We start from the raw sequence: 204,101 nt of genomic DNA on the forward strand, positions 1-204,101 counted from the left end.
AGGAAGTACGTCCAGCTGGTGCCGCAGGACGAGACGAACGTCGCGAGCGTCGCCAAGCTCAAGGACGGCGCGGTCATCCCGGCCAGCAGGGTCACGACCAACGTCGAGCTGCAGAGCATCATGGCCAACCTGTTCCCGCTGCTCCGCTCGATCAAGCCGGCCGACATCAACGCCACGCTGTATGCCCTCGCGCACGCGCTCGAGGGCAAGGGCGACCAGCTCGGCGACACGTTCGAGTCGCTGGACTCCTACCTGTCGCGGCTCAACGTCAAGCTGCCGACGCTCAAGACCGACCTCGGCCTGCTCAAGGACGTCGCCAACACGTACGACCTCGCCGCGCCCGACCTCATCCGTCTGCTGGGCAACGCCACCGTCACGGCCAAGACGATCACGAGCAAGCAGGACTCGCTCAACCTGGCGCTCGGCAGCATCACGGGCCTTGCCAAGGTCACCCGCGCGACCCTGACGGAGAACGAGCAGCTGCTGATCGACCAGGTCAGGTCGGGTCGGCCCCTGCTCGCGCTGCTCGACACCTACTCGCCCGAGCTGCCCTGCCTCCTCAAGGGCATCGACAGCCAGCGCGAGGACACCGCCAACGTGTTCCAGGGTCGTGGCGGCAAGGACGACCCCGACAAGATCATCCACCAGACCCTCGAGCTGGGCGCGCCGCAACGTACCGGCTACACGGCTGCCGACACCCCGGAGTTCGGCGAGGTCGGCCACGGGCCCTGGTGCCTCGGCCTGCCCGACAACAACAAGATCCCCGCGACGTTCGAGCCGCTCAAGGACGGTTCCGACAAGGACGACCCGGACGGGGGCATCAAATGAGACACCCCAGAAAAGCGCGCCCCCTACTCGCTGCGCTCGTGGGGGGACCCCCAGCTCCACGTGTGCTCCGTGAGCCGATCCTCGTGCCCGCTCGCGCTTTCCGGGGGGCCCCAAAATGAGCAGCCGCGACACGGCGTTCCGGATCGCCGCGATCAAGCTCACCATCTTCTCGGTGGTGTCGCTGATGACCCTCGGCCTGCTGATCGCGATCATGGGCGGCTACGGCATGGGGTCTCAGACGGAATACAAGGCCGAGTTCACGACCGCTTCGGAGCTGACCAAGGGCGACGAGGTACGCATTGCCGGCGTCGTCGTCGGCAAGGTCAAGAAGGTCGAGATCTACAAGCGCGACCACGCGATGGTCACGTTCAAGGTCAAGGACGGCGTACCCCTGACTCGTGACTCCGAGGCAAGCATCCGGTTCCTCAACCTGATCGGCGACCGCTACCTGTCGCTGGCCGAGGGCGAGCCCGGATCGCCGCGACTGGCGCCGAAGTCGACGCTCCCGCTCGAGCAGACCACGCCTGCGCTCAACCTCACCGAGCTGTTCCAGGGCTTCCAGCCGCTGTTCCAGGCGCTCAACCCCGCCGACGTCAACAAGCTGTCGCTCAACCTCATCCAGGTGCTGCAGGGCGAGGGCGGCACGATCCAGGAGCTGCTGTCCAACACCGCATCCCTCACCAGCACCTTGGCCGACCGCGACCAGCTGATCGGTGATGTCATCACCAACCTCAGCACGCTGATGCAGACGGTCGACAACCACCACCAGGAGCTCGACGAGCTCCTCGTCAGCATGAAGTCGTGGTTCGGCGACCTGGCCAAGGACCGCAAGGTCATCGGTGGCTCCCTGACCAACATCGCCGACGTCACTCAGCAGGTCGCCGACCTGCTGACGCAGAGCCGCCCACTGATCAAGGACGACGTCGCCCAGCTGCGTCGCCTGTTCACGCTGCTGGCCAAGCCCGAGAACAAGGCCTACCTCCAGGAGACCCTCGACAAGCTGCCGGCCATGCTCACCAAGCAGACCCGCATCGGCGTCTACGGATCCTGGTACAACTACTACCTCTGCGAGTTCCACGGCGGTGTGGTGCTTCCGACCAAGCTGATGAATGCGCTTCCAGCCGAGGTGCAGAAGGCGATGGCGGACTTCACGCTCTACAGCCAGGCCACGAGGTGCAACTGACATGGCCCGTAGAAGCGACTCACAGATCCTGCGCCTGGGCGCCGTCTCCATCGCCATCCTGTTGCTCGTGATGGTGGCGTCGTTCAACATCCAGCGCCTCCCGTTCTTCAAGGGCACGACGTTCCACGCCGAGCTCAAGGATGCGAGCGGCCTGCGTACCGGCGCCGAGGTCCAGGTGGCCGGCGTACGTGTCGGCCGCGTCAGCAAGCTGACGATCGGCACCGAGAAGGTCATCGCCGACTTCGACGTCAAGGACGCGAAGCTCGGTCGCTCGACACATGCCAGCGTCGAGGTCAAGAGCCTGCTGGGCGAGAAGTTCCTCAACATCAAGCCCGAAGGAAGTGGTCAGCTTCCGGCCGGTGCGACGATCCCGATCACGCGTACCGACGCGGGTCCCGACATCGTCGGCACGTTGGGTCAGCTCACGACGCAGACCGAGGAGACCAACAAGGAAAACCTGACCACGGCCCTCAACTCGCTCGCCGACGTGATCGACCAGGCCGCGCCGGAGGTCAAGACGAGTTTCAGCGGCTTGTCGCGCCTGTCGTCGACCATCGCCACCCGCGATGAGGAGATCGAGAAGCTGCTCGCCCGCTCCAAGAACGTCACCCAGCTGCTGGATGAGCGCAAAGGCGACCTGGTGGAGCTGATGAACCAGGCCAGCCTGATCTTCCAGGAGCTGCAGACGCGCAAGGACGCCGTGCATGCCCTGCTCGTCAACGCCACGCAGCTGGCCGACGAGCTCGACGGTGTCGTCAAGGACAACCGCGAGCAGCTCAAGCCCACGCTCGACAAGCTCGAGAACGTGCTGCTGTTCCTGCACGCCCGCGAAGACCAGATCGAGACGCTCATCAAGAACTACGGACCGTACGTCAACATCCTCGGCAACATCGTCGGCTCCGGACCGTGGTTCGACGCCTACGTCCCCAACATCGTGGGCGTGTTCGCCGGCGAGTTCCTGCCTGCCAAGCCGGGTGGTGGCTGATGAGCAGGTGGAGCCGAAGGACACAGCTCGTGCTGGCCGCGATCCCGGTCGGCCTGCTGCTGCTCGCCTTCCTGATCTTCCCGGGCGACAGCTCGCGTACCGTCACGGCGCACTTCGACCGTGCCGTGGGCGTCTACCCCGGCACGCACCTGCGGGTCATGGGCGTGCGCGTCGGCGAGGTCACGAAGGTCGTGCCCGAGGGCAACAGCGTCCGGGTCGAGATGACCTACGACAGCGACTACAAGATCCCCGCCGACGCCGAGGCTGCCGTGGTGACGCCGACCCTGGTCGCCGACCGCTACGTCCAGGTCTTCCCGGCCTACAGCAAGGGCGCGGTGATGAAGGACGGCGGCGACATCCCCCTGGCTCGCACCCAGGTGCCGATCGAGCTCGACCGCATGTTCAAGTCGCTCGACGACCTCGCCACGACACTCGGCCCGAAGGCCGGCACGACCAGCGGTGCCCTCGACAACCTGCTGACGGCCGGCACCAAGGCCCTTGAGGGCAACGGTGCGCTCGGCTCCGAGACGATCCGCAACCTCTCACAGGCCGCCGAGGTGTTCGCCGACAACCGCGGCCCGCTGTTCGACAACGTACGTTCGCTGGCGGCCATCACCGACACCCTGGCGACCAACGACGCCACGGTGCAGCAGTTCCTGACCCAGATTGCCGGCGTGTCCGAGCAGTTCGCCGGCGAGCGCGACGAGCTCCAGGGTGTGCTCGAGTCCCTCGCCAGGGTGCTGGGCTCGGTCAAGGGGTTCGTCAGCGAGAACCGCGAGACGCTCGGCAAGGACGTCGACCTGCTGGCCAGCCTCCTGCAGCGCGTCGACAACCAGAAGGACGCGGTCGGCATCGTCGTGCAGAAGGGTTCGCTCGCGATGAGCAACCTCGCGCTGGCGTTCGACCCGTCCACCGGCACGTACGGCTCCCGCGTCCAGATCGCGCCTGGCGTCCAGTTCCGGCCCGACCAGTTCCTGTGCCAGACCCTGATCAACACCGGCGTTCCCGGCATGGACGCGGTGTGCAACGTGATCACGACGCTGTTCTCACCGATCCTCCCGGCGATCTCGGGCGGTACGCCGACCGTTCCCGGCTCGTCGACGTCGTCGACGCCGTCGACCGTCATCGACCCGTCACAGCTGGTGCCGACCGGTGAACAGCCCGGTGGCGTGCCCGATCTCCTCTCCTTGCTGGGTGGTGACGGCAAGTGATGAGTCGTCGACTCCGCCTGGTCGTGGCGGCATTCCTCGCGCTGGCCCTGAGCGGCTGCACGTTCAACGGCATCTACGACCTGCCGCTGCCCGGCAACAAGGTGAGCAAGGACAACGGCTTCGAGGTCAGCGCCGAGTTCGCCGACGCGCTCAACGTCGTACCCCGCTCGGCCGTGATGGTCGGTGACGTGCCCGTCGGTCAGGTCGAGGAGATCGTCCGGTCGGGGTGGAACGCCAAGATCACGATGCTCGTCCGCGACGACGTCGTGCTCCCTGACAACGCGGTGGCTGAGATCCGCCAGACCAGCCTGCTCGGCGAGAAGTACGTCGAGCTATCCGCTCCCGTGGGAGCCGACGGCAAGCCGGCGGGTGTCGGCAGGCTCGGTCCCAACGACGTGATCCCGATGGACCGGACCGGCCGCAATCCTGAGGTCGAGGAGGTTCTCGGTGCGCTCTCGTTCGTGCTGACCGGCGGCGGCCTCGGCCAGCTCCAGACCATCACCCGCGAGCTCAACGCGATGATGGACGGCCGCACCGACAAGATGCGCAGCGTCCTCAACCAGGTCAACACCCTGGTCGGCACGCTCGACTCCCAGAAGGGCGACATCGTCCGGGCGCTGGAGTCGATCAACGGACTGAGCCGCACCCTGGTCAACGAGAAGGAGACGATCGGCGCGGCGCTCGATGCGGCCGGACCCGCTATCAATGTCCTGAGGGACCAGCACACGCAGCTCGTCGGCATGCTCTCGGAGCTCGACAAGCTCGGAGTCGTCGGCACCCGGGTGGTCAACGAGACCAAGGACGATCTCGTCGCCGAGCTCCGCCACCTCGAACCCGTGCTGCGCAACCTGTCGGACGCCGACGACTCGCTCGTGCCGGGCCTGGTGTCGGCATCGAGCTACCCGTTCCCGATCGACGCGGGAGACACGGTCAAGGGCGACTTCGCCAACGTGATCTTCCAGATGCAGTTCAAGCTCACCCCCGTGAGCGAAGGCGGCTTGATCCCCACGACGCTTGACGAGGTCGTGACCCTGTGTCGTGGACTCCCGACCGCCCCGATCTGCAGCCTGGGCAGTGCGGTCATCGATCCGCTGTGCGCGCTGCTCCCGACGCTGCCGCTGTGCGAGGCAGCCGATCCCGAGTCGATCGCCAAGAACGGGCAACCCGACTCGCTCCTGCACGATCTGCTCGGATCCACCCCGAGCGGCGGCGCAGGCGAGCCCAGGACCGAGGACTCCACGGCCAACGACAACGGCCTGGTCGAGCTGATCGGCGGACTGTTGGGAGGCGGCTCGCGATGAGGCGTGGAATCAAGGTCAGGCTGGTCGCCTTCGTCATGCTGAGCGTGATGGGCATCCTCTACGTCGGCGCCAACTACCTCGGCTTCGTCGACCAGGCGCTCGGCCGCGGCTACACCGTCCACGTCATGCTCCCCGATTCGGGCGGACTCTACGAGGGCAGCGAGGCCAGCTATCGCGGTGTGCGCATCGGCAAGGTCTCCAAGATGGAGGTCCAGGGCGACGGCCTGCGGGTCGACCTCGCGCTCGACGACGACGCCAAGATCCCGGCCGACTCTCCCGTGTTCGTCCACAACCTCAGCGTCGTCGGCGAGCAATACATCTCGTTCGAGCCGACGACCAAGGGCGGCCCGCTGCTCAAGGACGGCGACACCGTACGCGGCACGCCCGAGAGCCTCCCGCTCGGAGAGGACGTGCTGCTCAAGGACCTCGACAGCTTCGTCTCCAGCGTCAACGTCGGCGAGCTCAACACCGTGGTCACTGAGCTCGGCACGATGTTCAAGGACAACGCCAACCCGCTGCGGTCGATGGTCGACAGCGCCCAGGAGTTCATCGACTCAGCCGTCGAGAACGAGCCGCAGACGCTCTCGCTGCTCGACGACGCCAACACGGTGCTGGAGACCCAGAGGTCCAACGCAGCCAACATCCGGTCCTTTGCCAACGACCTCGCAGACGTGACCGACACCCTCGCGGCGTCGGACAAGGACGTACGCACGATCCTCGACAAGGCCGCACCGTCGGCTGATGAGCTCACCGCACTCGTCAGCACGCTGCGCACGTCGCTGCCCCCGCTGCTCAAGCCCTTGATCAGCGTCACCGAGGTGCTCGACGCACGACTCCCTGCCCTCGAGCAGCTCCTGGTCACGTTCCCGCGTCTCATCGCCTCAGGTCCGTCCGCCCTGACCAGCGGCGAATCCACCGACGGCCAGAAGTACGGCCGCGTGCACCTCAACCTGAACGAGCTGACACCCGCCGCCTGCACCGAGGGCTATCTCCCGCCGGGCCAGTGGCGTCCGTCGTCGGAGGAGTCTTTTGTCGCTCCGTACTATGAGGCGAACTGCGCTTCCGGCCCGCCGATCAACATGCGTGGCACGAAGTACGCACCGCCCCTCTTCGACTGGAAGAATCAGTGAAACGCCCCACCACCAACACCGCACTCGCAGTCGTCCTGGCAGTTCTGGTCGGGTGGTTGGTGATGTTCGCCGTACGCGGTGACGCCGCAGCACCGGGCAGCACCCCGGCGGAGGCTCGGGCCGAGCAGTTCGCGGCCGTCAAGAAGGCCGCCCGCGCCGAGACGTTGGCGTTCCTCGAGATCGACCACACGAACATGGACGCGCTGACCAAGAAGGTCCTCGACGGCGCGACGGGGGAGTTCAAGAAGCAGTACCAGACCTCGCTGAAGTCACTGAAGGACGCGGCCGTCAGCCAGGAGTCGGTCTCGACGGGTCACGTCGACCAGGTCGCGATCGGCGAGTCCGACGACGACTCGGCGACGGTCTTCGTGGCGGCCGGAAGCAAGGTCAAGAACAAAGGCACCAACGGCAAGGTCGAGGACCGGTTCTGGCGCATGAAGCTCACGATGGCCAAGGTCGACGACCGGTGGCTGATCTCCCAGCTCGAGTTCGTGGGCTGACGTCATGGCGAAGCTCAAGCGCGACGAACGCGTCTGCCCCTATTGCGCCGAGACCATCAAGGCCTCCGCGATCAAGTGCCGGTTCTGCCAGTCCGACGTCGAGCCCGTCATCGAGCCCACATCAGAGCCGACAGTCGCGAAGGCTGCAGCGCCGGCCAAGAAGGCGGCCGCCAAGAAGGCTCCTGCCAAGAAGGCTCCCGCGAAGAAGGCCGCCGCCGAGAAGGCGGCTGAGCCCGCTCCCGCCAGCGTCATGCAGGACGTGCCGGCTGAGCGTGTCTCGCTGGCCGACCGCCTCGGCGGGCTCCGCGCGAACCTCACGCTGGTGCTGGCGACGCTGGTCGCCGTCGCGGCCATCGGCGTCGGCGCGTTGTGGTGGCGGGCGGAGCAGGGATCTCCCGCCGCGGCGCCCAATGGTGTGCTGGTCGGTGAGGATGCCCGTACGGAGGTGCTCATCTCGGCGGCGGACCTCGCGACGCGCACCCTGTCGTACGACTACAAGACCTTCGACAACGACATGGAGACCGCTCGGGCCCGCATGACGAAGTCGTTCCGCAAGGAATACGACGCCACGATGTCGCAGGTCAGGGCCAACACCGAGAAGAACAAGGTCGTGCTGCAGGCGACGGCTGTGTCGTCGGCGATCATCAGCGCAACCGAGCACAAGGCGACCGTGCTGGTGTTCCTCAACCAGACGACGTCGGCGGGTGTCGGCAAGGACGCCAAGCAGCAGGCCAACCAGAACAGCCTCGTGATCACCCTGACCCGCGGCGATGGGGACTGGGCCATATCCAAACTCACGGCGCTGGGATAGAATAGAACACGTTCTAGTTCCACCGTCCTGGGAGTGAGGAGCGCATCCGCGATGGCAAAGGTCGAGGTCGACTTCGATGTGTGCGAGGCGAACGCCTTGTGCGAGGCAATGGCACCCGACGTGTTCTACGTCGATGACGACGACTTCTTGCAGGTCGAGGACCCCACGGTGACCGACGAGAACCGTGACCGGGTGCAGCGCGCCGTCGCCGTGTGTCCCAAGTCCGCCCTGCGAATCAACGAAGACGCATGAGCGCAACGGACCTGGACGGCCGCGTCGCGGTCGTCACCGGAGCCGGCGCGGGTCTGGGTCGTGCAGAGGCTGTGGCGCTGGCCAGAGCTGGGGCGCGCATCGTGCTCAACGATCTCCCCGGTGCAGCTGACGAGGCCGCCGACGAGATCAAGGCTCTCGGTGCCGAAGTGGTCGTGGCCCCCGGAGATGTGGGTGAACGCGCCACCGCGGACCTGATGGTGCAGACCGCGCTCGAGAGCTTCGGCTCCCTCGACATCGTGGTCAACAACGCCGGAGTCACGCGCGACAAGATGCTCTTCAACATGACCGACGAGGAGTTCGACCTCGTCATCAAGATCCACTTGCGGGGTCACTTCCTGCTGTCGCGCAACGCCGCGGCTCACTGGAAGCAGGTCTCCAAGGAAACCGGTGCACCCGTCGACGCCAGCGTGATCAACACCGCGTCGGAAGCGTTCCTCACCGGCTCGCCCGGACAGGCCAACTACGCCGCCGCCAAGGCCGGCATCGCCGCGCTCACCCTGACGACCGCTCGCGGACTGTCCCGCATCGGCGTACGCGCCAACGCGATCTGCCCGCGCGCCCGTACGGCCATGACCGCCGCAGTGTTCGGCGAGGACGAGTCCGGCAAGGAGATCGACCCCTACAGTGCAGATCACGTGGCACCCCTGGTTGCCTACCTCGCCTCACCGGCCGCGTCCCGCATCAGCGGGCAGGTGTTCGTCGTTTACGGCGGCATGGTGGCACTCGTGGCGGCACCCGTCGTGGAGCAGCGCTTCGACACCACGTCAGCCATCTGGACTCCCGAGGAGCTCGACAGCTCGCTGGGTGGCTTCTTCGCCGATCGCAATCCCGAGATCAGCTTCGCGGCCGACGCCATTCTCTCGCTCTGACCGACCCACACATCATGGAGGAACACATGTCCCGTCTCGCGGGCAAGCGCGCGATCGTCACCGGTGGCGCCCAGGGCCAGGGCGCGGCCATCGCGCGCCACTTCGTACGTGAGGGCGCCAAGGTCGTCATCGCCGACGTCGCTGACGATGCCGGCAAGCTGCTGGCTGACGAGCTCGGCGAGTCGGCGTTCTTCAGCCACCTCGACGTGTCCAGCGCCGAGTCCTGGGCCGAGGTCGTCGCATACGCCGAGACGAACCTCGGCGGCTTCGTCAACGTGCTCGTCAACAACGCCGGCGTGCTGCGTTTCGGTGAGGTCGACGCGATGTCTGAAGCCGACCTCGATCTGCTGATCAACGTCAACATGAAGGGCACGTTCTTCGGCATGCAGTCCGTCGCCCCGGCGATGAAGGCCAACCGCGAGGGCTCGATCATCAACTGCTCGTCGGTCGAGGGGCTCGCCGGCATGGCGTCGCTGACGGGATACGCCGGCACCAAGTTCGCGATCCGCGGCATGACCAAGTCGGCCGCGGTCGAGCTCGGTGCCCACAACGTACGCGTCAACTCCGTGCACCCCGGCATGATCGACACCCCGATGACGCAGGCGCAGGGCGGCGACCTCGCGATGCAGTGGGGCGCGACGCGCATCCCGCTGGAGCGCGTGGGAACGCCCGAGGACATCGCGCCGTTGTACGTGTACCTCGCCAGCGACGAGAGCGGCTACACCACCGGCGGCGAGTTCGCGGTCGACGGCGGCGTGACGGCAAGCCACACGTTCTATCCCGGCAACAGTGGCAAGAACTCCGGGCGCTGACGTGATGCAGGCCTCAGCGCCAGAATTTCCTGTTTGAACCCAGTACGCGAGACAATTGAAAGTTCAGCCCACCAGGGCTGAAGCAAAGCTCGACCCGACGGAGGCGCTCGTGCGCATCGCATTCATGTCCTACCGCAGCAAGCCGCATTGCGGTGGCCAGGGCGTCTACCTTCGCCACCTGAGCCGTGAGCTCGTGGCACTGGGCCACCACGTCGAGGTCTACTCGGGGCAGCCCTATCCGGAGCTCGACGAGGGCGTCATCCTGCACAAGGTGCCGTCGCTCGACCTCTACCGCGAGCCTGACCCGTTCCGTACGCCCAAGCCCAAGGAGTTCCGCGACCTGATCGACGTCGAGGAAGTCCTCACGATGTGGACCGCGGGGTTCCCGGAGCCCAAGACGTTCAGCAAGCGTGCCGCGCGACTGATGAAGGACCGCATCGGCGACTTCGACATCGTCCACGACAACCAGACGGTGGGCTCTGGCATGCTCGACATCGCCGAGATGGGCTTCCCGCTCATCACGACGATCCACCACCCGATCACGTTCGACCGCCGCATCGACCTGGCGCAGGCGCCGCTCCGCAAGAAGCTCAGCACGCGTCGCTGGTACGGCTTCCTGCGCATGCAGAAGCGCGTCGCCAAGCAGCTCACCAAGATCCTCACGGTGTCGGAGTCGAGCCGTCGCGACATCATCACCGACTTCGGTGTCGACCCGTCGGTCCTCGAGGTCATCACGCTCGGTGTCGACGACGTATTCGTGCCGCCGACCGCTCCTCGGGTGCCGGGCCGCATCGTGGCCATGGCCAGCGCCGACGCTCCCATGAAGGGCATCGCGACGCTGCTCGAGGCATTCGCCAAGCTCCGCACCGAGCGCGACGTCGAGCTGGTGCTCGTCACGACCCTCAAGGCGGGCGGCCGTACGGAGAAGCTGATCGACGACCTCGGCATCGCCGAGCACGTACGGTTCGTCAACGGCATCAGCGACTCTGAGCTCGTCGACGTGATGGGCTCGGCCGAGATCGCCTGCGTACCTTCGCTGTACGAAGGTTTCTCGCTGCCGACTGCCGAGCTGATGGCCTGTGCCACGCCGCTCGTCGTGAGCCGTGCCGGCGCGATCCCCGAGGTGGTCGGCGAGGACGGCGTCTGTGCCAAGCTCGTCACACCCGGTGACGTCGGTGAGCTCGAGGCGGCCATCGCCGAGCTGCTCGACGATCCCGAGCGCCGCGAGGCGATGGGCAAGGCCGGACGCCAGCGCGTCCTCGAGATGTTCAGCTGGGGCGCTGTGGCCAAGTCGACCGCAGCCGCCTACGAAGAAGTGATCGCTGCTCACGCAGCAAGGAACGCAGGGGAGAAGTAAGTGCTCACAGTTGATTTCGACCGTCTGGGCCTGAAGCCGGGCGACCGTGTCATCGACATGGGGGCGGGCGCCGGACGGCACTCGTTCGAGATGTACCGCCGCGGCGCCGATGTCGTCGCCTTCGACCAGGACGCCGACGAGCTGGCCAACGTACTCGACCTGTTCGGCGCGATGAAGGAAGCCGGTGAGGTGCCCGAGGGCGCCTCAGCCGACATCAAGGAGGGCGACGCCCTTGCGCTGCCCTTCGCCGACGGCGAGTTCGACCGGGTCGTGGCTTCGGAGGTCCTGGAGCACATCCCCGCCGACATCCAGGCGATCAACGAGCTGGTGCGCGTCCTGCGTCCGGGCGGGACGATGGCTGTCACGGTTCCCCGCTGGCTGCCCGAGATCGTCTGTTGGAAGCTCTCCGACGACTACCACAACACGCCCGGTGGCCACATCCGCATCTACTCCGACAAGGAGCTGATCGGCAAGCTCGAGAACGCTGGCATGGAGTTCGAGGGCATCGACTACGCGCACGGCCTGCACTCGCCCTACTGGTGGCTCAAGTGCGCGGTCGGCGTCAAGAACGACGACAACCCCCTGGTCAAGGCCTATCACCAGGTCTTGGTCTGGGACATCATGAAGACCCCGCGCTACAGCACGGCGACACGTCTGGCGGAGAAGGTCCTCAACCCCGTGATCGGCAAGAGCATGGTGCTCTACCTGCGCAAGCCCGCCCTTTTGGATGGGGATGGCGCCACGTCATGACTCCCGAGCAGATCGCCCAGACGGCTGCCAGCATCGCCTCGATGCAGGAGCCCGATGGGGCGATCCCGTGGACGATCGGCGAGCACACCGACGCGTGGAACCACGTCGAGGGCGCCATGGCGCTGCTCGTGGGTGGCGAGGTGGAGGCGGCCGAGAAGGCGTACGACTGGTGCCTCCGCACCCAGCGCGCCGACGGCTCGTGGCCCATGAAGCTGGTCGCCGGCAATGTCGAGGACGCCAGCAGCGAGACCAACATGGCGGCCTACATCGCGGTCGGCGTGCTGCACCACTGGTCGATTCGTCGTGACCGTGGGTTCCTCGAGCGCATGTGGCCGGTCGTACGCGGCGCGCTCGATCTTGTCGTCGACCTGCAGCTGCCCTTCGGCGGCATCGCCTGGTCGCGCGAGTGGGACGCCAACGGCCCGGCCAAGATCAACGCCGAGGCGCTCCTCGCCGGCAGCTCCAGCATCTACCAGGCACTGCGGTGCGGTGTGGCCCTCGCCGACCTGATGGACCAGCCGCAGCCGGAGTGGGAGCTCGCCGGCGGACGGCTGGGTCACGCCCTGCGAGAGCACCGTGACCTCTTTCTCGACAAGTCGACATTTTCGATGGACTGGTACTACCCGGTGCTGGGTGGTGCCGTACGCGGTGACGCCGCTGCGGACATGCTGGCCTCACGCTGGGACACGTTCGTCGAGGACGGCCTCGGCATTCGCTGCGTCAGCGAGAACCCGTGGTTCACCGGCGCCGAGACGTGCGAGCTGGCGATGGCGCTCCAGGCGATCGGTGACCCACGCGCCGAGCAGGTGTTCACCGACATGCAGCATCTCCGCACCGAGGACGGCGCCTACTGGACCGGCTACGTCACGCCCGACGGAGTCCATTGGCCCCACGAGCACACGACCTACACGGCTGCGGCGGTCGTCCTGGCCTGGGACGTGCTGACCTCGACCACCTTCGGCTCGGGCATCATGACGGGGCACGGCATCGGCGTGGAGTTCGACGAGATCGCGCTGGAGTGCGACTGCCCGAAGCGCGACGAGCTCGCCGGCGTCACCCGCTGAGTCTGTGCGGGTGAGCGCACCAACGGTGAGCGGTGGATTTGCAACCGATCAGCGCCGCCGCATTCGGTTGCCATTCCACCGATCCAATGGGTTTGGCAAGCGCGCAAACTCCCAATACACCTAGTGCGCATGAGCGGTTACGGAAAGATCCGGCTGCTGTTTCTCCCCAAGAGCCAATGGTGACCATCGACGATTATTTTCACGATCGGCTTCTCCCGTCGTAGGAGACGGGTTCGCTCTTGATCCAGTTGATACTTGCCGAGCAGGTAGGCGAGACCAGCCGTCGCGAGCGGTCGAAGTACTGCCTCCTTCTCATCCTCGTCATCCGAGTAGTCGAAATCGACGGTGCCGACATTCAGATCGAGCAGGCGAAGGTCGAACCACTCGTAGGTCGCGCGAAGCCTGACCTGCTTTGACGGATCGGCTTTTGAAGTCACCAACGCTTGGAATTGTCGGAATCGTTCCTTGTCGAACGGGGAGTAGACCACATCCACAGCATCGCCGAAGACGTCGTCAACGACGCGTCTCAACAACTGCTCGATGTCGATATCCACGGCATCAGTGTCCTCCACCGCCAAGCCCACGTGTGTTCACCTGTTCCGCCGACTGTCAGGCGGCGCGGGGTTGTTGTTTGGTGAATCTGGCGTGTCTACGTGGGACCTGATCTGGGTCGACGCGCCTTGGTGGGATGACTTCAACAACTCCGTCGTCGGCGATCAGGGCGAGCCATTCGCCTTCGTGGAGCTTGAAGTGGTGGAAGTGGCAGAACAAGGCACCTTGGTGGAGGTCGGTGGGTCCACCTTCGGACCAGGCGTTGAGGTGGTGTGCTTCGCACCAGGCGGGTGGTCGGTCGCAGCCGGGCCAGACGCAGCCTTGGTCGCGGACTGCGAGGGCCAACCGTTGGTGGCGGTCGAACAGTCGCCGGGTCATGCCGTGGTCGAGCACCCTGGAGTCTGAGTCGAGGTAGAGGGCGACGAGGTGGGCGTTGCAGGCGAGCCTCTGCGCCTTGGTGGCCGAGATGGTGGTGCCTGAGGTGTTGGTCGCGACACCGCGCCCGGTGCGGAGGTCGTCGATGTCGACCGTGACCGCGACGGTGGCGGCGAGTCCTCCGGCTTTGGGCAGTGATTCGGTGGGCAGGTGGGTGATCAGCTCGACGAACGCCAGCCCCATCCGCTGGGCACGGGGCAGCGCGTTGAAGTCGTCGACACCGTGGCGGGTCTCGTTGATGCTGGACCGTCTGGGGGCGATGATCCCTTCGACCGCAGCCTGCAGGACGTCGGCGTCGGCGTCGGGGAGCTTGAATCTGCCGTCGGTGGTGCCGTCACCACAACGACGCATCGTCAGCCGGGTGGCATCCCAGGCGCGGGCTTCTTCATCTTGGAGCTTCTTGCCCAGGACCTCGTCAGCACCGTCGGGGTCGATGACCTCCATCACATGGTTCGCGAGGCGTTTGAGGTCGTCGAGATTGTGGTCAGCAGCCAAAGCAATCAGGTGCTTCTCGGCGTCGGCGCGTTCTTCGTCACCGATCCAGTCAGGCAAGCCGTGGATGGCTTTCATGATCACACCCGCCTGATCGGTCGTGATCTGGCCGAACGTCCACGCAGCACCGGTGAGCTCGGTCGTCACACGCGCCAGGCCGACCAGCTTGGCTGCTTCGCCTTTGTGGATGCCGGTGAGGTTGGCCAACCACGCGGTGGTCGAGGTCGCACCATCATCGGTGGCCAGACCCATGGCATCGGCAGCGCCCGCAACACGCGCCAACGCGGCGTCCATGGTGGTGCGGGCTTTCTGCAGAGCGACGGCGGCCTCTCGAACTTCAGAACCGGTGAGTGTCCAGGGCTCGAGGCTGGCGAGGTCGTCGGTCAACGACTCAAGCTGCTCGATCAGCATCTGGACCCCCCGGTCGATGTATGGGAACGTTTGTTCGATTCTACCCAGAACTGACCACTGCAGACAAGAGGACAACCCAACTATTTCACTGAAATCAGAGGCAAAACCTGTGGATAACTCGCCGGACGGCACAAGGGTGTGGAACCACGTAGCGGAGGCCGCAGCGTGTCACCAACCACCCCCAAAATCACGCGGCCCCTTCATTGCCAAAACAACGCCACCACACACGAACGCGAGCCGGGCGACTCACCGCCGGCGCGTCAGACCTGCCCGTCAACCGACTGGCTGGCCGGCGTCTCCCCGACTGCGTGTCAGCACGCGCATCGAGCCCACCGTCTCGCGCGGCTCGAAGCTTCCCGACGCCACGGCGCGTTGCCACACGTGGAACGGGGCTTGGCCGCCGTCCTCGGGCCGTTCGAAGACATCGTGGATCACGAGCGCGCCGCCTGCCATGATCCAGTGCGCGAAACCTGTGTAGTCGTTCTGGGCGTGCTCCTCGGCGTGACCTCCGTCGATGAACAGCAGGCTGACCGGGGTGTGCCACCAGGTCGCGACGCTGGTCGACTTGCCGACGACGGCCGTGACCTGGTCCTCGAGCCCGGCGCGCGCGATCGTCTTGCGAAACACGAGCAAGGTGTCCATCAGGCCGAACTCGTCGTCGACGAGTGACGCGTCGTGGTGCTCCCAGCCGGCCTGGTTCTCCTCCGAGCCGCGGTGGTGGTCGACAGTCAGCACGGTGCCGCCCACCTCGCGCGCCGCGGCGCCCAGGTAGATCGCTGACTTGCCGCAGTAGGTGCCGATCTCGAGCGCCGGCCCGAACGGCAGCCGCTCTCGAGCAATGCGATGCAGGAACTCTCCCTCGTCCTCGGGCATGAATCCCTTGGCCTCGAGGGCATGGGTCAGCAGGTCCGCAGGCATCTCCGGGGTCACGGAGACAGTCTGCCCTGTCAGCGCGCGGGAAGCTCCTGGACGTGCCAGCGGTTGCCGTCGGGGTCGACGAAGCTGGTGAAGGTGCCCCACGGCTGCACGTCGAGCTCGGTGGCGTCGACGCCGTTGGCGATCAGCTCGTCGCGTGCCGCCTGGGCGCTCTCGACGACGACCTGGATGCTGTCCTGCTGTCCGGGCTGGAGGCTGCCGCCCAGCCCTTGGCCGAACGCGATCGAGCAAGCCGACCCCACCGGTGTGACCTGGACGAACCGGAGGTCGTCGTTGACACGAGTGTCGTGGTCGAGGGTGAAACCGACCTGGTCGACGTAGAAGTCGCGTGCCCGGTCGACATCGGTGACCGGAATGAAGATGAGCTCGATCCTGCAGTCCATGCTGTCCTCGAATCCTCGGGCCGCGATCCCCCTGACCTGCGGCGGCGACATGCCCATTCTGGCGGCAGGGTCTGACAGTTCTGGGCACTATCTGCAACGCTTGAGTCATGCCACTGACTGGAGAGTACGCACCGAGCACGTCCGACTGGGCCCGCGAGCAGGCCGAGCTCTACGAGAGAACGAACGGCGAGCAGGGCAACACGATGATGGATCGCCCGATCATCTTGCTGTTCACGCTGGGCGCCAAGTCCGGCAAGATCCGCAAGACTCCCCTGATGAGAGTCGAGCACGACGGCCACTACCTCGTGGTGGCCTCGATGGGGGGCGCCCCCGACAACCCGGCGTGGTACAACAACATCGTCGACGCTCCTCTGGTCGAGCTGCAGGACGGCGCCGTACGCAAGGACTACACGCCGCGTGAGCTCGAAGGTGACGAGCGGGCGCTCTGGTGGGATCGCGCCGTCGAGGCCTACCCGCCGTACGCCGACTACCAGGAGAAGACCGAGCGGGTCATCCCGATCTTCCTGCTGACCCCGGTCGACTAGTGCACCCGCTGCGTGAGCTGACGCTTGATCAGCTGCGTCAGCGCACGAGCATCAAGTGGCGGGAGTACCCGCCCGACGTGCTGCCACTCTGGGTCGCCGAGATGGACGTCAGGGTCGCCGAACCCGTGGAGCGTGCCCTGACGGACGCCGTCAGCTCCGGCGACGTCGGCTACCCGCACGGCTCGGCGTACGCGGAGGCGTACGCCGACTTCGCCGCCGACCGGTGGGGCTGGGAGGGCGCCGACTCGACCCGTACGTCGTTGGTCGCCGACGTCATGACCGGCATCGTCGAGCTGCTCGACCTCGTGTCGGAACCGGGTGACCCCGTGGTGGTCAACCCTCCGGTCTATCCGCCGTTCTACGGGTTCATCGAGCACGCCGGACGCACGGCCGTCGACGCCCCGCTCGGCACCGACGGCCGCCTGGACCTCGAGGCCCTCGAGGCGGCGTTCATCAGGGCCGGCGCGGACAGGCGTCCGGTGAGCTATCTGCTGTGCAATCCGCAGAACCCGACCGGCACGGTGCACACGGCGGGCGAGCTCGCCGGCGTGGCGGCGCTGGCAGACACCTACGCCGTACGCGTGATCGTCGACGAGATCCATGCGCCGCTCGTGGCAGAGGGCTTCGTGCCCTATCTCAGCGTCGACGGCACCGGCAACGCGTTCAGCCTGGTGTCGGCCTCCAAGGCATGGAACCTCGCCGGTGTGAAGGCAGCACTCATCGTCTGCGGTGAGAGCGCAGCGGACGATCTGGCACGCCTGCCGGAGGTTGTTGGTCATGGTCCGAGCCACCTCGGCTCGATCGCGCACACGGTGGCGTTCCGCGAGGGCCGCCCGTGGCTCGACGCGCTGCTCGCCGACCTTGCCGACAACCGCGTGCTGCTCGCCGAGCAGCTGGCCACGCACCTGCCGGCCGTGCCGTGGCAGGCGCCACCGGCGATGTTCCTGACCTGGCTGGACTGCCGCGCACTCGGCCTTGGCGACGATCCGGCCGAGGCGTTCCTTGAGCGCGGACACGTCGCGCTCAACTCCGGTCTGCCGTTCGGCAACGGCGCCGGCCACGTACGACTCAACTATGCGACGACTCCCGAGATCCTCACCGAGGCTGTCGAGCGGATGGGCCGCGTCGCCGCGGTGTAGCCCGGGCATCGGTGAGGGTACGCTGCAATGCCGCGGCGAATCGGGGGACGCGATCGCGTCTTGACCAGGAGGCACACGTTGATCCAGGCGCTTCTCTCGAGCGGAGGCGACGAGCGGAGCACGGCCGATCCCATGAGCGGGAGGAATCGATACGGCTGCCTGATGCGCCCCGAGCCCGAGGTGGCGACGTGGTCTTCGTGCACGGCATCGTCGCCGTCAGCGCGCGCGTTCGAGGCAGCACGCGTCAGTCACGACCGAGCCTCCGCGCAGGGCGAGAACCTGCGCGCGGAGCTGCTCGACCTCGTGGGGCTCACCGCCGACGAGATCGACATCGTGTTCATGCCATCGGGAACCGACGCCGAGTACATCCCGCTCGCATTCTTGATCGGCGAGGACTCGACCCGAATCGCAAACATCCTGGTCGCGGAGGGTGAGCTTGGTGCCAACACGTCTCTCGCGGCCGGCGCACGTCATTGCGCGAGCACGTCGCCGTCGTCGGGTGAATCGATCGTCAAGGGCGCTGCGATTGCCGGTTTCCCGCAAGGCTCGGTGACACTTCACCCGGTCCGTATCCGCGACGAGGGCGGTGCGCTGCGCGATGACGATGCGCTTGCCACCGAGATCACGATGCTCGTGTCGGCCGCGCTCGGCCGCGGTGAGCGCGTTCTCCTTCACGTCGTCGAGTCATCCAAGACCGGGGTCCAGGTGCCCTCCGTGGAGCTGGTGGAGAGCCTCGTCGCCGCCAGCTCCGATCGGGTGCGGGTGGTGGTGGATGCAGCGCAGGGTCGCCTCGGCGATCGCGAGCTGCGTGACTACCTCGCCCGCGGCTTCATGGTGATCTTCAGCGCGTCCAAGTTCTACGGTGGCCCGTGCTTCTCCGGCGCGGTCCTCTTTCCGCGAACAACCTGGGGGGCGCCGCGCGGTCCGTGGCCCGCGGGACTTCAGCACTATCTCTCGCGGTGCGCGGTCCCGCCGCGGTGGGAGATGGATGCGTGGATCGAGACACCGACCAATGCGGGGTTGCTCCTGCGGTGGGCGGCGGGCCTCGCCGAGATGCGCGCCTATCGCCAGGTACGACCACTCGTGCGGCGATCTATCCTGGTGGCACTGGGCGCGGCGATCGCCGATGCGGCGTCGCGTTTTCCATCCATCGAGCTGCTGGACGCGCCGTGGCGAGGGCCGGGGCACCCCGACGACGACGGCCTCTCCGTAATGCAGACGATCTTCACGTTCAAGCTCCGTTCGGGCGGGCAGCATCTCGGTCTGGCCGATGTACGCCGGCTCCGTGAGCGGATGGCCGAACCCTGCGTCTTCGACGAGCCCGCGGAACGCGCGCTCGGTGCACGTCGCTTCCTGCTGGGCCAAGCGGTCGAGCTCTCCCCGTCCGCCGCGGCCCTTCGCATCGCGATCTCCGCGCCACACGTGACGGAGCACGCCCGCTTCGCCCACGACGAAGCCGCGCGCACCCGCAAGCTGCGCGAGGTGTCCGACGAGCTCAACGCGCTGTTCGGAAAGCTCGATCTGCTGGTGCGCACGAGTCCGAGCTGATGATCCCGACCACGCTCACCCTCGGCGTCGAAGAGGAGCTCCAGCTCATCGATCCGTCCACCTTCGAGCTGGTGTCGGCCGCGACGCATGTTGCCGCCCTGGCGGATCACGCGCTGGCTCCCAGGCTGCGTGAGGAGGTCCACCAGGGCGTGATCGAGATCGTCACCGACGTGTGCAGCGACGTGGCGACGATCCGTGAGGGGCTCGTCGCCAATCGCATCGCCGTACGGGATCTCGCAGGCCGCGCGGGCCTCGCGATCGCCGCCGCCGGCGTACACCCCTTCTCCGACTGGCGTGCGCAGGTGTTCACCGACACGCCGCGCATGGGGTGGGTCGCCCGCGAGCTGGGGGGACCCGCGCCGGGGCTGACCTGTTTCGGACTGCACGTCCACGTCGGAGTTCCCGACGATGACGAGGCGGTCGCTGTCATCAACAGACTGCGCCCCTACCTTCCGCATCTGCTCGCGCTGTCCACGAGCTCACCGATCTGGAACGGTCGTCCGAGCGGTCTCATGAGCACCCGCGCCGAGCTGCGCCGCGCGTTGCCGCGCACCGGGATCCCTGATGCCTTCGCGTCGTACGCCGACTATCGCCGGCACGTCGATCTGCTCCTGCGCACCAACAGCATCGACATCGAGAGACGACTCTGGTGGGACGTCCGCCGAAGTCCGCACTATCCGACGATCGAGCTTCGCATCTCGGACATGCCCACGCGGATCGAGGACACCGTGGCCCTTGTCGCGCTCTCCCAGGCGTTGATCGCGCACCTGCTCGCCGAGCATCGCCGCGGCGTGGCGTACGACGTCGTGCCGACCTCGCTCATCGAGGAGAATCGAAGGCGTGCGATGAGGTTCGGGGTTCGGTGCCAGCTGGCCGACTTCAGCCTCGGCACGGAGGTTCCGTTCGCCTCTGCGATGGACCAGCTGATCCGCCTCGTCTCCGACGCGGCCACCGAGCTCGGCACCCGCGACGAGCTCGAGCAGATCCGGCGCATCGTCAGCGACGGTACGAGCGCCGAACACCAGCTCGCTGTCCATGCGGCATCGCGGGATCCGCGTGAGGTGGTCGACTGGCTGCTACGCGAGACCCAGCGAGACATTCCCCATGAGTGACACCGCGGTGTAGCCCGCGCGTCGATGGGTACGTGGGGGTCAACCGACGAAAGGACAGATCATGGGACTCGACGACAAGCTCGAGAACGCAGCCGATGACCTCAAGGGCAAGGCCAAGGAGGCCACCGGCAAGGCAACCGATGACGAGTCGCTGGAGGCGGAGGGCAGAGGCGATCAAGCCGTGTCCGACCTCAAGCAGGCCGGCGAGAAGGTCAAGGACGCCTTCAAGGGCTGAGGCTCGCTGAGGTGCCAGGGGCGTCCCGTCAGGGGCGCCCCTGCTGCGCGTCTACAGCGCCTCGAGGATCTCCAACGTGCGCACCCACGCCTGCGACGACGGGTCGATGACGACGAAATGGTCACCCTCGACGCGCACGATCTCGGCATCTGCTCCTGCGCGCTTCGCCCGGTCGACGTAGCTGACCGACTGGCTGACCGGGACGGTGTCGTCATCCTCGCCGTGCACGCAGCGTACCGGCACGTCGAGGGGTGTCTGGCTTGTCGGATCAGCCGGCCCGATGGGCGCGCCTGCGAGGAATGCGTTGACGGCACCCGACCCGAGGTTGTCGTCGATGGCAGCCCGCAGGTCGAGCACGCCGGCCTGCGAGATCGCCGCGGTGACCGGTACGGCAGCGTCCGTACGCCCGGCAGCCAGCACCGCGAGGTGACCGCCCGCCGAGTGGCCCAGTGTGATCACCGTGGACGTGTTGAGCCCATCGATGGCGGCCAGCGCGTCGATGCCCGCGCTGACGTCCTCGAACGTGGCGGGCCAGCCGCCGCCGTTGCCGACGCGACGGTACTCGAGGTTGTAGGCGTCCCAGCCGTGCGCCGCCAGGTCGGCGGCAAGCGGACGACCGAGCGACAGGTCGTACGTCGAGCGCCAGAAGCCACCGTGGATGACCACGACGACCCCCTTGGAGGCCTGGCCCCTGGCCCGGGTGAGCTCGGCGAGCTGGGAAGGGTCGTCGCCGTACGTGATGGTCTCCACTGACCGACCCTTCGCTCGTGACGGCGCACACGCGGCGACGACCGACACCGCCATGAGGCCGAGCACGCTGCGTCGATCCATCGGCCCAGCCAACCGGAGGCCGGTGCTGTGCGCCACTCCAACTGTGTCACCTGACGGTTGGGACCATGGTGGAAGACCACCAGTTGCCGCCCGATAGAATCGTGATCCGTCGAGTCCAGGAGGCCCGCGTGGATGTCCACGAGCTCGACCAGCTGCTGCTGATCGGTTCTGGAGTCCTGATCCTCGCGGTCCTCGCAGTGCGGCTCTCCGTCTCGGCCGGACTTCCCTCACTCCTCGTCTATCTCGGGCTCGGCCTCCTGCTCGGCAACTCCGGGCTCGGCGTCCCGTTCGACGATGCCGACCTGGCACTGGTCCTCGGGTTCTCGGCCCTTGTGCTGATCCTCGCGGAAGGTGGTCTCTCCACGAAATGGTCGGAGATTCGGCCGTCGATGGGATTCGGCATGCTGCTGGCGACCCTCGGCTCGGCGATCAGCGTGGTCGTCGTCGGTGTCGGCTCGCACTACCTCCTCGACCTCGACTGGGAGCTGGCCTTCCTGCTCGCCGCCGTCATGACGCCGACCGATGCCGCCGCGGTGTTCTCGGTCCTTCGCTCGGTTCCGTTGAAGCACCGGGTCACCGGGACCCTCGAGGTCGAGTCCGGCCTCAACGACGCTCCGATCGTGGTGCTGGTCGTGGCGATCAGTGCGGGTGACCTCGCCGAGAAGGGTGCGTGGGCGTTCACCGGGCTGATCATCTTCGAGCTGATCGTCGGTGTGGTCTTCGGCTTCGTCATCGGCCGGGTCGGCGCCAGTCTGCTGCGCCGGGTCGCCCTCCCGGCGTCGGGTCTCTATCCCCTCGTCGTGTTCGCGTTCACGGTGCTGGCGTACGCCTCGGCGGCAACCGTCCACGCCAGCGGCTTCGCCGCGGTCTACATCGCTGCGCTGGTGCTGGGCAACACCGAGCTGCCACACCGTACGGCGACCAAGTCGTTCGTCGAGGGCATCGGGTGGCTCGCCCAGATCGGCCTGTTCGTCATGCTGGGGCTGCTGGCCGATCCCGGCAGCTTCGAGTGGTGGCACGTGTGGACGGGACTCGCCGCGGGTGCGCTCATCACCTTCGTCGCCCGTCCGCTGTCGATTGCAGCCTGTGCCGTGTGGTTCGACCGTCCGCGACCCGAGCAGGCGTTCATCGCCTGGGCCGGCCTTCGCGGAGCCGTACCCATCGTCCTCGCGACGATTCCGCTGGCCGCCGGGGTCAAGGGCGCAGACGACCTCTTCAACATCGTCTTCGTGTTCGTCGTGGCCTACACCCTGGTCCAGGCAGCGCCCCTCGCGAAGTTCGCTGCGTTCTGCGGCGTGCTCACCGATGCCGCCCGCGACGTCGAGGTCGAGGCCGCGCCGCTCGAGCGGGTGTCAGCCGACCTGTTGCAGATCCGAGTGCCCAGGGGATCCAAGCTTGCCGGCGTCGAGATCGGTGAGCTGCGCCTTCCGACGGGCGCGTCGGTGTCGTTGGTCGTACGAGACGGCAAGACGTTCGTGCCGCACCGGACGGACCGCCTCGCGGTCGACGACGACCTGCTGATCGTCGCTGCGCGGTCGGTCCGGGAGGCTGCCGAGCAGCGGCTCCGCGACGTGGGCCGTCACGGCCGGCTTGCGGGTTGGGGCAAGAACCAGGACTAGCCCGAGGACTAGGGCACCTGGAGGGTCGGCACGCAGGTCGTCACGTCGGTCGCGGCGACGACGCTGCGCGCCGGCTTGCCGCGGAGCTTCGTGAACGCGTCGCCGACCACGACCGCGACACCTTCCTTGACGGTGATGTCGGGCGCGGCGTAGACCACCTTGTCCTGGAACTGTGCCGCAACCAGCTTGACCCGCGGATCGTTGGGGTCGTTGGTCAGGATCGTGACGGCCGCCTGCTTGGCGGCACTCGTGCTGTTGCCGATCTGGCCGCCCAGGAAGCCGTTGCGCTGCAGGTTGATGGTGACGCGGTTGGCGAGACCCGCGCGCTTGCTGGCGTTGAACACGTTGACCGTCACGACGTTGCTGGTGAGCTGCTCGCCCGCCTTGACCGTCTGCGCCTTGCAGGTCGGTGCCGGCGGTGGGTCGTTCGGCTTCGCGAGCAGCATCTGCACGCCGAGCACGCTGCCGAGGACGAACACGACGGCGGCACCGAACATGGTGAGGACGCGGACGTTCACGCCTTCTTGCCGATCGAGTGGACGCGGGCGTGCAGCATGTTGCGCTGCTGGAGCGCGGCGCGAAGGGCCCGGTGCAGGCCGTCCTCGAGGAACAGCTCGCCCTCCCAGCTGACGACGTGGGCGAACAGGTCGCCGAAGAACGTCGAGTCGTCCTCGAGCAGGTGCTCAAGGTCGAGCTGCGTCTTGGTCGTCGTGAGGTCGTCGAGGCGTACCTGCGAGGGCGGGATCTCGGCCCATTGACCCGCACTCAGCCCGTGCTCCGGATAGGGCCGCCCCTCAGCCACCCGTCGGAAGATCACCCCCGCAGTCTAGACAGACAGTCCGTGGGGCGCCGGAACCGTCGTCCGCCGAAGGAGGCGGAACGCATCGCGAGGAGGCCGAGAGGGCGCCCGCAAGGCTCCGAAGGCACCTCGTACGACGGCGTCCTCAGGCCGTATGTCGACCGTCGATCGCGCGGTCGGAGAGGCCAACCGGACGTTTGTGGGTGAAATCGTCAAGAACATCTTCAAAAAACGTCGGTGATAGACGGTAGCGTCTGAGGGAAGAAATCAGGGACATCTCTGGTTGCCCCTGTTATCGGGTGACTAAAAGATATCCCTATGAGGCGACACTCCCGGCGCCTCGTGCGCGATGCAGGAGGTGCGATGAGCAACTCAAACCGGCCTGCAGTGCGCCAATCCCCGCTCTCCTGGGTGTTCTCGGCCAGCCGCATCAAGCGCGGCGCGATCGAGTTCGCCTTCCTGGCGGTCCTCTATGTCGCCTACAGCGCGTCCCGTCTCCTGGCGTCCAACGACTTCGCCCCGGCCCGCGGTCACGCCCTCGACATCCTCGACTTCGAGAAGTCCTGGCGCATCGATGCCGAGTCGTGGCTCAACGACAAGTTCGTGCAGTACGACTGGCTCGGGGTGTTCGGCAGCTACTGGTATGCCACCACGCACTACATCGTGACGATGGTCGTGCTGATCTGGATCTACCGCCGCAGCGCCAGCGAATACGTCACCGCGCGCCGGTCGCTCGCACTCGCGACGATCATCGGCCTGATGTTCTACCTCATCATGCCGACGGCACCGCCCCGACTGATCCAAGGCATGTACACCGACGTCCTCAGTCTCTATTCCTATGCGGGCTGGTGGGGCGCTGACGCGTCAGCGCCCAAGGGCCTTGGCGGCATGACCAACGAGCTCGCCGCGTTCCCGTCGCTCCATGCCGGGTGGGCACTCTGGGTCGCGCTGGTCCTGATCCGCGCGGGTGTCCCCAAGATCGTCCAGGCGCTGGGCGTTCTCTATGCGGCAACGATGGCGATCGTGATCGTCGGCACCGGCAACCACTGGGTGCTCGATGCGGTCGTCGGCTGGGCCATCGTCCTCGCCGCCTTCGGTCTGGTCATCGCCTGGGAGCGTCGAAGTCCTGTCACGGCGCACGAAGAAGCGCATCTCAAGCGAATCGCAAAGCCCGCAGACGACCTGATCGGCGATGACGCCGCGGTCGAAGCAATCCGCGACCGCGACATCTGAGTCGCCGGCCCCGATCGACGACAGAAGCCCACCCCTCGGGGTGGGCTTCGGCGTCTGGCGGAGGATAGGGGATTCGAACCCCTGAGAGCTTTCACTCAACCCGCTTTCCAAGCGAGCGCACTAGGCCACTATGCGAATCCTCCGCGGACGAGGTTACCGGTCGAAGCACCCAGCCAACGAATCGGTACGCAGGTCAACCCATGACAGCCGTGAACACTGCTCGACGCACGCCGATAGGATCGGGGTCTGATGACGACCCTCGACGACCTCCTCGCGCAGCCGGCGTTCGCGCTCATCCGGGTGCGCGACGCCGACACCGTCACGCTCGTCGGGGGCACGCGTACGGATCTCGACTCGCTGTCCGACATCCCCGCCGTCCCGGGCGACGCCGAGGGCTGGGACCACCTGGTCCTGGTGCCATATGCGCAGGTCCGCGAACGGGGCTTCGACGCCCATCAGGACGGCACCCCGCTCAGCGCGATCGCGGCCGAGCTCTCCCTCGAGGTGCCGATCGCCGAGCTGCTGCCGCTGCTCCCCGACCTGCCGATCGACTTCGCCGATCGCGGCGGCTTCGAGACCAGCGACGACGACTACGCCGACGTCGTCCGCCAGATCATCGACGAGGAGATCGGCCAGGGCGAGGGCGCCAACCTCGTGATCGGCCGTCACTTCCGGGCCCAGGTGGCCGACTGGGGTCACGAGCGGGCGCTGACGGTGTTTCGCCGCCTGCTCGAGCGCGAGCGCGGCGCGTTCTGGACGTTCCTGATCTTCACCGGCGACCGCTACCTCATCGGTGCCAGCCCCGAACGCCACGTCAGCGTCGAGGCCGGCCAGGTGCGGATGAACCCGATCAGCGGGACGTTCCGCATGCGCGGCCTCGAGACGCATGCCGACAAGAAGCGTGAGCTCCTCTCCTTCCTCAAGGACGAGAAAGAGATCTACGAGCTCTTCATGGTCGTCGACGAAGAGCTCAAGATGATGTGCGACATCTGCCACGAGGGCGGCCTCGTGCTCGGGCCCTACCTGAAGCCGATGACCCACCTGGTGCACACCGAGTACCTCCTCGCCGGCCGCACCCACCGCACCGTCAACGAGGTGCTCCGCGACTCGATGTTCGCCGCGACGGTCACCGGCAGCCCGGTCGAGAACGCCTGCCGGTTGATCAAGAAGTACGAGGCGGACGGCCGTGGCTACTACGCCTCGATCGCCGCCCTGATCGGCCGCGACGCCGACGGCGCCCCCCGCGCCGACGCTCCGATCCTGATCCGGACGGCCGATGTCGACCTCGACGGCAACCTCAAGGTGACGGCGGGAGCAACGCTCGTACGCGACTCCGACCCGATGTATGAGACCAAGGAGACGTGGGCCAAGGCGTCGGGCATCCTCAGCGCGTTCGGACTCGTCGAGTCGGCGCCCGAGCCCGTCGATGGCTTCGACGCGTTCACCCGCGAGGACGAGGTGATCATCGCGCTCGGCTCACGCAACCAGCGACTCAGCCAGTTCTGGCTGACCGACCAGTCCGGCGCCGCCCCCGTACCATCGCTCGTCGGCAAGCGAGTCGTGGTCGTCGATGGCGAGGACGACTTCGTCAACATGCTGTCGCACGTGTTCGGCGTGCTCGGCATGACGACCGACATCATCCGGCACGACGCCTACGCTGACGGCGACCTCGACGGCTATGACCTCGTCGTCGTGGGCCCCGGACCCGGCGACCCGCGCGAGGTCGACGATCCCAAGATGGCGGTCATGCACGGCGTGGTCGCCGGGCTGCTCGAGACCGAGCGGCCCTTCCTCGCGGTATGTCTCGGTCACCAGGCGCTGAGCCACCAGCTCGGCCTCGACCTGGCATTCAAGGACATCGTCTTCCAGGGCACCCAGAGCACGCTCCAGGTGCTGGGCCGCCCCGAAGTCGTCGGCTTCTACAACACGTTCGTCGCCCGGGTGCCCGCCGCCGGCCTGCCCGACGGCGTCACGGTCGAGACCGATCCCGAGACCGGCGACATCCACCTGCTGGCCGGACCGCACTACCGCGGTGTCCAGTTCCACGCCGAGTCGATCCTGACGCAGAACGGCTTCGGCATCCTGCGGGACCTGGTCACCGATCTCATCGGATGAGGACGATCGGCCTGCTCGGCGGCATGAGCTGGGAGAGCACGGCCGAGTACTACCGCCTCGCCAACGAGCTCGTACGCGATCAGCTCGGCGGCCTGCACTCCGCCAAGATCCTGATGCACTCGGTCGACTTCGCCGAGATCGAGGCGATGCAGGTCGAGGGCCGCTGGGACGACGCCGGCACCGTGCTGGCGGAGGCCGCCGGAAGGCTGCAAGCCGCGGGTGCGGATCTCGTCGTGCTGTGCACCAACACGATGCACAAGGTGGCGGGGCCGATCGAGGCGGCGATCTCCGTGCCGTTCGTGCACCTCGGCGACACCACTGCCGACGCGGTCAAGGCGGCCGGTCTCAGCCGCGTGGGGCTGTTGGGCACGATCTTCACGATGGAGCAGGACTTCTATGTCGACCGACTCCGCTCGCACGGCCTCGACGTCGTGCTGCCAGGGCCCGACGACCGTCAGCTGGTCAGCGAGATCATCTACGAGGAGCTCTGCCTCGGTGTCGTCCGCGACGAGTCACGCGCGATCTATCTCGACGTCATCGAGCGTCTGCGGGCCGAGGGCGCGCAGGGTGTCATCCTCGGTTGCACCGAGATCGAGCTGCTGGTCGACCAGTCTCACGTCGCGACACCGGTGTTCCCGACGACGCTGCTCCACGTGCAGGCAGCCGTCAAGCTCGCCCTGGAATGACCGTGGGTCGATAGCGTGTCAGCGTGCGCGCCATCCCCGAAGCCTTCGACCGCGACGTCGTGACCGAAATCGATCGTCGACTCGACCGAATCGAGGAGACCGAGTCGGTCGCGATCACCTGGGCGATTGAGAGCGGGAGCCGGGCGTGGGGATTCCCGTCTCCTGACAGCGACTATGACTGCCGGTTCATCTACCTGCGATCTGAGCGCGCGTATCTCTCGCCGTGGCTGGATCGTGACGTGATCGAGACGCCGCTGGACAAGATCGTCGACGTCAACGGCTGGGACCTGCGCAAAGCGATCCAGCTCGCGGTAAAGGGCAACGCCGTGGTCGTCGAGTGGCTGCGATCGCCGTACGTGTACCGCGGTTCGGAGGAGTTCAGGACCGAGCTGCTCGACATGGTCGAGGCCGTGGCAGACCGCCCGGCCGTCGGCCGCCACTACTCGCATGTGTGCCGGGATCAGTGGGGGCGATATGGCGGTGGTGGTGAGGTCAGCCTCAAGCGGTTCCTCTACGCGCTCCGCCCGGCCGCCAGCATCCGTTGGTTGGAGAGCCATCCTGACTCGGCCTCGCCGCCCATGGATCTCGGGTCGCTTCTTGCGGAGAACGGATCGTCAGTCGCGGTTCGTGAGGCGACGGACGAGCTCATCGCGCTCAAGGCGCGGACCCGCGAAATGGGCGACGGGCTCGTTCCAGACGTGCTCGCGACCTACGTGTCGGACGCGCTCGAATTGGGGATGGCGATGTTCGACCAGTACGTCGATCGTGACCTCACCGAGGTGAAGGCGCGTGCTGCGTCGACCTTCAGATCGCTTGTGCGCGCCCACGGCCCGTCATCTGTGTGACTGCTCGAGTCCAGCCGGGTCCTCGATCACGGCAGTGCGACGCCTGAGACGGGTGATGGTCACACCGAGCAGGCACAGGCCGCCACCGATGAACGCCAGAGCCGTCGGGATCTCGCCGAGGTAGGCCCACGAGATCAACGTGGCCACTGCGGGGACCAGGTAGGTCGTCGAGGCGACCTGGCCGGCGGAGAGGCGCTTGAGGGCGTAGGCCCAGGTGCTGAAGCCGATTGCGGTCGGGAAGACCCCGAGAAACACCAGCCAGCCGATGTCGCCGGCGGATGCATCACGCAGCTCGTCGATGAGCTGGGGTGCGAACGGCAGGCAGACGACCACCCCGACCAGGCAGGCGAGCCACACCGACATCACGGGTGACACGTCGCGCAGCGCGACCTTCTGGCTCAGCGTGCCGATGGCATAGCAGACAGCGGCGACGAGGCAGAGGACCACTCCGATCGTGCTGGCCGTCTCGACGGACGAGTCCTGCGTGCTGAGGGCGATCAGGGCGACACCGGCGAAGGCCACGGCCATGCCCGCGAGGAGAGGCTTGGGAAAGCCTTCCTTGAAGATGACACCCGCGATCAGCGCGATGAGGATGGGCCCGATGTTGACGATCAGGGCTGTCGTGCCAGCGTCGAGGTCTTGCTCGGCGGCGTTGAGGGCGACGTTGTAGGCACCGAACCAGACGATGCCGTAGAGCACGATCATGCCGAGCGGCTTGCCGGTCGGGAGCACTTCGCGGCGGGGCCAGGCGATGACGGTCATCGCGATCGAGGCCGCGACGAGCCGCCCCAGGGTCAGTGAGCCCGGGGAGAACGTGTCGGCGATCGCGCGGATGCCGACGAAGGCGGAAGCCCAGAGCAGGACGGTGACCAGCAGCGCCGGCAGGGAGAGGTCGCGGTTCTTCACGTACCCACGCTAGTGATCGGCACCGACACCCACGAGCGGAAATCGGCCATCTTGGCGTGCGAAACGGCCGACCTTTCGGCCGGCCGTCTCGGTGAGGCTCTATTCGAGCTTGCCGCCGTCGGAGTCGAGAGTGACCTTCGTGGTGATGGTCTTGCCGTCACGCTGGTAGGTGACCTCGATGGTCTCGCCCGGCTGGTAGCCGCGTACGGATGCCACGAGCGCCTCGTTGCTCGCCACCGGGTGGCCGTTGACCGCCGTGATGATGTCGCCCTTCTTGAGGCCGGCCTTCTCGCCCGCACCGCCCTTGGTGACCTCGGAGACGAGAGCGCCGATGCCGGTGATGTCATCTTCGGAAACGGCTGCGCCGACCTTGACGCCGATGCGGGCGTGGGCGACCTTCTTGCCCTCGAGCAGCTGCTTGGAGACATTCTTGGCAAGGTCGATCGGGATGGCGAACCCGAGGCCGATCGAGCCGGCCTCACCCGCCGAGGCGCCAGAGCGGATTGCCGAGTTGATCGCCACGACGTTGCCGCTGAGATCCACGAGTGGACCGCCGGAGTTGCCGGGGTTGATCGCAGCATCGGTCTGGACCGCCGGGAACGTGGTGGCCTGGCTGTTGGCCGTGGCCGACGACGACGTGACGGGGCGGTTGAGCGCCGAGATGATGCCACTGGTCACGGTGCTCTCGAGGCCGAACGGCGAACCGATCGCGACGACTTCCTGGCCGACCCGCAGGTTGGCCGAGCTGCCGAGCGCTGCCGGGGTCAGGCCGGTCTTGCCCGACACCTTGATGACCGCGAGGTCGGTGAGCGGGTCGGTGCCGACGATCTTGGCGGTGGCGTTGCTTCCGTCGTTGAATGCGACGGTCAGGGTGCCGTCGTCACCGGCGACCTCGACCACGTGGTTGTTGGTGAGGATGTTGCCGTCGCTGCTGATGATGATGCCCGTGCCCGACCCGGACTCGCTCGAGCCCTTGACGTTGATCTGGACGACGGACGGCAAGACCTTCTCGGCGACCTTCGAGACCGCGCTCGCCGGGACGCTGGTGCTGGTCGTCTTGCCGGTGTCGAGCGAGCTCACCGTGGCGGTGCCGTCGTCGTCGTTGAGGGTGTCGTACGCATAGGCGCCGCCGAATCCCGCGCCGGCTGCGAGCGCCGCGAGCGCGACGACGCTGGCCACCTTGCGGCCACGGCGCCTGGGCGGCTCATCGCCGGTCGTGGACAGCGGCGTGGCGGGCTCGTCGCCGCCGAAGTCGGGCACGGGGAATGTCGTGGTCGGCGTGGGGGTCGCCGTCTGAGCTGCTGGAGCCGCTGGAGCCACCGGAGCTGCGGGGGCCTCGGCACTCGCGGCCGCGATGGCGGGCTCAGCCTCGCTGTATCGGTGCGTGTAGGGAGCGGGCTCGGCCACCGGGGCCGACTCGCTCACGGCGCCGATCGGCTCGGCCACCGGGGCGGACGGCTCGGACGGCTGGACGACGGGCTCGGCGACCGGGATCTCGGCGACCGGGATCTCGGCGACCGTGGTCTCCACCGGCTGATCGGCGGGGTCGTTGCGCCGGGGACGCCACCCCTCGTCTGCCGGTTCGGGTGCGGTGTCGGCAGGAGCGGTCGGGGCGGTCGGAGCGGTCGGGGTGGTCGGAGCGGTCGGGGTGGTCGGCTCGTCGGCGTCGCGCGCGGTCGGCGGGACGTACGGACGGTCGGCGAAAGGATCGTGCGTTTCACTCATGGTTCAAGATTCTCGCCTATTTCTGAAACCGCGCTGAGGGCGGAGTGTGAGAGGCGAAAGAATCAGCCTTCCTCAGAACCCGGCAGGACGAACGTGAAGAGGGTGCCGCCGCCCGATTCGGACGCCGCGTCGACGGTTCCGCCGTGGCGGTCAGCGGCGCGACGCACGATGGACAGGCCGAGTCCCGAGCCGGGCAGCGTACGGGCTTCGCTCGAGCGGTAGAAGCGGTCGAACACGTGCGGCAGGTCATCGGGAGCGATACCGGGGCCCTGGTCGGCTACCGTGAGCGCCCCCTCGGTCAGGCGGACGCGCACGGTGCTGCCGCTCGGGCTCCACTTGGCGGCGTTGTCGAGCAGGTTGGTGACGGCTCGCTCCAGGAGCTGCGACTCCCCGAACACCAGCCACGGCTCGAGCTCGACGTCGAACGTCACGCCCGGGGCCCGCAGTCGTACGCGGTCGACCGACTGGGTGACGACGTCGGCGAAGTCGAGAGGCTCGGGGTCGCGGCGCATCGGCTCGTCGCGGGCCAGCTCGACGAGGTCGCCGACGAGGGTCGTCATCTCCTCCAGCTGCGACCGGACGTCGCCCATGATCTCGTGGCGTTCCTCGCTCGACAGCGACCGTTCGGCGTTGTCGGCTGCCTGTCCGATCAGCTCGATGTTGGTACGCAGGCTGGTCAGCGGGGTGCGCAGCTCGTGACCCGCATCGGCGACGAGCTGGCGTTGCCGGTGCTGTGACGCGTCGAGCGCTTGGAGCATCGAGTTGAACGACGTCGTGAGCCGGGCGAGCTCGTCACTGCCGCTGACGGAGATCGGAGTGAGCTGCTGGGTGCGGGCGACACGTTCGGTTGCCGCGGTCAGGCGGCGCACGGGTCGCAGGCCGTTGGCGGCGACCGCCCAGCCGGCCATGCCGGCCAGGGCGACGCCGACGGCCGAGCTCAGCAGGAGGATGACCTTGAGGCGGTCGAGTGCGCGCTCGATCGACTCCATCGGCTGGGCGAGGACCAGCGCGACGCCGGGGCTTGCCCGGACCGCCACGACCCGGTAGCTGACGCCGTTGTACTTCACGGTGCGCATCGATCGTTCTTGCGTACCGATCGACACAGCGACCTCGTGATGGTCGAACGGGAAGTCCTTGTCGGCGGCCTTGGCGAACAACTCGCCGCCACGGACGACGAACGCCTTGACGCCGGTCAGGGCGTCCTCGGCGTCGTTCTTCTCGGTGGGCACGTAGTTGGCGGCCACCGCGTCGTTGGCGCGGCGCAGCATCGAGTCGTCCAACGAGCTCTTGAACTCGGCAGCGACGGTCACATAGACGATCGCGCTGATCATCGCGAGCGTCACGGCCACCGACAGCGTCGTGAGGATCGCCACGCGCAGCGCGAGCGACATGCGGGAGGTGAGCGGTCGGACGAGCCGGCGGAACGGCTCGATCACGGTGGGGTCTCGCGCAGGACGTATCCGACGCCACGCACGGTGTGGAGCAGTCGCGGTTCGCCCTCGGCCTCGAGCTTGCGACGTACGTACCCGACATAGACCTCGAGCGAGTTGGCCGTCGTCGGGAAGTCGAAGCCCCACACCTCTTCGAGGATGAACGAACGCTCGAGCACGCGCTTGGGGCGTTGCAGGAACAGCTCGAGCAGGGCGAACTCCGTGCGGGTCAGAGACAGGGCACGGTCGCCGCGGGTGACGTCGCGCGTCACGGGATCGAGAGAGAGGTCGGCGAACACCAGCGGCTTCTCGTCGGGCTCGACGGCGGCGGCACGGCTCGAGCGACGGAGCAGCGAGCGTACGCGGGCGAGCAGCTCCTCGAGCGCGAACGGTTTGGTGAGGTAGTCGTCAGCGCCGGCGTCGAGCCCGTCGACCCGGTCGGACACGGCGTCGCGGGCAGTGAGCACGAGGATGGGTACGTCGTTGCCGGCACCGCGCAGGGCGCGGGTCGCCTCGAGCCCGTCGAGGCGGGGCATCATCACGTCCATGATGATCGCGTCGGGGTTGATCTGGGGCACCTTGGCCAGGGCCTCGGCGCCGTCGGATGCGAGCTCCACCGTGTAGCCGTTGAACTCCAGCGAGCGGCGCAACGAGTCGCGCACCGCGCGGTCATCGTCGACGACAAGAATTCGCATGGGTCTCAGTGTGCCCGTCATGCCTGAGGTTTGGCTGAGTCAGGCGTCATTGCGTCGCCTTGTGATCTCACCACGCCTCGCAGTATGACGGCTACGCCGTGGGACGCTCACGCTCAGCCGCGGGCGGCTTCGGATGCGCTGCCGTCCAGCAGCGACTGGGCGGCGGAGGCAGCGCGGGCGCCGTACGTGCCGCCGAACATCACGGCGTGCACGAGCAGCGGGTGCAGCTGGTGGAGGGGAAGGCGAGCACGCCACCCGTCGGCAAGCGGCGCGGCCTCGTCGTACGCGTCGAGCATGCGTTGCAGGTGCGGAGCCCCGAACAGGGCGAGCATCGCGAGATCGGTCTCGCGATGTCCGCCGTGCGCGGCGGCGTCGATCAGCCAGATGTTGCCGTCGGCGCCCCAGACGATGTTGCCGGACCACAGGTCGCCGTGGATGCGCGCAGGTGGCTCGTCGTCGGCGGCGAACTCGTGGATGCGGCGCATCGCGGCCTCGATCGTCTCGGCCTCTTCGAGCGTCAGCGCCTCACGGTCGACGGCGGCGCGTACGTACGGCATGACCCTCCGCGACGCGAAGAACTCCGGCCACGTGGGCAGCGGACGGTTGGGCAGGGGTGCGAGGCCGATGAACCCGTCGGTCTCGGCGCCGAAGGTCGGAGCACCGGCCTGGTGGGTGGCGGCGAGGTCGCGGCCGAACCGCTCGGCGGCGTCGGGGGTGGGTTTGCCCTGCTCGACCCAGGCGAGGATCAGGCAGTCCTCGGCGACGGCGAGGACCTCGGGCACGCGCGCTCCACCGGCCTCGGCGAGCCAGCGCAGCCCGTCGGCCTCACGGATGAACATCTGCGCGGGAGCCTGGGGCCGGGTCTTGATGATCGCGTTGTGGCCGTCGGTGAGCCGCAGCCGTGTCGACGTGCAGATGTCGCCGCCCGCGACGGAGGTGGTGGAGACGACACCCTGACCGAGGAGAGCTTCCGCCCGTGCGGCGGTTCCCGTCATGCGTGCCATGTCCACGACGTTACCCCGGGAGATGGTGGCCCGTTCGCGAGATCGGAGACTCAGGACTCCATGAGGTCGGGGAGCTGGTCCACGAGGTGGTCTGCGGTGCGCTCGATCATCTCCAGCACGGCGGCGAACCCCGCCTCGCCGCCGTACCAGGGATCGGGCACCTCGTCGTCGCTCTCGGTGGCCTGGGGGTCGAACTCGCGGAACATGCGTACGCGGGCCTGCTCCGCGACGGTCGGCGCCTGGTCGCTCATGTCGGCCCGGTTGCTGTGGTCCATCGCGAGCAGCAGGTCGTTCTCGGCGAACCAGTCGGTGCTGAACGTACGTGCGCGGTGTCGCGTCGGGTCGTAGCCCGCGGCGCTCAGCACGGCAGCGGCACGCGGGTCCATCGGCTCGCCCTGGTGCCAGCCACCCGTACCGGACGACACGACCTCGACCCGGTCGTCGAGTCCCGCGCTGCGCAGCTTGGCGTCGAGCACGACGTGGGCCATGGGGGAGCGGCAGATGTTGCCGAGGCAGACCACGGCGACGCGGTAGGGGCCTGTCACTTCTTCTTGAAGAACATCCCCAGCACGACGTTGACCAGCGAGATCACGACCGCGCCGAGGACGGCCCACCAGAAGCCGTCGATCTCGAAGTACGACACGTCGAGCTTGTCGGTGAGCCACTCCGTGAGGAGCAGGAGCAGGGCGTTGATGACCAGCAGAGCGAAGCCGAGGGTGATGATGATGAACGGCAGCGAGAGGGTCTTGATGACCGGTGCGACGAACGTGTTGATGACCGCGAAGATGGCGCCGACGATCGCGATCGAGATGACGCGGGCCGCGGTGCTGTCGCCCTCTCCGATGTTCATGTGCTCGCCGAGCAGTCCGGCGGCGATGGCCAGTGCGGCCGAGCTGAGGATCCAGGTGGTCAAGAACTTGGGCATGCCCGATTGTTGCACCACCGGAGGCGAAGACCGCTCATTGCGGCGGCAGCACGGACGGCGCGGTGCTTCGCGCCGTCTGCGCCATCACGATGCCGGCCAGCACCGCGACCGCGCCCAGCACCTGCACCGGGGTCAGCGACTCGCGGAACCACGCCCACCCGAGGATATTGGCGATGACGGGCTCCAGCATCGCCACAACCGTGACGATCGTCGCCGGTATGTGGCGCAGCGCGACCATCTGCAGGAAGAACGGTGCGACCGTGCCGAGCAGCACGACCCAGCCGAGCACCAGCCACGGTGGCGCGGAGACGTCGTCGAGCCGTCCGAGCATGCTGGTCGTGCCACCGAGGCCGGGCGACTCCCACACGGGCTGGACGAGATTCATCACGACCGCCGCCACGATGAACGCCCACAGAATGACGCGCAGCGGGTCGTCGATGCCGACGTTGTGCTCGGCGATCAGGAAGTACGCCGCGAAGCTGACCGCCGCGAGCAGCGCCATGACGACGCCGAGTCCGTCGAACGTCAACCCGTTCCACACCCGGCTCACGACTGCCAGACCGACCATGGCGAGCGCGACCGCGAGCCACATCCGGGGGTGCACCTGCTCCTTGCGGACGAACCGCACCCACAGCACGACCAGCACCGGCGCGAGGTACTCGATCAGCAGCGCGATGCCGAGCGGCAGCCGGGTGATGGCCACGTTGTACGTCAGCTGCAGCGCCACGACGCCGACCAGGCCCAGCCCGATGATCAGCAGGAGCTGGGTGCCGACGGGACGCCTCAGCGCCGAGCGGCGAAAGAGCGCGGCGTACAGCACGAACGCCACGGTCGCTCCGGTGATGCGCAGCGACGTGAACATCTCGGGCGTGAGCTCGGTCGACATCGCGACCCGCGAAACACCGCCGTTGAGCCCGAACAGCACCGCGCCGACCAGCACCAGCACGTAGCCGAGTCGGGGGTTGCGTGCCGTCACGCCCCGATTGTGTCAGCGGCACGATCTCTGTGTATGTCAGGCTCGAGCCCATGCTGGAGCCCGACGCGTTCGTGCAGGCGGTCACGTTCGATTTTTGTGGCCGCCGCGGGTGCCTCGCGTATCTCGTCCGCGATGAGGGACCGGACGTCGTCTGGGTCGACGGCGGAACGCTTGTCGTCGCAGACGATTCGACTGAGCTGGCGTCACGAGTCCTCAGCGGCGGTGCAGCAATCAAGCCGGAGACGGGGACCGTTTTCTCCGAGGACGAAGTCCACATCGACATCGAGGTTCCACAACTCCCTGCTGGTCCCCTGGACAGGGTCACAGCGAACCTCCTGTGGAACGGCTGGAGCCTGCTCGATGACATCGCCTACTCGATCGGGCGACCTCTCGACTTCCACGGCCGCGACGCCGACCGGATGCTCGACAAGCTCTTCCACGGAACGAACATTCTGAACGTCGCCTGGGACTACCAGCCCACGTTCACCAGGGACGAGCGGCGGAAGTTTCACCAGATGGTTGTCGCGGGGCAGGAACGCCTGGCGGCCGCCCTTCCGGATGATTGGCGTGCGTGAAGGCGCTGGGCGAACGGGCGCGAAATGCTCAAACCGGGGCAGGGATAAGGTCGCGACATGAGCGAGCGAGTCAAAGGACACTTCGCATGAGCAGTCCCCGTTCGCGCAAGGCGCTGGATGACATCCCGCTCTACAAGCCGGGCAAGACAGCCGCCGACGAGAACTTCAAGCTGTCGAGCAACGAGAACCCGTACGGTCCGCTGCCCGGTGTGATGGAGCGCGCCGCGACGCAGCTGGGACGCATCAACCGCTACCCCGACGCCGGCATGACGGTGCTCTATGACGCGTTGGCCAAGAAGTTTGCGCTGGGCCCCGACCACTTCGCCGCCGGCACCGGCTCAGTTGCCGTGCTCTTCGCCCTTCTCAACGCGCACTGCGAGGCCGGCGACGAGATCGTCTACGCGTGGCGCTCGTTCGAGGCCTATCCGATCGCGGCAGACCTGACGGGTGCGACGACCGTACGTGTGCCGCTGCGCGCCGACGCGACCCACGACCTCGACGCGATGGCGGACGCCATCACCGAGCGCACCCGCGTCGTGCTCGTCTGCACGCCCAACAACCCCACCGGCCCGATCGTCAGGCATTCCGACCTCGTCGAGTTCCTCGCCAAGGTCCCGGCAGGGATCATCGTGGTGGTCGACGAGGCGTACGTGGAGTTCGTCCGCGACCCCGAGGCTGCGGACGGTCTGGCGCTCCTCGCCGAGCACGAGAACGTCGTCGTGCTGCGTACATTCTCCAAGGCGTACGGGCTCGCGGGTCTGAGAGTCGGCTACGCGATAGCCCAGCCTTCGGTCGCGGAGTCGATCCGCAAGGCGACGGCGCCGTTCAGCGTCACCGACCTCGCCCAGGCCGCAGCCGTCGCATCCCTCGACTCCGAGGCTGAGCTCAGCGCTCGGGTCGAGTCGATCGTCAAGGAGCGCGAGACCATGCTGACCGCGCTGCGTGACCAGGGCTGGGACGTGCCCGAGGCGCAGGGCAACTTCGTCTGGCTCCGGCTGGGTGACGACGCGATGGAGTTCGCAGCGGCCTGCGACCCGGTGTCCGTACGACCGTTCGCGGGCGACGGGGTGCGCATCAGCGTCGGCGATCCGGCAGTCAACGCCGAGTTCGTCTCGCTGGCCGCTGGGTGGCTCGTAGATCACGGCTGAGAAAACTACTCGTTGGTAGTCGTGACCAAGACCTCCAGCGGGGGCTCTTCTCTCGCTATCGTCGTGCCCGGGTGGGAGCACACCTAGGAGCACCGCATGACTCGGGTTCGGCCGTACGCCTTCGGGACGCCGATGCTTCGCCTGCCCTCCACGCGCCCGTTCGCGGCCGACCTGCACGGTTTGGTCCGCCCACCGGCAGCGGGATACGATCGCTGGAAGCGTGATGCCGATCACGCTCGTGGGATCGCCGCCCGTCCGACCACCCCTGTGACACGACGATTCCACCGCTTCGACTCCGGCGCGGAGACCCCGCAGCCGGTTGATTGAGGGAGACGCATGAGCGAGCGCCAGCGAGCGAACCAAGGGCACGGCACTCATGCCGTTCCTCCGTACAGTGGTTTTTCTACGGAGGCGGCGGCATGAGCTTGACGACGCCCGACACCTACATGGCTGACGATCCTGCGGGGGACTTCCCGCTCGTCCAGCTCCTGACGCCCGAGGGTGAGCGAGTCAGCCACCCCGACTTCGCCTACGAGGGCGACGACGACAGCATCCGCGACCTCTACCGCGACCTGTTCCTCATGCGCCGGATGGACTTCGAGGCCCAGGCGCTGCAGCGCCACGGCGAGCTCGGACTGTGGGCGCCGTCGCAGGGTCAGGAAGCCGCGCAGATCGGTTCGGGTCGCGCGCTCCGCAAGCAGGACTTCGCCTTCCCCACCTACCGCGAGCACGGTGTCGCCCTCGTACGTGGCGTCGACCCGGCGCTGCTCCTTGGCATGTTCCGCGGCGTCGAGCTCGGTGGCTGGGATCCGGCCGAACGCGGGTTCGCGCTCTACAGCATCATCATCGGCGCGCAGACGCTTCACGCGACGGGCTACGCCATGGGCCTGACGCTCGATGACGCGGTCGGCCACAACGATCCCGACCGTGATGCCGCCGTGATCGCCTACTTCGGCGATGGCGCCACCAGCCAGGGCAGCGTCAACGAGGCGCTCGACTGGGCCGCGGTCTTCAACGCGCCGGTCGTGTTCTTCTGCCAGAACAACCAGTACGCGATCTCGGCGTCGACCGACCGCCAGAGCCGCGGTCCCATCGCCCAGCGTGCGAGCGGTTTCGGCTTCACCGGCGTACGCGTCGATGGCAACGATGTGCTGGCCTGCCATGCCGTCACGACGCAGGCGCTGCAGAAGGCCCGTGACGGCCAGGGCCCCAGCCTGATCGAGGCCTACACCTACCGCATGGGTGCGCACACGACCTCCGACGATCCGACCCGCTACCGCGAGGCCGCCGAGGTCGAGACGTGGCGACTCAAGGACCCGATCGAGCGGGTCAAGCGCTACCTCCAGGTGCAGGGCACGCCGCAGCAGTTCTTCGACGACCTCGAGGCAGAGGCCGAGGAGCTCGGCAAGCACCTGCGCGAGACGTGCAAGTCGCTGCCGGAACCCGATCTGGCCGCCTTGTTCGACCAGGTCTACGTCGACGGTGCAACCCCTGAGCTGCTCGAGCAGAAGAACGACTACCTCCGGTTCAGAGACAGTTTCGAGCGAAGCGACGAACCATCAGGAGTGGTGGAAGCAGAAGGGACCTCAGCATGACCAAGATGCCCCTCTCAAAAGGCCTGAACGCCGGACTTCGCGCGGCCATGGAGGCCGACGACAAGGTCATGATCATGGGTGAGGACGTCGGCCGGCTCGGTGGCGTCTTCCGCGTCACCGACGGTCTCCAGAAGGACTTCGGCGAGAGCCGGGTCATCGATGCCCCGCTGTCTGAGCAGGGCATTCTCGGTACGGCGGTCGGCCTCGCGATGCGCGGCTACCGCCCCGTGCTGGAGATCCAGTTCGACGGCTTCGTCTACCCGGCGTACGACCAGATCGTCAACCAGGTCGCCAAGCTGCACTTCCGCAGCCAGGGCAAGGTCAAGATGCCGATCGTCATCCGCATCCCGTTCGGCGGTGGCATCGGCGCAGTCGAGCACCACTCCGAGAGCCCCGAGGCGCAGTTCGCCCTCACTGCGGGCCTCAAGGTCGTGTCCTGCTCCAACGCCAACGACGCCTACTGGATGATCCAGCAGGCGATCGCCAGCGACGACCCGATCGTGTTCATGGAGCCCAAGCGCCGCTACTGGGACCAGGGTGAGGTCGACCTCGACGGCGAGCCCTACCCGCTGCTCAAGTCACGCGTCCTGAGCGAGGGCTCCGACGCGACGCTGATCGCGTACGGTCCGATGGTCAAGACGTGCCTGGAGTCGGCCGCCGCCGCTGCCGACGACGGGGTCAGCCTCGAGGTCATCGACCTGCGTACGTTGTCACCGCTCGACCTCGACCCGGTCTATGAGTCCGTGCGCAAGACGGGTCGCGCCGTCGTCGTCCACGAGGCCGCGCAGACCCTCGGCCTCGGCGCCGAGCTCGCCGCGCGCATCACCGAGACCTGCTTCTACCACCTGGAGGCGCCCGTGCAACGCGTGACGGGCTACGACCTGCCCTATCCGCCGAGCCGCGTCGAGGAAGAGTTCCTGCCGGGACTCGACCGCGTGCTCGACGCCGTCGACCGTTCGCTGGAGTACTGAGATGAGTGAGTTCAAGCTGCCCGACGTGGGCGAAGGTCTGACCGAGGCCGAGATCGTCACCTGGAAGGTCAAGGTCGGCGACGTCATCAAGGTCAACGACATCATTGTCGACATCGAGACCGCCAAGTCGATCGTCGAGCTGCCGAGCCCGTACGAAGGCACGATCGAGGAGCTCCTCGTCGCCGAGGGCCAGACCGTCGATGTCGGTACCCCGATCATCCGCATCACCTCCGCAGACGAGGCCGCGGCCGCACCCAAGGCTGCCGCCCCGACCGCCAGCGACTTCTCGACGCCGGAGTTCATCGGCGCTCCGGCGGTGGAGGGCACCGCCACGGCGGCAGAGCCGTCCGAACCCCCGCAGGAGCGTCAGAAGGTGCTGGTGGGCTACGGGCCACGCGCCTCGTCGATCAAGCGTCGCGCCCGCAAGGGTGCCGTGGCGTCCGTCGACACCGAGAAGGTCGCGCAGCACAAGCCGCTGCGTGCCCTGGCCAAGCCGCCCGTACGCAAGCTGGCCAAGGACCTCGGCATCGACCTCGGTGCCGTGCCGAGCACCGGCGAGATCATCACCCGCGCAGACGTCGAGGCCTTTGCGGGTCGCGCCTCCACCCAAGCACCGGCTCCACAGCCGTCCGGCGCCGGAGACGTACGCATCCCGATCAAGGGTGTCCGCAAGATGACCGCCGAGGCCATGGTGTCGTCGGCGTTCACCGCACCGCACGTCACTGAATGGGTGACGGTCGACGTCAGCAAGACGGTCCAGCTGGTCAAGCAGCTCAAGAAGGACCCGGTGTTCGCCGACGTACGCGTCTCGCCGCTGCTGATCGTGGCCAAGGCTGTGCTGCTGGCGATGAAGCGCACCCCCGAGCTCAACGCATCGTGGGACGAGGCAGCGCAGGAGATCGTGCTGAAGGGCTCGGTCAACCTCGGCATCGCCGCCGCCACTCCCCGCGGACTCGTGGTTCCCAATGTCGTCGGCGCCGACTCGATGTCGCTGCTCGAGCTGGCCCGGGCGTTCGGTGAGCTCATCACGACGGCGCGTGACGGCAAGACGCAGCCGGCGCAGATGGCGGGCGGATCGTTCACGATCACCAACATCGGTGTCTTCGGCATCGATGCCGGCACCCCGATCCTCAACCCGGGCGAAGCCGGCATCCTGGCCGTCGGTGCGATCAACAAGCGCCCGTGGGTCGGCGACGACGACGAGATCGTCGCGCGCTGGGTCACGACGCTGGCGCTGAGCTTCGACCACCGCCTGGTCGACGGCGAGCAGGGATCACGCTTCCTCGCCGATGTCGCAGCGATCCTGCACGATCCAGCGGTGGCGCTCACGTTCTAGGCCAAGCGCCGACGAACGGGCGCCGCCGGGGCTCACTAGTCTTGACGGGTGACCCAGATCCGCTCATCGCCCGGTGCGGTGGCCGTATGGGTCGTGGGTCTGCTGGTCTACCTGCTCGCGGTGTTCCACCGGTCGTCTCTGGCGGTCGCGGGCCTCGCTGCGACGGAGCGCTTCGACATCTCGGCGGCTCAGCTGTCGTCGTTCACGATGCTGCAGCTGCTGGTCTACACGCTGATGCAGATCCCGGTGGGGCTCGTGCTCGATCGGTTCGGGTCGCGCCGGATCATGCTCACGGGACTGCTGACGCTCACGGCGGCGCAGAGCCTGTTCGCCGTCGCCGACACGTACGCGGTGGCGCTCCTCGCCCGGCTCTTCGTCGGGATGGGCGACGCGATGATCTTCGTGTGCGTGCTCCGGCTGGTCAACACGTGGTTTGCGCCGCGTCGCATCCCGCTCGTCACGCAGATGACAGGCGTGCTGGGGCAGCTGGGCGGCATCATCGCCGCGGTCCCGATGACGCTGGCGCTGCGGGAGCTGGGGTGGACCAAGGCGTACCTGCTGGCGGCTTCGCTCGGCATCGTCCTGCTGGTGGCGCTGCTGGCGTTCATCCGCGACTCGCCCGACGAGCGTTCGGCCTCAGGACCGCCGATGTCGCTGACCACGATCCGGCGCAGCCTCGGTGAGTCCTGGGAGCATCCCGGCACCCGTCTCGGGCTGTGGACGCACTTCACGACACAGTTCAGCGCCACCACGCTTGGCCTGCTGTGGGGCTACCCGTTCTTCGTACGCGGCGAGAACCTCTCGTCGGGCCAGGCCGGGGCGCTACTGACGATCCTGGTCGTCGCGGTCATGGCAGCGGGCCCGGCGCTGGCATGGTTCATCACCCGTCATCCTTGGCACCGGTCGACGCTGGTGCTCTCGATCGTCGGAGCGATCGTCGTGATGTGGACGATCGTCCTCACCTGGCGCGGCGATGCGCCGTTCTGGCTGCTGGTCCTGCTGATGCTCGCGGTCGGCGTCGGCGGTCCGGCGTCGATGATCGGCTTCGACTTCGGTCGCTCGTTCAATCCGGTGCACCGCATGGGTGCCGCGATCGGCATCATCAACCAGGGCGGGTTCTTCGCCAGCCTCGTCCTCGTCGTCGCGATCGGCCTGATCCTCGACTGGCGTACGCCCGGTGCCAGCGCCGCATACACGCCCTCGGCGTTCCGCTGGGCGATGTCGTTCCAGTACGTGCTGTGGGGCATCGGTCTCGTGCAGATCTGGCGTTACCGCGTCCGGGTGCGGGCCAAGATCATGCGCGAAGAACCCGAGGCGTACGGCCGTACACCCGAGTTCTAGGCCGGTGCCCCGCGATGTGTGACACCCATGGCGTCACCGCGGCCGGATGACGCCATCAGGGCAACACATCGCGGAGCTCGGCTGGGGTCAGGCGACGGACTCGTCGGCTTCTGGTTCACGGACCAGCATGAGGTTGGTCTTGCCGTTGTGGTCGAGTGCGCCGATCTCCTCGAAGCCGCGGCTCTCGTGGAACGCCAGCGAGACGTCGTTGGTCTCGTAGACCTCCAGCGCGATCGGCAGGTCTGCCTCGATCTCGTCGTACAACGTCGAGGCGACGCCTTCGCGCCGGTGCTCCTCGGCGACGACGATGCGGTCGAGGTAGACGTAGTCGTCGACCAGCTGGTCCTCGAACCAGCGGTAGCGGCTCGAGTCGTACTCGGCGCCCGGTGGGACCGTGATGACGAAGCCGGCGATGTCGCCGTCGCCGTGGTCGACCACGAGGGCCTGGTCGGCCATCTTCACGAGCAACGAGAGACTCTCGTTGTCGAGTGGGCCGACCCCTTCAAGGGCGTTCTGGTTGAGGTGGACGATCGTGTCGAAGTCGCTGTGCGTCATGTCTCGAATCATCAGGCATTCGACGTTACGTCAACCTGACGGCCAACCCCACCGTTTGTGGGCCATCCCACGTCGGCCGGTCAGACGGTGAACTCGACCCCGGCAGCGCTTTCTGACGCTGCCCAGAGGGCGTTCGCGAGGTGGGTGTCGCGTGCGGTCCGTGACATCCCGACCAGCTTGGGTCGCCCGCGCCACTGACCGGGGCCGCCCGGACCGACGTACTCGCCGCCCTTCAACGACGGGTCCGTCGCGGCCATCAGGAGCGGCCACGCGCCGGCGGCCGCGGACTGCGCGATGACCTTGGAGACCTGGTGCATCCCGGTCGCCTGCAGCGAGTTGCCACCCACCGACGGTCCGGTCTTGGTGATGTTGGTGGACGCATACCCCGGGTGCGCGCTGACGCTGACGACATCGATGCCGGCTGCCTTGACCCGGCGGTCGAGCTCGTTGGCGAAGAGCAGGTTGGCGACCTTGGACTCCGCGTACGCCTGGGTCCGTTTGTAGCGGCGGGGCGATCCCTCGGGGGTGGTGAACGTACGCAGGTCGATGCCGCTCGTGGCCTTGTGCATGTTGGACGACACCGACACGATCCGCGCGTGCGACGTCACGAGCAACGGCCACAGGTGCGCGGTGAGGGCGAAGTGGCCGAGGTGGTTGGTGCCCATCTGCAGCTCGTAGCCGTCGACCGTCGTGGACGGCTTGGGCGGGAACATGATCCCGGCGTTGTTGACCAGGATGTCGACCTTGCCGTACGCGGCGATCTCGTCGGCAGCGCGCTTCACGTCAGCCAGGTCCGCGAGGTCGAGCGCCACGACATCGACCGTGGCACCCGGGACGTCGCCCTGGATGCGCGCGACGGCCTCCTCGGCCTTCTGGGGGTTGCGGGCCGTGACGGCGAGGTATGCTCCATGGCGCGCCAGCTCGATCGCGGTGTGGAGGCCCAACCCTCCGGTGACTCCAGTGACGACGGCGCGCTTGCCGGTCAGGTCTGGGATGTCTGTGGTTTTCCAGCTCATGGGGCCACACCCTACGGCGCTTCGAGCCGCTTCTTGCGGCGACACCAAAACGTCCACGCGGCGAGCCCGAGGCCGAGCGCCGTGCCGATGGCCGAGACGCCCTGCGCGACGTTGCCCTTCGAGGCATAGCCCTCGACCGCGGCGTACGTGTAGGTCGCGTCGTCGACCCGCCGGTCCTTCGGCGTGCACGTGATGAGCTGGTCCTTGTCGCCCTTGGTGAGCATGCCGATGAGGTGCCACTCGTCCGTGCCGTTGGTGACGGTGATCTCCAGGCGTTGCGCGGGCGTGTCGAGGGGCGGGATCTCGGTGACCTTCTTGCCCGGCCCGGTGGCGCGGCACGTCACGTCGCGCTCGGGCTGCACGATGTCGGTGAACACGGCGACGCTCTTGCCGGTGCCGTCGAAGCGTTCGGCGATCGGCCGTACGGTCGCCTCGCGCACGGGGTCCCACGCGCTGGCCGCGACCGTGATCGCGATGACCGCGGCACCGAGCGCGATGAAGAGCGCGGCGACGTACCAGAGCGGACTCGTCGGTTTCACGCAGTCACCTTCCCACGCCGGGCAGACGAAAGCCCCCACCGAGGGTGGGGGCCTTCGTTGTGTCCGCTAGAAGCTGGCGATGTCGAGCTCCATGATCGAGTCGTCGATGTTCTCGGCGATCGCACGCTCGCCCGCCATCAGCGGGAGGACGTTGCGGGCGAAGAAGCTCGCGGCCGCGACCTTGCCCTCGTAGAAGCTCTTGTCGGCGGCGGAAACCTCGCCACCGAGCTTCTCGAGCGCCACCTCGGCGCCGCGCAGCAGCAGCCACGCGACGACCAGGTCACCCAGCACGTAAACGAGGCGCGTCGTGTTGAGGCCGACCTTGTAGATCTTCTTGATGTCACCGTTCTCGTCGGCCGGGTTGGACGACATGAGATCGGCGAACGCGGCACCCACGATGGCCTGTGCGTCCTCGAGGGCCTTGGCGAGCAGCTCGCGCTCGACCTTCAGGCGACCGTTGCCGGCCTCGCTCTCGACGAACTGCTGGACCTCGTTGCTGAGGAATCCGAGCGCCTGGCCCTTGTTCTTGACGATCTTGCGGAAGAACAGGTCCATGCCCTGGATCGCGGTGGTGCCTTCGTACAGCGTGTCGATCTTGGCGTCGCGGACGTACTGCTCGATCGGGTAGTCCTGCAGGAAGCCTGATCCGCCGAACGTCTGCAGCGACTCGGTGCCCAGCAGCACCCACGAGCGCTCGGAGCCGTAGCCCTTGACGATCGGGAGCAGCAGGTCGTTGATGGCCTCATCGAGCGAAGCGTCCTCACCCGTCGACTCCTTGATCAGGATGTTGTCCTGGAAGGTCGAGGTGTAGATCATCAGCGAACGCAGGCCCTCGGCGAACGCCTTCTGCGTCAGTAGCGAGCGACGTACGTCGGGATGGTTGGTGATGACGACGCGCGGCGCCGCCTTGTCGTTGGCCTGCGTCAGGTCAGCACCCTGGACGCGCTCCTTGGCGTAGTCGAGCGCGTTGAGGTAGCCGGTCGACAGCGTCGCGATGGCCTTGGAGCCGACCATCATGCGGGCGTTCTCGATGACGCGGAACATCTGGTTGATGCCGTCGTGAACCTCGCCGAGCAGCCAGCCCTGGGCCGGTGCACCGTCGCCGAACGTGACCTCGCAGGTCGTGGAGACCTTGATGCCCATCTTCTTCTCGACGTTGGTGACGTAGGCGCCGTTGCGCTCACCCGTCAGCTCGCCGGTCTCGTGGTCGAAGTGGAACTTCGGCACGAGGAAGAGGCTGAGGCCCTTGGTGCCGGGTCCGCCGACACCCTCGACGCCCACGGGGCGGGCGAGGACCAGGTGCATGATGTTTTCGGCCATGTCGTGCTCGGCCGAGGTGATGAAGCGCTTGACGCCCTCGATGTTCCACGAGCCATCTTCATTCATCGTCGCCTTGGTGCGACCGGCGCCGACGTCGGATCCGGCGTCGGGCTCGGTGAGGACCATCGTCGCGCCCCACTGGCGATCGACCATGTGCTGGGCGATCTTCTTGTCACGCTCGATGCCGTTCTCGAACACGATGCGGGCGAACGCGGGGCCGCAGGCGAACATCCAGATGGCGGGGTTGGCGCCGAGGACGTACTCCGCGGTCGACCATACGAGCGAGGCCGGCGAACGCTGTCCACCGAGCTCCTCGGGAAGGGCCAGGCGCCACCACTCGGCATCCATCCAGGCCTTGTAGGACTTCTTGAACGAGTCGGGCATGACGACGGTCTTCTCGGCCGGGTCATAGATCGGGGGGTTGCGGTCCGAGTCGTCGAACGAGGCGGCCAGGTCTTCGCGAGAGATGCGCTCGATCTCGCTGATGATGCTCTTGGCCGTGTCGAGGTCGACCTCGTCGAACGGGGCGGTCCCGAGGATCTCCTGGCGGTTGAAGAGCTCAAACAGGTTGAACTCGGTGTCGCGGAGGTTGCTCTTGTAGTGGCTCATTGACGCCATTCCTTGTGTGGGCCGCGCGGCGCGCAGCAGTGTTGCTACTGGGTAGTAACTTAAGTATCCGCCGGAGGTGGTGCAAAGACAAGTGAACTCCTCGCGGCAGCCGTGTCGGGAGGGTCACATCGGCTGGGAGGACAGCCAGTCCGGGAAGCGTTCGAGGGTCGTGAGCACGACGTCCGCTCCCGCATCGTGGAGCTCGTCGGCCGAGCTGGGACCTGTGGCGACCCCGATGCCGGTCACCCCGGCGAGGGTCGCTGCCTCCATGTCGTGCACGTGATCGCCCACGTACGTCGTGGCACCCTGCTCGGTCAGCACCGTGGCCTTGCCGGCTCGCCACACGCGGCCGAACACGGCATCGGCCGGCAGCTCGAGGCGGTCGATGTGCAGCTGCGCGTTGGGCCCATGCTTGGCGGTGATGATGATGGCGCGGCCACGCTGCCGTACGGCGTCCAGCGACTCGTACGCTCCGGGAAGCGCCGTGATCAGCGGCAGCGCGATTTCGGGGTAGAGCTCGCGGTAGCGGTCGGACCACCGGTCGACCTCGTCGCCCGGCACCCAGTTGGCCAGCTCGACCTCGATCGGCGGACCGAGCCGTGAGACCACGAGATCGACGTCGATCGGCGCGCCGCTCTCGCGGACGAGCTCCTCATACACCGCACGGATTCCGGGCCGCGAATCTATGAGAGTCATGTCGAGGTCGAAGCCGATCGTGCTCACCCGAGCGACGCTATCTGTCAGCATGTCCCTCATGCAGGTGGGGATGACGTTGCCGATCATGGAGCCGGACCTCGGCCCCGACACCCTCGAGGAATGGTCGCAGGCGATCGATGCCGGACCGTTCTCGTCGCTGTGCTTCGGCGAACGGATGGCGTTCGACAACCCCGAGACGCTGACGTTGCTGGGCGCGGTCGCGGCGTGGACCGATCGCGTACGCATCGTGACGACCGTGATCGTCCCGCAGCTGCACGAGCCCGTGATGCTGGCCAAGGCGCTGGCCACCGGCGACCGGCTGAGCAAGGGGCGGTTGACGGCGGGATTCGGTGTGGGCGGTCGTGACGAGGACTACCGCGCCGTCGGTGCCGAGCTGTCGACCAGGACGATGGCCGGCATGGCCGAGCGCGTCGCCGTCATGAAGCGCGTCTGGGCGGGGGAGAAGGTCACCGAGGCCGTGCGTCCCGTGGGTCCGCGGCCGGTGCAGCCCGGTGGCCCGGAGCTCCTCGTCGGCAGCACCGGGCCCAGGACGATCCGGAGCGCTGCCGTCTGGGCCGATGGACTCGCTGGGTTTGAGCTCGACCTCGACCTGGCGCGCGCCGAGACGCTGTTCGACGTGGCTCGCACGGCATGGCGGGAGGCAGGTCGTACGGCTCCGCGGCTCACCACGTCGTTCTGGGTTGCCCTCGATGACGGCGTGGGTGGCGCGCGTGACCAGATGCACCGCCACCTGCGGCACTACATGAACTGGCTGCCGGCAGACCTGGTCGACGCCCTGGCTCCGACCGCGGGGTTCGCCGGGACCGAGGACGAGCTGCTCGCGGTCCTGAAGCAGCTTGAGGAGATCGGCGCCGACGAGGTGCACCTGGTGCCGACGACATCGGACATCTCGATGGTCGAGCGCATCGCCGCGGCGATCTCGTAGGACATGAAGAAGCCGGCCACCCTGCTGGGATGACCGGCTCCTTGCTGGCTGACGTGGTTCAGCGGATCTGCGTCGGGATGCGACCGAAGCCGTCGTGCGAGACGGAGTGAACGGTGCCGCCAACTCCGATCACGGCGATGACGATGGCGCTGATTGCGGTGATGATCATTGCTGGCCTCCTTCAAAGGCTGGGTGACTGCGTACCTCAAGTATGAGTCGCCAAACCGTCAAGCACAATCTAAGAAAACTACACGTAATGTGTAGACTGGCTACATGGACATGAAAAGGCTCGAGCTCCTGCGTGAATTGGCCGAGAGGGGCACCGTGGGTGCCGTCGCGGACGTGACAGGAGTCACCCCGTCAGCGGTGTCACAGCAGCTGAAAGTGCTGGAAAAGGAGGCCGGAGTGGCGCTTCTCGAACCCTCCGGACGCGGCGTCGCACTGACCGCGGCGGGTCGCGCCCTGGCCCAGACGGCGACCGACATCGCGGTGGCTGTCGCCAAGGCCGAGGCGGAGTGGCGTGAGTTCATGGAGCAGCCTGCCGGCGACGTCACGCTCACGACATTTGCCACCGGTGGAGAGATGCTGCTGCCTGGTTTGCTCACCCGCCTCGCGGACGAGCCGCACATCAATCTCGTCTGCAATGACCTTGACCTCACCAAGCTCGAGTTCGCCGACCTGACCCCTGACTATGACGTCGTGATCGCCGACTCCCCCACGACGTCGGCGTCTTGGCATGATCGCGGGCTGCAGGTCATACCCCTCATGAGCGAGCCGCTCGACGTGGCGCTGCCCGAGGACCACCGGCTGGCCTCCAAGGCGAGCCTGTCGCCCAAGGACGTCGTCGGCGAGACGTGGATCGGTGCGCCCCACGACTTCCCGTTCGACCGGGTGCTGAGCCAGGTGGTCGCGTCGACGGGTGAGCCCGTACGCATTGCCCAACGCATTGCCGACAACGGCATCGTCGAGTCGATGGTCGCCGCTGGTCACGGCATCGCGATCCTGCCCCGCTTCACGACTCGTGAGCATGGCAACGGGCTGGTCACCCGTCCGCTGGTCGGCATCCGGGCGAAGCGCGAGATCTCGGCGCTGCTGCGGCCCGACCGGTTCGAGCGGCCATCCGTACGGTTCGTCGTCCAGGCTCTTCGCGACGAGGCCCGCGCCGTCGCCGACGCCCACCAGGCGGTCTAGGCACGCCCTGGAGGTCACAGCGCTGTGGGCACGCCCTCGGATGAGAGGAGGCGTGCCCACAGCGGTTGTTGCTCCCTACCGGGAGATGATGGCCGTCAGCTGGAGGTGGTGTTGACGGTGATCTTCGCGATGCCGACCAGGAGATCCTTGGTCACGGCGTCGGTGCCGAAGGTCTTGTTCAGCAGGTCAGCTGCGACCGGCGAGATGAAGACCTTGGTGCCCTCGAGGATGGCGGTGTCGCCCTCGCTCTGGAGCGGCTTCAGCGTGGTTCCGTTGAGCTGGAACAGGAACGCGCTCGTGGCAGCAACCTTGCCGTTGACCGACACGTCGCCGTAGACGCGGGAGACGCCCGGGTCGACGTTGAAGTTGGTCAGCTCGACCTTGGTGTCACCAGCGGTGAGCGACAGGCCCGAACCTTCGTGCTGGATCTGGCCGATCACGTACGGGGACACCGTGCCGGGCTTGAAGTACGTGACGTTGCCGCCCGTGATCGGGAAGACCAGGGAGCCCTCGGTGAGGGCGGCGGTGCCGACCACACCGGGTGTGAGCTTGAGCGATGTCAGTGCGTCGACGAAGCCCTGGTCGAGGAGGATCGCGGTGCTCTCGCCCGTCAGGCCGTCGATCGAGGCCAGTGCCTTGGGAGCCGACGTGCTGGAGCCGCCGTCACTGTCCGACGACGAGCAGGCTGCGAGCGGGAAGGCCGCCGCAGCAGCCAGCGCGATGCCGGCGATGAACTTGCGGTTCTTGGTGCGCATGATGTGCTCTCATTCGTTTGGGAGGTGTCGTGGTGTTGACACCGGTGTTTCGCCACGAGCGGGAATCCGGATTGGTCACCCTGCCGCCGATCGGCGGTTAACTGCTGCCGTTGCAGTCAAAGAAATCTTTGGGCGCTGACGCGCGATCGATGGATAGGCTGGTGTCGAGGTCGCTCGACCTCAACGCCGATGTAGCTCAGTGGTAGAGCGCTTGCTTCCCAAGCAAGACATGCGGGTTCGATTCCCGTCATCGGCTCGCCATTCCGCGCGCAGCGCGCAACCGCGAGACGATGGCGGGAATCGAGTCGGGTCCCCTCCCTGCAGTGCTTTTGCCGCGGCGGAGCCGCCCTCAAGTGCTGCCGCGCGAGGGATCCCGTCATCGGCTCTTCATCCGGTGCGAAGCACCCAGTCAAGAGGCGATGGCGGGACCCCCACCATCGCAGCGCCTCCCACGCGGCGAAGCCGCCTCGCTGGTGCTGCCGCACGAGGGATCCCGTCATCGGCTCGCCATTCCGCGCGCAGCGCGCAACCGCGAGACGATGGCGGGAATCGAGTCGGGCCCCACCATCGCAGCGCCTCCCACGCGGCGAAGCCGCCTCGCTGGTGCTGCCGCACGAGGGATCCCGTCATCGGCTCTTCATCCGGTGCGAAGCACCCAGTCAAGAGGCGATGGCGGGACCCCCACCATTGCAGCGCCTCCCACGCGGCGAAGCCGCCTCGCTGGTGCTGCCGCGCGAGGGCGGGAGGCCTCGCTTCTCCCGTAGTCCCCGCAGTGGTCAGAACCAAGTTCCGGTGACCGCTTGACAAGAGTGACGAGGGTCACGCATAGTCTCGGGCTATGGGAAACCGGTTTCCTACGGGAATGCGTCGGATCACGATTGGCGATGTCGCCGCGCGTGCTGGTGTGTCCAAGGGCACCGTCTCGAAGTACTTCGGTGGCAACGGCTACTACATGTCAGAAGAGACACGGTCTCGCATCGCGGCCGCCGTCGCAGAGCTGGACTTCGAGCCCAATGCCATCGCGCAGGGCCTGGTTCATGGCCGCACCCACACGATCGGCGTGATCGTTGCCAGCGTGGTGAACCCCCTGTACGCCGAGCTGGTCGACGGCGTTGACGAGGTGCTCGGCGCCGAGGGTTTCACGCTCATCATGAGCAGTTCCGAAGGCTCCGCTGAGAAGGAATCGTTGGCGGTTCGCTCCATGAGGCAGCGGCAGGTCGACGGGATCATCATGGCGTCAGTGACGATGGTGGGATCCAAAGTCCAGGACCTGGTCACCTCGGGAGTCAACGTCGTGCTGGCGAGCCGGCACCTACCGTCCACCAGTGTCGACACCGTCATCGCCGACAACTTGCGTGGCGCTCGCATGGCGGTTGAGCACCTTGCCGAGCACGGTCACACCCGAATCGGTCACATCGCTGGTCCGCCCGAGGTCGCTCCGTTCATCGAGCGTCGGGCAGCGTACGAAGAGGTCCTCCAGGACCGTCACCTCCCCTCCGGCGACGCTCTCGTGGTTCAGGCAGCCAGCTCTCGTCGAGAGGATGCCGCCGAGGCGATGGCTGCCCTGATGAGCGGGACCGACCGGCCGACCGCAGTCTTTGTCCCGTCCGACGGCATGGCACTCGGCGCTCTGCAAGCCTGCGACCAACTCGGTCTCGACGTCCCGAGGGACGTCGCCGTTGTCGGTTTCGACAACGTGTGGGTCAGCCGCATGCCTGGCATCAGGCTGACCACCGTCGACAGCTCTGCCCGCGCGCTCGGCGCTCGTGCAGCGAGCATCCTCCTGACTCGCATCCAGTCCCGATGGGATGGCAAGACCGGCGCGCCTCCGCAGCTTGATGTGCTGCCGGCACGTCTCGTCCTCGGCTCGACGTGCGGGTGTCCACCGGAGCTGTGGGAGTAATGACACTCCTTGCAGCTCGGATAGGAAAACGATTTCTCTCGGGACCAACCGGTGTCGTCCACAGCACCGTTTCTCAAGAAAGGCACGACCAGAAATGATTCGACTCAAGCGCACTTTCGTGGCGGTCGCCGCGACAACCGCGATGATCGGACTCGCAGCCTGCTCCTCAGCGCAGGATGGCTCCAGCGGCGACGATGCCAAGTACACCTACGCAAGTGATGCCAGTGATGCCAAGCAGCTCGAGGGAGCCAAGCTTGCTTCGACTCTCGGCACCGTCAAGCCCGAGAAGGACTACCGCGTCGCGGTGATCCTCAAGGCGCTGACCAACCAGTACTGGCAGGGCATCGAGAAGGGCGCCGAGGCTGCCGCCAAGGACTTCGGCATCGATGTCACCGTCCAGGCCGCGAGCAGCGAGAGCGCCCAGACTGAGCAGCTCACGATCGCTCAGACGCTGACGGGCCAGAAGTTCGACGCGTACGTCATCGCGCCCGAGAGCACGTCGAACCTCACGCCGGCGCTGCGCACCATGAAGTCGCAGGGCGCTCCGGTTGTGAACGTCGACGACGCACGCGTGGCCGCAACCACCTACGTCGGCCCGAATCACGAGCTCAACGGCATTCAGGCCGCTGCAGAGTTCGCCAAGGAGTTCCCGGCCGGAGGCAAGGTCGCACAGGTCGAAGGACAGGCCGGCTCCAGCGCGGCGATCCTTCGTATCAAGGGCTTCAAGGAAGGTGTAGCCAAGGCGGGGAACCTCGACCTCGTCGCCAGTGTCCCGGGTGACTGGGACGGTGATAAGGCCTTCGCTGCGACGCAGCAGATCATCCAGCAGCACCCTGATGTGAAGGGCATCTACGCCAACAACGACACCATGGCAATCGGCGTCGCCAAGGCCGTGAAGGCGTCCGGCAAGAAGATCTCGGTCATCGGCACCGACGGCGTACCCGAGGCGATCGCCGGTGTTCGCGCCGGGAACTTCACGGCCACCGTGAGCCCACTCCCGTACTGGGAGGGCTACTGGGCCGTCGAGGCCGCCGTGCGTCACCTCGAGGGTCAGGACGTTCCCGCGTGGATCGTTGCGCCGGCACAGCTCATCACCGCCGACAACGTCGACGAGTTCTATGACAACGCGGGCCTGGTCCTCACCGACCTGTTCTCCGAATGACCGACCGACCCATCCACTGAAACCGAACCAGAGAAGGACAGGCACATCATGAGCGAGGCGACCGCAGCCCTGCAGGTGATCGACCTGACGAAGACCTTCCCTGGCGTCAAGGCGATCGTCGGGGTGAGCTTCACGGCTCACCCCGGCGAGGTCCACACCCTCCTGGGTGAGAACGGCGCCGGAAAGTCGACGTTGTTGAAGACGGTTTTCGGTGTCCAGCGCCCCGATTCCGGTGAAATCCGGGTCGACGGCAACGTTGTTGAATTTGCCCGGCCCTCGGACGCACTCGCCGCCGGTATCGCGATGGTCCACCAAGAGCTCAGCCTGGTCCCTCAAATGACCGCGATCCAGAACGTCGTGCTCGGCACCGAGCGCAACCGCGGCGGCATCATCGACTGGAAGGAGGCTCGCGAGCGTGCGACCGCGTCGTTGACCCGACTGCGGTTCGACGCACCGATCAACATCCCCGTCTCTCAGCTGAGTGTCGCCCAGCAGCAGCTGGTCGAGCTGGCGCGGGCGCTGAGCACCGACGCCAGGACGATCATCATGGATGAGCCGACCGCGTCGCTGACGACTGCCGAGAGCGAGCGGCTTTTCGAGATCATCGACGATCTTCGTGCCTCCGGAGTCGCCATCATCTATGTCTCTCACCGTCTCAAGGAGGTACTGGAGCTCTCCGATCGGGTGACTGTGCTGCGAGACGGTCAGCTCGTCGCGACCCTCCTGCGCTCTGAGATCCAGTCCGAGGACGACCTCGTGCGGTTGATGGTTGGCCGCCAGCTCGACGCCCACGGAGTCGGCCCCGGTGATACCCAGCCCGGCGAAGAGCTCTTCCGCATCGAGCACGTGACTGTTCCCGGTGTCGTGGACGACGTGTCACTCACGGTCCGGCGCGGCGAGGTCGTCGGCTTGGCCGGCATGGTGGGCGCTGGTCGAACCGAGCTCGCCCGCGCTGTCTTTGGCGCGGACAAGCGGACCAGCGGCGACATCTGGGTCCATGGCAAGAAGGTGGTCATCCGCCGTCCGCTCGACGCCATTCGCGCTGGGATTGCGCTGTTGACCGAGGACCGCAAGCACCAGGGCCTTTCGCTGGACATGACCACCGCGTCAAACGTCACGCTGATGGATCCGCCCGGGCGTCGTGGCTTCATCAACCGCCGAGTCCAGCGTGATGTCGCCACTGCCGCGCTCAAGCCGCTCAACACCAAGATGCAGGTCGACCGTCCGGTGAGGACTCTGTCGGGCGGCAACCAGCAGAAGGTCGTCCTGGCCCGGTGGCTCCGTCAGGACAGCGACGTCTACATCTTCGACGAGCCGACTCGAGGCATCGATGTCGGCGCGAAGGGCGAGATCCACGCGATCATGCGCAATCTCGCAGACCGCGGCAAGGCGGTTCTGATGATCTCGTCCGACCTGCCCGAGGTGCTCGCTATGGCTGACCGCGTCGTCATCATGCGGCGCGGACGCGTCGTCGCCGAGCTCGATCGTGATGAGGCCGACGAAGAGACCGTCGTCCGTCACGCCGCCGCCGAATGACCATCCGACCTGACATCTACAGGAGACCCCGATGAACCAGCCCATCACACTCGAAGCATCTGACGAGCAGGCTCCCGTCCGGGATGCCAACCGTCCGCCGCTCGACCTCCGAGGGCTCCTCGGCGGGGCCGCGCGCCAGGGCAGCCTCCTTGTCGTCATCGCCGCCCTCATCATCGGATTCGGCATCGCCCGCCCGTTCTTCCTCGACGGCAGCAACCTGATGAACGTCCTGCTGCAGGCAGCCGTCGTCGGCATCCTCGCGCTCGGCCAGACATACGTGCTGATCACCGGCGGTATCGACCTGTCCATCGGCTCGACCGTTGCAGTGACAGCGGTCGCGGCCGGCTCGTTCTCGCACAGCATGCCCGCTGCCGTCGCTATCGCGCTCGCACTCCTCGTCGGCGCATTGTGCGGACTGGTGAACGGACTACTGGTCACGATCGCCAAGATCACGCCGTTCATCGTGACCCTGGGGACAATGGGCATCTACGCGGGGCTCGCGCTGATAATCGCAGGCGGCCAGGCTGTCTACGGCATCCCGGTCGCGTTCGAGAACGCGCTTGCTGGTCGTATTGCGGGCGTTCCGATCCCGGTCGTGCTGTTCATCGTCCTCACCATCGTGTCGTCGCTCGTGCTCCGTTACACGGTCTTCGGCGAGTACCTCATCGCGATAGGCGGCAACTCCGAGGTTGCGCGGCTTGCCGGGATCCAGGTAGGCCGCCACACCGCGACGGCCTACGTCGTCGCTGGCGCTGCAGCAGGGCTTGCAGGCGGCATCTTGACCGCCCGACTGGGAGCCGCCGATCCGACCTTGGGTGCCGACCTGCTGCTGACGGCCATCGCGGCCACGGTCATCGGCGGAACCAAGCTCGAGGGCGGATACGGGTCAATGGCTGGCGCCGCATTCGGCGCGGTGCTCATCGCAACGTTGACGGCAGGTCTGACGTCCCTCAACGTGCAGGCCTTCTATCAACAGGTCGCCGTCGGCGCCGCCATCATCCTGGCGCTCCTCATCGATCGCATCGCCAAGAGCCGCAAGGCCTGAGGCCACCCAATCCAGAGAAAGGACTCGTCATGTCGGTCACGCTCGACGTCGACGCCACGGGGGTCGCGCGGATCACGCTCGACCGTCCCGTCAAACGCAATGCGCTCGACAACTCGATGCTCGAGCAGCTCGCAGGGCATGTGGCCGAGATCGGCGACCGGGACGACGTCCGTGTCGTGGTGCTCCGCGGGGCAGGCGGCACCTTCTGCGCCGGTGCCGACATCGCCGACTGGGTCGACCCTTCGTACGACCAGGCGATGAAGCAGTCGCGGCTCGGGAGCAAGGCGTTTGCCGCCCTTGCCGACCTGCCGCAGGTGACCGTGGGTGTCATCGAAGGGACTGCGGTCGGGGGCGGCCTCGAGTTGGCGCTGGCCTGTGACTTGCGCATCACCACCGATGACGCAGTGCTTGGCCTGCCCGAGCTTGGTCTGGGCAACCTGCCCTCGTGGGGCGGTGTCGCGCGCCTCGCTGACATCTCTGGCCACGGCGTCGCCCGACACTTGTTGCTGTCGGGCGAGCTGATCGACGGCCGGCGTGCTGCCGAGCTTCTTGTCGTGACCTCGTCGCACGCCGTGGCGGACCTCGACGCCGCAGTCACGACAGTCGTCGACCGTCTCCTGGCCGCCGAGCCGACCGCGACCGCGATGGCCAAGAGCCTGCTCGGCCAACTCCGTGGTCATCTCGATCTCGAGGTGGCTCTCGCCGGTTTCTACGCACTGTACGAGCCCTCCCGGGCACGCAAGCACGGCTTCCTCGAGCGAAAGGCAGCCGCCAGGGCCGCGCGTTCCGCACATCTCATCGAAGGACAGACATCATGACCACCTCGACCACTCCGACAGCTTTCGACCCGGAGCTGCTCGGGCCGGCAGTCCTCGAGATCCGTGAAGGCATCCCTGTCATCGGTTCACTCGTGGCTGGCAGGGGGGTCGGCGCGGCCGATGCCATGGCCGCCCGTATCGGCCCGTCAGTCGGTCGCGCAATCTTCACCGGGGGTGACACGACCGACTCCCCGGTCGAGCCTGCGGTAGCCGCGGCGCGGCGTGCGTTCGACCATGGCAGATGGGGCAGGTCGACGGGTCGCGGCCGGGCCACGGTTTTGCTGCGTACCGCCCAGCTGATGGCTGAGCGCGCGGAGGGTTTCGCCCGACTCCTCGTCGCCGAGACCGGCAAGCCCATTCGTGAGGCACGCGGCGAGGTGGGGGCAACCGTCAACGCGTTCGAGTACTTCGCTGGACTGGCCCGTGACATCAACGGTCGCACCGTGCGTGACATCGCCGGGGACGTGTTCGCGATGACGGTCCGCGAGCCGGCTGGAGTCGCCGGCATCATCGTGCCCTTCAACTTCCCGCTCGGCATTCTTGGTCAGAAGGTCCCTCCGGCACTGGCCGCCGGCTGCACCATCGTCATCAAGCCCAGCCCGTTGACGCCGCTCACTGCGCTGGCCACGGCCAACCTCCTCTACGAGGCGGGTCTTGAGCCCGACGCGCTGTCGGTGCTCATTGCCGAGGGCTCCGCCGGGGCGACGCTCGTCAGCCATCCGCACACTGACGTCATCAGCTTCACCGGCTCGACCAATACGGGTCGCTACATCGCCGCGGGCGCCGGTCAGCACCGCCTCAAGCGGGTCGCGATCGAGGCAGGCGGCAAGACCCCGGTCGTCGTGACCTCACGTGCCGATCTCAACGTCGCGGTGGATGGTCTGCTGTTCGCCTCGTACTTCAACCAAGGACAGGTGTGCGTCGCCGGGTCGCGCATCCTCGCGCACGCCGACATCGCCGACGAGCTCATCGAGCGCCTCGCCGCCGGAGCGGCGCAGATCTCCCTCGGCGACCCTCACGACGAGGCGACCGAGATGGGTCCTCTCATCTCGGGCCAGCATTTCACGGATGTTCTCGCCGGTGTCGAGCGCGCCACCGAGGAAGGGGCGGCTCTCATCACCGGTGGGGCGCAGGTGCAGGTCGAGGGCACAGCTGCCGCGCCATACCTGGCCCCGACCGTCCTGGCGACCGACGTCGACACCAACCATGCAGTCCGTGAGGAGTTCTTCGGCCCGGTGACGACTGTGCAGCGCTACACCGATCTCGGCGAAGTGATCGACCGCTCGAACGCACAGCGGTACGGTCTCGCCGCTTCGGTATGGACGCAAGACATCGATGAGGCGTTCGACGTCGCCCTGAGCCTGAACACCGGCACAGTCTGGATCAACGGCTCAACCGACGCCTTTCCCGAGATTCCGCTTGGTGGTCGCCGCGACAGTGGTTACGGGGCGGAGTTTGGTCGCGAAGGAATGGAGTTCTTCACTGAGAACAAGACCATCCAGCTGCGCCGCGGTCGTCGCGAAGCCTGGTACGGGGGTGCGCGATGAATGGTCCGTTCGACTTGTCCGGCCGTACGGCGCTCGTCACCGGGGCCGTGGGTGGCCTGGGCCGCGAGATGACACTAGGCCTCGCCAACGCCGGCGCAGCGGTTGTCGTCCACCATCTGGACCAGCCCGAGCAGGCCAAAGACCTCGCCGACGAGCTCGCCGAACAGAACGCTTTCGCCGGAGTGGTCGAAGGCGATGTCTCGGACTGGGACGCCGCGGCTCGCTTCGTCGAAGAAGCGGGACCCATTGACATCCTGGTGAACAACGCCGGGTACATGGTCGAGGGACGACTGCTGGACATGAGTCTCGACGACTGGCGCAAGACCATCAGCGTCGATCTTGATGGCGTCTTCGTGGTGTCCCGCCACGCCGTCGAGGGCATGCTTCACCGCGGCGGTGGTGTCGTCATCAATCTGGCGAGCCAGCTGGCCTTCAAGGGAGCCGCCGGCTACAGCAGCTACTGCGCCGCCAAGGCTGGCGTTCTCGGTCTGACCCGCGCGATGTCTCGAGAGCTCGGGCCGACCATCCGGGTCAACGCGATCGCGCCGGGACCCATCGCGACACCGATGACGGCGGCCGCGTTCACGCCGGAGCTAGCCCGCGAGCGCACCGCCGGCCTCGTCGCCGGACGCATGGGCGAGGCCCACGAGATCGCCCCCGCCGTCGTCTACCTCGCCTCCGAAGCGTCCAGCTTCATGCATGGTCAGACCCTCCATCTCAATGGTGGCGGAGTCATGCAGTGACGCCGCTGACCACTCTCCCCTCGAAGGAAGTCCGATGAACGACCAGCACGACAACACCAGTCGCCGTATTCGTGGCGGACCTGTGTTCGTCTCCGCGGAAGACGCGGTCGCGATGGTGCGCCCAGGCGACACAGTCGCCATCGGCGGCTCGGGCGGTGGCCTGGTCGAGCCCGACCTGCTCATCCGCACGCTGGGCGAAATCTATGGCCAGACGGGTGCGCCGTCCGGCCTGACTCTTGTCCACACGACCGGGATCGGCGACCGTGAAGGTGGCGGTATGGACCACCTCGCTCTCCCCGGCCTGGCACGCCGCATCATCGCCGGCAACTGGGGAATGGCTCCGCGCATGAGCCAAATGGTCATCGACAACGAGTTCGAGGCCTACAACTTTCCGCAGGGGGTCATGAGCCAGCTCTTCCGTGAAATCGCCGGCGGACGACCGGGTCTGCTCACCCACGTCGGGCTCGGCACGTTCTGCGACCCACGGCTCGAGGGCGGACGCCTGAACGACGTCACGACCGAAGAACTCGTCCAAGTGCTCGAGCTCAATGGCCGGGAATGGCTCTTCTATCCGTCTCTCAACCTTGACGTTGCCTTCATCCGTGGCACGACGGCCGACGAGTGGGGCAACATCTCGCTCGAGCAGGAAGGGGCACGTCTTGAGATGCTGTCGATTGCGCAGGCGACGCGCAACAGCGGCGGTCTCGTGATCGCCCAGGTGAAGCAGGTCGCCCAGGGCGGCAGCCTCGACCCGCGCCAGGTCGTCGTACCCGGCATTTGTGTCGATGTCGTCGTCGTGCACAAGGACCAACGTCAGCTAGTCACACACGACTACAACCCCGCATTCGCAGGCTCGATCAAGGGCGCCCTGAGTCACCTCGAGGAGTTCCCGCTGGACCAGCGCAAGGTCGTGGCTCGGCGGGCGGTCTCGGAAATACGCGACGGAGACGTCGTGAACCTCGGCGTCGGTATTGCCGATGGCGTCGCGTCTGTGGCGGCCGAGGAGGAGTGGTCAAGTCTGTTCACCCTCACCATCGAGCAGGGTCTGGTTGGCGGTGTTCCCGCTCGCGGTGTCATCTTCGGCGTTGCAACCAACCCGATCGCCGTGCTCGATCAGCCCTATCAGTTCGACTTCTACGACGGGGGTGGCCTGGACATCACGTTCCTGGGCTTCGCGCAGATTGACCGCCTCGGCAACGTCAACGTGTCGAAGTTCAATCGACGCGTTGTCGGCACAGGTGGATTCGTGAACATCTCCCAGAATGCCTCGACGGTGGTCTTCTGTGGAACGTTCACTGCTGGCGGGCTGTCTGCAGTGCCCGCAAATGGGGCCTTGACCATCGAGCAGGAGGGACTCAACCGCAAAATTGTCGACGTCGTCGAGCAAGTCACCTTCAGCGCTGAGCAGGCGCGCCTACGTGGTCAGCGCGTCCTGTATGTGACGGAGCGGGCAGTCTTCGAGCTCGGTGATCGTGGTCTCGTGCTCATCGAGGTCGCGCCCGGAGTCGACCTGAACCACGATGTCCTCGATCTGCTGCCTGCCGGCGTCGACGTCGCAGATGACCTTCGGATCATGGACCCGAGGCTGTTCGATCCGACCGCTCTCGGTGACGAGTGGCGCGCATCCATCGTTGCCGGAACACGCGAACTGGCGCGACACGCCGACGAGGAGATCAGCGCATGACGACGCTGACCTCAGGGACCAGCCTGCGCGTTCCGCACGCGGACGGGACTGTCACGACCCACACCGCACGTGCTCGGTCGTACGTCTTCGACCTTCCTTTCGATGGCACCGCGCCAGTGACAAGGTCCGTGTTCGCGGCGGCTCACGTCGTCGCCAACCCGTTCACTGACCCGGCCGACTTCGGAAGCCCACAGAGCATCGACTGGGACGCGACCTTGGCGTTCCGGCGCCATGTCTGGGGCCTTGGCCTCGGTGTCGCCGACGCGATGGATACCGCCCAGCGTGGTGGAGGGCTGGGCTGGAGACTCGCTCGTGACCTGATCCGACGCTCGGGAGCCGAGGCACACAGTGTCGGAGGGTCAGTCGCCTTCGGGGCGATGACCGACCAGCTCGAGCCTGGGCAGATGCACTCGCTCGAGCGGATCGTCGACGCATATGTCGAACAGGTCGGCTGGATCGGCGAAGCAGGGGGAGTGCCGGTCCTGATGGCCAGCCGTCACTTGGCACTTGCCGCGTCGTCGTCAGACGACTATCTCCGTGTCTATGGCGACGTCATCCGGCAGAGTCCCGTTCCCGTGTTCCTTCACTGGCTCGGCGTCACCTTCGACCCTTCCCTCAAGGGCTACTGGGGCAGCGACGACCTCGACATCGCCGCCGACACCTTCATAGCGCTGGTCGAGGCGAACCAGCAGAAGATTTCCGGGGCGAAGATATCGCTGCTTGACGCGAAGCGAGAGGTGGACCTGCGGCGGCGACTACCGTCGGGCGTTCACATGCACACCGGCGACGACTTTAACTACGCCGAACTGATCGCTGGCGACGAGTACGGCCACAGCGACGCCCTGCTCGGGGCGTTCGACGCCCTGGCAGTCCCAGCTCGCGCAGCACTCGCACGTCTTGATGACGGTGACACCGCGGGGTTCCATCAGATCCTCGATCCGACCGTGGCGCTCTCGCGGCACGTGTTCGCTACGCCGACGTCTGCGTACAAGACAGGCATCGTGCTGCTCGCCTGGCTCAACGGACATCAGGACCATTTCCGGATGGTCGCGAGTGCCGAGACCTGGCGGTCGGTGCCGCACCTCGCGGAGACGTTCGTGCTGGCCGACGCTGCTGGTGCTCTTGCCGATCCGGAACTGGCGACTCACAGGATGCGTCAGTTCCTCGAGGTGGCAGGAGTCGTGCAGTGACCCTGACGTTTGAACGGCTGTCGCTGAACCAGGCGACCACTGAGCACTCGACCACCGAGGAACTCGTCAGTGCCTGTGCGACGCATGGGGTCTCGGGGGTCGCACCGTGGCGTCATCAGCTTGTCGGCGGCGACGCGGCCAAGACTCGTGCCTTGCTTGACGACCATGGCGTCGTCGCTTCCAGCCTGTGCCGGGGTGGCTTCTTCACGAACCGCGACGCTGGCGAGGCACTCGATGACAACCGGCGCGCGGTCGACGAGGCCTGTGAGCTGGGAGCGGCGTCACTGGTCCTGGTCTGCGGCCCGGTCACAGAGGCGGGGTTCCGCGATGCTGAGTCCCGCATCGTCGACGGCATTGCTTCACTTGCCGACCACGCGGCCGACGCCAACGTGGCCCTCGCCATCGAAGCGTTCCACCCGATGTTTGCGGCACAACGGTCAGCCGTCGTCACGCTGGCCCAGGCGGTGCGCCTTGCACGCCTGGTCAGCCGTCCCGAGGTGGGCGTGGTCGTCGACACGTATCACGTGTGGTGGGACCCCGAGCTGATGTCGTCACTGGAGGCCGCTACAGGACTTGTCCGGGGTGTGCACGTCGCCGACTGGCTCGTCCCGACCACTGACCTGCTCGCTGGTCGCGGCCTTCCGGGCGACGGCATCATCGACCTGGCGGGCATCCTGCGGGCGGTCGACGCGGGTGGATACGACGGGTGGATCGAGGTCGAGGTGCTCAACGCCGAGGTGTGGTCCCGCTCGGCGGACGAGGTTGTTTCCGACATATGTGGTCGTATGACGACACTCATCGCCGAGGCGGCGTGACATGACCATCCGCGTGCTTGTCGCACCCGACTCCTTCAAGGGCACGATGACTGCCGTCGAGGTCACGGCGGCACTTGGCGCCGGCGTCGAGGATGCGGGTGGTGTGGCCCTGTTGTCACCGCTTGCCGACGGCGGCGAGGGGACGCTCGAAGCGCTCGCGACGGTCGTGCCCGGTGCACGACGTGACGTGCGAGCAACCGGACCAGATGGTCGTGCCGTCACTGCGGCGTACCTCCTGTCGTCCGACGGCACGACTGCGGTGGTGGAGACCGCGAGCGCATCAGGTCTTCATCTTGTCGATCCGGATACGGTCGACGCCTATGCGGCGACGAGCCGGGGCACAGGCGAGGTCATCGCTGCCGCCGTGGCTTCCGGCGCCCAACAGATTCTTCTGGGCGTGGGCGGAAGCGGCTGCTCCGATGGTGGTCAGGGCGCGCTCGAGGCGATCGCTGAGGCAGGCGGTCTTCACGACGCTCAGGTTCGTGTGCTCTGCGACGTGACGACCCCCTACGAGCAGGCCGCCGCGGTCTATGGGCCCCAGAAGGGCGCTGACCCCGCGATGGTCGGGCGCCTGACGGCCCGACTTCACGATCTTGCTGCCTCTTACCCGAGGGATCCGCGTGGCATCCCCTTCACCGGCGCGGCAGGAGGGCTCTCCGGCGCGCTGTGGGCCGTCCACGACGCCGAGCTTGTCTCGGGCATCGAGACCGTGCTCGCGCTGCACGCCATCGACGAGAAGCTTGAGGTCGCAGACCTCGTGCTCACAGGCGAGGGCCGCCTCGACGAGCAGAGCGCCCAGGGCAAGGTGCTCGACGGACTGACTCGGGCTGCACGCCGCCATGGCGTACCCGTCGTCGCCGTGGTCGGTCGAGACGACTCGACCGCCGAGACCTGGTCGACGCTGGGCCTCCTCGAGGTCATTGAAGCCGGCGACCCCGAGACCCTACGCGCAGCGGCACGAAACACGACGGCGGCGATCGCCGCTACCCCTCGTACGAATCAGGAAGTAAGGACGTCATGACCCGCTACACCTACATCGTCATCGGAGCCGGAGCAGCGGGCTGTGTGCTCGCCAACCGCTTGAGTGCCGACCCCGCGAACCGGGTACTGCTGCTCGAGGCGGGGAAGAAGGACAGCCACCCGTTGCTGAAGATCCCGGCCGGGTTCGCGAAGCTGATGGGCACGAAGGCGAACTGGATCTTCGACACAGCGCCGCAGAGGCACCTCAACGACCGGTCGATGTTCCTGCCACAGGGCAAGGCGCTCGGCGGCAGCACCTCGGTCAACGCGATGCTGTACGTCCGCGGCAACAAGCTCGACTACGACGAGTGGGCAGAGATGGGCTGCGACGGCTGGTCGTACGACGACGTGCTTCCGTACTTCACGGTGCATGAGCGCAACGAGCGCCTGGCCGATGGTTACCACGGCATCGACGGTGAGCTGAACGTCGCCGATCAGGTCCAGCACAACCCGACCTCCTGGGCGTTCCTGCGCGCGGCACAGGAGGCGGGAATCAAGCGCACCGACGACCCGAACGGCGCAAGCCAGGAAGGTGTGTTCTTCCACCAGGTCACCCAGCGTGACGCGCGACGTGAGAGCGCGTCGACCGCGTTCCTCCATCCGGTCATGGACCGGCCGAATCTGACCGTCTTGACACGGGCCGAGGTGCAGAAGATCCTCATCGAGGGCGGCCGTGCCACCGGCGTGCGGTTCATCCGCAAGGGCAAGGAGCAGCTTGCACGGGCAGAGGGCGAAGTCATTCTCGCCGCCGGTGCGCTGAACTCGCCGCGACTGCTGCTGCTGTCGGGCATCGGTCCGGCCGACGAGCTCGCGAACGCCGGCGTCGAAGTCGTCCACGACCTGCCTGGAGTCGGCAAGAACCTGCGTGACCAACTCGAGGTCTACATCACCCGCGAGGCGCGCCAACCTGTCACCTACAGCGGTGAGGATCGGTGGGACCGCGCAGTGCGGCACGCGATCGAGTACGGCCTCTACCGGACGGGCCCCGCCACCGCGACCATCACCGAGGCAGGTGCCTTCGTCAGCAGCAGCGATGACGTCCGGTCCCCCGACATCCAGCTCCATTTCCTGCCGGCGTACGTCGTCTGGAAGGACGGCGCACGCAATGCCGAGAAGGTTCCGGGTCACGGAGTGACGCTCCTCGCGTGCAACGTCCGGCCGAAAAGCTCTGGCGCTGTCACGATTACTTCGTCCGATCCGAAGGTTCCCGCGGTCGTCGATCCGAATTACATGGCCGACGAGCGCGACATGGACGTCGCGGTCGAAGGTTTCAAGTGGATGAGGAAGGTGTTCGAGCAGAACGCGTTCAAGGAGTTGCTGCGCGACGAGCAGCTTCCCGGTCCGTCTGTGGAGACCGATGAGCAGATCCGCGACTACATCCGCGCATGGGGCAAGACTGACTACCACCCCGTCGGCAGCTGCAAGATGGGCGTTGACGAGCTCGCAGTGGTCGATCCGCAGCTCAGGGTCCGCGGACTTGAGGGCCTGCGCGTCGTTGACTCGTCCATCATGCCGACCATCATCAGCGGCAACACCCAGGCGCCGTCGATGATGATCGGCGAGAAGGGTGCGGCGCTCATCCTGGCGTCAGCTCCGTCATGATCGATATGACGGGACGCACCGTCCTGGTGGCAGGCTCCTCACGTGGCATCGGCGCTGGTACGGCTCGAGCTGCGAGTGCGGCCGGGGCCAAGGTCGTCGTGCATGGCCGCTCAGTCTCGCCGGCTCTCGAGGGTCTGGCCACTGAACTGGATGCCGAGTGGATCGCGTGCGACGGCATCGACGCCGAAGCGGTCACGAGAGCCGTTGAAGGGCTCGTCGCCCGGGGCGTCGTTCCGGACGCTCTCGTGTGCACTCTCGGCACCGTCGCGGAGACACCGCCATTGATCCCGAATGACGATTTGTGGCTCGAGATGTTCCGGTCCAACGTGCTCGGACCGGTCCACTTCATCCAGGCAGTCGTGCCGCACATGCTCGCTCGCGGTGGAGGTGCCATCGCGACGGTGTCGTCGATCCGTGGCCGCGACCACCTCTCGAGCCCGGAGACGATGGCGTACGGTGCGGCCAAGGCGGCCCTCGAGAACGTCACCACCGCGTACGCGAAGGAGCTGGCCCCGGCAGTTCGGGTCAACTCGGTGGCACCGGGTTTCGCCAAGACGGACATGTCCATGACGTGGAGCGATGGCGTGCGCGCAGAAGTCGGCACGGTTGCACTAGGGCGCGCCGCAGAGCCGGAGGAGATCGCGCGCTCCCTCGTCTTCCTTGTCAGCGACGCGGCCAGCTACATCACCGGGCAGTCCCTCTTGGTCGACGGTGGCTATGACGTGAGGGGACGACTGTGACCGGCGGTCGATGATCCTGGGCCGTGGTCCGCGTGACAGTGGTGAGTGTGGACCGCCGCGTATGCGGCCAAGAGGTTGCGTCGAGTCACAACAGCCCACGGCCCGGGTTCATCGATCGTCGCCGTTGCCGACAGTTGGACGAGGCTATCGGATTCGCGCTGCCAGTCGCTGCGCGAGGTGTGTCTCGTGATGCCATGCTCGGGGCATGGCTGAGACTGACGCACCTGATGTCGCCGTGATCGGCGGCTCGGGCTTCTACACGTTCCTCGACGATCCTCGCGAGGTCGAGGTCGACACCCCGTACGGCACGCCGTCGGCACCCATCGCGATAGGGAGGGTCGGCGATCGTACGGTCGCGTTCCTCCCGCGCCACGGCAAGCACCACGAGTTCCCGGCGCACCAGGTCAACTACCGCGCCAACATGTGGGCGCTGCGCAGCCTCGGCGTACGCCAGGTGCTGGCGCCGTGCGCCGTCGGCGGTCTTCAGGTGGAGTACGGCCCCGGGACGTTCGTGGTCCCGGACCAGCTCGTCGACCGTACGACGCATCGCATCCAGACCTACTTCGACCAGAACGCGTGTCACGTGTCGTTCGCCGACCCGTACTGCACCCGGCTCCGCGGTCACCTGCTCACGGGTCTCGAGGGGCACGACCCGGTCGACGGCGGAACGCTCGTCGTGATCGAGGGTCCGCGGTTCTCGACCCGCGCCGAGTCGCGCTGGTATGCCGCGCAGGGCTGGGCCGTCATCGGGATGACCAGTCATCCCGAGGCGATCCTGGCCCGCGAGATGACGCTCTGCTACGCCACCGTCTGCCTGGTCACCGACCATGACGCCGGCGTCGACGAGGCCTCGGCGGTGAGCATGGACGCCGTGTTCGAGGTGTTCTCGGCGCACACTGACACCCTCAAGTCAGCGCTCACCGGCGTGATCGGCGGACTCGGCACCGAGCGCGACTGCTCGTGCTCGCATGCCGTCGACGGCATGGACCTGCCGATCGCACTCCCGTGAGGATTCTGCTCACCGGCTCTGCCGGCTTCATCGGTACGCACGTCGCCGCGCAGGCCGAGCTCGCCGGTCACGAGGTCGTGAAGGTCGACGGCTTCCTGCCGATGGCGCACGGCGAGAACCCGGTGATCCCGGACGGCACGATCCGCCGCGACGTCCGGCACGATCCGCTCGACGACCTGCTGTCCGGCATCGACGTCGTGTGCCACCAGGCGGCGATGGTCGGCAACGGCGTGGACGCCCAGGACCTGCCCGGTTATGCCGAGCACAACGACGCCGGCACGGCGCAAGTCCTGGCGGCGATGGCGCGTACCGGTGTCACCAATCTCGTGCTCGCCTCGTCGATGGTGGTCTATGGCGATGGGCGCTACACGTGCCCCGTCGACGGTGACGTGCCACCTGCCGTACGCCGTGACGACGACCTTGCCGCAGGACGATTCGATCCGCGGTGTCCCGTGTGCGGCGGCGAGATCACCTGGCGGGAGATCGCCGAGGACACGCCGTTCCTCCCGCGTACCAGCTATGCCGCGTCGAAGGTCGCCCAGGAGCACTACGCCTCGGCGTGGTGCACGCTCGAGAACGCCAGGACCATCGCGCTGAGATATCACAACGTCTACGGTCCGGGCATGCCCGCCGACACCCCGTACGCCGGGGTCGCGGCGATCTTCCGGTCGGCGATCGCCCGTGGCGAGGCGCCGAAGGTGTTCGAGGACGGTGCGCAGATGCGCGACTTCGTCCACGTCACCGACATCGCCCGCGCCAACGTGCTGGCGATGGAGCAGGTCGCGGGGCATCCCGTGGGCCTGTCGGCCTACAACGTGGCCTCGGGGCACCCGTTCACGATCGGGCAGATGGCGGCGACACTGGCAGGTGCGGCCGGCGCGCCGGAGCCGGAGCTGACGGGCGACTACCGGCGGTTCGATGTACGCCATGTGGTCGCGTCGCCGCGTGCGGCGGCGGTCGGCCTCGGGTTCGTCGCGGCGACCAGGCCTGAGGACGGGCTGGCCCGGCTGGCGACCGATCCACTCCGCGAACGCTAAGCACACCTCTAGGCGGCCGGGAGGCGGATCTCGAACTGGCACCCGATGTCGTGGTTGTGCACCGCGATCGAGCCGTCCTGCGCGTCCAGCAGGCCGCGGGCGATCGCGAGTCCCATGCCGGCTCCCTGCGGCTCGCCCGACCGTGCGGTCTCGCGGGCGGCGGTCCCGCGGTAGCCCATCTCGAAGACGTTCGCGAGGTCGTCCTCCGGGATGCCGCCGCACGCGTCCGCCACCCGCAGCCACACCTCGGACTCGTCGGCACCGACGGACACCACGACCTCGCCCGACTCCGGCGTGTGGCGGATCGCGTTGCCGAGCAGGTTGCGCAGCGCCCGCACCAGCTCGGGCGCAGCACCCACGGCGAGGGTGCCTTCGGGCCGGCCCTCGACGGACACCGTGACACCGTGCCGCTCGGCGGAGGGCCGGGCGGCCTCGACGGCAGAGCGTACGACGTCGTCGACCGCGATCGGTCCGACGTCGAGCCGCAGCACCCCGGCGTTGATCTGGGACATCTCGAAGAGGTCGTCGATCATCGATGCCAGCCGGAAGGTCTCGCCGCGGATGAGCTGGGCGTACTGCTTGACGTCCTCCGGGGTGGACACGACGCCGTCCTCGAGCGCCTCGGTCATCGCCTGCACGCCGGCGATCGGCGTGCGCAGGTCGTGGCTGAGCCAGGCGAGCAGCTCGCGACGGGACCGTTCGGCGCTGCGTTCGCGGTCGAGCGCCTCGCGCTCCCACACGATCTTGCGGGCCAGGGTCCGGCCCAGCAGGATCGCACTCGGCACGCTGACCGCGGTCACGACGAGCCAGACCAGGGCCGTACGACGTAGCTCGGCCGTGAACATGAACTGGCTGGTGCCGACGACGCCGACGATGATCGCGATCAGCGGCACCAGGGTCAGCAGCACGATCGACGTCGTCAGCGCCCGCGTACGCAGCCGGCGGAGGATCACGGCGCCGACCGCGACGACGCCGAGCGAGGTGATCAGGCCGATGACGACCGAGTGCAGGTCTGCAGAGCTCATGGCGCGGGGTCCCATCGGTAGCCGAGTCCGTAGACCGTGACGAGTCGCCGTGGGTCTGCCGGCACGTCCTCGACCTTGTGGCGCAGTCGTTTGACGTGGACCGTCACGGTCGAGTGGTCGCCGAACTCCCAGCCCCAGACCTGCTTGAGCAGCTCGTCGCGGCTGAACACCTCGTGCGGGTGACGGAGGAAGAACTGGAGCAGGTCGAACTCCCGGCTCGTCAACGCCAGCGGCTCGTCGCCCTGCCGAGCTTCGCGCGACGCCGGGTTCAGCGAGAGGTCGCCATCGGTCAGGACGCCGTCGATCGGTGAGGGTACGGTGTGCGCGCGACGCAGCACCGACCCGATCCGCAGGGTGAGCTCCTTGACGCTGAACGGCTTGGCGACGTAGTCGTCGGCGCCGCTGGTCAGCCCGGCGATGCGGTCGTCGGTCTCGCTGAGCGCCGTGAGCATGATGATCGGCACGGACGAGCCGTCGGTCGTCCGCAGCTGTTCGCACACCTCGAGGCCGCTCAGGCCGGGCAGCATGACGTCGAGGACGATCAGGTCGGGGCGGAGCTCGCGTGCCGCGGCCAGCCCGGAGGGACCGTCGTCGGCCACGCTGACCTGGTAGTCCTCCTGCTCGAGGTAGCGGCGTACGACATCGCGTACGGCGAGCTCGTCCTCGACGACGAGGACGTGAGGTCGAGCGGTGTCCATGCTCACCACCTCGTGAGGAGCAGCAGCTGGGCGCCCAGACCCAGTGCGACCTGTGAGAGAAGGAGTCCCCGGTGCCAGCGGGCCGGCAGCAGGGCGGGCAGCGCCACGACCCAGATCGTGAACGGCAGGAAGATGCGCTCGGTCTCGCCCTTGCTCATGCCCGAGAGCGTCGCGACGAGGATCGTGAGCATCGCCGCGCCGGCCAGCTGGACGAGCACGTTCGTGCGGAGCCGGCGACGGGCGGCGGGGAACGCGGCCCAGACCGCGAGCCCCACGGTGCAGGTCCACGCGCCGAGGTTGGCCCACACCCAGTACGAGTAGTGCCGGTCTGAGGCGATGCCGTCGTAGTAGCGCTGGCGGAGCACGGGGTAAGCCTCCCACCACGCGAACCCGCCTGCCGTGAACGCCACTGCGACGATCGCCGCTCCACCGAGGGCCCACGGCAACGGGCGCCACGTTCGGGCGATCAGCAGCACCGTGACGGCGAGGATGCCGAGGAGCACCAGGCCGTACGAGAGGTAGACGCAGCAGCCCAGCAGCAGGCCCGCGGCGATCGCCGCGGGAATTGACGACCTCGTGGCGGCGAGGGCGAGGAGTGCGAGCCCCCAGGCGGCCACGGCGGTGAACACGGCGTCGCCGTTGACGCCCATCCAGACCGCGCTCGGTGCCAGCACGATCCACGGCATCGTCGAGCGGGCCAGCTTCTCCGTGCCGAGGGTCCTGAACGTGATCATCACGGCGACGACGGCGGTGCAGGCGATCGTCACGCAGACGACGCCGATCCAGAACGGGTCGGTGATGCCCAGCCGGTCGAGGCCCACGAAGTAGAGCAGCGCGCCGGGCGGATGGCCCGCCACGTGGACGTGCCAGTTGTCGGCCGAGTCGAGCGGGATCCGGTCGATGAACTCGTGCAGCATCGTGCTGATCGACGTGACGTGCTGGGCGTCGTACACGTACTCCTGCTTGCGCTCGAACGTGCTGGCGAGGCCGTCGGTGCCCTGCGTCATGGCGAGCGCCATGATCCACAGCCACAACGTGCTGAACGCGACCAGCAGCAGCGCCGGCCAGCGGAGCCGCGCCGCCAGGGACGGGAGGACGAGTGCCAGGGCGATGCCGATCGCGATGACCGCGACAGCTCCCGGCGGGAACGTCGGGTCCCAGCTGGCGTGAAGCGGGGGGAACTCGACGTCGATGTCCTCGTACCACCAGCGCGGGACGACGTATGCCGCCACGACGAGCAGCAGCCCGCCGGCCGCCGAGAATGCGGCGGTGCGCGCGGAGATCACGGGCGTGGACACGCTGGTCAGCCTAGGTGCGAAGGGCACGTCGCGGGGGTCGAGCGGCACCCGATGTCATGGGTCCGTCATCCCGCATCGGTGGTGACCAAGCCAACGCGGCCCTAGCGTCGAATCATGAGCATGACCGTGTGCGACGTGGTGATTCCCTGCCGGGACGAGGCTGCCGCGCTGCCCCTCGTGCTCGCCACGGTGCCCCCGGGCTGGCGCGTCATCGTGGTCGACAACGGCTCGACCGACGGGACTGCCGACGTCGCTCGCTCGCTCGGCGCCCACGTCATCAGCGAGACCCGCCCGGGCTACGGCGCCGCAGTTCACGCGGGTGTGCTCGCCGCGGAGGCGACGTTCGTCGCCGTGATCGACGGCGACGCGTCGATGCGGCTCCTCGACCTGGTGCCGATGCTCGACCTCGTACGAGAGGGCGCCGCGACGATGGCGATCGGTCGCCGCCGTCCTGTCTCCCGCGGCGTCTGGCCGTGGCACGCTCGCGCCGGCACCACGCTCCTCGCCGGGCTGATACGTCGCCGCAGCGACTTCCCGATCCACGACCTCGCACCCATGCGCGTGTGTCGCCGCGCCGACCTCCTCGCCCTCGGCATCGGGGACCGGAGGTTCGGCTACCCGCTCGAGCTGATGCTCAAGGCCGCCGAGGCCGGCTGGACCGTCGCCGAGATCGACGTGGCGTACCAGAGCCGTGCCGCCGGGACGAAGTCGAAGGTCTCGGGATCGCTGACCGGCACCGCCCGGGTCATCCGCGACTTCGCCGGGGTGCTGCGATGAGCCACCCCACGCTGCTCATCGTCGCCAAGGCGCCCGTCGCCGGACTCGCCAAGACGCGCATCGCCCAGACGATCGGCGACGAGGCAGCCGCCGAGCTCGCCGCGGCGGCGCTGCTCGACACGCTCGACGCGGCCGCCGCCGTGGGCTGGCCGCTGGTCGTCGCAATGACCGGGGACCTCACGCAGGCCGCACGGTTCGGCGAGATCACCGAGGCGCTCCGCGAGCCCACGCTCATCGAGCAGCGCGGTGACGGTCTCGGCCAGCGCATCGCCCACGCGCACGCCGATGCCGACGGTGGGCGCGGGGTCGTCCAGGTCGGCATGGACACCCCGCAGGTCACGGTCGAGGACTTCCTCGACGCCGGCCGCCTGGTCGACGCGGGCCATCGCACGATCGGCCTGGCCGACGACGGCGGGTGGTGGCTGCTCGGCCTCCCCGACGGTGCCGACGCGGCGGCGCTGGCGGACGTACCGATGTCACAGGCGGACACCGGTGCACTCACCGAAGCGGCCCTCGGGGACGTCGCCCACATCGCGGTGCGCCGGGACATGGACACCTGGGACGATGCGCAGGCCATCGCCGCCGAGCTCCCGATCTCCCGGGTCGCTGCCGTGGTGGGGGCGCTGTCATGACGAGCACGTTTGACGCGGTCAGCGCCTTCGACGCGGTGTTCGCCGGCCGTTCGGGGCACTTCGTCGACACGGTCGGCCGGGCCGAGGAGCTCGGCATCGGCCAGTGGAGCGCGGCGCCGGACTGGGTCGACCGCGAACTGTTCATCGACCCGTGCGACATGGCGACGATCGACGTCGGGTGCGGTCCGGGACGGCTGGTCGCGGAGATCTCCTCACATGGCGTGCCGGCGATGGGGATCGACGTGTCGACCGAGGCGGTACGTCAGACGCGTGTCCGCGGTGCCCTCGCGCTGCGCCGCGACGTGTTCGGCGTCGTGCCCGGTGAGGGCCGCTGGGCGTACGCACTGCTCGCCGACGGCAACCTCGGCATCGGCGGCGACCCCGTACGCCTGCTCCGCCGGCTCGGCCAGGTCCTGGCTCCGGGTGGATCGGTCATCGCCGAGGTCGCCGATCATGGTCTCGGCCTCGTCCGCGACCGCCGCCGGCTCCGCGTCGACGGTCGGTTGTCGTCGTACTTCGAGTGGGCCGTCGTCGGGCTGGACGCGATCGACGCCGTCGCCGAGCAGGCCGGCATGGCCGTCGTCGGCACCGCGAGCGCCGGCGGGCGCCACACCGCGACGCTGGTGCGGACCTGACATGAGGATTCCCACCGTCGCGGACATCGAGAAGCGGCTCCCGAGCCCCGAGGACTTCACGAGCCGGGCACGTGGCACCGAGCTGAGCGCCCGGGTCGGCATCGCGCTGGGCATCGCGTTCGGCATCTGCTTCGTGACCGGGATGTGGAGCCATTACCAGTACGCGGCTCCCGGCTGGCTGCCGATCGGGCCCCACCCGACCCAGCTCTACCGCGTGACGCAGGGACTCCACGTCATCACCGGCACGGCTTCGATCCCGCTGCTGCTGGTCAAGCTGTGGTCGGTCTACCCGCGACTCTTCATCCTTCCTCCCGGCTTCGAGACTCCGCTTCGCTTCGTCTCCTCTCAGCCACCGGGATTCAAACGAGCCCTGGTCGTCGACCTGCTCGAGAAGGCGTCGATCGGTGTGCTCGTCTCGGCCAGTGTCTTCCAGCTGACGACCGGAGCTCTCAACATCGCCCAGTGGTACCCGTGGGAGTTCAGCTTCCGCCGTACGCACGAGGCTGTGGCCTGGATCCTCATCGGCGCGCTGCTGGTGCACATCGCGGTCAAGCTGCCGGTCATCCGTGAGGCCCTCGGCTCGCCCCTCGAGCCGCGGCGCGACGAGCCGTACGACCCCGGCTCCGGCGACGAACATGCCCCCACCCGCCGCTCCGTGCTGCTCGGTGCGACGGCCGCCTCCGGTCTCGCGGTGCTGCTGACGGCGGGGCAGACCGTGCCGTTCCTCCGCAAGGTCTCGGTGTTCGGCGTGCGTGACGGCGAGGGTCCGCAGGACCTCCCGGTCAACCGCACCGCCAGGGCTGCCGGTGCCGCCAAGGCTGCAGCCGACCCGGACTTCCGGCTCGAGGTCGTCATCGCCGGCACCACGCGTACGTTCAGCCGCGCCGAGCTTGCCGCGCTCCCGCAGCGCACCCACCGGCTGCCGATCGCGTGCGTCGAGGGCTGGAGCCGCAGCGCGCTCTGGACCGGCGTCTCGGTCCGCGACCTCGTCGAGCTGGCCGGCGGCGATCCCGACTCGGAGGTGAAGGTCCGCTCGATGCAGACGATCGGCGCGTTCCGTACGTCGGAGCTCCCGGCGGACTTCGTCCGCGACCACCGCACGCTGCTGGCGCTGGAGCTCAACGGCGAGACGCTGTCGCTCGACCACGGCTACCCGTGCCGCATCATCGCGCCCAACCGTCCCGGAGTCCTGCAGACCAAGTGGGTCCGCCAGCTGGAGGTCACGTCATGAGGGAGATCCGCGCCGCGCTGCTTGCGCTGGGTGTCGGTGTGGGCCTCTGGGGTGTCTGGCTGATGCGCGACTTCACGTCGACGCAGCTGATCTCGGTGGCGGTGTTCCTGGTCGGTGGCGTGATCCTGCATGACGCGATCCTCGCGCCGGTCACGGTCGGCATCGGCGTCCTGGGTGCGCGCCTCCTGCCGAGTCACGTCCGTGCTGCCGCCGGCATCGGCTTCCTGCTGTGGGGCACGCTGACGCTGGCGTTCGTCAACGTGCTCTCGGGACAGGGTGGCAAGCCCGACAACATGACGGTGCTCAACCGCCCGTACGCGCTGAGCTGGTTCGTGATGACCGCCGTGCTCGTCGCAGCCGTCGTCATCGCCGCCGTCCGCAGGCGCCGAGCCGTCAGAGCTGCAGCGTCATGAAGACGCTCCACGGGTCCTCGGCGTAGTCGGCGAACGGTCCGCACCGGACGAAGCCGTGGCGCTCGTAGAGCCGGTGAGCCGCGAAGAACGGTTCGTCGCTGCCGGTCTCGAGGCTGACTCGTGCATACCCGCGCCGGCGTGCCTCGCCGAGCAGGTGCTCGAGGACGAGCCCGCCGACGCCCTGTCCGCGTACGTCGTCGATCGTGCGCATCGACTTCACCTCGCCATGGGTCGCGTCAATCTCCTTGAGTGCGCCGCACCCGACGACACGGTCGCCCGACCACACCGACCAGAACGTCACATCGGGCCCGCTCAGGCGATCGGCCGACATCGCGTGCATCGACTCGGCGGGAGAATGCAGCGCGAGGTCGTCTAGGTGTCGCTCGAGCAGCTGACGAACCTCGGGGCCGGACAGGTCGTCCTCACGGATCGTGAACACCATCACCCCTCGATGTCGACGACGGTCACCCGTCGCATGCAGGCCTGGAGCAGGCGTACGACCGCGAGGTGCTCCGGAGCGGGAAGGTACGCGTCGCGCGCCGCCGCCGACTCGAACACCGCGACGGCGGCGTGGGTGAAGCCGTCGGCGAGGTTCTCCGGACTGACGTCCGGGCCGACGCTCATCGAGATGACGCCGGGCAGCGCTGCCAGGGACCGCAGCCCCTGGACCGCGGCGTCGATCTCCGCCGTCTTGTCCGGATCGAGCTCGAGGAGCACGGTGTGAACGATCATCTGGCATGCACCTGCGAGCCGTCGAGGCGCGGGTCGATGACGATCTTGGCGTGGGTCTCGGGATCGCCGAGGGCGTCGAACGCGGTCGCGACACCATCGAGGCCGACGCGACCGGTCAGCATCGCCGACGGGTCGATCGTGCCGTCTGCCAGGGCGTGCAGCGTGTCGCGGAACTCCAGCGGCGTGTAGCCGATGACGAAGCGCAGGTCGATCTCCTTGTTGATCGCCATGGAGGGCCGGATCTGGTCGCCGCCCATGCACACGCCGACCACGACGATCCGCGAGAACAGCGGTGCCCCGGCCATGATGCTGTCGATCATCCCGGGGTTGCCGACGCACTCGAAGATGACCGGCGCCTTGGGGTTGGTCGCACCGACCTTGTCGGCGGCACGCCAGGCGTGCCACCAGCCGACCGGGAGCCTGGACATCTGGTCGATGGCGTCCATCGCGGCGCCGAGCGTGTCCGGCACCGTCGTGAAGTGCTTGTGGTCCTTGGCGGTCGCGAACGGCGATCCCTCGGTCGGGTCGACGACGCTGGTGGCGCCCAGCCTGGTGGCCAGGGCCCGGCGACCTGGGGACGGATCGCTGGCGATGATCGTGCGTACGCCCCGCGACTTCAGGATCGTGATGACCGCGAGCCCGACCGGACCGCATCCGACGACGACTGCGACGTCCTTCTTCCTGACCTCACCGCGGGCAACCGCGTGCCAGCCGACGGCCATCGGCTCGGTCAGCACGGCGACGTCGGCGGCGAGTCCGTTGGGGACCTTGAGGGTGAGGTTCTCCTGGGTGACGAGGTACTCCGCGTACGCGCCCGGCGCCTTGGCCGACAGACCGAGCGCGTCGACGGCCGTGCCGTTGCGGAGCAGCGGCAGCGAGACCACCGGCGTGCCCGTGGCGAGCTTCTTGGTGGTGCCGGGTCCGTGATCGGCGACGACGCCATACAGCTCGTGGCCGAGGATGACGTGCTGGTCGGACCGCATGAAGTCGTCGTAGCCGGTCTCCACCATGACCGCGCCGAGCTCGTCGCCATGCACGCGGGCGTGGAGGTCGGAGCCGCAGATGCCACAACGCTGCACCTCGAGGAGCACCTGGCCCGTGGCGGGGACCGGGGTCTCGAGGTCGACGACGCTGAGCTGGCTCTGGTGACACGTGACGGCGCGCATGGCGACCATTCAAGCGGAGACAGGACGCTGGCAGAGCCGCATGGGTTAGTTTTCTCTCGTGCTTCTCTCCGACCGCGACATCCTTGCCGAGATCGACGCTGGGCGCGTGGCGCTCGACCCCTTCGACCCGGGGATGATCCAGCCGTCGAGCATCGATGTACGCCTCGACAAGTTCTTCCGGGTCTTCGACAACCACAAGTACCCCCACATCGATCCCGCCGTCGACCAGTCCGATCTCACGCGTGAGGTCGAGGTCGGCAAGGACGAGGCGTTCATCCTGCATCCCGGTGAGTTCGTGCTCGGCTCGACGTACGAGCTGGTCACCTTGCCCGACGACATCGCGGCTCGCCTCGAGGGCAAGTCGTCGCTGGGCCGGCTCGGCCTGATGACGCACTCGACGGCCGGCTTCATCGACCCGGGCTTCTCAGGTCACGTGACGCTCGAGCTCGCCAACGTGGCGACGCTGCCGATCAAGCTCTACCCCGGCATGAAGATCGGCCAGGTCTGCTACTTCCGGCTCAGCTCGCCGGCGGAGAATCCCTACGGCTCGGCGAAGTACGGCTCGCGCTACCAGGGCCAGCGTGGCCCGACGGCCTCGCGCTCGCACGCCAACTTCCACCGCACCGAGATCTAGCGTCTCTCCCCGCCCCGCGAGTGGTGCGGATTCGGGAATGTGAGACGGCGTGTTGCACAGATCTGCACCGCTCGCGTGTGGATTTGCACCACTCGCGGGATCGCTAGGCTGACCCGGTGACTCTCCCGCTCGACATCTCGCCAGCCGTCCAAGCCGCTCTCGATGTCGGGCAGCCCGTCGTTGCCCTCGAGTCGACGATCATCTCGCACGGCTTGCCGCGTCCCGACAACCTCGAGGCGGCGCGCGGGTTCGAGACGATCCTCACCGGCATGGGCGTGGTGCCGGCCACGGTCGCGGTGCTCGACGGCCGACTCAAGGCGGGGCTGACGGATGAGGAGCTCGTACGCATCGCGGGCGAGGACATCCCCAAGCTCAGCGTGCGTGACCTGCCGATCGCGCTCGCCCGTGGCGGCAGCGGTGCCACGACGGTCGCTGCCACCTCGTACATCGCCGACCTCGCCGGCATTCGGGTCTTCGCGACAGGCGGGCTCGGCGGCGTGCACCGGGGCGCATCCGAGACGTTCGACGAGTCTGCCGACCTCACGGTGCTGTCGGAGGTGCCGATCACGGTCGTCTCGGCGGGGGTGAAGTCGATCCTCGACATCCCCGCGACCCTGGAGCGGCTCGAGTCGTTGAGCGTCATCGTGCTGGGCTACGGCACCGACCGGTTCCCCAGCTTCTGGCTGACCGACTCCGGCGAACAGCTCGACTGGTCCGTGCCCGACGCGTCAGCCGTTGCCGCGGTGATGGCGTCCCGCGACGCGCTCGGCCAGAACGCCGCGATCCTGGTCGCCAACCCGTTGCCGGAGTCCGAGCAGCTCGATCCGGCCGTGCACGACAAGGCACTCACCGAGGCGCTGCGGAAGGCCGACGAGCAAGGGCTCTCCGGCAAGGAGGTCACCCCGTTCCTCCTGCTGACGATCGTCGAGCTGACCGGCGGCAAGAGCCTCGCGGTCAACCTCAAGATCGCCGAGAACAACATCCGCGTTGCCGGTGAGATCGCCCTGTCCTGGGCTGCCCGATGATCCTGGTCGTCGGAGACGTGGTCGACGACATCGGCGTACGACCGCTCGGCACCGTCAATGCGGCGAGCGACACCGAGTCGGAGATCCGGATGACACCGGGTGGCTCGGCGGCCAACGTGGCAGCCTGGCTCGGACACCTCGGCACGTACGCACGCTTCGTCGGCAGGGCCGGGGCGGATGGCGTCCAGCGGCACGTCGATGCCCTCACGGCATACGGTGTGGATGCCCGCATCACCTCCGACCCCGCGCTGCCGACCGCGACAATCGTGCTGACGCTCGACGACGCTGCCGATCGCACGATGTACGTCGACCGCGCCGCCAACACGACGCTTCGAGCGGCCGACTTCCCGGCGGACATCTGGAACGAGATCGAGTGGTTGCACCTCACGGGCTACTCGTTCTTCGATCCTGGCGTACGGCCGATCGTCCTCGAGCTGATGGCCGAGGCGCGCCGCCGGTCGATCGGCATCAGCGTCGACCCGAGCTCCCTGGGGTTCCTCGAGGCCGCGGGCCGCGACGAGTTCACGTCATGGGTCGCCGATGCCGACCTGCTGTTCCCCAACGACGACGAGCAGGGATTCCTGCAGCTCCAGGGTGACGTCGTGGTGACCCTCGGCCCTGCCGGTGCGAGGTTCGGCGACCACACGGTCGCCGCATCCGCGACCGACGTCGTCGACACCACCGGCGCCGGCGATGCGTTCTGCGCCGGGTTCCTCAGCGTGTGGACCAAGAACCGCGATCCCGAGGCCGCGCTCGCCGCCGGTGCGAGGGTCGCCGCGGAGTGCGTCGCGCTCCGCGGAGCGCGACCCGTCAGAGCTCGCTGAGCCTCGGCGGATCGGCGCCGGGCCGTGAGCAGGTGATCGCCGCGGCGTTGACCGAGAACTCCGCGAGGTCGGTGAGCTCGGTGTCGTCGAGCTGGTCGGCGGGCGGCCAGGCGTAGGCCGCGCACCACGACAGCATCGCGGCCATGAACGAGTCGCCGGCACCGATCGTGTCGGCCACCGCGACGGACGGCGCATCCGCACCTGCGACCACGGATCCGCCCGCGACCACGGCTCCGGAGCCGCCGAGGGTGATGGCGACGAGCTTGCCCTCGCCCGCGAGCCGTCGAGCGAGGTCCTCGGGTGCCTCGTCCGGGAACAGCACCGCAGCATCCTCGTCGCTCATCTTCACGATGCGGGCGTACGGCACCACGGCGCCGAACACCTCGCGCCAGAACGCCGGATCGGGCTCGACCGCGAGCCGGACGTTGGGGTCGTAGGACACCGCGAGGCCCATCGCATCGGCAGTGGCGATCAGCTCGGCGACCCGATGGGCGCCGGGCATCAGCGCAGCACCGAGCGATCCGACGTGCACCGCCTCGAACGCCGACGGGTCGGGCATCGCCGCGGGGTCCCACTGCAGGTCGAACACGTATGACGCGCTGCCGTCCTCGCCGATCGTCGCGGTGGCGCTCGACGTACGGGCGAGCACCGGGTCGAGCAGCGCGAGGTCGACCCCCGACTCCGCCATGTGGCGCTGCAGGATCGTGCCGTAGGAGTCGTTGCCGATCTGGGTGCCGAGCACCGTGTCGCACTCGAGCCGGGCCAGGCCGATGGCGACGTTGAACGGTGATCCGCCGGCGTGGGGCTCGCCATCGACGATGTCGACCAGTGCCTCGCCGATGACCAGGATCGTCATGTGAGCCTCTCGATGGTCTGGGCCGGGGACGGTGCCAGCGGCAGGCTGGGCAGCGTCACGGCGTTGAACGCGTGATAGGCATCGGGCTTGCCCTGCCACGTACGCGCGGACGGTCCCATCGTCGGGGACAGCTCGTGGATCCAGCCGGTCCCGGTGACGAAGTACTCGTCGGTCTCCGCCCACCAGCGCCGGGCGAACCCGTCATAGATCGCCTCGCCGGTGGAGGCGCTGAGTGCGTGGGCCGCGAGCACCGCCTCGGCGATGACCCAGTGGAATCGTTCCTCGACCACGGGTGATCCATACCAGTCGGTCGTGTAGGGGATGCCGGGTGAGTCGTCGTCGACCGCGTCGTCGACCGCGCGCGAGAACAGCTCCTCGGCGGCCTCCTGCATCCACGGTGCCGGCTCGTCGAGGCTGGCGGCGAGCTGTGTCAGGAGCCGGGCCCATTCGAATGCGTGGCCCGGTGTCGCGCCGAACGGCCGGAACGGGTCGGCCGGCTTCTCGACGTTGTAGTTGGGGATCGGCGTCCAGTCGTGGTCGTAGTGCTCGGGGATGCGCCAGTCGTGCGCCCGGGCATGGAGGCCGATCAACCGTTCGCAGATCGCCAGCGCCCGGCTGCGCCAGACGGCGTCACCCGTGACATCGGCGGCGAAGAGGTAGGCCTCGACGCTGTGCATGTTGCTGTTGGCGCCGCGGTAGCCGTCAAGCACCGTCCAGTCCTCGTTCCACTCCTCACGGCAGCGGCCTGCCCCGGAGTCCCAGAACCGCGTACGGTGCACCGTCGTCGCTTCGTCGAGCAGCGCGTCCGCACCCTCGGCCCCGGCCGCCTTCGCAGCGCACGCCGCCAACAGGACGAACGCGTGCTCGTAGCAGAACTTGCCGGTCTGGGCCGGCTTGCCGTCGGCGCGGACCTCGGCGTACCAGCCTCCGTTGACGTCGTCGTGGAACGTCGTGGTCAGAGCCCGTACGCCGTGCTCCGCCAGGTCGAGGGCGTCGTCGTCACCGCCCAGGTGCGCCAGCGCGAAGACGTACGTCATGCGCGCCGTGATCCAGAGCTGGAGATCGGCGTCAGGGTCGAATCCGCCGTCGTTGTCGAGCCACGCGAACCCGCCTGCGTCACGCCTGGACCGGCGGGCGAACGCCAGGATGTCGCGGCGCTGCTCGTCGCGCCACTGGTCGCTCCCGGGTTCCATGCCACCAACCTACCCATCCCGTCGGGGTGTGATCAGGGGTGATCCGGGGTGCTCACCGATGTCGCTCGGGGGCGCCGCCCGTCACGCTGGACGTATGACTTCTTCAGACACGTCTGGGCGGCGATCCGCATGATCCGCGCCCAAGGACTCACCAAGACGTACGGCGGCAAGACCGCCGTCAACGGCATCGACTTCACGGTCGAGCCGGGCCGTGTCACCGGCTTCCTCGGCCCCAACGGCGCCGGCAAGTCCACCACGATGCGCATGGTCCTCGGCCTGGATGCGCCGACCAGCGGCACGGCGTCGGTCAACGGTCACCGCTACACCGCGTCGCCGGCTCCGCTGCGTGAGATCGGTGCGCTCCTCGAGGCGCATGCGATCCACCCGGGTCGTACCGCCCGCGACCACCTCCGCTGGCTGGCCGCCAGCAACGGCATCCCCACGACCCGCGTCGGCGAGGTCCTGGAGCTCGTCGGACTCGACTCGGTGGCCGGCCAGCGCGCCGGCAAGTTCTCGCTCGGCATGGGCCAACGCCTTGGCATCGCCGCCGCGCTGATCGGCGACCCACCGGTCGTCATGCTCGACGAGCCCGTCAACGGCCTCGACCCCGAGGGCATCCGCTGGGTGCGTTCGCTCGCCCGTCAGCTCGCCGACGAGGGACGTACGGTGTTCATCTCCAGCCACCTGATGTCGGAGATGGCGCTCATGGCCGATCACCTGATCGTCATCGGTCGCGGCTCGATCCTTGCGGACTGCTCGATGCAGGAGTTCATGGCCGAGCACGCCGCGTCGTACGTACGCGTCAAGGCACCCCGGCTCACCGACGTGGCCGCACTGTTGTCGTCCAACGGCCTCGACGTCAGCCATGCGGACGACGAGCTGCGGGTCCAGGGTCTCGACGCCGCCGCGATCGGCGAGCTGGTCGGCACCAACGGCCTGCTCCTCCACGAGCTCGCGATCGTCCGCTCCTCGCTCGAGGACGCGTTCATGACCCTGACGGCCGACAGTGTGGAGTACCACGCCAAGGCCGCCGACGAGATCAAGGCTGGATCACGATGAGCACCACCAACACCATCCAGGCGACCACCGGGGTCGAGGTCGAGCCGGCCGGCTTCGGCACGACGCTTCGTGCCGAGTGGATCAAGCTGTGGACCGTCCGGTCCACGTGGTGGACCATGTTCGCCCTCGTCGTGCTCGGCGCGGCACTCACGACGCTGATCTGCTGGGGCAACGCCAGCTGGCTGGCCAGCGACGATGCCGACGAGTCGCCGGGATCCTTCATCACCTGGGGCATGATGATCGCCCAGGTCTGTGCCGTGATCGTCGGTGTGCTCACCGTGACCTCCGAGTACGGCACGGGCATGATCCGTACGACGTTCGCCGCCGTGCCCGGCCGAGGTCGTGTCCTCGCCGCCAAGGCGATCGTCGTCTCGTCGGTGATCTTCGTCGTCGGAACGTTGACGGCGCTGCTCGGCTACGTCGGTGGCAACTACTTCCTCGACCGCGAGGGCATCGGCCTGGCACTGGAGGGCAACGTGGCCCGGGCGATGTACGGCAGCGGCTTGTTCCTGGCCGGTCTCGCACTGTTCTCGATGGCGGTCGGCTTCCTCGTCCGGCACACGGCGGCGGCGATCTCGATCGTGCTGGCACTGGTGTTCGTCGTCGGCAACATGGTGCTCCTGATCCCCGGGTCGTTCGGTGACTGGGTCACCAAGCTGATGCCCGGCAACGCCGGCGGGGCGATCGCGGCTCCCGTACCGTTCAACCCCGAGCTGCTCGGCGCGTGGGCCGGACTCGGCGTGTTCGCCGCCGAGACGGCAGCGCTGCTGGCTCTCGCGTGGTACCTGCTCCGCCGCCGGGATGCCTGAGCTGGGTGCTCTCTGCGCACGAACGCGAAGGCAGGTTGAGTGGAACGCGGCGAAGCCGCCCCTCGAAACCTGGTGAGGTGACTCCCCAGCGGTAGGCGTACGAGAAGTGCCCGGTCTCCTTCGAGGCCGGGCCCTTCTGCGTCCGTCAGTTGACGATCGGCAGCGTCAGGGTCTGGCCGGTCGAGCCGGCGGCGATGCTGACCGCCGTCGGGAGCACGCCTCCGCGGTAGTTGACCGAGCCGCCGGCCACGACCAGCTGGATCTTGTGACCGGCCGCGAACCGGTGGACGAACCCGGGGAGCGTGACCTTGAACGGCTTGGTCACGTCGAGGACACGGACCGGAGCGACCAGGTTGCGTACGAGGGTCGCCTTGCCGGCGGCGTCGACGTCGAGCACCTTGACGAAGACCACGAGCTGTCCCGTGGGCCCGGTCGCCTGCGTCAGTGCCGACGTGGGCGCCGACACCTGCAGGTTGGCGACGGGCGAGCCGACGACATCGGTGTTCTTGGTCAGGGCTGGCGTGGTCCAGCTCGCGAACGTGCCCGGCAGGTCCTGCTCGATTGCGGGCAGCCCTTTCACGTAGCCGGCGAGCACGTCGAACGGGTCGATGGTCGACGGCAGCCCGGCCGCCAGTGTCAGGAACGACTGCGTGTCCGGCTTGATCGCGGCGGTCGAGGTGACGAGCTGCTTGCCGGCCGACAGGTAGTACTTCGTCGCGGTGCCGACGGGGAAGCTTGTCGACGTCGCGTACGCCGCGGCCGCCGAGCCCGCGGGGTCGTAGCTGACCCAGTCGCGGAAGTACGTGAACTCCGGACCCGTGCTGACGCTCGAGCCCTTGAGGTAGTGGTCGAACCACTCGATGGCGCGCTTGGAGATGTGCTGCGTCGCCGGGTTGGGGTTGCCGAAGTCGATCTCGCCCGGAGCCATCGGACCGGAGTGGCCGCCGTTGACCCACACCAGCTTGGTCGGGACACCCTGCTTCTTGAGTGCCTGGTAGGTCGCCACCGACTCGTTGAGGTTGAAGAGGGTGTCGTCCTGACCCTGGATGAGCAGCGTCGGGATCTTGATCTTCGAGACGTAGCTGCCGACGGATGCGTGCCGCAGCTTGGCGGTCGTCGTCTGGTCGACGAAGCCTGTCACGCCGGCCGAGACGAGTGCGGGGCAGACGAAGGTGGCGAAGTTGGGGCACCCGACGATGCGGGACGGGTCGCTGGCGACGTTCTGCAGGCCGTTGGCGATCCCGAGCCCGGCGAACCCGAGGGCCCAGACGAGCTTGGCGGCGCCGGGGTTGGCGGTGCTGACGCCCGACGTCTGCGCCGTGTTGTTGGGCGACAGCGAGTAGGAGAGATCGTTCCACGTCGCACCGGGGATGAGCGTGTCGATGCGCATGTCCAGGGATGCCGCGGCGAACTGCGCGCCGCCGCCGTACGATACGCCGATCATGCCGAGGCGCGGATCGTTGGTGGAGGCGTTGCCGGCGTGGTCCCTGGTGTCGCGCTGGACCACCGTGAGGGCGGGGGCGGGAACGGTGTGCCCGGCGTCGGTGAACGCGATGCCGGTCTTGCCGCCGAGGTAGCTGACGAGCTGGCTCGCAGCCTTGCCGTCGGTGTCGGGGTCGTCGAGAGTGATCTTGCAGCCTGAGCCGCCGAAGCCGAGTCCGGAGTAGGAGAGGACCACGTAGCCCCGGGAGGCGAACGCCTTGCCGAGTCCGGCCTGGTCGTTCTTGGAGCCGCCGAAGCCGTTCGTGGTGAGGATCGCCGGGACCCGCTTGGACGCGGTCGCGGAGTTCGGTACGTAGAGGTCGCCGACGACGTCGCACGGCACGTTGTTGGCGGCGCCGGTCCTCACCGCGAAGTGCAGCGTCTGCACGGTGTAGGTCGGATCCGCGGCGCTGGCCGGCTGGACCAGGGCGGAGGCGGTGAGGCCGAGTGCAGTCAGGACGAGGAGTGGACGTACGCGCATGGTGCTCCTGAAGACAAGTGGAGAGGCCCTACCTACTCCGGGGTAACCAACGACGGACCTGTGTCTCAGGTCACGTGCGACTACGGGCGCAGGCGTCGCGAGATCTCGGCGGCGGTGGCTGCGACGGGTTCGGCGAGTCCGTCCACGGGGGTGCGCGCCTCCCACGTCACGGCGACGGCGGCGTGGATCGTTCCTGCCGCGATGGGCGCCGCGATCGACGCGAATCCCGCCGTCACCTCGCCGTCCTCGGTTGCATAGCCACGCTGACGGGTGTCGGTGAGGAGTCGTCGCAGCTCGCTGGGCGTACGCGGTCCGGCTCCCGTGCGCGACGTGAAGGCTGCCTTGTCCGGGTAGAGGGCACGCACCTGCGCGGCTGGAAGCGAGGCCAGGATTGCGCGGCCCGACGCCGTCAGGTGAGCGGGCAGCCTGACGCCGACGTCGGTGACCAACGGAGGACGACCGGGCGCACGTTCCTCGATGACATAGAGGACGTCGGCGCCGTGCAGCACCACCAGATGGGCTGATTGGCCGACCTGGTCGACGAGCCGGGCAAGGGGCAGACGGGCGAGACGGGCGAGTGGCTCCTGGCGCGCGAACCCGTGCCCGACCTCCCACGCTGCGATGCCGATGCCCCAGGTGCGGTCGTCGGGGTAGTGGATGACGAAGCCTTCATCCGCCATCGCCGCGAGCAGGTGATAGGCCGACGACCGTGGCAGGTCCGTGGCGCTTGCGATGCGGGCGGCCGACACCGGGACGGGCTGCGACGACAGGAAGCGCAGCACGCGCAGCGTTGTGGTTGCGGCGGGTACGGGACGGGCCATGCACCCAGTGTCTCGTACCCGAGACATCTGTTCGACGATCGAAGTCAAGCGTGCTTTACTCGATCCATGAGTAAAGCGACCTTGACATCCGGCAGGCGAGCACCGGTGGCCCACTATGTGCTGGCGGCAGCGTTCGGAGCAGTCGCAACCATCGCCGTCGCACTGCTGGTGGGCGTGACCAACGCAGGCAACTTCTGGCCGGCAGCGGGTGTCGGTGCGATGTGCGCGGCCTATCCGGCCTTCTCGCTGGGCGGGAAGATCTTTGTCACGAACCACACCGTCGCACGTGACTCGCACGGAGAGGAGAGCGTCGAGTCCCTCTGGATGAAGCAGGCTGGTGCCGGGGCGTTTCTCGACGTGCTGGTCGCGACGCTCGTGGTCGCGATCGTGCTGATGCTCCGTGGGGACGACGTCGATGCCCTTCCGGTGCTGCTCGGCCTGATCGGGCTCAGCGTGGTGGACGCCGGCTTGCGCTACGCCGTGATTCGTCACCGTTCGCTGCGATGAAGAACAACGTGGCCGGCCGTCGCCAGGAGCGGCAGTGGACGCAGGCTGACCTGGCGCAAGAGCTCGGCGTCTCGCGGCAGACGGTGATCTCCATCGAGCGGGGCAGGTTCGACCCGTCGCTCCCGTTGGCGTTCCTCATCTCGAAGACGTTCGACTGCTCGATCGAGGACGTGTTCTCGCCGGAGTAGTTGTCTCGTATCCGAGACAGGACTGTCTCTGCACCCATGGCGCGGAGACCCGTCGGAGGAGTCCCATGGAGCATGGGCAACGTGATGGTGGGAGTCGGCGCGGTGGCGCCGGAGGATGTCGTACGTGTCGCGCGCGAGGGAACGCTCGTCGAGCTGAGCTCCGAGGCACGCGAGGCGATCACGCGGTCGCGTGCGGTGGTGGAGGAGATGGCGGCGTCGGACACGCCGGTGTATGGCGTCTCGACCGGCTTTGGTGCCCTGGCCACCCGGCACATCGAGCCCGAGCTGCGCACCCAGCTGCAGAAGAGCCTGATTCGTTCGCACGCTGCCGGCGCTGGTCCGCGGGTGGAGAACGAGGTGGTGCGGGCGCTGATGCTGCTACGCCTCTCGACGCTGGCATCGGGTCACACCGGCGTACGGCTCGAGACCGCCGAGGCCTATGCATCGATGCTCAACGCCGGTCTGACGCCGATCGTCCGCGAGTACGGCAGCCTCGGCTGCTCCGGCGACCTGGCTCCGCTGGCGCACTGCGCGCTCGCGGTGATGGGTGAGGGCGAGGTCGAGGACCACGGAGTCGTACGTCCCGCCGGCGAGGCGTTGGGCTCGTACGGCCTGGCGCCGGTCGAGCTGGCCGAGAAGGAAGGGCTCGCGCTGATCAACGGCACCGACGGGATGCTCGGCATGCTGGTGCTCGCGCTGCACGACCTGCGGCGGCTGCTCGACACCGCCGACCTCGCGGCGGCGATGAGCATCGAAGGGCTGATGGGTACGGATCGCGTGCTCGCCGCCGACCTGCAGGCGCTGCGCCCGCACCCGGGGCAAGCCGCGTCGGCGAAGCACATGGCGGCACTGCTGGCCGGATCGCCGATCGTGGCGAGTCACAGAGTTGGCGACGGCCGCGTGCAGGACGCGTACTCGTTGCGCTGCGCTCCGCAGGTGCACGGTGCAGCCCGCGACACCCTCGAGCACGCCACCACGGTTGCCGGCCGCGAGCTGGCATCGGCGATCGACAATCCGTCGGTGCTCGCCGACGGACGCATCGAGTCGCACGGCAACTTTCACGGAGCGCCACTGGCCTACGTGCTCGACTTCCTCGCGATCCCGGTGGCCGATGTCGCCAGCATGAGCGAGCGTCGTACCGATCGCTTCCTCGACGCGTCGCGCAACCAGGGGCTGCCGCCGTTCCTCGCCGACGATCCGGGCGTCGACTCGGGTCACATGATCGCGCAGTACACGCAGGCCGCCATGGTGTCGGAGCTCAAGCGGCTCGCGGCCCCGGCCAGCGTCGACTCGATCCCGTCGAGCGCGATGCAGGAGGACCACGTGTCGATGGGCTGGTCCGCCGCCCGCAAGCTGCGGACCTCCGTCGACCTGCTGACCCGCGTGCTGGCGATCGAGATCTACACCGCGGCACGTGGCATCGACCTGCGCGCGCCGCTCGAGCCCGGGCCCGCCACCGGTGCGGCCATCGCGCTGCTCCGTACGCGGGTCGCCGGCCCGGGTCCCGATCGCTACCTCGCACCCGACCTCGAGGCCGCCACCGAGCTCGTACGCTCCGGCGCCCTCCTCCACGCCGCACAAGGAGAACTGAAATGAACCGTCCCACCATCCGCGCAGCCCGCGGCACCACGATCACCGCGAAGTCGTGGCAGACCGAGGCGCCGATGCGCATGCTGATGAACAACCTCGATCCCGAGGTGGCAGAACGCCCCGAGGACCTCGTCGTCTACGGCGGCACCGGCAAGGCCGCGCGGAGCTGGGAGGCGTACGACGCGATCGTCCGCACCCTGGAGACGCTCGCCGACGACGAGACGCTGCTGGTGCAGTCGGGCAAGCCGGTCGGCGTGTTCCGCACCCACGAGTGGGCGCCTCGAGTGCTGATCGCCAACTCCAACCTGGTCGGCGACTGGGCGACCTGGCCGGAGTTCCGCAAGCTCGAGGCCGAAGGCCTGACGATGTACGGCCAGATGACGGCCGGATCGTGGATCTACATCGGCACGCAGGGCATCCTGCAGGGCACGTACGAGACGTTCGGTGCCGTTGCACGCAAGAGGTTCGGCGGGTCGCTCGCCGGGACGCTGACCCTGACGGGTGGCGCAGGTGGCATGGGTGGTGCGCAGCCACTCGCCGTGACGATGAACGACGGCGTCGCGCTGGTGGTCGACGTCGACGAGACTCGGCTCGAGCGGCGGGTCAAGCACGGCTATCTCGACGAGTACTGGACCGATCTCGACCAGGCGATCGAACGCGCCGTCGCGGCCAAGAACGAGCGACGGGCGCTCTCGGTCGGCGTGGTCGGCAATGCCGCGACGATCTTCACCGAGCTGCTCGAGCGCGGCACCCCGATCGACATCGTCACCGACCAGACCAGCGCGCACGATCCGCTGAGCTACCTGCCCGAGGGCATCACGGTCGCCGACTGGCACGCCGAGGCCGCGCGTGATCCGGACGGCTTCACCCTCAAGGCGCGCGAGTCGATGGCCACGCACGTACGCGCCATGGTCGGCTTCATGGATGCCGGGGCCGAGGTGTTCGACTACGGCAACTCGATCCGCGAGGAGGCGCGGCTCGGCGGGTTCGATCGGGCGTTCGAGTTTCCCGGATTCGTGCCTGCGTACATCCGGCCGCTGTTCTGCGAGGGCAAGGGTCCCTTCCGCTGGGCCGCGCTCTCAGGTGATCCCGCCGACATCGCCGCGACGGACCGGGCGATCCTCGAGCTGTTCCCCGAGGACGAGCACCTGGCCCGCTGGATCACCAAGGCGCAGGAGAAGGTGCATTTCGAGGGACTGCCGGCTCGCATCTGCTGGCTCGGCTACCAGGAGCGTCACCTTGCCGGACTGCGGTTCAACGAAATGGTGGCGTCCGGCGAGCTGAGTGCTCCCGTCGTGATCGGACGCGACCACCTCGACTCCGGCTCGGTGGCGTCGCCGTACCGCGAGACCGAGGCCATGGCGGACGGCTCGGACGCGATCGCCGACTGGCCGCTGCTCAACGCGCTGCTCAACACGGCGTCGGGTGCGACCTGGGTGTCGATCCACCACGGCGGCGGTGTCGGCATCGGTCGCTCGATCCACGCAGGTCAGGTCATCGTCGCGGACGGTACGCCGCTGGCTGCGCAGAAGATCGAGCGCGTCCTGGTCAACGATCCGGGCACGGGAGTCATGCGCCACGTCGACGCGGGCTATGACCGCGCCGCCGAGGTCGCGAAGGAGCGGGGCCTCCGGGTCCCGATGTCCGAGCGAAGCGAGGATCCTAGGGAGCGAAGCGACCGTGAGGGAGCGCCAGCGACCGAAGGAAGCGAATGAGCCTCGCCGACCTCTACGACATTGGTCGTGATCCGACGACCGGCGGCTATCGGCGGTATGCGTGGAACGACGCCGACATGCTCTTGCGGGAGTGGTTCTCGGGCGAGGCGGCGGCTCGCGGGATGGAGCTCGTCGAGGACGGCAACGGCAACCAGTTCGCGTGGTGGGGGAGTGCCACGGATGCACTGCTGATCGGATCGCACCTCGACTCCGTACCGGATGGCGGCGCGTACGACGGCCCGCTCGGCATCACGTCATCATTCGCGGCCGTCGACCGGTTGCGCGCCGAAGGTGTCACGCCGAGCCGTCCCATCGTGATCGGCAACTTCGCTGACGAGGAGGGTGCGCGCTTCGGTATCGCCTGCGCCGGCTCGCAGCTCATCACCGGCGTGCTCAGCGCCGACCGGGCTCTCGCCCAGAAGGATCGCGACGGCATCACGATGGCGGAGGTGCTCAAGGCCCGCGGACGTGATCCCCAGACTGTCGGCCCATCAGACCTGCTCGACCGGATCGGTACGTTCGTCGAGCTCCACGTCGAGCAGGGGCGATCACTGGTCCACACCGGTGATCCTGTCGGAGTGGCCTCGGCGATCTGGCCGCATGGCCGGTGGCGCCTAGACTTCTGCGGCGAGGCCAATCACGCCGGCGCCACGGTCATGGAGGACCGCCGCGATCCGATGCAGGCTTACGCTGCGAGTGTGCTCGCCTCTCGTCGCCTCGCCACGGATGCCGGAGCGCGTGCGACGTTCGGTCGGCTCGAGGTCGAGCCCGGCGGCACGAACGCCATACCGTCGCGAGTTCGTGCGTGGCTCGATGCCCGCGCCGCCGACGAAGGCACCTTGGATCGACTTGTCGACAATATTGTCGCGGCGGCACAGGCCGAAGCAGGACGTGATGGCACCACGGTCGAGCTGACGGCCGAGTCGGTGAGCCCGGCGGTGGAGTTCGATTCCGCCCTGCGCGACCGGCTCGCAACGCTGCTCGATGCGCCGGTGCTGCCGACCGGCGCCGGCCATGACGCGGGAGTGCTGAGCGCGCACGTCCCGACGGCAATGTTGTTCGTGCGCAATCCCACTGGCATCTCGCATTCGCCGGCCGAGTTCGCCGAGGACTCCGACTGTGAAGCTGGCATCGAAGCGCTGACCGCCGTCGTACGTGAGTTGGCCACGTGACGACTGTCCCGGCTTTCGCCAACTGCCACAGTCACGCGTTCCACCGTGCTCTGCGAGGGCGGGTCACAGGCGCAGAATCCTTTTGGTCATGGCGCGACCAGATGTACTCGCTGGCCGGGGCGCTCGACCCCGACCTGCTGTTCGACCTCGCCCGCGCGACGTACGCCGAGATGTACCTGGCCGGCATCCGCAGCGTCGGCGAGTTCCACTACGTGCACCACCAGCCGGACGGGACGCCGTACGACGATCCCAACGCGATGGGGGAGGCGCTGATCGCCGCTGCCCGGGAGGCCGACCTGCGGATCACGCTGCTCGACACGTGCTACCTGGCCGCCGGATTCGGGAAGGCGCCGGAGGGGGCGCAGCGGCGCTTCGCCGACCGTGACGCGGATGCCTGGGCTGCGCGCGTCGAGACCCTCGCCCGCAAGCACGCCGACGCCGACGACGTCGTGATCGGTGCGGCGATCCATTCCGTACGCGCGGTGCCCCGCGACCAGCTCGCGACCGTCGCGAGGGCGCTGCCAGATGCGCCCCTGCACGCACACGTGTCCGAGCAGCCCGCCGAGAATGCCGAGTGTGTCGCCGCCACCGGGCTCACCCCCGTCGCCCTGCTCGCCGAGGCGGGAGCCTGGACGCCGCGCACCACCGCCGTGCACGCGACCCACCTGACGACCGACGACATCGCGACGCTTGGGACGCACCACTCGTACGTCTGCTTCTGCCCCACGACCGAGGCCGAGCTCGCCGATGGCATCGGCCCCAGCGTCGCACTGCGTGATGCCGGCGCCCGGCTGACACTCGGCTCCGACAGCAATACCGTGATCGACATGTTCGCCGAGGCTCGTGCCGTCGAGATGCATGAGCGGCTGTCGACCGGTGTACGCGGTGCATGGACCGCCGACCAGCTCTGGCTCGCCGCGACCACGACGGGTCACGAGTCGCTCGGTCTCGTCGTCACCGACACGATCGAGGTCGTCGACTCGGTACGCACCGCCGGCGCCCACGAGCTGCTCTGGGCTGCGACGGCTGCCGACGTCGAGGGCGACCCCAACGATGTCGCCGAGCTGCTCGAGTCGGCGATCGATGCGTGCTGGAGCCGGGCATGACCCCGATGCTGGTCACCAACATCGGCGAGCTGGTGACGTGGGACGACGAGCAGCCGATCCTCGACGACGCAGCCTTCGTCGTCGACGGCGGCAGGATCGCGTGGTTCGGACGGCGTACCGAGGCACCCGACGCCGATGCCGTACGCGATGTCGGCGGTGCGGCTGTCATCCCGGGATTCGTCGACTCCCACACGCACCTGGTGTTCGCAGGCGACCGCTCCGCGGAGTTCGAGGCCCGGATGACGGGGCAGCCGTACGCCGCGGGGGGCATCCGTACGACGGTCGCCGCGACCCGGGCTGCGACCGACGAGCAGCTCGCGGCCAACGTCGCTCGTCACCTCTCCGAGATGCGTGCCCAGGGCACCACGACGGTCGAGATCAAGAGCGGCTACGGGTTGACGGTGCACGACGAGGCGCGGTCGCTGGCGATCGCCCGCGAGTTCACCGAGCAGACCACCTTCCTCGGCGCCCATGTGGTGCCGGCCGAGTCAGAGATCGCCGACTATGTCGAGCTGGTCACCGGCGAGATGCTCGAGCGGTGCGCGCCGTATGCACGGTGGATCGACGTGTTCTGCGAGGACGGCGCATTCGGCGCCGACGAGTCACGCGCCGTGCTCGAGGCCGGCATCGCAGCGGGGCTCCTGCCGCGCATCCACGCCAACCAGCTCGGCCCCGGACCCGGCGTACAGCTCGCCGCCGAGCTCGGCGCGCCGGCCGACCACTGCACCTACCTGTCCGATGCCGACGTCTCCGCCATCGCCGACTCGGGCATCGTCGCCGGACTGCTCCCGGGTGTGGAGTTCTCGACCCGCCAGCCCTATCCCGACGCCCGCCGCCTGCTCGACGCCGGAGCCGCCGTGGCGCTGGCGACGGACTGCAACCCCGGCAGCTCCTTCACGTCGTCGATGGCGTTCTGCATCGCCGTCGCCGTACGCGACATGGGCATGAGCCCTCGCGAAGCGCTCTGGTCGGCCACCGCAGGGGGCGCGGCATCGCTGCGGCTCGACGACGTCGGGCACCTGCGAGTCGGCGCCAAGGCCGACTTCACGGTGCTGAACGCCCCGTCGTACGTCCACCTCGCCTATCGCCCCGGCGTCCCGCTCGTGGCGGCGACCAGCTGACGTACGCCGCCCCGCCGCGGCCGGTGGAGACCTGAGGCGAGCACGAGGCAGCCGAACGCCAGCGCGGCAGCGGCGGTGCGGACGGCGTGCGCCACCTGCCAGCGATCACGGTCGGTCGCCCAGTCAGCCGGTGGCCGGGCGACCGACCAGTCGAGCTGGTCGGCGTTGATCGGCAGGTTGATCGTCACGGTCGTGACGAAGACGATCAGCAGTAGGACGAGGGCAGCCGAGGTGAGCCCGAGGCCTGCCCCGCCCCGCCTCAGCCCGACGCAGACCAGGACGATCGCGGCGATGACGGTGGGAAGCAGCGTCCCGGTCGCCAGGGCGTCCATGCGGACGAGCTCGACTTGCCGCACCTGGGTGTAGACCGACGCGTCGAAGCGCCTGAGCGACAGCTCGAGGACCAGGATCGTCAGGAGAAAGCCGGTGAAGATCCCGCCCAGCACGACGCTGACGACTCGGGCGACCGACTCGATGGCTGCGTACGTCATGCCGCCACCTCGGCTTCGTGGGTGTTGGTCGCACGCAGGCCCATCAGCGCACCGACGGCGAGGAACACCGCACCGACGAACAACCCGCGTTGGAAGCCCTCGACCAGTGCCTCGTCCGGATGGGCTCCGTCGGTCAGCAGCCCGTTCGTACGAGAGGTGGCCAGCGCCGACAGGATCGCGAGACCCAGCGCACCGCCGACCTGCTGCGACGAGTTCAGCAGCGCGGCAGCGAGGCCGGCCTGCTCGCTCGGCACGCCGGCGTTGGCGGCGTTGATCAGTGCGACGAACACGGCGCCGATGCCGAGCGACATCACGACCATGCCCGGCAGCAGGTCCGAGACGTACGAGCCGTCGACCGGGATGCGCGAGAACAGGTAGACACCCACCGCCGTGATGAGTGCGCCGACGACCACGAGCGGCCGCGTGCCGACCCGGCCGATCAGGCTGGACGCCGTGCCGGCCGAGACGCCGATGACGACGCAGACCGGCAGATAGGCGAGACCTGTCTTGATCGGGGAGAACCCGAGGACCGACTGCATGTAGATGCTGAGGAAGAAGAACATCGACACGAACCCGGCGAACACCGTGAGCTGGGTGATGTTGGCGGCGGCCAACCCGCGGATCCGGAAGACCGACAGCGGCACCAGTGGATTGCGGATGCGTGACTCGATGAGGCAGAACGCCGCGAGGAGGGCGGCCGAGCCGACCATGCCACCGACCGTCCGCAGCGAGCCCCAGCCCTCGTCCGGCGCCTCGACGAGGGTGTAGACGACGAGCAGCATCGCGCCGGTGGCGAGCGCCGTACCGACCAGGTCGAAGCCGTGCTTGCGCTCCGCCGGCCGGTCGTCGTTGATGAGGGCATGGATCGCGGGGATGAGGAAGGCGCAGATGATCGGGTTGATGAACATCACCCAGCGCCAGCCGGGTCCTTCCGTGAGCACCCCGCCGAGCAGCACGCCGACCGCCGACGCCAGGCCGCCGACAGCCGCCCACGCCCCGAGTGCCTTGTGCCGCTCGGGTCCTTCCGCGTACGTCGTGGTGAGGATCGACAGGGTCGCCGGAATCGTCAAGGCAGCACCGACGCCCTGCACCAGGCGGGCGCCGACGAGCACGGTCGACGTGTCGGCGAAGCCGCCGATCAGCGAGGAGATGCCGAAGATGACGATGCCGGCGACCAGGACGTGGCGGCGCCCCAGCAGGTCGGCGGCCCGGCCGCCGAGGAGCATGAATCCTCCGTACGTCAGCAGGTAGGCGCTCGGCACCCATTGCAGCTCCTGGACCGAGAACCCGAGGTCCCCGCGGATCGCGGGAAGCGCGACGTTGACGATCGTGACGTCGATGAGGTCGAGGAATCCGACTGCACAGAGCAGCGTCAGGATGAGTTTTCCGCGGGTCGTCGCGAGGATGCCCGGTGGTGCGATGTCGGTGGTCATGATGGCCCTTCCGGAGGAGATGAGGTATTTACTGAGTGGCTACTCAGGTACAGTGACATATTCTGAGTCAGAACTCAAGAATTGGCTCGTGCCGCTATGGTGGCGGGATGGCAGCACCACAGAGGACGCGTGGACGTCCGCCGTCCGGTGGTCGCGAGGAGATCCTCAAGGCGACCCACGAGCTGCTGCGCGAACGAGGGATGGCCAGGCTGACGACTCGCGAGGTCGCGTCGCGGGCCGGCGTCTCCGAGGGCAGTGTGTTCTATCATTTCGACGACCGCTTCGGCCTGCTGAAGGCCGTGTTCGAGCGCTCAGTCGGGCCGCTGCACCTGGAGGAGGTGCGGCACGGATCCGACCTTCGTGAGGTCGTGACGACGATGTCGGAGAGCATCGAGGCGTTCCTGACGGGCAGCCTCGACGTGCTGATCGCCGCCCAGTCCGACGCCGAGCTGCGTGACTCGCTGCACGTCTACATGCTCGAGAACGACTTCGGTCCGCACCGCGGCATCGCCGGCATCGGCGCCTACCTTGCCGGTCAGCAGGAGGCGGGGCTCGTACGCGGCGACGTCGACCCCAAGGTCGTCGCCTCGATGATCGTCAACGACGCATTCCAGCGCTCCTGTGTCCCCAAGCTGGTGGGCAACCGCAAGGGCATCCAGCCGCGAACCGCGTTCATCGACTCGCTGCTGACCATGATCACGGCCTAACGAGTCCCGTCGACATACAACCATCGGCCGTCGTCGCGGACGAAGCGGCTGACCTCGTGCTGGCTGTCGGCTCCGTCGGGTGAGCGGTAGTACGCCTCGAACTCGACGACGCCCGTGGTCTCGAACGGGCTACCGCCGCTGGTGCTGAGGATGTCGAGGCGATACCAGCTCCGCTCGGCGTCGAGCTCCAACGACGGCGGCCGGGTGTCGGGGTGCCACGTTGCGAGGAGGTAGGTTACGTCGCCGACCGCGAACGCACTGAAGCGCGACCGCATCAGCTGCTCCGCCGTCTGGGCGACAGCAGACCCTGAGTGGAGTCGTCCGCAGCATTCCTCGTACGTCAGCCCGCTGAGGCACGGACACCGAGTCATGCACGCTGCCTAGGGCTTGGTCTCGTCGTCCTTGTCGGTCGGCGTACCGCCCTCTTGGAGCCATTCCTCGACGGCCTCGTCGTCGGCCGTCGTGGCCGCGTCCGCGGCCTCAGCCTCTTCTTCGCGGGCGTCCCCCTCGACGGGTTCCGTCTCGTCGGGCACCTCGGTGACCTGCTCGGCAGGACCCTCGTCCTCGGACTGACTGTCGCCGGCGGGCACGTCGTGCACGGCTTCATCCGCGCCGCGCTCTCTGTCCTCGTGAGCCGTGACAGGGTTGTCGCCGGCGGCGGCTTCAGCGGCAGCGTCGGCTGCGGGCGCGGCGTCCTCGGTCGCGGAGATCGAGTCGGGATCGGCCTTGTCCTCGGCGTCGGGCTCGGCCTCGGTCGCCTTCTCGACGACGGCGGCAGCGGTGGCGGCCTCGGCCTCGGCGACAACGGCTTCGTCATCTGCCTGGGACGGCTTGGCAGGTGCACGCTTCACGCCGGCCAGTAGCATCTGCGCGACGTCGAGCACCTCGACCTCTTCGCGAGCGTTGCCCTCGCTCTGCTCGGCAGTGAGTCCGTCCGACAGCATGACGCGGCAGAACGGGCACGCCACGGCGATCTGGTCGGCACCCGTGGCGACGGCTTCCTTCGTACGGTTGGTGTTGATGCGCGTGCCGATGGTCTCTTCCATCCACATCTGCGCACCACCGGCGCCACAGCAGAACGACTTCTCGCTGTTGCGCGGCATTTCGGCCAGCTCGGCACCGGGGATGATGCTGAGCAGCTCGCGCGGCGGCTCGTAGACCTTGTTGTGGCGACCGATGAAGCACGGGTCGTGGTAGGTGATCTTCTTCTTCTCGGTCTCGGCGTCGGGCGGCAGCGGGGTCAGCTTGCCCTCGCGTACGAGCCGGTTGAGCAGCTGCGTGTGGTGGACCACCTCGAGCTCGACGCCGAACTCGGCGTACTCGTTCTTGAGCGTGTTGAAGCAGTGGGCGCAGGTCGAGACGACCTTCTTGACCTTGGTCTCCTTGAACACCTCGGCGTTCTGCATCGCCAGCTGCTGGAAGACCATCTCGTTGCCGGCTCGCCGCGCCGGGTCGCCGGTGCAGGTCTCGCCGTCACCCAGGACCGCGAACGTCACGCCCGCCATGTCGAGGAGCTCGGCAACGGCCTGCGTCGTCTTCTTGGCACGGTCTTCGTACGCGCCGGCGCAGCCGACCCAGAACAGCCAGTCGACCTCGTCGAGGTCCTCGACGTCGACGCCGACCTGCTTGACCTCGAAGTCGAGGTTCTTGGCCCAGTCCATACGGCCCTTGGGATCCATGCCCCACGGGTTGCCCTTGCGCTCGAGGCCCTTGAAGATGTTGGTCAGCTCGGCGGGGAAGTTGGACTCCACGATCACCTGGTAGCGACGCATGTCCATGATGTGGTCGACGTGCTCGATGTCGACGGGGCACTGCTCGACGCAGGCGCCGCACGAGACGCAGGACCACAGGACGTCGGGGTCGATGACCGCGCCGCCCGTCGGGTGCCACGCATCGCCCTCGGTCGGGCCGACCAGTGCGCGCTCGGCCTCGGCCTTGACCTTGTCGGGCAGCGCGTCGCGGGCGGCGTCGTCCTTGGCCAGCGTGTAGGGAGCCTTGGCGAACGCGTGGTCACGCAGTCCCATGATCAGGAGCTTGGGGCTGAGCGGCTTCTCGGTGTTCCACGCGGGGCACTGGCTCTGGCAACGGCCGCACTCGGTGCAGGTCGCGAAGTCGAGCATGCCCTTCCAGCTGAAGTCCTCGACCTTGCCGACGCCGAGCTTCTCGAAGTCCTCTTCCTCGAGGTCCTCCATCTTCTCCATGTCGAGCGGCTCGCCGTTGATCATCAGCGGCTTGATCGAGCCCAGGGCGTTGGGGCGGCGGCTGAACAGGACGTTGAGCGGCGCCAGGAAGATGTGGAGGTGCTTGGAGTTGAGCACCTGGATCAGGAACACCAGCATGATGCCGATGTGGAGAAGTAGTCCGACGTGCTCCAGGACCTCGTTGGTGTGCTCGCTGAACCCGGAGAGCCAGTCACCGACGAGGTGGGATGCGAAGGCGCCCTTGCCGTACGGGAACTGTCCGGTGTTGACGCCGGCGCCGCGGAACAGCAGCATCGACGCCACGACGAGCACGATCATGCCGAGGACGATCCAGGCGCCACCGAGGTGGGAGCCGGAGAAGCGCGACTTGCGGCCGAGCTTGGAGGGTGCGTTCTTGATGCGGATGATCGCAAACGTGGCGAGGCCCACGAGGGCCATGACGGCGATGAAGTCCTGGAGGAAGCCGAGGGCGTCCCACGTGCCGATGAACGGGATGGCGAAGCCGGGCTTGAACAGCGATCCGTAGGCCTCGAGGTAGACCGACGCGAGGATCAGGAACGCCCAGAAGACGAAGAAGTGCGCAGCGCCGGGGATCGACCACTTGAGGAGCTTCTTCTGGCCGAACACCTCGACGACCTGTGTCTTGATGGCCCGGCCGATGCGGCTGGTGACGCCCTCGACGCGATCGGGAGCGGGCTGGCCGCTCATGATCAGCCTGTAGAGGAAGACGACGCGCTTGCCCGCGATCGGCAACACGATTGCATTGAGCAAGAGCCCAAGCACCAACACAGTCGACATCGGACACTCCTACCTGCAGCGATTGCTCTTGAGTTCGACCTGAGACTACCCGCCATCGTCGGCAGCGGCTGTGTCACGGTCGTGTGACTTCGGTGATGCTTCACCGCGTACGGGGATCAGTGGGATGGCGAGCAGGGGGAACACGGCGACCAGACCGAAGGCCCAGGCGTAGCCGTGGCTCGTCACCAGCGCACCGATGACCGGGGGTGACGCCGCGGCCATGAGGAACTGCCCGGTGTTCTGCGTGCCCATCGCGCGGCCCGACCAGTAGGGACCGCCGATCTCGGCGACGGACGTGAAGGCCAGGCCGTTGTCGGCGACCGTGATGACGGAGGCGATGACGATGAGCGCAACGGCCAGTGCCGTGCCCTCCAGGAGGCCGAGGGCGAGCATTGTGGCGGCGGCTGCGATCGCGACGGTACGCATGGGGCCGAGGCGGCTGCCGACGCGATCCGACCACGCACCCGCGGCGATGCGCCCTGCAGCGCCGAGCAGCTGGGTCGAGGCGACGAGGATGCTGGCCGCGAGCACGGACCAGTCCTTCTCGTCGATGAGCCACACCAGTGCGTACGTCCACACCGTGAACTGGGGGACGACCAGCAGGGTGGAGGAGAGGTGGATGCGCCACAGCCGGGAGTCGCGCGTGTAGGGGTTGACCAGGTGGCCGAGGCCCTCGGACTCGGACCGGCTCGGACGTGGCGGATCGACGACGAGCGTGCCGGCGAGCACGGTTGCCAGGCCGCAGATGCCGGCGATCGTCAGCAGAGTGGGTCGCATGCCGTACGCGTCGACGAGGTTGGGGACGACGAGCGCCGCGATCCCCACACCGAGCGGCTGGGCCGTCTGCCGGATGCCCATCGCGGTGCCGCGCCGCTCTGGGGGGAACCAGCCGACGACGATGCGGCCGCTGGCGGAGTTGGTGCTGGCACCGCCCATCCCGCCCAGGAAGAGGAAGACGCCGATCGCGACGTACGACGTGCTGAGCGCCGCGGCGGTCGAGCCGAGTGCCAGCAGGCCGAGGCCGATCGTCATCGACAGGCGCTCGCCGATGCGATCGACGATCGCTCCCCATGCGATCAGCGTGAGCATCATGCCGACCAGCGGCGCGGAGGCGAGGAAGCCGGCCTCGACGAGCGTGAGCCCCTTGACCAGGTGGAGGTAGGGGATGAGGAACGGTGCCGCGTTGACGAACACCGAACTGGCGGCCTGGCCGATCATGCCGACCGCGAGCATCAGCCAGCGGTTCGGCACGGGCTTGGGCATGTCCACATCCTGATACGAATTGTCTCAACATACAGACTACTCCGGGACCGCCGGTATCGCGGCGAGTGACCAGACTCTGGTCAGAAATCTGGCACCCATCCCCTGTTGCAACAAGGGAGGAGTGCCAGTTTCCCAGCAGCTGCTGGGAAACTTGAGGTCAGAGGTACTTCTTCATGCCGACGTGGCTGGCGACATAACCGAGCCGTTCGTAGAACGTGTGCGCCCGGGTGCGCTCCTTGTTGCTCGTCAGCTGGATGCGGGCAGCGCCGCGTCTTCGGGCCTCGCCCTCGATCGACTCCATCAACAGCGCGCCGATGCCATGTCCGCGCATCGCAGAATCCGTACGTACGGCCTCGACCTGGCAGTAGAGACCGCCGTCGGCGGCGAGCATCCGCATCCACGTGACCTGGGCGGTGCAGACGATCTGGCCGTCGAGCTCGCCGACCAGCAGGTCCTGGTTGACGTCGGTGTCGATCTCGTCGAACGCGGCGCGCTGGTTGGCGCTGACCGCGGCCGGCTCCTCGTAGTAGTGCATCGAGTCCTGTGCCAGCAGCGCCATGATCTCCTCGAGGTCCTCGGGGAGGGCGCGGCGGACCAGCAGCGACGTCATCGAGGGAGGGCACCCACTGACGCAAGAGCCTCTCGCAGGAGTGAGCCGCGACCGCCCTCCATCTCGTCCAGCACCGCGGGGCTTGCGGCCTCCTCGGGCGTGAGCCAGGTGAGCTCGAGGGCGTCCTGGCGTGGATTGCACTCGCCGGTGACCGGCACGATGTACGCCAGCGCGACGGCGTGCTGCCGCTCGTCATAGAGAGGGGTGACGCCTGGCAGCGGGAAGTACTCCGCGACCGAGAACGGCACGGTGCTGGCGGGCAGCTGCGGGAACGCCGTCGGGCCGAGGTCCTTGAGCAGGTTGCGGATCAGCGCTTCGCGCACCGACTCGCCGTGCATCACGCGACCCGACACCAGGGTGCGGCTCATGACACCGGTGGTCGACGAGCCTCGCAGCAGGATGCCGATGCTCTCGACCTGTCCGAGCGCATCGACGCGTACGGGCACGGCCTCGACGTACAGGATCGGCACCCGTGCCCGCGTCTCGTCGAGGGCGAACTCGGGGAGCCAACCGGGGTTGGGGTCAGGCGTGCGTACCGACATGCGCCCATTCTGGCGCACGTACCCAGTCAGCTGCTGCCGGACGCTGCCGCGGAGCTCGAGGCGGCGACGATCGAGGCGGTGATGGCAGCCTGGGCGGCCTGGATCGCCTTGCGCACACCCTCACTCGCCCAGTCGCCGTCTGCGAGCACCTTCGCGCGCGCCTTCGCGACCTTGCGGTCCGGCTTGTCGACCACGATCTTGGTCATGTCGGCGGCCGACAGCAGGCCGACCAGCGGTGCCGTCTCGGAGTCGGTCGGCTGGTCGTGGAGCAGGGAGCTGCGGATCCGGCCACGCAGGTCGTCGCGCCGGGCCGTGTCGACCACGTCGTACCTGGTCAGCGCGAAGATGCCGAGCAGCTTGGCCGGCCGGTGCCGCACGCTCCCCTTGGCGACCAGCGCCGCGTACGTCCGCTTGCGGCCCGAACGCCCGAGCCTGGTGACGGCGCTCTGCGGCTTCTGGCGGCCACGGTTGCGTACGCGCGCGAAGGCCTCTTCGGTGAGTGGGTCGTCAACCGGCGCCGGGTCCTGCACCACGACGCGAGCCTTGCGGCCTTCACCCTCGAGCGTGAGCCGCCCGGCAGCCACCAGGTCCAGCAGGAAGGCGCCGCCCAGCACTGGTTGGTCTCGCATCGAGTCGAGCTGGGTCCTTCCGCTCTCGGGGTCGGTCGCAATCAGGAGGAAGTCCTCTGCCGTGCTCATGCAATTCACGCTAGCGGTGGGGATAGAGTGGGGCCACACGACAGGGGAGCGCCACGCAGAGGGCGCTGAGAGTGCGGATCCGCCGCAGACCCTTGAACCTGCACCGGTTAGTACCGGCGAAGGGAGTCACGATGAGTTCTGCAACCACGTCCAAGGCGGGGTTCGACGTGCGCTATCGCACGATCGACCTGGTCACCATCGCCACCCTGGGAGTCGCCTTCGGCGTCATCTTCTGGGGCTGGGGCAAGCTGTACGAGCCCCTCAGCGGGCTGGCCATCTTCGGCTACCCGCCCAGCTCCGCGCTGCTCGGCGGTGTCTGGCTCACCGCCGGCGTCGTCGGCGGGCTGGTCATCCGCAAGCCGGGTGCGGCGTTCGCGACGGAGTTCATCGCCGCCGCCGTCTCGACCTTCATTGTCGGCGGCACGCAGTGGGGCTTCAGCGTGTTCGCGTCCGGCTTCTGGCAGGGCCTCGGCGCCGAGCTGATCTTCCTCCTGTTCTTCTACAAGAGGTTCGGCGTCGTCGTCGCAGCGCTCTCGGGTGCCCTGGCGGGTGCGTTCGAGTCGTTCTACGAGTGGCACGCTTACGTTCCCGACTACTCGTTCGGCAGCAAGCTGGCCCACTTGGGCTTCTTCGTGCTCTCGGGCGTCATCGTCGCGGGCATCGGCGGCTTCTACCTCGTCCGAGCGCTGGCCAAGGCGGGGGTGCTCGACGCGTTCCCGGTCGGGCGCGAACAGGTGAACGCCTCGCTGGTGGATTGAGGGGCTGATGCAACGGGGTGAAGCCCGTTTCGCGGGCTTCACGTGGCGCCCTCTTGGTCGACGCAATCCCGTCGTTGCCGGGCTCGATCTCACGATCGGGCCCGGCGAGCGGGTGTTGCTGGTCGGACCGAGTGGCGCGGGCAAGTCCACGCTGCTGCATGGTCTCGCCGGCGCGCTCGGCAGCACGATCGCGGGTGACCTCGACGGCACGGCCGTGGTGGGTGGCCGCCTCGGCCTGCTCCTGCAGAACCCCGCGGACGCCGTCGTCGCCGAGCGCATCGGCCGCGACGTCGCCTTCGGCCCGGAGAACGCCGGCATGGCGCGCGACGAGATCTGGTCCCGCGTCGATGAGTCGCTCGAAGCGGTCGGACTGACGTACGGGCGAGACCACTTCACCTCGGCGCTGTCCGGCGGCGAGCAGCAGCGCCTCGCGCTCGCTGGGGTCCTGGCGATGCAACCCGACCTGTTGCTGCTCGACGAGCCGACCTCGATGCTGGACCCGGCGACGGCCGAGTCCGTGCGCGACGCGATTGTCGGGGCGGCGGGAGAACGCACTCTCGTCGTCGTCGAGCACCGCATCGAGCCGTGGCTCGAGCACGTCGACCGCGTCATCGTGCTGGGCCCGGGTGGCGTCGTGATCAGCGACGGGTCGGTGGAGGCGTTCCTCGCCGGTCCGGCTCCGGAAGGCGTGTGGATGCCGGGGGAGCCCGAGCCCACGCCGTTGGCCGTTCCCCCGGGTCTGGTCACCCCAGCGGCAGAGGCGTTGAGCATTGCTGCGAAGGATGTCTCGGTGGAGCTGGTGACCCGTACGCTCCGCGGCACACAACGTACGAAGGCCCTCCGCGACCTCACCACGACCCTTGAACCGGGAGCGATCACCGCCTTCACGGGTCCGAGTGGTGCTGGGAAGTCGACTGCGATCGCGGTCCTCGGCGGACTGCTCAAGCCGGCATCGGGCACGGTCACCCCAGACATCCGCCGCTGGCGCTCACCCCAGCTTGCCGAGTCGATCGGCTGGATGCCGCAGAACCCGGAGCACGGATTCCTCGCCTCGACCGTTGCCGACGAGGTCGCCAAGACCGGCGCAAAGGTCGGCCGCGACGTCGACGTCGACGCGGTGCTCGACGTGTTCGGTCTGGGTCATCTCGCCGGCGCCAACCCGTACCGGCTCTCAGGTGGCGAGCAGCGTCGCCTCGCCCTTGCCGCTGCACTCGCGCATCGCCCGGGCGTCATGCTCCTCGACGAGCCGACCGTCGGGCAGGACCCCGGAACGTGGGCCGCGGTCGTCGGCTGGATCACCGCTGCCCGCGACGCCGGTGCAACCGTTGCGGTGTCGACGCATGACGCCAGCCTGCCGATCGACGCCGAGCGCCGCATGGTCGGAGGTGCATTGGTGTGAGGTCCTGGGTCCTCCGCCTCAACCCGCTCGCGCAGCTGTCGATCGGGTTCTTCTCGCTGCTCGGATCGTTCTGGATCCGCAGCCTGCCGGTCGCGTTGATTGCATGGGGGGCGTACGCCATCGCCGCCGTGATCCTGCTGCCGGGCTGGCGCTATCCGCTGGCGTGCCTCGGGTTCACCGCGATCGCCGCCGTGACGATCGTCTACTCGACGTGGCGCCTCGGCGGCCATGACGTCGAGGAGGCGGTCACGGCTGGCATACGAATCGTCGTGCTGGCCTGGCCGGGCTCGGTGATGGCGGGGTACGTCGACCCGTCCCGGCTCGCCGACTATCTCGCGCAGACGTTGCGCCTGCCGGCGCGGCTGATCGCTGCCTTCGCAGCGGCCTTGCAGCGATTCACCGGATTCGGGCTCGCCTGGCAGCAGCTCGAGCGCGTGCGCTGGGTACGCGGCTTCGGACCACGTCGCAACCCCATCGCCAACGGCCGCTATGCCGCCAACGTCTCGTTCGCCCTCCTGGTGCAGGCCATGCGCGGCGCGTCGGCCTCGGCGATCGCGATGGATGCGCGGGGTTTCGCGACGGCGCACGACCGTACGTGGGCCGAGCCCGCGCCGTGGACGCGTCTCGACCTCGGCGGGATCGTGGTCGCAGCGCTGCTCGGCGCCACGGGCATCGCCGCCCGCGTCCTGACCTGACACGATGAGGTGATGGAGATCGTGATCATCGCCTGTCTCGCCGGCTCCGCCCTGATCCACGCCGTGCCCGTCGTCGGTGCGCTCGGGCCCGCGCAGGTCGCCACGATGTACGACGTCAAGGTCGACGGCCCCGACCTCGCCGTGCTGCTCGTGCATCGTGCTGTCCTGTTCGGGCTCCTTGCCGCGGCGCTCGTGCTGGCGATCTTCTGCGAGGACGCGCGCCCGTACGTGATCGGCGGCGTGCTCGTCAGCGATCTCGCCTTCCTCGTGATTGCCGCTCGCATTCCGGGCATCAACGCCTCGATGCGCCGGGTCGTCCGCGCCGACGTCGTCTCGATCGCCCTGCTGATCGTCGCCGGAGCAGCCGAGCTCGTTCGGTAGCCCTCTGGCGCACTGGCCGGTCGGCGTACTAGTGTGCCGACTAAGCAAGCGCTTAGTTTCCCGGAGGTGAGGTTTCGCATGGCAGCCCGCGTGTTCAAGAGTCTCGACGAGTTCAAGGCATCCGTCGGTGAAGAGATCGGCAAGAGTGACTGGCACACGGTCGACCAGGCGCAGATCAATGCGTTTGCCGACGCGACCGGTGACCACCAGTGGATCCACGTGGATGTCGAGGCCGCCAAGAAGGGCCCGTTCGGCGGACCCATCGCCCACGGCTATCTCACCCTCGCGCTGCTGCCGATGTTCGGTGAGCAGATCTACGAGGTGCAGGGCCTGGCATTCGGCATGAACTACGGCGCCAACAAGCTGCGCTTCCCGACCCCCGTTCCGGTCGACTCGCGCGTACGTGGCGTCGCCACGCTCAAGGAGACCAACGAGATCGCCATCGGCACCCAGGCGATCATCAACTACGTGATCGAGATCGACGGCACCGAGAAGCCGGCACTCGTCGCCGAGGTCGTCTACGTCATGGCAGCGGCGGCCTGACATGGACTTCGAATACGACGCCAAGACCGTCGACATGATCGGCAAGCTCGAAGCCTTCATGGACGAGGTCATCTATCCCGCCGAGCCCCTCGCGCACGAGCAGATGCAGACCGCGATCAAGGAGGACACCTGGTCACCTCCGGCGGTCCTCGAGGAGCTCAAGGCCGAGGCCAGGAAGCGCGGACTGTGGAACTTCTTCCTCCCCGGTGAGGACGGAGCGGGACTGACCAACCTCCAATACGCGCCGCTCGCCGAGATCACCGGGCGCAGCATCCAGCTCGCTCCGGCGGCGGTCAACTGCGCCGCTCCCGACACCGGCAACATGGAAGTGCTCCACATGTTCGGCACCCCCGAGCAGAAGGAGAAGTGGCTCAGACCGCTCCTTGCCGGAGAGATCCGCTCGTCGTTCGCGATGACGGAGCCCAAGGTCGCCTCGTCGGATGCCACCAACATCGAGACGTCGATCGTCAAGGACGGCGACGACTACGTCATCAACGGTCACAAGTGGTGGATCACCGGCGCGATGAACCCCAACGCCAAGATCTTCATCGTCATGGGCAAGACCGACCCGTCGGCCGAGCGTCACCGCCAGCAGTCGATGATCCTGGTCGAGCGCGACACCCCCGGTTTCGACATCCTGCGCGGCATGCACGTGTACGGCTACCACGACCGTGACCACGGTGGACACGCCGAGATCGAGTTCCACGACGTACGGGTGCCCGCCAGCAACCTGATCGGTGCCGAGGGTGAAGGCTTCGCGATCGCCCAGGCCCGCCTCGGTCCCGGTCGCATCCACCACTGCATGCGCTCCCTCGGCATCGCCGAGCGGGCCGTCGAGCTGATGTGCAGGCGTGCGTCGGAGCGAGTCGCATTCGGCAAGCCGATCGCCGACCAGGGCGTGGTCCGCGACTGGATCGCGGAGTCACGCGTCAAGATCGAGCAGCTTCGCCTGCTGGTCCTCAAGACCGCCTGGCTGATGGACAAGGCGGGCAACCGCGGGGCGCACACCGAGATCCAGGCGATCAAGATCGCCACCCCGGAGACGGTCGGCTGGATCCTCGACAAGGCGATCCAGGTGCACGGTGCCGGTGGCCTGAGCCAGGACTTCCCGCTGGCCGAGTGGGCAGCCGGCATGCGCACGCTGCGCTTCGCCGACGGACCCGACGAGGTGCACAAGAACTCGCTGGCCCGCGCCGAGCTCAAGAAGCACCGCTGAGCATGGACGTCAGCAGTGCCAACGCCGTCGTCACGGGTGCTGCCAGTGGCATCGGCGAGGCGATCGCGCAGCGGCTCCTGGAGGCCGGTGCCTCGGTCGTCATCGGCGACCTCGACCCGGGTCGGCTCGAGGCCACGGCCACACGTCTCGACCGAGACCACCCGGGCCGGGTCGCACATGTGGCCGGCGATGCCTCAGATCCTGCGCACGTCGCGGCGCTCATCGCGGAGGCCGGGGATCCGGTCAATCTCTATGTAGCCAACGCCGGCGTGTTTCGCGGCTTCGGTCTCGAGGCGACGGATGACGAGTGGGCGAGCTCGTGGGATGTGAACGTCATGGCGCACGTCCATGCGGCGCGCGCCCTCGTGCCCCAATGGCTCGACGGCGACGACGGCGGATGCTTCGTCAGCACGGCGTCGGCTGCCGGCCTGCTGACCCAGCTGGGGTCGCCGACCTATGCGACGAGCAAGCATGCAGCCGTCGGATTCGCCGAGTGGCTCGCGGCGACGTACGGCGACCGCGGTGTCCAGGTGTGCTGCCTGTGCCCGATGGGCGTACGCACCGACATGCTGCAGGGCGGCGAGACCGCCGGCGACGACGATGCCCGACTCGGCATGAAGTCCGTGACCAGCGCCGGGGACACGCTGGAGCCGTTGGCGGTTGCGGACGTCTTGCTCGAGGCGGTGGGCGCGGGCCGGTTCTTCGCGCTCCCCCACGCCGACGTCGGCCCGATGTATGCCCGCAAGGCGGCCGACACGGATCACTGGCTCACCGGCATGCACCGGTTCCGCGCCTCGCTCGAATCCTGACCCGCGAGGTGGGACACGTACGGCGCCCTCCGGCGCCTCGGGTGTCACGAGCCGCTGCGGTGCAACCCCGTACTCTGTGGTGCGTGAAGAAATGGCAGATCGCGGCGTTCATCGCCGAGCTGGTCGTCCTCGTGCTGTTCGCCGTGGAGCTCGCGACTGACTGGTCGCAGGACGCGCTGCCCGGCATCCGGGTCCTTGCCGTCTTTGCCGCCGCCGTGTTCGCCGGCGCGATGTACATCCACTGGGAGTCGGCCACCAAGCGGGTGCCCGCGACCCACGCCGCTGCCGCGCTGGGCCTCCTGGGCGGTGCGCTCGTCGCCGCGTCGGTGTTCAGCAACGGCCTCGACACGGTCTTCCGCCACACCGCGATGGCCGGGATCGGCGTGAGCGCGATGGTGCTGTCGTACGTGTTCGGACAGCTCAGCGTCTTCGGGCAGGAGAAGTCATGATCGAGCTGCTCACCCCGGCCCAGCTGGACGAGATGCGGCCCGCCGGCGCGTTCGTCGGCGAGGTGCTCTCGGCCCTGTCCGAGGCAGCCGACGTCGGTGTCAACCTGCTCGACCTCGACGCACTGGCGCACGAGATGATCCGCAAGCGCGGAGCCGAGTCCTGCTACATCGACTACCACCCGTCATTCGGTGCGATGCCGTTCGGCAAGGTCCTGTGCACGTCGGTCAACGACGCGGTCCTGCACGGCCTGCCGCACGACTACAAGCTCAAGGACGGCGACCTGGCCAGCCTCGACTTCGCAGTCTCGGTCGACGGCTGGGTGTGCGACTCGGCGATCAGCGTCATCGTCGGCACGCCGCGCGAGGAGGACCAGCGCCTCATCGACCAGGCGCAGGAGGCGTTGGACGCGGCGATCAGCGTCGCCCGGGCCGGCAACAAGGTCGGTGACATCTCGGCTGCCATCGGGGCCGTCGGTCGTTCACACGGTTTGGCGATCAACACCCAGTTCGGCGGTCACGGTGTCGGTCGTACGATGCACGGCGACCCGCACATCCCCAACGACGGCCGGGCGGGTCGTGGATTCACGCTGCAGCCCGGACTCGTCATCGCGATCGAGCCATGGTTCCTCCACTCGACCGACGAGATCGTGATGGACGGCGACGGCTGGACCATCCGCAGCGCCGACGGGTCACGTGGTGCTCATGTCGAGCACACCATCGCCATCACCGACGGCGACCCGATCATCATGACCGCGCGAAGCTGAGCCCTGCCGACGCCGAACCGCCTGAAGGCAGTCAGATGGCCGGCCGGCGATCGAGCCAGGGGGCAGCGGCCTCGACCTGTGCGCAGAGGCTGAACAACGCACCGTCCTGGCCGGACATCCCGGCGAGCATCACACCGATCGGCAGGCTTTCCGCCGACCAGTGCAGCGGCAGGCTCGCGGCCGGTTGTCCGCTCATGTTGTAGAGCGCCGTGTAGGGCGTGTAAAGCAGCTCGCGGTGATGGTCCTCGACGGGGTCTCCCGACTCGTTGAACCACTCGACGGGCTGAGGTGGGAGGGCAAGGGTCGGGGTGAGGACCGCGTCGTATGCCAACAGTCTCGTGACGACTTCACGTGTGGTCGCCTCGAGGAACTGCATCGCCTGGCTCAGCTCGATCGCGCTGGCGGTTGCTCCCCTGGCCCGCCAGTAGCGGGTGTTGGGTCGAAGCACGGCCTCGGCCTCGGGTGGCAGGGGTACGCCGGCGATCCCGCTCGACCAGATGACGTTGAACTGTGGCTCGAGCGCCTGCGGGAACGGGTTGGGGATGTCGACGACCTCGTGCCCCAGAGACTCGAGCAGCTCACCTGCTGCGTCGAACGCCTCCAGTGCGTCGGGTCCGGGCTCGATGCCCTCCAGGTGTGTGCCGGACCAGCGGGCAATGCGCAGGCGCCCCGGATCGCGGCGTGTCCACTCGACATATGGGACAGCGGGATCGGGGAGCGGGCGGATGTCGCCCGGCATCGGGTGCGCCATGGCGTCGAGCAACGCGGCGGCGTCGCGGACCGTACGGCTCAGCGGCCCGTCGACCGCGAGGCCGCTCCAGTCGCTGCCTGCAGGGCCGGCGCTCACGCGTCCACGACTCGGCTTGAAGCCGAAGATGCCGCACGAGCTCGCCGGGATGCGGATCGACCCACCGCCGTCGCTGCCCTGCGCCAAGGGGACCAGCCCGGCCGACACCGCCGCTGCGGCGCCACCGCTCGAACCGCCGGCATTGCGCGACGTGTCCCACGGCGTACGGGCCGGTCCGAGGATGTCGTTGTCGGTGTAGGACGAGAGCCCGAACTCCGGTGTATTGGTCTTGCCGAGGCTGATGAACCCAGCCTTCTCGATGAGGTCGACGACGTAGGCGTTGACCGGTGGCACGAAGTCGCGCATTGCCGCCGAGCCCATCGAGGTCGGGATGTCCCGCGTGAACGTGAGGTCCTTGATCGCGATCGGCACACCCGTGAATGGCGCCGCGTCACCCCTCAAGGCGATGTCGGCCGCGGCGGCGCGTTCGAGTGCCTGCTCGGCGGTCACCGTGATGAAGGCACCCAGTGCCTCGCCGTGGGCGTCGATGCGGTCGAGGTGGTGCTGCACCAGCTCGACCGACGACACGTCGCCGGAACGGAGCGCCTCTGCCTGGCTCGTGGCGTCCATCTCATGCAGCTCGGTCACGCCATCGAGCCTAGACGCCTCGCCCACGTCCTACGATTGAGCCGTGGCCACGCCCAAAGTCCTGTTGTTCTACGCCTTCGCACGGTTGGCTGACCCCGAGGCGATCCGGCTCTGGCAGCACACCCTCTGCGAGTCTCTCGGGCTCCGCGGCCGCATCCTGATCTCGCCACACGGCATCAACGCGACTCTCGGCGGTGACGTGGTCGAGATGAAGAAGTACGTACGCGGTACCAAGGCCTATCCGCCGTTCAAGGACATCGACTTCAAGTGGAGCGAGGGCCGCGCGCTCGCCGACGGCACCACGGCGGACTTCCCCCGGCTGAGCGTCAAGGTACGCGAGGAGCTGGTGACGTTCGGTGCGTCCGACGAGATCGAGGTCAACGACGAAGGCATCGTCGGTGGCGGAGAGAAGCTCACCCCGGCAGAGCTGCACGCGCTGGTGGCCGAGAAGGACGTCGTGTTCTTCGACGGCCGCAACCAGATCGAGTCCGACATCGGGCACTTCGCCGGTGCCGTCCGCCCCAATGTCGAGACGACGCGCGAGTTCATCGCGGCGCTCGACAGCGGTGCGTACGACCATCTCAAGGACAAGCCGGTCGTGACCTACTGCACCGGCGGCATCCGGTGTGAGGTGTTGACACCGCTGATGAGGAATCGCGGGTTCCAGGAGGTCTACCAGCTCGACGGTGGCATCGCGACCTACGGCGAGGCCTACGGCGACGATGGTCTGTGGGAAGGCTCGCTGTATGTCTTCGACGACCGCATCACGATGGACTTCTCCGACCACACGGCACTCGTCGGGACGTGCGACCGGTGCAGCGCACCGACCAACCACGTCGCCGACTGCGGTGACGTGTCCTGCGTGAGGCAGATGAACCGGTGCGACTCGTGTGTTGCGGCCGACCACATGTGTGACCGGCACACCTCGGTGCCGGTGTGACCGACAAGCGCTTCCCGAGCGGCGTGTACGACGACGGCAGCGATCCCAATGCCCAGCTCTCGCTCGCCAACGAGCGCACGTTCCTCGCCTGGATCCGTACAGCCCTGGCCCTGCTCGCCGGCGCCGTTGCGGTGCACGTCCCGGCCGTCAGCCTCGATCCGTGGGTGGCCACGGGCGCCTCTCTGCTGCTGCTCCTTGCAGCGGCGATTGCAGTCGTCGAGTCGTGGCGGCGGTGGCGCGCCACGGAGCGAGCCATGCGTACGGGTCAGCCGCTCCCGGGCTTCGGCGGCGCTGCGGTGCTCGCCGTTCTGCTCGCGTTGCTCATCGTGGGGGTTGCGGTCGGCGTGATCGTCGTCGCCCTGCGCTAGAAAAACTTTCACGGCCGTGTCGAATTGGGGTGGACCCGGTCGACGTAGGGGTGAAGGCTGGCCCGCAGCGGGCCGACCACTGACGAAGGAGACATCATGCGGTTCCTCAGCTACATCGAGTCCGATCCCAAGCAGCCGTGGGGCCCGCCGCCTCCCGAGCTGTTCGAGGCCATCGGCGCGTTCGGCGAAGAGCTCATCAAGGCCGGCGTCGCGATCGACCAGGGCGGCCTGGCCGACATCAACACCAGCCCGCACATCCGGGTGTCCGGCGGCAAGATGACTGTCACCGACGGTCCGTTCTCCGAGGCCAAGGAAGTCATCGGCGGCTACGGCATGTACGAGGTCCGCTCGGTCGAGGAGGCCGTCGAGTACTCACGTCGCTTCATGCAGATCCACCTCGACACGTGGCCCGAGTTCGAGGGCACCAGTGTCGTCCGCCAGGTCTTCGGCCCCGACGATTTCGAGGCCTGACATGAAGTACCTCGTACTGATCCACCTCGACGAATACGACATGGAAGAGCCTCCGGAGGCCCTGCTCGACGCGATGGTGGCCCATGTCGCCGACGAGACGCATGCACGTGTCGTCACCGATGCCGGCCTCGCGCCGACCGCCGAGTCGGTCCGTGTTCGGCCAAGCGGCGGCAAGGTCACGACCACCGATGGCCCATTCGCCGAGGCCAAGGAGGTCGTCGGCGGCTTCATCATGATCGATGCGCCGACTCGCGAGGACGCCGAAGCCTGGACGCGTGGCTTCGTCGAGCTGCATGTCGCGAACTGGCCGGAGATCCCGGATTCGTTCTTCACCGAGCTCCGCCAGGTCGCCGGAAGTCTCACCGACCCGGAGTGACCCCGATGAGCGGTGGTGGTTGGATCGGATGTCATGACCGACTCCGACCTCCACCGCTCGGTCGAGGCCGTCTGGCGACTTGAGTCGACCAAGCTGATCGCCGCCCTCGTACGCATCACCCGCGACGTCGGCCTGGCCGAGGACCTCGCGCAGGACGCGCTCGAAGCCGCACTCTCGCAGTGGCCCGATCGTGGCATCCCCGACAATCCCGGTGCCTGGCTGATGGCGGTCGCGAAGCGCCGGGCGATCGACGGGTTCAGGCGCCGTGAGCGCCAGGATCGCGCATATGCAGACATCGCAGAAGGGAAGGAGGACATCGTGGCCGGGATCCAGTCAGCAGTGGATCACGTCGAGGACGACGTGCTCCGGCTGATGTTCATCTGCTGTCACCCCGCACTGGGTGACGACGCGCAGCGGACACTGACGCTCCGGCTGGTCGCGGGACTCACGACCAGCGAGATCGCCCGGTCCTTCCTCACCAGCGAGGCGACGATCGGTGCCCGAATCACCCGCGCCAAGAAGACGCTCGCCGACGTCGACGCCCCAACTGAGGAGCCGGCCGACAACGAACGCGCCGAACGACTCGAGGCCGTGCTCGCGGTGATCTACCTGCTGTTCAACGAGGGCTACTCGGCTACGGCTGGTGACGACTGGATGCGGCCGGCGCTGAGCGAGGAAGCCGTACGCCTGGGTCGCGTGCTCGTCGGGCTCGTGCCCGACGACGCCGAGGCGCTCGGGCTGCTCGCACTGATGGAGATCCAGCTGTCCCGGACCGCCGCGCGCCTCGACGCGGACGGTGCACCGGTCCTTCTGCTCGACCAGGACCGTTCGCGATGGGACCAGCTGCTGATCCGGCGAGGTCTGGCCGCTCTTGGACGAGCGAACGCGAATGCGGAAGCCCCGGGACCGTATGTCCTGCAAGCCGAGATCGCCGCGTGTCACGCCCGGGCGCGTACGGCCGACGAGACCGACTGGACCCGCATCGCGTCGCTCTATGAGTCACTCGCCGTGATCACCGGATCCGCCGTCGTCGAGCTCAACCGGGCGGTCGCGGTGTCGATGGCCTACGGCGCGGATGCCGCGCTGGCCCTCGTCGACCAGCTGGCCGAGCTGCCCGAGCTGGCGACCTACCACCTGCTCCCCAGCGTCCGCGGCGACCTGCTCTCCAAGCTGGGGCGCGGCACAGAGGCGCGCGCGGAGTTCGAGCGCGCCGCCGCGCTCACGCAGAACGAGCAGGAACGCGCACTGCTGCTCGCCCGGGCCGCCGACTGCTGATCACCGACGTCAGTCCTCGGTGTACTCGGCCTCATCGCCGTGGGACTCGCGGATGTACGTGCGCTGCATCCCGACGTTCAGCTCGGTGACCACCTGCGCGATGGTTGCCGCGACGAAGTCATTGACCTGCCCGCGCAGATGAGCCGAGAGCTCGGGCTGCACCTCCCTGAGGGCGATCGGGAGCGTGCGGTCTGAGCCAGACAGGGTCACCACGAACGCCGGATCGTCGCCCTCGGCCACGGGCCAGACGGCGACGCGCATCTCTTCGCTGACGTCCGGGTGGTCCCTCGATGTGGCGACGACCAGTGTCGTGATGGCGCCGGACGCCGGCATCAGCAGGCCCGGCGGCGCGATGTGCGTGCCGTCGTCGCTGGTGTCGACCCCGATGTCCGCGAGGTGGGCGATCTCCCGTGAGATCTGGCGGCTCGTGGTCTCGGTGAGGAGATCGAGGACGGTCCGCGCGAGCCGGTCCTGCACCGGCGAGGTCTGCATGGTGAGCAAACTACGGCATCTGGCGTGGCGTGCTAGAACTGGCGCGTGAGCGATCGGCAGATCTCCAAGCGCAATGCGCAGTTCCAGCAGTGGGAAACGTTGATCGCCAACCGCAACAAGCGCCACCGTGCTGGGGAGTTCCTCGTCCAGGGTGTGCGCCCGATCAACCTGGCGATCGAGCACGGCTGGTCCGTACGAGCGCTGCTCCATGACGCTGACGCCGATCTCTCGGACTGGGCCAAAGGGCTCGTCAGCTCCGTCGCGACCGATCATGTGGCGATGTCGGGAGACCTGCTCGCCGAGCTCAGCGGCAAGGATGACGGTGGAGCCGAGCTCGTCGCCGTCGTCGAGATGCCGCCGGACGATCTGTCGCGCATCGTGGCGGGCCCCGACTTCCTTGGTGTGGTCTTCGATCGACCGAGCAGCCCCGGCAACATCGGGACGGTGGTACGCGCGGCCGATGCGTTCGGAGCCGGGGCCGTGATCGTCACGGGGCACGCTGCCGATCCGTACGATCCGCGTGCCGTGCGCGCATCGACGGGCTCGCTGTTTGCGCTGCCGGTCGTACGCCAGCGCAGCCATGTGGAGGTGCTCACCTGGGCGCGCGAGGCCGGGCTCGAAGTCGTGGGTACCGACGAGTCGGGTGACGTCGACATCGCAGGCCACGACCTCACGGGCCCGACGTTGCTGGTGATCGGCAACGAGACGTCAGGCATGAGCGCGGGGTGGCGCGAGTCCTGCGACGCAGTCGCTCGCATACCGATCTCAGGCTCAGCCAGCTCGCTCAACGCCGCCGGTGCAGCAACGGTGTTCCTCTACGAAGCCGCCCGCCAGCGTTCCTAGGGTGTCGCGGGGAACAGCACCGGGCCGGTCTTGCGGTCCAGGTTGGCGATGTGCTCGTCGAGGCTCTCGATCGTCTTCGCGAGCGATGCCAGCGTCGCTGCCGACTCGTTGAGCTGGCGCAGCTGCTCCAGGATGGGTCCGGTTGCCGTCGAGAGCTCCGTCACGGGTGCGCCCAGGGTGAGCAGCTGGGTCAGCGTCGTACGAAGTGACTCGACCTGTTGGGCGACCGAGACCAGCTCCTTGGCGCTTGAGCTGAGTGGCTTGACGCTCTCCTGCAGCCCACCCACGTCGGTGTGGAGCGTGTCGGCGAGCTTGAGAAGCCGCTCGAGCTGTTGTGCAAGCGCGGGGATCTGGTCGACAGCCGTGATCACGGAAGGCGTCACCTTGGCGACGTTGCCGTCGATCCGTTCTACCTGCTCGAGCGTCGTGGGTGCACCGTCCACGACGGTCGCGGCAGTCGGGAGTGTGTCGCTGGCCTCCACCAGGCGCGGGATCGCGGGCAGCACGAGCGCGAGGCTGATCAGCGCCAGACCCAAGACGGTGACCACCAGGGTCGCGATCAGTCGCGGGACCCAGACGGGCAACGAGTCGGCAGACAGCATGAGGAGCTCCAGAGGGTAGATGTGACATCAAGTATACGTTACTTGCTGTCACATGTAATGTTCGGGCTAGTCTGCGGACATGGAACCGCAGCAGTCGACAGCCGAGGACGGCCGGTCGACGCGTTGGGCGGGGCATCGTGATCGCCGGCGAACGGAGTTCGTGGAGGCGGCAGTCGCCGTCATCGAGTCCGTCGGCCCGGCCGCCTCCGTCGAGCAGATCGCCTCGGCCGCCGGTGTCACCCGCCAGGTGCTCTACCGCCAGTTCAGCGGGCGGTCCGACTTGGACGAGGCGATCGTTGCCCACGTCGCGGCGCTCGTCTACGAGAATGTGATCGCCGATCTCAGCGAGCTCGACGACGTGAGCACGGCCATCCGCCGGGTGCTGGACGGCTATCTCGACTTCATCGACGAGCATCGCTCGCTCTACTGGTTCACGCGAGCCCACCAGGCCGAACTGATCGCCGACCCCGTCGACCAGGTGAAAGGCCGGCTGGCTTCCGTGGCCGTCGCCATGGCGCATGAGCTGGCGGAGGAGCGGGAGGTCCGCCCGACGATCCCGTTGGACGAGGTGTTCGCTGTCGGGATGGTCGGGATGGTCGATGCGTCGGTCTCCCGCTGGCTGGTGCACCCGGGATCGATCACGCGAACCCAGCTCGTCGACGGACTGGTGCTGGTGCTGGCCGCGGCGATCGACGCCGCCATCCCGCCGGGCTGAATCTCTCCGGGAACCCGGAATACGGGGCTCTTGAGCAAGGTTGATAACATCGGACTCAAGTCTGTTGACCCACGTCTTGCAACATCCCAAGCACCACCCCACAGGAGGAAACACCATGGCCAGAGCGGTCGGAATTGACCTCGGTACGACCAACTCGGTCGTCGCCGTACTCGAAGGCGGCGAGCCCACCGTCATCGCCAACGCCGAGGGTGCGCGCACGACGCCCTCCGTCGTGGCGTTCGCCAAGGACGGCGAAGTTCTCGCCGGTGAGGTGGCCAAGCGCCAGGGCGTGACCAACGTCGACCGTACGGTCCGCTCGGTCAAGCGCCACATGGGCACCGACTGGACCGTCGACATCGACGGCAAGTCGTTCAACCCCCAGCAGATCTCCGCCTTCATCCTGCAGAAGCTCAAGCGCGACGCCGAGGCCTACCTCGGTGAGCCCGTGACGGACGCCGTCATCACGGTGCCGGCCTACTTCAATGACCACCAGCGTCAGGCGACCAAGGAAGCCGGTGAGATCGCCGGACTCAACGTCAGCCGCATCATCAACGAGCCCACCGCGGCAGCGCTCGCGTACGGGCTCGACAAGGCCGACGACCAGACGATCCTCGTGTTCGACCTCGGTGGAGGCACGTTCGACGTGTCGCTGCTCGAGATCGGTGACGGCGTCATCGAGGTCAAGGCGACCAGCGGCGACAACCACCTGGGTGGTGACGACTGGGACGAGAAGGTCATCGACTGGATCGTCACGAAGTTCAAGAGCGACACGGGTCTCGACCTGACCAAGGACAAGATGGCGATGCCGCGCATCCGCGAGGCTGCCGAGCGCGCCAAGATCGAGCTGTCGTCGAGCCAGTCGACGTCGATCAACCTGCCCTACATCACGGTCGACTCCGAGAAGAACCCCGTGTTCCTCGACCTGACGCTGACCCGCGCCGAGTTCGAGAAGATCACGCACGATCTGCTCGAGCGCACCAAGGCGCCGTTCAACAGCGTGATCAAGGACGCCGGCGTCGCGCTCAACGCGATCGACCACGTGGTCCTCGTGGGTGGATCGACTCGTATGCCCGCCGTCGCGACGCTCGTCAAGGAGCTGACCGGTGGCAAGGAGCCCAACAAGGGCGTCAACCCGGACGAGGTCGTCGCGATCGGCGCCAGCCTCCAGGCCGGCGTGCTCAAGGGCGAGGTCAAGGACGTCCTGCTCCTCGACGTCACCCCGCTGAGCCTCGGCATCGAGACCAAGGGCGGCGTGATGACCAAGCTCATCGAGCGCAACACGACGATCCCGACCAAGCGGTCCGAGGTGTTCACGACGGCCGACGACAACCAGCCGTCCGTCGCGATCCAGGTCTACCAGGGCGAGCGCGAGATGGCCGCCGGCAACCAGCTGCTGGCCACGTTCGAGCTCACCGGCCTTCCGCCGGCGCCCCGTGGCGTGCCGCAGATCGAGGTCACGTTCGACATCGACGCCAACGGCATCGTCAACGTGTCCGCCAAGGACCGTGGCACAGGCAAGGAGCAGTCGATGACGATCACCGGCGGCTCGGCCCTCAGCAAGGACGACATCGACAAGATGGTCAAGGACGCTGAGCAGTACGCCGAGGAGGACAAGGCACGCCGTGAGGCTGTCGAGACCCGCAACCAGGCCGAGTCGCTGTCGCACTCCACCGAGAAGTTCCTCGCGGAGAACGGCGACAAGGTCGGTGACGACGTCAAGGCCGAGGTGCAGGCTGACCTCGACGCGCTCAACGAAGCCCTCAAGGGTGAGGACGCGGACGCCGTTGCGGCAGCCGTGGCCAAGCTCGGCGCCTCCAGCTCCAAGATGGGCGAGGCGATGTACGCCGCGGCCGCCGCCGAGGCCCAGGAGAGCGCACCGACCGGCGACGACTCCGGCAACGATGACGACGACGTCGTCGAGGCCGAGATCGTCGACGAGGATGAAGCTCAGAAGTGAGCGAGCCGGACAACGGCTCGGCCCCTGAGCAGGAGCCGACGCCGGCGGAGGAGACTCCGCCGGCTGAGGCCCCGGCCCCGCCGTCACTGGAGCAGCAGCTCGCCGAGCGAACGGCCGACCTGCAGCGCCTCCAGGCCGAATACGTCAACTACAAGCGACGCGTCGATCGCGACCGTGAGCTCGTACGCGCCCAGGGCGAGACGGCAGTGCTGCAGTCACTCCTGACGGTGCTCGACGACATCGGTCGAGCCGACGAGCACGGTGAGCTCGAGGGCGGTTTCAAGGCCGTCGCCGATGCGATCCACCAGCTCGCGGCGAAGCATGGTCTGGAGTCGTTCGGCGCCAAGGGCGAGCCGTTCGATCCCTCGGTGCACGAGGCGGTGTTCCACGCCGGCGAGTCAGCCGACGTCGACACCACCACGATCGACAGCGTCCTGCGCATCGGCTACCGCCACGGCGACCGTGTGCTGCGGCCTGCAACGGTCGGCGTGGTCGAGCCCGCAACGGAGGACGTACAGCCACAATCAACACAGGAGCCGGCAGCGCCGCTGACGGACGAAGCTCCGGACGAGTAACAGAAGGGAGGGTTGTCATGGCAGCCAGTGACTGGTCGACCAAGGACTTCTACAAGGTCCTCGGTGTCAAGAAGGACTCAACGCAGGACGAGATCAAGAAGGCCTATCGCAAGCTCGCCCGTGACAACCACCCCGACTCCAACCCCGGCAACAAGGCCGCCGAGGAGCGCTTCAAGGAGGTCTCCGAGGCCTACGCCGTGCTCTCGTCCAAGGACAAGCGCAAGGAGTACGACGACCAGCGCAGCATGTTCGGGCAGTTCAGGGGAGCCGCGGGCGGCTACGGCCCGCCAGGCGGCCAGCCCGACTTCAGCGACCTGTTCGGTGGTCTCTTCGGCGGCGGCCGTGGCCGTGGGCGTACGCGCTCGGCAGCCCGCAAGGGCGACGACCTCGAGACCGAGGCCTCGATCACGTTCCAGCAGGCTGTCGACGGCGCAACGCTGCCGCTGCGGATGACCAGCGACGAGCCGTGCCCGACGTGTCACGGCACCGGCGCGAGGCCGGGCACCACTCCCAAGGTGTGCCCCAAGTGCCAGGGTTCCGGCTCGCAGACCGGCACCGCCGGTGGTCTCTTCGCGATGACCGAGCCCTGCGACCAGTGCCGCGGTCGCGGCCTGATCGTCGAGCACGCGTGCGACACCTGCCGCGGATCTGGTCGCGCTCCGTCCAGCCGCACCCTGCAGGTCAAGGTGCCGGCCGGAGTCAAGGACGGCCAGCGCATCCGGCTCAAGGGCAAGGGCGGCAAGGGCGAGGCCGGAGGTCCCAACGGCGACCTCTTCCTGCTCGTCCACGTCGAGCCGCACAAGCTGTTCGGCCGCAAGGGTGACAACCTCACGATCACGGTTCCCGTCGACTTCGACGAGGCAGCTCTCGGTGCCGAGATCCAGGTCCCGACGCTCGACGGACCGCCCGTACGCATCAAGATCCCCGCGGGCACGCCCAACGGTCGTACGTTCCGGGCGACCGGCAAGGGTGCGACCAAGAAGGCCGGCGGCAAGGGTGACCTGCTCGTCACGGTCGAGGTCCAGGTCCCGGCGACCCTGAGTGACGAAGCCAAGGCTGCGGTCGAGGCCCTCCGCGACTCCCGCGGCTCGACCTCACCGCGTGATGGATTGTTCGAGGAGGCCAAGTGATGGACTCATCATTCGTCCCGCCGGGACCCGAGGCGAAGGTGTTCGTCATCAGCGTCGCCGCTGAGCTGTCGGGCCTGCACCCGCAGACGCTGCGCACGTACGACCGCCTCGAGCTTGTCGTGCCGGCGCGTACGGGCGGTGGCGGTCGCCGCTACTCGCTGCGCGACATCGAGCTGCTCCGCCAGGTCGCCCGCCTCACCGCCGAGGGACTCGGCCTCGAGGGCGTACGTCGAGTCATCGAGCTCGAGAACCAGGTCGATGCGCTCCGGCAACGGGTCGCCGAGCTGCAGCTCGCCCTCGCCGCTGCCGGCCAGGTGCAAAACCTCCCCGTGCCGTTCACGGGCCAGCAGGTCACGGTCTGGTCCAAGCGACGCCGCTGACTCCCTGGCTCCGCTACGTTGACCTCCATGGCACTGGAGGCAGCATGACCGCTCAGTCGGGCCCAGGACTCGTCTTCGCCCCTTGGCTCCAGCGCTCGCCGCAGCCAAGGCGGCGTTCGCCGCTCAGGTGGAGGTGCGGCACTATCCCGGCGACCACTTCGACCTGTTCTCCGGCAAGCCCTTCCACGAACCTGCGGTGAAGCACGCCGTGAGCTTCCTCGTACGACACCTCGCGCCCGTGCTCGAGAGCTCCCCGTCTGCCGAGCGTGAGGTGGCCCATGGCTGAGACCGTCCAGCAGCTCGTCCGCGCCCTCGCCGACAGCGAGGCCACCGGCCTGGTGTTCGGCGACGAGTCGTGGACCTGGGCCGAGACCGTGGGTGATGCGGCGGCTCGTGCCCGGGTGCTGCGCGGCTGGGCCGCCCCGGATCGTCCGCTGCACGTCGGCGTGCTCATGGAGAACACCCCCGAGATGGTCCGTGCCTTGCTGGCCGGTGCGATCGGTGCACACGTCACGGCGGGCATCAACGCGACGCGGCGCGGTGAGTCGCTGGCTGCTGACGTACGTCGAGCCGACTGCCAGGTGCTGCTGACCGACGCGGAGCACCTGCCGCTGCTGGACGGGCTCGATCTCGGTGGAGTGCGAGTCGTCGACACCGACAGCGAGGAGTGGCTCGAGCTGGTGGCCGCCGAGCCGCGCGGAGCTGACGGCTTCGCCGACGTCGAGGCGTTCGACACCTTCATGCTGATCTTCACGTCCGGCACCAGCGGTGACCCGAAGGCCGTCCAGGTCAGCAACTTCATGACCGTGATGTCGGGCGCCAACCTCGCCGACCGGTTCGGGCTCACGCCCGACGACGTCTGCTACAGCGCGATGCCGTTGTTCCACTCCAACGCGATCATGGCCTCGCTCGCTCCCGCGCTGACCGGTGGCTCGACCCTGGCACTGGCGCGCAGGTTCAGCGCCTCGCAGTTCCTCCCGGACATCCGGCGCCTCGGCGCGACCTACATGAACTACGTCGGCAAGCCGCTCGCGTACGTGTTGGCCACCCCCGAGCTGTCCGACGACGCCGACAACCCGCTGCGGGTGGCGTTCGGCAACGAGGCCTCCGATCGCGACATCGCCGAGTTCGGCCGCCGGTTCGGCTGCACCGTGGTCGACGGGTTCGGCTCGACCGAGACCGCCGTCATCATCGTCCGTACGGACGACACCCCGCCCGGCTCGATCGGCGTGCCGTGGGAGGGCGTGGCCGTCTATGACAAGGAGACCCGGACCGAGCGCCCGCCGGCGGTGTTCGACGAGACCGGCGCCGTCACCAACCTCGACGAGTGCGTCGGCGAGCTGGTCAACACGCAGGGCGCCGGGTTCTTCGGCGGTTACTACAACGACGAGGGCGCGACATCGTCGCGGCTCGACGGCGGCATGTACTGGTCGGGCGATCTCGGCTACCGCGACGACCAGGGATTCATCTACCTCGCGGGCCGTACCGACGACTGGTTGCGGGTCGACGGCGAGAACCTCGCCGCCGCGACGATCGAGACGTTGCTGCTCCGCCACGAGGCCATCAGTCAGGCCTGCGTCTATGCCGTGCCCGATCCGCTGGTCGGCGACCAGCTGATGGCGACCCTGGTGCTCCGCGACGACGCCACGCTCGACCCGGCGGACTTCGAGGAGTTCCTCGCCGAGCAGGCCGACCTCTCGCCGAAGGGCTGGCCACGGTACGTACGCCTCGCCGACGAGGTGCCGACGACGGCGACCAACAAGGTGCTCAAGCGCGAGCTGCGCACCCAGGGGACCGACACGACCGACCCGCTGTGGGAGCGAGAAGAGCGCGGTCGCTCGTACGCGAGCGTGTCGTGACGGAACAGCGGTTCCCCGAGCTTGGCTGCTACGGGCTGGCCGGACACGCCGCCATGCGGACCGTGTCGAGGTAGTAGTCCTCCCGCCGCACGATCTTGCCCCGGCGCGTACGGCACAACAGCACCGTGTGGTTGTCGTAGACCCGGTTGTCTCGATCGGGCGACCCCGACCCGCAAACATGAGGGTCCCCTCGCAATGTGGCCGTGACAATCGAGCGATACGTTGGGGATCCATTCGTTCTGACCCTTGGGATGGCTCGTGTTCCAGAAGATCCTCGTCGCCAATCGAGGCGAAATTGCGATCCGTGCCTTTCGTGCCGCGCACGAGCTCGAGGCTCGTACCGTCGCGGTGTTCCCGGTGGAGGACCGTGGCTCGGAGCATCGTGTGCGTGCCGACGAGGCGTACGAGATCGGCGAGGCGGGCCACCCGGTTCGGGCCTATCTCGACCCCGAGGGGATCGTCGACGTCGCGGTCAAGGCCGGCGCCGACGCGACCTATCCCGGATACGGCTTCCTGTCGGAGAACCCCGATCTCGCCGAGGCGTGCCAGAACGCCGGCATCACGTTCATCGGTCCGGCCAAGGAGGTGCTTGAGCTCACCGGCAACAAGGCTCGTGCCATCGCGGCGGCCAAGGCTGCCGGCGTGCCGACGCTCAACTCGGTCGAGCCCTCGGCCGACGTCGACGAGCTCGTCACTGCGTCGCAGAGCCTGACCTATCCGCTGTTCGTCAAGGCGGTCGCGGGTGGTGGTGGACGCGGTATGCGGCGCGTCGATGACCCGGCGATGCTGCGCGAGTCGATCGAGGCGGCGATGCGCGAGGCCGACGGCGCGTTCGGTGATCCGACGTGCTTCATCGAGGAGGCGGTCGTCGACGCCCGTCACATCGAGGTGCAGATCCTTGCCGATCAGTACGGCAACGTCGTGCACCTGCGTGAGCGCGACTGCTCGGTGCAGCGGCGTCACCAGAAGGTCGTCGAGATCGCACCGGCGCCGGGCCTCGACCGCGACATCCGCAAGGCGATGTGCGCCGACGCGGTGAAGTTCGCCGCGTCGATCAGCTATTCGTGCGCCGGCACGGTCGAGTTCCTCCTCGACGCCAACGGCCGCTACGTGTTCATCGAGATGAACCCGCGCATCCAGGTCGAGCACACCGTGACCGAGGAGGTCACCAACGTCGACCTGGTGCAGGCGCAGATGCGGATCGCGGCCGGCGAGACGCTCGCCGATCTCGGGCTCGACGTGCAGGACGACATCAAGGCGCGCGGCTTCGCCCTGCAGTGCCGCATCACGACGGAGGACCCGTCCAACAGCTTCCGGCCCGACACCGGGATGATCACGTCCTACCGCTCGCCGGGCGGTCCTGGCGTACGCCTCGACGGCGGCACCGTCTACACCGGCGCCACGATCAGCGCGCACTTCGACTCGATGCTGTCCAAGCTGACATGCCGCGGTCGCGACTTCCAGACCGCAGTCGGCCGTGCCGAGCGGGCGCTGGGGGAGTTCCACGTCGGCGGTGTCTCGACCAACATCTCGTTCCTCAAGGGGTTGCTGGCTCATCCCGACTTCACCGGCGGCGCCGTGACGACGACCTTCATCGACGAGCACCCCGAGCTGCTCGAGGCCCAGGTCACCAGCGACCCGGCCGACAAGATCCTGTCGTGGCTGGCCGACGTCACGGTCAACAAGCCGCACGGATCCTCGCCGACCAAGGTCGACCCCGCGTCCAAGCTCCCGGCGATCGACCTCGCCGCAGCTGCGCCCGACGGCTCCCGCCAGCTGCTGGCCGAGCTCGGCCCGGAAGGCTTCGCCGCCGCGCTGCGCGAGCGCGAGACCGTCGGTGTCACCGACACGACGTTCCGAGACGCGCACCAGTCGTTGTTGGCGACCCGCGTACGCACGCGTGACCTCGTACGCGTGGCCCCGCACGTCGCCCGGATGACCCCGCAGCTGTTGTCGATCGAGGCGTGGGGCGGCGCGACCTATGACGTGGCGCTGCGGTTCCTCAAGGAGGACCCGTGGGAGCGGCTCGCCGCGATGCGCGAGGCGGCGCCCAACATCTGCCTGCAGATGCTGCTGCGCGGACGCAACACCGTCGGCTACACGCCCTATCCGACCGAGGTCACGGTCGCGTTCGTGGAGGAGGCAGCCGAGACCGGCATCGACATCTTCCGCATCTTCGACGCCCTCAACGACGTCGACCAGATGCGCCCGGCGATCCAGGCCGTGCGTGAGACCGGCACGACGATCGCCGAGGTCGCGCTCTGCTACACCGGTGACCTGTCCAACCCCGCGGAGAAGCTCTACACGCTCGACTACTACCTGCACCTCGCTGACCGCATCGTCGAGGCGGGCGCGCACGTGCTGGCGATCAAGGACATGGCCGGGCTGCTGCGCGCGCCGGCCGCCCGTACGCTCGTCACCGCGTTGCGTGAGCGCTTCGACCTGCCGGTGCACCTGCACACCCACGACACCGCCGGCGGCCAGCTCGCCACGCTGCTCGCGGCGATCGACGCGGGCGTCGACGCGGTCGACGTCGCCTCGGCCGCGCTGTCGGGCACCACCAGCCAGCCGTCGATGTCGGCCCTGGTCGCCGCCACCGACTACTCACCGCGCGAGACCGGGCTCGACATCGACGCGATCAACGCCCTCGAGCCCTACTGGGAAGGTGTGCGCCGGCTCTACGCCCCGTTCGAGTCCGGACTGCCGGCACCGACGGGCCGCGTCTACCGACACGAGATCCCCGGCGGCCAGCTCTCCAACCTCCGCCAGCAGGCCATCGCCCTCGGTCTCGGCGAGAAGTTCGAGCAGATCGAAGACATGTACGCCGCCGCCAACGACATCCTCGGCAACATCGTCAAGGTCACGCCGTCGTCCAAGGTGGTCGGCGACCTCGCGCTCCACCTCGTCGCGGTCGGCGCCGATCCGGCCGCGTTCGCCGACGACCCCGCGTCGTTCGACATCCCCGAGTCCGTCATCGGGTTCCTGTCGGGCGAGCTCGGCGACCCACCCGGCGGATGGCCCGAACCCTTCCGGACCAAGGCGCTCGAGGGTCGTACGACCAAGGTCCGCGTCACCGAGCTCGACGACGACGACCGCGACGGCCTCAAGGGCGACCGCCGCCACACCCTCAACCGGCTGCTGTTCCCCGGACCCACCGACGACTTCGACTCGGCTCGTCAGCAGTACGGCGACCTCTCCGTCGTGCCGACCCGGGCGTTCTTCTACGGGCTGCGCACCGACAAGGAGACCGACGTCGAGATCTCCGAGGGCAACCTGCTGCTGTTCGGCGTCGAGGCGATCGGCGACGCCGACGAGCGCGGCATGCGCAACGTGCTCGGCACGATCAACGGACAACTCCGACCCATCGAGGTGCGCGACCGCTCCGTCGACTCCAAGGTCACCACCTCGGAGAAAGCCGATGCCGGCAACGCCCAGCACGTCGCCGTACCGTTCGCCGGCGTCGTCAGCCCGCTCGTCGCCGAGGGCGACACGGTCGAGGCGGGCCAGACCGTGGCCACGATCGAGGCGATGAAGATGGAGGCCGCCATCACGGCCTCCAGAGCCGGCACCGTCCAACGCCTCGTGATCGGCGCCACCCGCCAGGCCGAGGGTGGCGACCTCCTGCTCGTCCTGGGCTGAGGCGGGGGGCCACGTCAGCTGGTCGGGTGCGAGGTCAGTCGGCCAGGGCAGCTGCCAGCTGGGCTGCCAGCCACGTCTCGTAGCGCGACGGCGGCCAGCCGGACCGCCGTACCAGGCGGTCGTACGCCTCTGGTGCCGTGAGCGTCCAGACGGAGGCCACGAGCTCGTCGATGGTGCGCCCGGCGGGAAGCGCGCCTCGGTCGCTCAGCCCTTCGAGGCTGTGCGAGTTTCCGACCCGGCGCTCCTCGTCGATCGTGCTGAGGAACGCCTCCAGGACGTCGTCGCCGCCCGGTCCGTGGGCGAGGATGACTCCGAGCAGTGGGCCGACCCGTTCCCAGATGCCCCTGGTCCACGCGGCGTACGCCCGGGCGTACTCGCCGACGTCAGGCGCATCGACGACCGATCGGAATTCCGGCCGCTCACTCATGGGTACGGGATCGTCGTCGCCGGCGAGGAGGACGTCGTACACGGCCTTGACCACGTCGGCCTTGCCGCCCACCGAGTTGTAGACGGTCTGCGGGCTGACTCCGGCGCGTCTCGCGAGCAGCGGCACCGTCATGGCGAAGTACCCATGGGCGAGCAGGAGCTCTCGCGCAGTGCCGACGATGCGAGCGCGGGTGTGGCGTGCCTGCTCGGCTCGCATCTCGGAGCTGTAGGCCCTCTTGTCACCGGGGCGCGATTCCACTAGATTCTCATTCCATTGGATTATCGTTCGAGTGAAAGAAGTGTAGTCATGAGTGCCACGGCCCTGTCTCGCGCCCGCGCCGTCTTCGACGCGATCAACTCCGGTGACTTCTCCTGTCTCGAGGATGCCGTCACCAGCGACTTCGTCGACCACGGCTCCCCGATCCCGCTGCCGCCGGGCCCGGAGGGCTATCGACAGATCCTCACGGTCGTGCACGACGTGCTCGGCATCCGCTACGCCATCGAGGACGCGTTCGCCACCGATGACCGAGTCGTGATCCGGGCGCTTGCCCGTGGGGTCGGGATCGACGCGGTCCATGGTCCGGGTGCAGCCGGCAAGACGTACGCCATGACCACGGCGCACATCTATCGCGTCGAAGGTGGTCGCCTGGCAGAGCACTGGGGCGTTCGTGACGAGCTCGGCGCCCGCGTGCAGCTCGGCACGCTGAGGGCCCCCGAGCTCCCGGGAGCCGTGCCCGCGTGAGTCCGCGGGCCGGCTGATGGCCCCTACGTGGGCACAATCCCGGGGGACAACTGGGTGGCTTCCCGGGGTCGCGGGTGCCGGATGTTGTGCCATGCTGAAAGTGCGTAGTCAGTCCGCGGCGTACGGCCGCGACGATGCGATGCACGGTCCGTGGGAAAGGGGCCGCACATGACGCAACAAATTCACCAACCCGCTCCGAACGAGCAGTACGTCAGCCATTTCACCGACCTCATGCAGGACGTGAAGGATGCGGGCCTCCTCGAGCGGCGCCACACCTATTACTGGTGGCAGATCGGTGCCCACGTCGCCGCGTTCTTCGCGATCTGGGTGGGCTTCTTCCTGCTCGGCAACTCGTGGTTCCAGCTGATCCTCGCCGCCGCCCTCGGCGTGATCGTCACCCAGTTCGGGTTCCTCGGTCACGACGCGGCGCACCGGCAGATGTTCACCTCCGGGACGTGGAACTCGTGGACCGCCCGCATCCTCGCCAGCGCCTTCGCGGGGCTGAGCTTCGCGTGGTGGCGCTCGAAGCACAACATGCACCACAAGGGCCCCAACCTCGAGGGCTACGACCCCGACATCGGTCCGGGTGCCATCGCGTTCACTCCCGGAATCGTCGCGCAGCGTACGAGCGGGTTCTCCGGCTGGTTCGTCAAGCGGCAGGGCTGGCTGTTCTTCCCGCTGCTGACGCTCGAGGGCCTCAACCTGCACGCGGAGAGCATCCGTGCCGCACGCGACAAGTCGTCCAACCAGCCGTGGCGTCGCCTCGAGCTGTTCCTCGTGGTCACCCGACTCGTCGCGTACGTTGCGATCCTGCTGGCGTTCCTCCCGCTGGGCAAGGCGGCGGCCTTCTTCGCGATCCAGATGGCGGTCTTCGGCTTCTGCCTCGGCGCCTCGTTCGCGCCGGCGCACAAGGGAATGCCGATCATCCCTCCCGAGATGAAGCTCGACTTCCTGCGCCGCCAGGTCATGGTCTCGCGCAACGTGAAGGGCAACCCCGTCGTCGACTGGGCCATGGGCGGGCTCAACTACCAGATCGAGCATCACCTGTTCCCGAGCATGCCGCGCTGCAACCTCAAGAAGGCGCAGCCGCTCGTACGAGCGCACTGCGAGCGTGAAGGCATCGACTACATGGAGGTCGGGCTCTTCCATTCGTACGCGATCGTCGTCGACTACCTCAACAACGTCGGCCTGCGCGCACGCGACCCGTTCGACTGCCCGCTCTCGGCGCAGCTGCGCGACGGGGGCTGACGCGAGCCCGGTCCCACCAGAACCCGGCACCGCCGGATGTCGCGTGGAGCTGCGTGAGACTCTGTCAGCCAGCGGGTACCGTCTCCCGCTCCACGACAGGACAGGACGTCTCATGCCACGCCAGGTCGACCATGACGACCGTCGCGACCAGATCGTGACGATCACGATCGAGCTCATCGCCGAGGGGGGGCCGACCGCGGTGACGATTCGCGAGGTCGCGCGCCGGCTCGGTGGCTCCGTGACCCTGGTGACGCACTACTACCCGACGCGGCAGGCGATCTTCGAGGGCGTCGCTGCGCGACTCATCGAGCTCGGCCGGTCCGAGGCCGCTGCGATGGAGGCGGGCGCGAACGACCCCGTCGGCCGGCTGCGGGGCTATCTCCAGTGGGCGCTGCCCACCCGCCCCGAGGGCATCCGTCGCGAGATCGCGCGCATCAGGCTGCTCGCAGAGCGGCACGCCGCACCCAGTCTCGAGAAGACAGCGCGAGGGTACGACGAGTCGATGCGTGAGGACCTCCGCGAGCACCTCAGCGACCTCGTGCCCGATGACCGGCGCGAATCGGTGGTCGAGCTGCTGCGGGTGTTCGTGACCGGGGTCATCCTGCTCGCGGTGGAGCACCAGGACAGCTGGCCTCCGGAGCGCCAGATGGAGGCCGCCGAAGCGATGCTCACGTCGCTCGGCATCACGGAGTCCAGCGCCGCTTCCTGACCGCTCCAGGTCACATTTGGGTGTCGGCGCGATTTCATTTGGCCGTTTCACTTCCCTTTTATGCAACAGATGTTGTACAACGTCTGTTACACACATCACATCGAAGGGCAGCCAGACACAGATGAGCACGATCGCCGCGATCCTCGACCCCGAAACCGGGAGTTACCGCTGGAGCGACACCAAGGCTTGGCAAGTCGTTGCCGAGGTCCCGCTCGTCGAGACCTTCGTACCGCTGCTGAAGGCTCGCCCCGATCGCGCGTTCATCACGTTCGAGGACGGCACCGTCGTGACGAATGCCGAGGTTCTCGAGCGCGCCGAGAAGGTTGCCGGCTGGGCAATGGCGACGGTCCCGACATCGGACCCCATCGCGATGGCGATCGGCAACCGCGCCGAGTTCTTCATCGCCTGGCTCGCGCTGCTCAGCACCGGTCACGCGATGGTGAGCATGAACCCTGCGGGGCGTACGTCCGAGGTCGTTCACATGCTGCGCGACTCGGGGGCCCGCGTCGCAATCTCGGACTCCTCGAGTGACCCGGTGCTTCGCGCGGCGCTGGCCGACTGCCCCGATCTCGAGCTCGTGCACCTGGTCGACGGCCCGGAGCCGGACGGCCTCGCCGGGTTGTACTCCGGCCACTCGCCACGCGACCTGCTGACGGCCCCGCCGCCGCTCAGCACCGTCACCTCGATCACCTACACGTCGGGAACCACCGGCATCCCCAAGGGGTGCGCGCACGTCCAGGGCGAGCTCGTCCGCTACGCGGACGTCAACGTGCGGGTCTACGACTTCTCCGAGGACGACAAGATCCTCAACCCGCTGCTGTTCTTCTACGGCGACGCGATCTGGATGATGACGGTCAGCATCGTGACCGGCGCGTCCTTCGTGTCGATGCGCAAGTTCAGCGTCTCCCGGTTCTGGGACGTGGTCCGCAACAACGGCGTCACCGTGCTGGTCGGCATCGGCGCGATCCCCAACCTCCTGCTCAAGCGTCAGCCCGGTCCCGACGAGCGCGACCATTCGGTACGCCTGGCGATCCAGATCGGCATCCCGCCCAAGCAGCACGCCGAGCTGATCGAGCGCTTCGGATTCCCGTGGCTGGAGGCGTACGGTCTCTCCGAGACAGGTCCCAACATCCTGATGCCGCCCGGCCTCGGCGAGGCGTACGTCGGCTCGGGTGCGCTGGGCCTTCCCGTCCCGGAGCTGCGGGCCGTGCTGCTCGACCCCGAGGGCAACACCCTCGAGGGTGCGGCGATCGGTGAGCTCGCGGTCGACGGCCCCTACATGATGGCGGGCTACCTCAACCAGCCCGCCGAGACCGAGCGCATCACCCACGGCGACTTCTACCGCACCGGCGACGAGATCGAGCGCGACGTCCACGGCGTCTACTACTTCCGCGGCAGGCTCAAGGAGATCATCCGCCGTGCCGGCGAGAACATCGCACCGTTCGAGGTCGAGGAGATCCTTCGCCTCCACCCGGGCGTCCAGGATGTCGCCGTCGTGCCGGTCGAGGACGAGCTGCGCGGCGAAGAGGTCAAGGCGTACGTGCTGCCGACGTCCGACGACATCGACATCGCCGAGCTCATCGCGTTCACCCACGAGCGTCTCGCGCCCCACAAGGTTCCCCGGTACGTCGAGCTGCGCACCGAACCCTTCCCACGTACCCCGTCGCAACGCATCCTCAAGGCCGCCCTCAAGGTGGACGGCCGACACACCACCGAGTCCTCCTGGGACCGGACGAAGGAGACCGCATGAGCCCCCGCATCCTCTCGATGGCTGAGCTGCCCGACATCGTCGGCAGCACGTTCACGGTCGACTCCTTCCGGGTCAACCAGGACGAGATCGACACGTTCGAGGACGTCACCGGCGTGACTGCGGTGTACGAGGAGACCCTCGCCACCGACTACCCCGACGGGATGATCGAGGGGTTCCACAGCCTCTCGTTGTGCGACTTCCTCCTGCACCAGTGCATCCGGGTCGACCCGACGGAGTGCTTCTCCTACAACTACGGGGTCGACCGCGTACGTTTCCCGTCATCGATGACGATCAACGACGAGCTCTCGTTCAGCGTCGAGATTGTCGAGGCGACACCACGCAACGGCGGATATCTGATGCGCTACCGCTGCACGATCGCCGCCACGGGCTCGGACAAGCCCGGCATGGTCGCGGACTGGCTCGGCCTGTGCCTGCCCCGCACCTCCACCGACTTCAAGCCACCGCGCGAGAAGAGCACCGTCAACCCCACCCCCGGAATGAAAGAGTGAGAGACATGAGCATCAGTTCACGCAGGTCAGCACTTGCCCTGTCGGCAGCGGCCGCCATGGTGGTCCTCGCCGCATGTGGCGGGTCATCGTCGGACGAGAGCGGCCTGACCGCAGGCGATCTCGGGGGAGCGCCTGAGGCCGGAGTCGTCAAGGACGGAGTCCTCAAGGGTCAGTCAGTGCAGTTCGTCGGCTACGGCGGCGACATCCAGAAGCTGCAGGTCGGCATCCTCACGCCATGGGCGACGAAGTCGGGCGCCAAGATCACCCAGGACTCGCCGACCGACTACGCCAAGCTCAAGGCGCAGGTCACGGCCGGCAAGGGCACCTGGGACGTCGTCGACGTCGAGGACAGCTGGGCCGCCGCCAACTGCGGGACGCTGCTGCGCAAGCTCGACGACAAGATCATCGACCGCTCGCAGCTGCCCGAGGACAACAAGGGCACCGACTGCGCCGTGCCGATCGTCGGAACCGGCAACATCTTCGCCTACAACGCCGACAAGCTGAAGACGGCTCCGCAGACCTGGGCCGACTTCTTCGACACCAAGACGTTCCCGGGCAAGCGCGGCGTCTACGCCGGCAACCCGGTCGCGATCTTCGAGGCAGCCCTCATGGCCGACGGAGTCGCGGCAAGCGATCTCTACCCGCTCGACGTCGACCGGGCGCTCAAGAAGCTCGACACGATCAAGAGCTCGTTGGTGTTCTGGACGACCGGTGCTCAGGCTCAGCAGATGGTGGAGTCCGGACAGGCCGACATGGGCATCTTCTGGTCGGGACGCGTGCTCAACGGCGTCAAGGCAGGCGCCAACTGGAAGGCCGTCCACGATCGCCCGCTGCTGCAGTACGACGTCCTCGTCGTGCCCAAGAGTGCACCCAACCCGGTCGCCGCGATGTCGCTGATCAACTTCGCACTGGGTGAGGAAGCCTCGACCAAGACGACCGAGGGCTCGGGCTACCCCGGCACCAACGTCAACTCCAAGCCGAAGGTCGACAAGGTCACGGGCGAGTTCCAGGCCAACGTTGCTCCGTTCAAGGACCCGGTCACGATCGACAGCGAGTTCTGGGGCAAGAACGTCGCAGACTACATCGACAAGTGGACGACCTGGATCAATGGCTGATTCGAGCCCCTTCGTCGGAGCCGGTGCGAGACGACGTCTCGCGCCGGCTCTGGTGGTGCCCGGCTTGGTCATCATCGGCTTTGTCGCGCTCTATCCCCTGGTGCTTGCACTGCTCGACTCGATCACCCAGCGCGACAACGGCCAGAGCCCGTACGCGTGGGTGTTCGACAACCCCGTCTACCTGAAGATCATCTGGCGCACGATCGTGACGGCGCTGATCGTCGCCGGCATGTGCGTCCTGGTGGGTTACCCGCTCGCGTACGTCATGGCAACGACCCGGAGTGCCCGCGCGCGGTCGGTGCTGCTGCTGCTCGTCGTCCTTCCGTTCTGGACCAGCTTCCTGGTGCGCGTGTTCGCGTGGCTGATCCTCTTCCAGCCCGACGGCATCGTGGAGTCGGTCCTCCAACCGTTCGGCTTCGACGGCGCCATTCTGGGCTCCGTCTGGGCTCCGCGCATCGCGATGGTCCAGCTCCTGCTGCCGTTCATGGTCCTTCCGATGTACGCCACGATGCGCGGGATCGACCCGTCCCTCCTGCGCGCTGCCGAGAGCCTCGGCGCCTCGCCCCGCGAGGCGTTCGCCCGCATCTTCCTGCCGCTGTCGCTGCCGGGAGTCGGGGCCGGCTGTCTCATCGTGTTCATCATGAGCCTCGGTTTCTACGTCGCCCCGGCGCTGCTCGGCTCGCCCACCACCTCACTCGTCGGCCAGGCGGTGTTCCAGCAGGTCGGCACACTCCTCAACTTCGGCCGCGGAGCTGCGCTGGCGGCCTTCCTGCTGGCCATCACGCTGATGGTCCTCGGCATCGCCGCCCTCATGCGGCGCCTGCTCGGTTCGAGGACGTCAGATGCGTAGGCCCGGACGCCTGCTCGTGTGGGCGGCGGCGCTCTTCGCGGTTCTCCTGCTCATCGTCCCGACACTCATCGTCATCCCGGTCAGCCTCGGCGACCAGGCCTCGTTCCGGTTCCCACCCAGCGGCTGGTCGCTTCGCTGGTATCGACAGCTCGTCGAGGAGCCGGCGTGGCGCACGACGTTCGGCAACTCACTGCTGATCGCCACGCTGTCGGCACTCACGGCGTCCGTCGTCGGTACGGCAGCGGCTCTCGGACTGCGGCGGTTCCTCCGCTCGATCAACCGGGAGGTCGTCCGGTCGACGCTGCTGATCCCGCTGATCGTCCCCGAGATCGTGCTCGCGGTCGGCCTCTACTCGTTCTTCCTCAAGATCGGCCTGGTCGGCACGCTCACGGGATTCGTGCTGGCCCATGCCACCTTGGGAATCCCGCTCGTCGTCACGACGGTCACCGCGAGCCTCGCCGGGTTCGATCCCAACCTGGAGCGTGCCGCCGCCAGCCTGGGGGCCGGTCCGTGGATGACCGCGCGCCGCGTCACCGTGCCCCTGATCCTGCCGGGGCTGTTGGCCGGCACCCTGTTCGCCTTCATCCTGTCGCTCGACAACTTGGTGATGTCGTTGTTCATCCAGACACCGGACCTCAGCACCCTTCCGGTCCTGATGTGGTCGTCGATGACTCGCGACACCGACCCGACGATCGCCGCCGCGGCGACCGTCATCCTGCTGACCACGACCGTGGTCCTCTGTGCCGCGCTGACGATTCTCGGACGTCGCACCACTACCGAGAGAGGGCCTCTCCTGTGAACGATTCCTCAGCCGCCCGTGGCGCCGCGATCGATCTGACCGGCTTGCGCCGCCAGTATGGACCCGTCGTTGCCGTCGATGACGTCACCCTGTCCATCGAGCCCGGCGAGTTCGTCACTCTGCTCGGCCCGTCGGGTTCGGGCAAGACGACGACGCTCAACCTGCTCGCGGGCTTCGAGAAGCCCGACGCGGGTCGCATCGAGGTGGGCGGCGTCGACCTGAGTCGTACGCCCGCCCACGAGCGCAACCTTGGCGTGGTGTTCCAGAACTACGCGCTCTTCCCGCACCTCGACGTGGCGGCCAATGTGGGCTTCGGCCTGCGTCAGCGCAACATCGACCGGGCGACTCGCACGCGTCTGGTCACCCAGGCGCTCGAGACGGTGGACCTTGCCGGCATGGGACACCGGCGTCCCTCGCAGCTGTCGGGCGGCCAGCAGCAGCGCGTCGCCCTCGCCCGGGCCATCGCCTACCAGCCACCCGTGCTGCTCATGGACGAGCCGCTCGGCGCCCTCGATCGCAAGCTGCGCGACCAGATGCAGCTCGAGCTGCGCCGCATCCACCGGGAGGTCGGCAGCACCGTCGTGTTCGTGACCCACGACCAGGAGGAGGCGCTGGCCCTCTCCGACCGCATCGCCGTGTTCAACCGCGGACACATCGAGCAGGTCGGCACCGGTATCGACCTCTACGAGCGCCCCGAGACCATGTTCATCGCGACGTTCCTCGGGGAGTCGACCATCGTGCGTGGGACCGTCGAGCACGACACGCGGGGGACGTTCCTGGCCGTCGGCTCTGCACGGTTGCGCGTGGCCGGGACCCTGCCGGCGGGCAGCCGAGCCGGTGTGATGGTGCGGCCGGAGCGTTTGATCCTGAGCAAGGACCAACCCGACGACAGTCGCGAGGCGATCGAGATCGACGTGCTCGAGGAGGTCTACCTGGGTTCGACGCGCAAGTTTGCGCTGCGTCTTCCCGACGGCACGGAGGGACTCGTACGCGAGGCGGTCACGACAGCCTCGGCGGTGCGCCCAGGTGATCGAGCCTGGGTGTCGTGGAGGACGACGGACGGTGTGCTCCTGCCCGAGGGCGAGCTGGCCGCACCTGATGAGGATGAGTCAGCACCCTAGGCTGGCTTCGTGAAAACACCACTCGACGTCGAAGTCCTCGGCAGCGGACCCGCGCTGATGATGGTGCACGGTGCCGGTGGCTCGCCGCGGGACAACTTCCCGTTCCTTGACGAGCTCGCGTCGACGTTCACGGTGATCGCCCCGTCGTTGCCCGGAGTCGGGGGGTCGCCCGTGGGAGACGAGCCGTTGGACGCGGTGGCGATCGCCGACCAGCTGGCGGCGGTGCTCGACGACCTCGGCATCGCCACTGCGGCAGTGTGCGGCTACTCGATGGGCACCACGATCGCGACGCACCTCGCGGCGGCCCATCCGGATCGGGTGTCGGCCTTCGCGCTGTGTGCCGGGTTCGCCACGCCCCGACCGTCGATGCTCTCGCTCCTCGAGCTCTGGGACGGGCTGCTGGCCGACGGCACGGAGGAGCAGAACGGCCGGTTCATCCTCAGCACGGCGTTCATGCCCGAGACGATCGACAAGCGGGGCCCGCGATGGGTCGGTCTCGCGGCCCAGGCGTTCGGCGAGTCGCTGCCGGCCGGTACGCGCGCACACCTCGACCTGATCCGCCGAGTCGATTCTGCCGACGCACTCCGGTCGACGACGCAGCCGTTGCTCGTCGTCGTGCCCGAGCACGACGGCCTGGTGCATCCCGGCCACTCAGCCGACCTGCTCGAGATCCGTCCGGACGCGATCCGGGTCGGCATCGAGGCGAGCCACGCCTTGTGGCACGAGGCGCCCAAGGAGTGGCTCGCGGCGTTGACCGACTTCTTCGTCTGAGTCAGTGGGCGCTGAACTTCGCTGCCTCGGCGGAGTCGAAGTACTCGTCGAGGCGGGTGATGCGGCCCTCGTCGTTGACCGTGATCACGGCGCACGCGTGAAGCGTGACCTCCTCGCCGGTCGAACGGTTGGTGCCGCGCAGCACGTGCCGCTGCACCGCGCCGCCGTCGTACGCCGTGACGCGTCGGTCGGAGTACGTACGGTCGCTGACCCAGCGATCCATGGCGACCAGGACCTTGGCGTTCTCCTCGACGGTCTGCTCCTTGAGGTCGTGGTTGTGCCAGATCACGGCGTCAGGTGCATAGACGTTGAAGATGTCGGCCGGGTCGCCCGCCTCAGCGGCAACGATGATGCGGTCGAGGAGCTGGATGTTGGGGTGGATCTCGCTGGACATGGGTCCTCCGTGGGTTGGGTGCGTGCAGGGTCAGTTGTGTCGGAACAGGGCTTCCTGGGCGACGTGGCAGATGGACGTCCCGTCGTGGTCGAACACCGCGGCCTCGATGAGGGCACGGCCCGCGTCGGCCATGGGGGTCGTGTGCTCGAACAACATCCACTCGTCGGCGCGCGGGAATCCGCGGAACCACATGGTGTGGTCGAGCGACACCGCGCTCCAGGTGCGGGCGAGTGATCGCTCAAAGCCCGGCGTGTGCCCGTGCGGGGTGACGGCGGTGGACATCAGCATGAGATCGCTGGCGTACGCCAAGGCCGCCCGATGCACCAGCGGATCGTCGGAGAGCTGGTCGACCGACCGCATCCAGACGCCGTTGGCAGGAGATGCCGAGTGCGTGATCTGGCCGGGAACGTCCGGCGCGAGGCGTACCTCGACCGATCCGAAGTCGTCCCAGAACTCGCCCAGGCCACCATCGACGGCGGCGACCTCCCGGATGTCGGGGCAGTCGTCCGGTCCGGGGGTGGTCGGTGCGGGCCTGCTGTGCGAGATGCCGTCAGACGGCTCGGCGCACGACACGATCGACCGACACAGCAGCCGGTCGCCCTGCCATGCACTGACCTCGCGTGTGGAGATCTGCCGACCATCCCGCAGGCGCTCGACGCGGAACGTCACAGGCACGTTGGACGCACCTCCGCGCAGGAACGTCGTATGAACCGAGTGAACGTCCTTGCCGTCGACACTTGCGCCGGCCGCGATGAGCGACTGGCCGACGAGCTGGCCGCCGAACAGCTGGGGAAGGCGTATGCCGTCGGTGCGTCCGACCCAGGTGTCTTCGCCGGTCTGGTCCAGGTCGAACAGCTCGGCCAGCCCGATCGTGCCCTGCATCAGGCCCCGGTGTCCGCTCCGGACGGCTGGCGGCGCGGCGGCATCGGGAAGAAGCCGCTGGTCTTGGCGACGTACGCGTCGAACGCCTCGCCCTTGCTGCGGCGCATGCTCCTCTCGAGCAGCGCCTTGCCGCTGTAGGAGAGGAGAAGCTTGGTCATGATGAGCGGCGCGATGATCGTGATGAGTCCCCACCACTCGCCGAGTGCGAGAAGGAACAGGCCGGCCCAGACGACCGTGTCACCGAAGTAGTTGGGGTGACGCGTCCACGCCCACAGGCCGCGGTCCATGATCTTGCCCTCGTTGGCCGGATCGGCCTTGAACCGGGCGAGCTGCCAGTCGCCGACGGCCTCGAACAGGAACCCGATGGCCCACACCACGATGCCGATCGTGCCGATGACGCCGAGCTTCTCGTTCTGGTACATCGCGAACTGGACCGGGATCGAGATGATCAGCATCAGCACGCCCTGCAGTCCGTAGATCTTGCGGATCAGGAACCCGATGAGCGAGCCCTCCTGCTTGCGCATCAGCGCGGTGTAGCGCTTGTCCTGACCGTGTCCGGTGTTGCGGATGCCGATGTAGAGGCCGAGTCGCAGTCCCCACGCGGCGGTGAGGAGGAGGACCACGAGGCGCCGGGTGTCGTCGCCGCCGTCGCCGGCCGAGACGAGGTAGGAGACCACGGCCGCGACGACGAACCCGGGTCCCCAGTAGATGTCGATGATCGACTGGTTCTTGATGCGGATGGCGGTCGCCATGATCGCGGCGATGAACACCGTCAGGGCGGCGGCGACGATCAGGAAGTTGAGGGCGAGGTCGCCCCAGGGCACATCATTCATGGGATTTCTTTCGGGTTGTGGGTCAGGTCAGACGAGCTCTGAGGCGAAGTCCTTGAATGCCTCGAGGGCGTGCTCGTACGTGTGGGGCGAGCCGGCCCGGCTCTTGTCGATCAGCGACTGGAGGTCGTCAGGCGTCAGGCTGTCGGTCAGCATGACGGTGCCACCCTCGACGGAGTCGGCGACGCGCATGCCCGAGCCGGCGGCCACGATGACCTGGCCGTTGATCGTCGACGTGGGGTCGGCGAGTGCTCCCACGACGGGGGCGACGAGCTCGGCCCGCATCGCCTCGGCGAAGCGGGGATCCATGCCCTCCTCGGTCATCTGCGTCGTGGCGTAGGGGAGCAGCACGTTCGTCAGGACGCCGCGTCGCGCACCCTCTGCCGCTGCCGTGCGGGCCAGCGCGATGATGGCACCCTTGCTGGCGGCGTACGCGGAGACGGTCGGCTCGCCGTGCAGGCCTGCGGTCGACGCGATCATGATGATGCGCCCGCGACCGGCCTCGCGCATGACCTTCATCGAGGCGGCAGTGACGAGTGCCGTACCGGTGACGTTGATCGCCATGACATGGGCGAAGTTGTCGGCGGTCGTGCTGTGGAACATCTGCGGACCGCTGATCGCGGCGCTGGTGACGCAGATGTCGAGCCGTCCCCAGGTGTCGAGAGCCGCCGCGACCAGCGCGTCGGCGGTCGCTGGGTCGGACACATCGCCGTAGTTGGCGACAGCCCGGCCGCCCGCTGCGACGATCTCGTCGACGACGTAGTCGGCGGCACTGCGGCCGTCGGCGTCGACGACGCGGTTGCGATTGTTGACGACGACCGCCGCGCCCAGCTCGGCCAGGTGAATGGCGAACGCGCGGCCCAGTCCCTTGCCGCCACCCGTGACGATCGCGACCTGGCCGTCGAGCGTGCTCATGAGGCGATCCGCTCGACCAGCACGGCCACGCCGAGCCCTGCCGCACCACTCACGGCGGCGACGCCGTAGCGGCCGTCGCGTCGCTCGAGCTCCTCGATGCAGCTGCCGACGAGGATCGCGCCGGTGGCGCCGAACGCGTGTCCCATCGCCATCGTGCCGCCGTTGGGGTTGAGGCGTTCGGGTCCGACGTCGAGGTCGCGGCGGAAGCGCAGGCACAGCGCCGAGAACGCTTCGGCGAACTCGAACACGTCGATGTCGTTGGCGGTGAGACCGGCCCGGGCGATGACCTGCTCGACGGCGCTCTGCCCTGCGGTCAGCATCACCACGGCGTTGACCGACGTCGACGCCGCGCCGACGATGCGGGCCCGCGGCGCGAGCCCGGCCTTCTCGGCCGCCTTCGCGCTGCCGAGCAGCAGCAGGGCACTGGCATCGGCCATGGCGGGAGACGTGCCGACGGTGTGCAGGTGCGAGATCGAGTCCACTCCGTTGTAGGCGCCGAGGGCGATCGCGTCCTGGCCCTTCTCGCCGAGCTCGGCAAATGCCGGCGGAAGCTCGGCGAGGCCTTCCAGCGTCGTGCCCGGTCGTACGAGCTCGTCGTGGTCGAGACCCGGCCCGCCCTCGTTCGAGGGCACCGGGATGAGCGAGCGTTCGAACGCGCCGTCGGCCCGGGCGTTGGCTGCCTTGAGCTGGGTCTCGAGTCCGTACGCGTCGAGCTCCTCGCGTGAAAAGCCTTCGATCGTCGCGTTGAGGTCGGCGGCGATGCCCATGTGCACCGAGCCGATCGTCGTGATGATCGCGGGATCGGCCCACAGCGGGCCACGGTCGACGAACATCGGTACGCGCGACACGCTCTCGACCCCGCCGGCGACGGCGAGGGACAGGTCGTCGGCGCGGATCCGGGCGGCGGTCTGTCCGACCGCGTCGACGCCGGACGCGCAGAAGCGGTTGATCGTGCCTCCTGGGACGCTGTCGCCCCAGCCCGCGAGGAGCGCAGCCGTACGGGCGATGTTGGATCCCTGCTCGTCGACCTGTGAGGCGCAGCCCAGGATCACGTCGTCCACCGACTCGACGTCGAGGCTGTTGCGCTTCTCCAGCGACTGCTGCAGATGGACGACCAGGTCGAGGGGTGAGTGGGAGTGGAGCGAGCCCTTGGGGCTCGCCTTTCCACGCGGGGTCCTGACGTAGTCGAGGACGAAGGCTTCGGACATGGATCCTCATTCAGCTAGTGGAGATACTCTGTTAGTTGTAGTACGGTTGCCGGACATTGGCAACCCCACCGCTCGAACACGCGGTGGGTGACGCAGAGGAGACCGTGATGAGCGAGAACATCTGGGTGCTGGGCGGCTACCAGAGCGACTTTGCCCGCAACCTGACGCGCGAGGGCAAGGACTTCGCCGACCTGACGGCCGAGGTCGTCGACCACACGCTCGAGGCGGCGTCGATCAACGCCGCCGACATCGGCGTCATCCATGTCGCCAACGCCTTCGGCCAGCTGTTCACGGGCCAGGGTCAGCTCGGCGCGATGCCGGCGACCGTACGCCCCGAGCTCTGGGGCAAGCCCGCGTCACGGCACGAGGCCGCGTGCGCCTCGGGAAGCATCGCCGTCCTCTCCGCCATGGCCGATCTCGGCGCAGGCCACTACGACAGCGCGCTGGTGCTGGGCATCGAGCTGGAGAAGACCGTCAGTGGTGACGATGCGGCAGGGCACCTCGGCGCCGCCGCGTGGATCGGCCACGAGGGTGAGGAGGCCACATTCATGTGGCCCTACATGTTCAGCGAGATCGCCGAGGAGTACGACGAGCGCTACGGCCTCGACGACGTGCACCTGCGCGCGATCGCCCAGATCAACTTCAAGAACGGTCGGCGCAACCCCAACGCCCAGACCCGCGAGTGGGACGTCCCCGACCTCGTCAACGGTGTCGGCCTCGACGACGACAAGAACCCGGTGATCGACGGCCGCATCCGGCGCTTCGACTGCAGCCAGGTCACCGATGGCGGCGCCGGCGTCGTGCTGGTCACGGACTCCTACCTCAAGCGCCATCCGGGTGCCACCCCGATCGCCCGGGTGCTCGGCTGGGGACACCGTACGGTCGGCCTCGGCCTGTCACAGAAGCTCGAGCGCGATCGCGACAACCCGTACGTGCTCCCACATCTTCGCGATGCGGTCAACGACGCGTTCAACCGCGCCGGGATCACGCTCGAGGCGCTCGACGGGCTCGAGACGCACGACTGCTTCACGCCCAGCGAGTACGCCGCGATCGACCACATCGGCCTCACGGGTCCGGGAGAGTCGTGGAAGGCGATCGAGAACGGCGAGATCGAGCCCGGCGGCACCCTCCCGATCAACCCCAGTGGCGGGCTCATCGGCGGCGGCCATCCGGTCGGCGCCAGCGGCGTCCGGATGCTGCTCGACGCCTCCAAGCAGGTCAGCGGCACGGCCGGCGCCTACCAGCTCGACGACGCCACGACGTTCGGCACGCTCAACTTCGGTGGCAGCACCGCCACGACGGTCAGCCTCGTCGTCGGCGCCGCACCCACCTCATGAACCTCGACCCGCAGATGAAGGAGTCCCTCGATGGACGTTGAAGTTGTCGCCCGGCTGTTGTCCACCCTTCCGGCGGACGACGACCACCCCTACCGCACGGGCCCGTGGCAACCTCAGACGACGGAGTGGAACGCCGACGACCTCGAGGTCGTCGAAGGAGAGATCCCGACGGACCTCGACGGCGTCTACCTCCGCAACACCGAGAACCCCGTCCACCCGTCGCTGAAGAACTACCACCCGTTCGACGGTGACGGGATGATCCACGTCGTCGGCTTCCGCGACGGCAAGGCGTTCTACCGCAACCGCTTCATCAAGACCGACGGATTCCTCGCCGAGCAGGAGGCAGGCGGCGCACTGTGGGCCGGACTTGCCGAACGCCCGGGCTCCGCCAAGCGCGAGGACGGGTGGGGCGCGCGGACGCGCATGAAGGACGCGTCGAGCACCGATGTGCTGGTTCATCGAGGTGTCGCGTTGACGTCGTTCTACCAGTGCGGCGACCTCTATCGGGTCGACCCGATGTCGGGCGACACGCTCGGCAAGGAGACCTGGGGCGGCAAGTTCCCCTTCGAGTGGGGCGTGTCCGCTCACCCCAAGGTCGATGACCGGACCGGCGAGATGCTGTTCTTCAACTACAGCAAGCAAGCGCCCTACATGCACTACGGCGTCGTCGACGAGGCCAACGAGCTGACGCACTACGTCGACGTACCGCTGCCGGGGCCCCGCCTCCCGCACGACATGGCGTTCACCGAGAACTACGCGATCCTCAACGACTGCCCGCTCTACTGGGAGCCCGAGGCGCTCAAGCAGGACGCGCACATCGCCCGCTTCCATCCCGAGACCCCGACCCGCTTCGCCGTGATCCCGCGCAAGGGCCAGACGTCCGACATCAAGTGGTTCGAGGCCGAGGCGACGTACGTCCTGCACTTCGTCAACGCGTACGAGGACGGCGACGAGATCGTGCTCGACGGGTTCTTCCAGGGCGATCCGGAGCCTGCCGACAACGGCATGGGCAACGCCTGGGAGCGAGCGTTCCGCTTCCTCGCCCTCGACCGCATGCAGTCTCGGCTGCACCGGTGGCGGCTCAACCTGGTGACTGGTCTGGTCAAGGAGGAGCAGCTCAGCGACAGCATCACCGAGTTCGGCATGATGAACGGCGCCTACACCGGTGGCGAGTACCGCTACGCGTACGCCGCGTCGGGCAAGCCCTCCTGGTTCCTGTTCGACGGACTGGTCAAGCACGATCTGCTGCTGGGCACGGAGGAGCGCTTCTCGTTCGGCGACGGCGTGTTCGGCAGCGAGTCGGCGATGGCCCCGCGGATAGGCAGCACCGCGGAGGATGACGGCTATCTCGTGACGCTGACGACCGACATGAACGACGACGCGTCGTACTGCGTGGTGCTCGACGCCGCACGGGTCGAGGACGGACCGATCTGCAAGCTCAAGCTGCCCGAGCGCATCTCGAGCGGCACCCACTCGACCTGGGCACCGGGTGCCGACCTGCGACGGTGGCAGACCGCCGACACGGCGGCCGATGCGGTGGGGTTGTAGCGATTAGCGACAGCGACGGCTTCTCCGCTTTGGAGTCACAGCCCACCCAGCTCGAGCCCGGCGGCACCAATGCGCTGGGCCGGATGCTCGGTCTGCTCGGCGACGAGTGGACGCTGTTGATCATCCAGCAGGCGCTGCAGGGTGTCGGCCGGTTCGGCCAGCTCATGTCGGCGCTGCCGGTGTCCAACTCGGTGCTCACCAGCAGGCTCAACCTGCTGGTGCGTGAGGGGCTGCTGCGCCGCAACATCTACCAGACCAATCCGCTGCGGGCGGAGTACGTCGTCACGGATCGGAGCCGGGCGCTCTGGCCGTTCATGCTGGCCATCTGGGAGTGGGAGCGCCGCTGGGTCGAGGAGCACGCCGAGCGGCTCCCGACGATGCACCACGAGTTGTGCGGTCATGACTTCGCACCGCTGCTGTCCTGTGGCGCGTGCGGCAAGCCCGTCGAGGCCAAGGACGTCGCGGCCGAGTGGGGACCCAGCGGCTCGTGGGAGCGCTCGGTGCCAGAGTCCGCCACGCGCCGCCGCGCCGACTCCGACCCGTCCCGTACGTCGGCCGGGCTGTTCCCCGAGACCATGATGGTGTTCGGCAACCGCTGGGCCTCGGCGCTGCTGGGCGCGGCGTTCCGCGGTATGACCCGGTTCTCCGACTTCGAGGCGAGCCTCGGCGCACCCCCGACACTGATCGCCGAGCGTCTCCGGGCATTCGTGGCGATCGACATCCTGGTCGCGACGCAGAACGCACAGCGCCCCGACTGGGCGGAGTACAGGCTGACCGAGAAGGGCCGCGCCTTCTTCCCCGTCGTCGCGACCTCGTTGCAGTGGGGCCAGGAGTGGTTCGTGGCTCCCGAGGGCCCCGCCATTGTCCAGCACCACCGATCGTGCGGCGAGGCGTTCGAGGCGACGTTCCGCTGTGACCAGTGCCACGAGGTGCTGACAGGTCACGACATCACGATCGTCGGTCGCGACGACTCGACACCAGCACGAGAGGAAGACGCATGACGACGAAGACCACCTGGACCACGCTCGCCGAGGTGATTCGCGCCAACGGCACCTCATACCCCGACTCGCACGCGATCGTCGGCGAGGGTCGCACCATCACGTACGGCGAGCTGTCCTCGCGCTCGGACGCCGTCGCCGCCGGGCTCGTCGCGCACGGCCTCGCGGTCGGCGACCGGGTCGCCTACCTCGCCCGCAACGCCACGGAGTACTGGGAGCTGTTCTTCGGAGCGGCCAAGGCCGGCGTCGTGATCGTGCCGCTCAACTTCCGCCTGGCGCCCGACGAGATCGCCTGGATCCTCGGTGACGCCGAGCCCGCGGCGATCCTCGTCGAGGACCATCTGACCGGATCCGTGCCGGCTGACTGGTCGGGACTCCGGCTCGTCTTCGCCCAGGCCGCCGAGCCGCAAGTCACCGACGGATGGCAGGCGTACGAGACGTGGTTGGCAGCCCAGCCCGCTGAAGACCCCAAGCGCGACCAGGGCGGCGATGCGCTGTGCTCGCTGATGTACTCGTCCGGCACCACGGGCCGCCCCAAGGGCGTCACGACGACGGTTGCCGGGTTCCTCTGGGCCGTCGATGCGTTCAGCGCACTGTTCGATGTGTCGACCTCGTCGGTGAGCCTCGTACCCACGCCCTACTACCACATTGCCGCGGGCGGCTGGTCGCTCATCGCGCTCGCCGCCGGGGGGACGATCGTGCAGTTCACCGAGGTCACGCCGCAGAACATGCTGGGCCTCCTGGTGCAGCACCGGGCGACGCACGTGATCATGGTCCCGACCGTGATGCAGCTGTTCATCACCAGCCCGGAGGCGTCGGCGGCCGACTACTCCAGCGTCGAGCACGTCGTCTATGGCGGGTCACCGATCTCCGAGACAGTGATGCTCGGCGCCCAGAAGGTCTTCGGAGCTCAGCTGTCCCAGAGCTATGGCCTCACCGAGACAATCGGCGTCACCACGTTCCTGCGCCCCGAGGACCACGTGGTCGGTCCCGACAGCAAGCTTCGCTCGGCGGGCCGGGCGGTGGACGGGCTCGAGGTCGCGATCATGGATCCCGACACCGGTGAGTTGTGTGACACCGGCGTCGTCGGCGAGGTCGTGACGCGCGGTCCCGGTGTCACCAAGGCCTATTGGCGCCTCGAGAAGGAGACCAGGGAGGCGTTCTGGCCTGGCGAGTGGTTCCGTACGGGCGACGCCGGCTACATGGACGCCGACGGCTATGTCTTCCTCAAGGACCGCATCAAGGACCTGCTGATGTCGGGCGGCGAGAACATCTATCCCGCCGAGGTCGAGAACGCGATCATGGCGCACCCCGCCGTACAGGAAGTCGCGGTCATCGGTGTGCCGTCCGAGCGCTGGGGTGAGTCGCCGCACGCGGTGATCGTCCCCAAGGCCGGCGAGACGATCGATCCCGACGAGCTGATCGCGTTCACCCGTGAGCGCCTCGCTCACTACAAGTGCCCCACCAGCGTCGAGCTGGTGAAGGAGCTGCCCCGGAACCCTTCCGGAAAAGTGCTCAAGCGTGAGCTTCGTGCTCCGTGGTGGGCCGGACATGAGAGGAACATCGGATGACGAACGGAACCTTCCCCATCATTCGCCAGGTCATCATCGGCGCGGGCGACATGGAACTGGCAAGCAAGGAGCTGCGCGAGGCCTTCGGCCTGGCCAAGGGCTTCGCCGATCCCCTCCTGGAGGGCATCAACATGGACGACGAGACGTTCCGGGTCGGCCCCGAAGCGCACCTCGAGCTCGTCGGCGCCCTGAAGCCCGAAGCACCGATCGCGAAGTGGACCTCCAAGGTCGGTGGCGGTGGCGGCTACGGCCTGGCCATCCAGGTGCCCGCCCTCGGCCCGCTCCTCGAACGCGCTGAGACGCTGGGTGCCCGCACCATCGAGGACCTCGTGGTCTATGACCGTCGCATCGTGCAGCTGCACCCGGGTGACCTCGGCATCCTCGTCGAGCTCGACGAGATCCCCGAGGCCGAGCAGTGGTTCTGGGACGACATCGACGCCGAGGTGTCCGAGAACCCGCTCATCGACGACGTGCTCGCCGTCGAGGTCAGCAACCCCGACCCCGAGGCGTTGGCCCAGAAGTGGTCGACACTCTTCGACGTCCCGGTGGAGACGGTCGACGGGGTCCTCCAGGTGGCGATCGGCGCCCGGACCGCCCGCTTCGTGAAGGGTGACGTCAAGATGATGACCGGCGTCGACGTCAAGGCCGTCGCTGGCCGCGAGCCCGCCGACCGCAAGGTGAAAGTCAGCGGAGTCAACTTCACCATCGTCTGATCCTTCAGGGGCGCGGCTGACGCCGGCCGCGTCCCTGTGATGATCCTCCGCGACACCGGCTGACCGCTCCGTCAGAAGTGCCGGCAGGGCTGTTCAAAGGGGGAGCAGTCCGAGCGTGAACCAGGTTCGCTCCACCGGGGTGAGGTCAGTGTTGCCTGCTGGATCGATCGCACGCACCGAGAAGGTGTGGTTGCCGAGATGAAGGCCGGTGTGGTTCCGCGGACTGCTGCACGACTCCCAGGCGCCACCATCGAGCTGGCACTGGAAGCGTGAACCGCCCTCAGATGAGGTGAATTCGAACGTCGCCTTGCTCGACAGCAGGCTCAACCCGGACGGTCCGCTGGTGACGGTCGTCTGGGGCGGCGTGGTGTCGACGATCCAGCTCCTCGTGGCAGGGATCGGGTCGACGTTTCCGGCCTGGTCGGTCGCTCGTACGGAGAACGCGTGCGTGCCCTCGTGCAGAGGCCCGAAGGTGTCACCGGAGTGGCACGAGGCGTACGCACCCGCATCCAGCTTGCACTCGAACGTCGCCGGCTCGTCGGCCGAGAACGTGAACCTCGCGTTCACCTGGTTGGTGAGGTCCGCCGGGCCGGAGTCGATCCGGGTCTTCGGCGCCGTGTCGTCGGCGCTGACCGTGAACGTCCGGCCGGCGGGGGTCGCGTCGGTGTTGCCTGCCGCGTCCTTGGCGCGCGCCTCGAACATGTGGCTGCCGTTGGGGAGCGCCGCCGTGGTGTACGGCGACGCGCACGGTCCGAACTCCGCTCCGTCGACGCGACACTCGAACGTCGCGCCGGCATCCGGCGAGCTGAAGCCGAACGTCGGCGTCTGGTCGTCGATCGTGCCGGTCGGCCCGGAGTCCACCGTGGTGTCCGGGGCGACCGAGTCGACCGTGAAGGTGCGCTTGGCCGGCGTCGGCTCGACGTTTCCGTACGAGTCGGTCGCGCGGACCTCGAAGGTGTGCTCTCCGTCGGACTGCTCCGGGGCGGTGTAGGGCGACGTGCAGTCCGCGAAGGGCGCGGGCGCGACGCGGCACTCGAAGGTGCTGTTCGGGTCCGGGGTCGCGAAGGCGAACGTCGGCGTGGAGTCCGCGGTCAGTCCGCTGGGGCCGGCGGTGATGCCGGTCCTGAAGATCTCGGTGTCGATCGTGAAGGTGCGCTTCGCCGGGGTCGGGTCCACATTGCCCCCGCCGTCGATGCCCCTCACCTCGAATGTGTGCTCACCGTCGCTCAACGGGTTCGTCGTCGTCGGCGACGTACAGGTGGCGAACGGCTCGTCATCGACCCGGCACTCGTGCGACAGTGCCCCGTCCGTGTAGGGAAAGCTGAAGCTGGGCGTCCGGTCGTACGTGATGCCGGACGGCCCGGAGGAGATCGTGGTGTCCGGCGCGACGGTGTCGACGGTGAACGCCTTGGCTGCCGGAATCGGGTCGGTGTTGCCGACGGCGTCGACCGACCGCACCTGGAAGACGTGGTCACCGTCGGCGAGCTCATCGGTCGTGTGCGGTGTCGTGCAGGCCTCAAACGCTGCATCGTCGACGCGGCACTCGTATCTCGCGCCGGGCTCGGGTGACGTGAACCCGAACGTCGGCGTACGGTCGCCGGTCACGCCGCTCGGACCGGAGGTGATCGACGTGGTCGGCGGGTTCCGGTCGAGCGTGAACGACCGACTGGCCGTGCTCGCGTCCTCGTTCCCGGCGGCATCCTTCGCGCGTACCTCGAACGTGTGCTCCCCGTCGCCCAGCCCGTCGCTCGTGTACGGAGAGGTGCAGTCGCTGAAGGCGCCGTTGAAGCCGCACTCGAACGTGGATCCTGGCTCGGAGGAGACGAACGTGAAGGTGGGCGTGTTGTCGTTGGTCGCATCGTCGGGACCGCCGGTGATGGTGGTGTCCGGCGCGACGGTGTCGACCGTGAACGTCCGGCTCGCGGGCGTCAGGTCGACGTTGCCCGCGGCGTCGGTCGCCCGCACCTCGAACGTGTGAGGACCGTCGGCCAACCCCGCGGGCGAGCGTGGAGACGAGCAGGGGCTGAAGGGGGCGTCGTCGACGCGGCACGCGAACGTCGATCCGGGCTCGGACGACGTGAACGTGAACGTCGGCGCGTGGTTGACCGGCCCGGTCGGGCCGCCGGTGATGGTGGTGTTCGGTGGAGTGATGTCTTGGGGGTTCAGCAGCACCGAGATGCCACTCCTCCGTCCGGGGCTCTGCTCATTCGTCAGCACGACATCGGTTCGGCCGTCCGCGTCGAAGTCTCCCGCTGCCACCGCCGTTGAGCCGCCGCGGGTGGGGAACTGGGTGAGATTGACGAACGTGCCGTCGCCTCTGCCATGGAGGACGTCGAGCTTGCCGACGTTCTCGGAGATCGCGAGGTCCGGGCGGGAGTCGTCGTTGAAGTCCCCGACTGCGACGTCTGTCGCGTGGGGGACGACGTAACCCAGTGGCGTGGTGAAGGTTCCGCCGCTCGCGCCGAGCAGGGTCCAGACAGCGCGGCCCGTCTCGACGACCGCCATGTCGGGGTCGGAATCGCCGTTGAAGTCGCCGAGCGCGATCCTCATGCTGTTGAATTCCTGAGCCTCCCCGATCGAGTAGACGGTCGCGGCGCCGAACGTCGCGGCCGGTCTGCCCAGCAGGACGTGAACCTTGCCGAAGGAGTCGCCGACAGCAAGGTCGGGATCGGAGTCGCTGTTGAAGTCACCGACCGCGACCGACAGGGGGCTGCTGAACCCGCCCTGGAACGACGTCTTGGGGCCGAAGGTGCCGCCGGGTCCACCGAGCAGGATCGACACGGTGTCGTTGACGGCGCTGGTGACCGCGAGGTCGGGATCATCGTCGCCGTTGAAGTCGCCCACCGCCACCGCAGTCGGGGTCACGTCCACCGGGTAGTAGGTCGGATCCCCGAACGTCCCGTCAGGGCTCCCGAGCAGGACGGACACGGTGTCGCCGTACTCATCGGCGACGACGAGGTCCGGATTGCCGTCGGCATCGAAGTCACCGATCGCGATCGATCGGAGCTCGAAACCTCCTTCGTAGCGGGCCGCGGGACCGAACGACCCACCGGGGCCGCCGAGGTTCACGGAGACCGTGCTGCCGACGGCAGCGACATCCGGGTCACCGTCGCCGTTGAAGTCGCCGACCACGACACTGACGGGCTGATTCCCGGTCTCGTAGTCCACGCCGGGGGCGAAGTTGGTCGTGCTGGCGCTGGCAGCACCGGACTGCGTCAGCACCACCACGGACACCATGCTCGAGAGCACGAGGAGTCGTCCGAGGTTGAGGGCGACGCGCCGTCGCGCCGAGGTGATGCTCGTGAAAGTGCTCATCGCGGGGAGTCCATTCGGGAGGGATGCCCTGACGCTAGGTGCCCGGTGAGCGGTTGTCGTCCGTGCCAGCACGGATCCCGCCGAGGTCTGGTGGTGACAGGCTGGGCCGATGCCGCTGCGGATCGTACTTGTCGACAACGACCCGCGGTTCAGGGCGATGGCCCGTCGTGCACTCGAGGCTGAAGGTGTCGAGGTAGTGGCCGAGCTCGGATCTGGCGCGAACGCCCTTGCGTCGGTCCAGGATTGGTATCCTGACGCCGTTCTGGTCGACATCCGCATGCCCTGGATCGACGGCGTGGAGGTCGCTCGGCGGCTGCGCGGGAAAGTCGGTAAGACCGTGGTGATCCTGATCTCAACTCTCGACGTGGATCACGGACGCCTTTTGGCCGATGGTGTCGCTGCCGGATACATCCGCAAGGACGAGCTCTCGCTCGCCGCGATCAACGAGTTCCTGGCCTGATGGTCCGAGCGCTGCGGATCGGCTTGATCGCCGTGACAGTGCTTGCAGCCGCCGCGCTCGTCATGTTCGACCTCGACCATCCGTACGACCTGTGGTCGCAGCTCATCGTCGTCGCGGCCCCGCTGACCCTGACAGCGTGGTTCGTCCTCGCTCGGACCGCCGACGAGCGGCTCGTGCACGTGATTGCCGGGCTCGGCGCCGGGGGTCCGGACGAGACCGTCCGCGACGGGCTCCGCCGGGCCCTCGCCGATCCGGACCTTGAGATCGTCTACACCCAGGTCGGCCGCGGCGGCTGGATCAGCGGGCTCGGGGAGCAGACGTCGCGGCCGGGCCTGGATGGGCGTCGCGCGTTCACTCCGATCGATCGCGACGGGAAGCCGATAGCGGGTCTCGTCCACGATCCTCGCCTCCTTCGACATCCGAAGCGGTTGCGCGCGGCGGTCGACGCCGCATCGTTGGCCCTCGACAATGAACGCCTCAAGGCACAGCTTCGGGCCGAGCTCATGGAAGCGCAGGCCTCACGTTCGCGCATCATCGACGCCGGCGACCGCGAGCTCCAGCGTGTTGAGCGCAACCTCCACGATGGTGCACAGCAAAGGTTGGTCGGTCTCGCGCTGATGTTCCGGCTGGCGAGCCGACGGGCCGCCGGCGACCCCGAGCTCACGGCGCTCCTGGACGATGCCGCCCGTGAGCTCAGCGATGCCATCTCCGAGCTGCGTGAACTGACTCGTGGTATCCATCCGGCGATCGTCGACGACGCCGGTCTCCCAGGCGCGTTGGAGGCGCTCGCCGAACGTCCCGGCATACCGGTTGATCTGCAGGTCGACCTGCACGAGCGTCTTCCCGAGGCCGTGGAAGTCGCTGCCTACTACCTGATTGCCGAAGCGCTCACCAACGCAAACAAGCATGCGAACGCAGGCCGCGTGACGGTGCACGCGCAGGTGGTCAACGAGGCGCTCCGTGTGACTGTGAGTGACCAAGGAGCAGGCGGTGCCGAACGCTCTCCCGGATCCGGGTTGCAGGGGCTGGCTGACCGAATCAGCGCGCTCGGAGGCGAATTCGGGATCGACAGCCCGCCCGGATCTGGTACGACGGTCACCGCCGACATCCCACTCGCCCAGACCGTGCTCACCGATGCCGCACAGCAGCGGTTGGTCGCGCTGCGGTGGTGGGTGCACGAGCACTGGGAGATGCCCGGTGAAGCCGGCGACCAGATCACCGACGAGGACAACCTGATGGCGGCGAAGGCCGCCATGCTGATCGCGGGAGGGAATCGGCGGATCACCGAGCGTGAGCGGGAATGGCTGATCGGATATCACACGGCCGCGCGTGGCGCCGACTGGGTGATCGCGGCGATCGCGGCATACGACGACTCCGACACCCTTGATGACATGAAGGTCATACCGGGGTTTTCCCAGGTTGCCCGCGGTGAGGTGTACTACGCCATACGTTTGTGCTCCAGTGACGGACCGTTGACCCCCGACGAGCTCAGTCGTCTGGAGCGTTCGGTCGATGAGCTGGGGATCGCTCGCGAGGAGTTCGAGGAGCTGCTGGCGATCGTGGCGGCTGAGGACGAACTGCGTCACCGTAGATTCAACGCCATCGCCGCCCCCGTTCTCCCTGGCGGGTTCTCGCCCTCGGGCTGATGAACGTCAGCTGGCCTTCGCTCGCAGGTGTGCGAGCACGGCCAGCACGCGGCGATGCGTGCTCGAGGTGGCGTCCAGGTCGAGCTTGGCGAAGATCCGGCTCGTGTGGGTCTCGATGGTTCGCCCGCTGGTCGCCAGCAGGTCTGCGATCGCGGCGTTGGAATGACCTTCGGCCACCAGAGCCAGGACCTCCTGCTCGCGGACGGTCAGTCGATCGAGGGGATCGGACCGGCGCGGCGTGTCGAGGACCTTTCGTACGACCTCGGGGTCGATCACGGTGCCGCCCTCGGCGACGCGGGTGATGGCGTCGACCAGGTCGGAGTGTGCGGTGATGCGTTCCTTGAGCAGATAGCCGACACCGCTGTGGGCGCCCATGAGCAGGTCCACTGCATGGCGTGTCTCGACGTACTGCGACAACACCAGGACACCGATCTCGGGGTGGTGGTGCTTGATCTCCAACGCCGCGTCCAGGCCTTCGGTGGTGTGGGTCGGCGGCATCCGGACGTCCAGGATGACGACGTCGGGACCTGCCTGCTCCACCGCAGCGACGAGGTCGACGGCGTCGGAACGCTGCGCGACGACGTCGATGCCCTCGTCACTCAGCAGCCGGGCGATTCCTTCGCGGACGAGAGCGGCGTCGTCGACCAACATCACCCGAAGCACGCCCACATGCCGATCATGTCCCGAGACCCGACGGCGCCGCAGCAGAACAGGGAACTGCTTGCTCGATGGACCGTGACGTCAGCGGCCGCCGTGGTCGGCGCGCAACTGGGTCTTGAGGAGCTTGCCGCTGGCGTTGAGGGGTAGGGCGTCGACGAACGAGACCCTCGTCGGAGCCTTGAAATGGGCCATCTGGTCTCGGGCCCACGCGATGATCTCGGCCTCGGTCGCCGACTGGCCCTCGGCGAGGACGACGACGGCGATCGGCACCTCGGTCCATCGCTCGTCGGGTACGCCGACGACGGCGGCCTGGGCAATTGCGGGGTGGCCGGTGAGGATGCTCTCGACCTCGGCCGGATAGACGTTCTCACCGCCCGAGACGATCATGTCCTTGATCCGGTCGTGCAGGTAGAGATAGCCGTCGGCGTCGAACGAGCCGCCGTCACCGGAGCGGAGCCAGCCGTCGGGCGTGATGGATGCAGCGGTCGCGTCCTCGTTGCGCCAGTAGCGCCTCATGACGTGACCGCCGCCGATCAGCACCTCGCCGCGCTCGCCGACTGGAAGGTCCTCCAGCGTCTCGGGGTCGACGATGCGTACGGGCACATTGGGCATCGGACGGCCGACCGACCGCAGGCGATGCGTCGTGCCACCGCTGACGGCGTGGTCCTCCGGCAACAGGATCGTGACGCCTCCGGTCGACTCGGTGAGGCCGTAGCTCTGGAGGAACTTGCACCCCAGCAGCTCCGTCGCCTCGCGCAGCACGGGCTCGGGCATGGGTGCTGCGCCGTAGATCATGTAGCGCAGGTGCGACCAGTCAGCCTCGCGCACCTCGGGCAGGGCGATCAGGAACTGGATGACGGTGGGCACGGCCACCGCGTGGGTCACCTTGTCCTCCTGCAGGATCTGGCAGAGATCGGCGGGGGACGTCGGATTGCGCAGCAGCAGTGCGCTGCCGTTGAGGGTGCTGACCATGGCGAGCCCCAGCCCCGAGACGTGGAAGAACGGTACGGGCGCCAGCGCCACCGCCGTCGTGTCGAGCTCCAGCAGGTAGTGCATCGCGGCGAGCGCCTGGCCGAGGTTCGCGCCGGTGAGCTCGATGCCCTTGGGCCGCCCCGTCGTGCCGGAGCTGTAGAACATCAGCGCGGTGTCGTCTGGATCGCGGGAGTAGCCGGGGTCGTCATCGCTGACGCCGGAGAGCCAGTCGTCGTACGCGACACTGCCCGGTCCGGCCGCCACCGTCACGACGGTGCGCACCGAGGAGATGGCGGCGGCCGCCTGGGCGAGGCGCTCCTGCTCACGGCCGAGCACCACGACGGTGGGCTCTCCGTTGCCCAGGATGTACTCGATCTCGGGCACTGCCAGGCGGAAGTTGAGTGCCGTGGGGATCGCGCCCATCTTCGAGGCGCCATAGAGGACGGCGAGGAACGAGGGAGCGTTCTCACCGATGTAGGAGACGCGATCGCCCGGGACGACGCCGTCGCGGAGCAGCGCCTGCGCCACCCGGTTGGCCTCGCGATCCAGCTCGGCGAACGAGGTGACTCCGTCGGGCGTGATGACGGCGGGCAGGTCCGGAGTGGCAGCCGCGCGCTTGCGGAGGATGTCCTCCAGCCGCTCGACCCGGGTGCCGTCTGGATGCAACGAGTAGTGCGGATCGAGGTACTCCGGAGGAGTCGGTACGACGACCTGGCCAACCTGCTCGGTCATCACCGATCGGCCCTGAAGGGTGCGAAGACGGGCGGCTCGAAGATTCCGGCGGGCGCTGCGACGACGTGCTCGATGGCGGCCAGTGCCGGACCGGCCGTGATGTACTGGCCCGCTGTCGTACGGCTGCCCGGTTCGTCGGGCTCGACCAGGTTGAGGGTCACCACCATCTCGGGCTTGCCGTGGATGTGGATCGTCCACTCGTCGCGGCCGGCGTACTGCTCGAGCTCGGGTTCCATCGTCCAGATGATCGCCAGGGTGATGAACGGCGTGCCGTCGACGATGGCGTGCCAGCGCCACTCGGTGCTGCCCACGGTGCCGGCGGCGATGTGTCCCGCGGCGACCTCGAGGTCGCGACTGGCAGGGACGACCTTGTGGTCGGGCTTGATCTCGTCGTACGTCACGCCCATGCGCTCGCACATGAACGCGATCGTCTCGAGGTAGAGCGAGGCATACAGGGTGGGCAGTGGCCCGGTGCCGTCGAGGGTGGCGGGGTCGGAGCCCATCCCCATGACGGTGAACGCGAAGTCGGGATCCGGCATGCGTCTGGCGTCGAGCACCTCGTCGATCGTGATGCGGTCGACCGACATGCTCGCACCGGTCAGCCCGAGAGCCAGGCGCTCGCCGATGATGCCGGGGCTCACGCCGATGCCGAACAACGTGCTGTTGCCCTCGTGGCATGCGTCGAGGAACATCTGCTCGCGCGCCGAGCCGTGGGCCCGCGGGAAGTGCTGGCCGGCGGTGGTGATGACGTTGATGCCCGCTCGCAGCAGGGTCAGCAGCTGCTCGTCGTGCTTCTCGTACGGAACCTGGAGGCGTGGTGCATGCATGACGACCTGCGGCCTGGTCGCGATCAGCTCGTCGAGGTCGCGGGTCGCGATGACCCCGGTGGTCTCGCGGCGGGCGATGTCACCGGCGTCGCGGCCGACCTTCTTGTCGCCGTAGACGTACAAGCCCACGAGCTCGAGGTCGGGTCGGTCGATGACGCCGCGCAGGATCGTCTTGCCGACGGCGCCGGTCGCCCACTGCGCGACGCGGATCGGACCGGTCATGCTTTCGTGCTCAGCTCGGTCACGAACAGGAGCTTGCCGAGGCCGCGCTCGTAGCGGATCGGGTCGCGAGCCAGGCGGGCGCGGGACTCGATCGCCATGCGATCGGTGTCAGTGGTCCACTCGCCGCGTGACATCGCCTTGAGTCCGGCGATTGCGATGTCGCGTGGGTCCTCCTTCTGTCCCTCCACGTGGGCGGCCATCCGGGTGTCGACCGAACCCACGATGAGGGAGGTGACAGATATGCCGTCCGGCTCTAGCTCTGCCCGGGCGATGCCGCCGAGGTAGAGAGCGGCGGCCTTGGCGGGTGAGTAGCCGCCCATGAAGGCCGTCGGCGCGATGGCGGCGACCGAGAGGACGTTGACGATCGAGCCGCCGCCGTTGGCGGCGATCACGGGAGCGAACGCGCGGATCGTGGCCAGCGGCGCGAAGTAGTTGACCTCCATCTCGTTGCGGGCGGCGTCAGGATCCTGTGCCTTCACGAGCCGGTCCTGCGCATGCAGCCCGGCGTTGTTGATCAGGACATTGGCGTCGGAGCAGTGCGCGGCAGCAGCGGCGATGTCGTCGGCGCTGGTGACCTCGAGCTGCACGATCTCGGCCCCGGTCGCCTTCAGCTCGGGCGTCACGTCGGAGGTGTCGCGCACGCCGGCGTACACCGTGGCGGCTCCCCGGGCGAGCGCTTCCTGCACGAATGCCAGTCCGATTCCCCGGTTGGCGCCGGTCACGACGATGCGGGCGCCCTCGACGGGTGCCCCCCTCAGATCACTCATGCCACTACTCCCGTTCCAGGTGCCTCACGCGGTCGTTGACGACTCGCACTGTTTACTGTAGTAAGGTGTATCACACTGCTAACTGAAGTGTCACGAGTCGTGAGCGGTTCCACAACCACTCCTCGGGGCACTGGCGCACAGGTCACAGGAGTCGACATGACGAGCACACGGGGACTTCATCCCGCAGACAAGGTGAAGGACTATCGGGAACGGGGATGGTGGACCGACGAGACCGTCGACCAGCTGTTCCGCCACCAGGTGGAGACACGCGGCGAGGAGCTGGCGGTGGTCGATCCGGCCAACCGCGTTGACCTCACGGGCAGTGCTCCGCGTCGGCTCACGTGGAACCAGGTCGACTCCGAGTCGACGTTCCTGGCCGACCAGCTGCTCGAGCTGGGCCTGCGACGCGGCGACGTCCTCGGCGTACAGATCCCCAACACGATCGAGCTGGTCGAGGTCTACATCGCCGCCTGGATGCTCGGCATCATCGTGTCGCCGCTGCCCATGCAGTACCGCGAGAACGAGATCGTCGGCATGGCGACGCAGGCGCAGTTCAAGGCGTTCGTCACGGTGCCCCAGTTCGGCAACCGCTCACCCGTCGACGACATCCACGCGGCCCGTGAGCTGCTGCCATCCGTCAAGGACGTGATCGCGTACGGCCCCGCCGAGGAGATCGCATCAGCGCTGCCGGGCGGTGTCCGGCATGTAGCGCCCACCGCCGCGAGCCTGGAGCAGCGGGCGAGGGTCGAGTCGCACGTCGCCGCGGATCCCAACGACCCCAACGACTGTCTCACGATCTGCTGGACGTCTGGAACCGAGAGCGAGCCCAAGGGTGTGCCGCGATGCCACTACGACTGGATCGCGATCAGCTGGGCGACCGTCGAGGTGCCGGCGATCGTGCCCGAGGACGTGCTGCTCAACCCGTTCCCGATGGTCAACATGGCCGGCATCAACGGCATGTTCCTTCCGTGGCTGCGAGTGGGCTGCGTCCTGGTGCAGCACCATCCGTTCGACCTGCCCACCTTCCTCGGGCAGATCGCCGCGGAGCGGGCCACGTACACGGTTGCCCCGCCGGCGCTGCTCTGGATGCTCCTGCACAACGAGGAGCTCCTGGCCAAGATCGACCTGAGCAGCCTGACCCGCATCGGCTCCGGATCGGTGCCGCTGCAACCCGTCATGGTGCGCGGCTGGCAGGAGAAGTTCGGCATCGGGGTCATCAACTTCTTCGGCTCCAACGAGGGCATCGGCCTGCTGTCGAGCCCCGAGGACTTCCCCGATCCCGACGATCGTGCCCAGTACTTCCCGCGCTACGGCACCGAAGGCATCAAGTGGTCGGGGCGCGTCTCGGAGTGGATCGACGTACGCCTGGTCGACGTCACGACAGGTGAGGACATCAACGAGCCCGGGCGAAGCGGCGAGCTCCGGCTCACTGGTCCGACCGTCTTTGCCGGCTACCTGCATGGCGAGAACCGTCCGAGCCCGTTCGACGAACGGGGCTACCTCAAGACGGGTGACCTGTTCGAGATCGCCGGTGACCGCAACCAGTACCTCCACTACCTGGACCGCGCGAAGGACCTGATCATCCGTGGCGGCATGAACATCGCACCCGTCGAGCTCGAGGGTCTGATCGGCGACCACCCCGCGGTGGTCGACGTCGCCGTGGTCGGCGACCCGGACGAGGTGCTCGGCGAGCGCATCGCCGCCGTCGTCACGCTGGCGCCCGGCACGACGCTCACGCTCGAGGAGCTCGTCGAGTTCCTGCGAGGCAAGAAGATCGCCTCGTTCAAGCTGCCAGAACGACTCGAGATCCGCGACGAGATGCCGCGCAACCCGGTCGGCAAGATCCTGAAGCGCGAGCTGCGCCAGACCACCAACGAAGGAGCCACCGCATGAGCACCATGACCGATGCAGAGAAGCTGGACCTCTCGCAGCAGATGTTCGACGCCTGGGACAGCCTCGACTGGGACCGCGTGGTCCACCTGTTCGCCGAGGACGGAGTGCTGCACAGCGTCATGCAGGAGCCCGTCGTCGGCCGGGCGGCGATCGCCGAGCGCATGGGCATCCTCGGCGCCAAGGCCGAACGCCTCAAGCTGCACATCAAGGCCATCGGCATCATCGACGGCCGAGTCTTCGTCGAGCGCGTCGACGACTTCGACTACGACGGCCACCACGGTGAGGTTCCCGTCGTCGGCATCATGCGCATGGACGGCGGCAAGATCACCGAGTGGCTCGAGTACTACGACCGCCCGACGCTGCTCGCCGGCATGGGCATCACGGACGACTTCGGCCACTGAGTCCCTAGATTCCCAGCAGGACCCTCGTTTCTGGCACTTCACCCTTGTTGCATCAAGGGTGGAGTGCCAGATTCCTGTCAGCGGATGGCAGATTCGAGGGACCTGCTGGGATCTTGACCACTGTCAAGCGGACGCCAGATTCGAGGGACCTCCTGGGAATCCGGCCCCCCGGACAGGGTCCCGGCGTCAGCCCTGGGTGAACGAGGGTTCTTCCCACCAGGGGTATGACGTCGGCTCGTTGCCGGGCAGCTGTCCGGGGAACTGCGGCGGGCGCTTCTCCAGGAATGACGTGATGCCCTCGACGACGTCGGGGGTCGTGCCGAGCTCGTAGTTGATCCGCGAGTCGATGCGGTGCGCGTCCATCGGGTGGTCCGACCCGACGAAGCGCCACAGCATCTGCCGGATCATGCCTACTGCGACGGGTGAGGCGTTGTCGGCGATCTCGCGGGCCAGCGCGTACGCCGCCGGGAGCAGGTCCTCGTCGGTGTGGACGCTGCGTACGAGGCCCGACTCGAGCGCCTCGGCCGACGACACCATGCGGCCGGTGTAGAACCACTCGGCGGCCTTGCTGATGCCGACCTTCTTGGGCAGGAACCACGTCGAGCACGCCTCGGGGACGATGCCGCGCTTGGCGAACACGAACCCGAAGCGGGCCGACTCGGCCGCCAGGATGAAGTCCATCGGCAGCAGCATCGTGGCGCCGAGTCCGGCGGCGACGCCGTTGACGGCGCCGATCACGGGCTTGGTCGACTCGAAGATCTTGAGCGTGATGAGCCCGCCACCGTCGCGGAACTCGTCGATCTCGTCGCCCCAGCCGGCCTCGTCGGAGTCGAACGTCTTGGAGCCACCGGAGAGGTCGGCGCCCACGCAGTACGTCTTGCCGCGACCGGTCACCACGACGACGCGTACGTCGGGGTCGGCGTTGGTCTCGGCGAACACCTCGGGGAGCTCGTCGAGCATGACCTTGTCGATGGAGTTGAGCTTGTCGGGGCGGTTGAGCTCGATCGTCGCGATGTGGTCGGCGACGTTGAGGACGAGGGTCTCGTAGGTCATGACGGTTCCTTGTTCAGACGGAGGTGAGGCCGAGCCCCGCGAAGCGCTCGTGCGCCGAACGGTACTCGCGCTCGAGTCTGTCGACGACCGCGCTGACGGGCTCGATCGCACGGATCGTGTGCAGTCCCTGGCCCGCGGCCCAGATGTCCTTCCACCGCTTGTTGGGCGATGACGCGGAGTTGTAGTCGCGAGCGGTTGGTGCCACCAGGTTGTCGGGGTCGAGGCCGTTGGCGATGAGGCTGGGGCGCAGCCACGAGGCATCCGTGCCGGTGATGCCGGCGCTGACGATCAGGTCGTCCGGGCCATGGTCGACGATCATCTGCTTGTACGCCTCGGGTGCGAGGCTCTCGACCGTCGGCAGGAACCGGGTGCCCATGTAGACGAGGTCCGCGCCGGCAGCGATGGCGCCGGCCACGCCGTAGCCGTCGCTGATGCCGCCGCCGACCGTGATGATGCCGTCGAACGTGTCACGTACTGCGGAGATGAAGGCGAACGGCGACAGGTGCCCGGTGTGTCCGCCGGCGCCGCTGGACACGCACGCCATACCGTCGACACCGATCGCTGCGGCCTTGGCAGCGAGCTTGAGGCTGACGACGTCGGCGATGACCAATCCGCCGTAGCCCTTGACGACGTCCATGACGGGCGCAGGTGATCCGAGGGCCGTGATGACGATCGGTGGCTGGTGCTGCGCGACCAGCTTGAGGTCGTCGGCCAGGCGTTCGTTGGTGCTGTGTGTCACCAGGTTGACTGCCCACGGCGCGATGATCGCGTGGGGGTCGGCGTCGGCCGCCGTGCCCAGCGACTCACGGATCGTGCCCATCCAGCGGTCGAGCTCCTCGGGCGTACGGCAGTTGGGCGCCGGGAACGCGCCGACGATGCCCGAGGTGCACGCCGCCACGACGAGGTCGGGGCCGGAGATCAGGAACATCGGTGCCGCCACCACCGGGAGGCGGAGCGGTTGGCGCAGTGGGCTGATCATGGTGTCCTTCAGGTCATCAGAGCGGGCGGGAGATTCCACGGAACTGGGGAGCGCGGCGCTCGGTGAAGCTCGCAACTCCTTCGCGGAAGTCGTCGGACGAGAGGAAGTCGTCGAGGATCGCGTCGGCCTCGGTGACCGTCGTGCCGAGCGTGCGCGTGTGGCTGGTCCATAGGCGCTCCTTGATGTGGGCCATCGACGTCGGGGAGCAGTGGTCTGCCATGTCGCGGGCCAGCTCCATGGCGCGATCCAGCGGTTGCGCTGCGATCTCGTGCACCACGCCGAGGCGGAGGGCCTCGGTTCCGTCGAACATCCGTCCGGTGAGCAGCAGCTCGTGGGCGACGGCGGCACCCGCAATGCGCTCGAGCAGCCATTCGCCGCCGTGCATCGCGGGCAGGCCGCGACGCGCGAAGGCGGTCGACATGCGGGCATCGGGCGAGGCGATCCGGATGTCGCACATCAGGGTCTGCACCAGGCCGATGCCGGCGCACGGTCCGCTGATCGCGGCGATCATCGGCTTGGGGATCGTGCTGGGGAACCACTCGGGCTGGACGATCTCGTCGGCGAGCGGATTGGTTGTCCCGGTCTCGGTGTAGGTGGTGAGCGCCTGGGTGTCGGCTCCGGGACAGAACGAGTCGCCGGCTCCCGTCACGACGATGACGCGGACCTCGGTGTCAGCGGCGGCAGCGGCGAGGGCGTCGTAGTAGCCCGCCTGCATGCCGACCGTCCAGGCATTGCGCCGCTCTGGACGGTTGAGGGTGATGACCGCGACGCCGTCGGAGGTGTCGACCAGGACTGGGTCGAGGTCGCTCATGCGTCGTTCACCGCGCCCGTATGGCGACTATCGTTGTTGAAGAGAGAGGCGGCAATCGCAACCTGGCTCGCCAGTTGCCTCATCGGCTTCCCTCCTCGTACGCGGGGTGATATCGGAGCAAGGATGCTCGCTCGCAGACCATTGTGCCCTGACCTTCGCCAAATGGATAGTCACTTGCTATCTAGTAGTTTTGGCTCTGCTCGTCTACGATGGGTCCGTCATGCGCGCCGGGTGCGAACATGGCATGGAGAGGTGGGGCACAGTGCAACTGTTTTCCGAGGAAGCAGCCGCCGGATTCCGGCGCGACGGTTGGTGGAGCGAACGGACCTGGTCGGACCTCCTCGACCAGCATCGCCGGGAGGTGCCCGACCGGACCTCGCTGATCGACGCGCCGAACCGTGAGACGTTCATCCAGGGTCCGCCCCGCAGGCTCACCTGGCACGAGGTCGGCGACCAGGTCGACCGACTCTCGCGGGTGCTGTACGACCACGGGGTCCGCAAGGATGTCGTGGTCGGCGTGCAGCTGCCCAACTCCGTCGAGCTCCCCATCACCCTCCTGGCGATTGCCCGCCTCGGCGCGATCGTCACCCCGTTCCCGGTCCAGTACCGCCGTCATGAGCTGCGCGGCATGGGAGAGGCCGCTGGTCTCCGGCTGTTCGTCACGGCAACGCACGCGGTCGGACGCGAGCTGGCCGCTGACGGCGTCGCCCTGGCCGAGGACGTTGAGTCGTTGGAGACCGTGCTGGCGTTCGGTGAAGGAAGCCATGAGGGCGTGGGACTGCTCGATCCCCTGATGCGCGAGGCGGATGACGACTCGCGCGAGCTCCGCTCCCACCTCGACGCTCTCCACCTGGACTCCAACGACTGCGTCACGCTGGTCTGGACCTCAGGGACCGAGGGCATCCCCAAGGGAGTGCCCCGTGCCTACGGCGACTGGGAAGTCCTGTCGGGTGCGTGCTCCCAGGCGCCGCGCCTGCACGAGGGCGATGTGCTGCTCAACCCGTTCCCCATGGTCAACGGTGGTGGCCTCGCGGGCATGTTCATGCCGTGGATCACCCTGGGCACGACGCTGGCGCAGCACCACCCGTTCGACCTCGACGTCTTCGTCAAGCAGATCGAGGACGAACGCGTCACCTACACCTGCGCTCCACCGCTGGTCCTCGACATGCTGGTGGCCGACGACGTCGCGTTCGACACCCACGACCTCTCGTCCCTGCGGGCCGTCGGCTCGGGCTCGGCTCCGCTCTCCGGCTGGATGATCGGCCGGTGGGAACGCGACCACGGCGTGGAGGTCCTCAACCTGTTCGGCTCCAACGAGGGGGGTGTCCTCTTCTCCGACCCCGACACGGTTCCCGAGCCGACCGAACGCGGACAGTTCTTCCCGAGGTACGGCATCGCTGACATGCCCTACCGGATCGACGTCGCGCAGGCGATGAGCGGACGACTCGTGAGCCTCGAGGACGGCACCGACATCACCACGCCGGGGCGTGCAGGGGAGCTGCGCCTCAAGGGTCCGACGATCTTCGCTGGCTACTGGAACAAGGGACGCCACGGATTCGACGAGGACGGCTGGTTCTGCACCGGCGACGTGTTCGAGATCAACGCGGACACCCCGTCGTACCTCAAGCACGTCGACCGCGCCAAGGACCTGATCATCCGCGGCGGCTTCAAGATCTCCGCCGCCGAGCTCGAAGGCCTGGTGATCGCCGACGAGCGCATCGCCGAGGTCGCAGCCGTGGCCATGCCCGACGACCGCCTCGGCGAACGCGTCTGCCTCTTCGTCGTTCCCCGCGAGGGCACCGCTGCGCCGACCCTCGACGAGATCATCGCGGCACTCAAGGAGAAGGAAGTGGCGACCTTCAAGTGGCCCGAACGGTTGGAGGTCGTCGAGGCGTTGCCGCGCAACGCGATCGGCAAGATCCTCAAGCGAGAGCTGCGTGCCCAGATTGCGAGCCCTGCCCAGTCCGTGACGTCCTAGGAGGAGCCATGTCCGCTGTCCCCACGATCCGGCAGGTCGTCCTGCTGGTCCCCGATCTCGACGAGGCGATCGCGCAGTGCCGCGCGGCGTTCGGCAACACCAGTGGCACACGCGATCCCGAGTCGATGGCCGAGCTCGGGTTCGTCCACGAGGTCCTGTCGTTCGGCGACACGTTCCTCGAGCTGTGCGCGCCGATGACGTCGGACTCCTCCCACGGCCGTCTGGTGGAGCGCAAGGGTGCGGTCGGCTACATGCTCGTGGTCCAGGTCGACGACCTGTCGGCCGACATCGCCCGAGCAGCTGAGCTCGGGATCGAGCCGCTGTTCGCCGAGGACTTCGAGGGCAATCGGATCTCGCAGTGGCACCCGAAGGCGTTGGGAACGCTTGCCGAGCTCGACCAAGTGGACCCCCACGACAGCTGGCACTTCGCACCACGGATCTTCGAGGCGTCATGCACCGACGTGGCCAGGGACATCGTCGGCGCCGAGCTCGCCACGCCGGATCCCGAGGCCATGGCGCAGACGTGGTCGACGATCCTCGACGTCCCGCTGTCGGACCCGACGACCCTGCCGCTGCAGGAAACGGTCCTGCGTTTCGTACGTTCTGGTGAGTCGACCGGCCTGGTGGCGGTCGATGTCGCCGCCACGGATCCGGCCAGGGTCGGCGAGTCCCTGCTGCTGTGCGGTGTCGAGTTCCGGTTCGTCGCCGACCGTACGGCGGTCCCGGCATGACTGGGCGCAGCGAAGGTACGACGAGCACGGCCGAGTTCGTCCGCTACTCCGTCGATGACGGCCTGGCGGTCATCACGATCGACCGTCCCGAGAAGCGCAACGCGCTGAGCTACGCGATGCTGGCGGCGATCCGCGACTCGGTGAAGTCCGCCGAGGACGATCCCGGCGTGCGTGCGATCGTCCTCACCGGCTCACCCGGCCAGTTCTGCGCCGGCACCGATCTCACCGAGCTCCACGACGTCGAGCCCGGCACGGATCCGGCAGACCGTACGCAGCACACCGACGGCCAGCACTGGTTCCTGCACGATGCGACCAAGCCCGTCATCGCAGCGATAGACGGGCCCGCCGCCGGCCTGGGCGTCGAGCTCGCGACACAGTGCGACTTCCGCATCGCATCGACGAGGGCGACGTTCTCGTGGATCTTCGTCAAGCGCGGTCTGGTGCCCGACACGGGCGCCGGTACGTGGCTCCTTCCGCAGCTGGTCGGGCTGCAGATGGCCAAGCGTCTCGTGTTCTCGGGCGACTTCATCCCGGCCGACGAGGCACAGCGGATCGGCTTCGTGCTCGACGTGGTCGAGCCGGACGGGCTGATGCCTGCCGCCCGCGCCCTAGCGGCCAGCGTGTCGAGCGGCTCGCCGTTCGCGATCGAGCGGGTCAAGCGGCTGCTCAACGAGTCGAGCGCCAAGGCCCGCGACGAGCACCTGGTGGCACATGTCGCGGCGATGACCGAGTGTCAGCTGTCGGACGACCACCGTGAGGGCGTCGCAGCATTCCTCGAGAAGCGTCCAGCGGTCTTCACCGGTCACTGACCTGCCGGTCCCACAGGACGCCTCCCGGCTGTCGGGCCCGCAGCTCGGCCTTCTGGACACGCAACGTCTGGGTCCTGGGCAGCTCGGCCACGATCTCGACATAGCGCGGCACCATGTACCTCGGCACCCTGCTGCTGAGGAACGACACCAGCTCGGCCGGATCGAGGGCACCCGGTGCCGACTCCACCACGACGACCTTGATCTCGTCCTCGAGCTCGTCGGCGGACACCGCGACGGCGGCGCACTCGGCGACCTGGGGATGCTGCAGCACCTCGGCCTCCACCTCGAACGAGGAGATGTTCTCGCCGCGCCGCCGGATCGTGTCCTTCATCCGGTCGACGAAGTAGTAGCGTCCCTCGGCGTCTCGGCGGAACGCGTCGCCGGTGTGGAACCAGCCGTTGCGCCATGCCCGGGCGGTGGCCTCGGGCTGGTGGAGATAGCCGGCGTTGAGCGTCCAGGGCACACCGGTTCGTACGATCAGCTCGCCGACCTCACCCGTCTCGACCTCGTTGTCCCACTCATCAACCAGCCGGGCCTCGTAGTGGGGGAAGTCAGTACGCAGGACGCCGCACGACGCAGGATCGTCGATGCCCCAGTCCTCCGTCGCGAACGGCACGCTGATCTCGGTCATGTTGTAGGCAGTCCAGGCACGAGTCCCGAAGCGGGCGTTGAACTCATCGACGCGGGGCGTGACAGGTGCCATCAGGACGTTCGTGAGCGTCGTGTCGGCGTCGTCGGCCGCCGGCTCGGCGGCGAGCAGGAAGTCCGCCATGGCGCCGACCAGCACGGTGCTGCGTATCCCGAACCGGCGGACGTCGAGCCAGAACTCGCTGAGGCTGAACGTCGGGCGGACGATCAGCTCTCCTTCCGTCAGGGCCATCGTCATGAACGCGCCCTTGGACACGACGTGGCTGGGGGAGCCCGTCGCATAGAAGCGGTCGGCACCGTCGTTGGTGGCGAACCGGATCGTCGGCACGCTGCCGGCCTGCAGCTGGGCCCATGGCACGAGCACGCCCTTGGACGGGCCGGTGGTGCCCGACGTGTAGAGCACCGAGGCGATGTCGTGGCCCTGCGGCGGCACGCGCGGCGTCTCGCCCGCGTCGGAGAGGAATGTCTCGGCGCCGACGAGTCGCGGGCCCTCGGGGAGAGGCCCCGGCGCACCGATCACGACGATGAGTCGCAGCGCAGGGAGCTCGTCCGCGACGGCCATGACCCGGTCGAGCACATCGGCGTGCACGACCAGCACCTCGACCCGCGCGTCCGTCAGCACGTGGCGCAGCACGGACCCGCGAAGCTCGACGTTGATCGGCACCTCCATGGCGTGGAGCCAGCCGGCTCCCAGCCACACGGCGTACGTGTCGGTGCCGTTGGGCAGCATCGACCCGACCGCGTCATCTGGCTGCACGCCACCGCGTTCGAGCGCGTCCGCCCAGCGGAGTGCGTCGGTGTGGAGCTGCCCGTACGTCAGGGTGCCGCCGGCGACATCGCGCAGAAATATCGTGTCGGGGGAGAGCGCGGCGCGGTGGGCGATGAGCTCCGGGGCGCTCATCAGCTCAATGCCGGAACGGGGCGTGACCTGCGGTGATGTCGTCAAGAACCCTCCAGATGAGCGTTACGCTACAGTAACGCAAGTCACTATTTCGTGCTATGGATCTGGTCTTTGGCCGGCCGACGAGAGGAATGGTCATGGATGTCGAGGTACGCAGCGAGGTCGCCGGAACGGTGACCCGGGTCCAGGTGTCGGTGGGCCAGGACATCGCCGTCGGCGGCTCGGTCGTCCATGTCGAGGCGATGAAGATGGACATCCCCGTCAGCTCACCGATCGCCGGGCTCGTGCGTGAGATCCGGGTGGCGGAGGGAGACCCAGTGGCGGAGAACCAGGTCGTCGCGATCGTGGGGGACGACACGTGAGTGAGTGGCAGCCCGAGCTCGACGAGATCGCCCGTCGGCGGGAGATCGCCGAGCGGATGGGCGGCGAGGAGAAGGTTGCCCGCCAGCACGGACGTGGCAAGAGCGACGCCAGGCAACGGATCGCCGCCCTGGTCGATGACGACTCGTTCCACGAGATCGGCGTGCTGGCGGCCAAGAGCCGCTACGTCGACGGTGAGCTCGTCGACGTCGTACCGGCGAACTTCATCACCGGCACCGCGCGCATCGAGGGCCGCAAGGTCGTGCTGGGGGTCGACGACTTCACGGTGCGCGGCGGTGCCTCGGACGGCGCGATCGTCGACAAGCAGGTCTACTCCGAGCAGATGGCGGGCGAATTGCGTCTCCCCCTGGTGCGGATGCTGGACGGCACCGGTGGTGGCGGCAGCATCCGGAGCCTGGAGGAGATGGGACGCAGCTATGTCCCGATGCTCCCCGGCTTCGAGTTCGCGATCGACAACCTCTCGGTGGTCCCCGTGGTGGCGCTCGGACTCGGTCCCGTCGCCGGCTTCGGTGCAGCTCGACTCGTGACGAGCCACTACTCCGTCATGGTGCGAGGGCTCAGCCAGACCTTTGTCGCCGGGCCGCCGGTCGTGGCCGGAGTCGGTGAGACCGTGACGAAGGAGGAGCTCGGCGGGGTCGACGTGCACGGGCCCAACGGCACGGTCGACGCGATCGTCGAGTCCGAGGAGGAGGCGTTCGCCAGCGCCAGGCGATTCCTGTCCTATCTGCCACCGTCGGTCGACGAGGTGCCGGAGCGCGGGCCCGTCACCGACGATCCGGGGCGGGCGGACGACTGGCTGGCCGATGCGATCCCGCGGGATCCGCGACAGGTCTACCGGATCCGGCCCATCATCGAGTCGCTCGTCGACCGGGGCAGCTTCTTCGAGATCGGCGCATCGTACGGTCGCTCGCTCGTCACCGGGTTCGCCCGCCTTGATGGCTGGCCCGTGGCGATCATGGCGGGCGATCCCTACATCTATGGCGGGAGCTGGACCGAGACGTCGGCGGCGAAGGCGGTCCGCTTCGTCGACCTCGCCGACACGTTCCATCTGCCGCTGGTCAACCTGGTCGACAACCCCGGCTTCATGATCGGAACGGCCGGCGAACGGGCCGGCGCGATCCGCCACGGCATGCGCGCCCTGACTGCGATCTACCAGGCCCGCATCCCGTGGTGCTCGGTGCTCCTGCGCAAGGTGTACGGCGTCGGCGGCGCCGGCCAGTCACACCATCGTCGACTCCAGCGCCGGTTCGCCTGGCCGTCGGCGCAATGGGGTTCGCTCCCGTCGTCGGGAGGGATCGAGGCTGCCTACCGCGCGGAGATCGAGGCGGCCGACGATCCCGACGAGTTCATTCGTGCCAAGCAGGATGAGGTTGCGGCACTGATGTCGCCATTTCGTACGGCTGAGGCGTTCGACATCCAGGACATCGTCGATCCGCGCGAGACCCGGTCGTTGTTGTGCGTGTTCGCGGCCGACTCCGCCAAGCTGCGCCAGCCCGGCCGGACCGCGCGTGGGCTCCGACCCTAGAGAGTAGAGAGGTAGGCGTCGCGGAGCTTCCGTTTGTAGAGCTTGCCCGCCGGCGACCGCGGCATCTCGTCGATGATGTCGACGGTCTTGGGCACCTTGTGCCGGGCGAGCCGTTCGCGCGCGTACGTTCGGAGCTCCTCGGAGATCTCCGCGGGGTCGGCGGAGGGATCGGTCGGCTGGACGACGGCCTTGACCTGCTCGCCGAACTCCTCGTCGGGGATGCCGAACACCGCGACGTCGAGCACCGAAGGGTGCTCGATCAGGACGTCCTCGATCTCTTGCGGCGAGATGTTCACGCCGCCCGAGATGATCATGTAGTCGGTGCGGTCGGTGAGATAGAGGTAGCCCTCGGGGTCGAGGTGACCGACGTCGCCGAGAGTCGTCCACGTCGGGTGCACCGGGTGGCGCGTGGCGGCTGTCTTGTCGGGCTCGTCGCGGTACTCGAAAGTGTGGTCGGCACCCTCGGTCTCGAAGTAGATCACCCCGTCGACGCCAGCAGGCTGCTCGGCGCCGGTGGGGTCACAGATGTGCACCGTGCTTCCGGGACTGGCCTTGCCGACGGAGCCGGGATGCGCCAGCCACTGCTCGGAGTCGATCAGCGTCGAGCCGTTGTCCTCGCTGCCGGCGTAGTACTCGTGGATCACCGGGCCCCACCACTCGATCATGGCGCGCTTCACGCTGGCCGGACACGGGCTGGCGCCGTGGATCGCGTACCTCAACGAGCTCAGGTCAGCGGCAGCCTTCGTCGCGTCGTCCAGGCGCAGCAGGCGGATGAACATGGTGGGTACGACGAGCGCGTGCGTCGCCCGGTAGGTGCTGATCGCGTCCAGCGCGGGCGCCGGCTCGAACTTCTCCATCAGCACGATCGTCCCGCCGATCGACGAGATCGCGGCGCACAGCGAGAGCGGTGCGGCGTGATAGAGCGGTGCGGGGCTGAGGCAGATCGTGTCGGGCGAGACGTCGTACGCCGCCGAGATCCAGATGCGCAGGGCCTCGTTGCCCTCCGAGACGTGCTTGCCGGTCAGCTCGCGGTTGATGGCCTTGGGCTGCCCGGTGCTACCCGAGCTGTAGAGCATGTGCGATCCGAGCGGCTCGTCCTCCAACGGAGCGGCCGGGTGCCCTGCGACCGCCGTGGCGTAGTCGTCGAAGCCCGGGACCGCGCCGCCGATGCTGAGCCGTACGGGCATCGGCAGGTCGGCCAGCTCCGCAGCGGTCTCGGTGAGCCGTGCGTCGATCAGCAGTGCCGACGCCTCGCAGTTCTCGACCACGTAGCGCGCCTCGCCGCCGGTGAGGTAGGCGTTGACGGGCGTGAAGTAGAGGCCCGAACGCATCGCCGCCCAGTAGACCTCCAGGAAGCGCACATGGTTGCCCAGCACCAGCGCGAGGTGGTCACCCGGCCGCAGGCCGGCCGCGTACAGCAGCTGGGCCAGGCGCTGCGACCCGTCGTCCAGCTCACGGTAGGTGAGCGCCTCACCCGTGCCGGCCATGACGACCGCAGGCTTGTCCGGGAACTGTGCGGCGTGCGCCGATGGGTAGGTCATCTGGCCGGGAGGGTCAGAGCCCGACCGCGGTGGCCGGGTCATCGACGTGGGCCCAGTCGGGAAGGTCAGAGCCGGCCGCCCAGGTCGAGTGCGTTCCGCTGGAGATGCGCTCCGGCAGCCTCAGCGTGCACACGGGGCCGACCGTGATGTCGGACGCGTCGAACACGACGCAGAACGACGCGTCCTGGTTCATGTCGGTCGTCAGCGTGATTAGGTAGCCGTCGTCCTCGGCGGCGCTGCCGACCCGCGGCGCCATGGCCGACTCGCTGCCGTAGACGTTGTCCTCGAACCGGAAGTGCTGCTCCTGGCCCGTCCAGGTGTCGTGCTTGACCAGGCCGTCGAACAGGAACCACGCCGGCTTGCTGGTGGCGGCGTACGCGTAGCGGTACTTCTGGCCTGCGTGGGAGCCATTCATCATGCCGAACTCGCTGATCGTGTCGGTCAGCGACTCCTCCTTGCACAGCCCGGTGACCATGTTGAGGCGCCAGCGGTGCAGCCGCGGCTGCATGCGGTCGTTCGCCAGGAACCGGAACGCGCGCTGCCACTTGTCACCCATGCCGTTGTCAGCCGGTGCCGGATCGCTCTCGAAGAACCCGTCGACGACGACCTCGTCGCCGTCCTCGCACGCGTTGACCCAGTGCAGGACGAATGTCGACTCGGCGTCGAACCACCGGATGTCGTCGGGCCCGCCGCGGCGAGGTATCACCCCGAGTCGCATCGGCATGTCGGGATGGAAGCGTGCTGCGTACGCACCCTGTGCCAGACCCTCCGGGTCCCAGAACAGCGGGCAGTCGTTGAGGATCGCGTAGTTCTCGGTGAACGCCATGTCGTGCGGCAGGCGTGGACCCGGCAGCGGGACGGGCGTGTAGTGGACGAGCTCGTTGTTGGCGTCGACCACGCCGTAGTTCATGTAGGGCGCCTCGGTGCTGTAGTTGAAGAACAGCATCTCGCCGGTGGCGTCGTCGATCTTGGGGTGGGCCGACACGCCCCAGTCGAACGGGAACGTGCCGCCCCAGGTCTCCTTGCCCAGCGTCTCGGCCGTCATCGGATCGACGCGGTAGAGGTCTCCGCACTGATAGAACGACGTCAGCGCGACGCCGTTGTGGACCACGACGTCGGTGCTCGACGCGTCCTTCATCCGGGTGCGCGCGCCCCAGCCGTGATCCATGAGCGACTGGCTCGGCCGCTCGGCCAGGCCTGCCCAGAGGCTCTTGCCGGCATCCTGCTCGAGGGCCAGGCCGTCGGTACGCACGAAGCGGTTGCGGTAGAACGCGGTGCCGTCGCGGAAGCCCACCACATGGACCATGCCGTCACCGTCGAACGGGTGGTAGTTCTGGATCGCGGGATGCAGCGGGTTCTCGGTGTTGCGCAGGTAGACGCCGTCGAGGTCGGTCGGGATCTCGCCCTGCACGACCTCGAGGTTGTCGGCCTTCCACTCCGTCGTCTGCGGCTGCCAGGGTCCGGTCCGGTAGGGATGGTCGTCGTCGGCCGGCAGGGTCGACAGCAGGCGTCCTACGACATCGAGGTCCATGGGACTTCTCCTTCTTGGGCGGTGTGGTGGGTGGATGTCACGGGGTGGCCTCGACGACGAACGACACCGCGGTGGTGAACGACCCGCCGACGTTGACCGTCAGCACGCGCCGAGCGCCGTCGATCTGCAGGTCGCCCGCCGTGCCGGTGACCTGGCGGGCGGCGTCGAGGACCATGCGTACGCCGGTCGCGCCGACGGGATGACCGCCGGCGAGCAGGCCGCCCCCGGGATTGACCGGCAGGCGACCGGTGCGCTCGATCGTGCCGTCGTGGATCGGCTCGCCGCCCTTGCCGCCGCTGACCAGGCCGAGGTGCTCGAGCGTGACGAGGCCGGTGATGCTGAAGCAGTCGTGCATCTCGACGACGTCGATCTCGGCGATGCCCGACAGTCCCGCACGTCGGTATGCGTCGTGGATCGCGCCATGCAGGTGCGGGAAGAGGTGCTCGGTGCTCCGCGAGGCGGCGAGCTTGTCGGCCAGCAGCAGGGTGTCCGTACGATGCCCGAAGCCGGTGATGCGAGCCAGCTGCTCGAGCTCGATGCCCCGCGCCGCAGCCCATTCGGCGGCGAAGTCCGGACCGGCGACGACGACGGCGGCGGCGCCGTCGGTGATGCGGCCGCAGTCGGTCTTGCGCAGTCGTCCCTCGACGAGCGGGTTGACGCTGTCGTCCTCGTCGAACGATCCGGCGGGGAAGCTCCAGTCGCGGGACTGCCCCAGAGGATTGCGGGCGCCGTTGGCGAACGCGATCTCGGCGAAGCGGCCGAGCACGGCATGGTCGAGGCCGTAGCGCTCCTCGTACTCGTCGGCGACCTCGGCGAACAGCGCCGGCCAGGCATACTCGGCGTCGACCGCCTCGCGACCGGCCCAGGCCGCAGTGCCGAGGTTGTCGGCGGCCTGCTTGGCCGAGACGTTGCGCATCAGCTCGATGCCGACGACCAGCGCCACGTCGTAGCGGCCCGAGGCGATGTCGGCTCCGGCGGCGACCAGCGCCGTGCTGCCCGAGGCGCAGGCTGCCTCGTGGCGGGTGGACGGCAGTCCGACCAGGCCGGGCTCCGCCGCGGCGACCAGTCCGCCGAGCTGCGCCTGGCCCGCGAACAGCTCGCCGGCGAGGTTGCCGACGTGCACGACCTCGATCTCGGAGGGGTCGACCTGGGCGTCGGCGAACGTCGCGGGAAGGACCTCGCCAAGCATGTCGATCAGGCCGAGTCCCTCCTTGGCCCAGTTGCGTGCGAAGTCGGTCTGTGCGCCGCCGAGGACGTAGAGATCCTGCGTCATGATGCCTCCGGGTGTCGGGTCGAGTGCTGCACGCGCAGCTCACGCTTGAGGACCTTGCCCACGGGGTTGCGGGGCAGGGCATCGACCAGGACAAGGCTCTCGGGGAGCTTGTAGGTCGCGATGTTGAGCTCACGCAGATGGGACGTCAGGTCGTCGAGCGTCAGGGAGTGGCCGGAGTGGGCGACCACGACGGCGCAGGTGCGTTCGCCGAGCGTGTCGTCAGGCACGCCGACGACGGCGACCTCGGCGACGGACGGATGGCCGAGCACGAGCGACTCGATCTCGGCTGGGGAGATGTTCATGCCGCCGCGGACGATGAGGTCCTTGGCGCGATCGACGTACTTGAGGAACCGGAGCTCCCCATCGTCGTCGGCCACGAGCTGGAACAGGTCACCGGTGCAGTAGTAGCCGTCCTCGTCGAACGGATCGCTCGATGCCGTGCCGGCGAGGTAGCCCGCGAAGACGCCGGGCCCCATGAGCCGCAGCTCACCTGGAGTGTCCGGCGTGGTGACGTCGTCGCCCGTCACCGGGTCGACCAGCTTGCTCTGCACACCGCGCGAGGCACGGTTGCGCCACGTGTGGTCGGGTGAGCCGAAGCGGGGGAAGAGGACCGATCGTTGCGTCGGATCGGGGACCGTACGCGCGTCGCTGATCATGTTGATGCCCTCGTTGGAGCCGAAGCAGTTGACGACGTCGATCTCGAAACGGTCGCGCCACGCGGTGATCATGGACGGCGGCAGCGGCGCGGATCCGGACCCGATGACGCGTACGGAACGCAGGGTCTCGGGCGTGCAGCCCGGCAGGTCGAGGGCGCGGATCAGGAGGGCCGGCGGTGCCACGGTGTAGGTGACCTGCTCGGCGTGCAGCTGGCCGAAGAAGATGTCGGCGTCGAACGGGTGGTGCTGCACCAGCACCGCGCCGGTCAGCAACCACGGCACGAGCATGCCGCCGATCCCGGCCATGTTGACCATCGGGAACGGGTTGAGCAGGACGTCGTCGACCGTCAGCTCAGCGCCGTCGACGCTCGAGATCGCCATGGGATACCAGTCGTTGGCGCAACGGGGCACACCCTTGGGGGTCGACTCGGTCCCCGAGGTCCAGCAGATCGTGACGGCTTCGTTGGGATCGTGGTCGAGCCGCTCGACCCGGGCTGCGTCGCCGTGGCGTACGTCGATCGCGATGACGCCGTCGGGCAGGTCGGGGCCGAGTCCCAGGATCGAGTGCAGCTCCGGGATCTGGCGCAGCCGCGGCGCGACCGATGCGAGCTGGTGGTCGTGGATGCGGCCGGCACCGATGAAGGCCGTGATGTGTGCGAGCCGGCCCATCTGCTCGAGCTCGAACGCGCGGTACTGCGCCGGGAAGGGCGTGGAGATGGCGCCGATCGATGCGAGCGCGAGGTAGGAGATGACGAGATCGGCCGAGTTCGGCAGCTGGATGCCGACGACATCGCCGCGCGAGACCCCGTGCTCGCGCAGCAGGGCCGCCAACCGGTTGACCTGCCGATCGAGCTCGCTCCAGGTGAGTCGTTGGGGTGTGCTGCCGTTGATGTCGGCGAGGTTGGGAGGGTCGACCACGGCCAGCCGGTCCGGCATCGTACGGACGTGCTCGTCCAGAAGCTCGGGCCACGAACGGGCACCCCACAGGCCGGCCTCGGTGAAGGCCGTGACCCGGTCCTGAGGATGCAGCTTCACAGTGCCTCGAGTTCCTTGCCCATGAGTATTTACTACAGGATCAAAAGTGACATGTCAACGGATCTGCCCTGTGATGACGGCATCTGGCCCGGCTGTACTACGCTGGCGTGTGCCGGACGGCAGTCCGAGCCGCCAGGCGTTGCTGCATGAGCCGAAGGGTGTGACGTGACCGATAACGCGAGCACCCCGGACGTCGAATCCACGTCCTCGCCGCTGGGTCGCGCGCTGGTCCTGCTGGGCGACATGTGGACCATCCGGCTTGTGCGAGCGATCTTCGCCGAGCAACGCCGATTCCAGGACCTTCGCGACTCGCTGAACATCTCCGACCCGGTTCTGTCGAGGCGCCTGCGCAGCCTGGTCGACGACGGAGTCCTGCGTACGCGCGCCTATCAGGACAATCCACCGCGTCACGAGTACCTCCTGACCGACGCCGGCCTCGACCTGTGGCGGGTGATGATCGCCCTGTGGGCCTGGGACCGTACGTGGGCCGGCGCCAATCACCCCAATGCTGGCCTGCGGCTGCGGCACTTCGTCTGCGGTCAGTCGACGCGACCGGTCTTCGGGTGTGGCCACTGCGGGGCCATCGGCCTGACGGCCCGTGACGTCAAGGGCAGCGTGGACGACCGGCTGCTGCTGGACGTGGTGAGTCGCCGGTCGCGGCGCTCGCCGGCGATGGGCAGCCCGATCGACGCGTCCGGCGTGCTGGGAGATCGATGGTCGACCATGATCCTGTCGGACGCATTGATGGGCAGCCGCCGGTTCAGCGAGTTCCAGTCCCACCTGCAGATCTCTCCGGTGACGCTGACGCACCGCCTCGAGCTCTTCGTGGCGACCGGGATGCTGAGCCGGGAGTCGGTCAGTGTCGGAGGCAAGCGGCAGGAGTACCGCCTCACCCCCAAGGGCATCGACTTCTTCTCGGTGACCGCGACGATCAACAGCTGGGCCGGACGATGGCTTGCGGGCGATGGCCAGTCCGGTCTGTCACTGCTGCACACCGCCTGCGGGGCCGAGCTCGAGCCCCGCTTCACCTGCAACACCTGCAACGGCGCGCTCGCGCGACGCGAGATCGCCTTCGAGGGTCCCGGTCTGGTCTCACGTGCGGGCGCACGGCTCGGCAGCGAGAGCCACCTGCCCGACTAGGACACGGCCCGGGTTGCTACGGCAGTGGTCCGGTCACGACGCCGGTGCCTGACTCGACGGCCTCGATCGATGCACCGCTGAGCGGCTCGTGGCACGCGCTGCAGGTCAGGATCACGTGCAGCGATGCGCCACACTCCACGTGGTGCATCACGAGCGCCGGACCGTCCGGTGCCTTGAACCAGCGTTGTCCCCACTGGATCATCAGCAGCACGACGGGCAGGAAGGCCAGGCCCTTGGGGGTCAGCCGGTAGTCCATCCAATCGGCGCGTTCGGGTGTCGGGACCTGGGCCAGCACGCCCATGTCGGCGAAGGCGCGCAGTCGATCGGCGATGATCGTGGGCGACGCGGACAGTCGCTTCTGGAACTCGCTGAACCGGGTGATGCCGAGGAAGGCCGCACCCAGGATCGCGATGGACCAACGGTTGCCGATGAGCTCCATCGTCTCGTTCACGACCTCGCTGGGCCGCTTGTCGTTGCGGGAACGCTGGCGGCGCGCCGTGATCTGCAGGTTGCGTGACCAGTCTCCGCTGGGTCCCACCTTGCCCTCCACGTCCCGCCACCGGATCGCGGCGTGGCAGGACTCGCACGTCAGGATCGGGTCGAAGAACTCTCCGCAGGTGGTGTGCCGCATCCGGGGCAGGTTGACCTCGGGATCGTCGACCCAGCCCTTCTCCCACGCCCACATCGAGATCAGGATCGGCCAGACCTGCCGGCCACGTGGCGTGAGGAGGTATTCGTACCGAACGGGTCGATCGCTGTACTGGTGCTTGGACAGGACGCCCCCGTCGACGAGTGCCGCGAGCCGGGTCGTCAGGGCCGATCCCGGGATGGGACCGAGGTTGAGCCAGTCGGTGTAGTGGGTGGCTCCCCGCAGGGCCTGGCGGACGATCCAGAGCGACCATTCGTCGGCCAGGACCCCGTTGGCGACGGCGATCGCGTTGGGTCCGCCCGCCTCGAGAGGGGTGGAGTCGCCGTCTTCGAGGTGGCGGTCTTCGAGGCTGGTCATGGCACATGACTATCAGGTCTGGGCGCGCCGAGCAGACCGATGGGGCCCACAAGAGGGGGCCTCGGCGGCACGGAAATCGGCTCGAGCCGGACCGTTGACCGCTTCATCTGCATGGGGTATAACTTAGTCACGTTGCTAACTATAGTGATGGGCATCACGCCCCGCAAGGTCAGGCAGAACCGGAGAGCAGAGGAGGTCTGAGGTGCTGGAGATATCCGAGCTGGTCATGCGCTTCGGTGGTGTGACGGCGGTCGATCACGTCGGGTTCGACGTGGCCGACAACGAGATCTGCGGGCTGATCGGCCCCAACGGCGCCGGAAAGACCTCGTTGTTCAACTGCATCACGCGGATCTACCGCCCCGAAGAGGGATCCGTCCGCTTCAACGGCTCGGACCTGCTCTCGCTGCGACGCCACCAGATCGTGCAGCACGGGATCGTGCGTACGTTCCAGAACCTCGCGCTCTTCCCGACGCTGTCCGTCCTCGAGAACACCGTGGTCGGAGCGCACAGCACCAGCACCCCACATCTGATCCCGTCGATCCTGGGCTGGCCCACGACCCGCGCCGCGAAGCGACGCATCGAGGGCGAGGCCTGGGAGCTGCTCGAGCGCCTCGACCTGACTGACGTCGCGTTCCACCCTGCGGCCGGGCTGCCGTTCGGCACCCTCAAGCGAGTCGAGCTGGCCCGGGCGCTCATCAGCCGTCCGTCGCTTCTGCTCCTCGATGAGCCCGCCGGCGGCCTGACCCACTCGGAGGTCAACGAGCTGGGCGAGCTGATCCTCGAGCTGCGCAAGGACTTCGGCTTCAGCGCGTTGCTCGTCGAGCACCACATGGGACTCGTGATGGGCATCTCCGACCACGTGGTCGCCATGGACTTCGGCCGGATCATCGCCGACGGATCACCCGCCGAGGTCCAGCGTGACCCAGCAGTGGCCGAGGCCTACCTCGGGAGGACGGCATGACCGAATTGCTCGAGGTGCGCGGCCTCCGGGCCGGCTACGGACAGGTCAACGTCCTCAACGACGTCGACCTCACGGTCGGCACCGGCGAGGTCGTGGTGGTGCTGGGGGCCAACGGTGCCGGCAAGACCACGTTGATGCGGGCCATGGCCGGCATCATCCCCCACTCGGGTGACGTCCTGGTGGACGGCACGTCGGTGGGCAACCCCCGGCCCGACCAGATGCTCCGGCACGGAGTCAGCCTGGTTCCCCAGGGTCGCGGCACGCTCACGGCGCTCAACGTCACCGACAACCTCCGCGTCGGCGGCTCGGCACTGCCGAGCAAGAAGGACGTCGACGAAGAGATCGACCGGTGGTTCGGCATCTTCCCGCGCCTCGCCGAGCGTGCCGACCAGGTGGCTGGAACCCTGTCGGGTGGTGAGCAGCAGATGCTCGCGATCGCCCGCGCACTGATGAGTCGGCCTCGGCTGCTCCTGTGCGACGAGATCAGCCTCGGCCTGGCGCCACTGATCGTCCAGGAGCTCTTCAACACGCTGCGCAAGGTCAGCGCCGAGTCCGGAACCTCGCTGCTGCTCGTGGAGCAGAACGCCGAGCTCGCGCTCGACATCGCCGCTCGTGTCTACCTGCTCGAGGTCGGCTCCGTGGTGTCGTCGGGAACCGCCGAATCGTTCCGCGAGAACAACAACATCCGCCAAGCGTATCTAGGCTATTAGGACTCATTCGATGGACATCTTCCTCTCGAGGCTCTTCTCCGGCATGACTGCCGGATCGATCTACGTGCTGATCGCCCTGGCACTCGTGGTGGTGTTTCGCAGCTCGACCACCATCAACTTCGCCCAGGGCGAGTTCGCCCTCTTCACGACGTACGTCGCGTGGTGGCTCACCGAGCGTGGCCTCAGCATCTGGGTGGCGATCGTGCCGGTCATCATCCTGGGATTCATCATGGGTGCCGTCGCCGAGCGGGTGCTCATCCGTCCGGTACGACGAAGGGACGAGACGGCGATCCTGATCGTTGCCCTGGGCCTGTTCACAGGACTGAACGGGCTGGACGGCTGGATCTGGGGCTCGGACGAAAAGGTCTTCCCGACGATGTTCCCCTCGGGCGAGAACGACTACATCTCGATCGCGGGTGCGCGTCTGCACTACGACTCGATCCTGGTCTGCGCCGTCACTCTCGCCGTCGTGGTCGGCCTGACGATGCTCTTCAAGAAGACCAGCCTGGGACTCGAGATGCGCGCCGTGGCGACCAACCCCGAGTCCGCCGCCCTCTGCGGGATCAAGGTCGGCCGCATCCTCACGGTCAGCTGGGGACTGTCGGCGGCGATCGGCTCGCTCGCCGGAGTCATGCTGGTGCCGACGATCCCGCCCGGCCAGCTCAACCTCGCCTCCATGTTCCAGGTGCTGATCTTCGCCTCCGCCGGTGCGCTGCTCGGCGGTCTCGACAGCATCAAGGGGGCGGTCGTCGGCGGCCTGGTCATGGGCGTCGGGCTGGCGATGATCAACGGCTACGCCACCTTCATCGGAGGCTCGTTCTCCCTGACCTTTGCCCTGATCCTCATCGTCGTGGTGCTGGTCGTGAGGCCCACCGGACTCTATGGAACGCGTCGACTGGAGCGAGTGTGACCACCGAGATGCGCGAATCGAAGCCCGCGACCGACAAGGCTTCCACGAAGGGCCCGATCGTCATACGACGAGGCAGCCGGGCGCACACCATGATGCTGGGCGTCGGCGCAGTGGTCGCGGTCCTGATCATCCTGTGGGGCAGCCAGCTCGCACCGTTCAACCAGGGGCAGCTGACCCGCGTGGCGATCTTCGCGATCGCCATCGCCGGGCTCAACGTCGCGACCGGATATGTCGGGCTGCTGTCGGTCGGTCACTCGGCCTTCTTCGGCCTGGGTGCCTACACGACCGGCGTCCTCGTCGTGAAGTACGAGTGGGACCCGCTCATGACGATCCCGGCGGCTCTCGTGCTGTGCCTGATCGTCGGGCTGCTGGTCGGCCTGCCGGCCCTGCGCATCCGCGGTCTCTACCTCGCGATGGTGACGCTGGCATTCGGTGTGGCCTTCCCCGAGATCATCGCGCACTTCGACGACCTCACGGGAGGCGCTGAAGGCATGACGATCCGTCGCCAGCAGCTCAGGCCGCCGGACTGGTCGGGATTCACCCTCGGCGAGCGCGGCCAGTGGCTCTACTGGCTGTGCGTCGTGGTCCTGATCATCGTGATGTGGGCCGTCCACAACCTGGTCCGTGGTCGCTACGGCATGGCGATGATTGCCGTGCGCGAGAACGAGATCGCCGCGTCGGCCTCCGGCATCGACATCGCGGTCATGAAGACGACCGCGTTCGGGGTGTCGGGTGCCATCACGGGAGTCGGCGGAAGCCTGTTCGCGATGTACATCGGGAGCCTGTTCGCGGAGGGATCCTTCACCCTGCTTGCCGGCATCACCCTGCTGATCGGCCTGGTCATCGGAGGCGAGGCGACACGAAGTGGCCCACTGTTGGGCGCCCTCGCGGTCGTGTTCGTTCCCTATTACACAGCTGAGCTGGGGCAGGGGCAGGTGGCTGCCGTGCTGTTCGCCGTCGTGCTGATCCTCGTGATCTTCGTGGCGCCGGCCGGAATCGTCGGGGGGATCACCAAGGCGGTGCGCAAGGTAGTGGTCGTCACGCCTGGCATTCCGCGGAAGCCGGAAGGGGTCACGAAGACCTAGACGACCAGCAGCTCGCACTTCCCAAGTCCGGGGCGATGCGTCCGCATCTCCACGAAGTACGCAGAAAGGCACGACATGAAAATCAACCACGTTGCCGGGGCACGGCGCCTCGCAATTCCGTTGGCGATCGCAGCTTTGACGCTCGGCGCCTGTGGCGGAAGCAGCGACGGTGGCGGCGACTCGTCCGACTCGTCGTCCGATCCGTCCAAGTTCAGCATCAACCTCGACGACTGCAACGACCCGGACTCGGCCACCGCCCCGATCAAGGGCACGTTCGACGTCGGCTACAGCGCGCCGCTGTCAGGCCCTGTCGCCGGTGCGGTCGAGCTGGCCACCGCCGGGTACGACGCGCGGATCGCGGCCGAGAACGCCAAGGGCGGCATCGACGGCGTCAAGGTCAAGGTCACGTACAAGGACGATGCCTTCCAGCCCGACAAGGCGAAGGCCAACGGCACGGAGTTCATCGAGAGCCAAAAGGTCGACGCGCTTGCGACGTTCGGCACCGGCCCGCTCAGCGCCATGGTCGACGACCAGAACGCGGCCTGTACGCCGATGCTCTACCCGAGCTCCTCGACTGACGCGTACGTCGACGTCAAGCAGTTCCCGTGGACCACGACGATCCTGCCGCTCGCCAAGAACGAGGCGAAGTTCCTCGTCAACCTGATCAAGGACCGTTTCCCCGACGGTGCCAAGATCGGCATCGCCGAGAACCAGACGGCATCCGGCAAGGTCCAGAGCGAGGCGTTCCAGGCTGCGGCCAAGGCTGCCGACCTCAAGATCACCGAGGTGGCATCGGACGCTGATCCCGTTGCTGCCGCGACGACGCTGAAGGCCAAGGGCGTCGAGGTCGTCTACCACGGTGGCGTCACCGGAACCTGTGGTGCGTTCGACACCGCGCGAGGACGCATCGGGTACGAGCCCAAGCTCGTGCTGAAGCCGAGCAACTGCGTCAATGCCGTGGAGTACGTCGCCGCGGGCAAGGCAGCTGACGGCGTCGAGCTCGGTGCCTTCGGCAAGGACCCCAACGCCCCGGAGAACAAGGACGACGCCGGAGTCAAGGAGTACCTCGCGCAGATGAAGGAAGCCGGAGTCCCGGACGACGTGATCGGCAACGCCGTGGCCGTCTCGGGTTGGACGCAGGCCGACCTGCTGATCAACACGCTCAAGCAGGCTGCCAGCTCCGATGATGGTCTGACGCGACTCAGCGTCATGGAAGCCGCCCGCGAGCAGGACTACGCGTCACCGATGCTGATCAACGGCATCAAGTGGTTCAGCCAGCCTGACCTGCTGACGGGTATCGACGGATTCCGTCCGATCAAGTGGAACGCCGCCGACAAGCGGTTCGTCCCGGCGGGAGACGTCATCAGCATCAGGCCCTGATCTCCTCCTCAGGACCTGACATGAGCCGACCGGCCCGCGAGCACACGCTTGCGGGCCGGTTGGCTCTTGCCCGATCAGGCGGCTTCGGCGCGCAGCTTGGCGATCGAGTCGTCGGTGCACTCGGCCCAGAACGTGCCGACCACGTCACGGACGTGGTCGAAGGATCGCCCGGCGAACAGCACCTCCTGGTAGTGCGTGATGTCGTAGTCCTGCGTGCCCATGTCGACGATGTCGAGCGGGCGGATCGTCATCCCGCGGAATTCCTCGATCTCGCCGGGACTCGACAATATGCCGGCGCCGTACGCCTTGAGCCCGTCGTCCTCGTGCACGACGCCGAACTCCAGCGTGAACCAGAAGACCTTGCTCACGAACTCCAGCGCTTCGTCGGACTCGACGCGTCGCGCGGCGTGACCGGCGGCCTCGTAGAGCTCGGTGAAGCGGCGGTCGGCAAGCGTGTTGCCGTGGCCGACGACTTCGTGCAGAACGTCCGGCTCAGGTGTGTAGAGGGGGACGGAGTGGTGGCGTACGTACTGGGTCGCCCAGAACCCGCGATCGGCGAGGGCGCCGTAGAAGTCGCGCAGCGGCACCAGCCCGGCAGCCGGCCGGTAGCGGAACCCGGTCATGGGCTCGAGCTTGTCCGACAGCTCCTCGAGCTGGGGCACGCGGTCGAGGGGAAGCCCGAGGGCCTCCTTGCCGTCGAGGAACTCGCGGCAGGCGTACGTCTGGTGCTTGGCCTTGAGGTCCTCGCACACGACGCGCCAGACCTCGTGCTCCTCGGGTGTGTAGGCGACGTCGGCGGCGGGCTCGCCCGGTCTCCACCGGTCGGCCTGGGTCGCCAGCAGGTCTCTCCGCTCGCGGTAGACCGGGTCGTTCAGCCCCGGATGACCGTCACCGAGCTCGACCGACAGGCTGCCGTCACCCTTGGTGACGACGGGTGCAAAGTACTGGCCCTCTTCGAACATGCGTCCTCCTCGGCGTCGCCCTGACTCCAAGGGACCTCACCGAGCATAGATGGACAAGCGATGCACCCACGGATGGACAGATACCACAGATTGCCGCCCAGATCGGGCCACCAACTGGGCAACTTGTCGAGTTGGCGAGGCGGCGTCAGCTCCGCTTCTTGCTCAGCGCTCCACGACCGCTGCGCTTGATCAGTGCGGCGGTCGTACGCAGCTTGCCGCGACCGAGATCGGGCTTCTTGCCCCTGCCGAGCCGGTGCAGCTGGTCCTCATGCCAGGCGAGCTCGACGGCGCCGTTGACGGCCTTGAGGTCGATCGCCTTGGCGAGGAGTCCCGTACGTCGGTAACCCACCGAGTGGGCCTCGATCCGGGAGTCCTCGGCGCCGAGGATGACGTTGGCCGAGTCCGGGGTGGTGCAGGTGGGTCGGCCGAGGCCGATCATGTCGGTGTCGCCGGAGGCCAGAGCAGCGTCCATGGCGGTACGTGTCCGATTGCCGCCGGTCACGGCGAGCGGCACGCCACCGGCAACATCGCGGACTGCGCGGGCGTACTCCAGGAAGTACGCTTCCCGCTCGCGCGTGCTCCGGGCGGCGCTGCCCATCATGGCGGGCGCCTCGTAGCTGCCGCCGCTGACCTCGATCAGGTCGAGGCCCTCCTGTGAGAGGGCGGCGACGACGTCACGCGACTCCTCCTCGGTGAAGCCTCCGCGCTGGAAGTCCGCGGAGTTGAGCTTGATGCCGACCGCGAACCCGGGGGAGACGCGTGACCGGATGCGCCGGACGACCTCGAGCACGAAGCGCATACGGCGCTCCGGGTCGCCGCCCCACTCGTCGTCGCGGAGGTTGGCCAGGGGTGAGAGGAACTGGGCCACGAGGTAGCCGTGCGCACCGTGCACCTGCACGCCGTTGAACCCGGCGGTCTCGGCGACGGCAGCCGTGGTGGCGAAGCGTTCGATGATGTCCTCGATCTCGGTGCCGGTGAGCTCGCGCGGCTTGGAGGCGCCGGGGACCTTGAGGGCGACGGCGCTGGGAGCGACGGGCTGTGTGCGGAGCGAGGCGAGGTTGGCCTGGCGTCCCGGGTGGTTGATCTGCATCCAGATCGGTGTGCCGCTGTCCTGGGTCGTCTTGGCCCAGCGCGAGAGCCCGTCGAGGTCGCGCTCGTCCTCGATCACCACATTGCCGGGCTCGCCGATCTGGGTGCGGTCGACCATGACGTTGCCGGTGACGATGAGTCCGTAGCCGCCGTTGCTCCACGTCGCGTACAGCCGCTCGAGCTCGGCCGTGGGTGCGTGCCTCTTGCTGCCGAGCACCTCGCTGAGGGCTGACTTCATCAGGCGGTTGGGGAGCACCTGGCCGCAGGGCAGGGTCAGGGGATCGTGCAGGGAGGTCATGGGGGCCCTTCGGGGGTTGAGATACCGATGGTATCTCAACTCGGCGGGTCAGTTGACCTGGCGCTCCTGTCCCTCCCAGAACGGCTGCCGCAGCTTGAACTTCTGCAGCTTGCCGGTTGCCGTCCGGGCCAGCTCGTCGCGGAACTCGATGCGCTTGGGGCACTTGTAGCCGGCCAGGTGCTGGCGGCAGTGCGCGATCAGAGCTGCCTCGTCGACGGCAGGCTCATCGGGATCGAGCACGATCAGTGCCGTGATGAGCTCACCCCATTTCTCGTCGGGGATGCCGATCACGGCGACCTCCTTGACGGCGGGGTGCGACATCAGCGCGTCCTCGACCTCGATCGACGAGACGTTCTCGCCGCCGGTGATGATGACGTCCTTCTTGCGGTCGGCGATCGTGATGTAGCCGTCCTCGAACGTGCCGCCATCGCCGGTGTGGAACCAGTTGTCGGCCTGCGCGTCGGCCGTGGCCTCGGGGTTGTCCCAGTAGGACTCGAGGTTGTGGTTGGACTGGGCCAGCACTTCTCCCTCGTCGTCGATCCTCATGCGCACGCCCACGGCCGGGGCGCCGGCGCGGCCCAGGTTGAGGGCCTGCTGGTGGGGGTCGAGATCGTCCCACTCGGCGCGCATGCGTGACATCGTCAGCAATGGCGCAGTCTCGGTGAGTCCGTAGATCTGGATGAACTCCCACCCCAGCTCCTCGCGTACGCGCTCGATCGTCCGGGTCGGCGGGGGAGCTCCGGCGACGATGATGCGTACGCGGTCGCGTCCCGGGATCTCGCCGTCCCACGTCTTGGCGCCGTCGAGGGCGGCCGCCACGACGGCGGGAGCCGCACACAGGTAGGTGACGCCGTACTTCTCGATGCGCTTGAGGATCTCGGTGCCGTCGACCTGTCGCAGCACCACGTGGGTCACGCCCATCGCGGTGGCGGTGAACGGGTGGCCCCAGCCGTTGGCGTGGAACATCGGCAGCGTGTGGAGATAGACGTCGCGGTCAGACACCGAGGCCTGCCACCCGAACACGGTGGCGTTGAGCCAGTTGTTGCGATGCGTCAGCTGTACGCCCTTGGGGCGAGCGGTCGTGCCGGATGTGTAGTTGATCGTCGCGGTCGCACCTTCGTCGCCGGCCCACGGCTCGGGCTCAGCGGTCGAGCCCCAGATCTTGTCGTCGTCCTCGCCCAGCACGAACGACCGCTTGCACTCGATCTCGTCGACCAGGTGGCGCAGGTCTGGGTCGACCATCAGGACCTCGGCGCCGGAGTGCTCGACGATGTAGCGAATCTCGGCGACGGCCAGCCGGAAGTTGACGGGTACGAGCACACGGCCCCACCCGGAGACACCGTAGAACGACGTGAGCATGCGAGCGGAGTTCTGCGAGACGATCGCCACCCGGCCACCGACCGGCACACCCATCCCGTCGAGCGCCGCCGCCTGGGCGCGAGCTCGGCGGCCGAGCTCGGCGTACGTGATCTCGCCCCACGACTCGGCGGGCTGGTTGGGCTCGTCGACCACCGCGATGCGATCGGGATAGACCGTGACGGCGCGGTCGAGGAAGTCGTTCACAGTCAGCGGATAGAACACAGTGGCCTCCGGCGTGCCAGTCGCGGATGTAACGGTGCTCTCATTCTTACCCCTTCCAGCGAATTGGCGCCGCGAGCAGCGCGCCCTGGCTCGCATCCTCAAGGGCGGCCACTGACCCTTTCGTCAGTGCCATGAGCCAGAGTGGACGCGTGACTGCCACATCCCGCCCGCTCACATGAGCGTCCAGCCCTCGCCTGTCCCGCTCCGCACGTTCTGGACCGACCTTCCCCGTGAGGGCCGGCTGCTGCTGTCGGTCGTGGCATTCCAGTTCATCGGCACGGGCCTTGTGCTGCCGTTCTGGGTGGTCTACCTGCACGAGATCCGCGGCTTCAGCCTCGACACCGTCGGGCTGCTGATGGCGCTGCTGTCATTGGCCGGAGTCGTCGTGGTGGGTCCGGGCGGTGTCGTGATCGACCGGATCGGTGCCCGCAAGACCATGATCGGCAGCCTGATGATGGCGTTCAGCGGGCAGATCGTGATGGCATTCGCGGAGACGATTCCCGTCGCGGTCGTCGGGCTCTCACTGGTCGGAGCCAGCTTCGGACTGTCCTGGCCGGCGTCGCAGTCGATGGTGGCGACGATCGTCCCTTCGGCGATCCGGCCACGCTACTTCGGCATGAACTTCGCCCTGCTCAACCTCGGCGTCGGCATCGGAGGCATCATCGGCGGCCTCGTCGCCGACGTCGACCGACCGGTGACGTTCCAGACGATGTACCTCGTCGAGGCGGCGAGCTACCTCCCGGCGACGCTCCTCCTGCTCGGTCCCCTGCGGCACGCCGGTGGCCCCCATCGACGTGAGCTGTCAGAGGTCGAGGAGCAAGCCGATGCCGGCGGCGTCGGCTACCTCGCACTGCTGCGACGCCCCGGTGTCCTGCCCCTCACGCTGCTTTCGTTCGTCGCGGCGTTCATCGGCTATGCGCAGCTCAACTCAGGGATGCCGGCATACGCGCGGGCCGTCAGCGAGGTGTCGACTCGCGCGCTGGGTTGGGCGTTCGCGGCCAACACCCTGGTCATCGTGCTCCTCCAGCTGCTCGTCCTGCGTCGCGTCGACGGTCATCGCCGCACCCGCGTCGTGGTCGTGATGGCCGTGATGTGGGCCGTCTCGTGGATGCTGCTCGGAGCCACGTCGTGGATCCCGGGCACGGTCGGTGCGACCTTGTTGGTTGCCGGCTGCGCCTCGGTCTTTGCGTTGGGTGAGACGTTGCTGCAGCCGACCGTCCCCGCGATGGTCAACGACCTGGCGCCCGATCACCTGCGCGGCCGTTACAACGCGCTCAACTCTGCGGCGTTCCAGGCAGCGTCGGTCACGGGGCCGCCAGTCGCCGGCCTGCTGATCGGTCGCGGGCTGGGTGACGTGTGGATCGGACTGCTGCTCGCCGGAGTGCTGCTCGAGATCGCCGTGGCGGTGCTGTGGGTCGAGCCGCAGCTCCCCGACGTCGCCAACGGCGTCAGGGAGCCGACCCGTCAGGCGTCGTAGCCGTAGAACCCCTGTCCGCTCTTCTTGCCGAGCAGCCCGGCGTCGACCATGCGGTCGAGCAGCGGCGGCGGTGAGTAGAGCGGCTCCTTGAACTCTTCATACATCGACTGTCCGATGGCCTTGACGGTGTCGAGCCCGATCAGGTCGCTGAGCGCCAGCGGCCCCATGGGGTGGCCGCAGCCGAGCACCATGCCACGGTCGATGTCATCGGCCGACGCATAGCCCGCCTCATACATGCGGATCGCCGAGAGCAGATAGGGCACGAGCAGCGAGTTGACGACGAATCCTGCCCGGTCGGTCGCGTCGATCGGCTTCTTGCCGAGCCCGTCGGTGACCCAGGAGCGCATGCGGTCGAGTGTCTCGGGCGACGTCGTCAGCGACGGGATCAGCTCGACCAGCTGCATGACGGGTGCGGGGTTGAAGAAGTGCACGCCCATCACGTGGTGCGGGCGCCCCGACACGGCACCGAGCTTGACGATCGGGATCGACGAGGTGTTGGAGGCCAGAATCGCGTCGTCCTTGGTCAGGATCTGGCCGACCCGGCGAAACAGGTCGAGCTTGGTCTGCTCGACCTCCGACGCGGCTTCGACGACGAGATCGCGGTCGGCGAGCTTTTCGAGGTCGTCGGCGTACGTGATGCGGCTCAGCACCGCGTCGACCTCCGACGACTCGATCTTGCCGCGCTGCTCGGCGCGGCGAAGCGAAGCCTCGACCCGCTCGGAGGCGGCCTTCGCGGCGTCGCTGCTGACCTCGACGAGGACTACATCCAGTCCGGCACGGGCCGACACCTCGGTGATGCCAGATCCCATCAGGCCTCCGCCGATGACTCCGATGCGTTCGATGTTGCTCATCGCTGCTCCCTGAAAGATAGTAGGACGTCATAGTATCTCGCGGGCTCGATCCCTCATGCCGCGCCTCCGCTGGCACGTCGTCGATACGTGATGGGATGGCGTCATGCGTACGGTCGCGGTAGCCCTGTTGCTGATGCTCGCCGCATGCGGCGGTGGATCCGATCCTGCGTCCGAGCCCACGGCAACACCGACCAAGACCACGACGAAGGCGCCGCCCAAGCCGACCATCGCGGCACCGAGTGGCACCCCGGCGCCCGAGGCGCTGTCGCAGTTCCTGTGCGCCAAAGATGCCAAGGGCGACTGGAACGCGTCCGGCACGATCTCCAACGCCGGCAAGAACAAGGCGACGTTCCAGGTCACGGTCCTGGTCGGCGAGGCAGCCGGCAGCGACGAGCAGGCGATGACCAAGCAGCTCTCCAACATCGGGGCCGGCGGCTCGGCGACGTTCGCCCTCGCCAAGATCCCGGCACCCAAGGCCGGAGGCACCTGTCACGTACAGGTCCTCCGCCGATAGCCCGATCCAGACGTCTCACTAAAGTGGCGGGATGACCACTGCACCTGTCACCTGGAACGCTGCCGGCGACTATGAAGACGTCTCCTACGAGACCTCGCCCGAGGGCATCGCCAAGATCACGATCTGCCGTCCCGAGGTCCACAACGCGTTCCGGCCCCAGACCATCATCGAGATCGGCCACGCGCTCAACGTGGCTCGCGAGGACGAGAAGGTCGGTGTCATCATCCTGACCGGCCAGGGCGACAAGGCGTTCTGCTCCGGTGGAGACCAGCGGGTTCGCGGAGACAGCGGCTACAAGACCGACGAGAACGCCGTCGGCCGCTTCCACGTCACCGACCTGCACGTGCAGATGCGCCGTACGCCCAAGCCGATCATCGCGATGGTCGCCGGCTGGGCCATCGGCGGCGGCCACGTGTTGCACCTGGTCTGCGACCTGACGATCGCCGCCGACAACGCGGTCTTCGGCCAGGTCGGGCCCAAGGTCGGCTCGTTCGACGGCGGCTACGGCGCCAGTGTCCTCTCCGACCTCGTCGGCCCCAAGAAGGCCAAGGAGATCTGGATGCTGTGCCGCCAGTACGACGCGCAGCAGGCGCTCGACATGGGGCTCATCAACACCGTCGTTCCACTCGCCGAGCTCGAGGCCGAGACGATCCAGTGGTGCCGCGAGATGCTGGAGCTGTCGCCCTACGCGCTGCGCCTCAGCAAGGCGTCGTTCCATGCGCACGAGGACGGCTACGCCGGCATCCAGCAGCTGGCTCACGACACCAACCTGCTGTTCTACGGCAATGCCGAGGCGCAGGAGGGCCGCGAGGCCTACAAGGCCAAGCGCAAGCCCGACTTCAGCCAGTTCCCCAAGCGCCCCTGACCCCCGCGATGTGTGACGTTCGAGGCGTCATCCGGGCGCGATAGCGCCCTCAAGGTCACAAATCGCGGGAGATCTCGACCATCTCGTCGCGGGGGACCACCTTGATGCGGGTGCGGCCGACGGCCTCGCCGAGCGCGATCTCGTGCTCCTCGAGCTTCTCGAAGCCGGCCCAGGTCGTGAACTCGATACCGCGTCCCTCGAGGTAGGCGTCGACGTCCTCGCGCGCGGGGTTGGCCGGCGCCCGGAGCTTGTCGATGTCGGCGAGCAGCAGCTCGATCGTCTGGGCGGCGTCTGACTTGGTGTGGCCGATGAGGCCGACGGGTCCGCGCTTGATCCAGCCGGTGACGTACGCGCCGGGCAGCGGTTGGCCGTCGATGTCGATGACCCGGCCGCCATCATTGGGCACCGTCGCGGTGCCGCTGTCGAACGGGATTCCGGCGAGGTTGTCGGAGCGATAGCCCACCGCGCGATAGACCGCCTGCACCGGCCAGTCCTTGAACTCGCCGGTGCCGCGTACGTTGCCCGTGCCGTCGAGCTCGGTGACCTCAGTACGCAGCCCGACGACCTTGCCGTCCTCGCCGAGGATCTCGGTGGGGCTCTGGCAGAAGTGGATGTGGATCCGGTGCGCGGCGCCGGTCGGCTCCTTGGCGAGGTAGTTCTGCAGCACGTCGACGACGAGCTTGACCGACTTCGAGGCGCGGATCGCGTCCATCGAGCCCTCATCGAGCTCGAAGCCCTCGGGGTGCACGATGACGTCGATGTTGGGAGAGTGCGACAGCTCGCGCAGCTCCATCGGCGTGAACTTCACCTGGGCGGGCCCGCGACGCGCGAACACGTGGACGTCCTTGGCGGCGTTGGCCGCCAGCCCGCGGTAGACGTTGTCGGGGATCTCGGTGACGAGCTGCTCGTCCGCGGTCTTGGCCAGCATGCGCGCGACGTCGAGCCCGACGTTGCCGACGCCGAGGACCGCGACCGACTCGGCGGCCGGGTCGAACGGCCAGTCACGGGGTACGTCGGGGTGACCGTCGTACCAGTAGACGAAGTCGGCAGCGCCGAACGACCCCTTGAGGTCGATGCCGGGGATGTCGAGGTCGCGGTCGGCGCGCGCGCCCGTGGCGAAGATGACGGCGTCGTAGAACTGCTGCAGGTGGTCGAGCTTGAGGTCGGAGCCGTAGTTGACGTTGCCGAAGAAGCGGATGTCGTCGTGGGAGAGCACGCGCTTGAGCGCCTTGATGATCTCCTTGATGCGCGGGTGGTCAGGAGCGACGCCGTAGCGGATCAGGCCGAACGGTGTCGGGTCGCGGTCGAGGATGTCGATCGTGACGTCGACCTCGGACTTCGTGAGGATGTCGGCGGCGTAGATGCCAGCCGGTCCGGCACCGATCACGGCGACGCGCAGCTGCCTGCTCATGCAGTTCTCCTGGGAGGAAGGGATTCAAGCTCTCTCTTAGGCGAGCCTAAGAGGCTGGTCCAACCCCTTCCGAGACCGTCTTGCGATGCGAACGCGAAGCATGTGGCGTGGGTCACAGACGTCTACCGTGGTGGGTGTCTTCTGTGGTTGGTCACTGCCGTCCCTGTCTGGATGTAGAATCCAAGCAAGCGCTTAGTAACCTCACCGACTCATCCCTGACACAAGGAGCACGATGTCCGCCGACCCCGCTGATCTGGCCCACGCCGGCAGCAAGCGGATGCCATTCCAGCGCGACCCCGAGTCGGTGTCTCCCCGCGGCGTCTTCGACGACGTGATGCCCAAGGGCTCCCGCCGATTCCTGATGGCGGCCGTCTCCGCGTTCGCCGGCCGGGGCTACCACGCCACCACCACCCGCGACATCGCCTCCCTGGCCGGGTCCAGTCCGGCCGGCATCTACACCTATTACTCGACCAAGGCCGACCTGCTGTTCGAGATCTCGGTCATCGCCCATGACCGGATCCTGTCCGACATCGAGGAAGCCGTCGCCTCCGCGGACGACCCGATCGGGCGCGTTGCCGCCATGGTGCGCGCCTCGGTGCTCTGGCACGCAGAGGAGCACGTCCTCGCACGCGTCGTGAACGCCGACTTCAGGGCGCTCGACGTGACCCGGGTGGCCAAGATCCTCAAGATTCGTCGCACGATCAGCCAGATCGTGCGCAACGAGGTGCAGCTCGGAGTGGACGCCGGGGTGTTCTCGGTCGACCACATCGAGGGCACGGCGATCGCGATGCTCCGGCTGATGGACGTTGCTCCTTGGTACAACGAGCGCGGACCGATGTCGCCGTCACAGCTCGCCGACGTCTATGTCGAGCTGATCCTCAAGATGCTCGGCGCCTCGACGACTCGACGCTCAGATGATGCTGGCGATCGAGATACCGCCATCAACGGGTAGCACCACGCCTGTCACGTAGGACGCCGCGGCGCTCGACAGGAACACGACTGCACCCGCGATGTCGTCGGGCCTGCCGATGCGACCGAGCGGAGCAACCCGCTCGAATGCGTCCTTCTCCGCCTCGAGCGTCGCTTCCATCATCTTGGACTCGAACGGGCCCGGCGCGATCGCGTTGACGGTGACATGGCTCGGCCCGAGCTCGACCGCCAGGACGCGGCTGAGGTGGTGGACGGCCGCCTTGCTCGACGAGTAGGAATAGGTCGGCAGCAGCGGCACTCGGAGCCCGTCGATCGAGCCGATGTTGATGACCCGCGCGGGATGCTCGGCGCTGCCGGCAGCTCGCAGCTGCGGAAGGAGCTCCTGCACCAGGAAGAACGGTGACTTGACGTTGAGGTCGAGCACGCGGTCCCAGGCCGCGCTCGGGAACTCTTCGATCGGCGCACCCCAGGTCGCTCCGGCGTTGTTGACCAGGATGTCCAGGCTTGAGACACGCTCGCGTACGTCGGCGGCGAGCTGCTGACAACCCTCGTACGTCGACAGGTTCGCCTGAAGCGCCACGATCGTCCCGAGCGGCGAGAGCTCCTCCGCGGTGCGCTCGCACTCGTCGGCCTTGCGTGAGGCGATGTAGACCGTGGCGCCGGCCTCGAGCAATCCGCGCGCCGCCATCTTGCCGACGCCACGGCCGCCGCCGGTCACCAGTGCGGTGCGACCCGTCAGGTCGAACAATGCGCTCATCGGCCGACCGGCGCCGCGGCCGGCGCAGTGGGTGCGGAGCGAAGCTCGGCGAGGCGTTCCCGGTAGGCCGCGGCGTTGCGCTCCTTGATGTGCTCGTAGCCGCGGACCATGTCGGGAAGGGCCGCGATCTGGGCCGCCCGATCGATGCCATCGGGCTCGAGGGTCGAGGTCAGCTCGTCGAGCACGCCTTCGTACTCGGCGAGGAGCGAACGCTCCAGCCGCCTGACGCGGGCGTACCCGAAGACGTCGAACGGGGTGTTGCGGAGACGGCGCATGAAGTAGAGAACCACGAAGAACGGCTTGAACCACGCACCGAGGGTGATCTTCTTCTTCATGCCCAGGGCTCGGAGGATCGGCGGGTGAAGTCGGTAGGACGCCTTGTAGCCCTCGCCGAACTGCTCCTTGAGGCTCGCGGCGAGAGCGGGATCGATCGACAGACGGGCGACCTCGTACTCGTCCTTGTAGGCCATCAGCTTGTGGAGGTGCTGTGCCGCCGCGAGGCTGAGCTCGGTGCTGTCGGGTGCGACACGCTGCTCCGCAGCACGGACCTTCTCGATCGTCTCGGCATAGCGTCGCGCGTAGCGCTCGTCCTGGTAGCCGATCAGGTCGGCCACTCGGCGCTGGACCAGCTCGGCCAGCTCCGAACCCGCAGCAGCCTTGACCGCCGAGGCGATGGCGACTGCTGCCGCGCTGGGGGCCTGCGCCTCGGACGCACTCGACAGCGACGAGATCGTGGCGAGGAGCGCCGACTGGTCGCTGACCTGCTGACGACCACGGCGGAACGCCTGGATGTTGCGCTGCACCGCGACGGCATTGAGCTCGATGGCCTGCTCGATGTCGGCCGCCCGGAGGGGGATGGCGCCGGACTGGAACGCGACACCGAGCAGGAAGACGTTGGCGTACTGGTCGTCGTCGAACAGGTCCTTGGTGAGCTGGCGAGCATCGACATACCGGCTGTGCTCGGCGCGGGACACCGGCTCGATGCGTCCGACGGTCTCGCTGAGCTCGGGGAACAGCACCTCGGTGCTCGCCACCATCGATCCAGTCGGAACCTCGGCGGTCGACACCACGGCGACGGTCCGCTCCTGGCTCGCCACGGACAGGTAGGACTCGCTGGCCGCGACGAGGACGTCGCAGCCAAGGTAGAGGTCGGCCTGTCCCTTGCCGATCTTGTTGGCCTGCAGGCCGGGGGTGTCGGTGATCTTGACGTCGGAGACGACGGCTCCACCCTTCTGGGCGAGCCCGGTCTGGTCGAGCGACTGGACGTGCTTGCCGGCGAGGGCGGCCGCCGTCGAGACCAGCTGGGCCACCGTGACGACTCCGGTTCCGCCGATACCGGTGATGCGCACGCCGAAGCCGTCGCTCGGCACGACGAGCGCCGGATCCGGGAGAGCGGAGGCGTCGAGGTCGGCAGCCGTGGGTCGCGGCGTGCTCGCCGCCTTGACCGACGCGGTGCTCGCCGGGACGACCGTGAGGAACGACGGGCAGTCGCCGTCCAGGCAGGAGAAGTCCTTGTTGCAGGAAGCCTGGTGGATCTGCGTCTTGCGGCCGTACTCGGTGCCGACCGGCTGGACCGACAGGCAGTTGGACTTCGCGCCGCAGTCGCCGCAGCCCTCGCAGACCCGTTGGTTGATGAACGCACGCTGCACGGGCTCCTCGACGAGCTTGCGCTTGCGCTTGCGGCGGAGCTCGGTCGCGCACTCCTGGTCATGGATCAGGATCGTCACGCCGCTGACGCGGGCCAGCTCCTCCTGCGTCTTCATGAGCTCGTCGCGGTGGCGGACCTGCACGCCGCGTGGCAGCCGCACCTTCTTGTATCGATGAGGCTCCTCGGTCGTGATGACGATCCGTGACACACCTTCAGCGGTCAGCTCGCGGACCATCTCCTCGACCGTCATGCCGCCCACGGCTTGCTGCCCGCCGGTCATGGCGACGGCGGAGTTGTAGAGGATCTTGAACGTGATGTTGGTCCCGGCCGCGATGGCTGCGCGGATCGCGAGGCTGCCGGAGTGGTGGAACGTGCCGTCGCCCATGTTCTGCACCATGTGGTTGGTCGAGACGAACGGTGACATACCGATCCACGGCCCACCCTCGCCGCCCATCTGGGTCAGGCCGACGACGTTGCCGACGCGTGACTCGGGCATCAGCGCGACCATGCCGGAGCAACCAATGCCGGCGCCGACAAGCGATCCGTCGGGCGTCTCGGTCGACCGGTTGTGAGGGCAGCCGGAGCAGAAGAACGGCGTACGGGCGAGCAGTGGCAGCGGGATCGTCGCGCGTTTGAGCTTGACCGGCGAGGCGATCGGGACGTCCGGGAGCGACACGTGCTCCGACAGGCGCAGCTTGAGCGCGCGGCCGATCAGCTCGGGGTCAAGGTCCGCGTCGGCCCGCAGCAACGGCTGACGGTTGAGCGTCGTCTTGCCGGAGATGGCCGGAGCATCCGGGTGGCCGTACAGGATCTCCTTGATGCCGGCCTCGATGAAGGAACGCTTCTCCTCGACCACGATGATCTCGTCGAGTCCGTCCGCAAAGTCGGTGATCTCGTCCGGGTCGAGCGGAAAGACCATGCCGAGCTTGAGCAGACGGATACCCCGGGCCTCGAGCTCGTCGTCGGTGAGGCCCATCGCGCCGAGTGCCTGGCGCACGTCGAGGTAGGTCGCACCAGCCGTCACGATGCCGACGACGGCGTCCTCTCGAGCACCGAAGATCCGGTTGAGCTCGTTGGTCACGGCGTAGCGGCGGGCGAGCTGCAGCCGCTTGTTGTAGAGGCTGTACTCGAGCTCCGACAGCGTCGGCTGGAGGAAGTTCGCCGACACCTCGTGCTCGTAGGCCAAGCCGCCCACCTTGTTGTCGGGCTCGATCGTGGTGACCCGGTCGGGGGAGACCTCGGTCGTCGCCGAGCCGTCGGCGACGCTGGTGGCGATCTTGATGCCGACCCAGAGACCGCTGAAGCGTGACATCGCGATGCCGTGGATGCCGAGGTCGAGGACGTCCTGAGGGTCACTCGGCGACAGGATGGGCATGCCCAGCTCGGCCATCGCGATCTCTGAGCTGCTGGGCACGGTCGAGGACTTCGCCACCGAGTCGTCGCCGACCAGGGCCAGTGCGCCACCGGTGCGGTGTGCGCCGCCGAGGTTCGCGTGGCGCAGTGCGTCTGAGGCCCGGTCGAGACCGGGTGCCTTGCCGTACCAGATCCCGATCACGCCGTCGTACCGCAACGAGTCCTGGTTGCCGGCGAGCTGGCTGCCTTGCACCGCGTTCGCAGCGAGCTCTTCGTTGAGGCCGGGGCGGAAGACGATGTCGTGCTCGTCGAGCAGGGCCTTGCGTCGTTGGAGCTCCAGGTCGTAGCCCGCGAGCGGCGATCCCTCGTAGCCACTGATGAATGCGGCGGTACGCCGCCCGGCTCGGTCGTCGTGCCGGCGGAGGTCGAGAGGCAGTCGCACGAGTGCCTGAAGGCCCGAGAGATAGATCGAGCCGTCCTCGACGGTGTAGCGGTCGTCGAGGCGTTGGGGGGCGGCGATTGCCATGAAATCCTCCGAAATCGGGTCCGAAACGGCGCTGAACCGGGGTTCTACCCATAAAACCTCGTGAACTTCCCAATGTCTCCTGTCAGAGACACGATATTTGGGGCGGAATCAGGGCAATATGTGTGGAATCCACAGATTGAGCCCTAGAGGAGGCCATAACCATGGCAAAAGCCGAGCGTCGTGAGGACATCGTCGAGGTCCTCGACCAGCTCCGGGAGGAGATGCCGAGCATCGCCAAGGGTGTGGTCCGAGAGATCCGCGCCAACCTGGTGGAGTACTCGGTCGTCCCGCTCGGTGACCATGTGGAGCACGTGACCGAGCAGCTCACCAGGATCGTCGACTCGTTGCGTGAGGGCCGCCAGCTGACCGATGAGGACCTGCGTCGAGCCGGTGCGCTCGGGCGGCTCCGGGCCACCCAGGGCGTGAGTGTCGAGGCAGTGATGGGTGCGTGGCACGTGGGCAACCGGGAGCTGTGGAAGATCATCGACGAAAGGGCCGACCGGGGGAGGTCATTCCTCCCCGGGCTGGCAACCCTGCTGTGGGACTCGATGCAGATGACCTCCACGGAGCTGGCGGCGTCACACTCCTCGGTCTCGCGAGCCCAACACACCCAGGACCTCACGCTGCGGCACCGCCTGATGGCCCTGCTGAGTCGTGAGGAGGTCGGTCCCGAGGCCGAGGAGGTGGCCGCGAGCCTCGGTTTCGATGTCGCTGGAGAGTACGTCGCCGCATGCATCTCTGCAGGTGAGAGGCCTATTGGAGTCGCACAGACCCTGCACGAGGAGCTCGAGTACCTCGACGGTGTGTCCTTCGCGGTGCAGCAGGGCGCCGTCCTGATGGTGCTCGCCCAGGGCCCCTCGGCCAAGGATGTCGTCGAGGTGATCGACGGTCTCGGCACGTCACCGACAGCGGGTGTGGGGCTGGAGCGCGCGGGCCTTCGTGGAGCCCAGATGAGCATCGAGGACGCCCGGCTCTGCCTTGAATCGGTCGGTGGTGAGCAGCGCGTGCGCGCGTTCGGCGACGACTGGTGGCGAGCCAGCCTGATGGCTGAGTCGGAACGCCTCGCCCCGCTCGTCGTGGAGCGTCGGGAGGCGATCGAGGAGAACCCCCATCTGGTCGAGACGATCGAGCAGTTCATGACGTCGGGGTTCTCGGTGACGGCCGCCGCCAAGGCGCTCCAGATCCACGCCAACAGCGTCGCCTACCGACTGGATCGTTGGCACCAGCTCACCGGATGGGACCCGCGGACGTTCATCGGTCTCAACCAGTCGCTGCTTGGGTGCGCGCTTGTTCAGTCTGGAAAGATTTCGGGCACGTAAATTCTCAAACTTGACTAAGCGCTTGCTTGCAAACTTGGCGATTCGGTGAAATAGTCCATCCCACTGTGATGGTCATCACAAGCGAATCGAGAGGGTTGGTTGAGCAGGATGTCCCACTACGACGTGATCGTGATCGGCGGCGGCATCGCCGGTGTTTCCATCGGCTATGAGCTCTCCAAGGACCGCAGTGTGTGCCTGCTGGAGATGGAGTCCACGCTTGCCTTTCACACGACAGGCCGCTCGGCGGCGACGTTCCTGGAGACCTACGGCGGTCCCGAGATCCGGGCGCTGACGACTGGTAGCCGGTCGTTCTTCGAAAATCCCCCCGAGTACTTCGAGGCCGCGCTGATGTCGCCCAGGCCGTTGCTCCAGTTCGCCAAGGCCGGCCGCGGCCAGGTGATCGCCGACCTCCACGCCGACGTGCTTCCGCTCGTGCCGGACGCCGAGCTGCTGAGTCCCGAGGACGTCGCCAAGGTGTTTCCCCCGGTGCGTCCGGGCTACGTCGATGCCGGCATGTACGAACCCGGTGCCATGGAGCTCGACGTGCACGGCCTTCACCAGGGCTACGCGAGGGGCATGCGGGCGCAGAAGGGCGAGATCGTCAAGAGCGCACCGGTCGTCGCGCTCTCCCATGGCGGTGACAGCTGGACCGTGACGACCGCGGACGGCGCCGAGCACACCGCGACCGCGGTCGTGAACGCCGCAGGCGCGTGGGGCGACGTCGTCGGCGAGATGGCCGGCGCCAAGCCGGTCGGCCTGATGCCGCTGCTCCGCTCGATCTTCATGGTCAGCTCGCCGTCGGGTGCCGAGACCAAGGACCTGCCGATCTTCGGCGACATCGACCAGAGCTTCTACGTCAAGCCGGAGGGCGAGCAGTTCCTCTGCTCGCCCGCCGACGAGACACCGACACCTCCGAGCGACGTGTCCGCCGACATGCTCGAGATCGCCCGCGCGATCGACGAGATCAACGCGGCGACGACCCTCAACGCCAAGAGCGTGAGCTCGTCGTGGGGCGGCCTTCGCAGCTTCGTGCCGGATCGCAACTTCGTGGTCGGCCCCGATGCCGAGGTCCCGAACTTCTTCTGGTTCGTCGGCCAGGGCGGGTACGGCATCCAGACCTCGCCGGCCTCCGCCATGGTCGGAGCGGCCCTCGTACGTGGCGAGGACATCCCCGCCGACCTGGCGGCGCGCGGTCTCGACGTCGAGAAGCTGGCGCCCAACCGTCCCGGCATCTCCATCGCGGCAGACCACTAGGAGCCCACGTGGAATTCCTCCAGCAACTCGTCAACGGCCTCACGATCGGGAGCATCTACGCCCTCGTGGCCATCGGCTTCTCGATCGTCTACGGAGCCCTTGGACTGGTCAACTTCGCCCACGGCGACATTCTGATGGCAGGCACGTTCGTGGCGTTCGCCCTCTACACCAGCCTCGACCTGCCGATCGCCGTCGCCTGCATCGGCGGCATCATCGCGGGCCTCCTCCTGGGAGCCATCGTGGAGGAGGTCGCGGTACGGCCGGTGCTGAAGTCGCACCTGCTCATACCGATGATGACGACCCTCGGCATGGGATTGATCATCCGCAACATCGTCGAGCTCAAGTACGGCTCCGGCACCCTGCCGTTCCCGTCGTTCGCCGGTTCGGGCTTCTTCGACGTCTTCGGCCTGCAGATAGCCCGAGCGGCCGTGGTGACGCTGGTCGTCGCGGTCATCACGCTGGTGCTCTTCGCCGCATTCCTGAAGTTCACCAAGACGGGCTTCGCGATCCGCACGGTGGCCCAGGACATGACAGCGGCGCGACTCATGGGCATCCCGGTCAACCGGACCATCATGATGGTCTACGCCGCGGGCGGGGCGCTGGGTGTCATCGGTGGCCTCCTGTACGCGAACACCCTCGAGGTCGTCTACCTCGGCATGGGCTTCCCGATCCTGCTCAAGGGATTTGCAGCCGCGATCGTCGGCGGCATCGGCAACCTCCAGGGAGCGCTGATCGGTGGGCTGATCCTCGGCGTGCTCGAGTCTACGGTCGGGCCATCCGCAGGCTCCTACCGTGACGCGATCGCCTTCTTCCTGCTGATCGCGATCCTGCTGGTCCGTCCCGCAGGTCTGCTCGGCGCACGAGTGCAGGAGCGTGTCTGATGCTGTCGTTCATCCCCAACTCGGTCCAGCGGCTGGTGCTGCTCGCCCTCGTCGTGCTGGCGTTCATCCTGCCCAACCTCGTACAGCCCTACACGATCCGCGTCGCTGCCACGATCCTCGTGTTCACGGTCTTCGCGACGGGCCTCAACCTGATCCTCGGATTCACCGGACTGCTCAGCTTCGGCCACGCGGCGCTCTTCGGCACGGGCGCGTACATCTCGGCCCGGCTGATGCTCGACACCGGACTCCCCCTGGTCCTCGTGATGCTGATCGCGACGGTGGGCGCCGGGGTCTTCGGACTGCTGATCGGCCTGACGTCGTGGCGGGTGGGCGGCGACTACCTGGCGCTCATCACCCTGGGAGTCGGCCAGATCTTCTACCTGTTCCTCAACAACTCCAACGACCTGACGGGCGGCGCCACCGGACTTCCGGGCATCCCCGCCGGCAACTTCTTCGGCTGGGATCTCTCGTCGATCCAGAACGTCTACCTGTTCGTGCTGATCGTCGCGATCGTCGTGACGCTCCTCGCCCGGGTGATCGGGCGTTCGTACTTCGGCCGATCCCTGCTGGCGATCCGCGAGGACGAGGTCATCGCTCGTGCACACGGCATCAACGTGCCGCTCACGAAGGTGATCAGCTTCGGCGTCGGCAGCGCGATCGCGGGCCTCGCGGGAGTCTTGCAGGTGCTCCTGCTCGGCTTCGTCGGCCCGGCGACCTTCAACGTCGACCAGTCGATCCTCGTGGTCGAGATCGTCCTGATCGGCGGCATGGCGACGACAGCCGGTCCGCTGCTCGGCTCGGCGCTCGTGATCGGCTCGACCGAGTACCTCCGCGCCCTGCAGGACTACCGGTCGATGATCTTCGGCGCCCTGATCGTCCTCGTCCTGCTGTGGAAGCCCGGAGGCCTCGTCCAGATCCTCGGCATCGGCGAGAAGTCCACGGCTGCCTACAAGTCGCCCTTCTCGCTGTTCAAGAGATCCGTACCGCCCGTCCCCACCGAATCGGAGGCCAGGTCATGACCATCACGATCGAGGAACCCATCTTCAAGGCGACCAACGTGGGGTGCCGCTTCGGCGGCGTCATCGCGCTCGACAGCGTCGACTTCGAGGTCGGACAGCACGAGATCGTCGGGCTCATCGGCCCCAACGGATCTGGCAAGACGACGCTGCTGAACGTGTTGTCGGGCATCTACAAGCCGACCGGCGGCGAGATCGAGATCGACGGGAAGCCGTCGCGCTTCAAGTCGTCGCGCCGGCTCAGCCGCGACGAGGGTCTCGCCCGGACGTTCCAGAACATCCGGCTGTGCCCGTCGCTGACGGTGCGCGACAACGTCATGATCGGGATGCACAACACGTTCCACTGGTACGACGCACTGTGGACCGCCAAGGGTGGCCGCGAAAACGCGGCTGACGCCCAGGTGGCCGAGATCCTCGAGTTCGTCGGCATCGCCGACAAGCGCGACGAGATCGCGACGGATCTCGCGTACGGCGACCAGCGCCGTGTCGAGATCGCCCGGGCCCTCGCGACGACCCCGCGGCTCCTGCTCCTCGACGAGCCGGCGGCCGGCATGAACCCGCGCGAGGCGAGAGTCCTGGTCGACCTGATCAAGCGCATCCACGAGGAGCGCAAGATCTCGATCGTCGTGATCGAGCACAACATGAACGTGGTCATGACGACCGCGTCGCGGGTGATGGTCCTCGACGCGGGACTGTGCATCGCCCACGGCGACCCCAAGTCCGTCAGCGCCGATCCCCAGGTGCTCGAGGCCTACCTCGGAAAGCGGTTCCGCGATGTCTGAGTCCCTGCTCAAAGCCGAAAACCTGACGGTTCGCTACGGACCGGTCACAGCCCTCCACGACGTCAGCATCGAGGTCAACAAGGGCGAGATCGTGGCCCTCGTCGGCGCCAACGGTGCCGGCAAGTCGACCCTGCTCAAGACGCTGTCGGGTCTGCTGCGGCCTGCCGCGGGCACGATCACGTACCGCGACATCAACCTGGCCAAGACGCCGGCGCACGAGATCGTGCAGTCCGGGCTGGTGCACGTACCTGAGGGCCGTCAGGTCTTTCCGCGGTTCAGCATGCGAGACAACCTGCTCGCCGGATCGTTCACCAAGAACTTCCACACCGCCGGCAAGCGGGCGGATGCCGTGATCGCCGCGACACCCCTCCTTGCGCGGCGGTCCGGCAGCCTTGCGGGCCAGCTCTCGGGAGGCGAGCAGCAGATGCTCGTGATCCAGAGGGCGCTGATGGCCGAGCCTGACATGATCATGCTCGACGAGCCGTCGATGGGTCTCTCGCCGGTCCTCGCGGACCAGGTGCTCGAGCTCGTCTCCAAGCTGCGGGATGACGGCATGACCGTCCTGCTGGTGGAGCAGAACGCGCTCGGGGCCCTGGAGATCGCAGATCGTGTGTACGCACTTGCCACCGGCGAGGTGCTCTACAGCGGTACGTCGGCCGAGCTCAAGGACGACGAGAGCTTCGCCGACCAGTTCCTCGGCGTCGTGACGGCCGACGCCGAGCGACTCGGCGACCAGCTCGCCGAGTCGGGGGATGGATAGGCGTCCCGGTGCGCCCGTCGCGGATCGGCAGGTCCGAACGGCAGGCGGCAGGGCGGGGGACACCGCGCGGTGAAGGTCATCGAGCGGGGCAGCACGGCAGCACCACAACCACCATGAGGAGTACGAATGAAGGTCAACAAAGCAATGCTGGTCGGAGGTGCGGTTCTCGCGCTCACGCTCAGTGCATGTGGCGGCGGCAGCGGGGGTGATGGCGGCTCGAGTGGTGGCACGGTCACGGTCGCCGTTGCCGGCCCGATGACCGGTGACAACGGCATCTACGGCAACGACCAGCTGTCCGGCGTCAAGTTCGCCGCCGACGAGCTCAACAAGAGCGGCGGCATCCCTTCGGGACCGCTCAAGGGCAAGAAGATCAAGGTCGTCAAGTTCGACGACGTCGCAGATCCCAACCAGGGTGCCTCGGTGGCACAGAAGATCTGTGACGACACCAAGATCCTCGCCGTGTTCGGACACAGCAACTCGTCGGTGACGCTCGCCGCTGAGCCGATCTACGAACGCTGCAACGTCCCGCTGTACGTGAGCTACTCCTCCAACCCGGAGATCACGGCCAAGCTGCACAAGAACCTGTTCCGCACGCTCGTCGCCGACGACAAGATGGGCAGCGAGATGGCGTCGTACGCCCATGGTGAGCTCGGCTTCAAGAAGGTCGGCGCCCTCGCTTCGGACGACGACTATGGCGATGGCCTGAAGGTCAACTTCAACAAGACCGCCAAGGAGCTGGGCCTCAACGTCGTCAAGACGGTCACCACGTCGGCCAAGCAGAAGGACTTCACCCCGCAGCTCACCGAGCTCCGGAATGCGGGTGCGGACTCCATCGTCCTGCTCAACACCTACACGGACGCCGCGCTGCAGATCAAGCAGGCCCGTGCGATGGGCTTCGACGTCCCGATCTTCGTGACGGCGGGCTCCAACAGCCCCGAGCTGATCAAGATCGCGGGCGCGGACGCTGCCGAGGGCACGATCATCGACGGCGTGTTCGACGGCAACTCGACCGAGCCGGGGCCGGCGAAGTTCGTGAAGGACTTCACGGCTGCCAACGGCAAGGCACCGGGTGAGTCGGCCGCCCTGTCGTACGACTCGTTCTTCGTGTTCCTCGCAGCGCTGGAGGCGGGTGCCGATGACCGCAAGAGCGTCATCGAGAAGACCGACTCGATCGACTCCTTCGACCTGCCGATCGGTGGTGCGTTCAGCTTCAACGACACGCACGAGCCGAAGATCGAGGCCGGCAAGACGTCGACCGTCCTCCTGCAGGTCAAGGACGGCGTGATCGGCAGCTACACCAAGTAATCAGCACAGATCAGGCGTCGTGCGGGTCGTCCGCGACCCGCACGACGC

General features: G+C 67.8%; 198 protein-coding genes, 2 tRNA genes and 1 riboswitch (1 of these 201 cut by a window edge). Of the genes, 130 read left to right on the forward strand and 70 right to left on the reverse strand.

The window, feature by feature from the left end:
* From ABD683_RS08955 to ABD683_RS09020, 14 genes are all read left to right on the forward strand, one after another.
* Positions 1 to 828 carry the 3' portion of an MCE family protein gene (locus ABD683_RS08955; RefSeq protein WP_344769194.1) on the forward strand. The gene continues 342 nt to the left of window position 1, outside the view, so the window shows 828 of its 1,170 coding nt (coding positions 343-1,170); its start codon lies beyond the left edge, outside the window; it ends in the stop codon at positions 826 to 828.
* 115 nt (positions 829 to 943) lie between these two features.
* Positions 944 to 2,011 (forward strand): MCE family protein, encoded by a 1,068-nt coding sequence (locus ABD683_RS08960; RefSeq protein ID WP_344769196.1) that lies wholly within the window; start codon positions 944 to 946, stop codon positions 2,009 to 2,011.
* A gap of 1 nt (position 2,012) precedes the next feature.
* On the forward strand, positions 2,013 to 2,996 hold the full coding sequence (locus tag ABD683_RS08965) for an MCE family protein (RefSeq protein ID WP_344769198.1): 984 nt from the start codon (positions 2,013 to 2,015) through the stop codon (positions 2,994 to 2,996).
* The gene (locus ABD683_RS08970) at positions 2,996 to 4,207 is read left to right on the forward strand and encodes an MCE family protein (RefSeq protein ID WP_344769200.1); all 1,212 of its coding nucleotides are present in this window, start codon (positions 2,996 to 2,998) and stop codon (positions 4,205 to 4,207) included. Before ABD683_RS08965 ends, ABD683_RS08970 begins: the two co-directional genes overlap by 1 nt.
* Positions 4,207 to 5,508 carry an MCE family protein gene (locus ABD683_RS08975; RefSeq protein WP_344769202.1) on the forward strand — a complete coding sequence of 434 codons (1,302 nt, stop codon included), beginning with the start codon at positions 4,207 to 4,209 and terminating at the stop codon, positions 5,506 to 5,508. The genes ABD683_RS08970 and ABD683_RS08975 overlap by 1 nt, the downstream gene beginning before the upstream one ends.
* A complete protein-coding gene (locus ABD683_RS08980; protein ID WP_344769204.1) occupies positions 5,505 to 6,638 on the forward strand; it encodes an MCE family protein in 1,134 nt (377 codons plus the stop codon). Before ABD683_RS08975 ends, ABD683_RS08980 begins: the two co-directional genes overlap by 4 nt.
* Positions 6,635 to 7,138 (forward strand): hypothetical protein, encoded by a 504-nt coding sequence (locus tag ABD683_RS08985; RefSeq protein WP_344769206.1) that lies wholly within the window; start codon positions 6,635 to 6,637, stop codon positions 7,136 to 7,138. The genes ABD683_RS08980 and ABD683_RS08985 overlap by 4 nt, the downstream gene beginning before the upstream one ends.
* A gap of 4 nt (positions 7,139 to 7,142) precedes the next feature.
* On the forward strand, positions 7,143 to 7,949 hold the full coding sequence (locus ABD683_RS08990) for a hypothetical protein (RefSeq protein ID WP_344769208.1): 807 nt from the start codon (positions 7,143 to 7,145) through the stop codon (positions 7,947 to 7,949).
* A gap of 51 nt (positions 7,950 to 8,000) precedes the next feature.
* Entirely contained in the window at positions 8,001 to 8,201 is a 201-nt protein-coding gene (locus tag ABD683_RS08995; protein WP_344769209.1) for a ferredoxin, read from the forward strand.
* Positions 8,198 to 9,091, forward strand: a complete 894-nt coding sequence (locus ABD683_RS09000; protein ID WP_344769210.1) for a 3-oxoacyl-ACP reductase — start codon at positions 8,198 to 8,200, stop codon at positions 9,089 to 9,091. Before ABD683_RS08995 ends, ABD683_RS09000 begins: the two co-directional genes overlap by 4 nt.
* 26 nt (positions 9,092 to 9,117) lie before the next feature.
* Positions 9,118 to 9,903: an SDR family NAD(P)-dependent oxidoreductase gene (locus ABD683_RS09005; RefSeq protein WP_344769212.1), complete on the forward strand. Its 786-nt coding sequence runs from the start codon at positions 9,118 to 9,120 to the stop codon at positions 9,901 to 9,903.
* 109 nt (positions 9,904 to 10,012) lie between these two features.
* Positions 10,013 to 11,260, forward strand: a complete 1,248-nt coding sequence (locus tag ABD683_RS09010; protein WP_344769214.1) for a glycosyltransferase family 4 protein — start codon at positions 10,013 to 10,015, stop codon at positions 11,258 to 11,260.
* Entirely contained in the window at positions 11,261 to 12,010 is a 750-nt protein-coding gene (locus ABD683_RS09015) for a class I SAM-dependent methyltransferase (RefSeq protein WP_344769216.1), read from the forward strand.
* Positions 12,007 to 13,074: a prenyltransferase/squalene oxidase repeat-containing protein gene (locus ABD683_RS09020; protein ID WP_344769218.1), complete on the forward strand. Its 1,068-nt coding sequence runs from the start codon at positions 12,007 to 12,009 to the stop codon at positions 13,072 to 13,074. Before ABD683_RS09015 ends, ABD683_RS09020 begins: the two co-directional genes overlap by 4 nt.
* A gap of 137 nt (positions 13,075 to 13,211) precedes the next feature.
* Here ABD683_RS09020 and ABD683_RS09025 read toward each other — a convergent pair whose 3' ends face one another.
* From ABD683_RS09025 to ABD683_RS09040, 4 genes are all read right to left on the reverse strand, one after another.
* A complete protein-coding gene (locus tag ABD683_RS09025) occupies positions 13,212 to 13,628 on the reverse strand; it encodes a hypothetical protein (protein WP_344769219.1) in 417 nt (138 codons plus the stop codon).
* A gap of 55 nt (positions 13,629 to 13,683) precedes the next feature.
* Complete coding sequence (locus ABD683_RS09030; protein WP_344769220.1) at positions 13,684 to 14,964, reverse strand: HNH endonuclease signature motif containing protein; 1,281 nt, start codon at positions 14,962 to 14,964, stop codon at positions 13,684 to 13,686.
* Positions 14,965 to 15,237: 273 nt separating this feature from the next.
* On the reverse strand, positions 15,238 to 15,894 hold the full coding sequence (locus ABD683_RS09035; RefSeq protein ID WP_344769221.1) for a class I SAM-dependent methyltransferase: 657 nt from the start codon (positions 15,892 to 15,894) through the stop codon (positions 15,238 to 15,240).
* 17 nt (positions 15,895 to 15,911) lie between these two features.
* Positions 15,912 to 16,334: a glyoxalase superfamily protein gene (locus ABD683_RS09040; RefSeq protein WP_344769223.1), complete on the reverse strand. Its 423-nt coding sequence runs from the start codon at positions 16,332 to 16,334 to the stop codon at positions 15,912 to 15,914.
* A gap of 56 nt (positions 16,335 to 16,390) precedes the next feature.
* Here ABD683_RS09040 and ABD683_RS09045 point away from each other — a divergent pair, with 56 nt between their 5' ends.
* The 5 genes from ABD683_RS09045 to ABD683_RS09065 all read left to right on the forward strand — a co-directional run bounded on the left by ABD683_RS09045 (position 16,391) and on the right by ABD683_RS09065 (position 20,862).
* A complete protein-coding gene (locus tag ABD683_RS09045; protein WP_344769225.1) occupies positions 16,391 to 16,828 on the forward strand; it encodes a nitroreductase family deazaflavin-dependent oxidoreductase in 438 nt (145 codons plus the stop codon).
* Positions 16,828 to 17,967 carry a MalY/PatB family protein gene (locus ABD683_RS09050; protein ID WP_344769227.1) on the forward strand — a complete coding sequence of 380 codons (1,140 nt, stop codon included), beginning with the start codon at positions 16,828 to 16,830 and terminating at the stop codon, positions 17,965 to 17,967. The genes ABD683_RS09045 and ABD683_RS09050 overlap by 1 nt, the downstream gene beginning before the upstream one ends.
* 162 nt (positions 17,968 to 18,129) lie before the next feature.
* Complete coding sequence (locus ABD683_RS09055; protein WP_344769229.1) at positions 18,130 to 19,515, forward strand: hypothetical protein; 1,386 nt, start codon at positions 18,130 to 18,132, stop codon at positions 19,513 to 19,515.
* Positions 19,515 to 20,627 carry a carboxylate-amine ligase gene (locus ABD683_RS09060; protein ID WP_344769231.1) on the forward strand — a complete coding sequence of 371 codons (1,113 nt, stop codon included), beginning with the start codon at positions 19,515 to 19,517 and terminating at the stop codon, positions 20,625 to 20,627. Before ABD683_RS09055 ends, ABD683_RS09060 begins: the two co-directional genes overlap by 1 nt.
* A gap of 61 nt (positions 20,628 to 20,688) precedes the next feature.
* Complete coding sequence (locus ABD683_RS09065; protein WP_344769234.1) at positions 20,689 to 20,862, forward strand: CsbD family protein; 174 nt, start codon at positions 20,689 to 20,691, stop codon at positions 20,860 to 20,862.
* Between the two features lie 51 nt (positions 20,863 to 20,913).
* Here the strand turns inward: ABD683_RS09065 and ABD683_RS09070 are convergent, their stop codons facing one another.
* Positions 20,914 to 21,693 carry an alpha/beta hydrolase gene (locus ABD683_RS09070; RefSeq protein ID WP_344769236.1) on the reverse strand — a complete coding sequence of 260 codons (780 nt, stop codon included), beginning with the start codon at positions 21,691 to 21,693 and terminating at the stop codon, positions 20,914 to 20,916.
* Between the two features lie 128 nt (positions 21,694 to 21,821).
* On the opposite strand from ABD683_RS09070, the gene ABD683_RS09075 reads away from it, so the two are divergent.
* On the forward strand, positions 21,822 to 23,312 hold the full coding sequence (locus tag ABD683_RS09075; RefSeq protein ID WP_344769238.1) for a potassium/proton antiporter: 1,491 nt from the start codon (positions 21,822 to 21,824) through the stop codon (positions 23,310 to 23,312).
* 8 nt (positions 23,313 to 23,320) lie between these two features.
* Here ABD683_RS09075 and ABD683_RS09080 read toward each other — a convergent pair whose 3' ends face one another.
* Positions 23,321 to 23,830: a LytR C-terminal domain-containing protein gene (locus tag ABD683_RS09080; protein ID WP_344769239.1), complete on the reverse strand. Its 510-nt coding sequence runs from the start codon at positions 23,828 to 23,830 to the stop codon at positions 23,321 to 23,323.
* Positions 23,827 to 24,129, reverse strand: coding sequence for a type II toxin-antitoxin system VapB family antitoxin (locus ABD683_RS09085; RefSeq protein WP_344769240.1), 303 nt, complete (start codon positions 24,127 to 24,129; stop codon positions 23,827 to 23,829). The genes ABD683_RS09080 and ABD683_RS09085 overlap by 4 nt, the downstream gene beginning before the upstream one ends.
* A gap of 345 nt (positions 24,130 to 24,474) precedes the next feature.
* Here ABD683_RS09085 and ABD683_RS09090 point away from each other — a divergent pair, with 345 nt between their 5' ends.
* Entirely contained in the window at positions 24,475 to 25,344 is an 870-nt protein-coding gene (locus ABD683_RS09090) for a phosphatase PAP2 family protein (protein ID WP_344769242.1), read from the forward strand.
* Between the two features lie 55 nt (positions 25,345 to 25,399).
* Here the strand turns inward: ABD683_RS09090 and ABD683_RS09095 are convergent.
* A tRNA-Ser gene (locus tag ABD683_RS09095) sits at positions 25,400 to 25,487 on the reverse strand.
* 106 nt (positions 25,488 to 25,593) lie between these two features.
* Here ABD683_RS09095 and ABD683_RS09100 point away from each other — a divergent pair.
* Genes ABD683_RS09100 through ABD683_RS09110 form a run of 3 tightly spaced genes read left to right on the forward strand, consistent with a single transcriptional unit; the run spans position 25,594 to position 28,990 of the window.
* Positions 25,594 to 27,459: an anthranilate synthase family protein gene (locus ABD683_RS09100; protein ID WP_344769244.1), complete on the forward strand. Its 1,866-nt coding sequence runs from the start codon at positions 25,594 to 25,596 to the stop codon at positions 27,457 to 27,459.
* Positions 27,456 to 28,145 carry an aspartate/glutamate racemase family protein gene (locus ABD683_RS09105; protein WP_344769246.1) on the forward strand — a complete coding sequence of 230 codons (690 nt, stop codon included), beginning with the start codon at positions 27,456 to 27,458 and terminating at the stop codon, positions 28,143 to 28,145. The genes ABD683_RS09100 and ABD683_RS09105 overlap by 4 nt, the downstream gene beginning before the upstream one ends.
* A 23-nt stretch (positions 28,146 to 28,168) precedes the next feature.
* Complete coding sequence (locus tag ABD683_RS09110; RefSeq protein ID WP_344769248.1) at positions 28,169 to 28,990, forward strand: nucleotidyltransferase domain-containing protein; 822 nt, start codon at positions 28,169 to 28,171, stop codon at positions 28,988 to 28,990.
* Here ABD683_RS09110 and ABD683_RS09115 read toward each other — a convergent pair.
* The 8 genes from ABD683_RS09115 to ABD683_RS09150 all read right to left on the reverse strand — a co-directional run bounded on the left by ABD683_RS09115 (position 28,979) and on the right by ABD683_RS09150 (position 36,651).
* A complete protein-coding gene (locus tag ABD683_RS09115; RefSeq protein ID WP_344769250.1) occupies positions 28,979 to 29,896 on the reverse strand; it encodes a DMT family transporter in 918 nt (305 codons plus the stop codon). The two genes, ABD683_RS09110 and ABD683_RS09115, sit on opposite strands and share 12 nt — an antisense overlap.
* A 99-nt stretch (positions 29,897 to 29,995) precedes the next feature.
* Positions 29,996 to 31,621 carry a S1C family serine protease gene (locus tag ABD683_RS09120; RefSeq protein WP_344769252.1) on the reverse strand — a complete coding sequence of 542 codons (1,626 nt, stop codon included), beginning with the start codon at positions 31,619 to 31,621 and terminating at the stop codon, positions 29,996 to 29,998.
* 62 nt (positions 31,622 to 31,683) lie between these two features.
* Positions 31,684 to 33,057, reverse strand: coding sequence for a sensor histidine kinase (locus ABD683_RS09125; protein WP_344769254.1), 1,374 nt, complete (start codon positions 33,055 to 33,057; stop codon positions 31,684 to 31,686).
* The gene (locus ABD683_RS09130; RefSeq protein ID WP_344769256.1) at positions 33,054 to 33,746 is read right to left on the reverse strand and encodes a response regulator transcription factor; all 693 of its coding nucleotides are present in this window, start codon (positions 33,744 to 33,746) and stop codon (positions 33,054 to 33,056) included. Before ABD683_RS09130 ends, ABD683_RS09125 begins: the two co-directional genes overlap by 4 nt.
* 113 nt (positions 33,747 to 33,859) lie before the next feature.
* Positions 33,860 to 34,750 carry a fructosamine kinase family protein gene (locus ABD683_RS09135; RefSeq protein WP_344769258.1) on the reverse strand — a complete coding sequence of 297 codons (891 nt, stop codon included), beginning with the start codon at positions 34,748 to 34,750 and terminating at the stop codon, positions 33,860 to 33,862.
* A 50-nt stretch (positions 34,751 to 34,800) separates the two neighbouring features.
* Positions 34,801 to 35,295 (reverse strand): low molecular weight protein-tyrosine-phosphatase, encoded by a 495-nt coding sequence (locus ABD683_RS09140; RefSeq protein ID WP_344769260.1) that lies wholly within the window; start codon positions 35,293 to 35,295, stop codon positions 34,801 to 34,803.
* On the reverse strand, positions 35,292 to 35,675 hold the full coding sequence (locus tag ABD683_RS09145; RefSeq protein WP_344769262.1) for a phage holin family protein: 384 nt from the start codon (positions 35,673 to 35,675) through the stop codon (positions 35,292 to 35,294). The genes ABD683_RS09140 and ABD683_RS09145 overlap by 4 nt, the downstream gene beginning before the upstream one ends.
* Positions 35,676 to 35,709: 34 nt before the next feature.
* The gene (locus tag ABD683_RS09150) at positions 35,710 to 36,651 is read right to left on the reverse strand and encodes an EamA family transporter (protein WP_344769264.1); all 942 of its coding nucleotides are present in this window, start codon (positions 36,649 to 36,651) and stop codon (positions 35,710 to 35,712) included.
* Between the two features lie 50 nt (positions 36,652 to 36,701).
* On the opposite strand from ABD683_RS09150, the gene ABD683_RS09155 reads away from it, so the two are divergent.
* The 6 genes from ABD683_RS09155 to ABD683_RS09180 all read left to right on the forward strand — a co-directional run bounded on the left by ABD683_RS09155 (position 36,702) and on the right by ABD683_RS09180 (position 43,617).
* The gene (locus ABD683_RS09155; RefSeq protein ID WP_344769266.1) at positions 36,702 to 37,226 is read left to right on the forward strand and encodes a hypothetical protein; all 525 of its coding nucleotides are present in this window, start codon (positions 36,702 to 36,704) and stop codon (positions 37,224 to 37,226) included.
* 86 nt (positions 37,227 to 37,312) lie between these two features.
* A complete protein-coding gene (gene hisC, locus ABD683_RS09160; protein WP_344769268.1) occupies positions 37,313 to 38,374 on the forward strand; it encodes a histidinol-phosphate transaminase in 1,062 nt (353 codons plus the stop codon).
* 419 nt (positions 38,375 to 38,793) lie between these two features.
* The gene (locus ABD683_RS09165) at positions 38,794 to 39,969 is read left to right on the forward strand and encodes a thiamine pyrophosphate-dependent dehydrogenase E1 component subunit alpha (RefSeq protein ID WP_344769270.1); all 1,176 of its coding nucleotides are present in this window, start codon (positions 38,794 to 38,796) and stop codon (positions 39,967 to 39,969) included.
* Positions 39,966 to 40,940, forward strand: coding sequence for an alpha-ketoacid dehydrogenase subunit beta (locus ABD683_RS09170; RefSeq protein ID WP_344769272.1), 975 nt, complete (start codon positions 39,966 to 39,968; stop codon positions 40,938 to 40,940). Before ABD683_RS09165 ends, ABD683_RS09170 begins: the two co-directional genes overlap by 4 nt.
* Before the next feature lies 1 nt (position 40,941).
* Positions 40,942 to 42,276 carry a dihydrolipoamide acetyltransferase family protein gene (locus ABD683_RS09175; RefSeq protein WP_344769274.1) on the forward strand — a complete coding sequence of 445 codons (1,335 nt, stop codon included), beginning with the start codon at positions 40,942 to 40,944 and terminating at the stop codon, positions 42,274 to 42,276.
* 48 nt (positions 42,277 to 42,324) lie between these two features.
* Complete coding sequence (locus ABD683_RS09180; protein WP_344769275.1) at positions 42,325 to 43,617, forward strand: MFS transporter; 1,293 nt, start codon at positions 42,325 to 42,327, stop codon at positions 43,615 to 43,617.
* An 87-nt stretch (positions 43,618 to 43,704) separates the two neighbouring features.
* On the opposite strand, the gene ABD683_RS09185 is transcribed toward ABD683_RS09180, so the two are convergent.
* The 5 genes from ABD683_RS09185 to ABD683_RS09205 all read right to left on the reverse strand — a co-directional run bounded on the left by ABD683_RS09185 (position 43,705) and on the right by ABD683_RS09205 (position 48,379).
* Positions 43,705 to 44,172 carry a GNAT family N-acetyltransferase gene (locus ABD683_RS09185; protein ID WP_344769277.1) on the reverse strand — a complete coding sequence of 156 codons (468 nt, stop codon included), beginning with the start codon at positions 44,170 to 44,172 and terminating at the stop codon, positions 43,705 to 43,707.
* A gap of 80 nt (positions 44,173 to 44,252) precedes the next feature.
* The gene (locus ABD683_RS09190) at positions 44,253 to 45,188 is read right to left on the reverse strand and encodes an oxidoreductase (RefSeq protein ID WP_344769279.1); all 936 of its coding nucleotides are present in this window, start codon (positions 45,186 to 45,188) and stop codon (positions 44,253 to 44,255) included.
* Positions 45,189 to 45,199: 11 nt separating this feature from the next.
* Positions 45,200 to 45,727: a hypothetical protein gene (locus ABD683_RS09195; RefSeq protein WP_344769281.1), complete on the reverse strand. Its 528-nt coding sequence runs from the start codon at positions 45,725 to 45,727 to the stop codon at positions 45,200 to 45,202.
* A gap of 66 nt (positions 45,728 to 45,793) precedes the next feature.
* Complete coding sequence (locus ABD683_RS09200; protein WP_344769282.1) at positions 45,794 to 47,656, reverse strand: acyl-CoA dehydrogenase; 1,863 nt, start codon at positions 47,654 to 47,656, stop codon at positions 45,794 to 45,796.
* A gap of 123 nt (positions 47,657 to 47,779) precedes the next feature.
* On the reverse strand, positions 47,780 to 48,379 hold the full coding sequence (locus tag ABD683_RS09205) for an HAD family hydrolase (RefSeq protein WP_344769284.1): 600 nt from the start codon (positions 48,377 to 48,379) through the stop codon (positions 47,780 to 47,782).
* Positions 48,380 to 48,401: 22 nt separating this feature from the next.
* On the opposite strand from ABD683_RS09205, the gene ABD683_RS09210 reads away from it, so the two are divergent.
* Complete coding sequence (locus ABD683_RS09210; protein ID WP_344769286.1) at positions 48,402 to 49,298, forward strand: LLM class flavin-dependent oxidoreductase; 897 nt, start codon at positions 48,402 to 48,404, stop codon at positions 49,296 to 49,298.
* Between the two features lie 273 nt (positions 49,299 to 49,571).
* Complete coding sequence (locus ABD683_RS09215) at positions 49,572 to 50,489, forward strand: LysR family transcriptional regulator (protein ID WP_344769288.1); 918 nt, start codon at positions 49,572 to 49,574, stop codon at positions 50,487 to 50,489.
* Positions 50,490 to 50,584: 95 nt separating this feature from the next.
* On the opposite strand, the gene ABD683_RS09220 is transcribed toward ABD683_RS09215, so the two are convergent.
* On the reverse strand, positions 50,585 to 51,244 hold the full coding sequence (locus ABD683_RS09220) for a hypothetical protein (protein WP_344769290.1): 660 nt from the start codon (positions 51,242 to 51,244) through the stop codon (positions 50,585 to 50,587).
* 185 nt (positions 51,245 to 51,429) lie between these two features.
* Here ABD683_RS09220 and ABD683_RS09225 point away from each other — a divergent pair.
* From ABD683_RS09225 to ABD683_RS09300, 16 genes are all read left to right on the forward strand, one after another.
* Positions 51,430 to 51,500, forward strand: a tRNA-Gly gene (locus ABD683_RS09225).
* Positions 51,501 to 52,106: 606 nt separating this feature from the next.
* Entirely contained in the window at positions 52,107 to 53,147 is a 1,041-nt protein-coding gene (locus tag ABD683_RS09230) for a LacI family DNA-binding transcriptional regulator (protein WP_344769292.1), read from the forward strand.
* Between the two features lie 94 nt (positions 53,148 to 53,241).
* Positions 53,242 to 54,309 carry a sugar ABC transporter substrate-binding protein gene (locus ABD683_RS09235; protein ID WP_344769294.1) on the forward strand — a complete coding sequence of 356 codons (1,068 nt, stop codon included), beginning with the start codon at positions 53,242 to 53,244 and terminating at the stop codon, positions 54,307 to 54,309.
* 48 nt (positions 54,310 to 54,357) lie between these two features.
* Positions 54,358 to 55,845 carry a sugar ABC transporter ATP-binding protein gene (locus ABD683_RS09240; protein ID WP_344769296.1) on the forward strand — a complete coding sequence of 496 codons (1,488 nt, stop codon included), beginning with the start codon at positions 54,358 to 54,360 and terminating at the stop codon, positions 55,843 to 55,845.
* Between the two features lie 31 nt (positions 55,846 to 55,876).
* Positions 55,877 to 56,890 carry an ABC transporter permease gene (locus tag ABD683_RS09245; protein ID WP_344769299.1) on the forward strand — a complete coding sequence of 338 codons (1,014 nt, stop codon included), beginning with the start codon at positions 55,877 to 55,879 and terminating at the stop codon, positions 56,888 to 56,890.
* A gap of 29 nt (positions 56,891 to 56,919) precedes the next feature.
* Entirely contained in the window at positions 56,920 to 57,708 is a 789-nt protein-coding gene (locus tag ABD683_RS09250; RefSeq protein ID WP_344769301.1) for an enoyl-CoA hydratase/isomerase family protein, read from the forward strand.
* Positions 57,705 to 59,255, forward strand: coding sequence for an aldehyde dehydrogenase family protein (locus tag ABD683_RS09255; RefSeq protein ID WP_344769303.1), 1,551 nt, complete (start codon positions 57,705 to 57,707; stop codon positions 59,253 to 59,255). Before ABD683_RS09250 ends, ABD683_RS09255 begins: the two co-directional genes overlap by 4 nt.
* A complete protein-coding gene (locus ABD683_RS09260; protein WP_344769305.1) occupies positions 59,252 to 59,998 on the forward strand; it encodes an SDR family NAD(P)-dependent oxidoreductase in 747 nt (248 codons plus the stop codon). The genes ABD683_RS09255 and ABD683_RS09260 overlap by 4 nt, the downstream gene beginning before the upstream one ends.
* 34 nt (positions 59,999 to 60,032) lie before the next feature.
* Positions 60,033 to 61,682, forward strand: a complete 1,650-nt coding sequence (locus tag ABD683_RS09265; protein ID WP_344769308.1) for an acyl CoA:acetate/3-ketoacid CoA transferase — start codon at positions 60,033 to 60,035, stop codon at positions 61,680 to 61,682.
* Positions 61,679 to 62,872 carry a dihydrodipicolinate synthase family protein gene (locus tag ABD683_RS09270; RefSeq protein ID WP_344769310.1) on the forward strand — a complete coding sequence of 398 codons (1,194 nt, stop codon included), beginning with the start codon at positions 61,679 to 61,681 and terminating at the stop codon, positions 62,870 to 62,872. The genes ABD683_RS09265 and ABD683_RS09270 overlap by 4 nt, the downstream gene beginning before the upstream one ends.
* Positions 62,869 to 63,687: a sugar phosphate isomerase/epimerase family protein gene (locus ABD683_RS09275; RefSeq protein ID WP_344769312.1), complete on the forward strand. Its 819-nt coding sequence runs from the start codon at positions 62,869 to 62,871 to the stop codon at positions 63,685 to 63,687. The genes ABD683_RS09270 and ABD683_RS09275 overlap by 4 nt, the downstream gene beginning before the upstream one ends.
* Position 63,688: 1 nt before the next feature.
* On the forward strand, positions 63,689 to 64,708 hold the full coding sequence (locus ABD683_RS09280; protein WP_344769315.1) for a glycerate kinase: 1,020 nt from the start codon (positions 63,689 to 63,691) through the stop codon (positions 64,706 to 64,708).
* Positions 64,705 to 66,309, forward strand: a complete 1,605-nt coding sequence (locus ABD683_RS09285) for a GMC family oxidoreductase (protein ID WP_344769317.1) — start codon at positions 64,705 to 64,707, stop codon at positions 66,307 to 66,309. The genes ABD683_RS09280 and ABD683_RS09285 overlap by 4 nt, the downstream gene beginning before the upstream one ends.
* 5 nt (positions 66,310 to 66,314) lie before the next feature.
* Positions 66,315 to 67,049 carry an SDR family NAD(P)-dependent oxidoreductase gene (locus tag ABD683_RS09290; RefSeq protein ID WP_344769320.1) on the forward strand — a complete coding sequence of 245 codons (735 nt, stop codon included), beginning with the start codon at positions 66,315 to 66,317 and terminating at the stop codon, positions 67,047 to 67,049.
* A 205-nt stretch (positions 67,050 to 67,254) separates the two neighbouring features.
* The gene (locus tag ABD683_RS09295; RefSeq protein WP_344769321.1) at positions 67,255 to 68,058 is read left to right on the forward strand and encodes an S-methyl-5'-thioadenosine phosphorylase; all 804 of its coding nucleotides are present in this window, start codon (positions 67,255 to 67,257) and stop codon (positions 68,056 to 68,058) included.
* Entirely contained in the window at positions 68,055 to 69,095 is a 1,041-nt protein-coding gene (locus ABD683_RS09300; protein WP_344769323.1) for an NAD-dependent epimerase/dehydratase family protein, read from the forward strand. The genes ABD683_RS09295 and ABD683_RS09300 overlap by 4 nt, the downstream gene beginning before the upstream one ends.
* 8 nt (positions 69,096 to 69,103) lie before the next feature.
* Here the strand turns inward: ABD683_RS09300 and ABD683_RS09305 are convergent, their stop codons facing one another.
* From ABD683_RS09305 to ABD683_RS09315, 3 genes are read right to left on the reverse strand one after another with little or no spacing between them, the layout of a single operon-like run.
* Positions 69,104 to 70,120, reverse strand: a complete 1,017-nt coding sequence (locus ABD683_RS09305) for a sensor histidine kinase (protein WP_344769325.1) — start codon at positions 70,118 to 70,120, stop codon at positions 69,104 to 69,106.
* Entirely contained in the window at positions 70,117 to 70,818 is a 702-nt protein-coding gene (locus ABD683_RS09310) for a response regulator transcription factor (RefSeq protein ID WP_344769327.1), read from the reverse strand. The genes ABD683_RS09305 and ABD683_RS09310 overlap by 4 nt, the downstream gene beginning before the upstream one ends.
* 2 nt (positions 70,819 to 70,820) lie before the next feature.
* On the reverse strand, positions 70,821 to 72,116 hold the full coding sequence (locus tag ABD683_RS09315) for a hypothetical protein (RefSeq protein WP_344769330.1): 1,296 nt from the start codon (positions 72,114 to 72,116) through the stop codon (positions 70,821 to 70,823).
* A gap of 114 nt (positions 72,117 to 72,230) precedes the next feature.
* Here ABD683_RS09315 and ABD683_RS09320 point away from each other — a divergent pair, with 114 nt between their 5' ends.
* Genes ABD683_RS09320 through ABD683_RS09340 form a run of 5 tightly spaced genes read left to right on the forward strand, consistent with a single transcriptional unit; the run spans position 72,231 to position 75,804 of the window.
* A complete protein-coding gene (locus ABD683_RS09320; RefSeq protein ID WP_344769331.1) occupies positions 72,231 to 72,893 on the forward strand; it encodes a glycosyltransferase family 2 protein in 663 nt (220 codons plus the stop codon).
* Positions 72,890 to 73,525 carry a TIGR04282 family arsenosugar biosynthesis glycosyltransferase gene (locus ABD683_RS09325; RefSeq protein ID WP_344769334.1) on the forward strand — a complete coding sequence of 212 codons (636 nt, stop codon included), beginning with the start codon at positions 72,890 to 72,892 and terminating at the stop codon, positions 73,523 to 73,525. The genes ABD683_RS09320 and ABD683_RS09325 overlap by 4 nt, the downstream gene beginning before the upstream one ends.
* Complete coding sequence (locus ABD683_RS09330; protein WP_344769336.1) at positions 73,522 to 74,160, forward strand: methyltransferase domain-containing protein; 639 nt, start codon at positions 73,522 to 73,524, stop codon at positions 74,158 to 74,160. Before ABD683_RS09325 ends, ABD683_RS09330 begins: the two co-directional genes overlap by 4 nt.
* A 1-nt stretch (position 74,161) precedes the next feature.
* On the forward strand, positions 74,162 to 75,391 hold the full coding sequence (locus ABD683_RS09335) for a molybdopterin-dependent oxidoreductase (RefSeq protein ID WP_344769337.1): 1,230 nt from the start codon (positions 74,162 to 74,164) through the stop codon (positions 75,389 to 75,391).
* On the forward strand, positions 75,388 to 75,804 hold the full coding sequence (locus ABD683_RS09340; protein WP_344769339.1) for a hypothetical protein: 417 nt from the start codon (positions 75,388 to 75,390) through the stop codon (positions 75,802 to 75,804). The genes ABD683_RS09335 and ABD683_RS09340 overlap by 4 nt, the downstream gene beginning before the upstream one ends.
* Here the strand turns inward: ABD683_RS09340 and ABD683_RS09345 are convergent.
* The 3 genes from ABD683_RS09345 to ABD683_RS09355 are packed head-to-tail and all read right to left on the reverse strand — an operon-like array spanning position 75,785 to position 77,702.
* Positions 75,785 to 76,246: a GNAT family N-acetyltransferase gene (locus ABD683_RS09345; RefSeq protein ID WP_344769341.1), complete on the reverse strand. Its 462-nt coding sequence runs from the start codon at positions 76,244 to 76,246 to the stop codon at positions 75,785 to 75,787. The two genes, ABD683_RS09340 and ABD683_RS09345, sit on opposite strands and share 20 nt — an antisense overlap.
* On the reverse strand, positions 76,246 to 76,536 hold the full coding sequence (locus ABD683_RS09350; RefSeq protein ID WP_344769343.1) for a Dabb family protein: 291 nt from the start codon (positions 76,534 to 76,536) through the stop codon (positions 76,246 to 76,248). The genes ABD683_RS09345 and ABD683_RS09350 overlap by 1 nt, the downstream gene beginning before the upstream one ends.
* Positions 76,533 to 77,702: a zinc-binding dehydrogenase gene (locus ABD683_RS09355; protein WP_344769345.1), complete on the reverse strand. Its 1,170-nt coding sequence runs from the start codon at positions 77,700 to 77,702 to the stop codon at positions 76,533 to 76,535. The genes ABD683_RS09350 and ABD683_RS09355 overlap by 4 nt, the downstream gene beginning before the upstream one ends.
* Positions 77,703 to 77,760: 58 nt before the next feature.
* On the opposite strand from ABD683_RS09355, the gene dcd reads away from it, so the two are divergent.
* From dcd to ABD683_RS09370, 3 genes are all read left to right on the forward strand, one after another.
* Positions 77,761 to 78,336: a dCTP deaminase gene (dcd, locus tag ABD683_RS09360; RefSeq protein ID WP_344769347.1), complete on the forward strand. Its 576-nt coding sequence runs from the start codon at positions 77,761 to 77,763 to the stop codon at positions 78,334 to 78,336.
* 116 nt (positions 78,337 to 78,452) lie between these two features.
* Entirely contained in the window at positions 78,453 to 79,361 is a 909-nt protein-coding gene (locus tag ABD683_RS09365; protein ID WP_344769349.1) for a pseudouridine-5'-phosphate glycosidase, read from the forward strand.
* Positions 79,358 to 80,185 carry a carbohydrate kinase family protein gene (locus tag ABD683_RS09370; RefSeq protein ID WP_344769351.1) on the forward strand — a complete coding sequence of 276 codons (828 nt, stop codon included), beginning with the start codon at positions 79,358 to 79,360 and terminating at the stop codon, positions 80,183 to 80,185. Before ABD683_RS09365 ends, ABD683_RS09370 begins: the two co-directional genes overlap by 4 nt.
* Here the strand turns inward: ABD683_RS09370 and ABD683_RS09375 are convergent.
* Both ABD683_RS09375 and ABD683_RS09380 read right to left on the reverse strand, forming a co-directional pair.
* The gene (locus tag ABD683_RS09375; protein ID WP_344769353.1) at positions 80,172 to 81,041 is read right to left on the reverse strand and encodes a carbohydrate kinase family protein; all 870 of its coding nucleotides are present in this window, start codon (positions 81,039 to 81,041) and stop codon (positions 80,172 to 80,174) included. The two genes, ABD683_RS09370 and ABD683_RS09375, sit on opposite strands and share 14 nt — an antisense overlap.
* A complete protein-coding gene (locus tag ABD683_RS09380; protein ID WP_344769355.1) occupies positions 81,038 to 82,234 on the reverse strand; it encodes an AGE family epimerase/isomerase in 1,197 nt (398 codons plus the stop codon). The genes ABD683_RS09375 and ABD683_RS09380 overlap by 4 nt, the downstream gene beginning before the upstream one ends.
* 48 nt (positions 82,235 to 82,282) lie before the next feature.
* Here ABD683_RS09380 and ABD683_RS09385 point away from each other — a divergent pair, with 48 nt between their 5' ends.
* Positions 82,283 to 83,293 carry an ABC transporter ATP-binding protein gene (locus ABD683_RS09385; protein WP_344769357.1) on the forward strand — a complete coding sequence of 337 codons (1,011 nt, stop codon included), beginning with the start codon at positions 82,283 to 82,285 and terminating at the stop codon, positions 83,291 to 83,293.
* On the forward strand, positions 83,290 to 84,102 hold the full coding sequence (locus ABD683_RS09390) for an ABC transporter permease (protein WP_344769359.1): 813 nt from the start codon (positions 83,290 to 83,292) through the stop codon (positions 84,100 to 84,102). Before ABD683_RS09385 ends, ABD683_RS09390 begins: the two co-directional genes overlap by 4 nt.
* A 145-nt stretch (positions 84,103 to 84,247) precedes the next feature.
* Here the strand turns inward: ABD683_RS09390 and ABD683_RS09395 are convergent, their stop codons facing one another.
* Together ABD683_RS09395 and ABD683_RS09400 are read right to left on the reverse strand one after the other, a co-directional pair.
* Positions 84,248 to 86,065, reverse strand: coding sequence for a CocE/NonD family hydrolase (locus ABD683_RS09395; protein ID WP_344769361.1), 1,818 nt, complete (start codon positions 86,063 to 86,065; stop codon positions 84,248 to 84,250).
* 80 nt (positions 86,066 to 86,145) lie between these two features.
* A complete protein-coding gene (locus ABD683_RS09400) occupies positions 86,146 to 86,886 on the reverse strand; it encodes an IclR family transcriptional regulator (RefSeq protein ID WP_344769363.1) in 741 nt (246 codons plus the stop codon).
* Positions 86,887 to 86,952: 66 nt separating this feature from the next.
* On the opposite strand from ABD683_RS09400, the gene ABD683_RS09405 reads away from it, so the two are divergent.
* From ABD683_RS09405 to hutI, 7 genes are all read left to right on the forward strand, one after another.
* Complete coding sequence (locus tag ABD683_RS09405) at positions 86,953 to 87,393, forward strand: hypothetical protein (RefSeq protein WP_344769365.1); 441 nt, start codon at positions 86,953 to 86,955, stop codon at positions 87,391 to 87,393.
* Positions 87,390 to 87,581: a helix-turn-helix transcriptional regulator gene (locus ABD683_RS09410; RefSeq protein WP_344769367.1), complete on the forward strand. Its 192-nt coding sequence runs from the start codon at positions 87,390 to 87,392 to the stop codon at positions 87,579 to 87,581. Before ABD683_RS09405 ends, ABD683_RS09410 begins: the two co-directional genes overlap by 4 nt.
* A 72-nt stretch (positions 87,582 to 87,653) precedes the next feature.
* The gene (gene hutH, locus ABD683_RS09415; protein ID WP_344769369.1) at positions 87,654 to 89,177 is read left to right on the forward strand and encodes a histidine ammonia-lyase; all 1,524 of its coding nucleotides are present in this window, start codon (positions 87,654 to 87,656) and stop codon (positions 89,175 to 89,177) included.
* Entirely contained in the window at positions 89,174 to 90,886 is a 1,713-nt protein-coding gene (gene hutU / locus ABD683_RS09420; protein WP_344769371.1) for a urocanate hydratase, read from the forward strand. Before hutH ends, hutU begins: the two co-directional genes overlap by 4 nt.
* Positions 90,883 to 92,058, forward strand: coding sequence for an allantoate amidohydrolase (locus tag ABD683_RS09425; RefSeq protein ID WP_344769373.1), 1,176 nt, complete (start codon positions 90,883 to 90,885; stop codon positions 92,056 to 92,058). Before hutU ends, ABD683_RS09425 begins: the two co-directional genes overlap by 4 nt.
* Positions 92,055 to 93,164 (forward strand): formimidoylglutamate deiminase, encoded by a 1,110-nt coding sequence (locus tag ABD683_RS09430; protein WP_344769375.1) that lies wholly within the window; start codon positions 92,055 to 92,057, stop codon positions 93,162 to 93,164. Before ABD683_RS09425 ends, ABD683_RS09430 begins: the two co-directional genes overlap by 4 nt.
* Positions 93,161 to 94,285 carry an imidazolonepropionase gene (hutI, locus tag ABD683_RS09435; protein ID WP_344769377.1) on the forward strand — a complete coding sequence of 375 codons (1,125 nt, stop codon included), beginning with the start codon at positions 93,161 to 93,163 and terminating at the stop codon, positions 94,283 to 94,285. Before ABD683_RS09430 ends, hutI begins: the two co-directional genes overlap by 4 nt.
* Here hutI and ABD683_RS09440 read toward each other — a convergent pair.
* Positions 94,246 to 94,776: an anthrone oxygenase family protein gene (locus tag ABD683_RS09440; protein WP_344769379.1), complete on the reverse strand. Its 531-nt coding sequence runs from the start codon at positions 94,774 to 94,776 to the stop codon at positions 94,246 to 94,248. The genes hutI and ABD683_RS09440 overlap by 40 nt on opposite strands.
* Entirely contained in the window at positions 94,773 to 96,209 is a 1,437-nt protein-coding gene (locus ABD683_RS09445) for an MFS transporter (protein ID WP_344769380.1), read from the reverse strand. The genes ABD683_RS09440 and ABD683_RS09445 overlap by 4 nt, the downstream gene beginning before the upstream one ends.
* Before the next feature lie 107 nt (positions 96,210 to 96,316).
* Here ABD683_RS09445 and ABD683_RS09450 point away from each other — a divergent pair, with 107 nt between their 5' ends.
* Positions 96,317 to 96,916, forward strand: coding sequence for a TetR/AcrR family transcriptional regulator (locus tag ABD683_RS09450; protein WP_344769382.1), 600 nt, complete (start codon positions 96,317 to 96,319; stop codon positions 96,914 to 96,916).
* Here the strand turns inward: ABD683_RS09450 and ABD683_RS09455 are convergent.
* The 6 genes from ABD683_RS09455 to ABD683_RS09480 form a co-directional block, all read right to left on the reverse strand.
* On the reverse strand, positions 96,913 to 97,287 hold the full coding sequence (locus tag ABD683_RS09455; protein ID WP_344769384.1) for a YchJ family protein: 375 nt from the start codon (positions 97,285 to 97,287) through the stop codon (positions 96,913 to 96,915). The genes ABD683_RS09450 and ABD683_RS09455 overlap by 4 nt on opposite strands.
* Before the next feature lie 9 nt (positions 97,288 to 97,296).
* On the reverse strand, positions 97,297 to 99,915 hold the full coding sequence (locus ABD683_RS09460; protein WP_344769386.1) for a heterodisulfide reductase-related iron-sulfur binding cluster: 2,619 nt from the start codon (positions 99,913 to 99,915) through the stop codon (positions 97,297 to 97,299).
* Between the two features lie 45 nt (positions 99,916 to 99,960).
* Positions 99,961 to 101,178 carry an MFS transporter gene (locus ABD683_RS09465; protein ID WP_344769388.1) on the reverse strand — a complete coding sequence of 406 codons (1,218 nt, stop codon included), beginning with the start codon at positions 101,176 to 101,178 and terminating at the stop codon, positions 99,961 to 99,963.
* 157 nt (positions 101,179 to 101,335) lie between these two features.
* Positions 101,336 to 101,788, reverse strand: coding sequence for a GNAT family N-acetyltransferase (locus tag ABD683_RS09470; RefSeq protein WP_344769390.1), 453 nt, complete (start codon positions 101,786 to 101,788; stop codon positions 101,336 to 101,338).
* Positions 101,785 to 102,330 (reverse strand): NUDIX hydrolase family protein, encoded by a 546-nt coding sequence (locus tag ABD683_RS09475; protein ID WP_344769392.1) that lies wholly within the window; start codon positions 102,328 to 102,330, stop codon positions 101,785 to 101,787. Before ABD683_RS09475 ends, ABD683_RS09470 begins: the two co-directional genes overlap by 4 nt.
* A gap of 26 nt (positions 102,331 to 102,356) precedes the next feature.
* Positions 102,357 to 103,028, reverse strand: coding sequence for a GOLPH3/VPS74 family protein (locus ABD683_RS09480; protein WP_344769394.1), 672 nt, complete (start codon positions 103,026 to 103,028; stop codon positions 102,357 to 102,359).
* 32 nt (positions 103,029 to 103,060) lie between these two features.
* A riboswitch (TPP riboswitch) is annotated at positions 103,061 to 103,170 on the forward strand.
* On the opposite strand from ABD683_RS09480, the gene ABD683_RS09485 reads away from it, so the two are divergent.
* From ABD683_RS09485 to map, 9 genes are all read left to right on the forward strand, one after another.
* On the forward strand, positions 103,160 to 103,786 hold the full coding sequence (locus ABD683_RS09485) for an ECF transporter S component (RefSeq protein WP_344769395.1): 627 nt from the start codon (positions 103,160 to 103,162) through the stop codon (positions 103,784 to 103,786). It overlaps the preceding riboswitch by 11 nt.
* A gap of 7 nt (positions 103,787 to 103,793) precedes the next feature.
* Positions 103,794 to 105,185, forward strand: a complete 1,392-nt coding sequence (locus ABD683_RS09490) for an ABC transporter ATP-binding protein (RefSeq protein WP_344769396.1) — start codon at positions 103,794 to 103,796, stop codon at positions 105,183 to 105,185.
* Positions 105,182 to 105,880 carry an energy-coupling factor transporter transmembrane component T family protein gene (locus tag ABD683_RS09495; RefSeq protein ID WP_344769397.1) on the forward strand — a complete coding sequence of 233 codons (699 nt, stop codon included), beginning with the start codon at positions 105,182 to 105,184 and terminating at the stop codon, positions 105,878 to 105,880. Before ABD683_RS09490 ends, ABD683_RS09495 begins: the two co-directional genes overlap by 4 nt.
* Before the next feature lie 12 nt (positions 105,881 to 105,892).
* On the forward strand, positions 105,893 to 106,261 hold the full coding sequence (locus tag ABD683_RS09500) for a hypothetical protein (RefSeq protein ID WP_344769399.1): 369 nt from the start codon (positions 105,893 to 105,895) through the stop codon (positions 106,259 to 106,261).
* Positions 106,262 to 106,339: 78 nt separating this feature from the next.
* Complete coding sequence (locus tag ABD683_RS09505; protein WP_344769400.1) at positions 106,340 to 106,804, forward strand: MaoC family dehydratase; 465 nt, start codon at positions 106,340 to 106,342, stop codon at positions 106,802 to 106,804.
* 1 nt (position 106,805) lies between these two features.
* The gene (locus ABD683_RS09510) at positions 106,806 to 108,020 is read left to right on the forward strand and encodes an acyl-CoA dehydrogenase family protein (RefSeq protein WP_344769402.1); all 1,215 of its coding nucleotides are present in this window, start codon (positions 106,806 to 106,808) and stop codon (positions 108,018 to 108,020) included.
* 2 nt (positions 108,021 to 108,022) lie between these two features.
* A complete protein-coding gene (locus ABD683_RS09515) occupies positions 108,023 to 108,829 on the forward strand; it encodes an SDR family oxidoreductase (protein ID WP_344769404.1) in 807 nt (268 codons plus the stop codon).
* Between the two features lie 83 nt (positions 108,830 to 108,912).
* A complete protein-coding gene (locus ABD683_RS09520) occupies positions 108,913 to 109,278 on the forward strand; it encodes a hypothetical protein (RefSeq protein WP_344769406.1) in 366 nt (121 codons plus the stop codon).
* A complete protein-coding gene (gene map, locus ABD683_RS09525; protein WP_344769408.1) occupies positions 109,275 to 110,042 on the forward strand; it encodes a type I methionyl aminopeptidase in 768 nt (255 codons plus the stop codon). Before ABD683_RS09520 ends, map begins: the two co-directional genes overlap by 4 nt.
* 31 nt (positions 110,043 to 110,073) lie before the next feature.
* Here the strand turns inward: map and ABD683_RS09530 are convergent, their stop codons facing one another.
* Positions 110,074 to 111,477 carry an amidase gene (locus tag ABD683_RS09530; protein WP_344769410.1) on the reverse strand — a complete coding sequence of 468 codons (1,404 nt, stop codon included), beginning with the start codon at positions 111,475 to 111,477 and terminating at the stop codon, positions 110,074 to 110,076.
* 43 nt (positions 111,478 to 111,520) lie between these two features.
* Here ABD683_RS09530 and trhO point away from each other — a divergent pair, with 43 nt between their 5' ends.
* From trhO to ABD683_RS09555, 5 genes are all read left to right on the forward strand, one after another.
* Positions 111,521 to 112,417 carry an oxygen-dependent tRNA uridine(34) hydroxylase TrhO gene (gene trhO, locus ABD683_RS09535; RefSeq protein ID WP_344769413.1) on the forward strand — a complete coding sequence of 299 codons (897 nt, stop codon included), beginning with the start codon at positions 111,521 to 111,523 and terminating at the stop codon, positions 112,415 to 112,417.
* Positions 112,414 to 112,785 carry a YidH family protein gene (locus ABD683_RS09540; protein WP_344769414.1) on the forward strand — a complete coding sequence of 124 codons (372 nt, stop codon included), beginning with the start codon at positions 112,414 to 112,416 and terminating at the stop codon, positions 112,783 to 112,785. Before trhO ends, ABD683_RS09540 begins: the two co-directional genes overlap by 4 nt.
* Positions 112,786 to 112,881: 96 nt before the next feature.
* Positions 112,882 to 113,256, forward strand: coding sequence for a YciI family protein (locus ABD683_RS09545; RefSeq protein ID WP_344769416.1), 375 nt, complete (start codon positions 112,882 to 112,884; stop codon positions 113,254 to 113,256).
* A gap of 1 nt (position 113,257) precedes the next feature.
* A complete protein-coding gene (locus ABD683_RS09550; protein WP_344769418.1) occupies positions 113,258 to 113,632 on the forward strand; it encodes a YciI family protein in 375 nt (124 codons plus the stop codon).
* Positions 113,633 to 113,665: 33 nt separating this feature from the next.
* Complete coding sequence (locus tag ABD683_RS09555) at positions 113,666 to 114,907, forward strand: RNA polymerase sigma factor (RefSeq protein ID WP_344769420.1); 1,242 nt, start codon at positions 113,666 to 113,668, stop codon at positions 114,905 to 114,907.
* 9 nt (positions 114,908 to 114,916) lie between these two features.
* Here the strand turns inward: ABD683_RS09555 and ABD683_RS09560 are convergent, their stop codons facing one another.
* Positions 114,917 to 115,399, reverse strand: coding sequence for a hypothetical protein (locus ABD683_RS09560; protein ID WP_344769421.1), 483 nt, complete (start codon positions 115,397 to 115,399; stop codon positions 114,917 to 114,919).
* Positions 115,400 to 115,444: 45 nt separating this feature from the next.
* On the opposite strand from ABD683_RS09560, the gene ABD683_RS09565 reads away from it, so the two are divergent.
* Positions 115,445 to 116,242, forward strand: a complete 798-nt coding sequence (locus ABD683_RS09565; RefSeq protein ID WP_344769423.1) for a TrmH family RNA methyltransferase — start codon at positions 115,445 to 115,447, stop codon at positions 116,240 to 116,242.
* Here ABD683_RS09565 and ABD683_RS09570 read toward each other — a convergent pair.
* Positions 116,239 to 116,844: a hypothetical protein gene (locus ABD683_RS09570; RefSeq protein ID WP_344769424.1), complete on the reverse strand. Its 606-nt coding sequence runs from the start codon at positions 116,842 to 116,844 to the stop codon at positions 116,239 to 116,241. The genes ABD683_RS09565 and ABD683_RS09570 overlap by 4 nt on opposite strands.
* A 79-nt stretch (positions 116,845 to 116,923) precedes the next feature.
* On the opposite strand from ABD683_RS09570, the gene ABD683_RS09575 reads away from it, so the two are divergent.
* The 8 genes from ABD683_RS09575 (at position 116,924) to ABD683_RS09610 (ending at position 127,099) form a co-directional block, all read left to right on the forward strand.
* On the forward strand, positions 116,924 to 117,559 hold the full coding sequence (locus tag ABD683_RS09575) for a TetR/AcrR family transcriptional regulator (RefSeq protein WP_344769425.1): 636 nt from the start codon (positions 116,924 to 116,926) through the stop codon (positions 117,557 to 117,559).
* A 115-nt stretch (positions 117,560 to 117,674) separates the two neighbouring features.
* Complete coding sequence (dnaK, locus tag ABD683_RS09580; protein ID WP_344769427.1) at positions 117,675 to 119,516, forward strand: molecular chaperone DnaK; 1,842 nt, start codon at positions 117,675 to 117,677, stop codon at positions 119,514 to 119,516.
* Positions 119,513 to 120,091, forward strand: coding sequence for a nucleotide exchange factor GrpE (gene grpE, locus ABD683_RS09585; protein WP_344769429.1), 579 nt, complete (start codon positions 119,513 to 119,515; stop codon positions 120,089 to 120,091). The genes dnaK and grpE overlap by 4 nt, the downstream gene beginning before the upstream one ends.
* A gap of 17 nt (positions 120,092 to 120,108) precedes the next feature.
* Positions 120,109 to 121,221: a molecular chaperone DnaJ gene (dnaJ, locus tag ABD683_RS09590; protein WP_344769431.1), complete on the forward strand. Its 1,113-nt coding sequence runs from the start codon at positions 120,109 to 120,111 to the stop codon at positions 121,219 to 121,221.
* The gene (locus ABD683_RS09595) at positions 121,221 to 121,601 is read left to right on the forward strand and encodes a heat shock protein transcriptional repressor HspR (protein ID WP_344769432.1); all 381 of its coding nucleotides are present in this window, start codon (positions 121,221 to 121,223) and stop codon (positions 121,599 to 121,601) included. The genes dnaJ and ABD683_RS09595 overlap by 1 nt, the downstream gene beginning before the upstream one ends.
* An 82-nt stretch (positions 121,602 to 121,683) precedes the next feature.
* Entirely contained in the window at positions 121,684 to 121,887 is a 204-nt protein-coding gene (locus tag ABD683_RS09600) for a hypothetical protein (RefSeq protein WP_344769433.1), read from the forward strand.
* A complete protein-coding gene (gene fadD1, locus ABD683_RS09605) occupies positions 121,880 to 123,460 on the forward strand; it encodes a fatty-acid--CoA ligase FadD1 (protein WP_344769435.1) in 1,581 nt (526 codons plus the stop codon). The genes ABD683_RS09600 and fadD1 overlap by 8 nt, the downstream gene beginning before the upstream one ends.
* Positions 123,461 to 123,718: 258 nt before the next feature.
* Entirely contained in the window at positions 123,719 to 127,099 is a 3,381-nt protein-coding gene (locus ABD683_RS09610; protein WP_344769436.1) for a pyruvate carboxylase, read from the forward strand.
* A 34-nt stretch (positions 127,100 to 127,133) separates the two neighbouring features.
* Here the strand turns inward: ABD683_RS09610 and ABD683_RS09615 are convergent, their stop codons facing one another.
* On the reverse strand, positions 127,134 to 127,784 hold the full coding sequence (locus tag ABD683_RS09615; RefSeq protein WP_344769438.1) for a TetR/AcrR family transcriptional regulator: 651 nt from the start codon (positions 127,782 to 127,784) through the stop codon (positions 127,134 to 127,136).
* A 48-nt stretch (positions 127,785 to 127,832) separates the two neighbouring features.
* Here ABD683_RS09615 and ABD683_RS09620 point away from each other — a divergent pair, with 48 nt between their 5' ends.
* From ABD683_RS09620 to ABD683_RS09665, 10 genes are all read left to right on the forward strand, one after another.
* On the forward strand, positions 127,833 to 128,267 hold the full coding sequence (locus ABD683_RS09620; protein WP_344769440.1) for an ester cyclase: 435 nt from the start codon (positions 127,833 to 127,835) through the stop codon (positions 128,265 to 128,267).
* Between the two features lie 168 nt (positions 128,268 to 128,435).
* Positions 128,436 to 129,515: a fatty acid desaturase family protein gene (locus ABD683_RS09625; protein WP_344769442.1), complete on the forward strand. Its 1,080-nt coding sequence runs from the start codon at positions 128,436 to 128,438 to the stop codon at positions 129,513 to 129,515.
* Positions 129,516 to 129,627: 112 nt separating this feature from the next.
* The gene (locus tag ABD683_RS09630) at positions 129,628 to 130,224 is read left to right on the forward strand and encodes a TetR/AcrR family transcriptional regulator (protein WP_344769443.1); all 597 of its coding nucleotides are present in this window, start codon (positions 129,628 to 129,630) and stop codon (positions 130,222 to 130,224) included.
* A 121-nt stretch (positions 130,225 to 130,345) separates the two neighbouring features.
* Positions 130,346 to 131,974: a class I adenylate-forming enzyme family protein gene (locus tag ABD683_RS09635; RefSeq protein ID WP_344769445.1), complete on the forward strand. Its 1,629-nt coding sequence runs from the start codon at positions 130,346 to 130,348 to the stop codon at positions 131,972 to 131,974.
* Positions 131,971 to 132,483 carry a hotdog family protein gene (locus tag ABD683_RS09640; RefSeq protein ID WP_344769447.1) on the forward strand — a complete coding sequence of 171 codons (513 nt, stop codon included), beginning with the start codon at positions 131,971 to 131,973 and terminating at the stop codon, positions 132,481 to 132,483. The genes ABD683_RS09635 and ABD683_RS09640 overlap by 4 nt, the downstream gene beginning before the upstream one ends.
* A 5-nt stretch (positions 132,484 to 132,488) precedes the next feature.
* Positions 132,489 to 133,598: an extracellular solute-binding protein gene (locus ABD683_RS09645; RefSeq protein WP_344769449.1), complete on the forward strand. Its 1,110-nt coding sequence runs from the start codon at positions 132,489 to 132,491 to the stop codon at positions 133,596 to 133,598.
* Positions 133,591 to 134,448 carry an ABC transporter permease gene (locus tag ABD683_RS09650; RefSeq protein ID WP_344769451.1) on the forward strand — a complete coding sequence of 286 codons (858 nt, stop codon included), beginning with the start codon at positions 133,591 to 133,593 and terminating at the stop codon, positions 134,446 to 134,448. Before ABD683_RS09645 ends, ABD683_RS09650 begins: the two co-directional genes overlap by 8 nt.
* Positions 134,441 to 135,247, forward strand: a complete 807-nt coding sequence (locus ABD683_RS09655; RefSeq protein WP_344769453.1) for an ABC transporter permease — start codon at positions 134,441 to 134,443, stop codon at positions 135,245 to 135,247. Before ABD683_RS09650 ends, ABD683_RS09655 begins: the two co-directional genes overlap by 8 nt.
* Positions 135,244 to 136,368 carry an ABC transporter ATP-binding protein gene (locus tag ABD683_RS09660; RefSeq protein WP_344769455.1) on the forward strand — a complete coding sequence of 375 codons (1,125 nt, stop codon included), beginning with the start codon at positions 135,244 to 135,246 and terminating at the stop codon, positions 136,366 to 136,368. The genes ABD683_RS09655 and ABD683_RS09660 overlap by 4 nt, the downstream gene beginning before the upstream one ends.
* Positions 136,369 to 136,377: 9 nt before the next feature.
* The gene (locus tag ABD683_RS09665; protein WP_344769457.1) at positions 136,378 to 137,139 is read left to right on the forward strand and encodes an alpha/beta fold hydrolase; all 762 of its coding nucleotides are present in this window, start codon (positions 136,378 to 136,380) and stop codon (positions 137,137 to 137,139) included.
* A 1-nt stretch (position 137,140) separates the two neighbouring features.
* Here ABD683_RS09665 and ABD683_RS09670 read toward each other — a convergent pair whose 3' ends face one another.
* From ABD683_RS09670 to ABD683_RS09690, 5 genes are read right to left on the reverse strand one after another with little or no spacing between them, the layout of a single operon-like run.
* Entirely contained in the window at positions 137,141 to 137,533 is a 393-nt protein-coding gene (locus ABD683_RS09670) for a nuclear transport factor 2 family protein (RefSeq protein WP_344769458.1), read from the reverse strand.
* Between the two features lie 30 nt (positions 137,534 to 137,563).
* Positions 137,564 to 138,415, reverse strand: a complete 852-nt coding sequence (locus ABD683_RS09675) for an acyl-CoA thioesterase (RefSeq protein ID WP_344769460.1) — start codon at positions 138,413 to 138,415, stop codon at positions 137,564 to 137,566.
* Positions 138,415 to 139,248, reverse strand: coding sequence for a DUF1295 domain-containing protein (locus ABD683_RS09680; protein WP_344769461.1), 834 nt, complete (start codon positions 139,246 to 139,248; stop codon positions 138,415 to 138,417). The genes ABD683_RS09675 and ABD683_RS09680 overlap by 1 nt, the downstream gene beginning before the upstream one ends.
* Before the next feature lie 27 nt (positions 139,249 to 139,275).
* Positions 139,276 to 140,160 carry an SDR family NAD(P)-dependent oxidoreductase gene (locus ABD683_RS09685; RefSeq protein WP_344769462.1) on the reverse strand — a complete coding sequence of 295 codons (885 nt, stop codon included), beginning with the start codon at positions 140,158 to 140,160 and terminating at the stop codon, positions 139,276 to 139,278.
* A complete protein-coding gene (locus ABD683_RS09690; RefSeq protein WP_344769464.1) occupies positions 140,157 to 141,368 on the reverse strand; it encodes an acetyl-CoA C-acyltransferase in 1,212 nt (403 codons plus the stop codon). The genes ABD683_RS09685 and ABD683_RS09690 overlap by 4 nt, the downstream gene beginning before the upstream one ends.
* A gap of 107 nt (positions 141,369 to 141,475) precedes the next feature.
* Here ABD683_RS09690 and ABD683_RS09695 point away from each other — a divergent pair, with 107 nt between their 5' ends.
* The 5 genes from ABD683_RS09695 to ABD683_RS09715 are packed head-to-tail and all read left to right on the forward strand — an operon-like array spanning position 141,476 to position 147,535.
* Positions 141,476 to 142,705 carry an acetyl-CoA acetyltransferase gene (locus tag ABD683_RS09695; RefSeq protein WP_344769466.1) on the forward strand — a complete coding sequence of 410 codons (1,230 nt, stop codon included), beginning with the start codon at positions 141,476 to 141,478 and terminating at the stop codon, positions 142,703 to 142,705.
* Positions 142,706 to 142,735: 30 nt separating this feature from the next.
* On the forward strand, positions 142,736 to 144,253 hold the full coding sequence (locus ABD683_RS09700; RefSeq protein WP_344769468.1) for a carotenoid oxygenase family protein: 1,518 nt from the start codon (positions 142,736 to 142,738) through the stop codon (positions 144,251 to 144,253).
* Between the two features lie 29 nt (positions 144,254 to 144,282).
* A complete protein-coding gene (locus ABD683_RS09705) occupies positions 144,283 to 145,254 on the forward strand; it encodes a winged helix-turn-helix transcriptional regulator (protein ID WP_344769470.1) in 972 nt (323 codons plus the stop codon).
* A complete protein-coding gene (locus ABD683_RS09710) occupies positions 145,251 to 146,822 on the forward strand; it encodes a long-chain-fatty-acid--CoA ligase (protein WP_344769471.1) in 1,572 nt (523 codons plus the stop codon). The genes ABD683_RS09705 and ABD683_RS09710 overlap by 4 nt, the downstream gene beginning before the upstream one ends.
* Positions 146,819 to 147,535, forward strand: coding sequence for a VOC family protein (locus tag ABD683_RS09715; RefSeq protein WP_344769473.1), 717 nt, complete (start codon positions 146,819 to 146,821; stop codon positions 147,533 to 147,535). The genes ABD683_RS09710 and ABD683_RS09715 overlap by 4 nt, the downstream gene beginning before the upstream one ends.
* A gap of 93 nt (positions 147,536 to 147,628) precedes the next feature.
* Here ABD683_RS09715 and ABD683_RS09720 read toward each other — a convergent pair whose 3' ends face one another.
* Positions 147,629 to 150,850, reverse strand: a complete 3,222-nt coding sequence (locus ABD683_RS09720; RefSeq protein ID WP_344769475.1) for an FG-GAP-like repeat-containing protein — start codon at positions 150,848 to 150,850, stop codon at positions 147,629 to 147,631.
* A 109-nt stretch (positions 150,851 to 150,959) separates the two neighbouring features.
* Here ABD683_RS09720 and ABD683_RS09725 point away from each other — a divergent pair, with 109 nt between their 5' ends.
* Both ABD683_RS09725 and ABD683_RS09730 read left to right on the forward strand, forming a co-directional pair.
* On the forward strand, positions 150,960 to 151,310 hold the full coding sequence (locus ABD683_RS09725) for a response regulator (protein ID WP_344769477.1): 351 nt from the start codon (positions 150,960 to 150,962) through the stop codon (positions 151,308 to 151,310).
* Positions 151,310 to 152,956, forward strand: coding sequence for an ATP-binding protein (locus tag ABD683_RS09730; RefSeq protein ID WP_344769479.1), 1,647 nt, complete (start codon positions 151,310 to 151,312; stop codon positions 152,954 to 152,956). The genes ABD683_RS09725 and ABD683_RS09730 overlap by 1 nt, the downstream gene beginning before the upstream one ends.
* A gap of 6 nt (positions 152,957 to 152,962) precedes the next feature.
* Here the strand turns inward: ABD683_RS09730 and ABD683_RS09735 are convergent, their stop codons facing one another.
* The 4 genes from ABD683_RS09735 to ABD683_RS09750 form a co-directional block, all read right to left on the reverse strand.
* On the reverse strand, positions 152,963 to 153,625 hold the full coding sequence (locus ABD683_RS09735; RefSeq protein ID WP_425548495.1) for a response regulator: 663 nt from the start codon (positions 153,623 to 153,625) through the stop codon (positions 152,963 to 152,965).
* 72 nt (positions 153,626 to 153,697) lie between these two features.
* The gene (locus tag ABD683_RS09740) at positions 153,698 to 155,320 is read right to left on the reverse strand and encodes a long-chain-fatty-acid--CoA ligase (protein ID WP_344769480.1); all 1,623 of its coding nucleotides are present in this window, start codon (positions 155,318 to 155,320) and stop codon (positions 153,698 to 153,700) included.
* Positions 155,320 to 156,369, reverse strand: a complete 1,050-nt coding sequence (locus tag ABD683_RS09745; protein ID WP_344769482.1) for an NAD(P)H-dependent amine dehydrogenase family protein — start codon at positions 156,367 to 156,369, stop codon at positions 155,320 to 155,322. Before ABD683_RS09745 ends, ABD683_RS09740 begins: the two co-directional genes overlap by 1 nt.
* Positions 156,366 to 157,136, reverse strand: coding sequence for an SDR family oxidoreductase (locus ABD683_RS09750; RefSeq protein WP_344769484.1), 771 nt, complete (start codon positions 157,134 to 157,136; stop codon positions 156,366 to 156,368). Before ABD683_RS09750 ends, ABD683_RS09745 begins: the two co-directional genes overlap by 4 nt.
* Before the next feature lie 156 nt (positions 157,137 to 157,292).
* On the opposite strand from ABD683_RS09750, the gene ABD683_RS09755 reads away from it, so the two are divergent.
* Both ABD683_RS09755 and ABD683_RS09760 read left to right on the forward strand, forming a co-directional pair.
* The gene (locus tag ABD683_RS09755) at positions 157,293 to 159,029 is read left to right on the forward strand and encodes a class I adenylate-forming enzyme family protein (protein ID WP_344769486.1); all 1,737 of its coding nucleotides are present in this window, start codon (positions 157,293 to 157,295) and stop codon (positions 159,027 to 159,029) included.
* Complete coding sequence (locus ABD683_RS09760; protein ID WP_344769488.1) at positions 159,026 to 159,430, forward strand: nuclear transport factor 2 family protein; 405 nt, start codon at positions 159,026 to 159,028, stop codon at positions 159,428 to 159,430. The genes ABD683_RS09755 and ABD683_RS09760 overlap by 4 nt, the downstream gene beginning before the upstream one ends.
* Before the next feature lie 186 nt (positions 159,431 to 159,616).
* On the opposite strand, the gene ABD683_RS09765 is transcribed toward ABD683_RS09760, so the two are convergent.
* From ABD683_RS09765 to ABD683_RS09775, 3 genes are read right to left on the reverse strand one after another with little or no spacing between them, the layout of a single operon-like run.
* Positions 159,617 to 160,483: an enoyl-CoA hydratase-related protein gene (locus ABD683_RS09765; RefSeq protein ID WP_344769489.1), complete on the reverse strand. Its 867-nt coding sequence runs from the start codon at positions 160,481 to 160,483 to the stop codon at positions 159,617 to 159,619.
* 13 nt (positions 160,484 to 160,496) lie between these two features.
* Positions 160,497 to 161,462, reverse strand: a complete 966-nt coding sequence (locus ABD683_RS09770) for an NAD(P)H-dependent flavin oxidoreductase (RefSeq protein WP_344769491.1) — start codon at positions 161,460 to 161,462, stop codon at positions 160,497 to 160,499.
* 16 nt (positions 161,463 to 161,478) lie between these two features.
* Complete coding sequence (locus ABD683_RS09775; RefSeq protein WP_344769493.1) at positions 161,479 to 162,273, reverse strand: enoyl-CoA hydratase-related protein; 795 nt, start codon at positions 162,271 to 162,273, stop codon at positions 161,479 to 161,481.
* A gap of 262 nt (positions 162,274 to 162,535) precedes the next feature.
* Between ABD683_RS09775 and ABD683_RS09780 the strand changes: the two genes are divergently transcribed.
* The 3 genes from ABD683_RS09780 to ABD683_RS09790 are packed head-to-tail and all read left to right on the forward strand — an operon-like array spanning position 162,536 to position 165,791.
* On the forward strand, positions 162,536 to 164,251 hold the full coding sequence (locus ABD683_RS09780; RefSeq protein WP_344769495.1) for a class I adenylate-forming enzyme family protein: 1,716 nt from the start codon (positions 162,536 to 162,538) through the stop codon (positions 164,249 to 164,251).
* 8 nt (positions 164,252 to 164,259) lie between these two features.
* Positions 164,260 to 164,982, forward strand: coding sequence for a VOC family protein (locus tag ABD683_RS09785; protein ID WP_344769497.1), 723 nt, complete (start codon positions 164,260 to 164,262; stop codon positions 164,980 to 164,982).
* Entirely contained in the window at positions 164,979 to 165,791 is an 813-nt protein-coding gene (locus tag ABD683_RS09790) for an enoyl-CoA hydratase/isomerase family protein (RefSeq protein WP_344769499.1), read from the forward strand. The genes ABD683_RS09785 and ABD683_RS09790 overlap by 4 nt, the downstream gene beginning before the upstream one ends.
* On the opposite strand, the gene ABD683_RS09795 is transcribed toward ABD683_RS09790, so the two are convergent.
* The gene (locus ABD683_RS09795; RefSeq protein ID WP_344769501.1) at positions 165,778 to 167,385 is read right to left on the reverse strand and encodes an AMP-binding protein; all 1,608 of its coding nucleotides are present in this window, start codon (positions 167,383 to 167,385) and stop codon (positions 165,778 to 165,780) included. The two genes, ABD683_RS09790 and ABD683_RS09795, sit on opposite strands and share 14 nt — an antisense overlap.
* Positions 167,386 to 167,477: 92 nt before the next feature.
* Between ABD683_RS09795 and ABD683_RS09800 the strand changes: the two genes are divergently transcribed.
* Positions 167,478 to 167,702 carry an acyl-CoA carboxylase biotin carboxyl carrier protein subunit gene (locus tag ABD683_RS09800; RefSeq protein ID WP_344769504.1) on the forward strand — a complete coding sequence of 75 codons (225 nt, stop codon included), beginning with the start codon at positions 167,478 to 167,480 and terminating at the stop codon, positions 167,700 to 167,702.
* Positions 167,699 to 169,246: an acyl-CoA carboxylase subunit beta gene (locus ABD683_RS09805; RefSeq protein ID WP_344769507.1), complete on the forward strand. Its 1,548-nt coding sequence runs from the start codon at positions 167,699 to 167,701 to the stop codon at positions 169,244 to 169,246. Before ABD683_RS09800 ends, ABD683_RS09805 begins: the two co-directional genes overlap by 4 nt.
* Here the strand turns inward: ABD683_RS09805 and ABD683_RS09810 are convergent.
* From ABD683_RS09810 to ABD683_RS09825, 4 genes are read right to left on the reverse strand one after another with little or no spacing between them, the layout of a single operon-like run.
* Positions 169,243 to 170,787: an acyl-CoA synthetase gene (locus ABD683_RS09810; RefSeq protein WP_344769509.1), complete on the reverse strand. Its 1,545-nt coding sequence runs from the start codon at positions 170,785 to 170,787 to the stop codon at positions 169,243 to 169,245. The two genes, ABD683_RS09805 and ABD683_RS09810, sit on opposite strands and share 4 nt — an antisense overlap.
* A 13-nt stretch (positions 170,788 to 170,800) precedes the next feature.
* Positions 170,801 to 172,318, reverse strand: coding sequence for a carotenoid oxygenase family protein (locus ABD683_RS09815; protein WP_344769511.1), 1,518 nt, complete (start codon positions 172,316 to 172,318; stop codon positions 170,801 to 170,803).
* Positions 172,319 to 172,355: 37 nt separating this feature from the next.
* Positions 172,356 to 173,591 carry an acetyl-CoA acetyltransferase gene (locus ABD683_RS09820; RefSeq protein ID WP_344769514.1) on the reverse strand — a complete coding sequence of 412 codons (1,236 nt, stop codon included), beginning with the start codon at positions 173,589 to 173,591 and terminating at the stop codon, positions 172,356 to 172,358.
* Positions 173,588 to 175,282 (reverse strand): class I adenylate-forming enzyme family protein, encoded by a 1,695-nt coding sequence (locus tag ABD683_RS09825; RefSeq protein WP_344769516.1) that lies wholly within the window; start codon positions 175,280 to 175,282, stop codon positions 173,588 to 173,590. The genes ABD683_RS09820 and ABD683_RS09825 overlap by 4 nt, the downstream gene beginning before the upstream one ends.
* A gap of 165 nt (positions 175,283 to 175,447) precedes the next feature.
* Here ABD683_RS09825 and ABD683_RS09830 point away from each other — a divergent pair, with 165 nt between their 5' ends.
* Positions 175,448 to 176,422, forward strand: coding sequence for a winged helix-turn-helix transcriptional regulator (locus ABD683_RS09830; RefSeq protein ID WP_344769518.1), 975 nt, complete (start codon positions 175,448 to 175,450; stop codon positions 176,420 to 176,422).
* Positions 176,423 to 176,438: 16 nt separating this feature from the next.
* On the opposite strand, the gene ABD683_RS09835 is transcribed toward ABD683_RS09830, so the two are convergent.
* Entirely contained in the window at positions 176,439 to 177,428 is a 990-nt protein-coding gene (locus ABD683_RS09835; RefSeq protein WP_344769520.1) for a winged helix-turn-helix transcriptional regulator, read from the reverse strand.
* Positions 177,429 to 177,630: 202 nt separating this feature from the next.
* Between ABD683_RS09835 and ABD683_RS09840 the strand changes: the two genes are divergently transcribed.
* The 5 genes from ABD683_RS09840 (at position 177,631) to ABD683_RS09860 (ending at position 182,474) form a co-directional block, all read left to right on the forward strand.
* Positions 177,631 to 178,389: an ABC transporter ATP-binding protein gene (locus ABD683_RS09840; RefSeq protein ID WP_344769521.1), complete on the forward strand. Its 759-nt coding sequence runs from the start codon at positions 177,631 to 177,633 to the stop codon at positions 178,387 to 178,389.
* The gene (locus tag ABD683_RS09845) at positions 178,386 to 179,099 is read left to right on the forward strand and encodes an ABC transporter ATP-binding protein (RefSeq protein WP_344769523.1); all 714 of its coding nucleotides are present in this window, start codon (positions 178,386 to 178,388) and stop codon (positions 179,097 to 179,099) included. The genes ABD683_RS09840 and ABD683_RS09845 overlap by 4 nt, the downstream gene beginning before the upstream one ends.
* Positions 179,100 to 179,109: 10 nt before the next feature.
* The gene (locus ABD683_RS09850) at positions 179,110 to 180,009 is read left to right on the forward strand and encodes a branched-chain amino acid ABC transporter permease (RefSeq protein WP_344769525.1); all 900 of its coding nucleotides are present in this window, start codon (positions 179,110 to 179,112) and stop codon (positions 180,007 to 180,009) included.
* A complete protein-coding gene (locus ABD683_RS09855) occupies positions 180,006 to 181,094 on the forward strand; it encodes a branched-chain amino acid ABC transporter permease (protein WP_344769527.1) in 1,089 nt (362 codons plus the stop codon). Before ABD683_RS09850 ends, ABD683_RS09855 begins: the two co-directional genes overlap by 4 nt.
* 75 nt (positions 181,095 to 181,169) lie before the next feature.
* Entirely contained in the window at positions 181,170 to 182,474 is a 1,305-nt protein-coding gene (locus ABD683_RS09860; protein ID WP_344769529.1) for an ABC transporter substrate-binding protein, read from the forward strand.
* A 74-nt stretch (positions 182,475 to 182,548) separates the two neighbouring features.
* Here the strand turns inward: ABD683_RS09860 and ABD683_RS09865 are convergent, their stop codons facing one another.
* From ABD683_RS09865 to ABD683_RS09875, 3 genes are all read right to left on the reverse strand, one after another.
* Entirely contained in the window at positions 182,549 to 183,436 is an 888-nt protein-coding gene (locus tag ABD683_RS09865; RefSeq protein WP_344769531.1) for a phenylalanine 4-monooxygenase, read from the reverse strand.
* A gap of 145 nt (positions 183,437 to 183,581) precedes the next feature.
* Complete coding sequence (locus ABD683_RS09870) at positions 183,582 to 184,823, reverse strand: NADH:flavin oxidoreductase/NADH oxidase family protein (RefSeq protein ID WP_344769533.1); 1,242 nt, start codon at positions 184,821 to 184,823, stop codon at positions 183,582 to 183,584.
* A 48-nt stretch (positions 184,824 to 184,871) separates the two neighbouring features.
* Positions 184,872 to 186,386, reverse strand: a complete 1,515-nt coding sequence (locus tag ABD683_RS09875; protein ID WP_344769534.1) for a class I adenylate-forming enzyme family protein — start codon at positions 186,384 to 186,386, stop codon at positions 184,872 to 184,874.
* A 193-nt stretch (positions 186,387 to 186,579) separates the two neighbouring features.
* Here ABD683_RS09875 and ABD683_RS09880 point away from each other — a divergent pair, with 193 nt between their 5' ends.
* The gene (locus tag ABD683_RS09880) at positions 186,580 to 187,881 is read left to right on the forward strand and encodes an MFS transporter (RefSeq protein ID WP_344769535.1); all 1,302 of its coding nucleotides are present in this window, start codon (positions 186,580 to 186,582) and stop codon (positions 187,879 to 187,881) included.
* On the opposite strand, the gene ABD683_RS09885 is transcribed toward ABD683_RS09880, so the two are convergent.
* Positions 187,869 to 188,723: a 3-hydroxybutyryl-CoA dehydrogenase gene (locus ABD683_RS09885; protein ID WP_425548530.1), complete on the reverse strand. Its 855-nt coding sequence runs from the start codon at positions 188,721 to 188,723 to the stop codon at positions 187,869 to 187,871. The genes ABD683_RS09880 and ABD683_RS09885 overlap by 13 nt on opposite strands.
* A 112-nt stretch (positions 188,724 to 188,835) precedes the next feature.
* Between ABD683_RS09885 and ABD683_RS09890 the strand changes: the two genes are divergently transcribed.
* On the forward strand, positions 188,836 to 189,246 hold the full coding sequence (locus tag ABD683_RS09890; RefSeq protein WP_344769537.1) for a hypothetical protein: 411 nt from the start codon (positions 188,836 to 188,838) through the stop codon (positions 189,244 to 189,246).
* 31 nt (positions 189,247 to 189,277) lie between these two features.
* Positions 189,278 to 190,111, forward strand: coding sequence for a 1,4-dihydroxy-2-naphthoyl-CoA synthase (gene menB, locus ABD683_RS09895; RefSeq protein WP_344769539.1), 834 nt, complete (start codon positions 189,278 to 189,280; stop codon positions 190,109 to 190,111).
* A 55-nt stretch (positions 190,112 to 190,166) separates the two neighbouring features.
* Here the strand turns inward: menB and ABD683_RS09900 are convergent, their stop codons facing one another.
* Positions 190,167 to 191,522: an FAD-dependent oxidoreductase gene (locus ABD683_RS09900; protein ID WP_344769540.1), complete on the reverse strand. Its 1,356-nt coding sequence runs from the start codon at positions 191,520 to 191,522 to the stop codon at positions 190,167 to 190,169.
* Positions 191,523 to 191,754: 232 nt separating this feature from the next.
* Here ABD683_RS09900 and ABD683_RS09905 point away from each other — a divergent pair, with 232 nt between their 5' ends.
* Positions 191,755 to 192,474, forward strand: coding sequence for a TetR/AcrR family transcriptional regulator (locus tag ABD683_RS09905; protein ID WP_344769542.1), 720 nt, complete (start codon positions 191,755 to 191,757; stop codon positions 192,472 to 192,474).
* On the opposite strand, the gene ABD683_RS09910 is transcribed toward ABD683_RS09905, so the two are convergent.
* Positions 192,433 to 193,209, reverse strand: a complete 777-nt coding sequence (locus ABD683_RS09910; protein ID WP_344769543.1) for a glucose 1-dehydrogenase — start codon at positions 193,207 to 193,209, stop codon at positions 192,433 to 192,435. The genes ABD683_RS09905 and ABD683_RS09910 overlap by 42 nt on opposite strands.
* On the reverse strand, positions 193,206 to 196,751 hold the full coding sequence (locus ABD683_RS09915; RefSeq protein ID WP_344771586.1) for an indolepyruvate ferredoxin oxidoreductase family protein: 3,546 nt from the start codon (positions 196,749 to 196,751) through the stop codon (positions 193,206 to 193,208). Before ABD683_RS09915 ends, ABD683_RS09910 begins: the two co-directional genes overlap by 4 nt.
* Before the next feature lie 146 nt (positions 196,752 to 196,897).
* Here ABD683_RS09915 and ABD683_RS09920 point away from each other — a divergent pair, with 146 nt between their 5' ends.
* From ABD683_RS09920 to ABD683_RS09950, 7 genes are all read left to right on the forward strand, one after another.
* A complete protein-coding gene (locus ABD683_RS09920; protein ID WP_344769545.1) occupies positions 196,898 to 198,055 on the forward strand; it encodes a PucR family transcriptional regulator in 1,158 nt (385 codons plus the stop codon).
* A gap of 108 nt (positions 198,056 to 198,163) precedes the next feature.
* Positions 198,164 to 199,309 carry an NAD(P)/FAD-dependent oxidoreductase gene (locus ABD683_RS09925; RefSeq protein WP_344769547.1) on the forward strand — a complete coding sequence of 382 codons (1,146 nt, stop codon included), beginning with the start codon at positions 198,164 to 198,166 and terminating at the stop codon, positions 199,307 to 199,309.
* Between the two features lie 8 nt (positions 199,310 to 199,317).
* Positions 199,318 to 200,190, forward strand: coding sequence for a branched-chain amino acid ABC transporter permease (locus ABD683_RS09930; protein ID WP_344769549.1), 873 nt, complete (start codon positions 199,318 to 199,320; stop codon positions 200,188 to 200,190).
* Complete coding sequence (locus ABD683_RS09935) at positions 200,190 to 201,209, forward strand: branched-chain amino acid ABC transporter permease (RefSeq protein ID WP_344769551.1); 1,020 nt, start codon at positions 200,190 to 200,192, stop codon at positions 201,207 to 201,209. The genes ABD683_RS09930 and ABD683_RS09935 overlap by 1 nt, the downstream gene beginning before the upstream one ends.
* Positions 201,206 to 201,988, forward strand: coding sequence for an ABC transporter ATP-binding protein (locus ABD683_RS09940; protein WP_344769553.1), 783 nt, complete (start codon positions 201,206 to 201,208; stop codon positions 201,986 to 201,988). Before ABD683_RS09935 ends, ABD683_RS09940 begins: the two co-directional genes overlap by 4 nt.
* The gene (locus tag ABD683_RS09945) at positions 201,981 to 202,748 is read left to right on the forward strand and encodes an ABC transporter ATP-binding protein (protein ID WP_344769555.1); all 768 of its coding nucleotides are present in this window, start codon (positions 201,981 to 201,983) and stop codon (positions 202,746 to 202,748) included. The genes ABD683_RS09940 and ABD683_RS09945 overlap by 8 nt, the downstream gene beginning before the upstream one ends.
* 126 nt (positions 202,749 to 202,874) lie before the next feature.
* On the forward strand, positions 202,875 to 204,053 hold the full coding sequence (locus ABD683_RS09950) for an ABC transporter substrate-binding protein (protein ID WP_344769556.1): 1,179 nt from the start codon (positions 202,875 to 202,877) through the stop codon (positions 204,051 to 204,053).
* The last annotated feature ends 48 nt before the right edge of the window (positions 204,054 to 204,101 follow it).

This window comes from Aeromicrobium panaciterrae (genome assembly GCF_039537165.1).
GTDB classification, from domain to species: Bacteria; Actinomycetota; Actinomycetes; order Propionibacteriales; family Nocardioidaceae; genus Aeromicrobium; species Aeromicrobium panaciterrae.

Excerpts from the sequence above, each read along its gene's own strand:
- ABD683_RS08960 (WP_344769196.1), top strand. The coding sequence starts at position 944 with ATGAGCAGCCGCGACACGGCGTTCCGGATCGCCGCGATCAAGCTCACC.
- ABD683_RS08965 (WP_344769198.1), top strand. The coding sequence starts at position 2,013 with ATGGCCCGTAGAAGCGACTCACAGATCCTGCGCCTGGGCGCCGTCTCC.
- ABD683_RS08970 (WP_344769200.1), top strand. The coding sequence starts at position 2,996 with ATGAGCAGGTGGAGCCGAAGGACACAGCTCGTGCTGGCCGCGATCCCG.
- ABD683_RS08975 (WP_344769202.1), top strand. The coding sequence starts at position 4,207 with ATGAGTCGTCGACTCCGCCTGGTCGTGGCGGCATTCCTCGCGCTGGCC.
- ABD683_RS08980 (WP_344769204.1), top strand. The coding sequence starts at position 5,505 with ATGAGGCGTGGAATCAAGGTCAGGCTGGTCGCCTTCGTCATGCTGAGC.
- ABD683_RS08990 (WP_344769208.1), top strand. The coding sequence starts at position 7,143 with ATGGCGAAGCTCAAGCGCGACGAACGCGTCTGCCCCTATTGCGCCGAG.
- ABD683_RS08995 (WP_344769209.1), top strand. The coding sequence starts at position 8,001 with ATGGCAAAGGTCGAGGTCGACTTCGATGTGTGCGAGGCGAACGCCTTG.
- ABD683_RS09000 (WP_344769210.1), top strand. The coding sequence starts at position 8,198 with ATGAGCGCAACGGACCTGGACGGCCGCGTCGCGGTCGTCACCGGAGCC.
- ABD683_RS09005 (WP_344769212.1), top strand. The coding sequence starts at position 9,118 with ATGTCCCGTCTCGCGGGCAAGCGCGCGATCGTCACCGGTGGCGCCCAG.
- ABD683_RS09020 (WP_344769218.1), top strand. The coding sequence starts at position 12,007 with ATGACTCCCGAGCAGATCGCCCAGACGGCTGCCAGCATCGCCTCGATG.
- ABD683_RS09030 (WP_344769220.1), bottom strand. The coding sequence starts at position 14,964 with ATGCTGATCGAGCAGCTTGAGTCGTTGACCGACGACCTCGCCAGCCTC.
- ABD683_RS09040 (WP_344769223.1), bottom strand. The coding sequence starts at position 16,334 with ATGTCGCCGCCGCAGGTCAGGGGGATCGCGGCCCGAGGATTCGAGGAC.
- ABD683_RS09045 (WP_344769225.1), top strand. The coding sequence starts at position 16,391 with ATGCCACTGACTGGAGAGTACGCACCGAGCACGTCCGACTGGGCCCGC.
- ABD683_RS09055 (WP_344769229.1), top strand. The coding sequence starts at position 18,130 with ATGCGCCCCGAGCCCGAGGTGGCGACGTGGTCTTCGTGCACGGCATCG.
- ABD683_RS09060 (WP_344769231.1), top strand. The coding sequence starts at position 19,515 with ATGATCCCGACCACGCTCACCCTCGGCGTCGAAGAGGAGCTCCAGCTC.
- ABD683_RS09065 (WP_344769234.1), top strand. The coding sequence starts at position 20,689 with ATGGGACTCGACGACAAGCTCGAGAACGCAGCCGATGACCTCAAGGGC.
- ABD683_RS09070 (WP_344769236.1), bottom strand. The coding sequence starts at position 21,693 with ATGGATCGACGCAGCGTGCTCGGCCTCATGGCGGTGTCGGTCGTCGCC.
- ABD683_RS09090 (WP_344769242.1), top strand. The coding sequence starts at position 24,475 with ATGAGCAACTCAAACCGGCCTGCAGTGCGCCAATCCCCGCTCTCCTGG.
- ABD683_RS09100 (WP_344769244.1), top strand. The coding sequence starts at position 25,594 with ATGACGACCCTCGACGACCTCCTCGCGCAGCCGGCGTTCGCGCTCATC.
- ABD683_RS09105 (WP_344769246.1), top strand. The coding sequence starts at position 27,456 with ATGAGGACGATCGGCCTGCTCGGCGGCATGAGCTGGGAGAGCACGGCC.
- ABD683_RS09120 (WP_344769252.1), bottom strand. The coding sequence starts at position 31,621 with ATGAGTGAAACGCACGATCCTTTCGCCGACCGTCCGTACGTCCCGCCG.
- ABD683_RS09130 (WP_344769256.1), bottom strand. The coding sequence starts at position 33,746 with ATGCGAATTCTTGTCGTCGACGATGACCGCGCGGTGCGCGACTCGTTG.
- ABD683_RS09135 (WP_344769258.1), bottom strand. The coding sequence starts at position 34,750 with ATGGCACGCATGACGGGAACCGCCGCACGGGCGGAAGCTCTCCTCGGT.
- ABD683_RS09145 (WP_344769262.1), bottom strand. The coding sequence starts at position 35,675 with ATGCCCAAGTTCTTGACCACCTGGATCCTCAGCTCGGCCGCACTGGCC.
- ABD683_RS09155 (WP_344769266.1), top strand. The coding sequence starts at position 36,702 with ATGCTGGAGCCCGACGCGTTCGTGCAGGCGGTCACGTTCGATTTTTGT.
- hisC (WP_344769268.1), top strand. The coding sequence starts at position 37,313 with ATGAGCAGTCCCCGTTCGCGCAAGGCGCTGGATGACATCCCGCTCTAC.
- ABD683_RS09165 (WP_344769270.1), top strand. The coding sequence starts at position 38,794 with ATGAGCTTGACGACGCCCGACACCTACATGGCTGACGATCCTGCGGGG.
- ABD683_RS09170 (WP_344769272.1), top strand. The coding sequence starts at position 39,966 with ATGACCAAGATGCCCCTCTCAAAAGGCCTGAACGCCGGACTTCGCGCG.
- ABD683_RS09175 (WP_344769274.1), top strand. The coding sequence starts at position 40,942 with ATGAGTGAGTTCAAGCTGCCCGACGTGGGCGAAGGTCTGACCGAGGCC.
- ABD683_RS09185 (WP_344769277.1), bottom strand. The coding sequence starts at position 44,172 with ATGACGCACAGCGACTTCGACACGATCGTCCACCTCAACCAGAACGCC.
- ABD683_RS09190 (WP_344769279.1), bottom strand. The coding sequence starts at position 45,188 with ATGAGCTGGAAAACCACAGACATCCCAGACCTGACCGGCAAGCGCGCC.
- ABD683_RS09200 (WP_344769282.1), bottom strand. The coding sequence starts at position 47,656 with ATGAGCCACTACAAGAGCAACCTCCGCGACACCGAGTTCAACCTGTTT.
- ABD683_RS09210 (WP_344769286.1), top strand. The coding sequence starts at position 48,402 with ATGTCCCTCATGCAGGTGGGGATGACGTTGCCGATCATGGAGCCGGAC.
- ABD683_RS09215 (WP_344769288.1), top strand. The coding sequence starts at position 49,572 with ATGGACATGAAAAGGCTCGAGCTCCTGCGTGAATTGGCCGAGAGGGGC.
- ABD683_RS09220 (WP_344769290.1), bottom strand. The coding sequence starts at position 51,244 with ATGCGCACCAAGAACCGCAAGTTCATCGCCGGCATCGCGCTGGCTGCT.
- ABD683_RS09230 (WP_344769292.1), top strand. The coding sequence starts at position 52,107 with ATGCGTCGGATCACGATTGGCGATGTCGCCGCGCGTGCTGGTGTGTCC.
- ABD683_RS09235 (WP_344769294.1), top strand. The coding sequence starts at position 53,242 with ATGATTCGACTCAAGCGCACTTTCGTGGCGGTCGCCGCGACAACCGCG.
- ABD683_RS09240 (WP_344769296.1), top strand. The coding sequence starts at position 54,358 with ATGAGCGAGGCGACCGCAGCCCTGCAGGTGATCGACCTGACGAAGACC.
- ABD683_RS09245 (WP_344769299.1), top strand. The coding sequence starts at position 55,877 with ATGAACCAGCCCATCACACTCGAAGCATCTGACGAGCAGGCTCCCGTC.
- ABD683_RS09250 (WP_344769301.1), top strand. The coding sequence starts at position 56,920 with ATGTCGGTCACGCTCGACGTCGACGCCACGGGGGTCGCGCGGATCACG.
- ABD683_RS09255 (WP_344769303.1), top strand. The coding sequence starts at position 57,705 with ATGACCACCTCGACCACTCCGACAGCTTTCGACCCGGAGCTGCTCGGG.
- ABD683_RS09260 (WP_344769305.1), top strand. The coding sequence starts at position 59,252 with ATGAATGGTCCGTTCGACTTGTCCGGCCGTACGGCGCTCGTCACCGGG.
- ABD683_RS09265 (WP_344769308.1), top strand. The coding sequence starts at position 60,033 with ATGAACGACCAGCACGACAACACCAGTCGCCGTATTCGTGGCGGACCT.
- ABD683_RS09270 (WP_344769310.1), top strand. The coding sequence starts at position 61,679 with ATGACGACGCTGACCTCAGGGACCAGCCTGCGCGTTCCGCACGCGGAC.
- ABD683_RS09280 (WP_344769315.1), top strand. The coding sequence starts at position 63,689 with ATGACCATCCGCGTGCTTGTCGCACCCGACTCCTTCAAGGGCACGATG.
- ABD683_RS09285 (WP_344769317.1), top strand. The coding sequence starts at position 64,705 with ATGACCCGCTACACCTACATCGTCATCGGAGCCGGAGCAGCGGGCTGT.
- ABD683_RS09290 (WP_344769320.1), top strand. The coding sequence starts at position 66,315 with ATGACGGGACGCACCGTCCTGGTGGCAGGCTCCTCACGTGGCATCGGC.
- ABD683_RS09295 (WP_344769321.1), top strand. The coding sequence starts at position 67,255 with ATGGCTGAGACTGACGCACCTGATGTCGCCGTGATCGGCGGCTCGGGC.
- ABD683_RS09305 (WP_344769325.1), bottom strand. The coding sequence starts at position 70,120 with ATGAGCTCTGCAGACCTGCACTCGGTCGTCATCGGCCTGATCACCTCG.
- ABD683_RS09310 (WP_344769327.1), bottom strand. The coding sequence starts at position 70,818 with ATGGACACCGCTCGACCTCACGTCCTCGTCGTCGAGGACGAGCTCGCC.
- ABD683_RS09320 (WP_344769331.1), top strand. The coding sequence starts at position 72,231 with ATGAGCATGACCGTGTGCGACGTGGTGATTCCCTGCCGGGACGAGGCT.
- ABD683_RS09325 (WP_344769334.1), top strand. The coding sequence starts at position 72,890 with ATGAGCCACCCCACGCTGCTCATCGTCGCCAAGGCGCCCGTCGCCGGA.
- ABD683_RS09330 (WP_344769336.1), top strand. The coding sequence starts at position 73,522 with ATGACGAGCACGTTTGACGCGGTCAGCGCCTTCGACGCGGTGTTCGCC.
- ABD683_RS09335 (WP_344769337.1), top strand. The coding sequence starts at position 74,162 with ATGAGGATTCCCACCGTCGCGGACATCGAGAAGCGGCTCCCGAGCCCC.
- ABD683_RS09340 (WP_344769339.1), top strand. The coding sequence starts at position 75,388 with ATGAGGGAGATCCGCGCCGCGCTGCTTGCGCTGGGTGTCGGTGTGGGC.
- ABD683_RS09345 (WP_344769341.1), bottom strand. The coding sequence starts at position 76,246 with ATGGTGTTCACGATCCGTGAGGACGACCTGTCCGGCCCCGAGGTTCGT.
- ABD683_RS09350 (WP_344769343.1), bottom strand. The coding sequence starts at position 76,536 with ATGATCGTTCACACCGTGCTCCTCGAGCTCGATCCGGACAAGACGGCG.
- ABD683_RS09355 (WP_344769345.1), bottom strand. The coding sequence starts at position 77,702 with ATGCGCGCCGTCACGTGTCACCAGAGCCAGCTCAGCGTCGTCGACCTC.
- ABD683_RS09370 (WP_344769351.1), top strand. The coding sequence starts at position 79,358 with ATGATCCTGGTCGTCGGAGACGTGGTCGACGACATCGGCGTACGACCG.
- ABD683_RS09375 (WP_344769353.1), bottom strand. The coding sequence starts at position 81,041 with ATGACGATCCTGGTCATCGGCGAGGCACTGGTCGACATCGTCGATGGC.
- ABD683_RS09380 (WP_344769355.1), bottom strand. The coding sequence starts at position 82,234 with ATGGAACCCGGGAGCGACCAGTGGCGCGACGAGCAGCGCCGCGACATC.
- ABD683_RS09390 (WP_344769359.1), top strand. The coding sequence starts at position 83,290 with ATGAGCACCACCAACACCATCCAGGCGACCACCGGGGTCGAGGTCGAG.
- ABD683_RS09395 (WP_344769361.1), bottom strand. The coding sequence starts at position 86,065 with ATGCGCGTACGTCCACTCCTCGTCCTGACTGCACTCGGCCTCACCGCC.
- ABD683_RS09400 (WP_344769363.1), bottom strand. The coding sequence starts at position 86,886 with ATGGCCCGTCCCGTACCCGCCGCAACCACAACGCTGCGCGTGCTGCGC.
- ABD683_RS09405 (WP_344769365.1), top strand. The coding sequence starts at position 86,953 with ATGAGTAAAGCGACCTTGACATCCGGCAGGCGAGCACCGGTGGCCCAC.
- ABD683_RS09410 (WP_344769367.1), top strand. The coding sequence starts at position 87,390 with ATGAAGAACAACGTGGCCGGCCGTCGCCAGGAGCGGCAGTGGACGCAG.
- hutH (WP_344769369.1), top strand. The coding sequence starts at position 87,654 with ATGGGCAACGTGATGGTGGGAGTCGGCGCGGTGGCGCCGGAGGATGTC.
- hutU (WP_344769371.1), top strand. The coding sequence starts at position 89,174 with ATGAACCGTCCCACCATCCGCGCAGCCCGCGGCACCACGATCACCGCG.
- ABD683_RS09425 (WP_344769373.1), top strand. The coding sequence starts at position 90,883 with ATGAGCCTCGCCGACCTCTACGACATTGGTCGTGATCCGACGACCGGC.
- hutI (WP_344769377.1), top strand. The coding sequence starts at position 93,161 with ATGACCCCGATGCTGGTCACCAACATCGGCGAGCTGGTGACGTGGGAC.
- ABD683_RS09440 (WP_344769379.1), bottom strand. The coding sequence starts at position 94,776 with ATGACGTACGCAGCCATCGAGTCGGTCGCCCGAGTCGTCAGCGTCGTG.
- ABD683_RS09445 (WP_344769380.1), bottom strand. The coding sequence starts at position 96,209 with ATGACCACCGACATCGCACCACCGGGCATCCTCGCGACGACCCGCGGA.
- ABD683_RS09450 (WP_344769382.1), top strand. The coding sequence starts at position 96,317 with ATGGCAGCACCACAGAGGACGCGTGGACGTCCGCCGTCCGGTGGTCGC.
- ABD683_RS09455 (WP_344769384.1), bottom strand. The coding sequence starts at position 97,287 with ATGACTCGGTGTCCGTGCCTCAGCGGGCTGACGTACGAGGAATGCTGC.
- ABD683_RS09460 (WP_344769386.1), bottom strand. The coding sequence starts at position 99,915 with ATGTCGACTGTGTTGGTGCTTGGGCTCTTGCTCAATGCAATCGTGTTG.
- ABD683_RS09465 (WP_344769388.1), bottom strand. The coding sequence starts at position 101,178 with ATGCCCAAGCCCGTGCCGAACCGCTGGCTGATGCTCGCGGTCGGCATG.
- ABD683_RS09470 (WP_344769390.1), bottom strand. The coding sequence starts at position 101,788 with ATGACGTCGCTGCTGGTCCGCCGCGCCCTCCCCGAGGACCTCGAGGAG.
- ABD683_RS09475 (WP_344769392.1), bottom strand. The coding sequence starts at position 102,330 with ATGTCGGTACGCACGCCTGACCCCAACCCCGGTTGGCTCCCCGAGTTC.
- ABD683_RS09480 (WP_344769394.1), bottom strand. The coding sequence starts at position 103,028 with ATGAGCACGGCAGAGGACTTCCTCCTGATTGCGACCGACCCCGAGAGC.
- ABD683_RS09485 (WP_344769395.1), top strand. The coding sequence starts at position 103,160 with ATGAGTTCTGCAACCACGTCCAAGGCGGGGTTCGACGTGCGCTATCGC.
- ABD683_RS09490 (WP_344769396.1), top strand. The coding sequence starts at position 103,794 with ATGCAACGGGGTGAAGCCCGTTTCGCGGGCTTCACGTGGCGCCCTCTT.
- ABD683_RS09500 (WP_344769399.1), top strand. The coding sequence starts at position 105,893 with ATGGAGATCGTGATCATCGCCTGTCTCGCCGGCTCCGCCCTGATCCAC.
- ABD683_RS09505 (WP_344769400.1), top strand. The coding sequence starts at position 106,340 with ATGGCAGCCCGCGTGTTCAAGAGTCTCGACGAGTTCAAGGCATCCGTC.
- ABD683_RS09510 (WP_344769402.1), top strand. The coding sequence starts at position 106,806 with ATGGACTTCGAATACGACGCCAAGACCGTCGACATGATCGGCAAGCTC.
- ABD683_RS09515 (WP_344769404.1), top strand. The coding sequence starts at position 108,023 with ATGGACGTCAGCAGTGCCAACGCCGTCGTCACGGGTGCTGCCAGTGGC.
- map (WP_344769408.1), top strand. The coding sequence starts at position 109,275 with ATGATCGAGCTGCTCACCCCGGCCCAGCTGGACGAGATGCGGCCCGCC.
- ABD683_RS09545 (WP_344769416.1), top strand. The coding sequence starts at position 112,882 with ATGCGGTTCCTCAGCTACATCGAGTCCGATCCCAAGCAGCCGTGGGGC.
- ABD683_RS09550 (WP_344769418.1), top strand. The coding sequence starts at position 113,258 with ATGAAGTACCTCGTACTGATCCACCTCGACGAATACGACATGGAAGAG.
- ABD683_RS09555 (WP_344769420.1), top strand. The coding sequence starts at position 113,666 with ATGACCGACTCCGACCTCCACCGCTCGGTCGAGGCCGTCTGGCGACTT.
- ABD683_RS09560 (WP_344769421.1), bottom strand. The coding sequence starts at position 115,399 with ATGCAGACCTCGCCGGTGCAGGACCGGCTCGCGCGGACCGTCCTCGAT.
- ABD683_RS09570 (WP_344769424.1), bottom strand. The coding sequence starts at position 116,844 with ATGCTGTCTGCCGACTCGTTGCCCGTCTGGGTCCCGCGACTGATCGCG.
- ABD683_RS09575 (WP_344769425.1), top strand. The coding sequence starts at position 116,924 with ATGGAACCGCAGCAGTCGACAGCCGAGGACGGCCGGTCGACGCGTTGG.
- dnaK (WP_344769427.1), top strand. The coding sequence starts at position 117,675 with ATGGCCAGAGCGGTCGGAATTGACCTCGGTACGACCAACTCGGTCGTC.
- dnaJ (WP_344769431.1), top strand. The coding sequence starts at position 120,109 with ATGGCAGCCAGTGACTGGTCGACCAAGGACTTCTACAAGGTCCTCGGT.
- ABD683_RS09595 (WP_344769432.1), top strand. The coding sequence starts at position 121,221 with ATGGACTCATCATTCGTCCCGCCGGGACCCGAGGCGAAGGTGTTCGTC.
- fadD1 (WP_344769435.1), top strand. The coding sequence starts at position 121,880 with ATGGCTGAGACCGTCCAGCAGCTCGTCCGCGCCCTCGCCGACAGCGAG.
- ABD683_RS09620 (WP_344769440.1), top strand. The coding sequence starts at position 127,833 with ATGAGTGCCACGGCCCTGTCTCGCGCCCGCGCCGTCTTCGACGCGATC.
- ABD683_RS09625 (WP_344769442.1), top strand. The coding sequence starts at position 128,436 with ATGACGCAACAAATTCACCAACCCGCTCCGAACGAGCAGTACGTCAGC.
- ABD683_RS09630 (WP_344769443.1), top strand. The coding sequence starts at position 129,628 with ATGCCACGCCAGGTCGACCATGACGACCGTCGCGACCAGATCGTGACG.
- ABD683_RS09635 (WP_344769445.1), top strand. The coding sequence starts at position 130,346 with ATGAGCACGATCGCCGCGATCCTCGACCCCGAAACCGGGAGTTACCGC.
- ABD683_RS09640 (WP_344769447.1), top strand. The coding sequence starts at position 131,971 with ATGAGCCCCCGCATCCTCTCGATGGCTGAGCTGCCCGACATCGTCGGC.
- ABD683_RS09645 (WP_344769449.1), top strand. The coding sequence starts at position 132,489 with ATGAGCATCAGTTCACGCAGGTCAGCACTTGCCCTGTCGGCAGCGGCC.
- ABD683_RS09650 (WP_344769451.1), top strand. The coding sequence starts at position 133,591 with ATGGCTGATTCGAGCCCCTTCGTCGGAGCCGGTGCGAGACGACGTCTC.
- ABD683_RS09655 (WP_344769453.1), top strand. The coding sequence starts at position 134,441 with ATGCGTAGGCCCGGACGCCTGCTCGTGTGGGCGGCGGCGCTCTTCGCG.
- ABD683_RS09670 (WP_344769458.1), bottom strand. The coding sequence starts at position 137,533 with ATGTCCAGCGAGATCCACCCCAACATCCAGCTCCTCGACCGCATCATC.
- ABD683_RS09675 (WP_344769460.1), bottom strand. The coding sequence starts at position 138,415 with ATGCAGGGCACGATCGGGCTGGCCGAGCTGTTCGACCTGGACCAGACC.
- ABD683_RS09680 (WP_344769461.1), bottom strand. The coding sequence starts at position 139,248 with ATGAATGATGTGCCCTGGGGCGACCTCGCCCTCAACTTCCTGATCGTC.
- ABD683_RS09685 (WP_344769462.1), bottom strand. The coding sequence starts at position 140,160 with ATGAGCACGCTCGACGGCCAGGTCGCGATCGTCACGGGTGGCGGCAAG.
- ABD683_RS09690 (WP_344769464.1), bottom strand. The coding sequence starts at position 141,368 with ATGTCCGAAGCCTTCGTCCTCGACTACGTCAGGACCCCGCGTGGAAAG.
- ABD683_RS09695 (WP_344769466.1), top strand. The coding sequence starts at position 141,476 with ATGAGCGAGAACATCTGGGTGCTGGGCGGCTACCAGAGCGACTTTGCC.
- ABD683_RS09700 (WP_344769468.1), top strand. The coding sequence starts at position 142,736 with ATGGACGTTGAAGTTGTCGCCCGGCTGTTGTCCACCCTTCCGGCGGAC.
- ABD683_RS09710 (WP_344769471.1), top strand. The coding sequence starts at position 145,251 with ATGACGACGAAGACCACCTGGACCACGCTCGCCGAGGTGATTCGCGCC.
- ABD683_RS09715 (WP_344769473.1), top strand. The coding sequence starts at position 146,819 with ATGACGAACGGAACCTTCCCCATCATTCGCCAGGTCATCATCGGCGCG.
- ABD683_RS09720 (WP_344769475.1), bottom strand. The coding sequence starts at position 150,850 with ATGAGCACTTTCACGAGCATCACCTCGGCGCGACGGCGCGTCGCCCTC.
- ABD683_RS09725 (WP_344769477.1), top strand. The coding sequence starts at position 150,960 with ATGCCGCTGCGGATCGTACTTGTCGACAACGACCCGCGGTTCAGGGCG.
- ABD683_RS09730 (WP_344769479.1), top strand. The coding sequence starts at position 151,310 with ATGGTCCGAGCGCTGCGGATCGGCTTGATCGCCGTGACAGTGCTTGCA.
- ABD683_RS09740 (WP_344769480.1), bottom strand. The coding sequence starts at position 155,320 with ATGACCGAGCAGGTTGGCCAGGTCGTCGTACCGACTCCTCCGGAGTAC.
- ABD683_RS09745 (WP_344769482.1), bottom strand. The coding sequence starts at position 156,369 with ATGACCGGTCCGATCCGCGTCGCGCAGTGGGCGACCGGCGCCGTCGGC.
- ABD683_RS09750 (WP_344769484.1), bottom strand. The coding sequence starts at position 157,136 with ATGAGTGATCTGAGGGGGGCACCCGTCGAGGGCGCCCGCATCGTCGTG.
- ABD683_RS09755 (WP_344769486.1), top strand. The coding sequence starts at position 157,293 with ATGACGAGCACACGGGGACTTCATCCCGCAGACAAGGTGAAGGACTAT.
- ABD683_RS09760 (WP_344769488.1), top strand. The coding sequence starts at position 159,026 with ATGAGCACCATGACCGATGCAGAGAAGCTGGACCTCTCGCAGCAGATG.
- ABD683_RS09765 (WP_344769489.1), bottom strand. The coding sequence starts at position 160,483 with ATGACCTACGAGACCCTCGTCCTCAACGTCGCCGACCACATCGCGACG.
- ABD683_RS09770 (WP_344769491.1), bottom strand. The coding sequence starts at position 161,462 with ATGATCAGCCCACTGCGCCAACCGCTCCGCCTCCCGGTGGTGGCGGCA.
- ABD683_RS09775 (WP_344769493.1), bottom strand. The coding sequence starts at position 162,273 with ATGAGCGACCTCGACCCAGTCCTGGTCGACACCTCCGACGGCGTCGCG.
- ABD683_RS09785 (WP_344769497.1), top strand. The coding sequence starts at position 164,260 with ATGTCCGCTGTCCCCACGATCCGGCAGGTCGTCCTGCTGGTCCCCGAT.
- ABD683_RS09790 (WP_344769499.1), top strand. The coding sequence starts at position 164,979 with ATGACTGGGCGCAGCGAAGGTACGACGAGCACGGCCGAGTTCGTCCGC.
- ABD683_RS09800 (WP_344769504.1), top strand. The coding sequence starts at position 167,478 with ATGGATGTCGAGGTACGCAGCGAGGTCGCCGGAACGGTGACCCGGGTC.
- ABD683_RS09810 (WP_344769509.1), bottom strand. The coding sequence starts at position 170,787 with ATGACCTACCCATCGGCGCACGCCGCACAGTTCCCGGACAAGCCTGCG.
- ABD683_RS09815 (WP_344769511.1), bottom strand. The coding sequence starts at position 172,318 with ATGGACCTCGATGTCGTAGGACGCCTGCTGTCGACCCTGCCGGCCGAC.
- ABD683_RS09820 (WP_344769514.1), bottom strand. The coding sequence starts at position 173,591 with ATGACGCAGGATCTCTACGTCCTCGGCGGCGCACAGACCGACTTCGCA.
- ABD683_RS09835 (WP_344769520.1), bottom strand. The coding sequence starts at position 177,428 with ATGACCAGCCTCGAAGACCGCCACCTCGAAGACGGCGACTCCACCCCT.
- ABD683_RS09845 (WP_344769523.1), top strand. The coding sequence starts at position 178,386 with ATGACCGAATTGCTCGAGGTGCGCGGCCTCCGGGCCGGCTACGGACAG.
- ABD683_RS09850 (WP_344769525.1), top strand. The coding sequence starts at position 179,110 with ATGGACATCTTCCTCTCGAGGCTCTTCTCCGGCATGACTGCCGGATCG.
- ABD683_RS09860 (WP_344769529.1), top strand. The coding sequence starts at position 181,170 with ATGAAAATCAACCACGTTGCCGGGGCACGGCGCCTCGCAATTCCGTTG.
- ABD683_RS09865 (WP_344769531.1), bottom strand. The coding sequence starts at position 183,436 with ATGTTCGAAGAGGGCCAGTACTTTGCACCCGTCGTCACCAAGGGTGAC.
- ABD683_RS09870 (WP_344769533.1), bottom strand. The coding sequence starts at position 184,823 with ATGACCTCCCTGCACGATCCCCTGACCCTGCCCTGCGGCCAGGTGCTC.
- ABD683_RS09880 (WP_344769535.1), top strand. The coding sequence starts at position 186,580 with ATGAGCGTCCAGCCCTCGCCTGTCCCGCTCCGCACGTTCTGGACCGAC.
- ABD683_RS09890 (WP_344769537.1), top strand. The coding sequence starts at position 188,836 with ATGCGTACGGTCGCGGTAGCCCTGTTGCTGATGCTCGCCGCATGCGGC.
- menB (WP_344769539.1), top strand. The coding sequence starts at position 189,278 with ATGACCACTGCACCTGTCACCTGGAACGCTGCCGGCGACTATGAAGAC.
- ABD683_RS09900 (WP_344769540.1), bottom strand. The coding sequence starts at position 191,522 with ATGAGCAGGCAGCTGCGCGTCGCCGTGATCGGTGCCGGACCGGCTGGC.
- ABD683_RS09905 (WP_344769542.1), top strand. The coding sequence starts at position 191,755 with ATGTCCGCCGACCCCGCTGATCTGGCCCACGCCGGCAGCAAGCGGATG.
- ABD683_RS09910 (WP_344769543.1), bottom strand. The coding sequence starts at position 193,209 with ATGAGCGCATTGTTCGACCTGACGGGTCGCACCGCACTGGTGACCGGC.
- ABD683_RS09920 (WP_344769545.1), top strand. The coding sequence starts at position 196,898 with ATGGCAAAAGCCGAGCGTCGTGAGGACATCGTCGAGGTCCTCGACCAG.
- ABD683_RS09925 (WP_344769547.1), top strand. The coding sequence starts at position 198,164 with ATGTCCCACTACGACGTGATCGTGATCGGCGGCGGCATCGCCGGTGTT.
- ABD683_RS09935 (WP_344769551.1), top strand. The coding sequence starts at position 200,190 with ATGCTGTCGTTCATCCCCAACTCGGTCCAGCGGCTGGTGCTGCTCGCC.
- ABD683_RS09940 (WP_344769553.1), top strand. The coding sequence starts at position 201,206 with ATGACCATCACGATCGAGGAACCCATCTTCAAGGCGACCAACGTGGGG.
- ABD683_RS09945 (WP_344769555.1), top strand. The coding sequence starts at position 201,981 with ATGTCTGAGTCCCTGCTCAAAGCCGAAAACCTGACGGTTCGCTACGGA.
- ABD683_RS09950 (WP_344769556.1), top strand. The coding sequence starts at position 202,875 with ATGAAGGTCAACAAAGCAATGCTGGTCGGAGGTGCGGTTCTCGCGCTC.